Below are 227036 nucleotides of genomic sequence, written 5' to 3' on the forward strand. Positions count from 1 at the left end.
GGCGCCCTGCGCCAGCAGGAACGCGGCCACCCCGTAAACCCCCAGCCAAAGCCGCTTTTCCAGCCGCTCCAGCGCATCGTCGATCTGACCCAGCCGCCGCTCCAGCGCGCTCCAGCGTTCCTCCGAAACCCGCTCGTTCGCCTCGATCCGCGCGGCGGCCGGGTCGAAACTGTCGTAAAGGAACCGCGACCCCCCCGAGGACCGCCGCGCGCTCATGCGCCCTCCGGCATCGGCGGCAGGCCCAGCAGGGCGCGTTTCTCGGCCGTGGTCAGGAACTCGGCCGCCGACACCCGCGACCATTGCGCCTCGCGCTCGGCCGCCAGCGCCGGCACCTGGTCCAGATCGGGCCGGATCTCCACCGCATCAAAGCCAAAGCCCGACAGCCAATGCGCCAGCGCCGCAGTCACCTTGGCCGCCAGCGGCAGCACCGTCAGACGAAAGAACGCCCGGTTGGCCTCCTGGTAATTGGCATAGGTGGCATCGCCCGGGATCCCCAGCAGCATCGGTGGCACGCCAAAGGCAATCGCGATCTCGCGCGCCGCCGCCTCCTTGGTCTGGTGGAACTCCATGTCGCTGGGGCTGAACCCCATCGGCTTCCAGTCCAGCCCCCCCTCCAGCAACATCGGCCGCCCGGCATTGCGCGCGCCCATATGGTGGGTCTCCATCTCGGCCACCAGCCGGTCATACTGATCGCCGCTCAACGACCCCGCCCCGTCCGGCCCCTTGTAGACGATGGCGCCCGACGGGCGCGCGGCATTGTCCAGCAGCGCCTTGGACCAGCGGCTCGCGCTCGAATGCACATCCAGCGCCACCGCCGCCGCCTGCAGCGGCGAGAAGCCATAATGATCGTCCTGCGGATGGAACGCCCGGATATGACACACCGGCTGCACCTCGCCCGTCATGTCGAACCGATGCCGGCGCCCGCCCACCGTGTAATCATAGGCCACCGGCCAGCCATCCGCCCCCGGCACCAACGCCATCCGGTCGGGGCGCAGCACATGCAGCTCGGCCACACCCGCCGCGCCTGGCACCGCCTCCAGATAGGCATTGCCCGCCAGCAGCAGATGGCCATAGACCGCTTCCAGAAAATCCGCCCGCCCCTGCACCGCATTGGGCCGACGGATCAGATCGGCCACCGGATGCACCTCATAGCGCCGCTCGCCATCTTGCACGACCAGAGGTAGCGCGGCCGCACTTTCCGCGATCAGCTTCACCGCCCGAAACGCCACCGGATTGCCCAGAAACCCGTTCCGCGTCAGCGACACCGTATCGCGCGGGCTCCAGGCCACCCCGCCCCCCGAGGCCATCGCCACCACCCGTCCGGTGGCCGAGGCCTTGACCTCCGGCACCACCGGCGCCGCCCCACGCTTGAGAAAATCGAACACCATCCGCCGCTCCTGATTCTCGCTCAAGGCGCGTCCAAAGCCCGGCTTTCCAAAACCGCACCTGCACCAGCGCCCCGCCCCGTTTTCTGCAAATCACCAAAGTCCACCCGCCGCGATACCGCCGCCCCCAGGGCCGCAATCACAAAGCCCGCGCCACGAAACCTGCGCGCGCCATCAAACCACGCCGCACGCCCTTCCGCGCCCCTGCCCCCGCGCCCCACAGACGCCCTGCAACACCCGGCGAGCGCGCCAGCCCCCCGCCGCCCCGGCCAAAGGGGGCGCCGCCCCCTGCCATTTTTGCCTTTTCCCAAATACCCCGCGGGGGGTCCGGGGGGCGCGAAGCCCCCGGCGCCGCCTACAGCCCCCGAACGCGCGGCCGCCCGCCTGGATCGACCATCAGCTCGCTCAAGGCCCAGACCAGCGCATCCACCCGGTCCGGGCTGCCCTTGCCCTGATAGCCCTGCACCGTCATGCGGCACATCTGATCCTCAAGGCCCGCCAGCCCCCGCACATGCTTGACCCGGCCCTGCTCATACAGCGCGGCCACCGGCTCGGCGCGGGCCGCCTTGCCCCGGCTCGCCCGCACCGCCTTGACCGGCGCCATGCCATCGACCGACCGGATCACCCGCGCCACCAGATCGCCGCCCTGATTGACCTCGGCGACGATCCGCTCCGCCCCGTGGCGATCGCGCGCGGCCACCGCTGCCCGCGCCCATTGGTCCGGGCTCGCCCCCGCCACCGTCGCATCCTCCAGAACAAAGGCGCGCCACTCTTGCGGCGCGCCCTGCATCTGAACCCCGACGACCACGATCCCGCATTCGTCCGATGTGTTGGTCCCGGTGACCGGCGGGTCCACCGCCACGACCACCCGGTCCAGCCTGGGCACCTCGTCGACCCGCGCCGCCTCGATCCCGGCACTGGTCCACAGCGCGCCCTCGGCGTCCTCCAGCAACACCCCGTCCAGCTCCTGCCGCCCCAGCCGTGTGCCGGCATAGCGCGTCTGCACCTCCTCCAGGAAACTCGCCGCCAGATAGGCCCGGTTCGCCTCGGTCGGCGCATGGGTGATCACCGTCGAGGGGTTGCGCAAGATCGCCTTCAGCACCGCCACATTCTGCGGCGTCGTCGTGACCACCTGCCGCGGGTGGCGCCCCAACCGCAGCGCGAACTGCAACATGTCCCAGCTCGGCTCGGCCTTCTTCCACTTGGCCAGCTCATCGACCCAGGCCGCATCGAACTGCGGGCCCCGCAGGCTGTCCGGCTCATGCGCCGAATAGACCTCGGCCACCGCGCCATTGGGCCACAGCAGCCGCCGCCGCCCCGCCTGCCATTCGGGGCGCCGGTCAGGGGGCGAACAGGCCATGATCCCGCTTTCGCCAAAGATCATCACCTCGCGCACCTGATCCAGCGTCTCGCCAACCAGCGCCACGCGACGCGCCCGCCCCGCATCGCAGGGCCGCGCGCCTTCAACCTCGGCGCGCACCCATTCGGCGCCCGCGCGGGTCTTCCCTGCCCCGCGCCCGCCCATGATGACCCAGGTTTTCCAGGCCCCCTCGGGCGGCAACTGATGCGGCAGCGCCCAGAATTCGAACACCCAGGGCAGCGCGGCCAGCGTCTGGTCGCTCAGCCCCCCCAGAAAGGCGTCAATCTGATCCGGCGTCGCGGAGGCAAGCCAGGCGGCGCCCGATCTCATCGCGCGCTGCGTCAAGATCGAACTCCCGGCCGCCTGCCAGCTCTCCGGCGTCTCGGCGAAGCTTCTCTGCATTCTGTCTCTCCGTGACCAGCACCTTCAGGGCGCCGCTGACGTCCTTGGTATATGTGGCCAGCTCCCGCGCCGTCTGGGCCGAGGCTTCCGCCTGCGCCTCGTCCAGAAGCTTCCTCAGGATCGTGCTGGCCAGGTCGAACAGTTCCAGGGCCTCAGCGGCTTCGTTCCGCAAAGGCCCGGTTTGCGAAACCGGCGTGTGGATTGTCATGGTGGTCGTGACCTGCCCTCTCATGCACCCGCACGAGCGGAAACGGAAAAGCGGCCGAGGGGTTTCCCCCGGGCCGCTGACCCACTTCTTCTAGCATGCACTCTTTCTACCAAAGAGCGTTCGCAGAGTCAATCCACTTTCGTCATGGTTGCGCCCCTCACAGCCACAAACCCCGTCGCGCATCCGCGAAATTGCGTGCAACACATTGAAACCAAACGACCTTATGCCAGCAACTGCACCCAGACCGGCACATGGTCCGAAGGCTTGTCGCGGCCGCGTTCGGCCTTTTCGATGCCCACATCCTCCAGAATATCGGCGGCCTGAGGGCTCAGCAGCAGATGATCGATTCGAATCCCGTTGTTCCGCTCCCAGGCGCCGGCCTGATAATCCCAGAACGAATACTGCCCCGGCCCCTGCACCTTCAGCCGGAACGCATCGTAATAGCCCAGCGCAAGGATTTTGCGAAACGCCGCCCGGCTTTCGGGGCGGAACAGCGCGTCATCCAACCAGGCCTCGGGCTTGGCGGCATCCTCGGGCTGCGGGATCACGTTGTAATCGCCGGCCAGCACCACCGGCTCCTCGCTGTCCAGCAGCTCGGCGGCACGCGCGCGCATCCGCTCCATCCAGCCCAGCTTGTAATCGAACTTCGGCCCCGGCGCCGGGTTGCCGTTCGGCAGGTACAGCCCCACCACCTTGACCGCCCGCGCCTCGCCCATGACCGTCGCCTCGATCCAGCGCGCCTGCTCGTCCCCGTCATCGCCCGACAGGCCGCGCGATACATCCTCCAGTGGCAGACGCGACAGAATCGCCACCCCGTTAAAGCTCTTCTGGCCATGGGTTTCGACCCGATAGCCCATGTCCTCGAAATGCTGGCGCGGGAATCCCTCGTCGACCGTCTTGATTTCCTGCAACAGCACCACATCCGGCCGCTCTTCGCCCAGCCAGCGGGTCAGCGCCTCGAACCTGGCCTTTATACCGTTGATGTTGAAGGTATAAATCCGCATCTTGCCACCTCGTGCGCCTTGTCCTTGCCATGATTACCCCTTGGGGGGCCACAGGCCAAGCCGACTTTCGCCATTGTTTCGTCCAAGTCACGAAATCCGCAACCATTTCGGGAATTTGTTTCCATTCTTGGGGTTTCCGAATCCCGGCAAACATGGATAACACTTGAGAAGTCAAAGAATCCCCGGGATTGCCAGATGACCATGACCCAAGCTGTCCCGGACGTAGTCGCAAACGGTGCCCCGCGCAGTTGCGCCCCTACCCAGCCCGCCGGGGTTCCGACACCATGAAGCGCCTTTCTGCCATCGCCTGCCTGTTCCTCAGCGCCTGCGTCTCGCCCCAGTCGGCCGATGTGCCCCAGCGCCGCGCCATCGCGGCCGAGGTGATGCCGAACACCAGCCCGATGCGCAGCTTCGCCCCACAAGGGCCGGCACGGGTCTCGCGATCCAACACGTCGGTGGCAGCGGATTTCCTCGACCTCAGCTTCCGCATGGAAAGCGGCCGGGCGATCCCGGTGTTTTCCCGGTTCGAAGGCCCGGTCCGCGTCGCCCTGACCGGCAATGTGCCCGCGACCGCCGCGCGTGATCTCTCGGCGCTGCTGGGCCGCCTGCGCTCGGAAGCCGGGATCGACATTGGCCCCGCCTCTGGCGGCGCGGCCAATATCACCGTGCAGTTCCTGCCGCGCTCGACCATGCAGGCCGCCGTGCCGAACGCCGCCTGCTTCGTCGTGCCCCGCGTCTCTTCGTGGGATGAATTCCGCGCGGCCCGCGGCACATCCAGGATCGACTGGACCACGCTGACCCAGCGTGATCGCGCCGCGATCTTCATCCCCTCGGATGTCGCCCCGCAAGAGGCGCGCGATTGCCTCCACGAAGAGCTTGCCCAGGCGCTCGGGCCGCTGAACGATCTCTACCACCTGTCCGATTCGGTCTTCAACGACGACAATTTCAACACCGTGCTGACCGGCTTCGACATGCTGGTCCTGCGCACCACCTATGCGCGCGAGCTGCACAGCGGCATGACCAAGGCCGAGGTTGCGGCCCGCCTGCCCGCCATCTTGCCCCGCCTGAACCCGGCGGGGGGCGGTGTCAGCCTGTCGGCCGGCGTCCAGACCCCGCGCGCCTGGATCAATGCGGTGGAAACCGCGCTCTCGCCCCGCTCGTCCGACAGCGCCCGCCGCGCCGGCGCCCAGACCGCGCTGGCCATCGCCCAGTCGCAAGGCTGGTCCGACAACCGTCGCGCCTTTGCCCATTTCCTGCTGGCCCGCCTGTCCATGAGCTCGCAGCTCGATCAGGCCGTGTCGTAATTCGCCGAAGCCTCGCGGTATTACGCCGGCCTTCCTGGCGGGGCGCTGCATCAGGCCCATGTCGACATGCAGATGGCCGCCTTTGCGCTGTCCTCGGGCCAGTATGATCAGGTCCTCTCGCTGACCCAGCGCGCCACCCCGGCCGTTACCCGCGAACAGAATGCCGCGGTCCTCGCCACGCTCCAGATGCTGCGCTCCGAGGCTCTGGCCGCCACCGGCCGCACCGCCGAGGCTCAAGCAGCCCGTCTCGACAGTCTGGGCTGGGCACGCTATGGCTTCGGTTCCGAGGCTCAGGTTCAGGCGCGTCTGTCCGAGGTTTCCGCCTCGCCCCGCGCCGCACCGCCAGCCGCTAACCGAACGACCACGCGGGGGGTTGCATGATCATTCTGGCCGGGCTCCTTTTGGGGGCCCTTTGGGGCGGCTGGCTTGCGCGCAAACGCAAGGGCTCGCGCCTTGACATTGCCCAGTATGCGGCGGCCTTTGGCATCGCCTTTGCCATTCTTGGGCTGTTCGCGACGGTCCTTCTCGACCGCTTCATCTGACAGGGGGAAGGCAGCCATGTTCCTGCCCTTCTTCGAGGCCCTGCGCCGAAACAATGTTCCGGTCAGCCTGCGCGAATATCTCGCCTTTCTCGAAGGTGTGTCGGCGGGCCTCGTCACCTATGACACCGACGGGTTCTACTACCTGGCCCGCACCGCGATGGTAAAGGACGAACGGCACATCGACCGCTTCGACCGCGCCTTCGCCGCCGCCTTTTCTGGGCTGGATGCGATCACCGCCCAGCAGGTGATCGAGGCCCTGGATCTGCCGCCCGAATGGCTGGCCAAACTGGCCGAAAAGCACCTGACGCCCGAGGAAATGGCGGAAATCCAGGCGCTTGGCGGGTTTGAAAAGCTGATGGAGACCCTGCGCCAGCGGCTGGAAGAACAGCAGGGCCGCCATCAGGGCGGCAACAAGTGGATCGGCACCGCCGGCACCTCGCCCTTTGGCGCCTATGGCTACAACCCCGAAGGCGTGCGCATCGGCCAGAAAGAGGGGCGCCACGGCCGCGCCGTCAAGGTCTGGGACAAGCGCGAATTCCGCAACCTCGACGATCAGGTCGAACTGGGCACCCGCAACATCAAGGTCGCCATGAAGCGGCTGCGCAAATGGGCCCGCGACGGCGCGCATGAGGAACTGGATCTGGACGGCACGATCCGCGCCACCGCCGAACAGGGCTGGCTGGATGTGAAAACCCGGCCCGAGCGGCGCAACGCCGTGAAGGTGCTGATGTTCTTCGACGTCGGCGGCAGCATGGATCCGCATATCAAGGTGGTCGAGGAACTGTTCTCGGCCGCCCGCGCCGAATTCAAGCATCTGGAATACTACTACTTCCACAACTGCCTGTATGAGGGCGTCTGGCGCGACAACCGCCGCCGCTGGGACGCCCAGACCCCCACGGCCGAGGTGCTGCGCACCTATGGCCCCGACTGGAAATGCATCTTTGTCGGTGACGCCACCATGTCGCCCTATGAGGTGCTGCAACCGGGCGGCGCGAATGAACATTGGAACCCCGAATCCGGGCAGGTCTGGCTGGAACGCGCGCGGGAACAATGGCCCAGCAACCTGTGGATCAACCCGACCCCGGAACGGTTCTGGGATCATACCCAGTCGCTGCGGCTGATCCGGCAGATCTTTGAAAACCGCATGGTCCCCATGACGCTGGACGGGCTGACCCGCGGCATCAAGGAACTCGGGCGGTGACGCATCGCACCCGCCGCCGCTGGCTGACCGCGGGGGCGGGTGTGGCGGGGCTTGTGGCGCTGGTGTTCCTGATCCGCGTCGTTCTGGTGCTGGCCGGCTGGGGCCCCCATCCGGGCCGCCCGGTCGAGGGCTGGATGACCCCGCGCTATCTGGTGCGGGTCTATGACCTTGCGCCGGACCAGCTGTCCGAGGTGCTGGGGATCGACCCGCACACCGCCAGGCGCGATCCGCTGGAACGCATTGCCGCCGAGCGCGGCATCCCCCTGCCCGACCTGATCGCCAGGGTCGAAGCCTTGCGGGCCGCGCAATGACCGAGACGATCACCGAAACCCTGCTGGCCCTGGTGCCCGAATATGGCTCGGCCATGGTGGGGGCCGTGACCTTTGCCTCTTGCCTTGCCCTGCCGGTTCCCGCCTCGCTGGTCATGCTGGCAGGCGGGGCCTTTGCGGCAACGGGCGATCTGTCGCTGCCGGTCGTTGCCTCGGCCGCGCTTGTGGGGGCGCTCGCAGGCGATCAGGCGGGCTGGCTTGTGGGCCGATCGGGCTCGGGCCTGTTGCGGCGGGTGGCTGCCTCGCCCGCGCGCCGGCAGATGCTGGCCCGCGCCCGGTCCCGGCTGGAACGCAATGACCTTGTCACCGTCTATCTGACCCGCTGGCTGTTCAGCCCGCTTGGCCCCTGGGTGAACCTTGCCGCCGGCGCAACCGGGCTGCGCTGGCACCGCTTCACGCTTGGCTCGATCGCCGGAGAGCTGACCTGGGTTGCCCTGTATGTCGGGCTGGGCTGGGCCTTTGCCGCGCAGGTCGACCGTCTGGGCAGCCTGATGGGCAACCTGACCGGCTTTGCCGCGGCGGCCGGGGTGGCCGCGCTGCTGGCCCGCGCCCTCTGGCGGCGCCACCACTGACACATTCGCAATCCGCAAAGCATTGCAGATTGCAAATGCGCAAGATGCAAAACCCCGCGTCAGCCGCGCCCGATCTCGTTCAGATCATAGGGCGTCGACTGGTAGATCTCGTTGATCCAGTTGCCATAAAGCAGATGCGCATGGCTGCGCCAGCGGTTCAGCGGCACCCGGCTGGGATCGTTGTCGGGGTAGTAGTTCTGCGGCACATTGATCGGCGTGCCATTCGCGACGTCCCGATCATATTCGCGCTTCAGCGTCTCGCTGTCATATTCGAAATGGTTGAAGATCCACAGCGACCGATGCGCGGCATCCTCGACCAGACAGGGCCCCACCTCATCCGAGCCGATCAGCGTGACCAGCCCCGGCACCTTGTCGATATCCGCCTGGCGCATCTCGGTCCAGCGGCTGACCGGGATCAGCACATCGTCGGAAAACCCGCGCAGATAGGGCGAGGTCGGCACCAGAACCCGCTGGCGGAAACAGCCAAAGGCCTTGTGGTCCAGGATATGCTTGGGGATGCCATGGAAATGCCAGGCCATCGCCATGCCGCCCCAGCACACGCCAAAGGTCGATTGCACATGGCTTTGCGTCCAGTCAAAGACCCGGCGCAATTCGTCCCAATAGGTGACCTGTTCGAAATCCAGATGCTCGATCGGGGCGCCGGTGACGATCAGCCCGTCGAACTTCTCGCCCGTGGCCTCGACCTCGGCAAAGGTGCGATAAAAGGTCTCCATATGCTCGGGGGCAGTATGGCGCGACTGGTGATCGCTCATGCGGATCAGCGACAGGTCGATCTGCAGGGGGGTCGCCCCGATCAGCCGCGCGAACTGGGTTTCCGTGGTGATCTTCATCGGCATCAGGTTGAGCAGCCCGATGCGCAGCGGCCGGATGTCCTGCCGCGCCGCGCGCCCCTCGCCCATGACCATGACGCCCTCGCGGTCGAGGATGTCAAAGGCGGGCAGGGTTTCGGGCAATCTGATCGGCATGGGTCGGTTCCGGTCCTTTTGTGGTGCGCCCCGGGGCTGGTGTCGCAGCGGGGGGCCGTCTGCCCCCCGCACCCCCCGAGGATATTTTCCTCAAGGCGAAGAGGCCATGGATATGGCCCGCTTGCGGCAAGCGGGCAAGGGGGATCAGGCGGCGCGGTCGATGGCGCGGGCCACCAGCGCGGCGAAATCCCCCGCATCGCGCAGGCCCGCCACCTCGTCGGCCGTCACGCTGACCCCCCAGCGCCGCGCCATGGCGGCATAGCGCGGCTGGCGATGGGCCAAGGCGCGCGCATAGGTCCAGCGCACGAAGGCGTCAGGGTCCACCGCAGCCTCATCAAGGCCGGTATCAGCACGATAGTCGTGCCAGGCGGCGGTCAGGAAATCGGGCTGGTAATACATCGGCTTGGGCGCGCGATCAAAGCGGCGGACCAGTTCGGCAGTATGGGCCTCGGACCCTTCGATCCAGACCATCAGCAGGTTGCGCGCCAGCGCCTGCATCACCGGATCGGCCGCATCCTCGGGGTCCACCACCTCGCAGATCGAGCCGCCGGAATCGCAGATGAAATGCGGATAGCCGTAGATTTCCCCGGCCCGTTCGATGAAATGCGGCGTGTCCAGCAGCGACGCGATTTCCGCCGCCCGGTGCTGGTCCTGCCGCTTGCGGTATTCGGCGAAGGGCAGCCCGCCGCGCGCCGGATCGCCCGGCTTGCCCAGATAGGTCGAGAGCGGCGCAAGATTGTCAAAGGTGATGTTGGAGCTGATGCAGACCGAATCCGACATCAGCAATTCGCGCAGCAGCGGCACCTTCATCGCCTCGCGCTTGAAATTGTCGGCGATCAGCTCGCCCATGTAGCGGGTGCCGATCCGGTAATCGACCGAGTAGTGGAACCAGTCGCCCGCCCCGCGCAACATGGCCGCGACATGGGTCTTGCCCAGCCCCGACATGCCGAACAGCAGCACCCGCTTTTGCGAACAGGCCAGCCAGTCGGCCGCCGTCGGATAGATCAGGGGAAGAAACCGCATCATCAAGCCTCGATCCGCCGCGCCAATTGCCTGAAAGGCCCGCCCGGCAAGGGCCGGGCCGGCACAGGGCGCCTTACCGCGCCCCGTAACGGATGTTGATGATATTGCCAAGAAAGATCAGCGCGCCGCCCACCACGACCGCGATGTCCATCGGCTCGCCGAACAGCATCAGCCCCACCACCGCCGCCAGCGGCAGGCGCGCAAAGTCGATCGGCATGACCACCCCCGCCGGCGCCAGCGACAACGCCTTGGTCAGGCTGAAATGCGCGACCAGCCCGCCGACACCGATGATCAGGACCCAGGGCAGTTCCGCCAGTCCCGGCACGGTGATCTGGCCATCCCCGCCCGCGCAGATCAGCCCGTAGACCGATTGCATCGCGGTTTGCCAGAACATGATCGACAGGATCGTCGCCTTGCCCGTCAGCCGCTTGGTCAGGATGACGTTGCACGCAAAGCACACCGCCGAGGTCAGCGCGGCGATCACGCCGGGTTCCAGATGGCCGAAATCGGGGCGCGCGACGATCAGCACGCCTGCAAAGCCCAGCACCGCCGCCAGCATGCGCATCCGCGTCAGCGGCTCGGCCAGCAGCAGCGGCGCCAGCAGCATCACCCAGATCGGCGAGGTGAACTCCAGCGCAAAGAGCTGCGCCATCGGGATCGACATCAACGCCCAGAACCACAGGCCCTGCCCCGCGAAATGCACCGTGTTGCGCAGCGCGTGCCAGCCCAGCTGATCCACCGCCATCAGCCGCCGCGCCCCGCTGGCCCGCGCCACCGCCAGCACGATCACCACCCCGATCAGGGATCGCCAGGTCATGATCTCGAAGACATCAAGCGCGCCCTTGAGCTGTCGGCCCGCGACCCCCATGGCAAGGAACGAGAAGATCGACCCCAGCATCCAGAGAGCGGCGACCATGGTTCGGGGGGCGGGCGGGGACATGGCGGTCATGGCGGCTCCTGGCAATCGGGGCGACCATGGGGCGGCGGCCGGGCGAAGTCCAGCGCCCTGAATCGCCGCGATGCAGCAAGATCAGGCCCGCAACAAGGGCGCGACCGAAGCCGAGCGGGCAAAAGCGCGCGAGACCCGTTCAGGATCATGGCTTTGCGCCAGCCGCAGCAGGGCAAAGCGCACATGCGCGATTTCGCGGTAATAGCGGACGAAGGCCAGGTTCAGCCCGGCCCCCGCCACCGCGCCCAGCACGGGAACCGCCTGGGCCGCCAGCTTTTGCCCAAGGGCTGCCGCAAGCTTTGGCGCGACAGTGGCGATCATCTTGTGCAAGGCAGGCCCGGTCAGCGTCAGCCGCGCGCCGATGAAGCTGGTGTTGACGCCGTCATCCGCCTCGAGCGGGCCGCCAGCGGCAAAGACGCGCAATGTCTCGCGCCGGATCGCCTCGTCGGCGGGATCGAAGCCGTGTTCGCGGGCGACCTCCTGAATGGCGCGCAGGATCAGCGTGATGGTCACCGGCAGTTCGGCCACCGCGGCCGGCAGCCCGCCCATGCCGCCCGCCGCGCCCGAAAGTCCCGCCAGCGCCATATGCCCGCCGCCGCCGATCCGGCCGATCCGCCCGCTGGCTGTGGCCAGCCCATAGGAGCGCTCGAGCGCGGATTGGGTCAGCCAGAGCACCTTGTCCCGCACCGGGGCGGGCAACAGGGCCATCTGCCCTTCGACCTTGCCGCCCAGCTTGTTCAGCAAGGACATCACCCCCCGCCCCGCACGCGCATGGCGTACGGCCAGCGCGGCGATTTCGGCATCGGGAAACGGGGGCGCGGGAACGGGCAAGGTCATGCCCGAAAGATGGCCATGCGTGCGCGCGTTTTCAATCTTTGTCGCAGCTCAGGCGGCGGGGTCGGTGAACTTGGTCACCTTGCCGATTACCCCGTCCCAGGCACCAGGACGCAGCGAGATGCCCAGCACGCGGTCGGGGTTGGTGGGCGGGGGCATTTCCACGCCTTCGCGCTTTTCGAACCCGAAGCGGCGGTAATAGGGATAATCGCCGACGAGAAGCACCCGCTCCCAGCCCAGGCGCTTGGCCTCGGCCAGGCTTTCGCGGATCAGAAGGCCCCCCAGCCCTTCGCCTTGCCGCGTCGGGTGGACCGCGACGGGGCCGAGCAGCAGCGTGGGCTTGCCGCCCACCCGGACCGGCCAATAGCGGATGACGGCTGCCAGAATGTTCATGTCGTCGCGCAAGACAAGGCACAGGCCCGCGACCTTGGGCACATCGTCGCGCAGCCGATACGAGGACAGCGCGGTGCGGCCCGGGGCAAAGCACAGGTCGTAAAGAGCCTCGACCTCGTGAAAATCCGAGGGCTTTTCCTCATCGAGCCGATACATGCGCCTGCGCCGTCCCCCCTGTCACCGGATCGCGCGCCTAGCACGGTCCGGCGGGGACTGCAAAGGGGGAAACGGGGGGCGGCTGCCCCCCGTGCCCCCCGCCCGGGGCGGGCCGTCTGCCCGCCCCGGACCCCACCCGAGGGTATTTGCAAAAAGGCAAGGCCGGATATGGGGCCGCAGCAGGGCGCAACATCGGATTTCCGGCGGCTGCCCCCGCAGCAGTCCTTGCGCGCGAGCACCCGATGTCATAACAGACGCGCGGTTTGTCTGGCGGAAGGAAGGGCCGAATGCCGCTTCTGGTGATGAAATTCGGGGGCACCTCGGTGGCCGATCTCGACCGCATCGCGAATGCGGCGAAGAAGGTGCAAAAAGAGGTGGACCGCGGCTATGACGTGATCGTCATCGTCTCGGCCATGTCGGGCAAGACCAACGAGCTGGTCAAATGGGTGAATGACACCTCGCCCTTTTATGATGCGCGCGAATACGATGCGGTCGTCGCCAGCGGCGAGAACGTGACCGCCGGCCTGATGGCGCTGCGGCTGCAGGAAATGGGCATTCCGGCGCGCAGCTGGCAAGGCTGGCAGGTGCCGATCCTGACCACCAGCCAGCATGGCCAGGCCCGATTTGTCGACATTCCGCGCGACAACATCGACGCCAAGTTCGCCGAAGGCATGAAGGTTGCCGTGGTCGCCGGTTTCCAGGGCGTCTCGCCCGAGGGGCGGATCACCACGCTGGGCCGGGGCGGGTCGGACACCACGGCCGTGGCCTTTGCCGCCGCCTTTGGCGCCGAACGCTGCGATATCTATACCGATGTGGACGGGGTCTACACGACCGATCCGCGCATCGCGAAAAAGGCCCGCAAGCTGGACAAGATCAGCTTCGAGGAAATGCTGGAACTGGCCAGCCTGGGCGCCAAGGTGCTGCAGACCCGCTCGGTCGAGCTGGCGATGCGCTACAAGGTGCGGCTGCGGGTGGTCTCTTCGTTCGAGGAGATCGACGAGAACTCTGGAACCCTGGTCTGCGACGAGGACGAAATCATGGAATCGAAGGCCGTTGCCGGTATCGCCTATTCGCGCGAAGAGGCGAAGATCACGCTGTTCACCATCGAGGACCGCCCCGGTATCGCCGCCGCGATCTTTGGCCCCTTGGCCGATGCGGGGGTGAACGTGGACATGATCGTCCAGAACATCAGCGAAAAGGACTATGACGAGGCCCACCCCGGCGCCGTCACCGACATGACCTTTTCCTGCCCGGTCGATCAGGTCGCCCGCGCGAAGAAGGCCATGGAAGATGCCAAGGCCCAGGGCCTGATCAAATATGACGAGCTGATCATCGACGACGATGTCGCCAAGGTCTCGGTCGTCGGGATCGGGATGCGCAGCCATGCGGGTGTTGCGGCCAGGATGTTTGAATCGCTCAGCCGCGAGAACATCAACATCAAGGTCATCACCACCTCCGAGATCAAGATCTCGGTGCTGATCGACCGCAAGTACATGGAACTGGCGGTTCAGGCGCTGCACGACGTCTTCGAGCTGGACAAGGCCTGAGCGCCCGGCGCCGCGTCGCCCAGACCGATGCTTTCGGGCGCCGAACCCAGATGGGTCCGGCGCCCTTTTTTCGTAACGTCCCCCTCACCCCCTTCGCGGAGCTTCCCGTGACCTCCTTCCAGACTGATCGTCGCAGCCTTCTGGGTGCCCTGCTGGCCTCGGGCGGCTTTTTCCTGCTGCCGCGCATCGCACAGGCCGCCGGCCCTGCCCTGGGCGAGGCACAGCCGTTTTCCTTCGAGTTGCTCAAGGAAATGGCGCGCACCATCGCGGCCCGGCCCTATCAGCCGGCCGAGATCCCGGATGCGGCCGTGCTGGACCGGATCGACTATGACCGCCACAACCAGATCCGCTTTCGCAAGGACCAGACGCTGTGGCTGGACCAGGGCGCGCGCACGCCGGTGCAACCGTTCTTTCCGGGCACCTATTTCCGCCAGCCTGTCCGGCTTTATGCCGTCGAGGGTGGCATGGCGCGCGAGATGGCGTTCGATCTGAACCTCTTCGAGATCCCCGAGGATAACCCGGCCCGCGAGCTGACCCATACCAAGGGCTTCGCCGGCTTTCGCGTGATGGATGCGAAAACCCATCTCGACTGGATGGCCTTCCTTGGCGCGTCCTACTGGCGGACCTCGGGCTATTCGGGGCAGTTCGGCCTGTCGGTGCGCGGGCTGGCCATGGACACGGCGATCAACGGGCCCGAGGAATTCCCGATGTTCACCCGCTTCTGGCTGGAGCCGTCGGACACTGGCGACATCACCGCCTATGCGCTGATGGAAAGCCCGCGCGCCACCGGCGCCTATCGCATCGTCTCGCACCGCGACAACGGGATCGTGCAGGATGTCACCGCCTCGATCTGGCTGCGCGGCGATGTGGAACGGCTGGGGATCGCCCCGCTGACCTCGATGTTCTGGTATGGCAAGAACAACCGCCACACCGGCGGCGACTGGCGCCCCGAGATCCACGATTCCGACGGGCTGGAAATCCATTCCGGCACCGGCGAGAAAATCTGGCGCCCGCTGAACAACCCGCCGCGCACCATGGTCAACACCTTTGGCACCCCCGGCGTGCAAGGCTTTGGCCTGATGCAGCGCGAACGCAATTTCGAGGAATATCAGGACGATGGCGTCTTTTACGAAAAGCGCGCCTCGGTCTGGGTCCAGCCGCAAGCCAACTGGGGCGAGGGCTCGGTCACGCTGGTCGAATTGCGCACCGATGACGAGATCCACGACAATATCGTCGCCTTCTGGCAACCCGGCCCGGCCGCCAAGGCCGGCACCAGCCATGACATCGCCTATCGCCTGAGCTGGCTCGAGGATTGCCCCGTGCCGCCGGTTGTCGCGCGCTTCACCGCGACCCGGCTGGGCATCGGCGGCGTCCCTGGCCAGCCGCGCCCGCACGGGGTGGTCAAGGTGGTGTGCGATCTGGAAAACCGCGGGCTCGAGGATCTGGGCCGCGGCGACGGGGTGGACCTTGACGTCTCGACCTCGATCGGCAGCATCGGCAATGTCTCGGTCTATCCGGTCGTCGGCACCGACCGCTGGCGCGCGATGTTCGATCTGGATTTCTCGGCCCTGCCCGAGGGCGACGACACGCCGATCGACCTGCGCGCCTTTGTCCGGCTGAAGGATGCCGCCAAAAGCGAGACGCTGCTCTTGCAGCTCTTCCCCTCGCAACTGCGCCGCCTTCTGGATCAGCGGGCCTAGGCCGGGGCGCTGCGGCGCCCCCTTTCGCCTTGATCCAAATATCCCGGGGGGCAGGCGCCCCCTGGACGCCCGCGCGACAGCAACAGGGGGGCTGGCCCCCCTTGCCGTGACGCTGACGCCGCACCCGAACTGCCTGCGCAGGCAGCAATGCCCCGCCGATCCGGTGCCGTTTTGCCCCCCTGCGGCGACTTTTGCCTTTCCGCACCCTGCCCGGCCCCCCTATAGAGGGGGAAAGCGATTTCAGGACGACCCGAATGCCCGACCGCAGCGAGACCGAGAGCCGCAAGCTGTTGCGGCGCCTGCGCGATACCTTGGCCTCGAAGGCCGAAGGACAGGCCCGGCTTGACCGTATCGTCGCGCTGATCGCGGAATCGATGCAGACCGAGGTCTGCTCGCTCTACCTGTTCCGCGATGCCGAGACGCTGGAGCTGTGCGCCACGATGGGGCTCAAGCAGGAATCCGTTCACCAGACCCGGATGCGGCTGGGCGAGGGGCTGGTCGGCCGCGTGGCCAGGACGGGCGTTCCGATCAACACGGGCGATGCGCCTTCGGAAAAGGGTTTCCGCTACATGCCCGAGACGGGCGAGGAAATCTATTCCAGCTTCCTTGGCGTGCCGATCCAGCGCGTGGGCGAGAGGCTGGGCGTGCTGGTCGTGCAGTCCAAGGCCGCGCGGCAATATTCCGAAGACGAGGTCTATGGCCTTGAAGTCGTCGCCATGGTGCTGGCGGAAATGACCGAACTTGGCTCCTTCACCGGCGCGGGCGAAGGCACGCGGGCGCTGCATGTGAACCCGATGATGTTTCGCGGCGGCACCGGGCAGGAAGGCACTGCCGAAGGTCATGTCTGGCTGCACGAGCCGCGCGTCGTCATCACCAATCCGATTGCCGACGACCCGGAACGCGAGACCGAGCGTTTGCGCGATGCGGTCAGGCAGCTGCGCGTTTCGGTCGATGACCTGCTGGCCGCCGAAAGCCTCGACAAGGACCAGAAACAGGTTCTGGAAGCCTACCGGATGTTTGCCCAAAGCCGGGGCTGGGCGCGCCGCATGGAAGAGGATGTCCAACGCGGCCTGTCGGCCGAGGCCGCGGTCGAAAAGGAACAATCCGCCGCCCGCGCGCGGCTGGAACAGGTGCCTGATGCCTATCTGCGCGACCGCCTGCACGATCTGGACGATCTGTCGAACCGGCTGCTGCGCATCCTGACCGGACAGGGCCGCGACACCGGCGCCCAGATGCCGGCCGATCCGATCCTGGTCGCGCGCAACATCGGTCCGGCCGAACTTCTGGAATATGGCCGCGCCCTGAAGGGCGTCGTGCTCGAGGAAGGCTCGGTTGCCAGCCATGCGGCCATCGTTGCCCGCGCGCTGGCGATCCCGCTGGTGATCCATGCCGATCGCATCACCTCGGAGGCGCTGAACGGCGACCGGATTCTGGTCGATGGCGATCAGGGCATCGTGCACCTGCGCCCCGAGGATACGGTCGCCGGCGCCTTTCGCGACAAGATGGCGATGCAGGCCAAGGCGCAGGAAAAATATGCCTCGCTGCGCAACCTTCCGGCTCAGGCGCGCTGCGGCACCACGGTGTCGCTGCACATGAATGCGGGGCTGATGGCCGATCTGCCCAGCCTTGAAGGGTCGGGGGCCGAAGGGGTCGGGCTGTTCCGCACGGAACTGCAGTTCCTTGTCCGCTCCAAGGTGCCGCGGCGCGAAGAGCTGGCGGCGCTGTATTCGCGGGTGATCGACGCGGCCAATGGCCGGCGCGTGGCCTTTCGCACGCTGGACATCGGGTCCGACAAGGTGCTGCCCTACATGAAGCCGCAGGACGAGCCGAACCCCGCCATGGGCTGGCGCGCGATCCGGGTGGGGCTGGAAAAGCCGGGCGTGCTGCGGATGCAGTTGCAGGCGCTGATCCGGGCCGCGCATGGCCGGCCGCTGACGGTGATGTTCCCCTTTGTTGCGCAGGCCAGCGAATTCACCGCCGCGCGCGCGCAGCTGGACCAGGCGATGGACCATGAACAGCGCATGGGCCGCGCGCTGCCGGCATCGGTCGAGGTGGGGGTGATGCTGGAAACCCCCTCGCTGGCCTTTGCGCCGCGCAGCTTCTTTGAAAGCGTGGATTTCATCTCGATCGGCGGCAATGACCTCAAGCAGTTCTTCTTTGCCGCCGACCGCGAGAATGAACGGGTGCGCCGGCGCTATGACACGCTGTCGACCGCCTTTCTGGATTTCCTGCGCCTGGTGGTCGATCGCTGCGCGCAGACCAATACCCGCCTGTCGTTTTGCGGCGAGGATGCGGGCCGCCCCATCGAGGCGGTGGCCTTTGCCGCGCTTGGCCTGCGCACGCTGTCGATGCGTCCGGCATCCATCGGTCCGGTCAAGTCACTGATCCGGCAGGTGGATCTGTCCGCAGCCCGGGACGTGATCGAAGGCGCCATCGCCCGGGGCGAGGACAGTGCCCGCCCCTTCCTGATGGAGTTCCTGCGCACGCAGGGGTGACGTCGGGGCCCTGCATCGGGTGTGGGCGCGGGGGTTTCACACCCCCGTCGCCCGCTGGGTCTTGAACCAGTTGCGCACCAGCCGGCGACCCCAGTGGGGTATTTTTCGCAAGAGGATGCCGGGGGCGATCAGAGCGGCTCGATATCCCCTTCGGCGCGCTGTGCGTGGAAGGCCGCCACGAACTGCGGCAGCGTTCCGGCAGCGATGGCATCGCGCAGGCCCTGCATCAGGTCCTGGAAATAGTGCAGGTTGTGCCAGGTCAGCAGCATCGAACCGATGATCTCGCCCGTGCGCACCACATGGTGCAGATAGGCGCGCGAATAATTGCGGCAGGCCGGGCAGGTGCAGGATTCGTCCAGCGGGCGGGGGTCTTCGGCGTGGCGGGCGTTGCGCAGGTTGACCGAGCCGCGCCGCGTCCAGCCCTGGCCGGTGCGGCCCGAGCGGCTGGGCAGCACGCAATCCATCATGTCCACCCCGCGTTCCACCGCGCCGACGATATCGTCGGGCTTGCCGACCCCCATCAGATACCGCGGCTTGTCCTGCGGCAGGAAGCCGGGGGCATAGTCGAGCACGCCGAACATCGCCTCTTGCCCCTCGCCCACGGCAAGGCCGCCGATGGCATAGCCGTCAAAGCCGATGGCCTGCAGCGCCTGCGCCGATTCCTCGCGCAGATCGGGCGAGACGCCGCCTTGCATGATGCCGAACAGCGCATGTCCCGGCCGGTCGCCAAAGGCATCGCGGCTGCGCTGTGCCCAGCGCATCGACAGGCGCATCGAGCGGGCCACCGCGTCTTCGGTCGCGGGCAGCGCCGGGCATTCGTCGAAGCACATCACGATGTCCGAGCCCAGCAGGCGCTGGATTTCCATGCTGCGTTCGGGGGTCAGCTTGTGTTTCGAGCCGTCGAAATGGCTGCGGAAGGTCACGCCTTCCTCGGTCAGCTTGCGCAGGGACGACAGGCTCATCACCTGAAAGCCGCCCGAGTCGGTCAGGATCGGCCGGTCCCAGTTCATGAAGCGGTGCAGCCCGCCCAGCCGCGCCACCCGTTCGGCGCCAGGGCGCAGCATCAGGTGGTAGGTGTTGCCCAGCAGGATGTCGGCCCCCGTCGCGCGCACGCTTTCGGGCATCATCGCCTTGACCGTGCCCGCGGTGCCCACGGGCATGAAGGCCGGGGTGCGGATCTGGCCCCGCGGGGTCGAGATCACGCCGGTCCGCGCCGCGCCGCAAGTGGCGGAAACCTCGAAGCGGAAGGGCTGGGTCATGGCGCAAACTCCTTGGGGAACCGGCGCCTTATAGGCGAGATCGCCGGCCGGTTCCAAGCCGCCACCGCATCTGGCGTGCATCGGGGGCGCTGCGCCATCAGGTCCGCCCGTGGCCCGCTGTTCGATTAGCGGCAAGCCCACTGGATTCCTGCGCCCGTTTTCCCTATATCTTCACTCAGAAAACAGACGGACCCGACATGACTGCCGATATCTCTGCGCCTGTCGAAGGCGCGCCGCTGATCCGCCCGTCCTCGACCGACCATCCGCTTTACGAGCCGGTGGTCGAGGCCTGCCGCACGGTGTTCGACCCGGAAATCCCGGTGAACATCTATGACCTGGGGTTGGTCTACACGATCGACATCGACGCCGAGAATGCGGTGGACATCACCATGACGCTGACCGCGCCGGGTTGCCCCGTGGCCGGCGAGATGCCGGGCTGGGTGGCCGATGCAGTCAATGCCATTCCCGGCGTCAAGCAAGTGGATGTGGCGATGACCTTCGACCCGCCCTGGGGCATGGACATGATGTCGGACGAGGCGCGTCTGGAACTGGGCTTCATGTAGGGGGCACCCATGTTCGGCATTCCCGGCAAACAGGCTGTCACGATCACCCCGGCCGCCGCGCGGCAGATTTCGCGGCTGATGGCGCGCGATGGCTCGCAAGGGCTGCGGATCGGCGTCAAGAAGGGTGGCTGCGCCGGCATGGAATACACCATGGACTATGTGTCCGAGGTGAACCCGCTGGACGAGGTGGTCGAACAGGATGGCGCCCGGGTGCTGATTGCCCCGATGGCGCAGATGTTCCTGATCGGCACCGAGATCGACTATGAAACCGGGCTGCTGGAAAGCGGCTTCCGCTTTCGCAACCCGAATGTGGCCGAAAGCTGCGGCTGCGGCGAATCGATCAAGTTCAAGGACATGCCGGGGGCATAGGCTGCGGCTGCCCCGTTCGGGGCCGGAAGGTTGGCAGGCGCGCGATCTGCACGCCGGATACGCCCGCAGGGCCGCAGGGCGGGGTTCACCCGCCCCACCGCCTTAGGCCGCGTGGGCGCCGCCTGCCAGATCCGCCACCTGTGCCAGAACCTCGGCCACGGGGCGCTTTTCCCCGATCAGCTTGACGATGGCGGACCCCACCACGCAGCCATCGGCCACGCTGGCAATTGCCTGCGCGGCCTCGGGTGTGGTGATGCCAAAGCCCACGACGACCGGCAGATCGGTCGCGGCCTTGATGCGGGCCACCTCGGGGGCGACATCCATCGCCTGCGGGGCTGCGGATCCGGTGATCCCGGTGATCGAGACGTAATAGACAAAGCCGCTGGTGTTCTTGAGCACCACCGGCAGGCGCTTGTCATCGGTCGTGGGCGTTGCCAGGCGGATGAAGTTCAGCCCGGCCGCCTGAGCGGGAATGCACAGTTCGGCATCTTCCTCGGGCGGCAGATCGACGACGATCAGCCCGTCGATCCCGGCCTCTTTCGCATCCGCCAGGAAACGGTCGACGCCGCGCGAATAGATCGGGTTGTAATAGCCCATCAGCACGATCGGCGTGGCCTGATCGCCCTTGCGGAAGGCGCGGACCAGATCCAGCACCTGGTCCATCGTCATGCCGCCGTCCAGCGCACGCTGGCCCGCAAGCTGGACCGTCGAGCCATCGGCCATCGGATCGGTGAAGGGCATCCCCAGCTCGATCACGTCGACCCCGGCGGCGGGCATGCCCTGCATGATGGCCAGCGTGGTCTGCACATCGGGGTCGCCCCCCATGATATAGGCGACAAAGGCCTTTTTCCGCTCTGCCTTCAGCCTTGCGAAGGTATCGTCGATCCTGGTCATGGCATCCCCCGAAATTCGCATCGGATGTGCCACGGCAAGGCAGTGGAAATCAATGGGCGTCGGCCGCCTTGCCCCTGGCCCCGCCCCTTTTGGACAGGGCCAGCGGTCTTACTGCTGGATCGACTCGAGATAGTTCGCCAGCGCGAGGATGCGGCCATGCACCTCGACGACTGCGCCATACGAGTCGGGGCCGGCCATGCTGCTGGAGGTATACAGGCTGCCGAACACGGGCATCGGCCCGCCATGGGCGCGCACCCCGGTGCGTCCGTCGATGATGTGGATCACCTGAAGCATCGGGAACTTGCCGTCATTGCGGCTGGCAAGCCCCGTCAGATCCGGGGTCTGCACACTGAGCAGGCCCGCGATCTCGCCGCCGCCCTTGCCGCTGGCACCATGGCAACCGGCACAGGATTCGTCATACAGGCGCTTTCCCACATCCGGGGCCTGCGCGGCGGCCGGCATGGCCAGAAACAACGACGCCACCAGAATCAAAGACCTTGTCATCTCGTTTCCTCCCTTGGGTCTTGGCTGTCGGGCAATGTCCTTCGTCTTCGCGCGTCTCGGCTGATAGCAGGCACCGGCCGGCCGCCGGCTGTCATTGACCGCAGTCAATGCCGCACCAAGCCCCGTTGAGCGCCGGCCGATCCCGTGGCACGCTGGACCCGGCCCATAGGGAGGACAGCATGAGTTTCGACCCTTACATCCATTTTCAGGGCACCTGCCGCGAGGCCATGACGGCCTATCAGGCGCTGTTTGGCGGCAAGCTGGATCTGATGCCCTATCGGGCGGCCCCCGAATGGCCGCCGGGCACGCCCGAGGCGATGCGGACCTCGGATCTGGTGATGCACGGCACATTGGCCCTGCCGGACGGGCGCTGCCTGATGGCATCGGATTTCCCACCGGGGATGGGCGGCGACCCGCAACAGGCCGTCAGCATCTGCCATACCGCGCCCAGCATCGAACGCGCCCGCGAGATCTTTGCCGTTCTGGCCAATGGCGGCACGGTCATCATGGAGTTTCAGCCCACGTTCTGGGCTGATGGCTTTGGCATGGTCAAGGACCGCTTCGGCACCCACTGGATGGTCCTGGCCCCCTGGCGCAGTCAGGCTTTGTCTGCTTGATCCTGTTGGGGCCTGCGCCTAAAAGCGGGCGGTCACAGGCACCGGAGGGTTGGATGGGTTTCAAGATGGGTATTGTCGGGCTGCCGAATGTCGGCAAGTCCACGCTCTTCAACGCGCTGACCCGCACGGCAGCAGCACAGGCGGCGAACTTTCCGTTCTGCACGATCGAGCCCAACGTCGGCGAGGTCGCGGTGCCGGACGAGCGGCTGGACAAGCTGGCAGCGATTGCGGGCAGCAAGCAGATCATTCCGGCGCGGATGACCTTTGTGGATATCGCCGGCCTGGTGCGCGGCGCGTCCAAGGGCGAGGGGCTGGGCAACCAGTTTCTGGCCAACATCCGCGAATGCGATGCCATTGCCCATGTGCTGCGCTGTTTTGAAGATGGCGACATCACCCATGTCGAGGGCCGGATCGACCCAGTGGCCGATGCCGAGACCATCGAGACCGAACTGATGCTGGCCGATCTGGAATCGATCGAGCGGCGCCGCGCCAACCTTGCCCGCAAGCTCAAGGGCAACGACAAGGAAGCCGCCGATCAGGACCGTCTGCTGGCGGTGGCGCAAAAGGCGCTGGAAGAGGGGCGCCCGGCCCGCACCGTCAAGGTGTCCGAGGATGACCTGAAGCAGTGGCGCATGTTGCAGCTGCTGACCTCGAAGCCGGTCCTGTATGTGTGCAACGTCGAGGAATCGGCCGCCGCGAACGGCAACAGCCAGTCGGCCCGCGTGGCCGAGATGGCGGCCGGGCAAGGCGCCGGGACGGTGGTGATTTCGGCCCGCATCGAGGAAGAGATCAGCCAACTGCCTGCCGACGAGGCCGCCATGTTCCTGGAGGAAATGGGCCTGCACGAGGCGGGTCTGGACCGGCTGATCCGCGCCGGCTATGCGCTGCTGGGCTTGCAGACCTATTTCACCGTCGGCCCCAAGGAGGCCCGCGCCTGGACGATCACCAAGGGGACACTGGCCCCGCAGGCGGCCGGCGTGATCCATGGCGACTTTGAGAAGGGCTTCATCCGGGCCGAGACGGTCGCCTATGCCGATTATATCGCCGGCAAGGGCGAGGCCGGGGCGAAAGAGGCCGGCAAGTTCCGCGTGGAAGGCAAGACCTATGAGGTGCAGGACGGCGACGTGCTGCACTTCCTGTTCAACGGCTGATCGGGCGGGCTGCCTGCCGGCGCCCCTGGCGCCGCTGACCGGCCGGCGGGTTGGATCGGGGCGCTGCACGCCGGCTGTTGCCAGTGACCGGCGCGCTCCCGCACCCCTGCACCGCGCAGGCGCGGAACAGGGCCTTGGGCCGGGCCGCGCGTTCCGCGCGGTGCCTCCGGCGGGGGTATTTGAGGCAAGATGAAGCCGAAGGCGCGGCGCTTGCGCGGCGGCGCGCCTGCGCTGTTTTCTTGGCAGGACAGGGCCCTCCAAGGTTCATGCCGGGTTTTCGCGGTCGAGACCGGGTGAGCTTGGGCGCACCGGGTCTGCAATGGCGCAGGCAAGTCGCCGGTCGGATCCATGGCAAGGCGGCGGCCGGCTGCCTGCCCTGGCGCGCGCCGGACAGCGCCCCGGGAGCTAGACGGAGACGGTGGCGCGCAGGGTTTCCTTGGCGAGGTCCTGTTTCGTCCCCTCTAGCGCCACGGCGCCGCGTTTGAGGACGTAGAAGCGGTCGGCGAGGGCATAGGCGAAGTCGAAATACTGTTCGACCAGGATGATCGCCATATCCCCCCTGGCCTTGAGATAGTCGATCACGCGGCCGATCTGCTGGATGATGTTGGGCTGGATGCCCTCGGTCGGTTCATCCATCAGCAAGACCCTGGGCTTCATGATCATGGCCCGGGCGATGGCCAGTTGCTGTTGCTGGCCGCCCGACAGATCGCCGCCGCGGCGGTTGAGGAAATCCTTGAGGATCGGGAACAGCTCGAAAATCTCGTCCGGGATGCGGTGCTGCGCGCGCGGCAGCAGCGCATAGGCGGTTTCCATGTTCTCGCGCACGGTCAGCAGCGGAAAGATCATCCGGCCCTGCGGCACCACCGCCAGCCCCTGGCGCGCCATGTCCTGGGGGCGCAGGACCGGCAGATCCTGCCCATTCAGGATCACCTTGCCGCCCGAGCGGGGGTGGGTGCCGGCCAGCGCCTTGAGCAGCGAGGTCTTGCCGACGCCATTGGTGCCCATGATGCAGGTGACCTCGCCGGCCTTTGCCTGCATGGTGATGCCGTGCAGGATCTGGCTGCCGCCATAATGCAGGGTCAGGTTTTCCGTGCGGATCATGGCCTTAACGCCCCAGATAGACTTCGATGACTTGCGGGTTCGAGGTGACGTGATCGAGGCTGCCCTCGGCCAGGACCGAGCCTTCGTGCAGCACGGTCACCCGGCAGTTCAGGCGGCGCAAGAAATCCATGTCGTGTTCGACCACCACGACGGCGCGGGTTTTCGCCAGTTCCACCAGCAGGGCGGTGGTATGTTCGCGTTCCGCAAGGGTCATGCCGGCCGCAGGTTCGTCGACCAGCAGAAGTTTCGGCTCTTGCGCGAGCAACATGCCGATTTCCAGCCATTGCTTTTGCCCGTGCGACAGCTCGCCTGCCTTGCGGGGCAGCTCGTCGGCAAGGCCGACCTCGGCGGCCAGGTCGCGCACGCGGGTCATGTCGGCAGGGCGCGCGCGCCAGCCAAGGACGGCAAAGGGCGAGCGGGGCGCCTTGAGTGCCATGGTCAGGTTCTCGGTCACGGTCTGGTCCTCGAACACCGTGGGGCGCTGGAACTTGCGGCCGATGCCGATGCGGGCGATCTGCGCCTCGGAGAGGCGCAGCAGGGACTGCGCCATCTCGCCCCAGACCACTTTCCCCTCGTCCGGGCGGGTCTTGCCGGTGACGATGTCCATGAAGGTGGTCTTGCCGGCGCCGTTCGGGCCGATGATGGCGCGCAATTCCGCCGGGCCGATGGCAAACGAGAGGTTGTTGATGGCGCGAAAGCCGTCGAAGGTGACGGAGACGCCCGAGACCTCGAGCAATGTGCCGCTCATTCCACGGCCTCCTTTTCCATCAGCGCGCCATCGCCCGGACCCATCGGATCGCCATGGCGGTTCGGGGCGCGCAGGCCCTGAAGCAGGTCGAACAGCCCGCCGATGCCCTTGGGGGCGAACAGGGTGACCAGAACGAACGACAGGCCCAGCAGGATCTGCCACCAGTCGACCCAGTTCACCGTATAGACACCCAGGTTGATCGAGGGTGCCCGCCCCCCGGTGAACCACGAGGACAGGAGCGAGACAAACGCCGCGCCGATCACCGCGCCGTAAAGCCGCCCCCTGCCCCCGATCGCCACCCAGACCGCCAGATAGATCGAGGCGATGGGCGCAAGTTCCGCCGGGTTGATGATGCCCGCCTGCGGGTAGTAAAGCGCGCCGGCGATGGCTGCGATCACCGCGGTGAGGGTGAAGACGAAGAGCTTGTAGGCCTCGACCGAATAGCCAAGGAAGCGCACGCGCTGTTCATCGTCGCGGATGGCGCGGATGACCGAGCCGAACTTGCCCGAGACCACCCAGGCCAGGCCGACATAGACCGCCCCCAGCCCCAGGGCCGAGGCCCAGAAGAACCAGATCGACAGGTCAGCCTGTGGAACATCGCCAAGGCCGGGGATGTTTTGCAGGCCCGAAAGCCCGTTGTTGCCGCGCAGCCCGCTGTCGTTCTGGAAGAGGTATAGCGCGGCGGCCAGCGTCATCGCCTGGGTCAGGATCGACAGATACACCCCGGTGACGCGGCTGCGAAAGGCGAGCCAGCCGAAAACCAGTGCGAGCAGCCCCGGCACCAGCACGACCAGCGCAAGCTGCATGGGCAGCGAATGGGCAAAGGCCCAGATCGGCGGCAATTCCGAGGCGCCGACGACGCCGAAGATTTGCGTGGCGATGCCCTGTCGGATTTCCTCGGCGGTGGCGGGGAGGGCCTCGTTCGCCATGGCGGCGATGACGATTTCCTCGGTCCGGGCATACATGAGCCACATGCCGATCATGTAGCCCCCCAGCGCGAAGAAGGCCATGTGGCCAAGCGAGAGGATGCCGACATAGCCCCAGACCAGATCCATGGCGAGGGCGACGAGGCAGAGGCACAGCGTCTTGCCCAGCGTCTTGACGAAGGAGGTGGAGACAAGGGCGGCGCCGTAAGCCTCGGACATCAGGGTGATGGCGAGGGTGAAGAGCGCGAGCGCCAGCAGGAACCACAGGACCGAAGGGTTGCGGGCAAGGAAGGTGCGGGTCATCGCGGGTCTCCGGCCGGATGCGCGGGGGGCCAGCCCCCCGCGCCCCCCCCGCTCAAGGGGGCTGCCTGCCCCCTTGAGAAACCCCGGGGGGTATTTGTGGAAAGATGAAGCAGCACGGCGCGCATGGTCAGTCCCCCGCCGCCCGGCCCTTGAGCGCGATGATGCCGCGCGGCCGGACCTGGATGAAGAGGATGATGAAGAGGATCATGTAGGTTTGCGCGGCCAGGGTGTTCGAGGGGTTCAGCCATTCGATCCCCTTTTGCAGCGTGCCGATCATCACCGCGCCGGCGAGGCTGCCCCAGATGTTGCCGACGCCGCCAACCACCACGGTCATGAAGCTTTGCACGATGTAATCCGAGCCAAGTTCCGAGGTGACCTTGGCGAAAAGCCCGATGGCGACGCCTGCGATGCCGGCGATGCCCGAGCCAAGGCCGAAGGTCAGCATGTTGATGCGGTCGGGGTTGATGCCCATGCTGGCCGCCATGGTCGGGTTCTGGGTGACGGCCCGCACCTCGAGCCCAAGGCGGGTGCGTTTCATCAGCCACAGGAAGACCCCGAGGAACACCAGCGCCAGCACGAAGATGGCGATGCGGATATAGCTGATCCCGACGATGTCGTTGAAGACCAGCGCGCCATCGAGCCACGACGGCGCGGTCAGCGGCCGGGCCTGGGTGCCGAAGATGTTCTTGGCCAGCTGCTGCAGCGCGATGGAGATGCCGAAGGTGGCAAGCAGGGTTTCCAGCGGGCGTTTGTAGAGGTGGCGGATGACCAGCCGTTCCATCGCCACGCCGGCCGCGAAGGTGACGGCAAAGGCCAGCGGCAGGGCGATCAGGATCGACAGGGTGTAATTGGGGACGATCTGCTGCACCACATAGCCGGTATAGGCGCCCATCATGATGAACTCGCCATGTGCCATGTTGATCACCCGCATGACGCCGAAGGTGATGGCAAGGCCGATGGCGGCCAGGAAATAGATCGAGGCCAGCGATAGCGCATCCAGTGCCAGATCGGCGGCCTGCATGGTGGCCAGCTTCAGCTCGATGCTGTCGAGAAGGTCCTTGGCGGCGGTGGTGACCGCCGGGTCGGGTTCGGCATAAACGGCGAGGAACCTGTGCGCGGCGGCGGCGGCGGCGGCCTCGGCATCGGTGGCGGCGGCGGGCACGCGGCCCGCCGATTCCAGCGCGTCATAGGCGCGGTCGCGAGATTCGGGGGTGTTGAGGCTGGCGACGGGGGTGCCGGCAACCTTGCCATCGACGATATTGGCGGCCAGCGCGGCCTTGAGATCGACGCGGGTCAGGCGGGCGGGGGCAAGGCCGGCGGCGACCAGCAGGGCATAGGCCTCGTCGGTGGTCAGATCGGTGCCGGGGCGCAGGGTGCGGGCGATATTGGTGCCGGCTGGCGGATCGCCTGCCACCGCCATCACGGTCGTCGCAACCAGCGGGTTCAGCGCGGCGCGCAGGTCAAGCCCCATGTCGCCCGAGAAACTTTCGATTGCCGCGACGCGGGCGGCGCTATCGGGGTCGAACCGCAGGGTCAGCAGGCGCTCCAGCCGCTGTTTTTGCGCGCGCAGCACTGCGTCGGGTTCGCCCGGGATCGAGGCACGCAGCGGGGCCAGATGATCGGGCGAGGCGTCGCGGGCGATGGCGGTCAGCGCGGCCTCGCGCTGGCTGCGGTCAGGGTCGGACAGCTGGAACTGCACCAGCGCGGTCGCGATCAGGCCGCGCACGCCGGCATTGGGGCGCAGCTCTGTGATGTCGGATTTGGGCGCGGTGCCAGCATCGCTGCCGTCCAGCGACGTCAGCGCATAGCCTGCGCCCGAGGCCGAGATCAGCAGGAAGGCGCCATCGGATTTGCGGATGCCAAGGCCCTTGTCGGCCCAGGCCGACAGGATGGCGGCGGCCTGCGGATCGCCGCTGGCGGCCAGCGTCTCGATGACCGGGCCGATGGTCTGGCGCGAGGATTTCTCGACCAGCGCGCGGTTGGCCGTCAGGATGTCGGCGGCGGTCTGGGCCTGTGCCGCAAGTGGCGACAGCAGCAGCAGGGCCGCGAAGATCGCGGCAGCAAGGGCGCGCATGGGCAGATCCCGGTCTGGTGAGGGCAAGACGGGGAGGGGGATGCCCCCTCCCCGCAAGGGGTCAGTAGTTCGACTTGATCTGCACGCAGGTCTTGGTCTGGGTGTTGTACATCCCGCAATCCAGCGCGGCCCAATCCGAGTCCAGCACCGCCGATTCGGGCAGGAAATCGGTCCAGGCATCGCCGGCGACCGGCTCGGTCTGGCTGATGATGTCGAACTGGCCATCGGCGCGGATTTCACCGATCAGCACCGGCTTGGTCAGGTGATGGTTCGGCAGCATCTTGGCAATGCCCCCGGTCAGGTTCGGCACCTCGATGCCATACATCGCCTTGCGCACGGCATCGACATCGGTGGTGCCAGCGGCCTCGACGGCCTTGACCCACATGTTGAAGCCGATCAGATGCGCCTCCATCGGGTCGTTGGTCACGCGCTTTTCACCAGCGAAGGCCTTCCACTTCTTGATGAATTCGGCATTCGCCGGGGTGTCGGCGGACTGGAAGTAGTTCCAGGCGGCCAGATGGCCCACGAGGTTCGAGGTGTCGAGGCCGGACAGCTCTTCCTCGCCCACCGAGAAGGCGACGACCGGGATGTCATCGGCCGAAATGCCGGCCGCGGCCAGTTCCTTGTAGAAGCCGATATTGGCATCGCCGTTGATGGTCGAGATCACGCCCACCTTCTTGCCATCGGCCCCCAGCGCCTTGACGTCAGCAACGATCTTGGACCAGTCGGAATGGCCGAAGGGGGTGTAATTGACGAAAATGTCGGATTCCGGGATCCCCTTGCCCATCAGATAGGCCTTGAGAATGTTGTTCGTCGTGCGCGGGTAGACGTAATCGGTGCCCAGCAGCGCGAATTTCTGCACGCCCAGTTCATCGAGGAAATAATCGGTCGCCGGGATCGCCTGCTGGTTCGGCGCGGCGCCGGTGTAGAAGACGTTCTTCGAGGATTCCTCGCCCTCATACTGCACCGGATAGAACAGCAGGCCGTTCAGCTCTTCGATCACCGGCAGCACGGATTTGCGGCTGACCGAGGTCCAGCAGCCGAACATCACATCGACATTCGAGACGGTCAGCAGCTCGCGCGCCTTTTCGGCGAACAGCGGCCAGTCGGATGCCGGGTCGACCACCACTGCCTCGAGCTTCTTGCCCAGCAGGCCGCCCTTGGCGTTCTGCTCGTCGATCAGCATCAGCATGGTGTCTTTCAGCGTGGTTTCCGAAATCGCCATGGTGCCGGACAGCGAATGCAGCACGCCGACCTTGATGGTGTCTTGCGCCGTGGCCGCCCCTGCGGTCAGCGCCATCGCGCCGGCCAGCCAGAGTCCCTTGAGATTGCTCATTCCATTCCCCCGTGTCGGGGCCGCCATGCGGAACCGGGGGTTCTCTTGCCAGGCAAGAGCCCCTATATCCGGGCGGCAACTTTGGTTGCACCCAGTGCGGTGGTGGCGGACTTCCACATCAGGCTGCCACCGCACGTCAGTCACGGGGCAGATTTTCCCCCGCGATCCCAGTGAACCTGCCTTGCTGCGATGCGGCAAATGCGGCGACAAGGCGATGGCAGGGCCTGTCACATTCCGCCCAAGAGTTGCGCGAAATCGGGGCATCTGCCCATTCCGGCGGCGTTCAATAATCGAACAGGGCGGGAATCAGCCCAAGGAAGCGGCGGTTCCGACCGGCGCCCAGATCACATCCTCGATCCGGGCGGCGCCGGTGGCCAGCATCACCAGCCTGTCGAACCCCAGCGCGATGCCGCTGGCGGGGGGCATATGGGCCAGGGCGGCCAGGAAATCCTCGTCCAGCGGGTAACGCTCGCCATAGACGCGCTGCTTCTCGTCCATCTCGGCCTGGAACCGGGTGCGCTGTTCCACCGGGTCGGTCAACTCGCCAAAGCCGTTGGCCAGTTCGACCCCGCAGGCATAGAGCTCGAACCGTTCGGCCACGCGCGGATCGTCGGCGCAGCGGCGGGCCAGGGCGGCCTCATGCGCGGGGTAGCGGTCCAGGATGGTGGCCCGGCCGTGACCCAGATGCGGCTCGACCCGCTGGACCAGCACGGCGGACAACAGGTCCGACCAGGTATCGCCCGCATCCACCCGCAGCCCGGCGGCAGCCACCTGGGCGGCCAGCGCGTCGCGGTCGGGGCGGCCCTGCGGGTCCATGGTGGCCAGCAGGTCAATGCCGGCATGGCGGGCAAACGCCTCGGCCACGGAAAGCCGCTCGGGTTCGGCAAAGGGATCACAGACCGCCTCGCCCCGGCGCAGGACCGCGGCGCCCGCCACCCTGGCCGCCAGCCGCAGGAAGGCGGCACAATCGTGCATCAGAACCGTGTAATCCTGCCCCACCCGATACCATTCCAGCATGGTGAATTCCGGCGAGTGCCGTGCCCCGCTTTCGCGATTGCGCCAGACATGGGCAAAGGCAAAGATCCGCGCCTCGCCCGCCGCCAGCAGCTTTTTCATCGCAAATTCCGGCGAGGTATGCAGATACATCCGCCGCGCCACGCCATCGTTGCCGATCGCATCGGTGGCAAAGGCGTGCAGATGCGCCTCGTTCCCCGGGCTGGCCTGAAGCGCGCAGGGATCGACCTCGGTGAAGCCGTCATCCTCGAACCAGCGGCGCATGGCCGACTGAATCCGGTTGCGCGCCAGCAGCGCGGGGCGGCGGTCGGCATGACGGGCGGCATCCCACCACGGAGTTTCGGTCATCAGACACGCCTTTCGGCTGGAAATCTTCGGGCGGATGCGCTAGGCGCAAGCCCAATCGCGCGGGCCTATAGGCCGCCGTCATGGAAACCACAAGGAATAGCAGACGTGAAAGTCATCGCCTCCTCGCTTCGCAAGGGCAATGTCGTCGAGATGGACGGCCGCCTCTATGTCGTTCTCAAGGCCGAGAACTTCCACCCCGGCAAGGGCACCCCGACCACCTCGGTCGACATGCGCCGCATCTCGGACGGCACCAAGGTGTCGGAGCGCTGGAAGACCACCGATCAGGTCGAAAAGGCCACCGTGGACGAACGCGAATACGACTTCCTCTATGAGGATGGCGAAGGCTACCACTTCATGGAGCCGGAAAGCTATGAACAGGTCGTCGTGACCGAAGACATCATGGGCGCCAACAAGGTCTATCTGCAAGAGGGCATGCGCTGCTGGCTGAAGACCTTTGAAGGCGCGCCGATCGCCATCGAAGTGCCGCAGAAGATCGTGGTCGAGATCACCGAGACCGAGCCGGTGGTCAAGGGCCAGACCGCCTCGTCCTCCTACAAGCCCGCGATGACCGACAACGGCCTGCGCGTGATGGTGCCCCCGCATATCGGGCCGGGCACCCGGATCGTGATTAACACCGACGACGACAGCTATGTCGAGCGTTCGAAGGACTGATCCCGGCTGCATGGGATGAAAAGGGGCGCCTTCGGGCGCCCTTTTGCGTTTCTGGGGGTGGGTGGGAGATCGGCGGGTGTTGGCTTTGAACCCCTTGCGGACGATCATCTGATACGCAGACCTTGCCCTCTGCGGCCAGATTTCTTGAAGCATGCCATAGCATCTCGGTGACTTTTGCGAACTTTTCCACAAGATCCGAATAGAGTGGCGTGAGCACGCCCACCGACAACAGGTTCTGGTGCGTCCTTAGAATTTTTTCAGAAACAGGATGTACAGCAAGAAAACCAGCGGAATGACTAGCAGAATGAGGAGCATTGACAGACCCCTAGAGTTACGGGCCTCAATCAAAGCTTGCTCATCGGTCGCACCAGGCGGCATCCCTCGTGTCTTATTGATACGATCGGCAAGCTCAGCGAGTTGCGCTTCGGTGTAGCCATAACCTGATAAAGCCAAATGGATTACTTTCCCGCCCGAAATAGGTCGGAAGAGTAAAAAAGTCCCATTCTTGAATTCCTCGTGATAAGTTATGTAAGGCGTGGCCGGTCCAAAATCAGCAAGTCTTAATCGAGTTGTCCTGCCAAGAAAGCTTGTGAAGATAACCTCGCTTTCCGTCCAGTGGAGTTTGGGGCACCCAAAGGCTGATGATATGAAGATGGCGATCACTGTTATAAAGCAAAGGCCCGCGACCAGCAATCGAAGTACCTGTTCAATTTCCACAGGACTGGACAATTGGCCAGGATATACTGCAATGCCTAATCCTGAAAAAATCAAACCGCCAAGAATAATGTGGGCTGCACTGGGTCGGACTTCTTGGATGGTAGCCACTTCGGCGGTGGAGTGCGCCATGAAAACTCCGTTGGATGATACCCTTAAGCAAGGCCCCTGATCAGCTGGGACCCTGATAGGCCTGCGACGATTGGAGGCAGTGGCTTGCAACACACCAAAAATAGTGAAATGCAGACCAAAGTTGCGTCCCAATGAGATGAAGCAGCGATACTTCTGCCTTCGGCCCACGATCAACGGTCGGCTCGGTCCGCATGACTGCTGCTCGCCCTCCCCCTATTTCTTCTGCACCACCAGCACCTGATCCCGGCGTTTCTTCTGGAACAGCGCCTGATGCACGAAGACGCCCGAGAACTCCGCCGACAGCGCGTCGAATTCGGCGGCCAGGGCCGGATCGGAATGGGTGAACTTGCGACCATGCAGCCAGGACTGGAACAGCGCCGCCGTCTTGGTGATGCCCTTGCGCTCATAGGGTTCGGGCTGCCAGCGCAGATCCTCGATGATGTAGATCCCGCCCGGTTTCAGCTTGGGGAACAGTTCCAGAAACGCATATTGCTGATGGTGCGAGGCATGGCTGGCGTCATCAATGATGACGTCATAGGGCGCCTCGTCCGCGAAAGCCGCAACGATATTCTCGCGCTTGTCCATGTCGCATTGCTTGAAGGTAAAGCGCGGATCGCTGAACCACGAGAAATCGGAAATATCGAGCCCCGTCACATGGGCCTTGGGAAAATACTCCAGCCACATGCGGATGGATGGCAGATCGGCCGTCTTGCGGCCCGCGTCATGGCCCAGTTCCGGCCCGCCGATCAGTAGGCCCATCTCGAGAAAGCGGATCTCGCGCTCGCGCAGCGGGTTGAACAGCAGGTGATAAAGTTCGGTGTAACGGTGCTTGGTGCTGCCCTTGTCCGACCCGTATTTGTCGGCAAGCGTGGTAAGGTTTTCGGAAATGCTGGACATCTGTTCTGCCTGCAAGGGGCCGGCCGTTCGGCCCGGAATGAATTTCGGCTGCGCCGATACTGGCCGGGGCCTTGGTCCGGCGCAACCGGAACCTTGATCGCTACAGCAGGAAGTCGTCCACCCCCAGCTTGAACAGCCCGTCCATCACGATCCGCAGATCGGCCAGCCCGTCGCTGTCCAGATGCGCCTGAACGATGGTCTGGCCCAAGGCGTGGTCATAGAACACCGTCCCCGCGGCGCCGGATTTCGACAGGCTCAGCGTGCCGGGCAGCAGGTGCAGGTCGATCACGTCCTCGCCTTGCGTGAAATCGGTGATCCGGTCCGAGGCGGTGCGGGTCGAGTCGCTGGCCCAGAAGCGGAAGGTATCGGCCCCTGCCCCGCCGGTCAGGATGTCGGCGCCCGCGCCGCCTTCGATCAGATCCGCGCCCTCGCTGCCCGACAGCGTGTCGATGCCCGAGCCGCCGAACAGCAGATCGTCGCCCGTGCCGGCATCCAGCAGATCGTTGCCCGCCCCGCCCGAGACGAAATCGCGCCCCTCGCCGCCATAGATACGGTCATTGCCGCCCTGGCTGATCAGGGTGTCATGGCCCTCGCCGCCGCTTAGCAGGCTGTTGCCCATGCTGTTGGCCCGCAGCTGATCGTCGCCATAGCCGCCGAACAGCGAAACGGTGCCGCCCTCGGCCGAGATCACGTCATTGCCCGCGCCCCCATCCAGCAGGATGTTCTGCATCCGCACCGACATGGTGTCGGCGCCCGATGTGCCGATGATGCGCTCGAACTCGCCAAAGGTCGCGCTGACATCGCCGCCGACCCGACCGTTGCTGACGTCGATCGTCGTGGCGCCAGCGATGATCCGCGCCAGGCTGAGCGTATCGGTGCCCTCGCCGCCAAAGGCGGTATCGCCGTCGGACAAATAGACCAGATCATTGCCGGCACCGGCCAGGATGCGGTCAGCGCCCGCACCGCCGTCGATCAGGTCGTTGCCATCGCCGCCTGTGATGGTGTCGGCATCGTCGCCGCCATAAAGCTGGTCGTTGCCGGTGCCGCCGTCGATCGTATCGGCGCCGCTGCCGCCATAGAGCGAGTCGTTGTCCTCGTTGCCCTCCATGACGTCATTGCCGGTGCCGCCGAACATGAGGTCAAAGCCAGTTCCGCCATGGATCCGATCTGCCCCGCTGCCGCCATCAACCGTGTCATTGCCAGCCTCGCCCGTCAGGACGTCATCGTGATCGCCCCCATAGAGGCGATCATTGCCCGATCCGCCCGCCAGAAAATCGAAATCCGCCCCGCCATACAGGCTGTCCGCGCCCGAGCCACCATAAAGCGAATCCCGGCCAAGACCGCCATCGAGCAGATCGTCGCCGGTGCCGCCATCCAGCGTGTCATTGCCGCCAAAACCGAAGATCTGGTCGTTGCCGCCATTGCCCACCAGCCTGTTCGCCACGTCCGACCCCTCAAGCCGGTCGGCAAAGGCCGAGCCGATCAGGTTCTCGACATTCAGCACCAGATCGCCATCGGCATGGCCGCCCGAGCCCGCGCCCCTCGCCAGGTTCAGGCTGATCCCCGCGTCCGAGGCGGAATAATCCACGGTGTCGATCTCGCTGCCACCGTCGATGCGGTCAAAGCCCTGGCCGCCAAGGATCGTGTCATTGCCCGAACCGGCATAGATGTAGTCGTTGCCCGAACCGACCCCGAAGGTCTCGCCATCGCGGATGAAGTCGTTGCCGCTGCCGCCATAGACGGTGTCGTTGCCGCCATGAATCTCGATCGAGTCGTTGCCGCCATAGGCGTAGATCACATCGCCCAGCACCGACAGCGCGCCGTCGCCGACGCCGGAATCATTGCCGCTGGTGCCTTTTTTCGCGAACAGGGACATGTCGTTCTCTCCTCTGACCGGCGCGGGGCGCACCGTGATGAGAGAAGATTGCCCCGTCGCGCCGCGCGGCGCTGTTCCCGGGGGAACAGGGCACTCAGCCGTTCGGGGTCATCGCCTTGCGCTGCTTGCTGCGCTCCAGCCCCAGCTTGTGCTCGCGCCAGATGATGAGAATGCCGGCAAGGACCACCAGCGCGCCGCCCGCCAGCATGGTCAGGGTCGGAACCTCGCGGAAGACGAAATAGCCGATCACCAGCGCAAAGATCATCGAGGCATATTCGAAGGGCGCCACGACCGAGGCATCGGCATGGCGATAGCTGGAGGTCAAAAGGATCTGCCCGACCCCGCCCAGCAGCCCCGCGCCGATCAGCAGCGCCGCCTCGGTCCAGGTCGGGATCACCCAGCCGAAGGGCAGCGTGACCAGCGACAGGGCAGAGGCGTTGAACGAGAACCAGAAGACGATGGTCGCGGTCCGCTCGCTCTGGACCAGCTTGCGCACGAAGATCTGCGCAAGCGCGGTGAAGACCGCACCGCCCAGCGCAAGGGTCGCGCCCAGCGCCTGGGCATGGCTGGCATCGGCCCCCACCGACAGGCGCGGCGACAGCACGACCAGCACCCCGACAAGGCCCAGCCCCACCGCCCCCAGCCGCCAGACGCCGACCTTCTCGCCCAGGAACATGGCGGCAAAGACCACCACCAGAAGCGGCGCAGCATAGCCCAGCGCCGTCACCTCGGGCAGCGGCAGAAAACCCAGGCTGGCAAAGCCCAGCCCCATGGCCAAGGTCCCGACCAGCGCGCGCCAGAAATGGCCAAGCGGGTTCGCGGTGCCAACGCCCTGGTGCAGCTCGTGGCGCAGGTAAAGCCAGAAGACGATCACCGGAATGGCAAAGAAGGATCGGAAGAACACCGCCTGGCCCGGCGGCACATGGTCCGAGGTCGCCTTGATCAGCGATTGCATGGCGATGAAGAAGATCACCGAGGCGATCTTGAACCCGATCCCGCGCAAGGGTTGCATGGCCCGCTCCCGTTCCGTTGCCAACCGGGCTTCGCATCCCCGGCCCGCAGGTGCAAGGGGCAGCCGCCGGGCGGGGCATCGAGCCCCGCCCGGCGGCGCTGCCGCGGAAGGCGGAACCGAAAGGATACCCATGATCGCCGGTCTTGCCTTGCCCCCATCTCGCGGGAGTTGGGGGCAGCACCACGCCTTGGCATCTGGTGCATGTAGAAGATTGGGTATTTGAGGCAAGGTGAAAGGCAATCGGCGGCCCGCGACGCCCCCCTTGGGGCGCCGCCCTGCATCTTTCACCTTGCTTCAAATACCCCCGCCGGAGGCACGCCGCGCGGAACGCGCGGCGCCCGGCCCAAGGCCTTGTGCCGGGCCACTGGCCCGGTGCAAGGGTGCGGGAGCGCTGCGCGGGATTTGCACGCCCGGTCAGTGACACTACCCTTCAAGCCGCGATGATCGGAGGACCAGGATGAAACTTGCCGCCGCAGCCTATCCGCTGGACTGGTTCGACGACTGGGCCGGATATGCCGCCAAGCTGACCCGCTGGATCGCCGATGGAGCCGCGACCGGCGCCGATCTGCTGGTCTTCCCGGAATATGCCGCGATGGAGCTGGCCAGTCTTGGCGGTGCTGCGGTCGCGGCCGATCTGCAAGGCGCGCTGCGCGAGGTGGCGCGGCACAGGGCAGCGGCGGATGCCCTGCACCTGCGGCTTGCCGCGCAGCATGGGGTGCATGTCCTTGGGGGATCAGGCCCGGTGTGGCAGGATGACCGCCCTGTCAACCGGGCCACGCTTTATGGCCCTTCGGGGATTGTCGGGCATCAGGACAAGCAGATCATGACCCGGTTCGAGCGCGAAGACTGGGATGTCCGGCCTGGCGGCCCGCTGACAGTCATGGACACGCCCTTTGCCCGACTGGGCACCATCATCTGCTATGACAGCGAATTTCCCCTGCTTGCGCGCGCGCTATGTGAGGCGGGGGCGGATCTGCTGCTGACCCCCTCTTGCACCGAGACCTGGGCCGGGTTCATGCGGGTGCGGATCGGGGCCATGGCGCGGGCGCTGGAAAACCAGTGCCCCGTGATTCACGCTCCCCTGATCGGCAGCGCCCCCTGGTGCGCCGGGGTCGAGGAGAACCGCGGCGCCGCCGCGATCTATGGCCCGCCGGATGACGGCTGGCCCGAGAGCGGGATCCTGGCCGAGACCGCGCCCGACCTGCCCGGCTGGGCCTTTGCCGAAATCCCGCGCGCGCGGATCGAACGCACCCGGGCGGAGGGCGTGGTTCTGGGCTTTCGTCACTGGCCGGAACAAGTGGAACGTGTGGCACGCGGTGTGGAATCGGCGCGCTGATCCCTGGCGCCGGACCGGGAGGCTTTGCGCCCCCCGGACCCCCCGCAGGATATTTGGACAAGGCGAAATCCCGAAGAAGTGACGCGCCGTGCCGGCAAAGCGCCGATCCACCCCCGGCGATGGGGGCTTTTGCGGCCTTTCCCCCTTGAAAATTCCGCGCGCCGCGCCCATTACCACGCTTGCCTGCATTTGTCGCAGGCGTTTTGATCGGAGTGACCATGGCCAAGGAAGAACTGCTCGAATTCCCCGGCGTCGTGAAGGAACTCCTGCCGAACACGACGTTCAAGGTCGAGCTGGACAACGGCCATGAACTGATCGCGACGATGGCAGGCAAGATGCGCAAGAACCGCATCCGTGTTCTGGCGGGCGACCGGGTTCAGGTTGAAATGACGCCCTATGATCTGACCAAGGGCCGGATCAACTATCGCTTCAAGTGATGCGGCTGATCCTCGGGTCGGCCAGCCCGCGCCGGAAGGAACTTCTGGCGCAACTCGGCATCGTGCCCGATGCCATCCTGCCCCCCGATATCGATGAAACGCCAAGGCGGGCAGAACTGCCGCGCCCCTATTGTGCGCGCATGGCGGCCGAAAAGGCCGCTGCGGTCGATGCGGGGCCCGATGATATCGTGTTGTGCGCCGATACCACGGTTGCGCTTGGCCGCCGCATCCTGGGCAAGCCTGCCGATGCTGGCGAGGCGGCCGCCTTCCTGACCCTGTTGGGCGGGCGGCGGCACGAGGTGATCACCGCGGTTGCCGTGCGCCGGGGCACGCGGCTTTGGACGCGAGAGGTGGTCTCTTTCGTCAAGTTCAAGCGCCTGTCGGATGCCGAACTGAACGGATATCTGGCCAGCGGCGAATGGCAGGGCAAGGCCGGCGGCTATGGCATTCAGGGGCTGGCCGGTGCCTTCGTGCCCTGGATGCAGGGCTCGTTCACCGGGGTTGTCGGCCTGCCGGTGGCGGAAACCGCCGCGCTGTTGCAGGCGGCCGGATGGCCGGTCTGGAGGATGGAATGAAAGGCCGCGTTGTCGTTCTGGACCGCTGGCAGGGCCGCGAGGCTGCCGCGCTGGTCGTTGATGGCCAGCTGGAGGATCTGCTCATCGACCCCGAGGGCGACGATCCCTTGCGCCCCGGCGCGATCTTGCGCGGTGTGGTGGACCGCCCGGTCAAGGGTCAGGGCGGCGTCTTCGTCAAGCTGCCCGGCGGGTCGGGCTTTCTGCGCCAGGTCTCGGGGCTGGCGCCGGGCCAGCGGGTGATCGTGCAGGTCACCGGCGCGTCCGAGGCGGGCAAGGCCGCCCCGGTCTCGCTGCGGGTGCTGTTCAAGTCGCGCCTGGCCATCGTCACCCCTGGCGCGCCCGGCCTCAACATCTCGCGCCGCATCCGCGACGAGGAACTGCGCGCGGATCTGCAGGCCCTTGCCACCGAGGCCATGGCGGGCGCGGCGCCGGACCACGGGCTGATCCTGCGCTCGGCCTGCGAGGGCGCGGGCGATGACGAAATTGCCGATGACATTCTGGCCATGCGCGATCTGGCCGCTGCCGTCATGGCCGATCTGGACGGCGCACCCGAGCTGCTGGTCGAGGCGCCCGGCGCCCATGATACCGCCTGGCGCGACTGGTCCGACCCTGCTCCCGACGAGGTAGACGACAGCGACGGTTCCTTTGCCACCCATGCGGTCGACGACATGATCGACGATCTGCGCAGCCCGGTGGCCGCCCTGCCCGCCGGTGCCTCGATGGTGATCGAGCCGACCCGCGCACTGGTCGCGGTGGATGTGAACACCGGCCCCGATACCTCGCTGGCCGCCGGGATCAAGGCCAACATCGCCGCCGCGCGCGATCTGCCGCGTCAGCTGCGCCTGCGCGGCCTTGGCGGTCAGATCACCGTCGACTTCGCGCCAATGCCCAAGAAGGACCGGGGCACGCTCGAACAGGTGCTGCGCGCCGCCTTCAAGGGCGAGGCGGCGGAAACCACCCTTGCCGGCTGGACCCCGCTGGGCTGTTTTGAACTGCAACGCAAGCGCGACCGCCCGGCACTGGACACCCTGCTATGAGCGCCTGCCCCATTTGCGGCAAGCCCGCCCATGCGGACTACCGCCCCTTCTGCTCGAAACGCTGCGCCGATGTCGATCTGGCCCGCTGGCTGAACGGCAGCTACGCCATTCCGGCCGCCGAGGACGAACCCGACGACGCGCCACCGGCACAACCGCATTAGGCTTTGCCTTTTTCGAAATACCCTCGGGGGTATCCAAAGGGGGCAGACAGCCCCCTTGGCGGGGGGTGCGGGGGGCTGGCCCCCCGCCGCCATCCCCGCTAAAACCTCGCCCAAAGCCGGAGGCCCCAGATGACTCATCCCAAACCCGTCGTCCTTTGCATCCTCGATGGCTGGGGCCTGTCGCCCGACACCACCGCCAATGCCCCCTATCTGGCGCAGACCCCGGCCTTTGACGACGCCTGGGCCAACTGCCCCCATGCCACGCTGATCACCCATGGCCCCGATGTCGGCCTGCCCACCGGCCAGATGGGCAACTCCGAGGTCGGGCACACCAATATCGGCGCGGGCCGGGTGGTGGCGATGGATCTGGGCCAGATCGACCTTGCGATCGAGGATGGCAGCTTTCAGCAAAACCCGGCGATCCTGGCCTTCATCGACAAGCTGAAAGCGACCGGCGGCACCGCGCATCTGATGGGCGTGGTCTCGGATGGCGGGGTGCATGGCCACATCACTCATATCCTGGCCGCCGTCCGCATGATCGCGGCCGCCGGCGTTCCGGTGGCGGTCCATGCCATCACCGACGGGCGCGATGTGGCGCCGGTCTCGGCCGCTGGCTATATCCGGACGCTGGAACAGGGTCTGCCTGCCGGTGCCCGGATTGCCACGGTGATCGGCCGCTACTGGGCGATGGACCGCGACAACCGCTGGAAGCGGGTCGAACGCGCCTGGGAGGCGATGGTCAAGGCCGAGGGTTTCCCGGCCGCCACCCCGGCCGAGGCCGTCGCCATGGCGCATGAGGCCTCGGAAACCGACGAATTCATCCAGCCGCGCGTGATCGGGGATTACGCCGGCATGAAGGATGGCGACGGGGTCTTCTGCCTGAACTTCCGCGCCGACCGCGCGCGGGAAATCCTGCTCTCGCTTGGCCAGCCCGGCTTTGCCGAATTCGACATCGAGGGGCGCCCCGACCTGATCATGCTGGGCATGGTGGATTATTCCAGGGACCACGACAGGTTCATGTCCACCGCCTTTCCCAAGCAGACCATCGTCAACACGCTGGGCGAATGGGTGGCCAAGCACGGGCGCACCCAGTTCCGACTGGCCGAGACGGAAAAATACCCGCATGTCACCTTTTTCCTCAATGGCGGGCAGGAAACCCCGGCGACGGGCGAGGATCGCTTCATGCCGAAATCGCCCAAGGTGGCGACCTATGACCTGCAGCCCGAGATGTCGGCGGACGAGGTCACGGAAAAGTTCCTCGCAGCCATTGCCCATGGCTATGACCTGATCGTTGTCAACTATGCCAACCCGGATATGGTGGGCCATACGGGCAGCCTGCCCGCCGCCATCGCGGCCTGCGAGGCGGTGGACCGCGGGCTGCAACAGGTGATCCCGGCCATCACGGCCGCAGGGGGGGCAATGCTGCTGACGGCAGATCATGGCAATTGCGAAACCATGGTCGACCCGGTGACGGGCGGCCCCCATACCGCGCATACGACAAACCCGGTGCCGGTGATCCTGATCGGCGGGCCCGAAGGCGTGCGGCTGCGCGATGGGCGGCTGGCCGATGTGGCGCCCACGCTGCTGCAGCTGATGGGCCTGCCGCAGCCGCCCGAAATGACCGGGCAGAGCCTGATCGCATGATCTTGCGGGCCACCCTTCTGGCGCTGATGCTGGCAGGGTCCGCCCTGCCCGCCCGCGCCGCGACGGTGGCCGAACAGGCGGGCGCGGCCAGCGCCGATCTGATCGCCGCGATCGAGGCGCTGGAACAGGCCACCGCCGGCAGGGATCAGGTCGCGGCCCTGACGCGCACCATCACCGCCTATGAAAAGGGCCTTGGCGCCCTGCGCGAGGTTCTGCGCCAGGCCACCATCCGCGAAGCCGCCCTGCTGATGCGCTTCGAGGCCAAGCGCGACCGCGTGGCCCGGCTGGTCGGCGTGATGTCGGCCATGGGCACCGATCCCTCGCCGCTGTTGCTGCTGCACCCTTCGGGCCCCTTGGGCACGGCGCGGTCCGGCATGATGCTGGCCGAGGTGACGCCTGCCCTGCAGGCCGAGGTGACCCAGCTGCGCGCCGAGCTGCAAGAGGTCGCGGATCTGCGCCGCCAGCAGACCGCCGCCGCCGACACGCTGCAACGCGGCCTGACCGCCGCGCAAGAGGCGCGCACCGCCCTGAGCCAGGCCATCGCCGCACGCGGCCCGCTGCCGCTGCGCTTCACGGGCGATCCTGAACGGCTGAAGCTGATGATCCAGGATGCCGACACGCTGGATGCGCTGGCGACCGGCCTTGCGCCCGACCTGAACGCCGCCGACACCGGCCTTGCCGATTTCGCCAGCGCCATGGGCCGGATCCCCATGCCGGTCGTCGGCCAGATCCTGCGCCGCTATGGCGAGGCCGACGCCGCCGGGATCGAACGCCCCGGCCTTGTGGTGGCCACCCGCCCCAAGGCCCTGGTCACCGCGCCATGGTCGGGCACCATCCGCTATCTTGGCCCGTTCCTCGACTACGGAAACGTGATGATCCTGGAACCCGGTCCCGGCTATCTTCTGGTGCTCGCCGGCCTTGGAACGATGTATGGCGAGGTGGGCGAGGTTGTGGCCGCAGGCGCCCCGCTTGGCCTGATGGGCGGGACGGACGATAGCCATGGCCTTGTGCAAGAGATGCGAAACGCCTCTGGATCCTCGGGGTCGGAAACGCTCTATATGGAACTCAGACAGGGCGGTCAGCCCGTGGACCCCGGCGACTGGTTCGCCGAAGCGAAGGAATAGGACGACGCCATGAGGAAATATGTGCTGGCCGCCTTGGGGGGCACTGTCGCCGGAGCCGTGATCGCCACGCAGCTGGCAGGCCCGCTTCTGGCGCAAGAGGCGGCGAACAAGGCCTCGGTCTATCAGCAGCTTGACCTGTTCGGCGACGTGTTCGAACGCATCCGCGCCCAGTATGTCGAGGATGTCGAGCCTGAAAAGCTGATCGAGGCGGCGATCAACGGAATGCTCACCTCGCTGGATCCGCATTCGTCCTATCTGGCGAAAAAGGACTTCGACGCCATGCAGGTGCAGACCCGCGGCCAGTTCGGCGGGCTGGGGATCGAGGTCACGCAGGAAGACGGCTATGTCAAGGTCGTGACCCCGATGGACGACACGCCGGCGGCGGCCGCGGGCATCCAGCCGGGCGATTTCATCACCCATGTCGATGGGGAATCGGTCATGGGCCTGACGCTGGATCAGGCGGTCGACAAGATGCGCGGTCCGGTCGGGTCGGAAATCGTGATCACCGTGGTCCGTCAGGGCACGGCCGAACCCTTTGACGTCTCGATCATCCGCGACACCATCAAGCTGACCGTCGCCCGCGCCCGGCTGGAAGGCAGCACGGCGGTTGTCCGGCTGACCACCTTCAATGACCAGACCTATCCGGGGCTGGAATCGGGCTTGAAGAAAGTGTTCGAGGAAGCCGGCGGCGCCGACAAGGTGAACGGCGTGGTGCTGGATCTGCGCAACAACCCCGGCGGGCTGCTGAACCAGGCGATCAAGGTGGCCGATGCCTTCCTGGAACAGGGGGAGATCGTGTCCACCCGTGGCCGCAAGGCCGGCGATGGCGAGCGGTTCAATGCGACGGCCGGCGATCTGACCGGGGGCAAGCCGCTGGTCGTGCTGATCAACGGCGGCTCGGCCTCGGCCTCGGAAATCGTGGCGGGGGCCTTGCAGGACCATCACCGCGCGATCCTTGTGGGCACGAAAAGCTTTGGCAAGGGATCCGTCCAGTCGGTCATCCCGCTCCGCGGCGACGGGGCGATGCGGCTGACCACCTCGCGCTATTACACGCCCTCGGGCCGGTCGATCCAGGCGCTGGGGGTTCACCCCGACATTCTGGTCCAGCAGCCGCCCCGCACCCCGGTGGACGAGACGGCGGCGGCCAAACCCGACCGCACCCGCACCGAGGCCAGCCTGCGCGGCAGCCTGACCAACGATTCGATGACCGAGGACGAAAAGCGCATGCTGGAAGAAGAAGCCGCGCGCGCCGAAGCCTCGGCCAAGCTGCGGGCGGATGACTATCAGCTGGCCTATGCCATCGACATCCTGCGCGGCGCGGCGGCGGTGGGCAAGTGAGCGATCTGCCCTATCGCCCTTGTGTCGGCGTCATGCTGGTCAACCGCGACGGGCTGATCTTTGCCGGGCAGCGGCTGGACAGCGAAAGCCCTGCCTGGCAGATGCCCCAGGGCGGCATTGACGAGGGCGAAAAGCCCCGCAAGGCCGCCTTGCGCGAATTGTGGGAAGAAACTGGGGTCACCAGCGATCTGGTCGAGTTCGTCGCCAAGACGAGCGACTGGGTGCTGTATGACCTGCCGCCCGAATTGCTGGGCAAGGTCTGGGGCGGCAAGTTCCGCGGCCAGCGGCAGAAGTGGTTCCTGTTCCGCTTTACCGGCACCGACGACCAGATCCGCATCGACACCGAGCACCCGGAGTTTTCCCGTTGGAAATGGGTGCAGGCCGATGACATGCTGGCGGCCATCGTGCCCTTCAAGCGCGCGGTCTATGACAAGGTGGTCGCCGAATTCCGCGAGCATCTGGCATGACCCCCGATCTGACGGCGCTGGCAGGCGCCATGCGCGATATCCTGTCCAAGGCGCGCGATGTCCCGCTGGACCATTTCCGCGCGGGCATCGCGGTCGAGGCCAAGGCAGATGAAAGCCCGGTGACCCGCGCCGACCGCGCCGCCGAACAGGCGCTGCGGGCAGCCATTGCCGCGCGGTTCCCCGACCATGGCATCTATGGCGAGGAATTCGGCGGCGACACCCAGGGCCATGACCATCTGTGGGTCATCGACCCGGTCGATGGCACGAAAAGCTTCATCTCGGGCCATCCGCTGTGGGGCATGCTGCTGGGCCATCTGTATCAGGGGCGCCCGGTCATGGGCGCCGTGCAGATGCCCGTGCTGGGCGAGGTGGCGCTTGGCGGCCCCGGTTTCGGCGCCTTTCTGAACGACCGGCCGATTGCGGTGCGGCAGGGCGTGGCGCCTGCCGATGCCTTTGTCTGCATCAACGAGCTGCGCCGCGTGCTGCTGGCCGACCGGCCGGTTGCCGATGCGCTGCTGGGTGCGGCCCGCTATGTGCGCGAGACGGCGGATTGCTATACCTATGTCCAGCTGGCCGCCGGCTGGGTGGATGGCGTGGTCGATCATGGCCTTGAACCCTATGACTATCTGCCCGTCCTGCCGCTGGTTCAGGCCGCAGGCGGCGTGATGACCGACTGGGATGGCAACCCCTTGGGATTCGGGTCCGACGGCCGGGTCGTGGCCGGCAGCCCCGCCGTGCACGCGCATCTGCTGGAGGTGATCGCCCGCGCGCGCGGCTGATCGCAGGGGCGGTGCGCGCAGGCGGCGCGAAAGGCGCGATTTTGCGCGCAAATGCGCGCCATCCGGGCAATGACGGGCGCGTTTTCCCGCGCCATGATGCCGGTCAAGTGGCTTTTCGCCCGTCCGGTCAAATTCCGTGCTTGCCAAGTGTAACGGTTTTATGTCTGCCTTCTGGCGGACAATCGCCTGCAACCACCTGCAAAACCGTCACAGAACGGTTGCAAACCAGATTCTACAAGAGGCCAGCCGATCCGGCCCTGTTCCAACGGAGAGAGACATGAAACGGATGATGACCGCGAGCCTGGCAATTGCCGCCCTGCTCGGTTCGAACGCGATGGTCAGCGCCCAGTCGATGGAAGACATCATCGAAGGCGCCAAGAAGGAAGGCATGCTGACCACGATCGCCCTGCCGCATGACTGGTGCGGCTATGGCGAGATCATTGCCAGCTTCAAGGCGAAATACCCCTTCCTCACCGTGAACGAGCTGAACCCCGACGCGGGCTCGGCCGACGAGCTGGAAGCGGTCCGCGCCAACAAGGACAACAAGGGCCCGCAGGCGCCCGACGTGCTGGACGTGGGTCTGGCCTTCGGCCCGCAGGCCAAGGCCGAAGGGCTGATCGCGCCCTACAAGGTCTCGACCTGGGACGAGATCGGCGACAACGTCAAGGACGCCGATGGCTATTACTATGGCGCCTATTATGGCGTGATGTCCTTTGTCACCAACAAGGACCTGGTCGACACCGCCCCGACCGAATGGGAAGACCTGCTGAAGCCGGAATATGCCGGACAGGTCGCGCTGGCAGGCGATCCGCGCGCCTCGAACCAGGCGATCCTGGGCGTTCTGTCGGCCGGCATGGCGCGCGGCGCCGCTGCGGGCAAGGCCTCGGGCGAGGCCGGGCTGAAGTTCTTCAAGGAACTCAACGATGCCGGCAACTTCGTTCCGGTCATCGGCAAGGCCGGCACGCTGGCCCAGGGCACCACGCCGATCATGGTGATGTGGGACTATAACGCCCTGGCCGCCCGCGATTCGCTGAAAGGCAACCCGCCGGTCGAAGTGACCGTGCCGACCAAGGGCACGCTGGCCGGTGTCTATGTTCAGGCGATCTCGGCCTATGCGCCGCATCCGAACGCCGCCAAGCTGTGGATGGAGCATATCTTCTCGGACGAAGGCCAGAACGGCTACGTCAAGGGCTATTGCCACACCGCGCGGTTCAACAAGATGGTCGCCGAAGGCAAGGTGCCGCAGGCGCTGCTGGATGCGCTGCCGCCGGCAGAACCCTATGCCAACGCCTATTTCCCGACCATCGAGGAACAGGGCGCCAACAAGGAAACCGTGGTCGGCGGCTGGGATTCCGTCGTCGGCGCGAACGTCCAGTAATGCGATCTGAGGCGCGGCCCACGGGCTGCGCGCGCGGGGGCGGCACGTCTGCCCCCGCGACCGACTGACGGAGCCCGGCAATGCCATCCTCCTCCTCCGGCGGCCGCTTGCGGTTCAATCCGCATTGGCTGGGCCTTGTGCCCTTTGCGCTGTTTGCGCTGCTGTTCCTGATCCTGCCGACGATGAAGATCGTGGTGGGTGCCTTTCAGACGCCCGATGGCAGCTTCACACTGGACAATATCCGCGGGCTGAACACGCCCTCGATCCTGTCGTCCTACTGGGTGTCGATCCAGCTGAGCCTGATCACGGCCGCGCTTGGCTGCCTTGTCGGCTTTGGCATGGCGGCGGCGGTCATTCTGGGCGGGCTGCCCCGCGCCGTGCGCGGGCCGCTGATGACGTTTTCGGGCGTTGCCTCGAACTTTGCCGGCGTGCCGCTGGCCTTTGCCTTTCTGGCGACACTGGGGCCGGTGGGCCTGGCCACGCTGTGGCTGCGGCAGGAATTCGGCATCAACCTGCGCGCCATGGGGTTCAACCTGCTGTCGTTCTGGGGGCTGGTGGTGGTTTACCTGTTCTTCCAGATCCCGCTGATGATCCTCATCATCGCCCCGGCCATCGACGGGCTGAAGCGCGAATGGCGCGAGGCGGCGGCGATTCTGGGGGCAACCGGCGCGCAATACTGGCGCATGGTGGCGCTGCCCATCCTGTTCCCGTCCCTGCTGGGCACCTTTGCGTTGCTTTTTGCCAATTCCTTCGGGGCCATTGCCACCGCATTCGCCTTGACAGGTCCGCAATTGAACATCGTGCCGATCAAGCTGTTCGCCCAGATCCGCGGTGACGTGCTGGGCGATCCGCATCTGGGCTATGCGCTGGCCTTTGGCATGATCGTGATCACCGGCGTTGCCAACGGGCTTTACATCTGGCTGCGGGTGCGCAGCGAAAGGTGGCTGAAATGACCCGCCTGTTCGCCTGGGGCACGCTGCTGGTCGGCTGCGTGTTCTTTGCCCTGCCGCTGATCGGCATGACCGAATTCAGCCTGCGGATGCGGCGCGGCGTCTATTCGCTGGACGCCTATGCCGTCGTGCTGGCGGACGAGCGGTTTCAGCAGACCTTCGGCTATTCGGTGCTGATGGCGCTGGCGACGATCCTGGTAGGGGTGCTGCTGGTGGTGCCGACCGCCTATTGGGTGCGGCTGAAGCTGCCTGCCGCGCGGCCTTGGGTCGAATTCGTGACGCTGCTGCCGCTGGTCATTCCGGCGATTGTCGTCGTGTTCGGCTATATCCGGCTTTACAACACATCCAGCTTCCTGCCGCTGACCGGCAGCGCGATGGGCACCAACATCTTGCTGATGTGCGGCTATGTCATGCTCTCGCTGCCCTACATGTATCGCGCGGTGGATACCGGGCTGCGCGCCATCGACGTGGCCACGCTGACCGAGGCGGCGCAATCGCTGGGCTCGGGCTGGATCACCATCATGGCGCGGGTGATCTTGCCCAATGTGCTGACGGCGGTGCTGTCGGGCGCCTTTCTGACCTTTGCCATCGTGATCGGCGAATTCACCATGGCAGCACTGCTGAACCGGCCAGCCTTTGGCCCCTACATGCAGGTGCTGGGCGCCAACCGCGCCTATGAACCTGCGGCGCTGGCGGTGATCGCCTTTGCGATCACCTGGGCCTGCATGGGCCTGATCCAGCTTGTCACCCGCTTTTCCAAGCACAACCGGGCACGGAGCTGATGGCCTTTCTCGACATCGAACATCTGGAAAAATCCTTCGGCACGAACCGGGTCGTCAAGGACTTCAACCTTGCGGTGGACAAGGGCGAGTTCATCTCGCTGCTTGGTCCTTCGGGCTGCGGCAAGACGACGGTGCTGCGCATGGTGGCGGGGTTTGAAACGCCCAGTTCCGGCGTGATCCGCATCGACGGCAAGGATGTGGTCCGGCTGCGCCCCAACCAGCGCAACATCGGCATGGTGTTCCAGGCCTATGCGCTGTTTCCCAACCTGACGGTGGCGCAGAACGTCGCATTTGGCATGAAGGTTGCCGGTGTGCCTTCGGCACAGCGGGCGGCGCGGGTGGCCGAGATGCTGGCGCTGATCGGCCTGCCCGATCTGGGCGCGCGCTATCCGTTCCAGCTGTCGGGCGGGCAGCAACAGCGCGTGGCGCTGGCCCGGGCGCTGGCGGTGCGACCGCAGGTTCTGCTGCTGGACGAGCCGCTTTCGGCGCTGGACGCCAAGATCCGCGTCAGCCTGCGCACCGAGATTCGCCAGATCCAGCGCGAGCTGGGCATCACCACCATCTTCGTGACCCACGATCAGGAAGAAGCCCTGTCGATGTCCGATCGTGTTGTGGTCATGAACGGCGGCGTGGCCGAACAGGTGGCCGAACCGTTCGAAATCTACAACCGGCCGGCCACCCGCTTTGTGGCCGGTTTCGTGGGCCAGCTCAGCCGGATCGAGGCGCGGGTCGTCGATCCCGCCAGTGGCGAGGTGGAAATTGCGGGCGCGCGTCACCGGCTGAACCGCCCGCTGCCGGCCGGATCAGTCGCCCTGGCCCTGCGGCCCGAGGTGTTGCGCCTGGGCGCCGACCCGTCGCGCGAATTGACCCTGACGGGCCGCGTGGCCGAGGTGGATTTCCTTGGCTCGGTGATCCGCTTGCGGGTGGATGTGGGCCACGAGCGGCTGTCGGCAGATCTGTTCAACCGCCCCGACACCCCGCCCCCGGCGGTCGGCAGCACCGTCACGCTGTCGGCGGCGGCGGCGGACCTGATCGTCCTGTCCGCCTGAGCGGGCCGCGCAGCCGGGGCAAGGCCTTGTCCCGGCGCGATTATCGGGCGGGTGTTGCCCGGCTGCCCTAGCATACTTTCGTCTGGCCTGTTAACCTTTCGGACATAATCAGGTGCGCAAAGCACCATCGAGCAGGCAGCGCGCAACAATCGCGCACAGGCAAATGGGCAACATCATGGCACCGGGCACCCGGGGCATTCACATCATTTCGTGGTCTCAGACCGAGGCCGACGGCTTGCGCATGCCGGCCCCCGATCTGCTTCGGGTGGGGGCGGGCTGGCGCTGGATGGGTCAGGCGGTGCGGGTGGATCACCCCGGAGCGCTGCTGCTGGAACAGCCAGAGGGCGCGGACGATCTGCACCGGCGCGCGGCGCAGATGGTGCGCCGCCTGGTCGGCGCGGCGGTGGCCCGCGATGGCGTCCTGCCGCCAGAGGCCCCCGAATCGGCGCCCGAACAGGGCTTTGTGCTGACCGACGGGCGCCAGACCTGGGCCGCCACCATCGTTCCCGTGCCCGACAGCGCCGCCCGTCTGGTGATGTTCGTCGGCCCGATGCCGCCCGTGGGCCGGGATCTGTGGATCGTGCGATCGAATGTCTCGGCCCGGCTGCTGGGCGGCGACCTGCCACCCGAGGGCGGGGTGATCTGCTTTGCCCCCGGCACGCTGATCGCCACCCCGCAAGGCCCCCGCCCCATCGAAGCGCTGCGGCCCGGCGACCGGATCGACACCGCCGACGATGGCCCGCAAGAGATCCTGTGGTCGGGTCAGCGGCGGATGTCCGGGGCGCGGCTTTATGCCATGCCGCATCTGCGCCCGGTGCGCATTCGCGCGCTTGGTCTGGGCGAGGGGCGGCCGCAAGGCGATCTCCTGGTCTCGCCGCAGCACCGGATGCTGGTCCGCGGCCCGGCCGCCGATGCGCTGTTCGGCACGTCCGAAGTGCTGGTGCGCGCGCAGGATCTGGTCAACGATCATAGCGTGCTGGTGGATACCGCCCTGCGCGAGGTGACCTATGTGCATATCCTGCTGGAACGTCATCAGATCGTTTTCGCCAACGGTGTGCCGAGCGAGAGTTTTCACCCCCAGAGCGCCGCGCTGGACACGCTTGACCCCGCGCAGCGTCAGGGGTTGATGGGGCTGTTGCCGGACCCGGCGGCCTATGGCGGCTATGCCCGGCGCAACCTCAGCGCCTCGGAAGCCGCGATCCTGCGCCACGAGGCGATCTGAGGCGGCATCTGTCGCGGGGGGCCAGCCCCCCCTTGGCGCGTGCCGCGCCAAGTCCCCCCGGGATATTTGCGGACAGATGAAAGGGCCCCGCGCGACAAAGGCCGGCGGGGGGCCTTTTTTGCCGGGGCGGGATGGTCTATATAGACGGGCATTCCGCGATCCGAGACACGAGGCCCCATACCATGCGCCAAGCCTGGACCATGACCGACCGCAAGGACGGACCGGGCGACGATACCTCGGTCGTCACCAAGACACGCCCCAAGACGCAGCGCCCGCCGCTTTACAAGGTGCTGCTGCTGAACGACGACTACACGCCGATGGAATTCGTCGTGCATGTGCTGGAGCGGTTCTTTGGCATGACTCATGCCCAGGCCTTCGAGATCATGCTGACGGTCCACAAGAAGGGTGTCGCCGTGGTCGGGGTGTTCAGCTTTGAAGTGGCCGAGACCAAGGTCGCGCAGGTGATGGATTTCGCGCGGCGCCACCAGCATCCGCTGCAATGCACCATGGAAAAGGAATAAGGCCGCAAGCGGCCGCCCATGCGTTCCGAACGGCTTTCCCTGGCGCTGGAAGATGGCGCCGTGTCGCTGCCCCCCGAGGGGTGCATTCTGGTGTTGCGCCCGCGTGCGGGGGACGATCTGTCCGCCCTGGGCCGGGACCGGGTCCAGGTGGTGACAGGGTTCCGGCCCGACCATGATGCCTTTGCCGATCTGGGCTATGCCGTGGCAACCGCGCCGGATCGCGGCTATGCCGCCGCGCTGGTCTGCCTGCCGCGCACCCGCGATCTGGCCCGCGCGCTGCTGGCCGAGGCATCCTTGCGCGTCGTGCCTGGCGGGCCCGTGCTGGTGGACGGGCAAAAGACCGACGGCATCGAATCGGTCTGGCGCGAGCTGCGCGATATGGGGGCCGCGCCGGGGGCGCCGCTGTCCAAGGCGCATGGCAAGATCTTCAGCTTTGCCGCCGGGGTCGACCTGGGCGCCTGGGCCGCGCAGGACCTGCAGGTCGCGGGCGGCTTTGTCACCCGCCCCGGCGTGTTTTCCGCCGATGGCCCGGATGCGGCCTCCGCCCTGCTGGCCGCCGCCCTGCCCGAGAAACTGCCCCCCCGCGTAGCCGATCTGGGCGCCGGCTGGGGCTATCTGGCGCGCGCCATTCTGGCCCGCGCGGGCGTCAGCGAGTGTCATCTGATCGAGGCCGAGGCTGAGGCGCTGGACTGCGCGCGCCGCAACGTCACCGATCCGCGCGCGCGGTTCCACTGGGCGGATGCCACGCGCTTTCGCCCGGATCGGGCCTTTGACGCCGTGGTCTGCAACCCGCCCTTTCACAGCGGGCGCGAGGCCGACCCCGGTCTTGGCATCGCCTTTCTGAAGGCGGCGGCAGGCATGCTGACCACCTCGGGCACGCTGTGGCTGGTGGCGAACCGGCACCTGCCCTATGACCCCGTGCTTGCCGACCTCTTTCGCGAACACGAAGATCGGGGCGGTGATTCCCGGTTCCGCCTCTATCGCGCCAGCCGCCCCGTGCCGCGCCCTGCCCCGCGCAGACCGACCTGAAGGACCGCCTCGCATGACGCTTTCGATCTCTGGCAAGACCGCCATCGTCACCGGCGCCGCCCATGGCATCGGCCGCGCCATCGCCCGGCATTTCGTCGACCGCGGCGCCAATGTGATGTTCGCCGACATGGACGAGGATGCGCTGGAACGTGACCTGGGCGAGGAAGCCCATGCCGAAGGTCCGGTGCGCTGGTTCGGCGGCGATCTGCGCAAGAAGCTGACCATCAACAACCTGCTCTCGGCCACGCTCGATGCCTTTGACCGGGTGGATGTGCTGGTGAATGCCCATCGCTGCGTGCGCCTGTCTGACCCGCTCTGCGCCGAAGATGACGGGGTCGAGGAAATGTGGGCGCAGAACCTGATGACCTCGCTGCGCCTGTCGCAACATGTCGCGCGGCGCATGGTGGCTCAGGCCGAGAAATCCTCTGACACCGGCCCGGCCGGCTGCATCATCAACCTGTCGTCCATCGCGGCGCGGCTGACCCACCCGGATCTTCTGGGCTATTCGATGGCCTGCGCGGGGATCGAACAGATGACCCGGTCCATGGCCGTGGCCCTGGCGCCGCAGCGCATCCGCGTCAACTGCGTGGCCTTTGGCAGCGTCATGAGCGCCAGCCTGCAGGCCAGCCTCAAGGAAAACCCCGACTGGCGCGACGACATCCGCCGCGGCACCCCGGCGAACCGCATCGCTGCCCCGCTGGAACTGGCCGAGACGGTGCAGTTCCTTGCCTCGGACGGGGCGGGGTTCGTGACGGGCCAGGTCCTGACGGTCGATGGCGGACGCAGCCTGATCGACCCGGTGCGCCACCCGGCGCATTAGACCGGATCGCCCATCCGCCCCCCGCGCCCCTGCCGTTTCGACTTGTCCAAATATCCTCGGGGGGTGCCGGCAGGTCGCGCCATTGGTTCGAGAACCAACCGGCGCCGGGCCGTCAGGCCAAGAGGGGGGCAGAAGGCCCCCCTTTCGACGCGCGCCACCGACGCATCAGCGCAGAACGAAAGGATTGGCCTGTTCTGCGCCGTAATCCATCCAGACCGCCTTGGTTTCCAGGTAGTCGCGGATCGCCTCTTGCCCGCTTTCGCGGCCCATGCCCGACGATTTGAACCCGCCGAACGGCGACATGTAGCTGACGGTCCGGTAGCAATTGGTCCAGATCATCCCCGCCCGCAGCTTTTTCGCCGCCGTGAACATGCGGCGCTGGTCCTGCGTCCAGACCCCGGCAGCCAGCCCATAGGGGGTATCGTTCGCCAGCCGCCAGGCCTCGTCCTCGTCGCGAAACGAGATGACGGACAGCACGGGGCCGAACACCTCGGTCTGGGCAATGGCCATGTCGTTGGTCACGCCCGTGAACACTGTGGGTTCGATGAACCAGCCGTCGCCACATTCCGGGCGCTTTGCCGGCTCGCCGCCCATGGCGCAGGTCGCCCCGCCCTGACGCGCCATGGCGATGCAATCCAGGATACGGCGGTATTGCGGCGGGGTGGTCACCGGGCCGACCTGAGTGGCCGGATCCAGCGGATCCCCCATCCGCGCGGTGCGGGCCAGGGCCACGAATTTTTCCACAAAGGCATCGTGCAGGCTTTCATGCACGATCACCCGCGATCCGGCGATGCAGGTCTGCCCGCTGGCGGCAAAGATCCCCGAGACCACGCCACGCACGGCATTGTCCAGCACGGCATCTTCAAAGATCACCTGCGCCGACTTGCCGCCCAGCTCCAGCGTCAGCCGCTTGAACGTATCGGCCGCAGTTTTCGCGATGGCCCGGCCCGAGCCCTCGCCGCCGGTAAAGGCGATCTTGTCAACGCCCGGATGCGCGGTCAGCGCGGCGCCCGCCTCAGGGCCAAAGCCGGTGACCACGTTGACCACACCGGGGGGAAAGCCTGCCTCCTCGACCAGCCGCATCAGATCGAGCGTCGAGGCCGAGGTGAATTCGGACGGTTTGATGACCATGGTGCAGCCCGCCGCCAGCGCAGGCGCCATCTTCCAGGTCAGCAGCAGCAGCGGCGAGTTCCACGGCGTGATCGCCGCCACCACGCCCACGGGTTCGTGGCGCGTGTAGGTGAACATGTCGGGCTTGTCGATCGGCAGAACCGCGCCTTCGATTTTGTCGGCCAGCCCGCCGAAATAGTGGAACCATTGCGGGATATAGCCGCACTGGCCGCGCATCTCGGCCCAAAGCTTGCCGTTGTCGCGTACCTCGGACAGGGCCAGCCGGTCGGCATCACGGGCGATCAGCTCGGCCAGTCGGCGCAGCAGCAGACCGCGCTGGGTCGGGTGCATCGTCGCCCATGGCCCGCTGTCCAGCGCGGCGCGGGCCGCCGTGACCGCCCGGTCCACATCGGCGGCGCCGCAGCGCGGGATGCGCGCCCAGACCTTGGCGGTATAGGGATCGAGGCTGTCAAAGGTTTCCCCGGATGCCGCCCCGCCCCACTGGCCACCGATATAGACCTGATAGTCGTGGATGCGGTCGTCGCGCTGCTGCATGGTCTCAGTCCTGAAATTCGATGACTTGCCGGATCGCCTCGCCATGATGCAGGCGGTCGAACCCTTCGTTGATCTGGTCCAGCCGGATGCGGTGGGTCATCAGCCGGTCCACCGCCAGCTTGCCCCGCCGGTAAAGCCCCAGGAACCGCGGAATGTCGCGCGCCGGCACGCCCGAGCCAAGATAGCTGCCACGCAGGCTGCGTTCCTCGGCCACCAACGTCAGGGGCGAGATGTTCAGCACCGCCTTGGGGTTGGTCAGGCCCGCCGAAATCGTCGTTCCGCCGCGCCGGGTAAAGGAAAACGCCGATTCCAGCGCGCGGGCGGATCCGGCAAATTCCAGCGCGGCATCGACACCGCCCCCCGTTGCCTCCTTGATGCGGGCGGTCAGGTCGGGATCCGAGGCATCGAAGCAATGCGTCGCACCAAGTTCGCGCGCCAGATCCAGCTTGGCAGGCAGCGTGTCGACCGCGATGATCGTCTCGGCCCCCGCCGCCGCCGCGCCAAGGATCGCGGCCAGACCGACACCGCCAAGGCCCACGACCGCCGCCCGGCTGCCCGGCGGCACCGCGCCCATGTTGAACACCGCCCCCGCGCCGGTCAGCACCGCGCAGCCCATCAGCGCGGCAATGTTCAGCGGGATGTCCGGGTCGATCTTCACAAGGCTGCGGCGGCTGATCACCGCATGGCTGGCATAGGACGACACGCCCGTCATGTGATGCACCACCTGGCCACCCCGCGACAGGCGCGTGCCACCCGCCAGCATCTCGCCCCGCCCGTTCGCCGCAGCGCCGGGTTCGCACAGCGCAGGGCGCCCTGCCTGACAGGGACCGCAATGCCCGCAGGACGGCACAAAGACAAAGACCACATGGTCCCCGACCTTGAGATCGTCGACACCTTCGCCCAGCCGTTCGACGACGCCCGACCCTTCATGGCCCAGCACCATGGGCACCGGACGCGGCCGATCGCCATTGATGACCGACAGGTCGGAATGGCACAGGCCCGCCGCCGCGACGCGCACCAGCACCTCGCCGCGCTGCGGATCGGCAAGGTCGATCTGACCCACGGTCAGCGGCAGGGTTTCGGCATAGGGGCCGGGGCGGCCGATCTCTTCCAGAACGGCGGCGGTGATCTTCATGGTGTGTCCTCCGGCGGCCTAGTGGACGGCCGCATACATGATCTTTTCCTCGGTGGCCTCGTCGATGCCGAATTCCTCGACCACCCGGCCCTGCCGCGCGACCAGCACACGGTCGGCCAGGTTCATGATTTCCGGCAGATAGGACGAGATGACAACCACGGCGAGGCCACTGTCGGCCAGTTCGTTGATCACCGCATGAAGTTCGGCAATCGCCCCCACGTCAACCCCGCGAGTCGGTTCGTCAAAAATCACCAGTTTGGGCCGCTGGACCAGCGATTTGGCGATCACCACCTTTTGCTGGTTGCCGCCCGACAGCTCGATCACCTTGGCATTGCCGTCGATGGCGCGCACGTTCAGCCGTTTGGTCCAGTCCTGCGACAGATCCATCATCTCCTTGTAGGACACGATGGGCATGCGGTTCAGATCGGCGCCCAGCAGGCCGGTATAGATGTTTTCCGCAATGGATTTCGTCTCGAAGAAGCCTTCCAGCTTGCGATCCTCGGTGACGTAGACGATGCCATCCTTGACCGCCGGGCGCGGGGTGCGATAGCGCACCGACCGCCCGCCCAGCCGCACCTCGCCGCCATGCAGGAAGTCGCGCTTGATGACACCGGCGATGATCTTGGCGGTTTCCGTCCGGCCCGATCCGATCAGGCCGAACACCCCGGTGATCTGTCCGGCATAGACGGAAAACGAGGTGTTGCGCACCATCCGCCCCATCGACAGGTTCTGAACGCTCAGCACCTTGGCGCCATAGGGGCGAGGGGCGCGGGCGCCTTTCTGATAGATTTCCTCGGTCAGGGTGCGGCCGACCATATGGCCGATGATGCGGTCGCGGTCAAAGGCGCTGGCCTGATCCGTCACCACATGCTGGCCATCGCGCAAGATGGTGATGCGGTCGGAAATCGCCAGCGCCTCTTCCAGCGCGTGGGTGATGAAGATGATCGACACCCCGTCGGCCTTGAGCCGCGCGACCAGGCCAAAGAAATGGTGCTTTTCCTCGGGCGTCAGGGTGGCGGTGGGTTCGTCAAAGATGATGACCCGCGCCTTGTGGTGAACGGCGCGGGCGATTTCCACCATCTGCTTTTGCGCCGCGCCCAGCTGGCTGACGAACATGGTGGGATCGACGTTGAAGTTCAGCGATTGCAGGAACTGCTGGGCGGAAATGTAGATGCCGCGCAGGCGGTTCAGGAACCCTTCGTTGCCCAGATAGATGTTCTGCGCCACCGTCAACGAGGGCACCAGCGAGGTTTCCTGAAACACCATCGCAATGCCATTGTGCAGCGCGTCGGCAGGGCGGGAAAAGGCCAGCGCCTCGCCGCGAAAGCGCACCTCGCCATGCGTCGGGCTGTGAACGCCCGCGATGATCTTGGTCAGCGTCGACTTGCCCGCGCCATTCTCGCCCAGAAGGGCATGGATTTCGCCCGGCATCAGGGTGAAGTTCACGTCGCTCAGGGCCGGAACGCCATGGAATTCCTTGGTGACGCCCCGCAGTTCGATGATCGGCTCCATCAGCCCCTCCCCCGCGCCGGATCAAGGCGCAGCACTTCGTTTCCGCCGGTCGAGGCCGCCCAGAGCACACCGCCCGTTTCCAGGACCGAGGTGATGCCATGGCGCTGCCCGCCGGCGCGGCTGTGCAGGCTTTGCAGTGGCACGAACCCGGCATCGAGTTCGACCACCAGCCCGCTGGACCGGGTCGGCGCCCAGGGCTTGAGAATGCCCATCGACTTCAGCGCGCCGCCCTGCATGGGTTCGTGGAACGAATAGCCGGACCGCAGCGCCGGGGCGATCCAGAATTCGGGATCCACCTCGGCCATCATGGCGCGACGATAGGCGGGTTCGCGCAAGACCAGTTCCAGCAGCGGGCTGCGCGGCGCGAACAGCGCCAGCCACGCGCCGCCGCCTGCCGATGGTGCCAGACCGGCCGGATAGCCTGGCAGGTCCTCCATCAGCTGGGTCAGGCGGCCGCTGTCGTCCAGCCGGATCAACCGCTTGGCCCAGGCCTCGCTGACCACCATGCCATCGGCGCGGGGCAGAAGGCCGTTGGGAAAGCCCAGCCGATCGGCCATCACCCTGGGCGCGCTGCCAGGCGTCCAGCGCAGCACGCGGCCCGACCGGCGCAGTTCCAGAAAATCGCGCGACCAGTCGGCAAAGGGATGCACGGTGGATCCAACGGCGATCCACAGCGCGCCCGAGGCATCGCAGGCCAGCGCGGTCACGCAGGACAGGCCCGCCAGCGCCGGGGGCACGGTGCCGCCGATGGCAATGCCCTGCCCCTCGGCCGCAATAGCCAGCTGGCCATCGGGCATCACCGCAAGCGCGGTGATCATGCCCGCCGTCTCGGCCACCGGACCGGAGTCGGACATAACCTGCGTGCCTTCGGCCCACAGCACGCGCCCGCCCTGCACGACCAGCGCGCGGGGGGCACCGGCGGGAATGCCGGGCGCGGCATCTTCCAGCCGGTTGTTCGGCTTCAGCGCGCCATCCAGCGGCGGCACGGTCAGCGCGGCGCTGCCCCGGCCCAGCAGTCGATCCGACAGGGTTCGCAACGCGCCCATCATGCCCTTTTCCCCCAATAGTCGGACCAGGCAGACCAGGTCGGGTCGGCATCCTTCAGCCGCACGCGGCCGATGCGGTTGTTGGTGATCCCGCCCAGATACAGCCAGCCCTTGTGTTCACGCATCGAGGTGATCATCGGATGGTTCTTTGCCCCGCGATCCCACAGCGATTCCAGCACCTCGCCCTGATCGTTGAAGCGGATCACGCAGCCGATGTTGAGGTTCGGGTAAAGCCACTGGTCGGGCGCGATGCGGCGCGACATGCGGCGCCGGAAGCCCGGCATCCGCAAGGCCACATCCAGCGCGGGCGAGCGCATCCCCATGATGGCGCACCAATAGGTGCCGTCCGAGGCGCGGTTGATGTTGTCCGGGTAACCCGGCAGACGGTCCACCACGACCTCGACCTTGCCGGCCTTGGGGCCGCTGACCCACAGCCGGTTGATCCGGCAGCCCCAGCTTTCGGCGAACAGCACCGACTGGCCATCGCGCGCGGTGCACACGCCATTGGGGAACACCAGCTTGCGCACCACGGTATGGGTCTTGCCGGTGGCCGGATCGTGGCAGATGATCCGCCCGTTGCCACGGCTTTCCAGCGCATCGACCGGCCAGTCGTGCATTTCATACCGCACGGTCGCTTCGGAGAAATAGACCTTGCCATCGGGGGTGATGTCGCAATCATCCGCCAGCCGCAGCCGACTGTCATCGACCACCGACAGGGGAGAGCGGTTGGTTTCATCCGTCATCTTCGAGACGGTGCCATCGGGGGCGACCTTGTAAAGCCCCATGCCGCCGATACAGACCACCAGGTTCTTGTCTCGGTCAAAGCTCATGCCCAGGGGCGAGCCGCCGACATGGGCGAACACCTCGTGGCGTTTGTAATCGGGCGGGAAGAAGCGCACGATATCGCCGTGCCGCGTGCCGGTATAAAGGATGTCATCCTCGTCCAGGATCACATCCTCGGGGCTTTCGATTTCGCCCAGGCCGATGATTTCCACATCGGCCAGCCGGTCGTTCACCGCAAAGGCACCCTCGGACGTGCTGCGCGGCTCTGGCATCTCCACCAGCGTGGGCGAGACATAGACCTTGTTCAGCAGCTTGTCGCGGTTCTTCAGCCAGCGCACGTCGATGAACACCGCGAACAGCAGCGTCAGCCCCAGCACCATCGGACCCGAGCCGGAATTCAGCCCAAGGCGCAGCACGCCATTGGTCATCACCAGCACGATCACCGCACCGATCAGCGCCTTGACCACCGATCCGCGCCCGCCGCCCAGGCTGTTGCCGCCCAGAACCGCAGCGGTCAGGGCCATGATCTCGAGGCCCATGCCGGTATCGGAACCGGCGCCCGACAGGCGCGCGGCGTAGAGCACGCCGGCCAGCCCGCACAACATGCCCGAGATCGTATAGGCCGAACAGACGATGCCCCGCACCGGCAGGCCGATGTTATGCGCCGACCGGCGCGAGCCGCCGATGGCCATCGCCCGCCAGCCGGGACGCGAGCGGGTGATCAGGATATGCCCGACCAGCGCCACCACGACCAGAACCGCAAAGCTGAACGGCAGGCCCAGCACATCGCCCATGCCGACCAGATCCCAGAAGGGATCGTCGAAGAAGCTCATGGACATGGCCTGCGCGTATTTCAGCAGCAGCATGTCGACAATGGCGCGCACGATGATCAGCGTGACCAGCGTGGTCAGAAACGCCCTCAGCCGCAGAAAGCCGATCAGCAGCCCGTTCACCAGCCCGACCGATCCGCACACCAGCACCGTCGCCGGGATCGCGGCCCAGACCGGCCAGCCCGCCAGGTTCAGCAGCGCCAGCGCGGTGAAATTGCCCAGCGCAAAGTTCGATCCGACCGACAGGTCGATCCCGCCCACGATGATCACCGTCATCATCGCGAGGCAGACCAGGGCGAATTCCCCCAGCTGCCGCCCGGTCATCGACAGGTTGCCGGCCGAAAAGAAGTTGGGCAGCAGCATCCCGAAGGCTGCGATCACCACCACCAGAACCAGAAAGGGAATGGCGTTGTCGATCCACTTCTTCGACAGGATTTCACCGATCACATGATCGGGGATGAAGCGGTATCTCAGCCTTGCAAGCGTTCCTGCCCGTGCCACGTCGACCTCTTGTCATTCATTGGCCGGGGCCGCAGGGCCCCGGTAGGGCGGCGGCCGGGACGGGCCCGGCGCACCGCGCGGCGTGGTGGCTTAGCGCAGCAGACGCGCGTAATCCTCGGGGTTGAAGCAGGTGCCGTCCTTGACGTCATCCTTGGTCATGTAGCGGTAGGGCGAATAGATCTGCGTCTTGATCGCGCCCCCGCCCTGCTTGTTCTGCAAGGCGACCATGATCGCGGTCCAGGCATCGCGGCCCATGCCCACGGCGTCATAGTTGTAGGCGGCGGTGAAGGTGCCATCCTTCAGCATGTCGCACATCGACTGCGCCCCGCCGCCCGAGGTGATGAAGAACACCTTGTCCGACAGCCCCGCCTGCTTGATCGCGGCGCCCGTGCCGACGCCCTGCCCGTCCCACACGTCGATGACGGCGCAGATGTCCGGGTGCTGTTGCAGCACGGTTTCGGTGATCGCCCGCGCCTTCGACGCATCCCAGTCCGCCGCCTGGCTGGAGACGATCTGGATGTCCGGGTTCTCGGCAAAGACCTTGTTGAGGCCCTGCACCTGATAGAAGCTGACGCCGCCCGTCAGCACGCCCTGCACGATCGACACCTTGTGCGAGGTGTTGGTGCCCTTGCCGCATTTCTCGACGACCTTCTGGGCGATCTTTTCGCCCATGCCGATCAGGTCGGGGGCGACGACGGCATCGGTCTGCACGGCGCCGGCCATGTTCATCTGCACGACGACGATGCCCTTGGCGTTCGCCTGCTTCATCAGGCGGGCCAGCGACTGGATGTCGGGGTTTTGCGTCACGATCACATCGGGCTGTTCAGCCAGCAGCGCGGTAAAGCCCTGCGCCATGGCGTCCGTGCTCCAGTTCGGATCCTGCGAGGTGAATTCCATCCCGTAGACTTCGGCCTGCTGCTTGACGACGCCGCCCCAGGCCTGCGCCAGGTCAAAGCCGATCGAGATCGGCAGATAGGCGATCTTCTTGCCCTTGAGGCTTTCCATCGCGGGTTCGCGGAACGGATCCTTGAAGTCCTGCGCGCTGGCCGACAGCGCGCCGGCGGTAATCCCGGCGATGGTGGCAAGGCCAAGGCCCAGCTTGCGAATGGTTCCCATCTTGTTGTCCTCCCTGACAATTTCGTTGGTTATTGTTGGTCTGGCGGCGGCAGGGTCAGATATCGCCCTGCTGCCCGGTCTGTTCGTCCCGCGGGTTGAGAATGCTGTCGGCCACGATCGCCAGCAGCAGGATCAGGCTCTTGATGACGTTCTGGACGGTGTATTGAATGTCCATGATGGTCATGCCGTTCATCAGCACGCCGATCAGCAGGGTGCCGACGATCACGTTGCGCACATTCCCGCGCCCGCCCGACAGGCCGACCCCGCCCAGCACCACCACCAGGATCACGTCATAGATCATGTTGGAATTGACGACGCGGGTGTTCATCGCGGCAACAGAGGTCGCGGTGATGATCCCGGCCAGAAAGGCGATGCCGCCCGACAGCACATATTGCGTGACCAGCATGGGGCGAACCGGGATCGCGGTGATCCGCGCGGCGGCCGCATTGTCCCCGATGGCAAAGATGAACCGCCCCGGCTTGGTAAAGCGCAGAAAGGCCCAGACCAGCGCCGCCACGATCAACGCCACCACCACCGGCATCGGCACGCCCAGGAAATAGCCCTGCCCGAGCGATTTGATCCAGCCGATATCGTTCGGCATGTAGACCACATCGGTGCCGGTGATCAGGTTCGACCGCCCGAAGCCATAGATGAACGTGGCCATGGCCAGCGTGGCGAACAGCGGCGGGATATCGGCATAGGCGATCAGAAGGCCGGTGATCAGGCTCATGATCAGGGCAAAGCCCAGGCCCATGACCAGCGCCGTGCCCAGCGGCGTGCCCGTGCTGACCAGTTGCAGCGCCCAGGCGACCGAGATCGCCATGGTCGCCACCATCGACAGGTCGATCCCCCGACCCAGCACGACGACCAGCATTCCAACGCCCAGAATGCCCAGCACCGCAACGCTGCGCAGCAGGGCCAGCATGTTGTTGGCCGACAGGAAGCCGGGCAGCAATGTGGTGAACAGCGCGAACAGCAGGATCGTCAACAGAAAGACGATCCGCTCCTGATTGAGGAGCCGGAACAGGCCCTTGGATGTCATGCGTTCCCCCTGCCGACGTTGCCCAGTTTTCGGCGCGCGCCCCCCTCCTCCAAGGGGTGGATTGAGGCGCGCCGCGAGGGCTTGCCGGTTTCCTGTCGCGCCTCCCCCCGCGTGCTTCCGGGGGTGTCCGGGAAAGGTTAGCAGCGGCCGATATCACCGGAAATTATAATTTAATGATCATCACTATCGTGCAATGTTATGACCAAGGCCAGCGAGCCCCGTCAATCGGGGCGGCAACCGGCCCCGGTCCTTTGCCATGATGGCCGACGGGCCTTGGGCTCAGGCCTCGGCGCTGTCTTCGGGGGTCAGCGCCTGGGCCCCGATCCAGCGGCCGCTGCGGGCCAGATCGCGCAGCACCTCGCAGGTCAGGGTCTGGATGGCGGCGACGGCATTGGTCATCGGCCGCTCGACCGAATGCGCCAGATGGACCGATCGCAGGATCGTCGGGCCCTCGATCGTCCAGCCGCGCAGCGCGCCGGCCGCAATGTCACGGGCAACCGCGTTTTCCGGCAGGATCGAATAGCCAAAGCCGATGCGCACCAGTTCCTTGATGTTGGCATAGGAATCGACGTCGATCACCGTGTTCAGATCCAGCCCCGAGGCCAGCGCATGGCGCATCAGCAGCTCGCGCAGCCCATGTGCCGCGCCAGGCAGGATCAGCGGCAACCGCGCGATCTGGTCATAGGGCATGGCCGTTCCGGGCGGCGGCAGGTCAGGGCGCAATGGATCGCGTGCAGGGCCGAAGAACATCAGCTCTTCTTCCAGCAGCCGCACGGTGGAAATGCCGTGGTCGCTGACATCGCGGTAGAGCACGGCCAGGTCGATGCGCGCCTCGCGCATCCATTCCAGAACGAAGCCGCTCATCGCCTCGGCGATGCGCAGCTTGATCCTGGGATAGCGCTGATGGGCGGCGGTGATCAGCGGAACCGACAGGATTTCCCCGATGGTGCCGGGCAGGCCCAGCCGAACCTCGCCCGAAGGGTCGTTTTCATGGCCGCGGATCTCGTCTTCGGCAATGGCGAACTGGTCCAGGATGATGCGGGCATTGCGCAGCAAGATCGCCCCTGCCTCGGTCGGCAGGACGCCCTTGGGGCTGCGAAACAGCAGCTGGGTGCCCAGATCGGCCTCCATGTTGCGCACATGCAGCGACAGGGCGGGCTGCGCCACCCGCAGCAAGGCCGCCGCGCGCGAGAACGAGCCCTGTTCGACAATGGCAACGAAATAGCGAAGCTGGCGCGCGTCCATGGATCAATCCTGCCGGGTCCGGGCAGCCTAGTCCCCCGACCGCCCCGCCGCAAGCGCCGGCCGGCCGCAGGGGCGCCGCGCGATCGGGCGGCCGACGTGCCAGGCCCCGACCGGGGATGGGTATTTGGAAAAAGGCAAAGACTGCAGGCCGGGTGCGGGGTCGGGGGGCGTTCCCGGCAGGCCGCGCGGTGCGGGCCAGGAGGGGCGGAGGGGCGTGTGGCGGCCATGACAATGACGGCGCTTATGGGTGCCGGCATCGGGCGGCGCGGCCAGGCGGTTGTTTATCCGGCCTGGCCGCCCGCGAATTCGGCCAGGGCGGCGGCGGTGTGCTGACCAAGCGCCGGAACCGGGCCCGGGTCGGTCGGCTGGCCATCGATCAGGATTGCCGGGGCCAGCATCCGCACCGGGCCGGCGGGCGTCATCACCTCGACCATCCGGTTTTGCGGGTGGCTGGCCAGATCGGCCATCGAGGAAATCCGGCCATAGGCGATCTGGGCCGCCTCGAGCCGGGCGGCGATGGCGTCGCGGTCCAGCGGGGCAAAGGCGGCGGCGATCAGATCCCCCAGCGCGGCGCGGTTGGCCACCCGCGCCGCGTTGCCGGCAAAGCGCGGATCGTCGGCCAGGGCGGGCTGGCCCAGCACCTCGGTGCAGAAGCGGCGCCATTCGCGGTCGTTCTGCACCGCCAGCAGGATCGGCCGCCCGTCGCCGCCTGCATAGGCGCCATAGGGGGCGATGGTCGGGTGGCTTAGCCCGCTGCGCGCGGCTTCGCGGCCGCCATAGGCGAATTGCAGATAGGGCACGTTCATCCAGTCGCTCAGTGCATGGAACAGCGACACGTCGATGCGCCGCCCCTGCCCTGTCTGCGCCCGCGCATAAAGCGCCTGCAGCACCGCCTGATGCGCCGTGACCCCGGCGGCAATGTCGCACACCGAAATGCCGACGCGGGCCATGTCGTCGCCCGTTCCGGTGATCGAGGACAGCCCGCTTTCGGCCTGCACCAGAAGGTCATAGGCCTTGAGGTGTTTCAGCGGCCCCGCATCGCCATAGCCCGAGATCGACACCGTGATCAGCCGGGGGTCGCGCGCGCGCAGATCGGCGGGGTCAAAGCCCAGCCGGGCGATGGCGCCCGGCGCAAGGTTCTGGATGAACACATCGGCCCGCGCCACCATGCCGGCCAGCACCTCGCGCGCGCCCGCATCGCGCAGATCGAGGCAGACCGATTCCTTGCCCCGGTTCAGCCAGACGAAATAGGCGCTTTCGCCCATGACCAGCCCGTCATAGCCGCGGGCGAAATCGCCCTCGGGCCGTTCGATCTTGATCACCCGCGCGCCGGCCTCGGCCAACCGCGAGGACAGATAGGGGGCGGCCACCGCCTGTTCGACCGAGACGACCAGCAGCCCTTCCAGATCCCGGCATCTCATCTTGCGCATCCCCCGCCCGTGGCCCCTTCCGCCCGCCGACATGCGGGCCGGGCGCCCTGGTGCCCAAAGATCAGGCAAAGATGCCATCACTTCAAATAACACCTTCCTCGATCCGCTATAGAAGTTCTGTATGGCCAACAGGCAGGGGCACCGATGGCCAGCCATAAGATCGCGCTATTCCTTCCCTAGCAATTCTCTATTTCAAATTATGCCCCCAACCTTTCATGGTCGTCCGGCGCGCAAGGAGACTGATATGCAGCTGACCCGCCGTCTGGCAGATTTCGCCGCTGGCACCCCGACCGACGCCCTGCCGCCCGAGGTGCCGGCGCGGGCGCTGGCACTGATGACCGATCTGGTCGGATCCATCATCCGGGCGGCGAACGAGGCGGATTCGACGCCGTCGGTTCTGGCCATGGTGGACCGGCTGGGGCTGGCGGGGGATGGGCCCTGCACGGTCTTTGGCCTCAACCGGCGCTATGGTGCGGCGGCGGCGGCATTGCTGAACGGCACTTTCGGCCATTCGCTGGATTTCGACGATACGCATTCCGACAGCTCGCTGCACCCCAGCGCGCCGGTGGTGCCTGCGGCCTTGGCGGCGGCGGAACTGACCGGCGCCTCGGGGGCCGATCTGCTGGCCGCCATCGTGATCGGGTTCGAGGTCTGCTGCCGGCTGGGCATGGCGCTGGACCCGACGGCGCATTACGCGCGCGGCTTTCACCCGACGGCCACCGCCGGCACCTTTGGCGCCGTAGCAGCGGCCGGGCGGCTTCTGGGGCTGGATGGGGCGGCCATGGCCTCGGCCTTTGGGGTGGCGGCCAGTCAGGCGTCCGGGTCGCTGCAGTTCCTGCAAAATGGTGCCTGGAACAAGCGTTATCAGGTGGGCGAGGCCGCGATGAAGGGGCTGATGGCCGCCACGCTGGCCCAGGGCGGTTTCATCGGTTCGGCCGAGGCGCTGGAAGGCACGCACGGCTTTTTGCGCGGCTACAGCGATGGCGCCGACCCGGCCCGCGCGATTGCCGGGCTGGGCGAAGTGTGGGAGACGCTGCGGATCGGGGTCAAACCCTATCCGGCCTGCCGCTATACCCATGCGGCGGTGGATGGCCTGCTGGACTTGCAGCGCCAGCACGGCTGGCGGGCCGAGGATGTGTCGGCCATCCGCGTCGGGCTGCACCGCAACGGCATCGCGCTGGTCGGCGCGCCGCTGGCCGCCAAGCAGCGCGCCCGCAGCGTGGTCGAGGGGCAATTCTCGATGCCCTTTGCGGCTGCAGTTGCGCTGCTGCGCGGGCGCTTTGGCTGGGACGATTACGACCTGCTGGGCAATCCGCAGGCCGAGGCCATCGCGGCGCGGGTGGATGTGTGGAACGACCCCAGCCTTGAAGGTCTGCGCCACCCGTTCGGCGCCACGTTGGAGGTGACGGCCGGGGGCAGCACCCACAGCTTGCGCATTGCCGACCCGTCGGGCGAGCCTGAAACCTTTCCGACGCCGGGCGCCTGCGCCGCCAAGTTCGGTGCCCTGGCCGGGCCGGTGCTGAACGCGGGCGCCGATGACTGGCTGCACCGGCTGGCCAGCCTGCCCGGCGCCGCCTCTGTCCGCGACCACCTTGCCTGAGGATCCCATGCCCGACACTTACGACATGCAGGCCGCCTATCCCGAAATCCGCGAAGGGGTGCGCGCGTTGTGCGCCCAGTTCCCGCCAGAGTATCACCGCAAGGTGGACGAGGCCCGCGCCTATCCCGAGGCCTTTGTCGAGGCCCTGACGCGCGAGGGCTGGATGTCGGCGCTGATCCCCGAGGCCTATGGCGGCTCGGGGCTGGGGCTGGCCGAAGCCTCTGTCATCATGGAGGAAATCAACCGCGCGGGCGGCAATTCGGGCGCCTGCCACGGGCAAATGTACAACATGAACACGCTGATCCGGCACGGGTCCGAGGAACAGCGCCGCACCTATCTGCCCAGGATCGCCACGGGCGAGCTGCGCCTGCAATCCATGGGCGTGACCGAACCCACCACCGGCACCGACACCACCAACCTGCGCACCACCGCCGTGCGGCGGGGCGATCGCTGGGTCATCAACGGGCAGAAGGTCTGGATCAGCCGCATTCAGCATTCCGACCTGATGATCCTGCTGGCCCGCACGACGCCGGTGGATCAGGTGAAGAAACGTTCCGAGGGGCTGTCGATCTTTCTGGTCGATCTGCGCGAGGCGATCGGCAAGGGGCTGGAGGTCCGTCCGATCCTGAACATGGTCAACCACGAGACCAACGAGCTGTTCTTTGACAATCTGGAGATCCCGGCGGAAAACCTGATCGGGCAGGAAGGTCAGGGGTTCAAGTATATCCTGACCGGGCTGAACGCCGAACGCGCGCTGATCGCGGCGGAATGTATCGGGGATGGCTACTGGTTCACCGACCGGGTGGTCGATTACACCAAGAACCGCGTGGTCTTTGGCCGGCCCATCGGGCAAAATCAGGGGGTGCAGTTCCCCATCGCCGAAGCCTATATCGAGGTCGAGGCAGCAAACCTGATGCGCTGGCAGGCCTGCCGCAAGTTCGATGCCGGGCTGCCCTGCGGGCCGGAAGCGAACATGGCGAAGTATCTGGCCGCCAAGGCCAGCTGGGAGGCCGCGAATGCCTGCATCCAGTTCCACGGCGGCTTTGGCTTTGCCTGCGAATACGATGTGGAACGCAAGTTCCGCGAAACCCGGCTGTATCAGGTGGCGCCGATCTCGACCAACCTGATCCTGTCCTATGTGGCCGAGCATATCCTTGGCCTGCCCCGTTCCTACTGAAGGCACCCAATGAGCACGCTGGACATCGACCATCTGCGCCAATGGGTCGGCACGACGCGCGAAAGCCGCGATACGATCAGCCCCCGGCTGGCGCATGGTCTGGACGCCATTCTGGACGGCAAGGACACCCCGCAACCGGGCGATGTGGCGCCGAGCGGAATTCACTGGTGTCTCTCGCCCGACATTGCCCCCATGTCGGGGCTTGGCCCCGATGGCCACCCGGCACGCGGCGGGTTCCTGCCGCCGGTGCCGCTGCCGCGCCGGATGTGGGCCGGGGGGCGGTTGCAGTTTCACGGCACCTTTCGGGTGGGGGACGAGATCCACCGCCTGTCGCGCGTCGCCTCGGTCGAGGTCAAGGAAGGGCGCAGCGGGGCGCTGTGCTTTGTCGCGGTGCTGCACGAGTATCACGGACCCTCGGGTCTGGTGCTGAACGAGCAGCACGACATCGTCTACCGCGACATCACCCCCAGCATGGCCGCGCCCGCGCCGGACACCATCGCCCCGGCCGAGTGGCGCGAGGAGATCGCGGCAAGCCCTGTCCTGCTGGCGCGATATTCGGCTGTCACCTTCAACGGCCACCGCATCCATTATGACCGTGACTATTGCCGGGATGAGGAGCTGTATCCCGGTCTGGTCGTCCACGGCCCGTTGCAGGCGACATATCTGCTGGCCATGGCGGCGCGGATGCTGGGCCGGATGCCTGGCGACTTCCGCTTTCGCGGCGTCGCGCCGCTGTTCGATGGCCAGCGCATGAGCGTCAACGGCACCCGCGCGCCCGATGGCCTGGCCTTGTGGACCGCCGCACAGAACGGGGCCATCACCATGCAGGCCAGCGCGACCTGAGGCCGCCCGCCCCCGGTCAACCGCTGCGCCTGGCCCCGGCCGCGCTGGGTATTTGGAAAAAGGCAAAGCAGCGAGGGCAGAGCAAGGCGAGCCTCGTTTGCGCGGCAGGGACCGCTGTCATGGGCGCGATGTCTCGAGACCGCGCCCATGACCCGAGGGCCAGCCCGTCGCCGCGATCACTCTGGATATTTCGCCTTGCATTCGGCAATGACCGGCGCCGCGGCGCGTTCGAGTTCGCGTTGCTTTGCCTCCATGCTGGTCAGCTTGGCGCGTTCCTCGGTCAGGTTGATGGCCTTTGGACGCACCTCGATGCGCGGGACGTTTTCAAAGCACATCTCGGGCGGGCCGGCAGGTTTGCCGTCGACCATTGGCGGCGGGCCGCAGCGAACCCAGGTCCAGTTGTCGACCTCGACCTCTTCGAGCGCATAGCCGCGGGCAATGTTGGCGCGGGTTTCGTCGATCAGCCGGTTCATCACAAAAAGATCGCGGGCGCCCAGGCGGATGCACTGTTCCTGCGGCGTGCCGCAGGCGGCCAGCAATCCAAGAAGGGCAAGGGGGGCATATGCACGCATGACGGGACTCCTGTGGAAACAGGCTAAGCCTTCCTGCGCGTGACGCAAGGGGCCTACCACCGTGCCTCGTGGCTGTTACAGTGACGTGATTGAACACCTGCGAATCCAACCGCCGCGCCGCGCGGCCCATTGCCAAGGTTTCCGCCATGTCGCCCATGATCACCCGACGCCGCCTGATCCTGTCGTCCGCCGCAGCTGGCGGGCTGATGCTGGTGCATCCGTTCACCGCGCGTGCGCAGGCCGGTCAGGCGCATCTGCGCATTCTGGCGACCACCGACCTGCATTGCCATGTGCAGCCCTATGACTATTACGCCGACCGGGCGGTTGACACTGCCGGGCTGGCCCGCACCGCCACCATCCTGACCGAGTTGCGCGCCGAGGCCGCGAACAGCATCACGGTGGACAATGGCGATTATCTGCAAGGCAACCCGATGGGCGATTACATCGCCTACAAGAAGGGCATGAAGCCAGGCGACATTCACCCGGTGATCGCCGGGATGAACGCGGTCGGCTATGATGCCGGGACGCTGGGTAACCACGAATTCAACTATGGCGTCGATTTCCTGACGCTGGTGAATGCAGGCGCCGGTTTCCCGGTGGTCTGCGCCAATGTGGCGACCGAACTGGGCGCGACGCCGCTGGAAGACAAGCTGCTGGTGCAGCCCTATGTCGTGCTGGACAAGACCATCAAGGACGGCAGCGGCGCGGACCATGCGCTGAAGATCGGCATCATCGGCTTTGCCCCGCCGCAGATCATGCAATGGGACCGCGCGCATCTGGAAGGCACCCACCATGCGCGCGACATCCTCGAGGCCGCCCGCGCCTGGGTGCCCGAGCTGCGCAAGACCGCCGATATCGTGATCGTGCTGTCGCATAGCGGCATCGACACTGCCGAGGAAGCCAGGTGGATGGAAAACGCCGCCTGGCATCTGGCCGGGATCGAGGGGGTGGATGCCATCGTGCTGGGTCATCAGCACAAGCTGTGGCCCGCCAAGGACTTTGAGGGGGCGGAACTTGATGCCTCGAACGGTCATATCCGCGGTGTTCCGGCGGCGATGGCGGGGTTCTGGGGCTCGCATCTGGGGATCATCGACCTGATGCTGGAGAAGTCGGGCGATGGCTGGACCGTCGCCTCGGGCGAAGGCGCGCTGCGGCCGATCAGCGAAAGGACGCCTGATCGCAAGGTCAAAGCGCTGGTTGGCGACTATGCCCCCGCCATCGCGGCCACTGCGGCGGTTCACGCCGAGACGCTGGATTATGTCCGCGCCGAGGTCGGCAGGACCGATGCCCCGCTGCATTCCTATTTCGCGCTGGTGGCGGACGATCCTTCGGTCCAGATCGTCAACATGGCGCAGTCCTGGTATGTGGCCCAGCTGCTCAAGGGCACCGAACATGAAGGGCTGCCGCTGGTGTCTGCCGCCGCGCCGTTCAAGGCCGGTGGCCGGGGCGGGCCGGAATATTACACCGATGTCGCGCCGGGGCCGGTTGCAATCAAGAACGTGGCCGATCTTTACCTTTACCCCAACACCTTGCAGGTGGTGCGCATCACGGGCGAGCAGCTGAAAGGCTGGCTGGAGCGGTCCGCCGGCGCCTTCAACCAGATCGAGCCGGGCAAGGCCGACCAGCCGCTGCTGAACCCCGACTTCCCCAGCTACAATTATGACGTTATCGACGGGGTGACCTACAGGATCGACCTGTCGCAGCCCGCGCTGTTCCTGCCCAATGGCGAGATCAACATGCTGCGCGCCAGCCGGATCACCGATCTGATGTATCAGGGCAAGCCGGTCGACCCCGAACAGGAGTTCATCGTGGCGACCAACAATTACCGCGCCTCGGGCGGGGGCAACTTCCCCGGTGCCGACGGGTCCACGGTGATCTTGCGCGCGCCCGACACCAACCGCGACATCATCGTGCGCTATATCGTCGAAAAGGGCACCATCGCCCCGGCGGCCGATGCGAACTGGACCTTTGCCCCGATCGCAGGGGCCTCGGTGCTGTTCCAGACCGGCCCCAGGGCCGAGGCGCATCTGGACGATGTGCGCAAGCGCGGGCTGAACATCGACCTGGTGGGACCGGGCAGCGACGGCTTCGCCAGCTATCGCATCACCTTGTAAGGCGGATCGGCCCTCTCCCCCGGCAAGGGGAGGGGGCGCGGCCCCGCTGCGCATCGCGTGCACCGCTCTGGCCAGCGGCGCTCCATCTTGCTATGGCAAGGGGAAAGCTGCCGGAGGCCGCCATGCTCGATTCCGAATTCGAAGACCGCAAGTCCAGCGCCTCCGGCTGGTTCCGAAAGCTGCGCGACCGTATCGTCGCCGCCTTCGAGGCGCTGGAGGACCGGCACACCTCTGGCCCCGGATCGGACCTTCCCGCCGGGCGGTTCGAGGTGACCCCGACCAGCCGGGCCAATGATGGCGGCGGCGGCATCATGTCGGTGATGCGCGGCGGGCGAGTGTTCGAGAAAGTGGGCGTCAACTGGTCCGCCGTTCACGGCAGCTTGCAGCCGCGCGCGCAAAAGGCGATGGCGGCCCGCGGTGTGCCGGGGATGGAAAGCGATCCGCGCTTCTGGGCCAGCGGCATCAGCCTTGTGGCCCATATGCGCAACCCGCATTGCCCGGCCGTCCACATGAACACCCGCATGTTCTGGACCCCTCATGCCTGGTGGTTCGGGGGCGGCGCCGATCTGAACCCCGCGCTGGAATATGCCGAGGACACCGCCCATTTCCATTCCGCCATGGAAGCCGCCTGCGATGCCCATGACCCGCGCTATTACGAGAAATTCCGCGCCTGGGCCGATGAATATTTCTTTGTCCCCCATCGTGGCCGGGCGCGCGGGGTCGGCGGCATCTTCTACGACGATCTGAACACTGGCGACTGGAACGCCGACTTTGCCTTTACCCGCGCCGTGGGCGAGGCGTTCCTGCCTGCCTTCGAGCCGCTGGTCGACCGGCGCCGGGGTCAGGTCTGGTCCGAGGCCGACCGCGATGCACAGCTGGTTCACCGCGGGCTTTATGCCGAATACAACCTTGTCTATGACCGGGGCACCAAGTTCGGGCTGGAAACCGGCCACGATGCCAATGCCGTGCTGATGAGCCTTCCGCCGCTGGCCAAGTGGATCTGAGGCGGCTTAAGGCTGGCTTAAGGTTGATGGCGCAGCCTGCCGCCCTGTGAAAGGCCGGACGCGTGCGGATACTGATTGTCGAGGATGACGACCTGTTGCGCGACGGGCTGACCGTCGGGCTGCGGCTGTCGGGCTTTTCGCCCGAGGCGGTCGGCACCTGTGCCGATGCGCGGGCGGCGCTGGGACTGGGCGGGTTTCAGGCGCTGGTGCTGGATCTGATGCTGCCCGATGGGTCGGGGCTGGATCTGCTGGCCGGGTTGCGTGCGGGCGGGATGGACCTGCCGGTTCTGGTGCTGACCGCCCGCGACGGGGTGGGCGACCGGGTGGCCGGACTGGACGGCGGGGCCGACGACTACCTTGGCAAACCCTTTGAATTGCAGGAACTTGCGGCCCGCTTGCGGGCGATCCTGCGCCGCCATGCCGGGCGGGCCGAGGCGCAGATGCGCTGGAACGGGCTGGCGCTGGATCCGGCCCGGATGCGCGGCACGCTGGACGGGCGCGAGGTGCCGTTCTCGCGCCGCGAATTCACCCTTTTGCAAGCCCTGATCGAACGACCCGGCGCGATCCTGTCCAAGGCCGCGCTGGAGGAGCGGCTCTATGGCTGGCAGGAAGAGGTCGAAAGCAACACCGTGGAAGTGCATGTCCACAAGCTGCGCGCCAAGCTGGGGGCGGGCTTCATCGAAACGGTGCGCGGGGCGGGTTACCGGCTGGCGGACCCGGAGGCACCATGACATCCATCCGCGCCCGGCTGTTCGTGATCTTGCTGGCGGCAACCGGCATTGTCTGGCTGTCGGCGGTGGTGTGGATCCAGCAGTCCACCCGCGCGCAGGTGGCCGAGGTGCTGGACCGCCGGCTTCAGGAGTCGGCGCAGATGGTTGCCTCGCTGATCGCCCGCAATGGCGGGATCGTCGGGGAGGGCACGGCCGCGCTGGTCCACGCGCCCGCCCTGCCCGGCGCCGCGCATGATTTCGCGCGCCAGCTGGTCTGTCAGGTCTGGGGCATCGACGGCAAGATGAAAAGCGGCTCGGATGGCGCGCCTGCCGTGCAGCTGGCCGATGGCCCCCAGGGGTTCAGCGAGCGCGAGGTCGATGGCGTGGTCTGGCGCGTCTACAGCCATGTGGACGCGGCCTCGGGGATCCGCGTCATGGTGGGCGATGCGCGGTTCATGCGGGACCGGCTGGTCGGCGGGGTGGTGCTGGGCCTGCTGGCCCCGGCGGTGCTGATCCTGCCGCTGCTGGCCGGGGCGATCTGGCTGGCGGTGCGCGGCGGGCTGGCCCCGCTGGATCGTTTTGCCGTCGCGCTGGCGCGCCGCCCGGCCACCGATCTGCGCCCGCTGGAGGCGCGCGGCGCCGCGCGTGAATTGCAGCCGACGATCACCGCCCTGAACGGGCTGTTCCAGCGCCTGCACACCGCACGCGAGCGCGAACGCAGCTTTACGGTCTTTGCAGCGCACGAACTGAAAACGCCGCTGGCCGGCCTCAAGACCCAGGCGCAGATTGCCGCCATCGCCCCGGATGAGGCGACACGCACCCGCGCCCTGACCCAGCTTGCCGCCGGGGTGGACCGGACCGACCGCATGGTCCGGCAACTGCTGGACATGAGCGTCGCCGAAAGTGCCGAAGCCAGCCAGGGACCGGCGCAGGATGGCGCGCGCCTCCTGTCGGATGTGGCCGAGGGGCTGGCCGGCCTTGCCCAGGCGCGCGGCGTGCGGCTGAGGGTTCAGGCACCCTCGGGCCTTTGGCGCACCACCCAGGCGGCGCTGCTGGCCCCGGCGCTGCGCAACCTGCTGGAAAACGCGATCCTTGCCTCGCCGCGTGATGCCACGGTCGAGGCAGGGATGGACCTGCACGCGGGGCGGATCCGCTTTTGCATCCGTGACCGCGGGCCGGGGATCGCCGCGCAGGACCGGCCCCATGTCACCGACCGCTTCTATCGCGGCACGGCCAGCGTGCCGGGGGGCGGCAGCGGGCTGGGGCTGGCCATCGTTGCCGCCGCGATAGAGCGGATGGGGGGCGATCTGCACCTGTCGCCGCGCGAGGGTGGCGGCGAGCAGGCTGAACTGGTCATCCCGGCAACCGACTGACATTTCGTAGATTTTCAGCGGACCATCGCAGGGGGCCTTGCAGGACTTTGCCGCAAGGCCCCCTGCCCTGTCAGATGATGCGCACCTGCGTGCCGATCGGGCAGATCTCGAACAGCTGGGCGATCATCTCGTTGTAAAGCCCGATGCAGCCGTCCGAGGATTTGCGCCCGATCTTGCGGGTGTCATGGGTGCCGTGGATGATGTAGGCGGGCCAGGACAGATACATCGCATGGGTGCCCAGCGGGTTTTCCGGGCCGGGCGGGATCGGCTTCCAGTCCGGATAGCGCTGCAGCTGCGAAGGCGTCGGGGTCCAGGACGGGCCGACCTTCTTGCGCACGATGCGGGTATAGCCGCGCTTGGTCAGATCGTCCGAGATCGGCACCGAGGTCGGGTAGATCCGGTAATCGCTGCCATCCCCGCTCCAGTAATGCAGGGCGCGCGAGACGGTATCGGCCACGATGGTCGCCTTGCCCAGATCGTCGAAATGGTCGCGCCAGTCCTGCCCGCGAAAGATCGAGGTGTTGCGGCGCACCGGCTCGCTCGCGCGGGCGCTGGCCGGCACGATCAGTCCGGCCGCCGCGCCAAGGCCAAGCAACAGGGTGGATCGGCGGGAAAGGGTCATGGTGTGCTCCTTGGTTGCGCGGAAAGGTCAGGGTTGGCCGGCCGTCAGCTCGGCCATGCGGCGCGTCAGGGCGGCGCGCGAAATCTCGCCCGTGTGGCTGGCAACCAGCCGGCCATCGGCGGCAAAGAACAGGGTCACCGGCAGCCCGCGCACGCCCAGGGCCCGCATCAGCGCGCTGCCCCGATCCTGAACGATCGTATCGGCGGCAAGCCCCTCGGCCGCGAGGTAGCTGACGATGCGGGCGGCATCTTCACCCTGATTGGCCAGCTCAAAGCGCGGTGCGCCGGGGGCGGCGGCCATCTCGGTCAGCAAGGGCATTTCGCGCCGGCAGGGCGGGCACCAGCTGGCCCACAGGTTCAGCACCAGCGGCCCGGACAGGCGCAGCTCGGCCCCCGCCAGAGTCGCCAGCGTCACATCGGGCAGGCGAACCTCGGGCGGCCTGTCCAGCGCAAGCGCCGTGATCTGCCCCACCATCGCCGCAACCGCGGCAACGCCTGCCAGCGGCACCGCCAGGGCTGGCGCGCGCCAGCCCATCAGCAACAGGGCCACGAAGGCCACGGCAAAGCCCCATCCGGGTTCGAACCCGCCTTGCCAGACCCGCAGCACATCCAGCGGTGCCGCAGCGAAGGCCGGCCAGTTCAGCACCACATGGGCCAGCCGCGCAGCCAGCACCCAGACAAGCACCAGATAGCCTGCCAGCGCGCCGATCCCCCCGGCGCCGCCGCTGCGGCGCAGCCTGCGGTCAGCGATCTCGGCCCCGACCAGCAGCAAGGCCATGCCGACAACCGCCGCAAGGCGTTGGGCGTCCAGCACCAGCGGGCCAAGGGCAATGGCATTCATCGCACGATCCGCGACTGGCAGGGGGGCCGGGTCATGTGCAGGGCGCGGGCGTCAGGGTCGGTTCTCATCATGTCCGGCGAGATGCGCGGCCAACCTTAACCCGGGCTTAAGCCTGGCACAGGCCCCCGACCGATCACACAGGCTTGACCACAGGCCCGGCACAGTCCCGCCCGCCCCGAGCAGGCTCTCGGGCCGGCCCTGCGAAACAGTGCCCCCGAGACAAGCGAATTGGAACAAATTTTCGCCACTATTGCAGGGTCTCTTCCTCTTTGGGTTGCAGCGCGTGTTTTCCGTCCGTGATCAATCGTGCAAGAATAAACGGAGCAGACAATGGAACCGATGCGAATTCTTGCGGTCGATGACGACCCGGTATTCCTGCTGCTGCTGGAACATATCCTCAGCGATATCGGTTATTCCGACTTGCACTGCGTCGGATCGGGCGCCGAGGCGCTGGCCCGGCTGCGTGATCGCACCCAGAGGTTCGATTGCCTGCTGCTGGACATCGACATGCCCGAGATGACCGGGATCGAGCTGTGCCGCCGGATCCGCGCCCTGCCCGATTACCGCGACACGCCGATCCTGATGATCACGGCGATGAAAACGCTGCAATATGTCGAAGGCGCGTTTCGCGCCGGTGCCAACGATTATGTCCACAAGCCGGTGGACGAGCTGGAAATCCGCACCCGGCTGCGCATGGTGGGCGATCTGCTGGATGAACGGCGGCGCCGGGCTTCGGTCGAATCGCGGATCTCGACCGATTTCGGACTGCCGAATGTGGTGGTCAGCTTTGACGAGCCCTTTGCCATCAACGAGGTCGGCAGCACCATCGAATATCTGGCGCTGGAAAACTATGCCCTGACCCTGGGGCGCCTGCGGCTGTTCGGTCATACGGTCGTCAGCTTCAAGGTGACCAATGCCGAGAGCATATTCTTTGCGACCGACGGCATCGGCTATGTCGATACGATGGCCAATGTTGCGGCGGCCATCGACGGGGCGCTGAAATCCTTCAATCACCTGATCGCCTTTGCCGGTCGGGGGGAATTCGTCGCGATGATCTCGCAGCGGTGCAGCCTGGAAACCGCGACGGTCCAGGATTCCATCGACAGTGCGCTCGAACGCTATGCACGGCTTTATGACGCCCTTGGCATTCCCATGCCGCGCGTGTGCGTGGGGGAAACGCAGCACGCCGGGTTCTTCAGCCGCACATCGGTGAAACAACTGATCCGCGACGCGCGCGAAAGCGCCCGCCGCGCGATGGCCGTAAGATAGGTGGTGACAGCATGACGATTTCAGCTATTGGCACCAGCACGACACCGGGCATCCGCGATCCGCTTGCCGGCATTCGCCAGCGCTTTCTGGCGCTTGTGGAAACCTATGTCATCGAGGTCGAGTTGCTGCGCGAAGATGCGGCCGATCCGGCGCAGGCCGCAGAGGTCATGTCCGAGCTTGCCTCGATCGCGCATCGGGTGGCGGGGGTGGCCGCAACCCTGGGCTTTGCGCCGCTGGGCGATGTGGCCGCACGGCTGGACGGCACGCTGACATGCGCGAAACTGAACGGCAACCTGGACCTGACCGAACACGACGCCCTGATCGGCCAGTTCCACACTGCATTGAATGACGCTGTGGCCCAAGGCGCCTGCTGATCGCGCCTCGGCACGATCAACGCATATGTGACGGACCATCGCCGGATGGGACCGACGGGGATGACCATGTTTGAGTGTTTTCAACCATCGCAAGTCGACGCGCTAGGCTCCCTGACGCTGTTTTTCGGCTTTGCCATCTTTTACCTGCTCTACCGCGTCAGCCAGTCGTATTTCTTTGGCAGGCGGTATTTCGTCATCACCCTTGTCGCCATGCTGGCCTGGCTGTTCGCCGTGTTCATGCAGACCTCTGCCACGGATGCGGTCTGCCGCAGCTTCTGGTCCGATGCCGCCTGGCCGCCGATCGTGCTGTTGCCGACGGCCTGGACACTGTTTCTGATCGACTACACCTATGGCGCGCGCTACCGGCCGCGCCTGTGGCGCACCGCGCTTTTGATGGCAGGGCCGCTGATCGCGGCCGTGACGGTTGGCACGAACGGGCTGCATCATCTGTTCCACACGCCGGTCCCTGCCGATGGCCTGACCGGCGGCGCTCGTCCCGGCCCGCTGTTCTATGCCTTTTCGATCTATCTTTATGCGACGCTGGCCTGCGCCATTCTGGTGACATTGGGCGGCATGTTGCGGGCGCGCGCGCCGCACCGGACCTTTTACGCGGGCCTGTTTCTGGTCACCCTGGCGCCTGCGCTCAGCAATGTGATGTTCGTGGTCTACGACGTTCGCGTGCAAGGGCTGGATCCGACGCCCTTCGCCTTTTCGATCACCCTGTTCATCTTGCTGGTGATGGTCGCCGAGAACCGGCTGATGGATGTCGCCGCCATCGGCAAGGATCTGCTGTTCCACACCTCGCCCGACCCGATCTTTGTGCTTGATGTCGAGGGCAATCCCGTCGGTCGCAACCCCGAGGCACGCCGCATGTTCGGCCCCGATTTCGGGACCAGGGCCGCGGCGGACGGGCTGGGCACCGAATTGCAGGATTTCATCGCCGATCTGATCGAGACATCAGGCAAGCCGCTGCGCAAGACCCTGAGCGTGCGCAACAGGTATTTCGACCCCGAGGTCTTTCCGATCAACCAGCATTTCGGGCCTACCGGCTCGATCGCCGGATGGGTGCTGCGCCTGCGCGATTCGACCGAGCGGCGCTTTCTGTCCGGGGCCTTGCAGGCCGAACGGGATTTCCTGTCGCGCCTGATGGAAACCAGCATGTCGGGCATTCTGGTGCTCGATGCCCATGGGGCAATCAGTTTCATCAATGCCGAGGCCGAGCGGGTTCTGGGCCTTGAAGGTCTGCCGGTGCGCGAGATCAGCCTACGCGATCCCGACTGGCAGTTCGAATGGCCCGAAGGCACAGCCGCCACCGGGCTGGGGGAAGTCGTCTCCGCGCTGATCGCGACCCAGGAGCCGCTGCGCAATCGCCTGCTGTCGCTGCTGCGTCGCAGCGATGGCGAACGGCGGGTGATTTCCGTGAACGCGACGCTGCTCAAGTCCCCCGAAGCCGATGCGCGCGTCGTCGTCTCGCTGGCCGATGTGACCGACCAGCACCGCACGGAAATCAACCTGCGCGATGCGGCGGCGAAATCGGAATCCGAGAACCGCAGCAAGTCGCAGTTCATCGCCAACATGAGCCACGAGATCCGGACGCCCCTGAACGGTGTGCTGGGCATGGCCGAGGTGCTGGACCGGCTGATCAAGGACCCCGAGCAAAAGCGCATGATCACCACGATCCGCCATTCGGGAGAATTGCTGCTGACCATCCTGAACGACGTGCTGGACATGTCCAAGATCGAGGCCGGCAAGCTGGAGCTGGAATCCACGCTGTTCCGCCCCGACCATCTGGCCGCCCGCATCGAAGAGCTGTTCTCGGTCGCAGCCGATGAAAAGCAACTGTCCTTCGAGGTCTATACCAGCGGGCGCGCCGACATCCAGCGCATCGGCGATCCGCACCGGCTGATGCAGATCCTGCAAAATCTGGTCAGCAATGCGATCAAGTTCACCCATGACGGCGAGATCATGGTCACCGTGTCCTGCCCGGCTGGCCGGCCCGTGGTGATCGAGGTGCGCGACACCGGGATCGGCATGTCGGACGAACAGATCGACCGCATCTTCCGCCCGTTCGAACAGGCCGATGGCAGCGTGACACGCCGGTTCGGCGGCACCGGGCTGGGCATGGCGATCGTCGCCAAGCTGGTCGAGCTGATGGACGGCCAGATCGACGTGCAAAGCGAGATCGGCGAAGGCACCACGATCCGTGTGACCCTGCCGCTTGAAATCGATGCGTTCAGCGCCCGGTCAGCCGGTTGATCGCCTCCAGAAAGGCGGCGGCGCGAATCGGCTTGGGCAAGATCATGTCGGCCAGCATCGAGGCCCGGTTCCCCGCAATGCCGCCCGAGCCATCGACCGCCGCCGTGAACAGGATCATCGGGCAGGATGCGTTCAGCGACTGGCTGGCCTTCAGGTGGCGAATCAGCCGGTCTCCGTTGATGTGCGGCATGTTCAGATCGAAGATCAGCAGATCAAAGCGCCGCGTCTGCGCCAGTTCCAGCGCGCGGCGGCCATCCTCGACCAGGGTCAGTTCGGTGGCCGGGTGATCCTGCAGCAGATGTTCGACGATGGCCCGATTGATTTCATCGTCATCCGCGACAAGAATCCGCAGCGGGCGGATCTGAACACGCCCGAAAACGGTCCCTGCATCAGGGCCGGCGTCGCCACCATCATCCATGGCCAATTTCCATCCCACACGAAATATGCAAGACATATCCTGATTTGATTATACAATCGAGAAAAGAAACGCCCGTTGACCGGAAATGCAATCACTTCCTCAACGTAAGGATGGCGTGCATCAGATCCTTGCGGCGAAACGGCTTCGCAAGATGGGTATCAAACCCGGCGACCAGATAATCGGCGACCTGATTGACCAGCGCATTCGCCGTGACGGCGATGGCGGCCGTCGGCGCCATGCCACGCTTCAGTTCGGCCGCGCGGATTTCGCGGATCGCGCTCACCCCGTCCATCACGGGCATGGAAATATCCAGCAAGAGCAGGTCGAACTCATGCGCATGCCAGCTGTCCACCGCCTGCTTGCCGTCCTGCACGCTGATCAGCTTGGCCCGCGTGTCGGCCAGCATCTCTTCCAGCACCAGGCGGTTGGTCGGGCTGTCGTCGGCAATCAGGATGCGCATCCCCTCAAGGCTTTCCGCCTCGTCCAGGGGGGCGGCGTCGGCAGCATCAGTGGCGATATCCGCCTCGGCCCAGGGCAAGGTCAGCCGCACGGTCCGACCAAGCGCCCCTTGCGAAACGGCCATCGTGCCGCCCAGCCCTTCCACGACCCCGGCAAGTGCCGGATCGGGCTGCGGATCGCCTGGCGGGCTTTGAATCTCGACGATGATGGGTTTCAGGGCCTTGGCGCTCAGCTTGAGACGGATGTTGCAATCGGGCACCGCAAAGGGATTGCTGCCCAGGATCGTCTGGAGGATTGCAAACATTGCATCGGGATCCCCGATGCGGCCGTTCTCGCAGCCAAGGCTGCTGAAGGCCTCGAACGCGCCGTTCCCGGCTTCGGCCTTTGCCACATAGACCGCCTCAAGCCGGCGGAGAACATCGACAGGCCTGAAAGGCTTGCGTTCCACTGTGCGTCCCTGATCCAAGCTGTCTTGCGACGGTCGGTTTCCTGCTGCCCACCAAAGCGGGGGATCGGCGCCAAAGCGGCCACAAACTCGCACATACCACGACGAACATCAGGTCCGCCACGCGTGCGCCGTCCACTTCTCGCCCGAATTCAGCCCGACCCAAGACACGGGCGAAAGGGGATGCGACACGTCTTTGGCAGCTATAGCACCGCCGCGCGGACGAACACAACCCGACTGCCAGAGCGCGGGCGAAACCCTGCCCGGCATTCAGCCTTGTGCCCAAAGCGGCGCCAGAGGCGCAATATCATCGCAGGGTAGTGAGGTGCGGGGAATGCTCTCTCATAGACAGATCTTGCATTTCCCGGGATCGCCAGACTTGATGCGCCAGACCGGTTGCGTGCAATTTACACTTGAAAGATGGACGTTAATCTTGCTTGCACAGTGTGCTGATTACCTGGTTCGCGTGGCATGTCGGGCGGCCGGTTCCGATCCAAAGATCGTCTCTGCCCGCCATGCAGAAAGGACGCCGTGATGACTGTGCAAACCCGCATGGCCCGCGCGTTGCGCGCGCTGATTGCCCAAGATGCCTCTGACCTCGAACGCGGGATCGCGCGGGGCCTGGCGGGGCTTTCGGATCTGCTGGGCGGCGGGCGGGCCTGGGTGTTTCTGGCCGGCGCCGACGGCACTGCCTGCCATGCCCATGACAGTTCTGCCGAAGGGGCGGCGCGGCAGATCGCGGCGGCGCCCGGCTGGCCCCGGCAACTGGCGCAACCGATGGTGGCGCCGCAGCCCGCAACCTTGCCCACCATCGGGGCCTATCTTGCAGATCAGGGCGCCGGGCCCTGCCTTGTGACCCCGATGAACACCGCGGACGGCCCTGTCGGGGTCATGGTCTGCGAAGTGATCGCCCCGGATGCGGACATCCGCGACTTTGCCGGGGAATATGCCGGCCTGCTGGCCGAAATCATCCGCAAGGCCCGCACCGACCATCACCGCGCCGAGACCGGCCATCGGCTTGAGGCCATCCTGGGGGCCCTGCCCGATCTGCTGTTCGAAATCGACGCGAACGGCATCTATACCGGCTTTGCTGCCGGCCCCCGGCATCTGCTGCTGATGCAGCCCAGCGAGTTCAAGGGGCGCGAGATCGGGTCTGTCATGCCCCCGGACGTCGCCGTGACCGTGCGGCGGGCCTTGCGCGAGGTGCTCGAACATGGCCACGTCAACGACCTGCACTTCGCGCTGGACCTGCCGGACGGACGCCATGTGTTCGCCGCGAACGGCGCGCGCAAGGCGGCGGCCTCGCCCGGGCAGGATCCCGGCGTTGTGTTCCTGGTCCGCGATGTGACGCAGGCCCATGCGATGAAAGAGGAACTCGGCCGCCTGGGCAGCATCACCCGGGCCATGAGCAACCTGGTGGTCATCGTCGATCCCGATCTGCGGATCACATGGGTGAACCCAGCCTTCGAATCGCATACCGGCTGGACGCTGGACGAGATTCGCGGCCAGTCCCTGCCCGGCCTCGTGCGCTGCGAGGAAAGCGACCCCGAGGTCGTCGCGGGCGTCAGTGCGGCCATCGCGCAGGCCCTGCCGTTCAGTGGCCAGATGGTCAACAAGGACCGGCACGGCAATCGCTACCACGTCGACTTCAACATCCTGCCGCTGCGCGATGCCCAAGGCGAGGTCCAGGGATTTGTCAGCGTCGAAACCGTCGTCACCCAGATCAAGGAACAGAAGGCCGCGCTGGAACGGCTGGCACAGGCCGCCGCGATGGCGCAGTCCCGGCTGGAAAATGCGCTGAACGCTCTACCAGACGGGGTGATGATCTTTGATGCGGACGAGCGGCTCTTGATCTGCAATCCGGCGCAAAAGGCCGCCTTCCCCGAAATTGCGCCGCTGATGGTTCCGGGTGTCACGCGGCGGGAACTGCTGATGCATTCGCAGGCCCTGGGATTCTATGACGCGCCGCTGACGGCAGGTGCCGACATGCCCCCCGCCGATCCCATGGCCATCGCCCGTGGCAAGGCCCATCACGCCGACGAGTTCCAGCTTCGGGACGGGCGCTATTTTCGCCGGGTGATCAACCGGACCGCCGATGGCGGGCTGATCACCGTGGCCATCGACATGACGGCGCGCCACAACCAGATGGCGGCGCTGGATGCGGCGAACACCCAGTTGCAGCAGGCCCTGCACGAACGCGCCGAGGCCGAAAGCCGCCTGCACAACATCATGGATTCCACCCGCGTCGGCACCTGGGAGCTGGATCTGGACCTGGGCATCGTGACCGTCTGTCGCCAATGGGCCCAGATCTTCGGTCTGAACACCGGGGATTGCTGGAAGATCAGCCATGCCGATTTTCTGGATCTAGTCCATCCCGACGATCGCGCCATGCTGGAAAGCAACGACCCCCAGACGCGCAGCCCAGCCCCCGACCTGTTCGAACACGAATTCCGTATGCGCCATACCGATGGACACTGGGTCTGGGTGCTCTCACGCGGTCGGATCGAGGCGCGCGATGCCGACGGGCGGCCGATCCGGTTCGTGGGGGTCGATATCGACATCAGCGAACAGAAGCGGCTGGAAGAAGAGGTCCGGCAAAGCGATGCCTATCTGACCTCGGCCATGGAAAGCAACGTCGCCGCCTTTGCCATCTATGACGATCAGGACATTCTGGTCTACTGCAACCCGGAAGCGAAACGGTTGCTGCATCTGCGCCCTGGCCTGGTGCTTGGCCGACCGACCGAGGGCGATTTCTGGACGATGGAAACCCTCGATGGCGACCCGCTGGACTATGACGAGGGGCCCTGCAGCCTGGCCCGCCGTGCGGGGGCACTGGTCAGCGACATCCGGTTTTCCATCCGCTGGCCCGACGGGCGCCGTCAGGTGCTGACCTGCAATGCAACGCCGGTGGCAACGGGCAACAGGCGACAGAACACCGTGGTCTCGTTCTGGGACATCACCGAACAGCTGCGCGCAACCGAGCAACTGCGCGAGGCCCTGGCCCATGCCGAGGCCATGAGCCGGTCGAAATCCGTCTTCCTTGCCAACATGAGCCACGAGATCCGCACCCCCCTGAACGGCGTTCTGGGGCTGGCCGAAGTGCTGAGCATGCAGATCACCGACCCCGAACAAAGCCGGATGATCGCGACGATCCGGCAATCAGGGGAAACGCTGCTTTCGGTGCTGAACTCGATCCTCGACATGTCCAAGATCGAGGCTGGCAAGATCGAGATCGAGAATGTCCCCCTGGTGCTGCAGGATCTGCTGCAACAGATCGACGCGGTCTATTCCATTCAGGCCGAGGAAAAGGGCCTGGACTTCGAGGTGATCACCTCGACCGGCGCCGATCTGGCGCGCATTGGCGATCCGCACCGCATCCAGCAGATCCTGCACAATCTGATGAACAACGCGATCAAGTTCACCAGCCAGGGCGCGGTCACGCTGACGGTGGCCTGCCGCCGCGATCGGCCGGTGGTCTTCGAGGTGCGCGACACCGGCGTCGGCATGACACCCGAGCAAGGCGCGCGGGTGTTTCACAGCTTTGAACAGGCCGATGGCAGCACGACCCGCCGGTTTGGCGGCACGGGCCTTGGCCTGTCCATCGTGCGCGAGCTGGTCACCCTGATGGGTGGGCAGATCACGCTGGACAGCGCGCAAGGTCATGGCACCTGCATCCGGGTCGAGCTGCCCTTGCCCATGGCCAGCGAGCGGGAAACCGCCACCGCCTGACCCTTGCGGCCCGCCAGGCCAGATACCCAACCGGCGCCACATTCGCGTCCATATTTGACCAAGTTCGCCACACAAGGTTTCCAAAAGGTTGAATTGCCGCGTCGCGGATGAACCGACAAGGCGAACACAAAGGCGGAAAGTGGCGAAGGGTAGTACGATGAAAATTCTCGCTGTCGATGACGAGCCGCTCTTCCTCGAACTGCTCGAGGTTGCCCTGCACGAACAGGGCTTTGCCGAGGTCACCCCGGTCTATTCGGCAAAAGAGGCGCTCCGGGAACTGGAAATGAGCAAGGAGGCGTTCGACTGCATCTTGCTCGATATCCGCATGCCGGGGATGGACGGGGTCGAGCTGTGCCGAAAGATCCGCAGCATTGCGGGCTACAAGCGGGTGCCGATCCTGATGGTCACGGCCATGACGGACCGTCAGTATATCGACGATGCCTTCGCGGCCGGCGCGTCTGACTATCTGACCAAGCCGCTCGATTCCATCGAGCTGCGCGCCCGGATGCAGATGGTCGAGCGCCTGATCGGCGAGCAGTCGCGCAACCTGCTGCTGGAACAGCGCATCGGCCTGATGAGCGAGGCCGCCGATACCACGATCCGGCCCGAAGAGCTGGAATTCGATCTGGACACCCGGATCATGCTGCAAGGCTTCGACCGGATCATCGAATATTCCGCGCTGGAAAACTATCTGCTCAGCCTTGGCATGAAGGAAAGCTATGGCGCCTCGGTCTGTGCGATCCGCGTGACCAATGCGGCCAGCATCTTTGAACAGGCCTCGCGCGTGGCCTTCCTGAACATGCTCTATGATGTGGGCGTGTCGATCGAGACGGCGCTGAAATCGTCCAAGGCGCTGATCTCTTATGCCGGTGGCGGGGTGTTCGTGGCGGTCCTGGGCGACATGCGCGTCCCTGACGTGCGGGTCATCGAGACGCAGATCGCGACCTTGCTGCATGATTTCGACGACATCTATGCCGTCGACAAGCTGCCAAAGCCCGAAATCTCGGTGGGCGCGGCGGTGCGCAAGACCTTCCTGATCCGCCCGCGCGGCACCGAAATGCTGGACCATGCCATCTCGAACGCCAGCAAGCTGGCCGAGCATGAGACCTCTTTGAAAAGCGCCTGACCCTGCGGGGCGCCGCGATCACCCTCGCGGCGCCTGCGCCAGCGCCAGCAGGGCGCCGACGTCCAGATGCGCCTCCAGATGTGCGGCCAGCCGGTCCAGAGTAGACTCCACCGCTGCACCATAGGCGATGCCGCCCGCATCGGCGCCAAGGCCGCGCAGCCAGGCCGCACGGAAGGCATCTTCCGCGAACAACCCATGCAGATAGCTGCCCTCGACCCGCCCATCGGCGGATCGCGCGCCTTCGGGGCGACCCTCGACATGGGCAAAGGGGCGGGCGCGGTCCGGCCCTTCGGTCACGCCGATGTGGATCTCGTAGCCGGATACCGCCAGCCCGCTGGCGGCATGAACCGCGCTGACCCGCGCAAGCCGCTTGTCCGGGCGCATCACGGTGTCCACCTCCAGCAGCCCCAACCCCGGCGTGGTGCCCGGCGGGCCCTCGATCCCGTCAGGATCGGCAACGCTGCGCCCAAGCATCTGATAGCCGCCGCAAATCCCCAAGATGCGCCCGCCGCGCCGGTGATGGGCGATCAGATCCCCGTCCCAGCCCTGCGCGCGCAGAAATTCCAGATCGCCCCGCGTCGATTTCGTGCCGGGGATCACCACCAGATCGGCATCGCCCGGAATTGGCTGGCCGGGCAGGATCATCTGCACGGTCAGCCCCGGCTCCATCTTGAGCGGGTCCAGATCGTCGAAATTCGCGATACGCGACAGCGCAAGGCAGGCGATCTTGACCGGCCCGCGGCCCGCGGCCGACAGGTCCAGCGCATCTTCGGCCGGCAACAGGCGGGCATCGTCGAACCAGGGCACCACGCCAAAGCCGCGCCAGCCGGTGCGGTCCGCGATCATCCTGTAGCCATCGTCGAACAGGCGCGGATCGCCGCGAAAGCGGTTGATCAGAAAGCCTGCGATCATCGCATTGTCCTGCGCGTCCAGCACTGCCTGGGTGCCGACGATCTGCGCGATCACCCCGCCCCGGTCGATGTCCCCCGCCAGCACCACCGGCACCCCGGCCGCGCAGGCAAAACCCATGTTGGCAATGTCACCGTGGCGCAGATTGACCTCGGCCGGGCTGCCGGCGCCTTCGACGATCACCAGATCGGCCTGCGCTTTCAGGCGGTTGAAGCTGTCCATCACCGCCGCCGCCAGCAATGGTTTTTGCGTGCCGTAGGCGCGGGCCTGAAAGCTGCCAAGCCGCCGCCCCTGCACGATCACCTGCGCGCCGGTATCGGTTTCGGGCTTGAGCAGCACCGGGTTCATGTCGGTCGTCAGCTCGACCCCACAGGCCAGCGCCTGCAGCGCCTGAGCCCGGCCGATCTCTCCGCCATCGGCGGTGACGGCGGCGTTGTTCGACATGTTCTGCGGCTTGAACGGCAGCACCCGCAGCCCGCGCAGCCGTGCGGCGCGGCACAGGCCCGCCACCAGCAGCGACTTGCCGACATTCGAGCCAGTGCCCTGGATCATCAGCGCGCGCGGGGGAAGGACATCTGGCATAAGCGCACCTTGGGCTGTCTGGTCCGCAGCCCATAGCCGCTTTGCGGCCCGGCGTCAGCCCTGTGGTGGTCTTGGGCGCGGGGATCCGGCGCCGTCCGGCCATCAACGTCACTTGCAGGAATACGCTGCGGCAAACGCGCGAAATGGTGGCCAGACCGTCCAGATCCGGGATCGCCGCGCCCGTCGCTGCCAGTGTGTCAGCCCGCCCCGGTCCGGGGCGGGCCGTGTCACAGGGCGGTCAGCCCTCGACCAGCTGGCGCGGGGCGGACGCCTCGGGGCGGAACAGCAGACCAAGCAGGGCCTCTTCCTCGGCGGTGAAGTCGCCGCCCCGGATCGCGCCAAAGGCCGAGGCCGCGCCCAGCGTCCGCCGGGCTGCATCGGGCAGCGGGTCGGGGCCGTCCAGCCGGAACGACACCGCCGACAGCGGGCCGAACAGCAAGGCGCGTTCCAGTTCGGGCCGCGTCTCTGTGCGCGGCTCGACCCCGGCACGGCGGGCAAAGCCCAGTGCCACCATGTTCATCGGCCGCGCGGGCGGGCCATTGCGCGCAGCCCGCGCCTCGATCAGGCCCGCCTGCATCTCGGCGCGCGTCGGCATCGCCCCTTCGTCGCCCCAGCAGCCCGCGACATAGCGCGCCTGAAGCTCCAGCACCGGCAGATAGGGCCCGACCAGATCGTAAAGCCCGACAAAGGCCAGACCCGCAAGTTCGGGGTGAAAGCTGTCCGCAAACAGCGTCATGCCTTGCGGGCCAAGCTCGATCGTCCGGGCGATCTCGGGGTCCAGCCAGGGCAAGGACAGGCTGAAGCCGGTGCCAAAGAAAATGCCGTCGAAACGGTCCTCGCGGCCGTCTGCAAAGCGCACCTCGCGCCCCCGCACACCGGCAATCCAGGGCCGCACGGCGATGCGCCCTTCGGCCACGGCGGGCAGGAACCCCTGGCACTGGGTCACACCGGCCGCGAAAATGTCGGGATCGGGGGCAAAGGCGCCATATTGCTCGGGCGAGCCCGAGGCCTTCAGCACCTGCGCCTTCAGCGCCGCCCCGGCCTCGGCCATGGGCAGGCGCGCGCCAGCCAGGGCCGCGGCACGCGTGAACAGGGCATGTTCGGTCGGCACCCCCGCCATCAGCTTGGGCAGGACATAGCGCTGACGGCGATAGGCCACGGTCACGCGCGCCCCCGCCCCGGCCAGCTGCACGGCGATTTCCAGCGCGCTGATCGAACACCCCGCGACCAGCACCGAGGCATCGCGCAGCCGGTCCGGGCCGGCATACTGGCTGGAATGGTTCACCCCCAGCTTGCCGGCAAAGGTCTCAAGGCCCGGAACGGCAGGAATGTCGCCGCTCTGGTGCCGCCCGGTGGCGATGACCACGCGGTCAAAGGTCTGGGCCTGGGCCTGGCCATTGCGGACCGACTGGATCACCCAGCCCCCCCGCGGCGCGGCGGCCAGCCGATCCACCCGGGCGCCGAACCGGATCGCATGGCGCAGGCCGAAGCGGTCGGCATAGCGGCCAAGATAGGCGTGCATATCCTCGCGGCTGGGATAGGTCGGGGTGCCGGGCATGTGATCCATGTCCGAAAAGGCGGTCATGATGCGGCTGGTGTTGGTCACCATGCCCGGCCAGGTGGCGCTGTGCCCCCCGTTCGGGTTCCACTGGCCGCCCAGATCGTCCGACGCCTCGAAGATCACTGGCGCCATGCCGCGGGCGCGCAGCCAGCGGGCGGTGACAAGGCCGGCGGGTCCGGCGCCGATGATGGCAATGCGCAAGTTGACAGGGGATGCGATGGTCATGAAGCTCTCCGTTGCAGATGATGCGCCTTGATGGCGCGGCGCGGCGCGTCAGGCTTGCTAAATGGCTGCTAACCGGGCGGGACTTCGGCTAAAATCCTGCTAAGGATGGCGCATCGACATCGGGGGATACCCACGTGGACGCATCGCTTGTCCGGTTCCTGCAACGGCCCGTCATGATCATCCTTGGCACGGTCGACCCGGCCGCACGGCCCGAGATCGGGCGGGGCGTCGGCGTAAGCGTCACCCCGGATGCGCGCGGGGTCGAGCTGCTGGTCTCGGGCTGGCAATGGCCTGCGACCATCGCCAACATTCGCGCCACGGGCCGCGCGGCGGCCACCTTCTCGCGCCCGTCGGATTACGAGACCTATCAGGTCAAGGGCCGCGCCAGCCTGCGCGCCGCCGCCGAGGCCGAAGCCGCGATCGCCCGCGCCTATTGCCGCGATACGCTGGCCGCCCTGATGGATCTGGGCGTGGCGCCTGGTCTGGTCGAACATTGGCAGGCCACCCGCGATCTGGTCGTCGTGTCGCTGATCCCCGACGCGGTCTTTGTGCAGACACCCGGCCCGCGCGCCGGGCAGCGCCTTGGGGGGATGACATGATCCGCTTGTCCGATCTGGACACCTGTTTCGAAGGCGTGATCCCCGCCGTGATCGCCACAGCCGGCGCCGATGCCGAACCGAACATTTCCTATCTGTCGCATGTGGTGCGGGTCGATGACGATCACATCGCCCTGTCGAACCAGTTCTTCGGCAAGACGGCCGAGAACCTTCGCCGCAACCCCTGTGCCACGATCCTTCTGGTGGATGGCCGGACCGGCGCGCAGTTCCGGCTGGAGACCCTGTTCGCCCATTCCCGGACCGAAGGGCCCCTGTTCGATCTGGTCGCGGCGCAGCTGGCCGCCAGTTCGGCGCAGGTCGGCATGGGGCTGCCGATGCGCCTGAAGGGCGTCGACGTGTTTCGGGTGCTGTCCATCACGGCCACGCCGACGCTGGCCCCCGATGCAGATGCGCCCCCGCCTGCGGTGGATCTGCCAGGCTTTGCCCGTGCCGCCGAGGCGATTGGCGCCGCCCCCGATGTGGCGGCGGCCTATGATGCCGCGCTGGATGCCGCGACCACGCTGATCGGCGCCGATGGCGCGATGGTGCTGATGCGCGATCATCCCCGCGATGCGCTGGTCGCGGTTCTGGGCCGAGGCTATGATCAGGGCGGCGCCGGGGCGGATGTGCCCTTTGGCGAAGGGGTGATCGGCCTTGCGGCCTCGATGAACCATGTGATGCGCGTCGGCGATCTGGGCCGCGTGCGCCGGCTGGGCGCCGCCATCGAGGCCAGCCGCGAGCCCGAGGACCGCAGCCGGCGCATCCAGCTGCCCGGCCTTGCCGGCGCGCTGAGCCAGATGGCGGTTCCCCTGCGGGCCGGCTCCGAGCTTGTCGGGGTTCTGTTTCTGGAATCGCGGCGCCGCCTTGCCTTTGGTCGGCACGAAGAGGCGGCGGCGGTGATCCTTGCCCGGCTGCTGGCAACGGCCGTGCGCCTTGCCGAGGGCCGGTCCGCCGCACCTTCGAGGGCGCGCACGCCGTCCGCGCCGGTGCCTGCGGACAGCCGCATCATCCGGGTGCGCTGCCATGCCTATGACGACAGCGTCTTTGTCGATGATGCCTACATGATCAAGGGCGTTGCAGGGCGCATCCTGGCCTATCTGATCCAGCGTCACCTGACCGAACAGCGCGACGAGTTCACCAACCGCGAAATCCGGCTGGCCCCCGCCCTGCGCCTGCCGGGATACCGCGACAATCTGGAAACCCGGCTGATCCTGCTGCGCCGCCGGCTCGAGGAAAAATCCGCCCCCATCCGGCTGGTCTCGGCCGGGCGCGGGCGGATCCGTCTGGTGCTGGACGGGCGGCCCGAGCTGTCGGGCGACATCCTTGGGGATCGGCCCGCCTGACCGGCAGCCTCTTGGACATGCGCCCAAGGCGGGCCCCTTGACCATCGGGGCGACCCTGGGCCCCACAGGGGCACAGGGCCCTGGCCGGGCGCGTCAGTTCCCCGGCGCAGTCACGCGGTAGAACGGCGCAGGCGCGGGGGTGCCCGGTCCGACCGGCCCCGGCACCATATTCTCAACCGGCGGGGCCGCGCGCAGCCAGGCGACCAGCGCGTCCAGATCGTCCTTGCTCAGGCTGGCATATCCGGGCCAGGGCATGACCGGCACCAGGACGCGCCCATCGGGGCGCACGCCCGTGGTCAGGGCGGTGGCGATCTCGGCCTCGGTCCAGCTGCCGATCCCGGTTTCATGCGGCGTCAGGTTGCTGGGCCAGAAGATGCCCATCCCTGGCAGCTCGAACCCGACCGTGCCACCCGACAGGCCCTTTTCAACGATCGGCGCCCCGTCGGGGCCACGCGGCATATGGCAGCCCGCACAATCCATGATGCGGGCCAGATAGGCGCCGCGGGCCACCAGATCGGCTTTGGCGGGTTCGGCCCTTGCATCCAAGGATGCGGCGGCAAGGACGAAAACGGCAAGGGGAAAAACGGCAAGCGTCTGTGAAGTCATCATTTTCTCGATCCATGACAGGGCCGGCGCCGCCCGCGGGGCAGGCGGCAGGACGGCCGGGGGAATTGCGGCATCTGGCAGGTGGCGTCTGGAATGGCGCCCTGTGCTGCGGATCTAGCGCCCGCCCTGCCCGCAGGCATGCTAAGAAAATGCCAAGCCCCGGGTGCCATTGCTAAAAGAACCCTAAGGTGCGGCGGGCCATCCCCCCGCACGCATGGCGACCAGCCGCAGGACAGCTTGCCGCAGGGGGGCCGCCCCCCTATCGCCCGACGCGCCCAGCCGCTATACGCCCCACATGAGCCAGACCCTGCCCCCGTGCCCCGAATGCCGCTCTGCCTATACCTATGAGGCAGGATCCCTGCTGGTCTGCCCCGAATGCGGGCATGAATGGGCACCCGGCACGGCCGAGACCGGCGCCGAGGTGCGCGACAGCGTGGGCAATGTTCTGGCCGATGGCGATACGGTCACGGTGATCAAGGATCTCAAGCTCAAGGGCTCGTCCAGCGTGATCAAGGTCGGCACCAAGGTGCGCGGCATCCGTCTGGTCGAGGGCGATCACGACATCGACTGCAAGATCCCCGGGATCGGGCAGATCGGCCTCAAGTCGCAGTTCGTCAAGAAGGTCACCGACTAGGCGCCCGGCCCCTCTGCCATGCCCGGGCCGTGCCCCTGACGCAGCGGCACGGCCCGGCCCTGACGCCACGGCAGCGATCCGGCGCTGATGACAAGCCCATCCGGCTGACGCATCCTGCCCGCAACAGGGAGGAACCAGCCATGAGCCAGTATCCGAATCTTCTTGCGCCGCTCGACCTTGGCCATGTCGTGCTGCCCAATCGCGCCCTCATGGGGTCCATGCACACCGGGCTGGAAGAAACCGGCGACTGGAACCGGGTCGCGGAATTCTACGCCACCCGCGCGCGGGGCGGGGTTGCGCTGATGGTGACGGGCGGCATGGCCCCGAACCGCGAAGGCGGCGTGTTTCCCGGTGCCGCGGGGCTTTACACCCCGCAGGACATTGCCAACCACCGCATCGTCACCGACCGGGTGCACGACGGCGGCGGGCGGATCGCCATGCAGATCCTGCACGCGGGCCGCTATGCCTATGGCAAGGATTGCGTCTCGGCCAGCGCGATCAAGTCGCCCATCTCGCCCTTCCCCCCGCGCGAGCTGGACGAGGCGGGGATCGAAAAGCAGATCGCCGATATCGTCACCGCCGCCAGCCGCGCGCGCGAGGCGGGCTATGACGGCGTCGAGGTGATGGGGTCCGAGGGCTATTTCCTCAACCAGTTCATCGTGCGCCACACCAACCGGCGCGAGGACCGCTGGGGCGGCGCCTTTGAGAACCGCATCCGCCTGCCGGTCGAGGTGGTGCGCCGCGTGCGTCAGGCGGTCGGGCAGGATTTCATCCTGATCTACCGCATCTCGCTGATCGACCTGGTGCCCGACGGATCGACCTGGCCCGAGGTGGTCCAGCTGGCCAAGGCCATCGAGGGGGCGGGCGCGAGCATGCTCAACACCGGGATCGGCTGGCACGAGGCGCGGGTGCCGACCATCGCCACCTCGGTGCCCCGCCGGGCCTTTGCCTGGCTGACCGGACGGCTGCGGCCCGAGGTGGGGATCCCGGTCATCACCTCGAACCGGATCAACACGCCCGAGGTGGCGGAAAGCGTTCTGGCCGAAGGCTGCGCCGACATGGTTTCCATGGCGCGCCCGTTCCTGGCCGATCCCGATTTCGTCGCCAAGGCGGCCAGCGGGCGGGCGCGCCAGATCGCCCCCTGCATCGCCTGCAATCAGGCCTGCCTGGATCATACCTTCTCGGGCCGGCTGACCAGCTGCCTTGTGAACCCGCGCGCCTGTTCAGAGACGGAACTGGACTACCCGCCTGCGGCCAAGCCCAAGACGGTTGCGGTGGTCGGCGCGGGACCTGCCGGGATGATGACGGCGATCACGGCGGCCCAGCGCGGGCACAAGGTCACGCTGTTCGAAGCCGCCCCGCAGGTCGGCGGCCAGCTGAACCTGGCCAGGCAGGTGCCGGGCAAGGAGGAATTCCACGGCCTGATCGACTGGTTCGCCACCATGCTGGACACCAGCGGCGTCGATCTGCGCCTGAACACCCCCGCCACCGTCGAGACGCTGAAACCCTTTGACGAGGTGGTCATCGCCACCGGCGTCACCCCGCGCGATCCTGCCATCCCCACCGATCCCGGCGCCCATGTGCTGGGCTATGTCGATGTGCTGCAAGGCGCCCCCGTCGGCCCCCGCGCCGTGGTGATCGGCGCAGGCGGGATCGGCTTTGATGTCGCCGAATACCTCGTCCACCAGGGCACCAGCCCGACCGAGGATCTGCCACTCTGGCAGCGCGAATGGGGCGTGGCCGACCCGGCCGAGGCGCGCGGCGGCCTTGCGCCCGAGGGGCCGCACCCCGAACCGCCTGCCCGCAAGGTCACCCTGATCCAGCGCAAGGCCGAAAAGCCCGGCCGCCATCTGGGCAAGACCACCGGCTGGATCCACCGCGCCAGCCTGCAGATGAAGCAGGTGGACATGCGCGGCGGCATGACCTACCGCCGCATCACCCCCGAGGGGATCGAGGTTGACACCGCCCAGGGCCCCGAACTTCTGGCCGCTGATACGATCGTTCTGTGCACCGGGCAGGAGCCGCGCCGCGATCTGGCCGATGCCCTGATCGCGGCCGGGATCACCCCCCATGTCATCGGCGGCGCCAATGTGGCGGCCGAGCTTGATGCCAAACGCGCCATTGATCAGGCCGCCCGGCTTGCCGCAAGCCTCTGACGCCTGTGGCGACCGACAGCGCGAGGGGCTCTGCCCCTGGCAGCCGTCACGCGGCTGGCACAGTTGCGCCTGCCCCGGGATATTTTGGGACAGATGAAAGGGGGGCGCCGCGCACAGGACTGAGGTGTTGCGCCGATCGGCTTGCACGCTGATCCGGATAGCGGCTAACTGGCAGATGAACCGCTGCAGCTTCATCTGTCCACAAATATCCTGCGGGGGTCCGGGGGTGCAAAACCCCCGGCTCCCCGGCCACAAGCCAGAGACACCCCCATGAACATCGCCATGTGGTCCGGCCCCCGGAACCTCTCGACCGCCATGATGTATGCCTTTGCCGCGCGCGGCGACTGTGCGGTCTGGGACGAGCCGTTCTATGCCGCCTACCTTTCGGCCACCGGCATCGACCACCCGATGTGCGATGAGATCATCGCGGCGCATGAGGTCAATCCGGCCCGCGTGGCTGCGAGTTGCGCGGCGCCGCCAGCCGGGGGAGCGCCGCTTTTCTACCAAAAGCACATGACGCTGCACATGATCCCCGCCTTTGATCGCGGCTTCATGCGGGCCTGCACCAATGTGTTCCTGATCCGCCATCCGGCGCGGGTCGTCGCCTCTTATGCCAAAAAGCGCGAGGGGCCGACGCTGGCCGACATTGGCTTTGTCCAGCAGGCCGAGCTGTTCGACGAGGTGGCCGGCTGGATGGGCCGCGCGCCGCTGGTGATCGACAGCGCGGACATTCGGGCCGATCCGGCCGGGGCCCTTGGCCGGCTGTGCGCCGCGCTTGGCATTCCCCTCACCGACCGGATGCTGCGCTGGCCTGCCGGGCCCAAACCCTTTGACGGGGTCTGGGCACCGCATTGGTATGGCGCCGTTCACCGATCCACCGGCTTCGAGGATCCCGAAGGGCCGCTGCCCGATCTGCCGGAAGACTATGCCCGGCTGGCCGAAACCGCCCTGCCCCATTACGACCGTCTGCGCGCCTACGCCCTTTGATTGCCTGGCCTTGACGCTTTCGTGAGGCGGGCGCATCTTCGCCGCCCGCTTCCCGGAGTCCTGCCATGTCCCAGTCCAAGGCCACCCTGATCACGCCGGTGCTGATCGCCAGTTGCGTGGTGCTGATGTTCGGCTTTGCCATCCGCGCCTCGTTCGGGGTGTTCCAGATCCCCATTGCCGAGGAATTTGGCTGGGCACGGTCGGAATTCTCGTTGGCCATTGCCATCCAGAACCTGGCCTGGGGCCTTGGCCAGCCGTTCTTTGGCGCCATTGCAGAGCGGTTCGGGGACCGGCGGGCGATCATTCTGGGGGCGCTGGCCTATGCGGGCGGGCTGGTGCTGACGGCCTTTGCCACCACCCCCTTTGCCATGCAGAACCTGGAGGTGATGGTCGGCTTCGGCATCGCCGGCACCGGCTTTGGCGTCATTCTGGCCGTGGTCGGGCGGGCAACGGCCCCCGAGCATCGGTCGATGGCGCTTGGCATCGCGACGGCTGCCGGGTCGGCCGGGCAGGTCTTTGGTGCGCCAGCTGCGGAAATCCTGCTGGGCTATTTCCCCTGGCAGGGCGTGTTCCTCATCTTCGCCGCCGTGATCCTGGCCTCGCTGTTCGCGCTGCCCTTTTTGCGGGCGACCCCGATGGCCAGCAAGGCCGAGCTGGAAGAAAGCCTGGGCACTGTCCTGAAACGCGCCTTCCGCGACCCCAGCTATACGCTGATCTTTCTGGGGTTCTTTTCCTGCGGCTATCAGCTGGCCTTCATCACCGCCCATTTCCCGGCCATGGTGACCGAAATGTGCGGCGCGCCTGCGCCCAACGGGATGCTGGCGGCGCTGGGGATCACCACCACCTCGGCACTTGGGGCCATCGCGATCGCGGTGATCGGGCTGGCCAATATCGTGGGCACGATCACCGCTGGCTGGCTGGGCGCGCGCTATACCCGCAAATATCTGCTGGCGGGGATCTATACCTTGCGCACGCTGGCATCGGTGCTGTTCATCGTGATGCCGATCACCCCGGCCTCGGTGCTGCTGTTCTCGCTGGTGATGGGCGGGCTGTGGCTGGCCACCGTGCCGCTGACCTCGGGGCTGGTCGCGCATCTCTACGGGCTGCGCTACATGGGCACGCTTTATGGCTTCATCTTCCTGTCGCACCAGATCGGCGGGTTCCTGGGCGTCTGGCTGGGCGGCAAGATGTATGACATCACCGGCGATTATACCCTGGTCTGGTGGATCGGCATCGGCGTCGGCGCGTTTTCCGCCATCGTCCACCTGCCCGTGCGCGAGAGCCGCCCGATGGCCGCTGCGGCGGCCTAGCGCGGACGGTGCACGTTCGCGCTTTGCACCAGGCCAAAGCCGATCATCAGCACCAGCATGGCCGAGCCGCCATAGGACACCAGTGGCAGGGGCGAGCCCACGACCGGCGCCAGCCCCATGACCATCGCCATGTTGACGCCGAAATACAAAAAGAACGTCGCCGCGATCCCCAGCGTGACCAGCGCGGCAAAGCGGTCCTTGGTCTGGATCGCGGTGGCAACGCAGAACACGATGACCAGCGCATAGAGCGTCAGCAGGCTGATCCCGCCGATGAAGCCGAATTCCTCGGTCAGGGTGTTGAAGATGAAGTCGGTATGCTTTTCGGGCAGAAAGTTCAGCCGGCTTTGCGTGCCCTGCATGAAGCCCTTGCCGGCCCAGCCGCCCGATCCCAGCGCGATCTTGGCCTGACTGATGTGATAGCCGGCGCCCAGCGGGTCGGAGCCGGGGTCAAGAAAGGTGTCGATCCGCCGATATTGATAATCGTGCAGCACCTGCCATTCGGTGCCCCGGCTTAGAAACACCGAGGCGACGCCGCCCACCCCCATCGCGATCACGCTGGCGAAATAGGCCCAGTGCACCCCGGCCACCAGCATCACCGCCGCCCCCGACCCCACCAGCATCAGCGAGGTGCCAAGATCGGGCTGGCGCAGCACCAGAAACGTCGGCAGCAAGATCAGCACAACCGGCACCGCCACCCAGAACGGGCGCGAGGTCTTGTTGACGTCCAGCCAGTCGTAATAGGCCGCCAGCATCATCACCATGGCGATCTTCATCAGCTCGGACGGTTGCAACCGCATCACCCCCAGATCCAGCCAGCGCTGCGCGCCCATGCCGATATCGCCCACTATTTCCACCGCGATCAGCAGCAGCAGCGAGATGCCATAGGCCACCCCCGCCATGTTGCGCCAGAACCAGATCGGCACCAGACCGATGGCCAGCATCAGGGCCATGCCAAAGCCGAAGCGTTCCATCTGCGGCTCGGCCCAGCGTTCGATATTCCCGTCGGCCACCGAATACAGCATCAGGAACCCGACCGAGGCGATGGCCGTCAGCAGGACAGCCAGCGCCCAGTTGATATGCAGCAGCTTGCGAAAGCCGGACGGCACGCGCTTGATGGAATATTCAAGATAGCTCATGGCTGCCCCTCAGGCCCGGGTGCGCGTCGTTCCGGCCAGCTGGCCAGGATCGCGCAGCGGCATGGTGCGGTGCTGGGTCTCGATGCGGTTGCGCTGTGCGGCCGGATAGGCGGACAGCGGCGGAATGCCGCCATGCAGCGCGAACAGCAGGATGTCGCGCGCGATCGGGGCGGCCACGCCCGATCCGCCGCCCCCGTGTTCCACCACCACCGACACCGCATAGCGCGGCGCATCGGCCGGCGCATAGGCGACGTACAGCGCATGGTCGCGCCGGTTCCAGGGCAGCTGATCGTTGCGCAGCACCCCGCGCGCGCGTTCGGCCGCCGTGATGTTGCGCACCTGGCTGGTGCCGGTCTTGCCGGCGATCAGCGTCGCCTTGTCGTCCGAGCGCGAGGAATAGGCCGTGCCGGTGCGGATGTTCGTCACCGAATACATGCCCTGCTGGATCGCCCGCAGGTTCTGCGGCTTGACCCCCAGCGGCGGCGGGGGCGTCAGCGGCACCTCGGCCCCGCCGATCGCCTTGACCAGACGCGGCTGGACCGCAAGCCCGGTGGCCAGACGCGCGCTCATCACGGCAAGCTGCACCGGCGAGGACAGCACATAGCCCTGGCCGATCGAAGCGTTGATCGTATCGCCGATCAGCCAGTCCTGCCCGCGCCGCTCGCGCTTCCATTGCTTGTTGGGATTCAGCCCTTCGGCAACGGCGGACATCGGCAGATCGTGGCGCACACCCAGGCCCAGCCGCTCTGCCATCGCGGCAATCGCATCAATGCCGACCCGCTGGGCAATGTCATAGTAATAGACGTCACAGCTTTCCGAGAGGCTCCGGTTGAGGTTCACCGCCCCATGCCCGCCGCGTTTCCAGCAGTGGAACCGCCGCCCGCCGGCCTCGTAATAGCCGGGGCAGCGCACGGTGGTTTCCGGGGTGATCACGCCGGCCTCCAGCGCGGCCAGCGCCGTGACCATCTTGAAGGTCGATCCGGGCGGATAGGCGCCCGACACCGATTTGTTGGACAGCGGGCGATGGTCATTGTCCATCAGGCCGCGGAAATCGGCGCTGGAGATGCCGCGCACGAACAGGTTCGGATCGAACGAGGGCGCCGAAACCACGCTGACCAGATCGCCGGTCTGCACATCCATCACCACGGCGCTGGCGCTTTCCTCGCCCAGCCGGATGCGGGCATAGTTCTGCAGCGCCGCATCCAGCGTCAGGACGACATCCGCGCCTTCATCGCCTTCGCGCCGGTCCAGCTCGCGCATCACGCGGCCGGCGGCGTTGACCTCGATCCGCCGCGATCCGGCAGAGCCGCGCAGCGCATCTTCCAGCCGCCGCTCGATCCCGACCTTGCCGATCTGGAACTTGGGAATCTGCAACACCGGATCAGGATTTTCCAGCTGCGCCAGATCGCTTTCCGACACCGGGCCGACATAGCCCACCGAATGCGCAAAGTCCTGGTCCAGCGGATAGACCCGGCTCAGGCCCACCTCGGGCTGCACCCCCGGCAGGGCGGGCGCGTTGACCGACACCCAGCTCAGCTGTTCCCAGCTCAGCCGCTCGGCCACGATGATCGGCACAAAGGGGCTGCGCCGCTTGACCTCGCGCAGGGTCTTTTCGATGTCTTCCTCGGTCAGGGGAATGCCCTCGGCCAGTCGGCGCAACACCGCCTCGACATCGCCAGCATCCTCGCGGGTGATCGACACCCGGTAGTTCTGTTCGTTCCCCGCGACCAGAACCCCGGCGCGGTCGAAAATCTGCCCGCGCGCCGGCGGGATCAGGCGGATCGAGACCCGGTTTTCCTCGGCCAGCAGGCGAAACTGATCGGCCTGTTCGACCTGCATGTAGCGAAGACGCGCACCCAGCACCGCGACCACGGCGGCCTGACAGCCCCCCAGAAACAGCGCGCGCCGCGTGACCTTGCGGGCGGCATCGTCGGTATCGCGGGCGCTGCGTCTCATAGGCGCCTCCCCAGGGCGTCCACCTCGCCGGTCGCGGGCTTGCGCAGACCGAAGGCGACGCGCAGAACGCCCACCACGAACGGATAGGCGATGACCGAGAACACGAACTGTGCCAGTGTCAGCCCCAGCCCCGGCTGCGACAGCATCGTCACCGTCAGGATGAAGCGATAGGCCAGCAGCATCGCCAGCATCACGACCGACACCATGACCCATTCCGACACCAGCGTCAGCTCGCGGGTAAAGGCGGCGCGGCTGCGCAGGAATTCGGTGCCCAGCACCAGCAGCGCCGCCCACAGGCCCGGCGGGCGCATCAGCAACATGTCCTCGACCAGCGCGACAGCGGCGATCAGCAGCGCCGGCAGATGGTCAGGCCGGCGCAGCACCCAGGCGCAGCACAGGCACATCAGCAGATCGGGACCCGGCAGGCTGCCCGCCTCGGACCGCAGCGGCAGGATGCGCAGGAACAGCATGACCATCACCGCCAGCACGAACAGCCCGCGCCAGACCCAGACATTGTCGCGCGCACCCTCAGCCATCGGCGCCCCCGTTCGCGGCCGCCGCCTGCGGCGGGGGCGCGGGGATCAGCGTGCCCGGATCGTCGATCCGCTCGGCCTCGTGGCTGCGCAGCACGCGCAGGAATTCCAGCCGCAGGTAATCGGCCGCCGGGGCGACGCGCAACCGGCGGTCAGACCCCTGCACCACCTGCCCCACCAGCAGGCCCGCCGGGAACACTCCGCCATCACCCGAGGTGACGACCCGGTCACCCGGGCGCACCAGATCGGACTTTTCCAGAAAATCCAGCGGCGGCAGCGGCGAGTTGTCGCCCGACAGGATCGCCCGCTGGCCGGAGGGCTGCACCGTCACCGGGACCCGGCTGGAGGCATCGGTCAGCAGCACCACCCGGCTGACCGTGCGCCCGACGCCCGAGATGCGCCCGACAACGCCCAGCCCGTCCATCGTGGCCCAGCCATCGCGAATCCCGTCACGTTCACCCACGTTCAGCAGGACCGACTGGCGGAACGGGCTGCCACTGTCGGCCAGCACGACGCCCGTCACATGGGTCAGCCTGGGGTCCAGCCGCACCTGATTGAGATCCAGCAGCTTGGCGTTCTTCTGTTCCAGCTGCAGCGCCGCCTCGCGCCAGGCCTTCATTTGCTGAAGCTCGCGGCGAAGCTCTTGATTTTGCTCATAGACGCGGGTGTAGGACTGAAACCCCTCGACCACGCCGGCGCCCCAGGTGATCGGCGCCATGGCCCAGTCCATGCTGGGCACGATCCGGTCCAGCAGCGCCATGCGGAAACGTTCCACCCGCGGGCTGTCGATCCGCCACAGCAGAAAGACGCCCAGCAGCACAACGACCAGCACGCCGATCAGAATGCGGCGCACCGGGCGGGAATATTGCTCTGGATCACGGTCCCTTGCCAAGGCCGCCTCTGCTTGCGTTCAGGACAGGGCGCGGGGCCCGTTCAGCTGTCGTAGTCTATCACATGCCGGAGCTGTTTTTCGTATTCCAGCGCCTTGCCGGTTCCCAGAGCCACACAATTGAGTGACTCATCCGCAACCGAGATCGACAGCCCCGTCTGCTCGCGCAGCGCAAGGTCAAGTTCCCCCAGCAGCGCGCCGCCCCCGGTCAGCATGACGCCCCGGTCCACGATATCGGCCGCCAGATCGGGCGGCGTGGCTTCCAGCGCCTGCATCACCGCATCGCAGATCTGCTGGACGGGTTCGGCCAGAGCCTCGGCCACCTGGGCCTGGTTGATTTCGGTTTCCTTGGGCACGCCATTCAGCAGATCGCGCCCGCGGATGGTCATCGACTGACCGCGCCCGTCATCGGGCATCCGGGCCGTGCCGATGGTGCATTTGATCCGCTCGGCCGTCGATTCGCCAACCAGAAGGTTCTGATGCCGGCGCAGATAGCTGACGATCGCCTCGTCCATCCGGTCACCGCCCACCCGGACGGACCGGGCATAGACGATATCGCCCAAGGACAGCACCGCCACTTCGGTCGTACCGCCGCCGATGTCCACCACCATGCTGCCGGTCGGATCGGTGATCGGCATCCCCGCCCCGATCGCCGCCGCGATGGGTTCCGCGATCAGCCCGGCGCGGCGCGCCCCGGCCGACAGCACCGACTGGCGGATCGCCCGCTTTTCCACCGGCGTTGCCCCATGGGGCACGCAGACGATGATCTTGGGCTTGGAAAAGGTCGTGCGCTTGTGAACCTTGCGGATGAAATGCTTGATCATTTCTTCCGCCGTGTCGAAATCGGCGATGACGCCATCGCGCATCGGGCGGATCGCCTCGATGCTGCCGGGCGTGCGGCCCAGCATCAGCTTGGCATCCTCGCCCACGGCCAGCACCTGCTTCTTGCCGTCCTTGACGTGATAGGCCACCACCGACGGCTCATTCAGGATGATCCCCCGGCCCTTGACGTAGACGAGCGTATTCGCCGTTCCGAGGTCGATGGCCATGTCCGACGAAAAGAGGCCCGAGAAAACCGACATCCTGAGGTGATCCTGTCCGTGCAAGCGTGAATGCCCGCGAGTCGTTCAGCGGCGGGCGGGTTCTTGTAGCCCTGCGAACCCAGCAGGGAAAGGGGGACGGCAGCCCACGCGCGCAAATCCGCGTGTTCGCAGCAACCCAAGGGCGGCCCATTCCCTTGCACGCCCCGTGAGCCGGGCCAGCATCCGGCCGGTGTAATGTTTGAATATGGAAAGCCATGCGCAGGAATTGGCACCATCATAGCCCCCGATGTCGGCTTAGTGTCACCGCATCCCCCGCAGCCACCCCGCCAAGGCGGGGCAGACACCCTCTGGCCTCCCAAGGCCGGCCCAGGCCGAAACCGCCCGGCCTTGCGCCAGATCCGTCCCCTGACCCTTGGGAAAGCCCCCGCTCAGCGCGGCAGCAGCGTCGCCGCCTCGGGCGGCCAGGGCCGGGCGGCATCGGCCGCGATCCAGTCGCTCAGCCAGCCGGGCATCGGCGGGCTGACCGGCGACACCCCCATCCGCTGCATCAACTGCGCGGGCGGCACGATCCCGCTGGCCGAGACCGTCGCCAGGCGCGGCACCGCCTGGGTCGTGCACTCGCGGCCCTTCCACATCGTCTGATCGACATAGATGAACCGCGCATCCCACCCCAGAACGCGGGTGATCATCGTCACCTTGTCGAACAGCTGGATGCGCCGGCGATACCGCACAGATGTGCCCGCAACCGTCATCCCCCAGCCTTCTGCCCGCAGCGCATCGTTCATGCCGCAGGCATAGGCAAAGGGCACGCGCCCCAGATCGAACAGCGTCAGCGTGCGGCCATTGTTCAGCTCGCGCCAGGGATCCAGATCCCAGGGCAGACAGGTATGATGGCTGATCCACGGCGCCAGCGGGTCAGGCCGCGGGCCGCGGCGGGCCAGATAGAGCTCCAGCCCCATGCGAAGATAAGGATACATGCAGAAAGTCCCCAAAGTCGGCCCGGCCTGCCAGCCGGTGCCCGCAGGGTCAAGGCCCCAATCCCCCCGCCGCCCCGCAACGTCGGGGCATCTGCGCCGCCCGCCCCCTTTCACCTTGCCGCAAATACCCCGGGGGGCACGATTGCCCCCGCCACAGGCGCGACGTGGCCAAGGGGGGCTGGCCCCCCTGCGCGCCAGCGCGACCACAGGCCGCAGCCAGGGCCACTTGTCTGCGGGCCTCGCCGTTCCTTGCCCCCTGAAACCGGCCTGGACTGCCCCGGTTTTGCTTGACACTCCCTGCCCTCCTCCGACAGGTAAAGGCAGGCGCGGCCTGCCTCTTGCGGGCCGCGTTGGCGTGTAAGACGACCGAGCCAGAAGGAACGCGCATGTCCCTTGCCCTGATTGCCGCCCTGCCCTTTCTTGGCGCGCTGCTGCCAGGATTGATGATCCGGTCAGGGCGCAATGCCTGTGCCATCGCGACCGGATCGGTCACGGCACTGGCGCTGCTGGGCCTGATGCTGAACGCCCCCGCCGTGATGCGCGGCGAGGTGATTGAGGCCCGGTTCGACTGGCTGCCCGTGCTGGGGCTGAACGCGAATTTCTTCCTTGACGGGCTGGGGCTGCTGTTTGCCGGGCTGATCCTGGGGATCGGGCTGCTGATCATCCTTTATGCCCGGTTCTACCTGTCGAAATCCGACCCGATGGGGCAGTTCTACACCTATCTGATGCTGTTCCAGGGCGCGATGGTCGGGATTGTGCTGTCTGACAACATCCTGCTTTTGCTGGTGTTCTGGGAACTGACCTCGCTGTCTTCGTTCCTGTTGATCGGCTATTGGAAACACCTGCCCGAAGGGCGTCAGGGCGCGCGCATGGCGCTGACCGTCACCGGCATGGGCGGCCTTGCGATGATCGCCGGGATGCTGATCCTGGGCCAGATCGCGGGCAGCTATGACCTGACCGACATCCTGACGCAAAAAGAGGCGATCCAGGCGTCGGACTGGTATCTGCCCGCGCTGATCCTGATCCTCCTGGGCGCCTTTACCAAATCGGCGCAGTTTCCGTTCCACTTCTGGCTGCCGCATGCCATGGCCGCGCCGACCCCGGTTTCGGCCTATCTGCACTCGGCCACCATGGTGAAGGCGGGCCTGTTCCTGATGGCGCGCATGTGGCCGGTGCTGGCGGGCACCGAGGCGTGGTTCTACATCGTCGCCAGTGTCGGGCTGATCACCATGGTGATCGGGGCCAAGATCGCGATCTTCAAGGACGATCTCAAGGCGCTGCTGGCGTTTTCCACGGTCAGCCACCTTGGCCTGATCACCATGCTGCTGGGCCTTGGCACGCCCGAGGCGGCAGCAGTCGCGATGTTCCACATCATCAACCACGCGACCTTCAAGGCCGCGCTGTTCATGTCGGCCGGCATCATCGACCACGAGACCCATACCCGCGACATCAAACGCCTGGGCGGACTGCGGCACCTGATGCCGGTCACCTTCGTGATCGTCACCATCGCCGCGCTGTCGATGGCGGGCATTCCGCCGCTCAATGGCTTCCTGTCCAAGGAAATGATGCTGGAAGAGGCGACGCATACCGTCTGGGGCGGTTTGCCGTGGCTGTTCCCGCTGCTGGCCACGATCGGCGCGATGTTCTCGGTCGCCTATTCGCTGCGGCTGATCTGGCATGTGTTCCTGGGCCCGGTGCGGGGCGATTACCCGCACAAGCCGCATGACCCCGGCTTTGGCATGTGGGCGGCGCCTGCCCTGCTGGCGGTGCTGGTGGTGCTGATCGGCCTGATGCCGATGCTGATGGTGGGCGATCTGGTCGCCGTCGTCGCTGGTGCCGTGACCGGCGAGGTGGTGCCGGTCAAGATCAGCCACTGGCACGGCTTCGTGCCGGCGCTGTGGATGTCGGTCATTGCGGTTGTGGCAGGCGCGCTGATCCTGTCGGCGCACAAGCGGCTGGATGCGATCTGGCTGGCCATGCCGCGCCCCGAGGCCAAGGCGATGTTCGAAGCGGTGGTCACTACCGCTGCCCGTCTGGCCGACGGGTTCACCAACCGCCTGCACGATGGTGCGCTGACCCGCTATCTGGCGATTTTCACCGTGGCCGTCCTTGGCGCCGGCTGGCTGGCCTGGCGCGCGGGCGGCCATATTCCGGGCGAGCGCGAGATGCTGCCGGTGCCCGGCCTTGCCCTGGCCGCCTGGCTGATGCTGATGGTCTGCTCGGTGCTGGTGGCCGTGATGCACCGCCAGCGCCTGCTGTCGCTGGTCGTGATCGGTGTGGTGGGGCTGATCATCTCGGTCGGGTTCATCTACATGTCCGCCCCGGATCTGGCGCTGACCCAGATTTCGGTCGAGGTCGTGACCATCGTTCTGATGCTGCTGGCGCTGAACTTCCTGCCGCGCGTGACGCCGGTGGAAAGCAGCCTTCTGCGGCGCGGGCGCGATCTGGTGATCGCGGCGGCGGCAGGCCTTGGCGCAGGCGCGCTGGCGCTGGCGCTGATGCTGCGGGACTTCGCCTTTCCGACGATTGCCGACTATCACCTGGCCAACAGCTATTCCGGCGGTGGCGGCACCAATGTGGTCAACGTGATCCTGGTGGACTTCCGCGGCTACGATACCTTTGGCGAGATCATCGTTCTGGGCATCGCGGGCCTGCTGATCTATGCGCTGACCGAGGCGATCTTTCGCGGCCCGGCCAACCGGCGCCTGCTGGACTGGCCCAAGGGCGAGCGGGAATCGGGTGATCGCCACCCGATGATGATGGTGGTTGCGGCGCGTCTGGCGTTGCCGCTGACGATCATGGTGGGGCTTTACATCTTCCTGCGCGGCCACAACGAGCCGGGCGGCGGCTTCATCGCCGGGCTGATCGTGTCGATCGCGCTGGTCACGCAGTTCATGGCCTCGGGCTTTGGCTGGACCCAGGCGCGCCAGCGCATCGACTATCACGCCTTCATCGGGCTTGGGGTCGTGGTCGCCGGGGCGACGGGCCTGGGCGCCTGGTTCGCGGACCGGCCGTTCCTGACCTCGGCCTTTGGTTATTTCCGCATCCCGCCGATGGAGAAATTCGAGCTGGCCACCGCGATGGGCTTTGACCTTGGCGTGTTCCTGACGGTGATCGGCGCGGTGATGCTGGCGCTGTCCAGCCTGTCGCGCATCGCCATCCGGGCCGGCGAGACGGTGAACCTGGAGCCGATGGATACCGACCCCTCGCAACCCAAGACAGAGGAGCGCTGACATGGAACTGCTGGTTGCCAGCGCCATCGGGCTCATGACGGCCTCGGGCATCTATCTGGTCCTGCGCCTGCGGGCCTGGCCGGTCATCCTGGGGCTGACCATGCTGACCTATGCGGTCAATACCTTCATCTTTGTCTCGGGCCGGCTGGCCATCGACATGCCGCCGATCCTGTCGGTGGATGCAGGCGGCTATACCGACCCGCTGCCGCAGGCGCTGGTGCTGACGGCGATCGTGATTTCCTTCGGCATGACGGCGGTCACGGTGATGATGGCGCTTGGCGCCTTTCTGGAAGCCGGTGACGACCGGGTGGAAATGACCGACGCGGAGGACGGCAAGTGAACCACTGGATCATCGTTCCGGTCGTGCTGCCTGCGCTGGCCGCGCCCCTGATCGTGCTGGGGATGCGCCAGGATCTGCTGTTGCAGCGTGTGGCCTCGGTCTTGGCCACGCTGGCGCTGCTGGCCGTGTCCATGGTGCTGCTGGTGCAGGCCAGCACTTCGGGGCCGCAGGTCTATCTGCTGGGCAACTGGCAGGCGCCCTTTGGCATCGTGCTGGTGCTGGACCGGCTGTCGGCCATGATGGTGGGGCTGACCGCCGCGCTGGCGGTGGGGGTGGTGCTTTACAGCATCGGGTCCGGCTGGGACGCGCGGGGCAAGAATTTCCACGCGCTGTTCCAGTTCCAGCTGATGGGCATCTGCGGCGCGTTCCTGACGGGCGATGCCTTCAACCTGTTCGTGTTCTTCGAAATCCTGCTGATCGCCAGCTACGGCCTGATGATCCATGCCGGCGGCAAGGACCGGCTGCGCGCCGGGGTGCAATATGTGGTCTACAACCTTGCCGGGTCCACGCTGTTCCTGTTCGCTCTGGCCTCGATCTACGCGGTGACCGGCACGCTGAACATGGCCGACCTTGCGGTCAAGGTGGCCGAGTTGCCCGAAGGGCACGACGCCCTGCTGCGGGTGGCCGGCGTGCTGCTGCTGATCGTCTTTGCGGTCAAGGGCGCGCTGGTGCCGTTCCAGTTCTGGCTGCCCGGCACCTATGCCTTTGCACCCGGCCCGGTTTCGGCGCTGTTCGCGGTGATGACCAAGGTGGGCGCCTATGCGATCTTGCGGTTCTACACGCTGATCTTCAACCCCTCGGTCGAGGCGACGGGCGGCTTCTATGCCGACCTGCTGCTGCCCATGGCCATCGTCACGCTGATCGTCGGCATGGTCGGGGTGCTGGGCGCACGCTCGCTGGCGCGGGTTGCCGCCTTTGCCGCCATCGGCTCGATGGGCACGCTGTTCATCGCCATGTCGGATTTCACCGACCTGTCGACGGCTGCGGCGCTTTACTACCTGATCCATTCGACCTTTGCCGGCGCGCTGATGTTCCTTGTGGCCGATCTGGTGCTGGAACGCCGCGGCTCGACGCTGCTGGTGCCGATGCCGCCCATGGCGCAGCACGGGCTGATCGCCGCGCTGTTCTTTGCCGCCGCCATCGCCATGGCCGGGATGCCGCCGCTGTCGGGGTTCCTGGGCAAGCTGCTGATCCTTGATGCGCTGAGCGAGCGGACGGACATGGCCCTGACCTGGAGCGTGATCCTGATCACCTCGCTGGTGGCCATCGTCGGCCTTGGCCGCACGGGCAGCATGGTGTTCTGGAAGGCCTGGGCCACCCCTGGCGAGGCCGCAACCGTCAGGCCCATGCCCCTGGCCTTTGTCGCCGCCTTCGGCTTTCTGGCCGCGCTGGTCACCATGACCGTGCTGGCAGGCCCCCTGACCGGCTGGCTGGAAGAAACGGCACGGCAGTTGCACGATACCGGCGCCTATATCGACGCCGTCCTTGGCCTTGGCGAGACGGAGGCGAATTGATGCTGCGCAAGCTGTTCCCCCACCCCTGGCTGACCTTGCTGCTGACGCTGGTCTGGCTGGCGCTGGCCAATGCGATCAGCCTGGGGGGCATTGTCATGGGCCTGATCCTTGGCATCGCGATCCCGCTGGGAACCGCCGCCTACTGGCCGAACCGCCCGCGCATCCGCGCGCCGCTGAAGATGGCCGAGTTCATCCTGATCGTGCTGTGGGACATCGTGAAGTCGAACTTCATCGTGGCCCGCATCGTGCTGTTCACCCCGCGCGCGGCCCTGCGCCCCGCCTGGGTCACCGTGCCGCTGGATCTGCGCCAACCCGAGGCGATCACCGTTCTGGCCGGCACCATCACCATGACGCCGGGCACCGTGACCGCCGATGTCTCGGCCGATGGCAAGGCACTGCTGGTCCATTGCCTGCACGCCCCCGACCCCGAGGGCGTCGCGGCCGAGATCAAGGACCGCTACGAATCCCGGCTGAAGGAGATTTTCGCATGATCGGCTATGCGCTTCTGTTCGCCTTTGGATGCTTCGGTCTGGCGCTGCTGATGAACCTTTACCGCGCCGCCACCGGGCCGACCGTCCCTGACCGGGTGCTGGCGCTGGACACGATGGTCGTCAACGTGATCGCGCTGATGATCCTTTATGGCATCTGGCAAGGCACGGCGATGTATTTCGAAGCCTCGCTGCTGTTTGCCATGACCGGCTTCATCTCGACCGTGGCCTATTCGCGGTTCATGCTGCGGGGGAACATCATCGAATGACCGATACCTTCATGCTGATCATGGAAATCCTGGTCTCGGGCCTGATCGTGATGGCCGGGATCTTCGGGCTGGTCGGATCCTATGGCCTGCTGAAACTGCCCGAGCTGATGACGCGCCTGCATGCGCCCACCAAGGCCACCACGCTGGGCGTCGGCGGGGTGCTGATCGCCTCGATGATCTATTTTCTGGTGTTCATGGACCAGTTCAGCTTTCACGAGCTGATGATCACGCTGTTCCTTTTCCTGACCGCGCCGATCTCGGCCAACCTGATCGCCAAGGCCCATATGCTGCGCGAGCTGCAGCCAAAGGATGTGCCGCCCACCGGCGCCGCCTGCGGCTGGTCCACCTATGACGAAACGGCCGACCCCAGCCGCCAGCCGGGGGAATGAAAAAGGGCGGCCATCGGGGCCGCCCTTGTCGTTTCAGCCGTTCAGGCCGGTCTTGCGCAGATAGGGCAGGACCACTTCCAGATCGGGGAAGCGGGCCTTGGCCTCATCGGTCGGCACCGACAGGGCGACGATCACCTTCTCGCCCGGGGTCCAGTCGGCGGGGGTTGCAAAGGGCACGCCGTCGGTTGCGCGCACCGCATCAAGGCAGCGCAGGATTTCCGCAAAGTTGCGGCCCACCGACATCGGGTAGATCAGCATCAGGCGGATTTTCTTGTCCGGCCCGATGATGAAGGTGGTGCGCACGGTGGCGGTGTCGTTCGCGGTGCGGCCATCGGGCAGATAGGCCTCGGCCGGCATCATGTCATAGGCCTTGGCGATTTCCAGCTTGTCATCGGCGATGATCGGAAAGGTCACCGGCTGACCCGAATAGGTCTCGACGTCGGCCTTCCACTTCAGGTGATGCTCGACCGGGTCGACCGAAATCCCGGCAACCTTGGTCCCGCGCTTGGCGAACTCGCCGGCCAGCCGCGAGACGGCGCCGAATTCGGTGGTGCAGACGGGGGTGAAATCCTTGGGGTGGCTGAACAGCACGGCATAGCCGTCACCGATCCAGTCGTGCAGCGTGATCGTGCCTTCGGTCGAATCGGCCGTGAAGTTCGGAGCGATATCGTTGATGCGCAGCGCCATGTCATTTCCTTCCGCTAACGGGGCGATGGCTTTCAGATAACCCCTGCGCGATCCGGTTGCACCCCCCGGCGGGGCACATAACGCTCAGGGCGGCAACCTGTCGCAAATTCCCCGGATGCCGGTTGCACCCGGCGCCGGGCGGTGCCAGTTTCCCTGCAACGCGCAACGGAGGATCGGACATGATCGAGAAACGCGACTTCTACATCAACGGCGCCTGGATCGCCCCGGCAACCGCCCGGGACCATGCCGTCATCGACCCCTCGACCGAGGACAGCTGCGCGGTGATCTCGCTGGGCACCGAGGCCGATACCAATGCCGCCGTGGCCGCGGCCAAGGCCGCCTTCCCCGCCTGGGCCGCCACGCCCCCGGCCGAGCGGCTGGCGCTGGTCCGGCGCCTGCTGGAAATCTATGAATCGCGCAACGAGGAAATGGCCCAGGCCATCAGCCTTGAAATGGGCGCGCCGATCGACATGGCCCGCGCCTCGCAGGCGCCGGCAGGCAGCTTCCATATCCGCAACTTCATCACGGCCTTTCCGCACATCGAGTGGATCCGCCCGCTTGGCCCCCATGCCCCGAACGCCCGCATTGCGATGGAGCCGATCGGGGTGGTCGGCCTGATCACGCCGTGGAACTGGCCGATGAACCAGGTGGCGCTCAAGGCCGTTCCGGCGCTGCTGGCGGGCTGCACCATGGTGCTGAAGCCGTCCGAAGAGGCGCCGCTGTCGTCCATGCTGTTTGCCGAATTCGTGCAACAGGCGGGCTTCCCCGCCGGGGTCTTCAACCTGGTGAACGGCGACGGGGCCGGCGTCGGCAGCCAGCTGTCGAAACACCCCGACGTGCAGATGATCTCGTTCACCGGCTCGACCCGCGCTGGCAAGGCGATCAGCCTTGCTGCGGCCGAGACGCTGAAACGCGTCACGCTGGAGCTGGGCGGCAAGGGCGCCAACCTGGTCTTTGCCGATGCCGACGACAAGGCGGTCGAACGCGGCGTGCGGCACATGTTCAACAACTCGGGCCAGTCGTGCAACGCACCCAGCCGGATGCTGGTCGAACGAGCCGCCTATGACCGCGCGGTCGAGATCGCCCGCGAGGTGGCCGAGAAAACCGCCGTCGCCCCGGCCTCGCAATCCGGCAAGCATATCGGGCCGGTCGTCAACAAGCGCCAGTGGGACCAGATCCAGGGCTATATCCAGAACGGCATCGAGGAAGGCGCCCGTCTGGTCGCCGGCGGTCTTGGCCTGCCCGAAGGGGTGAACAAGGGCTATTTCGTCCGCCCGACGGTCTTTGCCGATGTAAAGCCCGGCATGACCATCGAGAAAGAGGAAATCTTTGGCCCGGTTCTGGCCATGATCCCCTTCGACACCGAGGAAGAGGCGGTGCGCATCGCCAATGATACCCCCTATGGCCTGACCAACTATGTGCAAAGCGGGGATGGCAAACGCCGCAACCGGCTGGCCCGCGCGCTGCATTCCGGCATGGTCGAGATGAACGGCGAAAGCCGCGGCGCAGGCGCCCCCTTTGGCGGCGTCGGCATGTCGGGCCGCGCCCGCGAAGGCGGCGTCTGGGGGATCGAGGAATTCCTCGAGGTCAAGTCGATCTCTGGCTGGGACGGCAGCCAGGACTGACGACAGGGGGCGGCCGAAAAGCCGCCCCTGATACCTCCGGGCGTCCATCGGATGCGGGCACCGTGGCGTGCGAACCAGCCAGCTGCAAGCGCGCCATCGCGGTTCACCGATGCGACCGCGCAGCCCCGACTTGCAAAAACCTGCGGCGCAGCGCCCCCGGCGCCTCATCGGTCAAGGCCGCCACCCAAGCCGGCCCCTGCGAACGCGGGACCGACCAAGCGCCGCCAAAGCACATGACCTCGACCGCGCCGCAAGATGATGACCGGCAAAATGGGGGCCAGCCCCCGTCGCGTTCCGCGACTCCCCCGGGATATTTGGGGACAGATGAAAAGCAAAGCGCCGCGCACCCATTCATCTGTCCATAAATATCCCGGGGGAGTCCGGCTGCAAAGCCGGACGGGGGCTGGCCCCCTGCCCCGCTCGGCCGTCCGTCCCGGACGTCTCGCGCTCGCGCGCAACCGCAGGCGGAACATCCTTGTGCCCTTCGGCCCGGTCGCGGTGCAGCGCGGCGCGGCCCAGCAGCATCAGCGTGACCGGCGTCGTCACCATCACCAGCACGCCCAGAACCAGCTCATGGACCGCGGCGCGCACCTCGGTCCAGCTGAACAGGATCATCGAGGCCAGCAGCGTCGCCGCCGCGCCCCAGCTGGTGCCCAGCGTCGGCGCATGCAGCCTGTCATAGAAGCTGCGCAGCCGCACCAGCCCCAGCGTGCCCAGCAAGGTCAACGTGGCCCCGATCACCAGAAGCAGCGCCACCGGCACGCCGATCCACAGCGGCAAATCTGCCAGATGCTTCATTCGATCACCTCGCCCCGGATGAGGAACTTGGCCAGCGCGACCGTGGCGACAAAGCCCATCACGCCGATCACCATGGCCGCCTCGAAAAAGAACGGCGTGCCGACGCGGATGCCGGTGACGACGAACAGCAGCATTGCGGTGACATAAAGCGTGTCGAGCCCCAGCACCCGGTCCTGTGCGCGCGGGCCGCGCAATGCACGCACCGTGGCAAGACAGGCCGCCACCGCCAGCGCGAATTGCGCATAGGCGATCGCCCAGGTGATCAGCGTCTCGGTCATGCGAAAGCCTCCAGCAGCAGCGCCTCGTAGCGGTCGCGGATCAGGTGGCGCCAGGCCTCGTCGTCGACCAGATCGAAGACATGCAGCAGCAAGACGCCGCTCTCGCCGTCATATTCCAGCCAGGCAGTGCCGGGGGTCGCAGTGATGATGACCGCCAGCAGCCCCAGCGGGACCGGATCACGCAGCCGCAGCGGGATCTGGACAAACCCCGAGCGCCGCTGCCCATGGCGCCCGCCCGTCACGATCAGTGCCGCCACCGCGATGTTGGATCGCACGATGTCAAGGCTGACAATGCCGGCCAGGCGGATCAGCGGCCAGAACCGGCGGATGCGCGGCCTCTCGGGCTCCAGCGCGCCCAGGGCCCAGCCCGCGACCAGCGCGATGGCCGTCCCAAGGATCAGGTTGCCCAGCGTAAACCGCGTCATCAGCAGCCACATCAGCACCAGCGCCAGTATCAGGATCGGATGGGGAACAAGCCGGTTCATTGCCCACCCTCGACAACGCCGACGCGCGGCGCCGACAGCACACCCTCGACATAGACGCTGCGATCATGCAGGGCCTGCGCGGTTGCGCTGGTATAGCGGATCGTCTCTTGCGCCTTGACGGTCAGCAGCACCATCATGGCCACCAGAACCAGCACCGGCGCCACCTCCAGCGCCAGGACGCGCGGCGAGACGCCATCGGATGCCCAGAAGGTCTGGATCCCGATCCGCACCAGTCCGATCATCGTGGCCAGCCCCGACAGCACCAGCAGCGCGACAAAGCCCCAGGCGACCGCCGGTGGCAGCGCCCCCGCGCCCAGAATGCTGGCCAGCATCGCCAGCTTGCCCAGAAATCCCGACAAGGGCGGCATTCCGGCCAGCACCAGCAGGCAGATACCGAAGCTCAGGCCAAGAACCGTCAGGGTGCCGGGAATGGCGAACCCGACCTCGGCCTCGTCATCCTCGTCCGAGGGGTCAAGCCCATAGGCATCGGCAGTCAGGGCCAGCATGGCGGCGATGCCGCCCTCTTCGCGGCTCATCGGCTCGATCAGCAGGAAAAGGGCGCTGGTCGCGAGGGTCGAGCTGACAAGGTAGTAAAGCGCCCCCGACAGCACCCCCGGCCCGGCCCCCGCCAGCGCAAAGCCCGTGACCGCCAGCACCGTGCCCGAGGACACCAGCACCAGATGCGCCGCCATGCGCCCCAGCCCCTGGCTGGCCAGCACGCCCAGCATGCCATAGGCCAGCGTCGCCATGCCGCCGCCCACCAGCACCCAGGCGCCGAAACCGGCCGAGGCGCCGGCCTCGGACCCGAACAGCAGCATCGACAGGCGCAAGATGGTATAGACCCCGACCTTGGTCATGATGGCGAACATTGCCGCCACCGGGGCCGAGGCCGCCATATAGGCGGTCGGCAGCCAGAACGACAGCGGCCAGACCCCGGCCTTGACCAGAAAGGCCAGCGCCAGCACCGCGATGGCCGCATGGACCAGCGGGCGGTCGGCGTCCTGCAAGCCGGGGATCAGGGTTGCCAGATGCGCCATGTTCAGCGTGCCGGTCACCCCATAGATCAGCGAAACCCCGATCAGGAACAACAGCGACGCCGCCAGGTTGATGGCAATGTAATGCAGCCCCGCCCGCACCCGGAACTGACCAGAGCCATGCAGCAAAAGGCCATAGGACGCCGCCAGCAGCACCTCGAAGAACACGAACAGGTTGAACAGATCGCCGGTCAGGAAGGCCCCGTTCAGCCCCATCAGCAGGAACTGGAACATCGACTGGAAATGCTGCCCCTGCCGGTGCCAGCCCGCCCCGGAATACAGGATCGCCGGCACCGCCAGCAGCCCGGTCAGCACCAGCATCATGGCCGACAGCCGGTCGATGACCAGCACGATTCCATAGGGCACCGCCCAGTTGCCCAGCAGGTAGAATCCGATCTCGGTGCCGCCCGACGGGCCAGTGCCCTTGACGCGGTTCAGCAGCTCGAACGACACGGCCAGCATGGCCAGCGCCGCGGCAAGGCTGATCACCAACTTGGCCCGCCGCCGCCGGTCATCATAGAGCAGCATCAGCGCGCCCGCAAAGAACGGGATCAGGATCGGCGCCATGATCAGATGGTCCGACAGCGCCATCATTGGTCACGCTCCTTGCCATCGACATGGTCAGTGCCGGTCAGCCCGCGCGAGGCCAGCATCACCACCAGAAACAGCGCCGTGGTGGCAAAGCTGATGACAATGGCGGTCAGGATCAGCGCCTGCGGCACCGGATCGGCAAAGGCGACGGGGTTGACGAACCCGCCCTTGGGCATGATCGGCGGCGCGCCCAGGTAAAGCCGCCCCATGGAAAAGATGAACAGGTTCACCGCATAGGACAGAAGGCACAGCCCCACGATCACCTGAAAGGTGCGCGGGCGCAGCAAGAGCCAGATGCCCGAGGCGGCCAGAATGCCGATGGCGATGGACAGCACGGCCTCCATCACGCGGTCTCCTTCTGTTCGGCCTGTTCGGCCTCTTGCTCGCGCAAGCGGGCCGAGCGCAGCGACTGGTGCGCGATGGCGATCAGCATCAGGACCGTCGCCCCCACGACCAGCGCAAAGACCCCCAGATCAAAGAGCAGCGCCGTGGCGGCCGGCACCTTGCCGATCAGCGGCAGGTCGACATATTGCGCATGGGCGGTCAGGAACGGATAGCCGACCAGCCAGGCCCCCACCCCCACCGTGCCCGCGATCAAAAGGCCGATGCCCATCCAGCGGATCGGCAGGATGGTGATATGCGCCTCGACCCAGCGGACATTCGCGGCGATGTATTGCAGCAACAGCGCGATCGCCAGCGTGACCCCGGCCGAGAATCCGCCGCCCGGCAGATCGTGCCCGCGAAAGAACAGATAGGCCGCCACCACGATCAGCACCGGGAACATCCAGCGCATGATCACCGAGGGCACCAGCATGTAATCCTTCAGCGTGGCGGCCACGGCGTTCTTCTGCTGCTCGGGCGTTCCGGCGGTTTCGCTGGCCGGACGGAACCGGCGCAGCAGGGCAAAGACCGTCAGCCCGACGATGCACAGGACGGTGATCTCGCCAAAGGTATCAAAGGCGCGGAAGTCCACCAGGATCACGTTGACGGTATTGGTGCCACCCCCTTCGTAATAGGCGTTGCGCAGGAACCAGTCGCCGACATTGGGGATCAGCGGGCGGGTCATCACCACATAGGCGATGGCCGACAGCCCCGCGCCCGACACCACCGCGATGCCCAGGTCGCGCAGGCGGCGGATCTTGGCCGGGCGCAGCTTGTCCTCGGGGATCTCGGCGCGCCGGCGCGGCAACCAGCGCAGCCCCAGCAGCAGAAGGACCGTGGTGACGATTTCCACCAGCAGCTGCGTCACTGCCAGATCGGGGGCCGAGAACCACGCGAAGGTGACACAGGTCACCAGCCCTGCCCCGCCCAACAGCACCAGCGCGGCAAAGCGGTGATACTTGGCCTGCCACGCCGCCCCGATGGCGCAGGCGGCGCCCACGCCCCACATCAGCAGAAAGGCCGGATGCAGCGCCGTGGTGCGCGCCAGCGGCTTTTGCACCGGCGTCAGCGCGCCCCAGACCGTCAGCGCCAGCACCGCCACCGCCAGCAGCACCAGCAGGCGCAGCTGCGGTTGCAACCTTTCGGTCCCGAACAGCCCATGCAGGCGGCGCGGCACCCGCCAGGTCAGGTTCAGCAACAGCCGTTCATAAAGCCGCTGCGCCCGGATCCGCCAGATCAGCGGCGGCCCTTCGGGCCCGTTCGAGATGGGCCAGGCGAAAATCTCGTAGATCAGGGTGCCGACGACCAGCGCGATCACGCTCATGATCAGCGGCCAGGTCAGGCCGTGCCAGATGGCGATGTCGTGATACGGCATATCCGGGCCAACCACCGACTGCGCCGCATCATGTAGCACCGTCCCCAGCGTGATCCCCGGCAAGATCCCGACTGCAAGGCAGACGAACACCAGCAGCTCTACCGGCAGGCGCATCCAGGGCGAGGGCTCGTGCGGGGTCTTGGGCAGGTCGGTTGCCACCGGGCCAAAGAACACCGTCGCGATGAAGCGCACCGAATAGGCCACCGCAAAGATGCTGGCCAGCGTTGCCAGATAGGGCAGCGCATCGTCCAGCCAGGTGCCGTTGTGCCAGTCCACCGCCTCGGCAAAGAACATCTCTTTCGACAGAAAACCGTTCAGCAGCGGCACCCCCGCCATGGCGGCAGAGGCGACAATCGCCAGCGTGCCGGTGATCGGCATGGCACGAAACAGCCCCGACAGCTTGCGCATGTCGCGGGTGCCGGTTTCATGGTCGATGATCCCGGCGGCCATGAACAGGCTGGCCTTGAACACCGCGTGATTGGCGATGTGAAAGATCGCCGCCACGATGGCGCCGGGGCTGCCGATCCCGGCCAGCGCGGTGATCAGCCCCAGATGGCTGATGGTGGAATAGGCCAGCAACCCCTTGAGGTCATGGCGAAACAGCGCGATCATCGCCCCGATCAGCAGGGTGGCCATGCCGGTGCCGGTCACGGCAAAGAACCACAGCTCCGTCCCCCCCAGCGCGGGCGAGAAGCGCACCAAGAGGAACACCCCAGCCTTGACCATCGTGGCCGAATGCAGAAAGGCCGACACCGGCGTCGGCGCCGCCATGGCGCCCGGCAGCCAGAAATGGAACGGGAACTGCGCCGATTTGGTGAAAGCCCCGATCAGGAACAGCGCCAGAACCAGCGGATACATCGGATGCGCCCGGATCACCTCGCCCGACGACAGGATGCGGTCGATGTCATAGGCCCCGACGATCTGGCCCAGAAGCAGCATGGCCACCAGCAGGCACAGCCCGCCCATAGCCGTCACGATCAGCGCCATCCGCGCCCCGTCGCGCGCGGCCTGGCTTTGGTGCCAATAGCCGATCAGCAGGAACGAGGTGATCGAGGTCAGTTCCCAGAACACCACCAGCATCAGGATGTTGCCCGATAGCAGCAGCCCGACCATCGCCCCGGTAAAGGCCAGCAGGAACGAATAGAACCGCGGCACCGGATCGGTCCTTGACAGGTAATACCGCGCGTAGATCACCACCAGAATGCCGATCGACAGCACCAGCGTGACAAAGAACCAGGCAAAACCGTCCACCCGGAACGGCAGGTTCAGCCGCAACGAAGGCACCCACTGCACAAAGACCCGCAGCACCTCGCCCTCGGACACCGGGCCGTGCAGCAGCGCCAAAGCCACCAGACCGCCTGCCAGCACCAGCCCCGAAACCCAGGCCGCAGCATTGTGCGCATAGACCGGCAGGGTCGCCGCGGCCAGCGCCCCCAGGAACGGCAGAACGACAAGGATCAGGATCAGGTTCTGTTCGATCATCTGCCCGTGGTCCGCCTTTCGCCGTATTGTGCCGGTCTTGTGGTTGTCGCATCGCCCGACATGCGAAATCCGCCCGCACCAGCCCGGCCCAAGGCGGCGGGTTCTGTCGGACGGCAGCATGTCTGAGGGTCTGCTGTTTCAAAAAAACCCTCTTCGACCGAATTATCAAGTGGCGGCACGCAGATACACGAAGGTTTCATCAGGCTGCCGTCCATTTTCAGCGCGTGCGGGGCCGCGGAACGGCGGTGCGCGCCCATGGGCTTGAGGTGGTTTTCCCGGACAGCCTGGATCGCCGGGCCCCAAGGTTCAGGCAAGGCCAATAATTCCGATATAAAAAATCAGGCTTTACAGTTGATATTTTTTGTCGGATTTTCCGCCTCACCCGAACCGCTGGACCCGGCCCTACCGATGACGCACTCAGGACAAGCCCCCGCACAGGAAACGCCCCAGGCCGCACCGCCGGTCCATGAGGCAACGGCGCTGACCCAGGGCGGGACGCTGGCCCATATCCGGCTGAACGATCAGACCTACGCGCTGCGCATCACGCGTGCGGGCAAGCTGATCCTGACCAAATGACCCCTCAGGAACCAAACCGATGAAACGCCTGCTTGCCGCTGCCCTTGCCACCTCGGCCCTGACCGCAACGCCGCTGATGGCCGCAGACCCGGCGGCGGTCGTCACCACCTATGCCGACATCGCGGCGGCCGCCTATGGCGACAGCCTGACCACCGCGCAGGCGCTGCAGGCCGCCGTCGCCGCGCTGATCGCCGCCCCGTCCGACTCCACGCTGGCCGCCGCCCGCACCGCCTGGATCGCCGCGCGCGTGCCCTATCAGCAGACCGAGGTGTTCCGCTTTGGCAATGCCATCGTCGATGACTGGGAAGGCCGGGTGAATTCCTGGCCGCTGGATGAAGGGCTGATCGACTATGTCGCCCCCGATACCGCGACCAACGAGGAAAACGACCTGGCCGCGCTGAACGTGATCGCCACGCCGAAATTCACCCTGTCCGGGGTCGAGATCGACGCGACCGAGATCACCCCCGATTTCATCTCGGGCATCTTGCACGAAGCCGACGGGATCGAGGCGAATGTCGCCAGCGGCTATCACGCCATCGAATTCCTGCTGTGGGGGCAGGATCTGAACGGCACCGGACCGGGCGCCGGCAACCGTCCCTATACCGATTACGCGGCGGGCGATGCCTGCACCCATGGCAACTGCGATCGCCGCGCCGCCTATCTGAAGGCCGCCACCGACCTTCTGGTCCGCGACCTCGAGGACATGGCCGCCGCCTGGGCCAAGGGTGGCGAAGGGCGCGATGCCGTGCTGGCCGATCCGCAGGCCGGCCTTCTGACCATGCTGACCGGGATGGGCAGCCTGTCCTATGGCGAACAGGCGGGCGAGCGGATGAAGCTGGGCCTGATGCTGAACGACCCCGAGGAAGAGCATGACTGCTTTTCCGACAACACCCACAACAGCCACTATTACGACGGCCTTGGCATTCGCAACGTCTACCTGGGTCGCTATACGCGGGTCGATGGCAGCATCGTGTCCGGCCCCTCGCTGTCCGATCTGGTCGCGGCCCGCGATGCCGGGGTCGATGCCGAACTGAAGGGCGATCTCGATGCCTCGGTCAAGGCGCTCAAGGCCATTGTCACGGCGGCCGAGGGCGGCCTGGCCTATGACATGATGCTCGAGCCCGGCAATGCCCAGGGCGAGGCGCTGATCATGGGCGCCGTCGATGCGCTGGTCAAACAGACCGGCGCGATCGAGCGGGCGGTTGCCACACTGGGTCTGTCCAAGATCGCGTTCGAGGGGTCCGAAAGCCTCGACAACCCTGGCGCCGTATTCAAGTGAGGCCGAGATGATCGTCTGCCATTGCCAGTCCATCTCGGATCATGACATCCGCGCCGCAGTAGGCTGGATGCGCGCAGCCGATCCCGACACGATCATCACACCCGGCAAGATCTATCACGCGCTGGGAAAGCGCGCCGATTGCGGGGGGTGCATGCCGCTGTTCCTGGACACGATGCGCAGGTGCGAGGGCTTCGGCGTTCCGGGCGCCCCGGAACGGCCACCCGTCCTGCGGCCTGCCGCGGTTCGCCGTGGCCGCGCGTGACAAGGCGGTTCTGCCGGGTTTAGAATCATTCTAGAAAACTCCTCAATTCCATGGACAGGGGAACCGGGCGGCCCTACCGTCGTTATCTCTCCAGTCCGTCACCTGCCAGCATCGAAGGAGGCCGCCATGAAGGGCGACAAGAAGGTCATCGAATTTCTGAACGCCGCCTTGCGATCGGAACTGACGGCGGTCAGCCAGTATTGGCTGCATTTCCGCCTGCAAGAGGACTGGGGCCTTGGCCGCTTGGCCGCCAAGTCACGCGTCGAATCGATCGAGGAAATGCACCACGCCGACAAGCTGATCGCGCGGATCATCTTTCTTGAAGGCCATCCGAACCTGCAAAAGCTGGATTCGCTGCGCATCGGCCAGAACGTCAAGGAAACGCTCGAGGCTGATCTGGCCGCCGAACACGATGCCCGCAAGCTGTATATCGAGGCGCGGGAATATTGCGACAAGGCGGGCGATTATGTCAGCCGCGCCCTGTTCGACGAGCTGCTCGCCGACGAGGAAGGCCACATCGACTTTCTGGAAACCCAGCTGGGCCTGTGGGAAAAGCTGGGCGACGAGCGGTATTCGATGCTGAACGCCCTGCCCGCGAACGAAGCCGAATAAGGCGACCGCGCGGGCCGAGACGGCGCATCGCGGCCCGCGTTTTTCCGATTGAATTTGTCGGAAAATGGCGCGATAGAAAGGGCGAAAGGAGGCAGCCATGCTTCTTCGCCCCCTGCTTTTCGCCGCCGCCGCCCTGATCCCTGCCAACGCGCAGGCGCTGGACGACCGGCACCTTGCCGTCATCCCCCGCACCGCCGAGGAAACCGCCCGCATCGCGGCGATACTGGCGCCGCCGACGGATTTCTCGAAGCCCGAGCCGTTCGAAACCCACCCCGGCGGCGCCGCAACCGTGCGCGCCCGGCGCAATGCCGATGCGTTTTCGCAGCTGTCGGGCAACATGCCCTTTGCCCGCGAGATGGATTTCAAGCTGGGCAATGCGCTGTTTCGCAAGGCCTGGGTCGCCTCGCCGTCATCGACGCTGGCCTCGGACGGGCTGGGGCCGTTTTACAATGCGCGCGCCTGTCAGGATTGCCACATCAAGGACGGTCGCGGCCATCCGCCCGAGGGGCCCGATGATGGACGGGTGTCGATGTTCCTGCGCCTGTCGATCCCCGGCGGCACGCCCGAAGACATCGAAGGCTGGCTGGCCACCCTGCCCGACCCGATCTATGGCGGGCAATTGCAGGATCTGGCCGCCGCCGGCCATGCCGCCGAGGGCCGGATGGACGTGTCCTATACCGAACAGCCGGTCACGCTTGCCGATGGCACCACGGTGTCGCTGCGCGCCCCGACCTATGCGTTTTCCGACCCTGCCTATGGCGCGCCGCATCCCGATCTGATGCTGTCCCCGCGCGTGGCGCCGCAGATGATCGGCCTTGGCCTGCTCGAGGCAATCCCCGCCGCCGACATCCTGGCGCTGGCCGACCCGGACGACCGCGATGGCGATGGCATCTCGGGCCGGCCGCAGATCGTGCCATCCGTCGAATTCGGCGTGCCGATGCTGGGTCGCTTCGGCCTCAAGGGCGGCGCGCCGACGGTGAGGGAACAATCGGCGGCGGCCTTTTCCGGCGATATGGGCCTGTCGACCGTGCTGCACCCCGACCCCTGGGGCGATTGCACCCCTGCCGAGGCCGCCTGCCGCAGCGCCCCGGACGGGCAGGAACCCGGCATCCGCGACGGGCTGGAGGTGGATGGCAAAAGCCTTGATCTGGTCACCTTTTACGCGCGCAACCTTGCGGTGCCCGAACGGCGCCGCGTGGACGATCCGCAGGTTCTGCAGGGCAAAGAGGTGTTCCACAGCCTGAACTGCCAGTCCTGCCACACGCCGAAACATGTGACCCACCGTCTGGACGGCCAGCCGGAGCAAAGCTTTCAGCTGATCTGGCCCTATACCGATCTGCTGCTGCACGATATGGGGCCGGGCCTGGCCGACAACCGCCCCGAAGGCCGCGCGACAGGCCGCGAATGGAAAACCCCGCCGCTTTGGGGCATCGGGCTGACGAAACTGGTTTCCGGCCACAATTATTTCCTGCACGATGGCCGCGCGCGGTCGGTGCTCGAGGCTGTCCTTTGGCACGGCGGCGAGGCCGAGGCCGCCCGCGATGGCGTGATCGCCCTGCCCGCTGCTGACCGCGATGCCCTGATCGCCTTTCTGGAGAGCCTTTGATGCGCTGGATCCTTGCCGCCGCCCTGCTCAGCGCCACGCCCCTGCACGCCGGCGTGCCCGAGGCGCTGGCCCGGATCGGCAAGGGTTATCAGACTTTTGCCGCCGCCACGGCCGATCTGGATACTGCGGCGCAAGCGTCGTGCGAGGGTCTGAAACCCGCCTTCGATACCGCCTGGGATGCCTGGCTGCATGTCGCGCAAATCCGCATCGGCCCGGTCGAGGATGATGGCCGCGCGCTGGCCATTGCCTTCTGGCCCGATCCCAAGGCGCTGGGGGCCAAGGCGCAGCGGGCACTGCTGACCGGCGATCCGGCCGCGCTGGACCCCGAGCGGTTCGCAGAACACTCTGTTGCCGCGCGCGGGTTTTCCGGGCTGGAGCGGCTTCTGTTCCCCGATGCGGCGCTGCCCGCCGATCCTTGCCCGCTGATCCGCGCGACCACCCATGACCTTGCCCGCATGGCCGCCGGGGTGAATGCCGACTGGCCGGCGTTTTCCGACAAGCTGGCCTATCCGGGCGGGCCGGGCAACACCACCTATCTGACCGATCTAGAAGCCGCGCAGGCGCTGCTGACACAGCTTGCCAGCGCGCTGGAATTCACCGCAGATCAGCGCCTTGGCCGCCCGATGGGCACCTTTGACCAGCCCCGCCCCGAACGGGCCGAAGCGCGCGCCAGCGGCCGGTCGCTGCGCAATGTCGTCGAAGTGCTGAAGGCCAGCCGCGACATGGCGCTGGATCTGCACCCCGAAGCGCCGCAGACCGAGGCCGCCTTTGCCAGGGCCCTTGCCCTGGTCGATCGGCTGGACGACCCCACCCTGGGCAGCGTTGCCACCGCGCAAGGCCGCCTGAAGGTCGAAATCCTGCAAAATGCCATCCGCGAGGCCCGCGCCGCGATCCTGTCGGAGATCGCGCCCACATTGGGCGTGGGCCTTGGCTTCAATGCGCTTGACGGGGACTGACCGATGACCACGCGCCGCATTTTCCTGGCCGGCCTTGCCGCCGCCGCCATGCCCAAACCCAGCTGGGCCGATGCAGGCACTCCCGCCTATCTGTCGGCCGGCAAACGGGGCGAGGGATATGTGCTGCACGGGCTGGACGAGAACGGCAGCACCCTGTTCGCCCTGCCCCTGCCCGCGCGCGGCCATGCCGCCGCCGCCCACCCGATCCGCCCCGAGGCCGTGGCGTTTGCCCGCCGCCCCGGCACCTATGCGCTGGTGATCGACTGCCGCACCGGCGCGGGGCACCACCGCCTGACCCCGCCGGATGCGAACCAGTTCAACGGCCATGGCGCATTTACCGCCGATGGCGGGCTGCTGATGACGTCCGAGGTGGTCGCCGAGACCTCCGAAGGCCGGATCGGCCTGTGGGATGCCACCAGCTATACGCGGATCGGCGAATGGTCCTCGGGCGGGATTGGCCCGCACGAGATCCGGCGGATGCCCTCGGGCGCGCTGATGGTCGCGAATGGCGGCATCGCCACCGATCCGCGCGACCGCACCAAGCTGAATGTGCCGGACATGCGGCCCAACCTGTCGCTGATCGGCCCGGATGGCGCGCTGCTGGATCAGGCGGAACTGGCGGGTCTGCACCAGAACTCGATCCGGCATCTGGCGCTGGTGCCCGGCGGCGTCGCCTTTGCCATGCAATGGGAAGGCGATCCGGCAGGTCCGGTCCCCCAGCTGGGCATCTGGCAGCCGGGCAATGCGCCCGTGCTGTGCCCGCCGGGCGATGCGGCAATGTTCGCCATGCAAGGCTATGCCGGGTCCATCGCCGCGACCGATACGCGGATCGCCATCACCTCGCCCCGGGGCGGGGTGGTGATGCTGTTCGACACGGCCGGCCAGCCCGTCGCCACCCACCGCCGCGCCGATATTTGCGGCGTTGCGGCCAGCGGGAGCGGCTTTCTGGCCTCGGACGGCTCGGGCGCGCTGTGGCATGTGACGGATGCGGGGCTGCAGCCCGCCAGCAGCGGCGGCCCGCAATGGGACAACCACATGGTCGCGCTGGCTGCCTGAGGCCGGCGCCCGGACCTGCCCCCTTGCAAGCTGCGCCCTCGCGCCCCACCTGCCAAGGGCGGACCGGGCCCCTCTGACGACATGGTGTCGTGATGTCGGACCGCCGGGCGATCCTTGCCCGCCCGACAAAGGACGACCGATGCCCGCCTTTCGCCCCCGATTCCGCCATGGCTGACCGCCAGCGCCTGCGGCTGGACCGGCAAATCCGCGCCCTGACCGGACGGATCCCGGTGCTGCGCCCGTTCCTGATCGGGCTTCAACGCCGCCGCTGGGCGCTGGTGCGCCTGCCGCTGGGGCTGGCGCTGGTGGCTGGCGGGTTACTGTCGTTCCTGCCCGTGCTGGGGATCTGGATGCTGCCGCTGGGGCTGATCTTGCTGGCGATGGATCTGCCGCTGTTGCGCCCGATGGTCAGCTCCTTGCTGATCCGCGGCCGCAGGCGGCTGTCCCTGTGGCATCGGCGCTGGACGGGCTGGCGGCAACGGCGCCACCACGAACCGACAGGAAAGGACTGAACTTGGACTATATCTTTGTCGCCATCGGGCTGCTGGGCCTGTTCCTTGGCGGAGATGCACTGGTGCGCGGCGCGGTCGGGGTCGCGCAAAAACTGGCCATGCCGCCGCTGTTGATCGGCCTGACGGTGGTGGGCTTTGGCACCTCGATGCCAGAGCTGCTGGTTTCGGCGCAGGCGGCGCTTGGCGGCGCCCCGGCGCTGGCAGTCGGCAATATCGTCGGATCGAACATCGGGAACATCCTGCTGATCGCCGGGATCTCGGCGCTGATCTGGCCGATCCGCGTCAATGGGGCAGCGCTGCGCGTGGATATCGGCTTCATGCTGGGGGCAACCCTCGCGCTGGTGCCGCTGTTCTGGCTGGGCGAGGTCGGACGCATTGCAGGCGCGCTGCTGTTTGCCGGGCTGCTGGTCTATCTGGTCACCTCCTACCGCAATTCGCAAGGCGCCGCAGAGGCGGAACCTGCGCAGGCCGCCGCACCGATGTGGAAATCGCTGCTCTGGCTGGCCTTCGGCTTTGCCGCCCTGCTGGCCGGCGCCCGGTTCCTTGTCGACGGCTCGGTAAACATCGCGCGCAGCTTCGGCGTCTCCGAGGCGTTCATCGGCCTGACCATCGTCGCCATCGGCACCTCGCTGCCCGAGCTCGCGACCTCGTTCGCTGCCGCACTGAAACGGCATTCGGACATTGCGGTCGGCAATATCGTCGGGTCGAACATCTTCAACGTGCTGGGCATTCTGGGCATCACGGCGATGATCTCGCCCATTCCAGTCGATCCGCGCTTCCTGACCTTCGATCTGCCGGCTCTGCTGGCGGCAACGCTGGCGCTGGCCGCCCTGCTGCTGTGGCGCCCGGTGATCGGCCGCGGCGTCGGCGCCCTGCTGCTGGCCAGCTACGCGACCTATATCGTGACGGCACAATAGTATCGAACGGGCCGCCTTCTTTCGCCTTGATCCAAATATCCTCGGGGGTGAATTGGCCGCAAGGCCAAGAGGGGGCTGACAGCCCCCTTTTCCCTTTCCGTTTGCGGAACGTCTGGGCAGGTGGAAGGGGGCCTTCTGCCCCCTCTGGCCCGTCCCGGGCCATTCACCCCCGAGGATATTTGGATCAAGGCGAAATGAAAGATACCCGCGCTGGCCGATCCACGCCCCAGCGTGCGGGCAATGAAAAAGGGCGCCCGGAGGCGCCCTTTCCCTGACCTGTCGGCCCGATCAGAAGTCCATGCCGCCCATGCCGCCGCCGGGCATTGCCGGGGCTGCCGATTTCGGCTCGGGCTTGTCGGCGATCATCGCTTCGGTGGTGATCAGCAGCGAGGCAACCGAAGCCGCGTTTTCCAGCGCGGTGCGGGTCACTTTCGCCGGGTCGATCACGCCGAACGAGAACATGTCGCCGTATTCCTCGGTCTGGGCGTTGAAGCCGAACGAGGTGCTGGACGATTCGCGGATCTTGCCCGCGACGACCGAGCCGTCGACGCCCGAGTTCTCGGCGATCTGGCGAACCGGGGCTTCCAGCGCGCGGCGGACGATGGCGATCCCGACATCCTGATCCGAGTTCGCGCCTTTCAGGCCTTCCAGCGCCTTGCCGGCCTGGACCAGAGCGACGCCGCCACCGACGATCACGCCTTCCTGCACGGCCGCACGGGTCGCGTTCAGGGCGTCATCCACGCGGTCCTTGCGCTCTTTGACTTCGACTTCGGTCATGCCGCCGACGCGGATCACCGCAACGCCGCCAGCCAGTTTGGCCACGCGCTCTTGCAGCTTTTCACGGTCGTAGTCCGAGGTGGTTTCCTCGATCTGGGCGCGGATCTGGGCCACGCGGGCTTCGATCTCGGCCTTGTCGCCAGCGCCGTCGACGATGGTAGTGTCGTCCTTGCGGATCGAGACCTTCTTCGCCTTGCCCAGCATGTCGAGGGTGACGTTTTCCAGCTTCATGCCCAGATCGTCCGAGATGACCTGGCCGCCGGTCAGGATCGCGAGGTCCTGCAGCATGGCCTTGCGGCGATCACCGAAGCCCGGAGCCTTGACGGCCGCGATCTTCAGGCCGCCACGCAGCTTGTTGACGACCAGCGTGGCCAGAGCCTCGCCTTCGACGTCTTCGGCCACGATCACCAGCGGGCGCTGCGACTGGATCACGGCTTCCAGCAGCGGGACCATCGGCTGCAGCGACGACAGTTTCTTTTCGTGCAGCAGGATGAAGGCGTCTTCCAGATCGGCGATCATCTTGTCGGCGTTGGTCACGAAGTAGGGCGACAGGTAGCCGCGGTCGAACTGCATGCCTTCGACGACTTCGACCTCGGTCTCCATCCCCTTGTTTTCTTCGACGGTGATCACACCCTCGTTGCCAACTTTCTGCATCGCGTCAGCGATGAAGCGGCCGATGGTGGCTTCGCCGTTGGCCGAGATGGTGCCGACCTGAGCGACTTCGTCCGAGTCCTTGACCGGGCGCGAGGCAGCCTTGATCGCTTCGACGACCTTGGCGGTCGCAAGGTCGATCCCGCGCTTGAGGTCCATCGGGTTGAGGCCGGCGGCCACCGACTTCAGGCCTTCGCGCACGATGGCCTGGGCCAGAACGGTCGCGGTGGTGGTGCCGTCACCGGCTTCGTCATTGGTGCGGGCGGCGACTTCTTTCACCAGCTGCGCGCCCATGTTCTCGAACTTGTCCGAGAGCTCGATTTCCTTGGCGACCGACACGCCGTCCTTGGTGATGCGCGGGGCGCCGAACGATTTCTCGATCACCACGTTGCGGCCTTTCGGGCCCAGGGTCACCTTCACCGCATCGGCGAGGATGTTGACACCCTTGAGCATACGGTCGCGGGCATCGGTATCGAAGCGGACTTCCTTGGCAGACATGCTGCTATCTCCTCAAATCTGGTTTCGTGATGGAGCGACGTTCGACTCAGGCGATGATGCCGAGGATGTCGCTTTCCTTCATGATCAGCAGTTCCTGGCCGTCCAGCGTGACCTCGGTGCCCGACCATTTGCCGAACAGGACGCGGTCGCCGGCCTTGACCGACATCGCGATCAGTTCGCCCGAATCCTTGCGGGCGCCTTCGCCGACCGCAACGATTTCACCCTCGGCGGGCTTTTCCTTGGCGGTATCGGGGATGATCAGGCCGCCCTTGGTCTTTTCGTCGCTCTGGACGCGTTTGACCAGCACACGGTCATGCAGCGGTTTGAATGCCATCTGTGAACACTCCCTTGAGTTCAGCGTGATGCGTCTCGTTAGCACTCATCAGATCCGAGTGCTAATGGCCGTGATCTAGGCAAGACTCGGCACGCTGTCAACACCGGCGCGGCAGAGAATCCGGTTGGTCCCGCCCGGACGCCGTGCGATGGTCCGCCCGCGTCAGGAGCCTGTCATGCGTCTTTTCAAGTTGTTGTCCGCCCTTGTATCCTGGGTGTTTTTCGCGTCGCCCGGCCTTGCGCTGTGCCATGGCGCGGATCTGATCGCCGCCCTGCCTGCGGACACGCGGGCCCGGCTGGAGGCGGCGGTCGATGCGCGCCCCTATGCGCGCGGCAACCTGTGGCGGGCGACACGCGGGGCCGAGACGATCTTTCTGGTCGGCACCTATCACCTGCCCGATCCGCGCCACGAGGCGATGCTGGCGAAGGTCCGGCCGCTGCTGTCCAGCGCTGCCGCGCTTCTGGTCGAGGCGGGCCCCGAGGAAGAGGCGCGGCTCAAGTCCGAGGTCGCGCAGCGCCCCGATTTCATGATGCGCACGCAAGGACCGACGCTGCCCGAGATGCTGGACGAGGCCGACTGGCAATCGGTGGCAGCCGAGATGCGCGCGCGCGGGGTGCCGACGGTCATCACCTCGCGGCTGCGGCCGTGGTATGTGGCGATGATGCTGGGGATCCCGGCTTGCGCGGTCGACGGGGTGCGGCGGGGCGAGGTGGGGCTGGATCACCGCCTGATCGCCGAGGCGCAGGCCCGCGGCCTGCCGATCCGCGCCCTGGAGCCCTTTGACACGCTGTTTCGCATGTTCGGCGATCTGCCGCCCGAGGGCGAGCTGGATATGGTGCGCGCCGCCCTGGTCATGGCGGACCGGCCCGAGGACATGACCGTGACGCTGGCCAATGCCTATTTCGCCGGGCGCTCGCAATTGCTGTGGGATTTCACGCTGGAACGCGCGCTGGCCGAGCCGGGTGCCGACCGGGCGGATCTGACGCGCCAGTTCGACCTGATGGTCGATGTGCTGGTGACGCGCCGCAACCGCAGCTGGTTGCCGGTGCTGGAGGATGCCGCGCGCCATGGCCCGATTCTAGCCGCCTTTGGCGCGCTGCATCTGCCGGGGGACACCGGCGTTCTGGCGCTGCTGGCGGGCCGGGGCTTTGCCATCACCCCGATCCCGTGACGCGGCTGGCGGTTCATGCCGCCAGTGACAGCGCCCGCGCCAGCAGCCGGCCTTCGTAATCGCGCAGCGACAGCCGGGCCGCGGACCCGTAGTCTTCGGCGCCTTCGCTGGCCAGTTCGGGGAACAGCTCCAGCAGTTCGGCCCGCGTTGCCGCATCCAGCCCGCGCAGCCCCTCGCGCCCCGGATGGAAACTTTCGCTGGGGGCGCCTTCGGCAAAGACGATCTGGTGCTGGTCGAACAGCAGGTGGAAATAATCGACCTCGCCGCCCTCCTGGCGCAGGATCGTGCGGTCGTTGATCAGCGCCTTGGCCGCGACCAGCACCTCGGCCTCGCCGAACATCAGGCTGGCCTGCCAGCCGCGCAGCAACATCCGGTGCTGGGGCGAGACCAGAAGGTCGCGTTCATTCCCCAGGGCCCCCGCACGAATGCACACCGGCGCCAGACGCCCTTGCGCCAGGCGGCGGGCGCACCCGATCCAGCGGATCGGCTGATAGCCGTTGTCCAGCGTCAGCACGCGGTCGCCTTGGGCCAGTTGCTCGACGGCGATCTCGCCCCGGTCGGTCTTGATCCGGGTGCCGCGCACGAAACAGGGCACAATGGTGGGCGCCAGCGAGAAGGTGATCTTCTCGAAGGCATCGAAATCGACATCCCCGATACTGCCAGACAGCGAGCCGCCGCTGATCGCGACGGTGCCGCCCTGCCCGCCCGCCAGAATATCGCTGAGCCGCGTGCCGGTGGCCGGGCCGAAACTGACCGCCGCCCCGCCGCCCGAAGGGCTGAAGGTGCCGCTGGCCGTATCCGTGATGGACACGTTCGCCGGGTCCACCGCCGCGCCATTGACCAGCAAGGTATCGGTGCCATCGCCGCCCGACACGCTCAGCGGCCCCGCGTCGCCGGGTGCCGTGACGCTGTCGTTGCCGGACCCCAGCGTCAGCCGCTCGATCTGGTCAAAGCTGGCGCTGCCCGATCCATGGGTCAGCGTGCCAGCCTCGGCCCCCGAATAGCTGACGGTCGTCGCGCTGGTGACGGCCGTAAGGTCCAGGGTATCCCAGTCGGCGCCGTCCGGATCCTCGCCCCCGGTGATGGCATCGGCCCCGCCAGTATCAGTGATGCGCAGATCATCGCTGCCAAACCCGCCCTCCAGCGTGTCATCGCCAGCCCCACCCGCCAGCGTGTCGCGGCCTTCGCCCCCGAACAGCGCATCGGCATCGGCCCCGCCGTCCAGCAGATCATCGCCCTGATCGCCCGACAACAGGTCAGCCCCATCGCCGCCGAACAGGCTGTCATTGTCGATCCCGCCATACAGCTGGTCGTTGCCTTCGTCCCCGACCAGCTTGTCGGCATCGTCCATGCCGTAGATCGTATCGTTGCCAAGGCCGCCAAACAGCGTGTCAGTGTTGTTGTCGGGCCGCAGGTCGGTTGCGTCGGGCACATTGACCTCGTTCAGGTCGCCCGCCGTCAGCCCGCCATAGATGAGGTCATCGCCCGCGCCGCCATAGACAAGATCCTGCCCCTCGTTGCCAAGGATGGTATCGTTGCCATCATCGCCATGGACCGTATCGTCATCAAAGCCCGCGTCGATGCTGTCGGCCCCGTCGCCGCCATAGATCAGATCGTTGTCATCGCCGGTCAGGATCGTGTCATTGCCCGCCCCGCCATAGACCGTGTCACGGTCGTTGAACGGGTCGGTGTCGGCCGGGTAAAGGCCGGTGTAGCCCCGGTCTGGCACGCCGACGCCAGGCTCGGCGCGGGTGTTGATGTAATCATTGCCCTCGCCCCCATCGACAAGGTCGTTGCCGGTGAAACCATAGAGATTGTCATCGCCCAGACCGCCATAGACGCTGTCATCGCCAGCGTCGGCGCGGATCGTGTCGTTGCCGGCGCCGCCCTTGAGGCTGTCGTCGCCATCGCCGCCATACAGCAGATCGTGGCCGTCGCCGCCGTCGATCGCATCGTCGCCCGCCTCGCCCAGGACGGTATCATCGCCAAGGCCGGCAAGCGCGGTATCATTGCCCGCCCCCGCCTCGATCAGATCATCGTCCGAGCCGTCGGCCGCGTCGCCCGCATCCACCCGGTCGCCTTCGGGATCGCCGGTATAGGTGCTGTCGATCAGATCGTCCCCAGCCGTGCCCTCGACCACATGGTCGGGTCCCGGAATGCCCATCGCCATCAGCTGATCGACCGAACTGACCGCCGACACCGGCACGTTCTGCAAGGTGACCCGCGTGCCATCGGGGAAGGTCAGCACCGCATGGCCGGTCCCGTCGCCGTTGGTATCGCTGACCGTGACGTCGCCGGTGTTCACCCGCGCGCCGCCCGCATCGTAAAGCTGCGAGACATCCAGCAGATCGACCCCGGTATAGGTGCCATCGCCATTGTCGACCGGCGCCTCGAAATTCGCGACCCAGGCCTGCCCGTAATCGTTCTTGAGCACGATCGTGTCCGACGCGCCGTCGCCATGCAGACCGCCGGTGCCCAGATCCATGAAGTCGTTGCCGCCGCCGCCATCGTGCAGGTCGGACCCGATCCCGCCGATGAACGTGTCGTTCCCGATCCCGCCCAACAGCGTGTCATCGCCGCTGCCCGAATGGACGCGCACCCCGTTCAGCGCGGCGCGGCCATCCACCACATCATTGCCGGTGCCAAGGCCGAACCTTTCGACCTCGGCAAAGGTCATGGTGCTGGCGCCATCGGTCAGCGTGCCGGATTCGCTGGTCGTGAAGGTCAGCGTGGTGTCGGCGGTGATATGGCGGGCATCGACCCAATCCTCGTTCACCTCGCCGGTTTCGCCCCCGGTGATCGTGTCATTGCCGAAATCGTCGGACAGCACGAACCAGTCATCGCCATCGCCGCCCGACATCAGATCGGCGCCGGCCCCGCCGGTCATGGTATCGTTGCCATCGCCGCCGGTCAGCGTATCGTCGCCCGCCCCGCCCGTCAGCCCGTCGCCCCCCGCTCTGCCATCGGCCGCAAAGCCCGAGGTGGTGGCCGAGCCGTCCACCGTATCGTTGCCAGCGCCCAGGGCGACGCCCTCGATTTCCGAGAAGGTCACGGTGGTGCCGGTGGTTGTCAGCGTCCCGGCCTCGTCCCCCGAGAAGCTGACCGTGACCGCATCCGCCACGCCCGAGGCATCCAGAACGTCGAAATCGGTGCCGCCCTCGCCGCCGGTGACGGTGTCGGCCCCGTCGTTGACCGTGACGGTCACGACATCGGCGCCGTCGCCGCCATGGATCGCATCATCCCCCGCGCCGCCCGCCAGGGTATCGGCACCGGCATCGCCATAAAGAGTGTCGTTGCCTGCATTGCCGCTGATCCGGTCGCCCGCATCGCCGCCATAGACCAGATCGTCGCCCTGCCCCGCGTCGATGGTATCGGCCCCGCCGTTGCCATAGATCACGTCATTGTCGCCATCGCTGCCGTCGATCTGGTCGCCCTCGGCATCGGTATAGCCCGGACCCATCACCTCGGCCGTTGCGGCGCCATCGACCGGGCCGCCCGCGGGAATGCCCATCGCCTCCAGCCAGCCCAGCTGGTCCGATGCGGGCGGCGCAACGCCGATCAGGGTCAGGCTGGTGCCATCGGGGAAGGTCAGCACCGCGTTGCCGTTCTGGGCGCCGACCATCACGTCATGCACGTTCACCGGATGGCCATCGGCATCGGTCAGCCCGGCCACATCCAGCAGATCGCCCGCAGTATAGGTGCCATCGCCATTGGCGACCGGCGCCTCGAACCCGGTCAGGATATCGCTGCCGCCGCCATCGGCGACGATCACCGTGTCCTGGGCACCATCGGCCGTGCCCAGGGCCAGCAGGTCATCGCCCGCGCCCCCGGCCAGGGTATCGGCGCCCGCGCCGCCCAGCAGCGTGTCGTTGCCCAAGCCCCCGGTCAGCGCATCATGTCCCGCCCCCGACCACACCTGCACCCCCGAATCGGTGGCCGAGGCATCCAGCGTGTTGCCCGCATCGCCCAGCCGGATCTCCTCGATTTCCGAGAAGGTGGCGGTGCTGGTGCCATCGGTCAGCGTGCCCGCCTCGTTCCCGGTGAAGGTGACCGACACACTGCCGCCCAGCGCAGTGGCGTCGATCACGTCAGTGTCCGAGGTCTCGCTCGCAGCCTCGCCGCCCAGGATCAGATCGTTGCCGAACCCGTCCGCCAGGTCAAAACGGTCAGCATCGGCGCCGCCCGACAGGGTGTCATTGCCACCCCCGCCGATCAGCACATCGTCGCCGCTGTCGCCCATCAGCATGTCGTTGCCGGCGCCGCCCGACAGCGTGTCGTTGCCGCTGCCGCCATAGACCAGATCGGCGCCCAGACTGCCGGTCACCAGATCGTTGCCGCCCATGGCGACGATGTAATCCCCATCGCCCGTGGTGCCGCCGACCCCCAGCGCATCGTTGTTGTCCACCCGGTCCCCATCGGGGTCCGAGGCATAGGTCATGTCGATCACATCGTCGCCCGTGGTGCCCTGGACGATCCCGTCTGGGCCAAGCCCCGAGACGGTGTTGAGCGTGACAAAGCCCACATCACTGACGCCAATGGAATTGACGACGGTATAGGTAAAGACATCGGTGCCCATGTCGCCGTCGGACTGGATGGTCAGCGAGCCATCGGCGTTCAGCGTCACCTTGTCGCCCGACGGCAGCGTGACCGTGTCCCCCGCAACAATCGCCGTGCCGTTGATATGGGTGATCGTCAGCCCTTCGCCGGTCACATCGGTATCGTTGTGCAGCACGTCGATGGTGCGCGTGCTGTTGATGGTCATGTTCACCTCGTCCTCGAAGGCGATGGTGACCGACTGGATCGAATCCCCCATGATCAGCACGTTGGAATCGTAGGTGGCATCACCAGCATCGGCGATGGCGATCTTGATCGTGTTTTCAGCCCCGGCGGTCACCGGGGCCTTGACGGTCAGCACCCGCGTCAGACCGTCCATTTCGGAATTGTAGGTATCGGCACTGGCGGGATTGTTCAGGAACAGGTTGGAATTCTGGGTGGTGTTCACCGTGTCGATGGCGGCAACCCCGCCGTTCAGGACGGTGACAGGGGCATAGACCCCGTTGACCCAGACGCCAAAGGCATCGTTGTAGCCGCCAGAGACATATTCCAGATATTCCTCGGACGAAAAGACGAACTGCAGCGTGATCCAGTTGCCATCGGGCACGAAGGTCGCGTTGAAGATCGCGCCGTCAAAGGTGTTCCCCCCGGCCAGCGCGTTCAACTGGGCATCGCCATTCACCCCGCCCGCCGTATCGGTCGAGGTATTGGCCGCCTGATTGGTGTTCGTCCCCCCAGAGGTATAGGGCGCAAAGCTCTGGACGTTGCCGGTCGACAGGATGACGCCCGAGTCGGTCGAGGACAGGCCGGGAATTGTGCTTAGCGCATCGGTATAAATACCGGACTGCACCGCATCGCCTTGAAACGAGGCGCTGACGATCTGGATGCCAGAGCCGAACATTTCCTGCGCCATGTCCAGCGCATTGGCGGTGGTGTCGATCTGAAGCTGCTGCGCGGTGGCCATGATGCCGAATTCCTGATTACAAACGAAAACGAAGTGAGTGCCTGCCGCAGCGACTATCGCGGCAACAGGTTAAGACGCGCCAACCGCCAACAGAAAAGCCGGCATGGAGCACATGAAACAGACATCGCAGCACCTCGGACACGGACAGGCCGCGATCGAACGAAGGGACCGGCGGCAGTCTGACAGGTGGCCCCGGAGTCTGGCCGAATTTTGACCGGAATCGGGCCATTCGCCCCAGGGCGTGATTTCCCCTGTCCCTTCGGGCGCGGGGCTGGGCCCTGCACGGCATGGACATTCGCGTCGGCGCGGCTTAGCTCATTGGCATGACGCCCGCATCTTCCCGGTTCCTGAACCGCCGCACCCCACCGCACCTGGCGACGCTGATCCTGATGGCGGGCCTGTCGGCGATGACGATGAACATCTTCCTGCCGTCGCTGCCGGCGATCGCGGACTGGTATGGCACCAGTTACGGAACCGCGCAGCTGTCGGTCTCGCTGTATCTGGGGCTGTCAGGGGCCTTGCAGCTGGTGATCGGCCCGATGGCCGACCGCTATGGCCGCCGGCCGGTCACCCTTGTGGCCTGCGTGGTCTTCCTGCTGGCGACCATCGGCTGCCTGTTCGCGCCGACGATCGAGGTGTTCCTGGTCTTCCGCATGATTCAGGCCGCGGTCGCAACCGGCATGGTGCTCAGCCGGGCCATCGTGCGCGACATGGTGCCCGAGGCGCAGGCGGCCTCGATGATCGGCTATGTGACCATGGGCATGGCGATCGTGCCGATGTTTGCCCCGGCCATCGGCGGATGGGTGGACGAAACCTTTGGCTGGAAGGCGAATTTCGCGCTGCTGCTGGTGCTGGGCACGCTGATTTCGGCGCTGATCTGGGCCGATCTGGGCGAGACGTCCGAGCGGCGCCAGACCTCGCTGGCCGATCAGATCCGGTCTTATCCGGCGCTGCTGACATCGTGGCGGTTCTGGGGCTATTCGATCACGGCCGCCGCGGGATCGGGGACGTTCTTTTCCTTTCTGGGCGGGGCGCCGGCGGTGGCCACGCAGGTCTTTGGCATGACCCCGGCCGAGCTGGGCATCTATTTCGCGGCGCCCGGGATCGGCTACATGCTGGGCAATTTCCTGTCGGCCCGGCTGGCGATGCGGCTGGGCACGGTGCGCATGGTGTTCTGGGGCACGATCATGCTGACGCTGCCGCTGATCGTGATGCTGGTGCTGGGCCTGACCGACCGGCTGAGCCCGCTGGCCTTCTTTGCCCTGATGAGCTGTGTCGGTGTCGGCAACGGGATGTCGCTGCCCTCGGCCAATGCGGGCATGATGTCGGTGCGGCCCGATCTGATCGGCTCGGCCTCGGGGCTGGGCGGGGCGCTGATGATCGGCGGGGGTGCGGCGCTGTCGGCGCTGGCGGCGGTCGTGATGGGCAAGGGCGAAAGCGCCTTGCCGCTGATCGTGCTGATGGCCTCGTCAGCCGGGGTCGCGGTGATCTCGACGCTGGTGGTGATCGCCCGCAACCGCCGCCTTGGGCTGTAGCACGAGGGGGGCGCTGCCCCCATGGCCAGGGGTGCGCGGGATGGCCGGTGCACGGCCACCCCCCGGGATATTTGGATCAAGTCGAAAGGGGGGCGGGCCGCGCCTGGCGATCCGTGGGGCGCCAGTCCCCTTTGCCCACCGCCTCGACGAAGTCGGCAATCCGCGGCAAGCAGGTGCGGCGCAGGTCATAGCCGTTCACGATGGTGGCGCGGGCCGCCTTGCGGATGCCATCGTTCTTGTCGGGGTTTTCAAGGCCGTCGATCAGGGCGCGGCTCCACCCCGGCACGTCGAAGAAATCGACGAGGCGCCCGTTCACCCCGTCCTGGATCAGTTCCTCGACCGGGGCGGTGCGCGAGCCGACGATATAGGCGCCGGCCGCCATTGCCTCGAGCATCGACCAGGACAGCACGAACGGATAGGTAAGATAGGCGTGGACGCGGCTGACCTGCATCAGGCTGACGAAGACCGGATAGGGCACGCGGCCCATGAAATGGATGCGCGACAGATCGACCTTGTCGCGCACCTCGTTGAGGAAGATCTCCTTCCAGCTGCCACCGTCCTTGGGGGCCGCGCCATAGCTGACGGTATCGCCGCCGACGATCACCACCTTGGCATTCGGGCGGGCCTTCATCACCTCGGGCAGCGCGCGCATGAAGATGTGATAGCCGCGGTATGGTTCGAGATTTCGGTTGATGAAGGTCAGCACCTCGTCGCCGGTGCGGATGATGCTGCCATCGGGCAGCGTGACCTGGGCGCCGGGATCGGGGGTCATCACCGAGGTATCGACACCATCGAAGATCACCTCGATCATCGGGCGCAGCCGGTCGGGGAAGGTGCTGGCCTGCCATTTCGTCGGCGCGAGCGCAGCATCGGCATGCAGCAGCGACAGGCCCAGATGCGCGGCCCGCGAGGTGGTGATCAGCGCCTGGTCAAAGCTGGGCGTGCTGAATTCGCGGTCAAAGCCCACATCGGCGCCGCGCGCCTTGTAGAAGAATTCGGCATAGATGATCAGCTTGGCCTCGGGCCAGATTTCCTTGAGGAACAGTGTCTCGCCCCAGCCGGAATGGCCGAAGATCACATCGGGCACATAGCCGTGACGCTGGCGCAAGGTGGCGGCGGCGCGGGCCACGGTCACGCCGCGGTCGGAATTTTCGGTGAAGGTGCGGCCCAGCCGGCAGGCGGCCGGATCGGGGCGTTCGGTGGTATGGCGATAGCGGACCGTGCGGATCGGGGACTGGCGCTGGTTCTGATCGTCGGTCAGGGCCAGCACGTCATGGCCGCGGCGCACCAGCTCGGGTGCAAGATGCAGGAACTGACCAGGAAAATTCTGGTGGATGAACAGGATCTTCATGCAAACCTCCGGCAATCCGGGGCACGTTAGGCGGAACCCGCCCGAAGATCAAACGCTGCCGCCATCAGATCGCGGGTATATTCGGTGCGCGGGGCATCGAAGATCTGGGCGGCCGACCCCTGTTCTACCGCCTCGCCGGCGCGCATCACCAGCATCTGGTGCGACATCGCCCGCACGACGCGCAGATCGTGGCTGATGAACAGATAGGCCAGCCCATGGCGCCGTTGCAGCCCGCGCAAAAGCTCGACGATCTGGACCTGGACGGTCATGTCGAGCGCGCTGGTCGGCTCGTCCAGAACCACCACCCTGGGGCGCAGGATCATGGCGCGCGCAATGGCGATGCGCTGACGCTGGCCGCCCGAGAATTCATGCGGATAGCGCCCGGCCATGGCCGGATCGAGCCCGACCTCGGCCATGATCGCGGCGACCTGCCGGGCCGGATCGCCGCTGCCGCCATGCACGCCCAGGCCTTCGGCGATGATCTGGCCGACGGTCATGCGGGGCGACAGGCTGCCATAGGGATCCTGGAACACGATCTGCATCTCGCGCCGCAGGCCGCGCAGTGCGGCGCCGGACAGGCCGGAAATCTCGCGCCCCAGCACGACGATGGGGCCTTCGGACTGGATCAGCCGCAGGATGGCAAGGGCCAGCGTGGTCTTGCCGGACCCGGATTCGCCGACGATGCCCAGCGTCTCGCCAGCCCGCAGCGTGATCGACACGCCGTTGACCGCCTTTACATGGCCGACCGTGCGGCGCAGGAAACCGCGGGTGATCGGGAACCAGACCTTGAGATTGTCGGTGCGCAGCACCTCGGCCGCGTCTGCGGGGGCAGGGTCGGGGGTGCCCTTGGGTTCCGCCGCAAGCAGCTTTTGCGTGTAATCGTGTTCCGGCGCGCCGAACACCTGCGCGGTTGGCCCTTGTTCGACGATCTCGCCATGCTGCATCACGCAGACCCGGTCGGCGATGCGGCGCACGATGTTCAGATCATGGGTGATGAACAGAAGGCTCAGCCCTTCGGACCGTTTCAGATCCATCAGCAGGTCAAGGATCTGCGCCTGGATGGTCACGTCGAGGGCCGTGGTCGGCTCGTCCGCGATCAGCAGTTCGGGGCCGTTGGCCAGCGCCATGGCGATCATCACGCGCTGGCGCTGCCCGCCCGAAAGCTGGTGCGGATAGGCGCCCAGCCGGCTTTCGGCATCGCGGATGCCGACCTTGTTCAGCAGATCCAGAACGCGCGCCCGCGCCGCCTCGCCCACCAGCCCCTGATGCAGCGACAGCGCCTCGGTCAGCTGCTTTTCGATGGTGTGCAGCGGGTTGAGACTGGTCATCGGTTCCTGGAAGATGAAACTGATGTCATTGCCGCGCACCCGGCGCAGGCTGGCCGGATCGGCGCCCAGCATCTGCTGGCCATCATAGACCACGCTGCCCGCAATCTCGGCACTGTCGGGCAGCAAGCCCACGGTGGACAGCGCCGTCACCGACTTGCCCGACCCGGATTCGCCGACCAAGGCCACGGTCTCGCCCCGTGCCACGGCGAACGAGACGCCCTTGACCGCCTCGATCACCTTGCCGTCCTGGCGGAAGCGGACGGTCAGATCCTTGACCTCCAGCACGTTCTTTTCGGTCATCGGAAGGTCTTTCTGGGGTCGAAAGCGTCGCGCACCCCTTCAAAAACGAACACCAGCAGGCTGAGCATCACCGCAAAGGTCACAAAGGCGGTAAAGGCCAGCCAGGGCGCCTGAAGGTTCTGCTTGGCCTGCAAGGTCAGCTCGCCCAGCGACGGGGCCGAGGACGGCAGGCCAAAGCCAAGGAAATCAAGCCCCGCAAGGCTGCCGATGGTGCCGGTCACGACAAAGGGCAGCATGGTCAGCGTGGCGACCATGGCATTGGGCAGGACGTGGCGGAACATGATGGTCAGGTCCGGCACACCGAGGGCCCGGGCGGCGCGGACATATTCAAAGTTGCGCGCCCGCAGGAATTCGGCCCGCACCACACCCACCAGCGCCGTCCAGCCGAACAGCGTCATCAAGATGACCAGCAGCCAGAAGTTCATCGGCCAGATCGCCGCCACGATGATGATGATGTAAAGCGAGGGAACCGAGCCCCACAGCTCGATGGCGCGCTGGAACAGCAGGTCGGTCAGGCCGCCGAAATAGCCCTGCACGGCGCCTGCGGCGATGCCCACCACGCTGGAGATCGCGGTCACGACCAGCGCAAAGGCGACCGACAGACGGAAGCCATAGATCACCCGCGCCAGCACATCGCGCGCCGTGTTGTCCGTGCCCAGCCAGTGATCGGCATCGGGCGCGCTGGGGGCGGGTTTGCCAAGGTCGGAAATGGTATTGTAGCTGTAGGGGATCAGCGGCCAGACGATCCAGCCAGGTTCGATTTTCTCACCCTCAACCGTGCCGCTGGCTTTGGCCTCGGCCATCGCGGCTTCGGGATCGTCGAGGCACAGCTCCTTGCCGCCGGTGCGGATCAGGCATTGCACCTCGGGGTCGCGCCAGACGGCCTCGGTCTGGAAATCGCCGCCGAAATCGCGCTCGGTGTAAAAGGTCAGCATGGGGGCGCGCAGCTCGCCGCGATAGCTGATCAGCAGCGGCTTGTCGTTGGCGATCAGCTCGGCGAACAGCGACAGGCCGAACAGCACCGAAAAGATCCACAGCGACCAGAAGGCGCGGCGATTGGCCTTGAAGTTGCGCCAGCGGCGCTGGTTCAGCGGGGAAAGTGCCATGCCCTACCCCCGGCCTTCAAAGTCGATGCGCGGATCGACCCAGACATACATCAGGTCGGACAGGATCCCGACCACCAGCCCGATCAGGCCGAACACGAACAGCGTGCCGAAGATCACCGGATAATCCCGCGCAACCGTTGCCTCGAACCCCAGCCGGCCCAGACCATCGAGCGAAAAGATCGTCTCGATGATCAGGCTGGAGCCAAAGAACACCGACAGGAACAGGCCCGGAAAGCCGGCGATCACGATCAGCATGGCATTGCGGAACACATGGCCATAGAGCACGCGGGATTCGGTGAGGCCCTTGGCGCGGGCGGTCATCACATATTGCTTGCGCATCTCGTCAAGGAAGGAATTCTTGGTCAGCAGCGTGAGCGTTGCAAAGCTGGAAATCAGCGAGGCGGTGACCGGCAGCGCGATGTGCCAGAAATAGTCCAGCACCTTGGCGACGGGTGACAGCTGATCCCAGTTTTCCGATGTCAGCCCCCGCAGAGGGAACCATTGCACATAGGATCCGCCCGCAAAGACCACCAGCAGCAGGATGGCGAACAGGAAACCCGGGATCGCATAGGCAACGATGATCACCCCGCTGGTCCAGGTGTCAAAGGATGATCCATCGCGCACCGCCTTGCGGATGCCCAGCGGGATCGAGACCAGATAGGCGATCAGCGTCGACCACAGCCCCAGCGAAATCGAGACCGGCATCTTCTCGATCACCAGATCGACCACGGAGATCGAGCGGAAATAGCTCTCGCCGAAGTCGAAGGTCAGGTAGTGGCCCATCATGATGACGAACCGTTCCACCATCGGGATCGGCTCCTTGACGCATTCCGGCGCCTTTGAAGACGGCTTGCCGGTGAACCCCTCGGCACAGACGAATCGGGCAAAGCCGAACTGAACCTCGAGCTGGTCAAGAAACTCGGGCGGCAGGCCGCGCGCGCCCTGATAGCTGCTGGAGGCGGTGTCGCCCTGCGTCTCGGCGCCGCCGGCGATGTTGCGGAACACGTCGCCCTGCCCTTGCAGCCGGGCGGCGATCTGGTCGATCGGGCCACCGGGGACCAGCTGGGTCAGGAAGAAGTTGATGACCATGATCCCGATCAGCGTCGGGATCACCAGCGCCAGCCGGCGAAGGATATAGCCGCCCATCGGTCTACCGCAGCACGCCGGCGGCCTTCAGGGCCTCGGCCTTGTCAGCGTTGAACCACCAGAACTCCAGCTCGCCCCGGGCATAGGGCGGCAGCGGATCGGGGTGTTCGTACATGTCGTAATAGGCCACGGTGTGGTTGGCCTTGAACCATTGCGGCACCCAGAACCGCTGCGCGCGCAGCACGCGGTCCAGCGCATGGGTGCGGGTCTCCATCTCTTCGCGGGTGGTGGCGGCGATCACAAGGTCAATCAGCCGGTCCGCCGCCGGGCTTTTCAGCCCCATCAGGTTGAACACCGACACATCCGCCGTGGCAGAGCCATAGAACTGCTTGAGCTCTGATCCTGGCGTCAGGCTGGCCCGGGCATTGCCAGTGACAATGTCGAAATCATAGCTTGGCGGGCGCTCGCGCGCCTCCATCTGGGCATTGTCGATCCGGGTCATCACCGCGTCGATGCCCGCCCGGCGCAGGTTTTCGACAAAGGGAATGATCACGCGGTCGAAGGTCTGCGAATCGTTGAGGAATTCGACCTTCAGCGTCTCGCCCGCCGCGTTGCGGCGCAGACCGTCGCTGCCGACGGCCCAGCCTGCCTCGTCCAGAAGGGCATTGGCCTTGCGCAGATTGCCGCGGTCCAGCTGGCGGTTGCCCGACACCGGGGCCATCACGGCCTCGTCGGTCAGGATGCTGGCAGGCAGCAGCCCCTCATCCACCAGCGGTTTCAGAATGGCGATCTCGCCCTCGGACGGGGTGCCCTTGGCTTCGAGATAGCTGTTTTCCCAGATCGAATTGACCCGCGAATAAATGCCGTAGAACAGCGTCTCGTTCGACCATTCGAAGTTGAACATCAGCCCGATCGCCTCGCGCACGCGCGGATCGGCAAATTTCTCGCGCCGAAGGTTCATCAGAAAGGCCTGCCCGCTGGCCATGGTGCCCGACGGCAGCTCGACCTTTTTGACATGGCCATTCTGGACGGCCGGGAAATCATAGCCCGTGGCCCAGCTGATCGACGACGCCTCGTCCCGAAAGGTATAGCTGCCGCCCTTGAACCCTTCGAAGGCGGCCGAATAGTCGGCGTAATATTCCACCCGGATGCGGTCAAAGTTGTTGCGGCCCTGGGCAATGGGCAGATCCTTGCCCCAATAGTCCGGGTTGCGGCGGTAGACCACGGTTTGCCCGACATTCACCCGGTCCAGCACATAGGGCGCCGATCCCAGGAACGGGGTCATCGACCCTTCCTCCAGATCCAGGCCCTTTGCCTGATACTGCGCCTTGGACAGCACCGGCAGCCCGCCCACCGTCTGCGGCAGATCGCGGGTCGGGAACCCGGCCTTGAAGGTGAACTTGATGCGATGCGGCCCCAGAACCTCGGCGCTTTCGACCTGCTGGGACAGCACGGCACGAAAATCGGTCAGGCCCTTGTCCAGGAACAACTGATAGGAAAACAGCACATCCTCGGCCGTCAGGGGCGATCCGTCCGCGAATTTCGCCTCGGGCCGCAGGTTGAAGATCACCCATTCGCGGCCCGGCGGGTATTCCAGCGTCTCGCACAGCAGACAATACGAGGCGCCCACCTCGTCGGCCACGCCTTCCAGCAAGGATTCGTAGAAGATCGACGACAGCCCCGCGGCCCGGCCCTTGACCGAATAGGGGTTCATCGAATCAAAGCCGCCAAAGCCCCAGATCGAAATCTCGCCGCCCTTGGGGGCGTCCGGGTTCACATAGTCCAGATGCCGGAAATCGGCCGGATATTTCAGATCGCCAAAGGTCGAGATCCCGTGCCCCACCAGCACCTCGGCCCGCAGGGGCAGCGCGCTCAGCCCGATTGCCAGTGCCGCCAGTCCCGTCCGCCATGCGCGCATATGTCCGTCTCCCCGGCCGTCTCGCGGGTGATCCCCGCCGTTGGTCGGACAGACCCTAAACGCCGCCAGCCCCCCTCTCAAGTTGCGAATGCGTGAATCGGGGGTGCGGGGGCGGCAAAACAAAAGCGCCGCCCGGTGGGGCGGCGCCTGGATGGCATGAGGCAGGATTGATCAGCCGCCCAGCGTGGACAGATACTTGATCAGGTTGGCGCGGTCCTGCGGCTTGGGCAGACCGGCGAACGACATCTTGTTGCCGGGAATATAGGCTTTCGGGTTGGTCAGGAAGGCGTTCAGGTTCTCGGCCGTCCACTGTTCCGAGGCATGCGATTTCATCGCATCCGAATAGCCGAACCCGTCGACCGAGCCCTTGTTGCGGTCGACCACGCCGTCCAGATGCGGGCCGGTCGCATTCGCGCCATCAACCTTGTGGCAGGCCTTGCACTTGGCAAACACCTTCTCGCCGGCCGCTGCATCGGCTTCGGCGAACAGCGTGGCAAAGTCCGGGCCTTCTTCGGCTGGGGCGGCTTCTTCGCCGGCGCCGGTGTCGATCACATAGGCCTGATGCACTTCACCGCCATGACCGCCCGCGTTGGTCGCATACAGCGCCGACGCGGCCCAGTTCCCCAGCAGGAACACAAGAAGCGACCCGCACAGTGCGCCGCCAGCCTTGGTGACCGTCATCGTGTCGAACATCTCGTGGCTCCGATTGGCTATCCCTTGGGCGGGCTATATCCGCTTCCCCTGTCCCGTTTCAAGGTGTAGACGCGCGACGAAACGCCCTTTGGGGTCAAATTCAGGGGAGAGGTGGCAGAAATGGCCGGTCTCATCGCATTCCAGGGCGAACTTGGCGCCTATTCGCACCAGGCCTGCCGCCAGTCGCGGCCCGAAATGGACGTGCTGCCCTGCCCCACCTTCGAAGATGTCGTCGAGGCCGTGCGCAGCGGCGCGGCAGATCTCGGGATGCTGGCGGTCGAGAATTCGACCTATGGCCGCGTGGCGGACGTGCATTCGCTGCTGCCCAATTCCGATCTGCACATCATCGACGAGGCCTTCGTTCGGGTCCATGTCAACCTGCTGGGCATCCCCGGCGCCCGGCTTGATCAGGTACGCGAGGCGCATGGCCATGTCGTGATCATCCCGCAATGCGCGAGCTTTCTGAAAACCCATGGCATCCGCGGCGTGGTCAGCTCCGACAACGCCAAGGCCGCCCGCGAATGCGCCGAGGCCGGCGATCCGGCGCGCGGCGCGCTGGCCAGCGAACTGGCGGCAGAAATCTACGGGCTTGACGTGCTTGCCCGCCATATCGAGGACCACGATAACAACCGCACCCGCTTTCTGGTGATGAGCCGCACCCCGGACCACAGCCGCCGCGCCGACAAGATGGTCACTACCTTCGTCTTCCGGGTGCGCAACATTCCGGCTGCGCTTTACAAGGCGCTTGGCGGCTTTGCCACCAACGGCATCAACATGACCAAGCTGGAAAGCTACATGGTGGGCGGCAGCTTCACCGCCACCGAATTCTATGCCGACATCGAAGGCCACCCCGATGACCCGCTGGTGAAACTGGCCCTGGACGAGGCGCGCTTTTTCACCTCGACGCTGAAAATCCTTGGCGTCTATCCCGCAGCCCGCGACCGGGGCTGAAGGCCATCACATTGCATAGATCAGGGCCAGGATCGTCAGGCCCATGATCAGGCTCATCTGCACGGCGGACAGCGCCGCGCGGCCTTCGGGAATTTCAAGAATGTCATCCATCACCAAAATCCTGCCAACTCTGGCCTTAGTTACACCACAATCGGGGTCCGACCTAACCCAAAGCCCGGATTCGCGCTGAACACTCCGTTTCCCGATCCGAAACCCCGCAGCCCCTGTCGACCGGCCACACGCCTTTCGCCTTGATCCAAATATCCTCGGGGGGTGAATTGCCCGTTAACGGGCAAGAGGGGGGCAGACGGCCCCCCTGCACCGCCCCCCCGCGCCCCGGCCTGCACCCTTCCCCTTTCCCGCCATTTGCGCTAAGCGCGGGCGACCCGACCAAGCCGAAACCCGCAGGAGGCGCCGCGATGAAATTCACCCTGTCCTGGCTGAAGGACCATCTCGACACCGATGCCCCGCTTGACGCAATCCTCGAGGCGCTGACCGACCTTGGCCTCGAGGTCGAAGAGGTCGAGGATCCGGCGGCCAAACTGGGCGCCTTCCGCATCTGCAAGGTCATCGAGGCGGTCCAGCACCCCAATGCCGACCGCCTGCGCGTGTGCCGCGTGGCAACCTGGCCGGGCGGCCCCGGCACGGCCATGGAAGAGGTGCAGGTGGTCTGCGGCGCGCCCAATGCCCGCACCGGCCTTGTCGGCGTCTTTGCCCCCACCGGCACCCATGTGCCCGGCACCGGGGTCGATCTGAAACCCGGCAATATCCGCGGCGTCGATTCCAACGGGATGCTGTGCTCGGAACGCGAGCTGGAGCTGTCGGACGATCACAACGGCATCATCGACCTGCCCGAGGATGCCCCGCTGGGCGAACGGTTCATCGACTGGAAGGGTCTCAACGACCCGATGATCTACATCAAGATCACCCCGAACCGCCCCGATGCGCTTGGGGTGCGGGGCATTGCCCGCGATCTGGCGGCGCGCGGTCTTGGCACGCTGAAGCCGCTGGTCATCGAGCCGGTTGCCGGCGCCTTCCCCTCGCCCGTCACCGTGGCGATTGACGATGCCCTCAAGGCCAGGGGCTGCCCGCTGTTTGCAGGGCGGGTGATCCGCGGCGTCAGGAACGGCCCCTCGCCCGAGTGGCTGCAACAGCGGCTCAAGGCGATCGGGCTGCGGCCGATCTCGGCGCTGGTGGACATCACCAACTTCTTCACCTTCGACCTCAATCGCCCGCTGCATGTCTTTGACATGGCCAAGGTCAAGGGCAACCTGCGCATCCATCCGGCCGCCGGGGGCGAAGAAATCCTTGCGCTGGACGGCAAGACCTATGCGCTGCAACCGGGCATGATGGCGATTTCCGACGATGCACAGGTCGAATCCATCGCCGGCATCATGGGGGGCGAGCTGTCGGGCTGCACCGAGGATACGACCGATGTCTTCCTCGAATCCGCCTATTGGGATCCGATCACCGTTGCCGCCACCGGCCGCGCGCTGAAGATCAATTCGGACGCCCGTTACCGGTTCGAACGTGGGGTCGATCCCGCCTTCACCCTGCCGGGGCTGGACCTGGCGACCCGCATGGTGCTGGACCTGTGCGGCGGCGAGCCTTCGGAAATCACGCTGGACGGCGCGGTGCCCGACACCGCCCGCGCCTATCGTTTTGACCCGGCCCGCGTGGTCAGCCTGGTCGGGATGGACATCCCCGAAGCCACCCAGCGCGCCACGCTGGAGGCGCTTGGCTTTACCCTGACCGGCGACATGGCCGCCCCACCCAGCTGGCGCCCCGACGTTCTGGGCGAGGCCGATCTGGTCGAGGAAGTCGCCCGCATCGCGAGCCTGACCAAGCTGGAAGGCAAGCCGCTGCCCCGCCCCCGCTCTGGCGTTCCCGCCCCGATCCTGACCGTGGCCCAACAGCGCGAACGCATGGCCCGGCGCACGCTGGCGGCGCTTGGCTATAATGAATGCGTCACCTACAGCTTCATCGACGCGGGTGCCGCGGCACTGTTCGGTGGCGGCGCCGATGCCGTGCGGCTGGAAAACCCGATCTCGTCCGAGATGACGCATATGCGCCCCGACCTGCTGCCCGGCCTGCTGGCGGCGGCCGCGCGCAATCAGGCGCGCGGGTTCAGCGATCTGGCGCTGTTCGAGGTGGGCCCCGCCTTTGCGGGTGGCGAGCCCGGCGAACAGGCGGTGCAGGCCGCGGGCCTGCTGGTCGGCCAGTCGGCCCCGCGCGATCCCTGGGCCAGCCGCCGCCCGGTCGATGTGTTCGACGCCAAGGCCGATGCCGAGGCAGTGCTGTCCGCCCTTGGCGCGCCTGCCCGCGTGCAGATCACCCGCAAGGTGCCCGGCTGGTGGCACCCCGGCCGCTCGGGCGCCATTGCGCTTGGCCCCAACACCATGGCGGTGTTCGGCGAGATCCACCCCAAGGTGCTGCGCGAGATGGGCGTCAAGGGCCCGGCCGTCGCCTTCACCGTCTGGCCGGCCAACGTGCCGCTGCCCAAGGTGAAATCGGCCAGCCGCGGCGCGCTGACCATCTCGGATCTGCAGGCGGTGGAGCGCGACTTTGCCTTTGTCGTCGATGCGGGAACCGAGGCGCTGACCATCGTCAACGCGGCCCAGGGCGCCGACAAGGCGCTGATCGACAGTGTGCGGGTGTTCGACCAGTTCACCGGCGACAAGGCCGAGGCACAGATGGGCGCGGGCAAGAAATCGGTGGCGATCACCGTGCGCCTGCAACCGACCGACCGCACCCTGACCGACAAGGACATCGAGGCGGTGTCTGCCAAGATCATCGAAAAGGTCGCCAAGGCAACCGGCGGCACGCTGCGCGGCTGACTTGCCCTGCAAACAGCCAAAGACGGGCGGGGGTTTCCCCCGCCCGTTTGCATTTGCCCTCGCGCCATCGTGTTGCCGGGCAGGCTTGCGCGATGCATCGCCTGCGGCCAAGATTTCCCCTTTCAAGGCGCCCGGAGCTTTGCAATGTCCATCGCCTCACGTTGCGCCGCCGCGCTGGGTGTCCTGCTGACAGGGGGGATCCCGATGTCCTCATCCGCCGACCTTCCAGACCCCGCCGCTGTCACGGTCAGCGGAACCTACCAGCCGGGCACCCCGTGCCATGCCATCCGCACCGATGACGGCCGAACGATCATGCTGCCGGCGCGGACACGGCTGATCGGCATTCCCGCCGGTGGCCGCGTCACCGTGATGGGCGAGCGGATGGAACATGACACAACATGCGGGGGGCCGGTGCTGGTTCTGCGCAGCTATTTCGTGCCTGACAGCTGACGGCGCATGGCGGGCTATTGCCCGATTTCCGCCCTTTGGGCAGATGCGCGGCCGCAGCGGTCGCTACGGCGTTGACCTCGTAGGGGTGGCCGGTATGGTGGCGGGCAAGGCTCGCCGATTCCCGGCGGAAGCTGCGCTGCCACGTAGGTCCGACGAATGCCGAAACGATTCCTTCCCGCGCTGCTCGCGCTGGCACTGGTGGGCTGTGGCCTGCCACGCGGTGCGCCGATGCAACGCGAGATCCTGTCCAAATCCGACAGCGAAACGCGCAACATCCAGGTGGTTGCGGTGTCACGCTCCAACCTGACCAAACTTGCGGCCTGGCCTCGCCCGGATCAGGACAAGCGGGCCTTCAACGATTGGCCCGGCGGCGGTGTTCGCGCCCATGCCAGCAGTGCCATTGCCCCCGGCGACGTGCTTGCCGTCACCATCTGGGACAACGAGGAAAACTCGTTGCTGGCCACCACGACCCAGAAGTCGGTGCAACTGACCGAAGTGACCGTCAGCAATGATGGCAGCGTTTTCCTGCCCTATGTCGGCAAGGTTTCGGTTCGCGGGCAAAGCCCCGACCAGGCGCGTGAACGCCTGCAGGAAGGGGTCGAAAAGGTCCTGCCCAATGCCCAGGTCCAGATCTGGGTCAAGCAGGGACGCATGAACACGGTCGATCTGGTCGGCGGTGTCGGCAAGCCCGGCAGCTATCCGTTGCCCGATCGCAACTATTCGGTGCTCTCGCTGATCAGCCAGGGCGGCGGCGTGAACCCGTCGCTGGAAAATCCCATCGTCAAGCTGGTGCGCGGCGGGCGGTCCTATGGCATCTCGGTCTCTCGGCTGTTCGATGAGCCGACACGCGATATCTCGCTGGTCGGTGGCGACAAGATCATCATCGAGGATGATTCGCGCTATTTCCTGGCCCTTGGCGCCTCCGGCAAGCAAAGCACGATGCCCTTCACGCAGGACAAGGTCAGCGCGCTGGATGCGGTCACGATGATCGGCGGCCTGTCCCCCAGCCGCGCAGACCCCCGGGGCGTGCTGATCCTGCGCGAATACGCCGGCAAGCAAGTGCGGCTGGATGGGCTTGGCCCCGACCGCCCGCGCGTTGTGTTCACCGTGGATCTGACGACGGCCGATGGTCTGTTCTCGGCCCGGAATTTCCCGATTGCGCATGGCGATCTGGTGCTGGCCACCGAATCCCCCGTCAGCAGCGCGCGCACCGTGTTCGGCCTGATCGGCCAGTCGTTCGGCCTGGCAGGTCAATTGAACGGCAACTGACACGCGCAGGGGCGGCCCGCGCCGCCCTTCCGCGCCCACACCGGGGCCATGTCACGGTTCAGCAATTTGGGCGCCCCGGCAAACGAAAGGGGCCGCAGCGCACGGCCACGGCCCCCGATATCTTGCCCTGATCGCCAGATCAGGCGGCGCGGCCCAGCAGAACCTCGTCGACCTTCTTCTGCGCACCGGCCTCATCGACACCCGACACGGCGGCGACTTCGCGGGTCAGACGCTCCAACGCGGCTTCATACAGCTGACGCTCGGAATAGCTTTGCTCGCGCTGGTCGTCGGCGCGGTGCAGGTCGCGCACCACCTCGGCAATCGCCATCAGATCGCCAGAGTTGATCTTCTGCTCGTATTCCTGGGCCCGGCGCGACCACATGGCGCGCTTGACCTTGGCCTTGCCCTTGAGCGTCTCCAGAGCCTTCAGGACCACATCCGGCGACGACAGCGAGCGCATGCCGATCTCGGTCGCGCGGTTGGTCGGGACGCGCAGGGTCATCTTGTCCTTTTCGAACGAAATGACGAACAGCTCCAGCGACATGCCCGCGATCACCTGTTCTTCGATCGAGAGGATCTTGCCGACGCCATGCGCCGGATAGACCACGAAATCGTTGGGGCGAAACTCGGGCTTCTTGGTCTTGGTCATTCAGGTGCTTCCTCGTAAGAGCCCTGTCGCCGACGACAGACCACCCTGCCCCGAGGCTTTGCTTCGGGCGCACAGGTGGCGATTCATCGGAAAACCGCCTTGACCGAGCAGTGCCAAGGCGGGCGGCAGGCTTTCAGTTTCCTTGTAACGGGACCATAACACGAATCGGACCCGATTCCAACTGCGGCAGCGCAGCACGTCCCGGGCACGGGACGCGGCGCAACAGGAACCCATGCCTGCGCGGCCTTAGTTGCCTTCGCCGGCAGCTTCCGAGAAATACTTGGAAAGCTTGTCCTTTTCGCCGTCCCTGTCCGTTGCTTCGGGCAGCGGATCCTTGCGCACGGTAATCACCGGCCAAAGTTCGGCGTATTTGCGGTTCAGCTCGACCCAGGATTCCATGTCCGGCTCGGTGTCAGGGCGAATCGCATCGGCCGGGCATTCCGGTTCGCACACCCCACAATCGATGCATTCATCGGGGTGGATCACCAGCATGTTCTCGCCTTCATAGAAACAGTCGACCGGGCAGACCTCTACGCAGTCGGTGTATTTGCAGGCGATGCAGTTGTCGGTCACGACATAGGTCATGGGCGGCCTCGGGCGTCAGGTTCGGCAGACAGGTAGGACACAGCGGCGGATCATGCAAGCCGCTCTGGCGCGGATTCGCCTGCGTCAAGATCGACATACAGCATCTGAGCTTCGGTGGCCGGCCCCCGGCGCTCGCCGGCGGCCAGCACACGGACGACGCGGATACGGCCGCCTTGCGCAAAGGTCAGAACATCGCCGGTGCGGATGGCGGTGGAAATCTTGGTCACCGGCTGGCCGTTGACGCGCACGCGACCCTCTTCGATCTGGGCGGCCGACAGGCTGCGGCTCTTGAAGAACCGCGCCTGCCAAAGCCATTTGTCCAGACGGATCGCGCCCGGCGCCGTCACGCGCGCCTCAGACCTTGCCCTTGAGCGCCAGCAGCGCCGCAAAGGGGTTGTCAGGGTCGATCTTCTGCTCGCGCGGGGGGCGCGCCTCATAGCTGCGCGCGCCTTCGTTGCGCTTGTGCTCGGGCTTGCCGCCTTTGCCACGCGGGCCTTCGGACTTGCCATGAGGCTTGCCGCCGCCCTTGCGCTCACCATCCTTGCGATCGCCGCGTTCCGGGCGGGGGCCGCCTTCCTTGCGCTCGGGGCGCGGGCCACGTTCGGCCTGCGGGCGGTCGCCGCCCTGCCCTTGCCCCTGACGCTGCGGGCGCTGCGGGCGCTGCCCCTGACCGTCCCGGCGCGGGCCGCGATCGCCGCGCGGCGCACCGCCACGCGGGCGCGGGGCCCAGGTGAAGGTGTAGAAGACTTCGGTTTCCACCTCGGCCGGCGCTTCGGCGGGCGCATCGGCCGCGGCATCCGCCGGGGCCTCGGCCACGGCGTCCGGTGCGGCCTCGACAGCGGCTTCGGCCGGGGCTTCGGCCGGGGCCTGCGCCTCGGGCGCGACGGCGGCGTCAGTGGCGGGCGCGGCCCCGGCCGTCGCCCCGGTCCCGGCCGGGGCTTCCGCAGCCGGCTTGGCCTTGGGCCGCTCGGCCTTTTCGCCCTTGTAGCCCAGACCGGCCATCAGGTCGGCGAACTGGTCCAGCGTCATGCCGGTGATCGACAGCATGTCCGGCGTCGCCTCGAATCCTGCGCGGCTGTCCTTGGCGCGCAGAAGGTCGGCCAGACGTTCCAGCATGTCGATGCGGATGGCGCGGCTGCCCGCCGGGCGGTAGCCCGCCAGCGCATAATGCAGCGAGGGCACCTCGGTGATATGCGGGATGGTCACCAGACCGGGGGGCGGGCTTTCGGGGAATTCCTGCAAGCCCTCCCACAGCGACCACAACACCAGCCGCAACCGCGTCGGCGCGGGTTTCAGCAGCAGCGGCAGGAAGATCGTATACTGCCCGAACCGCACACCATGCTTGCGCAGCGCCGAGCGCGAGTCCTGGTCCAGCGCCTTGACCTCTTCGGCCACCGGCTCGCGCGGCAGAACGCCCATTGCCTCGACCAGACGGAAGGCAAAGCCACGGGCCAGGCCGGTCAGCGTTTCATCGCGTTGCAGAGCCATCAGCGGATCGAACAGCGCGGCAACCTTGCGGTCGATGAAATGCTGCAGACGGCGACGCACCTTTTCGGCAACATCGGCGCCCGCCTCTTCGTCGACGAACACCTCGATCTGCGGCCGCAGCGCCTCGGGGCCCTTGACCAGCTTGCCGACTGCGGTCGTGCCCCACATCAGCCCGCCCTGTTCGGTATAATCGAACTCGGTATCGGGCGAGTTGTAGAAGCGGTCGGACCGCAGGGAGAATTCGGGCTTCAGCGCCTCGTACGCCGCTTGCCGCAGGGTTTTCGCCTCGTCCGGGCTGCCCGTTCCGTCCTGACGGAAGCGGAACCCTTCCAGACGGCCGACGAATTCGCCCTCGACCGTCACTTCGCCCTTGTCGTTCACCTCGGCCACGAGGCTCTCCTTCTGCTTGAGCCGCCGCATCAGCACGCTGGTGCGCCGGTCCACGAAACGCTGGGTCAGACGCATGTGCAGCGCATCCGACAGGCGGTCTTCTACAGCGCGAGTTTCCTCACGCCAATGGGATTCGTCGGCCACCCAGCCCTTGCGTTGCGCAACATAGGTCCAGGTGCGGACAAAGGTCAGGCGGCGGGAAATCGCGTCGATGTCACCATCGGTGCGGTCGATCCGGTCGACATTACGCTTCATCCAGTCATCCGGGATCGGGCCGGACTTGAGGAAATCGAAGATCCGCGCCAGCAATCCGGCATGTTCCTGCCCCGAGATCCCACGAAAATCCGGGATCCGGCACACATCCCACAGCAGCCGCACCATCTGGGGCGAGGTGACGGCATCGCGCACCTCGGGCATCTCGGCCAGGGTCTTGAGCGCCAGCAGATCATCGGCATCGCGGGCACGGGTCAGCCATTCGTTGCCAGTGTGTTTTTCCAGGCTGGCAATCAGCCGCCCGACGTTGCCCAGATCCAGCGAGGAATTGCGCCAGTGCAGCTTGCGCACGGGCAAGAAGCGGTGGCTCTCGATCGCCTCGATGGTTTCCTCATCCAGCGGGCGCGCCTCGCCGGTGACGCCAAAGGTGCCGGGGCTGGTGTGCCGCCCCGCCCGCCCGGCGATCTGCGCCAGCTCCCACGGGAACAGCTTGCGCATCCGGTGGCCATCGAACTTCGACGTCGAGGAAAAGGCGACATGGTTGATATCAAGGTTCAGCCCCATCCCGATGGCATCGGTCGCCACCAGGTAATCGACATCGCCATTCTGATAGAGCGCGACCTGCGCATTGCGCGTGCGGGGTGACAGCGCCCCCATCACCACCGCGCAACCGCCCTTGGTGCGGCGGATCAGTTCCGCAATCGCATAGACATTTTCAACCGAGAACCCGACGATTGCCGACCTTGCCGGCATCCGGCTGATCTTTTTCGAACCTGTATAGGTCAGTTCGGACAAGCGCGGGCGCGAGATGAACGTCGTCCCCGGCACCAGCGCCGCAATCGCGGGCCGCATCGTGTCAGAGCCCAGGAACATCGTTTCCTTCAGCCCGCGCGCGTTCAGAAGACGGTCGGTGAAGACATGGCCGCGTTCCGGGTCGGCGCACAGCTGGATTTCGTCCAGCGCCAGGAAATCGGCCCCGATCTCGGTCGGCATCGCCTCGGTCGTGCAAACCCAATAGGCGGTGCGTTCGGGAACGATGCGTTCCTCGCCCGTCACCAGCGCGACGACCGAAGGCCCCCGCGCCTTGACGATGCGGTCATAGACCTCGCGCGCCAGCAGACGCAGCGGCAGGCCGATCACCCCGGTCCTGTGCGCCAGCATCCGCTCGATGGCGTAATGCGTCTTGCCGGTGTTCGTCGGCCCAAGGACCGCCGTCACCCTTGCGTTCTCGCGCATCGGCGCCCCTTACACCTGCTGACCGGACAAATCCCGTTCCAGCCGCTTCACGGCCTCACTTACCTTTTCAAGGTGGGGATGTATAGCAAGCGCGGCCTTGTAGGCGGCAAGTGCAGCCTTCTTGTTCCCGGTTTCCTCGAGGATCGCGCCAACGCCGGCCAGGGCACCGAAATGGCTGGGGTTCAGCGCCAGCACGCGGGACAGATCTTCCATCGCCGGGCCATATTTGCCCGCCCGGAACAGCGCGGTGGCGCGGGCGTTCCAGCCTTCGGCGAATTCGGGGGCGTGGTCGGTCAGCGCGGTCAGGTGTTCGATGGCGGCATCGGTATCCCCCTCGCCCATCGCATCGCGGCCGCGTTGCAGCAGCAGATCCATCGCGGGCGAGCCGGATTTCGACCATTCGGTCACCACCTGCCGTTCCACCCGCCGCCAGCCAGCATTGTCGGGCTGCGCAAGCAGGCCAAGCAGGTCCGTCAGCCGGCCCTGATCCTGTGCCGCCACGGAAGTTGCCGTTAACGTCAAGACTGCCGCCACGGCACTGTTGAGAATGTCACGAACCCGGACCATCATGGGGCAAATGTAACGCGAACCGCGCAAAACGCAAAAGCTGTGCGGGACCATTCAAGGAAATGTGCGATGAGCGACGTGATTGACACTATCGTGGCCGAGCTGAGCAAAAAGGACACCTCGGGCTTTGCCGGCACCGCGAAATTCGTGATCAACGGCGAGGGCGCGGTGATGATGGATGCCAGCGGCGTGCGCGCCGGCGACGATGATGCGGATGTCACGCTCAGCGCCGATCTGAACGTGTTCCGCGCCATCTTCGAGGGTGACATGAACCCGACCATGGCCTTCATGACCGGCAAGCTGAAGATCGACGGGTCGATGGGCAAGGCCATGGCGCTGGCCTCGGTCCTGTCGTGACCCCGGCGCCCTGTCTCGAGGATGGCTACAGTGGCGGCAAGGCGCTGTGGCTGACCACCTCGGACGGGGTGCGCATTCGCGTTGTTCTCTGGCCGCATCCGGGGGCGCGCGGCACGGTGCTGGTCCTGCCGGGACGCACCGAACATGCCGAAAAATACGGGCCCACGGCGGCCCGGCTGGCGGCGGCGGGCTATGCCTCGGCCGCCATCGACTGGCGCGGCCAAGGGCTGGCCGACCGGCTGCTGCCCGACCCGCGCAAGGGCCATGTCGGCAGGTTTTCCGACTATCAGCTGGATATGGATGCGTTTCGCGGCGCCGTTCTGGCGGCCGGCCTGCCTGCGCCGCTGTTCTTGCTGGCGCATTCCATGGGCGGCTGCATCGGCCTGCGCAGCCTGATCCGCGGGCTGGACGTGGCCGCTGCCGCCTTTTCCGCCCCGATGTGGGGGCTGAAGGTGCCAGGCGGCCAGACCGGCCTGTTCAGCGCGCTGTTCGGGGCGCTGGCCAATGCCGGGCTGCGCGGGCGCTATGCGCCGCCGCCTGCCTCGGGCGCGATCTGCCATCTGGAAACCGGCGCGTTCGCGGACAATACCCTGACCACCGACCCGGCGGTCTGGGACTGGATGCAGGGCCAGTTGCGTGCCAACCCCGAACTGGTGATTGCTGGCCCCACCATCGGCTGGCTGGCCGAGGCGATGGCCGAGATGCAGGCCCTGGCACTTCTGCCCTCACCCAAGGTGCCCTGTGTGACGGGGGTCGGCGGGCATGAACGGATCGTTGACCCGGACGCGATAGAAGCGCGCATGGCCCGCTGGCCGGCGGGCGAATTGATCCGGGTGCCCGGCGCCGAACACGAACTTCTGATGGAAACCGCAACGCTGCGCGACCGTTTTCTGACGCGCGTGACAGCGCTGTTCGACGCGCATCAGGGCTGATCCGTGCGACGGCGCGTCACAGATGGGTCTGACGTCACGTTACGTTTACGTCAACGTAAGCTAATCTGGTATCATGTCCTGCAGAACCCATGTGATTCCGGGTCGGGGACCAAAGGATCAGGCCATGCCGAACCAGAAGATACCTCAAGATGTGCTGACCATCCGCGAGATGTGCGAGGCATTCGATGTCACGCCGCGCACGCTGCGGTTCTACGAATCCAAGGAACTGCTGTTTCCCATCCGCGATGGCCAGCGCCGGCTGTTCACCCGGCGCGACCGCGGGCGGCTCAAGCTGATCCTGCGCGGCAAGCGCTTTGGCTTCGCGCTCGAGGAAATCCGCCAGCTGCTCGACCTGTACGATCGGGGCGACCAGCAAGAGGAACAGCTCAAACGCACCTATGACATCGCGCGCGAGCGGCTGGCCCAGATGGTGCGCCAGCGCGACGAATTGAACGAAGCGATCACCGAGCTGCAAAGCCAGCTTGAATGGGGGGCCGAGATGATTGCCTCGTTCCGCCGCCCCGCTGCCGAATGATCTGAAAGACCGGCGCCCCGCGCCAGAGGGAGAGAGACATGCCCATCTACACCGCCCCGACCAAGGACATGCAGTTCGTGCTGCACGATCTGCTGAAGATCGCGCAATCCGACGTGCCCGGCTATGGCGATCTCGACCGCGATTTCACCACCGCGATTCTGGATGAGGCCGGCAAGCTGGCCAACGAGGTGCTGGCCCCCCTGAACGCCATTGGCGATCAGCAGGGCTGCGTGCTGGAAAACGGCGTCGTGCGCACCCCCGACGGGTTCAAGGCGGCGTTCGAACAGCTCAAGGAAGGCGGCTGGAACGGACTTGACCTGCCCGAGGAGTATGGCGGCCAGAACCTGCCCTATGTCATGGGCACGGCGGTGGGCGAGATGATGGTCTCGGCCAACATGGCCTTCAACATGTATCAGGGCCTGACCCATGGCGCGATCAGCGCCATTCTGGCCGCCGGAACCGACGAGCAAAAGGCCAAATGGCTGCCAAAGATGGTCTCGATGGACTGGACCGGCACCATGAACCTGACGGAGCCACACGCGGGCACCGATCTGGGCATGATCCGCACCAAGGCCGACCCCCAGGCCGATGGCAGCTACAAGATCACCGGACAGAAGATCTTCATCTCGGCCGGCGAACACGACATGGCCGAAAACATCGTCCATCTGGTGCTGGCCAAGGCCCCCGGCGGCGGCGAGGGCACCAGGGGCATCTCGCTGTTCATCGTGCCCAAGTTCCTGGTGAACGAGGATGGCTCGCTGGGCGCGCGCAATGCGGTGTCCTGCGGCAAGATCGAAGAAAAGATGGGCATTCACGGCAATGCCACCTGCGTGATGAACTATGACGGTGCCACCGGCTGGCTGCTGGGCGAGCTGCACAAGGGCATGAAGCACATGTTCGTCATGATGAACGAGGCGCGGGTCGGCGTCGGCCTGCAAGGCTATGCCCAGGCCGAAGCCGCCTATCAGAACGCCGTCGCCTATGCCAAGGACCGCCTGCAGGGCCGCGCCGTGACCGGCACCGTCAACGCCACCGGCCCGGCCGATCCGCTGATCGTGCACCCCGACATCCGCCGCAACCTGATGGATCAGAAAAGCTTTGTCGAAGGCGCCCGCGCCTTTACCTTCTGGGGCGCCACGCTGATCGACCGCGCGCATCGCCTTGGCGACAAGGAGGCCGAAGGTCTGATCTCGCTGATGACCCCGGTCATCAAGGGCTTCCAGACCGACAAGGGCTTTGAAATGGCGGTGCAGGCCCAGCAAATCTATGGCGGGCACGGCTATATCGAGGAATGGGGCATGTCGCAGTTCGCGCGCGATGCCCGGATCGCCATGATCTATGAAGGCGCGAACGGCGTTCAGGCGCTGGATCTGGTGGGCCGCAAGCTGGCCTCGGACGGCGGCAAGCATGTCATGGCCTTCTTCGAGATGGTCAAGGCCGAGTGCAAGGCCCATGATGGCGACGAGCGGATGAAGGGCTTTGTCGAGCCGCTGAAAGCCGCCTCGAAACAGCTTCAGGCGGCCGGGATGTTCTTCATGTCGCAAGGCATGAAGAACCCGAATGCGGCGCTGGCGGGGTCCTATGACTTCATGCACCTGATGGGGCATGTGTGCCTGGGCCTGATGTGGACCCGCATGGCGAAAGCCGCGTTCGATGCGCTGGACGGCGGCACCTCTGACGCAGCGTTCTACGAGACGAAGATCGAAACGGGGCGCTACTACATGGCACGCCAGCTGCCGGCCTGCGCCATGCACCTTGCCCGCATCGAAAGCGGGGCTGATACGGTGATGGCCCTGGACGCCGGGGCGTTCTGATCTGGCATAACGCAAGCGGAGGGGGCAGACTGACGGCCTGCCCCAGCCGGACCCCGAGGGACCACATGCCGAAACGCTTTCGCCTGACCCGCCGCTTTCCGGTTGCCATGACCGAGGACGGCTACCGCCGCCTCAAACGCTTTGCGCAAGAGGCAGGCCTGGACGAGGGCGAGGCATTGTCGTTCCTGTTCGAACATTTCGACAGCGTGACCCACAAGGACAACCTGACCCACCGCCTGCGCCTGTTCAATTCGGAACTCGACGACCGCAAGCGGTAAGGGGGCCTCAAGGGAGGAGGAGCCCATGACCTTTCCGATGATCGCATCCGCCTGGATGACGGACGAGCACAAGATGCTCGAAGAAATGACCCGTGACTTCATCGCGAAGGAATGGGCCCCGCAGTTCGACCGCTGGCGCCAGCAAGGCGAGATGGACCGCGAGACCTGGAACCAGGCGGGCGAACTTGGTCTGCTGCTGCCCTCGGTCCCCGAGGAATACGGCGGGGCAGGCGGCGATTTCGGCCACGAGGCGGTGATCCTGATGGAAGGCTCGCGTGCCAATCTGGCCTCCTGGGGCCACGGGATCCATTCGGGGATCGTGGCCCATTACATCACCGCCTATGGGACCGAGGAGCAGAAGAAGCGCTGGCTGCCCAAGATGGCCACCGGCGAGCTGGTCGCGGCACTGGCGATGACCGAACCCTCGGGCGGGTCGGATGTGCAGAACCTGCGCACGCGGGCGGTCAAGGATGGCAATGCCTACCGGCTGTCTGGGTCCAAGACTTTCATCACCAATGGCAAACATGCCGACCTGATCCTGGTCGCCGCCAAGACCGACCCGACGCAAAAGGCCAAGGGCACCTCGCTGATCATGGTCGAGGCGAACGGCGCCGAAGGCTTTCGCCGTGGCCGAAAGCTGGACAAGGTCGGGCTGAAATCGGCCGATACGTCCGAGCTGTTCTTTGACGATGTGGTGATCCCGCCGGAAAACCTTCTGGGCGGGGTCGAGGGGCAGGGCTTTTATCAGATGATGAAGCAGCTGCCGCAAGAGCGGCTGATCATCGGCTGCGGCGCGGTCGGCGCGATTGAAGGCGCGGTGGCGCGCACGATCCAGTATTGCAAAGAACGCGAGGCCTTTGGCCAGCCGATCATCAACTTCCAGAACACCCGCTTCAAGCTGGCGGAATGCAAGACGAATGCCTTCGTCGCGCGCAGCTTCCTCGACACCTGCATCTCGGCGCATCTCAAGGGCGAGCTGACGGTCGAAATGGCGGCGATGTGCAAATACTGGCTGACCGACCTGCAATGCCAGGTGATCGACGAATGTGTCCAGCTGCATGGCGGCTACGGCTTCATGCAGGAATATGCGGTGGCCGAGATGTGGACCGATGCGCGGGTACAGCGGATCTATGGCGGCACCAACGAGATCATGAAGGAACTGATCGGGAGATCGCTGTGACCTTCCCCCGCGCCCCTTCCCTTCCGGGCGCCTCTCCCGCAGGTCGTGCACCGCGCAAGCGCGGCGCCTCCCTTTGGGGGGAGCCGTCCAGCCGCTCCGTTGGAGCGTCCGGACGGCAAAGACGGCGCGCGGAACGCGCGCCGTGCCTCCGGCGGGGGTATTTAAGGAAAGATGAAACATCAGAAGATGCGCGCTGGCCCGCAGGGGGACATGTCCAGCCATCGAGCCAGCGCGACTTCACCTTTCACGGTCATCGGCTCCCCAGCCTGTACCGTAACTCCAATATGCTGCGAGGAAGGTTAACCTTTGGTTACCTCGCGCCCGCGCATACTGCTTCACCTTTCTGCAAATACCCAAATCCCCCGCTCTCCCCCCGTGCAACGCCTGAAAGGAGCGCCCCATGACCGCAACGCTTTACTGCTTTGGCGAATCTGGCAATGCCTACAAGGCCGCGCTGACCATGCAACTGGCCGGCTATGACTGGACGCCGCGCTATGTTGATTTCTTCAACGGCGAGACCCGCACCCCCGAATTCCGCGCGATCAACGAAATGGGCGAGGTGCCGGTTTTCGTCGAGGGCGATCTGACGCTGAGCCAGTCGGGGGCGATCCAGTTCCACATAGCCGAGTTGACCGGCAAGCTGCAGGGCGCCAATGCGCGCGAGCGGGCCGAGGTGTTGCGTTGGGTGCTGTGGGACAACCACAAGCTCTCGGGCCAGGCCGGCATGACGCGGTTCCTGATGAACTTCCTGCCCGAGGACAAGCGCCCCCAGCAGGTGATCGGCTTCCTGCAGGGGCGGCTCAAGACCGTCTATGACACGCTGAACCGCCATCTGGACGGGCGCGGCTGGATGGTGGGCGATGGCCCGACGCTGGCTGATTGTGCCTGTGCCGGCTATCTCTATTACCCGGAACCCTACGGCTTCGAGCGGGCAGACTGGCCCCATATCGACGCCTGGCTGACGCGCCTGTCGCAAGAGCCGGGCTGGAAGCATCCCTACGACCTGATGCCGGGCAATCCGTCCGACCGGGCCGCGAAGTGATCCAAGGAGGACCCATGGAAGACGCCTATATCTATGATGCCGCCCGCACGGTGCGCGGCAAGGGCCGGCCCGACGGCGCGCTGCATGAAGTGACCGCGGCGCGGCTTTCTGCGGTGGTTCTGAACGCGCTGAAGGATCGCAACGATCTGGACACCACCGCGATCGAGGATCTGATCTGGGGCAATGTCACGCAGGTGGGTGAACAGGGCGCCTGTCTGGCCCGCACCGCCGTTCTGGCCTCGGATTTCGCGGAATCGGTGCCTGGCGTGTCGATCAACCGTTTCTGCGCAAGCGGGCTGGAAGCCGTGAACATGGCCGCCAACCAGGTGCGCGGCGGGGCTGGCATGGCCTATGTCGCGGGCGGTGTCGAATGCATGTCGCGCGTGCCCATGGGCAGCGATGGCGGCGCCATCGCGGTCGATCCGAAGATCGCCATCGACAACTACTTTGTCCCGCAGGGCATTTCCGCCGACATCATCGCCACCGAATTCGGCTTCAGCCGCGATGAGGCTGACGCCCTGGCCGTCGAAAGCCAGCGCCGCGCCGCGCAGGCCTGGGCCGAGGGCCGGTTCGCGAAATCCGTGGTGACGGTCAAGGACATCAATGGGCTGACCATCCTGGACCGCGACGAATACATGCGGCCCGGCACCGACATGCAAAGCCTTGGCGCGCTCAAGCCCAGCTTCAAGGACTGGGGCGAGGTCATGCCGGGCTTCGACAAGATCGCGCTGATGAAATATCCGCATCTGGAGCGGATCAACCACATCCACCATGCCGGGAATTCGTCGGGCATCGTCGATGGTGCGGCCGCGATCCTGGTCGGCAACAAGGCCTTTGGCGAGAAATACGGGCTGAAGCCCCGCGCCCGCATCAAGGCCACCGCCAAGATCGGCACCGATCCCACCATCATGCTGACCGGCCCGGTGCCGGTGACCGAAAAGATCCTGCGCGACAGCGGCATGAGCATCAGCGACATCGACCTGTTCGAGGTGAACGAGGCCTTTGCCGCCGTCGTCATGCGCTTCATGCAGGCGTTCAACGTCGATCCCTCGGTGGTCAACGTCAACGGCGGCTCGATCGCCATGGGCCATCCGCTGGGCGCGACCGGCGCGATGATCATCGGCACCCTGCTGGACGAGCTGGAGCGCACCGGCAAGGGCACCGGCCTTGCCACGCTGTGCATCGGCTCGGGCATGGGCGCGGCCACCATCATCGAACGGGTGTGAGGAACAGATGACCGACTTTACCTATGCCGTCGATGCGGACGGCGTTGCCACGATCGCCTGGGACGTGCCCGGCAAGTCCATGAACGTCATGTCGATGGCCGGTTTTCAGGAACTGAGCGACCTGGTCGACAAGGCGCTTGCGGATGCGGCCGTCAAGGGCATCATCATCACCAGCGGCAAGAAGGATTTTGCCGGCGGGATGGATCTGAACGTTCTGGCCCGGATGAAGGCCGAGGCGGGCGACAACCCGGCCAAGGGCGTCTTTGACGGCATCATGTCCATGCACCATGGCCTGCGCAAGATCGAGCGGGCGGGGATGGACCCCAAGACGCTCAAGGGTGGCAAGCCGATTGCCGCCGCCCTGCCCGGCACCGCGCTGGGGATCGGGCTGGAACTGCCGCTGGCCTGCCACCGCATCTTTGCCGCCGACAATCCCAAGGCCAAGATCGGCCTGCCGGAAATCAAGGTCGGCATCTTTCCGGGCGGCGGCGGCACCACCCGCGTGGTGCGCAAGCTGGGCGCCATGATGGCCGCGCCGATCATCCTTGAAGGCAAGATGTTCGATCCGAAAAAGGCCAAGGCCAACGGTCTGGTCGACGAGGTTGTCCCCGCCGATGAACTGCTGGCCCGCGCCAAGGACTGGGTGCTGTCGGCCAAGGACGCCGATATTGTCAAGCCCTGGGACCAGAAGGGCTACAAGCTGCCGGGCGGCGCGCCCTATACGCCGCAGGGGTTCCAGACCTTCCTGGGCGCTGCGGCCATGGTGCACGGCCAGACCTGGGGCGCCTTCCCGGCGGCCAAGGCGCTGCTTTCGGCGGTCTACGAAGGGGCGATGGTGCCGTTCGACACCGCGCTCAAGATCGAGGCGCGCTGGTTCACCCATGTGATCATGAACCCCTCGTCCAGCGCGATGATCCGCAGCCTGTTCATCAACAAGGAAGCGCTGGAAAAAGGCGCCAACCGGCCAGCGGTGCCCGATCAGACCGTCAAGAAGGTTGGCGTGCTGGGTGCGGGCATGATGGGCGCCGGCATTGCCTATGTGTCGGCCATGGCCGGCATTCAGGTCGTGCTGATCGACGCCGCGCAAGAGGCGGCGGATCGCGGCAAGGCCTATTCCACCGGCCTTCTGGACAAGGCGATCAGCCGCAAGCAATCGACCGAGGAGAAAAAGGCCGAAGTGCTGGGCCGCATCCTTGCCACGACCGATTATGCCGCGCTGGCCGGCTGCGATCTGATCGTCGAGGCGGTATTCGAGGATCCCAAGGTCAAGGCCGAGGTGACCGCCAAGGCCGAAGCCGTCATCCCCGAGGATGCGATTTTCGCCACCAACACCTCGACCCTGCCGATCTCCAGCCTGGCGACCGCCAGCACGCGGCCCGAGCAGTTCATCGGCATCCACTTCTTCAGCCCCGTGGACAAGATGCTGCTGGTCGAGATCATCAAGGGCGCCAAGACTGGCGATCGGGCCGTCGCCAAGGCGCTGGACTATGTGCGCCAGATCCGCAAGACGCCGATCGTGGTGAACGATGCGCGGTTCTTCTACGCCAACCGCTGCATCATCCCCTATATCAACGAGGGGATGCGCCTGGCCGCAGAAGGTGTGCCGATGCCGATGATCGACCATGCCGCAAGGCTGATGGGCTTCCCCGTGGGGCCGCTGCAACTGGTCGATGAAACCTCGCTGGATCTGGGGGCCAAGATCGCCAAGGCGACCAAGGCCGCCATGGGCAACGACTACCCCGATGATGCCGTGGACGAGGTCGTGTTCTGGATGGTGGACGAGGGGCGCCTTGGCCGCAAATCCAAGGCCGGCTTCTTCGACTATGACGAGACGGGCAAGCGGCTGGGCTACTGGCAAGGGTTCAATGCCAGGTATCCCGTCAAGGGCGAGGCTGATCTGGACACCGTTCAGAACCGCCTGATGATGGTGCAGACGCTGGAAGCCGTCCGCGCGCTGGAAGAGGGCGTGCTGGAAGACATCCGCGAAGGCGATGTCGGCGCGATCCTGGGCTGGGGCTTTGCGCCGTGGACGGGCGGGCCCTTCGGCTGGCTGGACATCATCGGCGCGGCCAAGGCGGTCGAGATTTGCGACGCGCTGGAAGCGCAGCATGGCGCCCGCTTCAAGGCACCGCAGATGCTGCGCGACATGGCCGCCAAGGGCCAGACCTTCTATGGCGAGAGCGCCCGGAAGGCCGCCTGAGACCCATCCGGCGCGGCCCCTCGCAGGGCCGCGCCAATATCTTCGGCGATCAGGCAGGCGACAAATTCGCGCGCCGTGGCCAGAGAAAGCGGCACATAACCGGCCGGGTCCTCGCCAAAGCCAGGCAGGCCAGCCGAGCTGTCCGCCGGACAATAGACCAAGGCATGGCCGGCGGCATAGATCACCGCATCCGTTGGCAGGATCAGGATATGCGCGGTCTCTTGCGGCCGCGGGGCTGCGCGCGCGATACCGCGCCAGTTCTCCAACGCCGCGGCAGGCACCAGCGCAAAGGGATCGCCGAACATGTCCTCGGCCAGATCGCTTTCCAGCAGCACGGGCTGACAGGGCAGCAGCCGCAAGACCCCCCGGTTGCCAAGCGCCCCATCCGGCACCTCCAGCGGCCAATGGGCTTGCGGCCAGGCGGCCTGTCCGGCCTCGACCAGCGCGGACTGCACCGCGATTACCGGTTGCGGGCCGCCGTCAAAGGTCAGCACCCGGTCGCCGGGCGACAGCCGTTCCACGGCGCGCCAGCCTTCGGGCGTTGCGATCTGCGTGCCCTCCAGCAGCCCTTCGGTGACAAAGGCGGTGCCTTCGGGGCCGATCTCGGCCCCGTGCCACCCGTTCCGCCCGATGTCAGCCCGTTGCCGTGACCGCACGCCTGCCCTGCTGCCAGAAACCCTTGCCAGGGCAAGAGCCTCTCACCCCAAGGTGGCCAAAATGCGGCGCCGGATCAGGCCGCAGGCGGCACCGTCGCCCTCAGGCTTGGCCGCTCCGACACTTTCGCGTGCCAGGCCGCAAGGCGCGGATGATCAGCCCGCCAGTCGCGGTCGGCATGGCGCAGGTCCAGATAGTCCAGCGCACAGGCGACCGCGACCTGCCCCATGTCGAAATGCCCCGACAGATGGGCGATCCAGCGCGATTCCAGCGCATCCAGCGCCCGCGCGATCTTGGCCCACTGGCCTTCCAGCCACTCGGGGCTGCGTTTGTCCTCGGGGCGGATCTTGCCTTCGTAAACCATCAGGATCGCCGCATCCATGATGCCATCCGCCGTCGCCTCCAGCACCAGCACATCCCACAGCGCCGGCGCGGGCGGATAGAGCTTGCCCCCCGCCAGATCGTCGAGATAGCGGCAGATCACCCGGCTGTCGTAAAGCGCCGGCCCCTCGGGCCGCTCCAGCGCCGGGATCTTGCCCAAGGGGTTCTGGGCCAGCGGCATGGACCCCGGATCGACCGGCGTTCCCGTCGCAGGGACCAAAGCCACGCGCGACAGCAGGCCGGTTTCCTGCAGCAAGATCATCACCTTGCGCACATAGGGCGAGGTCGGGGAATGGAACAGCTTCATTCACGGGCTCCGTTGCGGTTGGGGGCGCCCTGCCTCGGGCGCGGCCCGCGCACTCTGGCACAGCCCTTTGCACAAGCAAATCCCCAAGCGGACGGTGCAGCGGGCCCATGGCCCGCGCGGTCGCGGGGGGCTCGATGCCCCCCAGGACCGCTTCCCCTCAGCCGTATTTCGCGACCGGCGTTCCGGCCAGCGCCGCCATGTTCAACAGCCCGCGCGCCGTGATCGTCGGCGTGACGATATGGGCGCGGTTGCCCATCCCCATCAGGATCGGCCCGACCTCCAGCCCCCCGGCCCGCGTCTTCAGGATGTTGCGCACCCCGCTTGCCGCATCGGTGGACCCGAACACCAGCACGTTCGCAGCCCCTTCGAACCGCGAATGCGGGAAGATGCGCTGACGCAGATCGGGCTCCAGCGCCAGATCCACCGTCATCTCGCCCTCATAGGCAAAGTCCGGCTCGCGCGCGTCCAGCAGCTCCAGCGCCGCCCGCATCCGCTGCCCCGAGGAATTGTCGAGGTTGCCGAACTGCGACGAGGAACACAGCGCAATTTTCGGCACGATGCCAAAGCGGCGCACATGCCGCGCCGCCCCGATCACGGTTTCGGCCAGCTGCGCGGGCGTCGGCTCAGCATTGACCTGGGTGTCGGCAATGAACAGCGGGCCCTCGTTCTGGATGATCAGGCTGAGTGCCCCCACGGGGTGCAGCCCCCCGCGCGCCAGCACCTGCCGGATATAGTTCAGATGCCAGCGATATTGCCCCAGCGTGCCACAGATCAGGCTGTCAGCCTCGCCCCTGTGAACCATGATCGCACCGATTGCCGTGGTGTTGGTGCGCAGCACGGCCTTGGCGGTATCGGGGGTTACGCCCTGACGCTCCATCAGCCCGTGATAGGTTTCCCAGTAATCGCGATAGCGGCTGTCGGATTCCGGGTTCACGATCTCGAAATCGCGGTCCGGACGGATCGGCAGCCCCGCGCGTTCGCAGCGCATCGCCACCACCTCGGGCCGGCCGATCAGGATCGGCACTTCGGTGGTTTCTTCCATGATCGCATGGGCTGCGCGCAGCACCCGCTCATCCTCGCCCTCGGCAAAGACCAGGCGGCGGGCCGCAGTGCGGGCCGCTTCGAACACCGGGCGCATCAAGAGCGAAGATTTGAAGACCGAGCCATCCAGCTTCTGCTTGTAGGCATCCAGATCGGCCAGGGGCCGGCTCGCCACGCCCGATTCCATCGCGGCGCGCGCAACGGCGCCCGCCACCACGCCCATCAGGCGCGGATCAAAGGGCTTGGGGATCAGGTATTCAGGGCCAAAGGTCAGCTGCTCGCCCCGATAGGCGGCCGCCGCCTCGGCGCTGGTCGTGGTGCGGGCCAGCTGCGCGATCCCCTCGATACAGGCCAGCTGCATCGCATCGTTGATCTCGGAGGCGCCCACATCCAGCGCCCCACGGAAGATGAACGGGAAACACAGCACGTTGTTGACTTGGTTCGGGTAATCCGACCGCCCCGTCGCGATGATCGCGCCCGGCGCCACCTTGCGCACCTCGTCCGGCATGATCTCGGGCGTCGGGTTGGCCAGCGCAAAGATGATCGGGTTCACCGCCATCCGCGCCACCATCTCGGGCGTCAGCACCCCCGGCCCCGACAGGCCCAGGAACAGATCGGCCCCGTCGATCACATCCCCCAGCGTGCGCTTGTCGCTGGCCTGTGCAAAGGCGGCCTTCTGCGGGTTCATGTCGGCCTCGCGGCCCTGATAGACCAGCCCGTGAATGTCGCACAGCCAGACGTTTTCCCGCTTCACCCCCAGCTTGAGCAGCATGTTCAGGCAGGCAATCCCCGCCGCCCCGCCGCCGGTGGACACGATGCGGATATCCTCGAACCGCTTGCCGGCGATCTTCAAGGCATTGGTCGCCGCCGCCCCCACCACAATGGCCGTCCCATGCTGGTCGTCATGGAACACCGGAATGTTCATCCGCTCGCGGCACAGCTTTTCGACGATGAAACAGTCGGGGGCCTTGATGTCCTCAAGGTTGATCGCGCCGAAACTGGGCTCCAGCGCGCAGACGATATCGGCCAGCTTGTAGGGGTCGGCCTCGTTCACCTCGATATCGAAACAGTCGATATTGGCGAACTTCTTGAACAGGACCGCCTTGCCCTCCATCACCGGCTTCGAGGCCAGCGCGCCGATATTGCCAAGGCCCAGAACGGCCGTGCCGTTCGAGACCACGGCCACCAGATTGCCCCGCGCGGTATAGCGGGCCGCATTGGCGGGATCGGCCTTGATTTCCAGACAGGCTTCGGCCACGCCGGGCGAATAGGCGCGGCTCAGATCGCGGCCATTGGCCAGGGGCTTTGTCGCCCGGATCTCCAGCTTTCCGGGCCGGGGAAATTCGTGATAATCCAGCGCCTGCTGCCGGGCACTTTCTTGCCGAGCCTCGTCCATCGCACCCCTCCCGAGTTTTGTTTAACGTTAAACAAAATCACTCTGCCCCCCTGTATACGGCGGTTCGGGCAAGCCTTTCAAGGAAAACGCGTCAACGCGCGGCCGCGCCGCTGCTGATCTTTCGACTTGATCCAAATATCCTCGGGGGTGAATTGGCCGTCAGGCCAAGAGGGGGCAGACAGCCCCCTGCCCGCTCGACACCCCTTGCACCGCAATCCTATGGTGCCTGCCAGCGGTCCAGCGCCGCTTCATCCTCGTCCTTCGCGGCGACCCATTGCGCGCCGGCCGCGCCATGTTCCTTCTTCCAGAACGGCGCACGCGATTTCAGGTAATCCATCAGGAATTCCGCCGCCGCAAAGGCATCAGCCCGGTGGCGCGCGGCGGTTGCGACCATCATGATCGTGTCCCCGGCCGCCAATTGCCCATGGCGGTGAATGATCAGCGCATCGGCCAGCGACCAGCGCGCCAGCGCCTCGGCCCGGATCTGCTCCAGCGCGCGTTCGGTCATGCCGGGGTAATGCTCGATCTCCATCACCGACAGCCCGCCCGGAATGTCGCGCACAAGCCCGGTGAAGGTGACAACCGCGCCGGCCCCCTGCACCTGCGCGGCAAAGGCATTGGCCTCGGCACCGAAATCAAAGGGCTCGGCCTGGACCCGCACGCCCATGTGTCAGCCCCCGGTCATCGGCGGAAAGAACGCCACCTCGCGCACACCCTCCAGCGGCGCATCGAAGGACGACAGCTCCTGATCCAGCGCGACCCGCAGCGCCGACAGATCGGCAAAGGCAGCTGCATAGCGGTCTTCGCGGGCCATCAGTTCGGCCACCAGATCGGCCACCGTCGCGGCCTTGGTATCGACCTTTTCCCGCGGCAACCCGATCCGCTCGCGCACAAAGGCGAAATACAGCACATCCAGCCGCATCATGGCGCATCCCGCAAATAGGGCGCAGCCTTGCGCAGATAATCCCAGCCGGTGATCGCGGTCAGCGCAGCGGCAAACCAGATCAACGCCAGCCCGATCCATGTGGCCACGGCAGCATGGGACACCGCCACCGGAACCCCGCCTTCGCCGGCACGGGGGCTGCCCGCCTCGACATAGGCAAGGCCGGTGCCCAGGAACAGCACCGCAATGGCGATCATCTGCGCCGTGGTCTTCCACTTGGCCAGCCTGGTCACCTTGAGCAGCCCCGCGCGGTCGCCAAGATATTCCCGCAGGCCCGACACAAAGACCTCGCGGAACAGGATGACCGTTGCGGGCAGGATCAGCCAGGGGTTCATGCCCGAATAGCCGGTCAGTACCATGATGGCGATCACCACCATCGCCTTGTCGGCAATCGGGTCCAGCATGGCGCCATAGCGGCTTTCCTGCTTCCACAGCCGCGCCAGGTAGCCATCGAAAAAGTCGGTGATCGCGGCGCTGACAAATAGCGCCAATGCGAACCAGTCGGCCCAGGGACGGTTGAAATACAGGAACATTACCGCAACGCCAGGCGCAGCGAGCAGGCGCAGGGTTGTCAGAATGTTCGGAACCGTCCACCTCATGGCCAAGGCATAGCCCATGCCGCAGTCGGCGGAAAGGGGGCGCGGCGCGACCTTGGCCACTCCGGGGGCGAAAGGCGCGTCACCCGGCCGCGGCGCCCGGCCCCGGCCCGGGATGGGTATTTGGAAAAAGGCAAAGACTGCGGGCAGAGCGCAGGGGCGGCGATGTTCCCACACCACCTGCCCTCGGGCAGGCCGCGCACCGACCCGGCGCCCGCGCGCTGCTGCTTTTCGACTTGATCCAAATATCCTCGGGGGTGAATTGACGCTGAAAGCGTCAAGAGGGGGCAGACAGCCCCCCCCCCTTTTCGACATCGGCCAGACCGGCTGACGCCGGAATGGGGCCGAAGCCGATCGTCCTAGCGCAGGACGTGGACCCCGCATTGCGCATGACGCACCACCCGCGCGGCGGTCGAGCCAAGAAAGTAATCCTGCATCCCCGGACGATGCGAGGCAATGATGACGCAGTCATGCTTGCCTTCCTCGGCGACATCCAGAATGGTCTGGGCCGCATGACCAACCTTGACCAGCGTTGCCACATCGGGCTGCCCGGCGAATTCGGCGGCCAGCTGATCCTTGGTTTCCGCAACATTGCGGTCCTGCTGATCTTGCGGAAGATACTGCGAAATATAGGACGGGATCGCTTCGATCACGGTCAGCACGGTCAGCTTGCCGCCGGGCGAAAGCAAGGCGCGGGCCGCCTTCATCGAATTGGCAATGACCGCGCCATGATCGGGCGCAACGGGGACGAGAATGTTGGTATACATGACGGTCTCCTGTTCAAGCAGCCGGACTTTGCCTGTTTTCGCGCCATGTTACATTGATCTGGATCATGCCTCGCGGGCAAGCGCGGTTGCGACCTCGTCGACCAGGGCATTCGCCTCGCGGTGGGCGGCGGTGGCGCCCGGCAATTCCTGCGCGGCCAGGCCCATGCCCATGGATTCGGCAAAGGCGACCCGGTAGCCCAGTTGCGCCTGCGCGATGCCCGCATGCAGATCGGCGGCAGCCGCGGCGATTTCCGCCCCCAGACGGGTGCGCGCCTTCACCCGGTTCATCACGATGGCCACGGGCCGCTTTTCGCGCGCGCACAGATCCAGCACGCCTTCGGTGGCCCACAGGTCCAGATGGCTGGCCGCCACGGGCACGATCACCAGATCGGCCGCCCGCAGCGCCGGGCGCAAGTCGCTGTCCACCTTGGGCGGCGTGTCAACGATGACAATGTCGGACAGGCGGCGCAGCTTGTCGCATTCATAGCCGACCCCCCAGGCCGAGGCTGTCGACATTTCCAGCGCCGGATCGTCGCCCAGCCGCTCGCGCCGCGTCATGAACCAGCGGCCAAGGCTGCCCTGCGGATCGGTGTCCAGCAGCGCGACCCGCGCGCCAAGGCGGCGGAACCCTACGGCCAGTGTCGCGGCCAGCGTGGTCTTGCCGCTGCCGCCCTTTTGCTGCGCCACCGTGATGACGCCCCCGAACGCTTGCATCCTGCCCCCCTTCGATCAGGCAGATTCGCCCCTTGCCATGCTGCACCGCAGCATCAAGGCGCGCAACCTGATTCCCCTGCCACAATGCCGCAGTCAACCGTCAGCCCCGAAAATGCGCCGTTCCGATCAGCGCCGCCTGGGTGCGGTTGCGCGCGCCCAGCTTGGTGCAGATCGCGCGCATGTGGGTTTTCACCGTCACCTCGCCAATATCCATCTCGCGTGCGATTTCCTTGTTCGACAGGCCTTGGCACAGATAGCGCAGCACCCGCAGCTCCTGTGGGGACAGATGAGACAGCCCCTCGGGCGCCGGCGCAGGAACGCCGGAATACAGATCGACGGGCAGATAGCTGCGCCCGGATGCGACCTGACGCATCGCCTCGGCCAGCGCGCGAGCGGGCAGCGTCTTGGGCACATAGCCCTTGGCCCCGCGTTGCATGGCGCCTTCGACAAAGCTGCGCTGGACATTGCCCGACATCACGACGACGGCGCCCCCCGCATTCGCCGCCACCACTTCGGAGACGCCAGGCAGGCCCTGCATTCCGGGCATCACCACATCCAGCAGCACCACGTCGAACGGCCCGTCCGTCGCGATCCGCGACAGCGTTTCCGCCAGACTTCCGGCGGTCGAGACGGAAAACCCCGGCTCTCTGGACAGGAAATGCACCAGCGTTTCCCGCAAGAGCAGATGGTCATCGGCGATAAGCACCGAAATCCCTGCCATGCAGTCAATCCTTGCGCCATAGAATGTGGCGCATGATAGCGGACGGGGGCCGCAACGCAATCATGCGATGCAATCAGGCACCGCGCAGGGCCCCCAGCAGCTGGCGCGTCGATCCGTCCTTGGCGCTGTCATCGGCGCCCTGCGCCAACATGGGTTCCAGCTTCAGCGCCAGTTCCTTGCCTAGCTCGACCCCCCATTGATCGAAGCTGTTGATCCCCAGCACAACACCTTCGACAAAGACCCGGTGTTCATAAAGCGCCACGATCATGCCAAGCGTGCAGGGCGTCAGCTGGCGATAGGCCATGGTGACGGAGGGGCGATCGCCGGGAAACACGCGGTGCCTTGCCTGGCGTTCCAGTTCGGCGCCGGCCAACCCGCGCGCCGCCATCATCGCGCGCGCCTCCTCCAGCGAGCGGCCGCGCATCAATGCTTCGGACTGGGCCAGGCAATTGGCGATCAGCAAGCGGTGGTGATTGGTCAATGCCGGCTCATGCGCAAGCGCGGCAATCAGGAACTCGCAGGGAATGACATGGGTGCCCTGATGGATCATCTGGTAAAAGGCGTGCTGGCCGTTCGTTCCCGGCTCGCCCCAGACCACGGGACCGGAATTGCGCGCCAGCTCGGTGCCATCCATGGCGACGCGCTTGCCGTTCGATTCCATCTCCAGCTGTTGCAGATAGGCCGGCAGGCGCGACAGGCGCTGATCATAGGGCAGCACCGCGCGGGTCGCATAGCCGCAGATCTGCGCGTGCCAGACCCCGACCATGGCCAGCAGCACGGGCAGGTTTGCCTCCAGCGGTGCGGTGCGGAAATGGCGGTCCATCGCGGCGGCACCGCTGCGAAAGGCGTCGAAATCCTCGGGCCCGACAGCCAGCATCAGCGCCAGCCCGACCGGCCCCCAGACCGAATAGCGCCCGCCGATGAAATCGCCAAAGCCAAAGACCCGGTCGGCCGGAATGTCCCATTCCGCCGCGCGATCGGCCGCCGAAGACACCGCGACCATCTGGGCGGCTGCATCAACGCCCGCCGCCTGCATCCAGTCGCGCACGGTGGCGGCATTGGTCATCGTCTCGATGGTGGTGAAGGTCTTGGAGGCCACGACCACCAGCGTCGTCGCCGGGTCCAGCCCGCGCAGCGTGTCCGACACCTGCGCCCCGTCGACGTTCGACACGAAATGCGTGCGCGGCCCGTCGTGATAGGGCGCCAGCGCCAGTGTTGCCATCACCGGCCCAAGGTCGGACCCGCCGATTCCGATGTTGACCACATCGGTGAACGCCCCGCCTGCCCCCGCAAAGGCACCCGAGCGCACCTTGCGGGCAAACTCGGCCATGCGCTCGTGCGTTGCGGCGGCCTCTTGCACCCAGGGCGCGCGCAAGGCCGGATCGGGCTGGCCGCGCAACATGGTGTGCAGCACCGCGCGCCCTTCGGTCTCATTGATCGGCTGGCCGGTGAACATGGCCTCGCGCCGCGCCTCGACGCCGGCCGAGCGCGCCAGATCCATCAGCAGGGCAAAGCCGGTCTCGTCCAGGTTGGTCTTGGAATAGTCCAGCAGGAACCAGCCCTGCCCGCGGTCCGCATAGTCCAGCCGCGCGGAAAAACGCGAGGCCCGATCCGGCGCGTCGAACAACGAAAGAATGCTGCGCGCGCCGACTTCGGCGTGATGGTCCGCCAGTGCCGTCCACTTCGCCTCGAGGGTCATCAAATCACTCCGCCCAATGCACGGTGGCGTTATCCAGCACCGCGCGCACCGGGGCAAGGTCCGGCGTCAACGCCTGAGCATGTTCCAGCGCAAGACGCTTGGATTTTCCCAGGATCAACAGATGAATGTTGATCGCCCCGGCCAGAACCGGCGCGGTCAGGGTCAGGCGCGGCTCGGGCGCGCCCGGCGCATGCATGGCCAGCACCGGCGGGGCATCGGCGGCCAGCGCGGCCGCCAGCCGGTCGCCGCCCGGAAACAGGCTGGCGGTGTGCATGTCCTCGCCCATGCCCAGCACGACCGAGGTCAGCGGCAGATGCTGCGCCACGATGGCCCCCAGCGGCCCTGCCGCCTCTTCGGGCGACATGTCCGGCGCATGGAACGGCACCAGCCGCGCCACCGCCGCCGCACCTTGCAACAGGCGCGCGCGGATCAGCCGGGTGTTGGACCGCGGATCGCTGTCCGGCACCCACCGCTCGTCGGTCGGCATCACGGTGACCTGCGGCCAGTCCAGATCGACGGCCGACAACAGATCGAACAGCGGGCCCGGCGTCGTGCCCCCCGGCACCGCCAACGAGGCCGCACCGGCCCCGCGCAGCGCCTGCCCCAACTCTCCGGCGATCTCATGGGCCAGCGACAGGAACAGCGCCTCGGCATCCGGGTATTCGCGGAATTCCATCAGCGGATCTCCCTCCAGCGCCGCCCGTCGCGGTGCATCAGCATCAACGCCTCTTCGGGACCGCTGGTTCCGGGCTCGTAGCCCTGGGGCCGCTCGCCTTCCCACAGGTCGATCACCGGATCGGTCCAGGCCCAGGCGGCCTCGACCTCGTCGCCGCGCATGAACAGGGTCTGGTTGCCGCGGATCACATCCATGATCAGCCGCTCATAGGCGTCGGGCATGTCCGACCCTTCTTCGCCCAGGGCCTCGGCAAAGGACATGTCCAGCGGCACCTGCACCAGACGCATCCCGCCCGGCCCCGGCTCCTTGATCATCACCTTGAGGTTCATCCCCTCGTCAGGTTGCAGGCGGATCACCAGCACATTCTCGCGCCAGCCCTGTGCATCGTCAAAGATCGAATGCGGCGGCTCCTTGAAGGTCACGGCAATCTCGGACACCCGCGCCCGCAACCGCTTGCCGGTGCGCAGGTAAAAGGGCGTGCCCTTCCAGCGCCAGTTCGAGATGTTCACCCGCAGCGCGACGAAACTTTCCGACTGGCTCTCTGGGTTCTCGACATCGTCGCGATAGGACGGCTGGCCGATCCCTGCCAGATACTGCCCGCGCACGATGTCGGCCGGCCGCACCGGATCCAGCGCCCGGATCACCTTGAGCTTTTCATCGCGCACCGCATCGGGGTCGAAATGATAGGGCGGCTCCATCGCGATCAGGCACAGAAGCTGCATCATATGATTCTGCACCATGTCGCGCATCGCGCCCGACTTGTCATAATACGACGCGCGCCCTGCCACGCCGACCGTTTCGGCCACAGTGATTTGCACATGATCGACATACTGGGAATTCCACAGCGGCTCGAACAGGATGTTGGCAAAGCGCACCGCCATCAGGTTCTGAACCGTTTCCTTGCCCAGGTAATGGTCGATCCGATAGATCTGCGCCTCGTGGAAATGCCGGGCCAGCGTCGCGTTCAGCGCCCGCGCGGTTTCCAGATCGGACCCGAAGGGCTTTTCGACCACGATGCGGCTGTCATCATCGGCAATGCCATGCAGCTTCAGCCGCTCGGCCAGCGGACCGAACAGCGCCGGCGCCACCGAGAAATAGAACGCCCGCACCACGCCCCCGCGCATCCGGGCCGACAGATCGGCCCAGCCGGTTTCGCCCGTGGCATCCAGCGCGACATAGTCCAGACGATCCAGAAAGGCGGCCTCGGCCACCGGATCGCGCTTGTCAGCGGCAACGAATTCCGCAATCGCCTGCGCGGCGAAGTCGCGGAACCCGGCCAGCGCCATTGCGCTGCGGGCGGCCCCGATCAGCCGGCTTTCGGGCGGGATCTGCCCGCCCAGCCAGCGCCGGTAAAGCCCTGGCAGAATCTTGCGCCGGGCCAGATCGCCGGTTGCCCCGAAGACGACCAGATCGAACGGCTCGACCGGAATGACGCGCGAGACCATGGGCCCTCCGCTGGCACTTGCATCGTTCTGCACCGGCCGTCAGCCGCGCGCGAGACGCTGCACCTTAGCACCCCTGTGCGACGGCAGAAAGAATGGCTTCAGGCGTCGTCCAGCGCCTCCCACCGGACCCGCGTCAGCCCCGGCTCGACTGCCAGACGCTGGACCGCCTGATCCATCATCGCATCGGTCACCCCATCGCCCGTGACGCTGGCGGCCAGGGTCAGGCCCTGACCTTCGGCATCGCGGCGCATCTCGATCTCGGTCAAATGCATCCCGCCAAGCGACAGCGTGCGCAGCATCAGCCCGCGCACCGCGCCCTCGAGCGGCTCAGGCACGGTGACCGCAACCCGAAAGCTGCGCCCCGTGGCACCGCCGCTGCGGATGCGCCGCTTCATCCATTGCACAAAGGGCCGCAAGCCGAAGTTCACGAAGACCACAAGGCCCGTCGCCACCAGCGCAAACTGCCAGTGCCCGCCGCCAGCCAGCAACCCGACCGCGGCCGAACACCACAAGGTGGCCGCCGTCGTCAGGCCATGCACGTTGAACCCGTCACGAAAGATGATCCCGGCGCCCAGAAAGCCGATGCCGCTGACCACCTGCGCGGCCACGCGGCTGGGGCTCATGTCGCCCTCGACCAGCATCGAGAACACCATGTAGGCCGCAGCCCCCAGCGCCACCAGCGCATTGGTCCGCAAGCCCGCCTTGCGCTGCCGGATCTGGCGTTCGGCGCCGATCAGGGCCCCGCACCCCAGCGCGATTCCCATGTTGATGGATGCAGCGACAAGACCGATGGGCATGGGCACCTCCGCAAGCCGAAAGGTCCAGACTATCCGGCCGGGCCGCGAAAGGTAACATTTTTATGACAGACCCTCAGGCCTCGAGTTCCGCATCCCAATACAGGTAATCCATCCAGCTTTCATGCAGATGGTTGGGCGGGAACTTGCGCCCGGCATTGCGCATATCCTCGGGCGAGGGCGGGCGCGGCGCACGGGACAGCCGCAACCCCGACTGCTTGAGCGAGCGATTCCCCTTGCGCAGGTTGCACGGGCTGCAGGCCGCGACCACGTTTTCCCAGCACGTCGTCCCCCCGCGCGAGCGCGGGATGACATGATCGAAGGTCAGATCATGCACGCTGCCACAATACTGGCAGCGGAATTCGTCCCTCAGAAAAAGATTGAAGCGCGTGAATGCCACGCGCTTCTGGGGTTTTACATAATCCTTCAGCACGACGACCGAAGGTATCCTGAACTCGGCCCGCTGGCTTCGGACCGTGGCCTCATATTCGGCCACGATCTGCACCCGGTCCAGGACCACGGCCTTCACCGCCTCTTGCCAGGGCCACAGCGACAGCGGGTAATAGGACAGCGGGCGGTAGTCGGCGTTCAGCACCAGCGCCGGAAAATGCTTCAGCGATGCCGGATCGCGCACAAAGCCGGTTCGAAATTCGGTTTCGGCTGTGTCAAGCATGACCCGTGCCTCCTTCGCCCTGCTGACAGGGCGGGAGCCCCGCCCCGACACCCCGACTATATATCGCGCTTGCAGCATGGCAAGTCCCGCGATCTGCGATCACGGGGGAAATCTGGCAGGATCAGGTGACAGAGGCGTGACAGATCAGTCCAGACGGTCGCGCAGGAAGTTCAGCGCCACCCCCAGACCATCGGGGGCAATGCCATGGCCGGTGCCCTTCATCACATGGGCATAGGTTTCAACCCGCGCCTCGACCAGCGCCTCGGCGGCCTTGCGCATGTCGTCAAAGGGCACCACCGGATCGGCATCGCCATGGATCAGCAGCACCGGCGGCTTGACGCGGATCTCGGCCATCAACCGCTCGGGCGCCAGAAGCCGGCCGGAAAACGCGACCACGCCCGCCAGTTCCGCATCGCGGCGCAAGGCGACATGCAGGCTCATCATGGTGCCTTGCGAAAAGCCGACCAGCGCCAGCCTGTCCGGCGTCAGCCCCTCGGTTTCCAGCACGCTGTCGATATAGACGTTCAGATCATCAACCGCGGCCGCCATGCCCGCCTGGGCTGCGGCTTCGCTCGACCCGTCCAGCCAGGGAATGGGAAACCACTGATAGCCAAAGGGATTGCCCGTGCAGCGCTCGGGCGCGTCCGGCGCATGAAAGGCGGTGTCCGGCAGATGCGGTGCCAGCGGATCGGCCAGCCCCAACAGATCGGCCCCGTCGGCCCCATAGCCATGCAGGAAGATCACCGCCGATTTCACATCGCCCGATTGCGGGGCCTTGCGTTTGGCGTTCAGCTTGCGCGTCATCGTATGCCCTCTCGGTCCTTGGCCACCCGGTAATAGGCCCACAGCAGCCGCGCCGCAACCGCACGCCAGGGCGACCAATCGGAAGCCATCGCCCGCAAGGCCTTTTCGCTCGGCCGTGCCTCCAGCCCGAACAGGAGGCGCGCCGATTCCTGCAACGCCAGATCGGCAGGGGCGAACACATCGGCCCGGCCCAGGCTGAACATCGCGTAAATCTCGGCCGTCCAGCGCCCGATCCCCGGCAAGGCGACCAGCGTGCCCACGACATCCTCGTCCGGCAGGCCGCGCAGCGCGTCAAAGTCGATCCCCGCCGCCGCCAGGGCCTGGGCATAGCGCACCTTCTGGCGCGACAGCCCGCAGGCGCGCAACGCCTCCTCGGTGGCCGTGGCGACCGCCTCGGCCCGCGTCATCCCGGCCGCCTCCATCCGGCGCCAGATCGCATCCGCCGCCGCCACGCTGACCTGCTGCGAGACGATGGCGCCCAGAAGGTTGTGAAACCCGCCGTCCCGCCTGCGCAGCGGCAAGGGGCCGGTCAGCTCCAGCGCCTCGGCAAAGCGCGGCTCGCGCGTGGCCAGCCAGAGCGCGCCTTCGGCCACACAGGCCTCGGTCTCGATGATCCTGCCAACCATGTTGTTCGCCTTGATCCAAATATCCCCGCCGGAGGCATCCGCCAGCCGCCCAAGGGCGCTACAATGCCGGATCGCGCGCCGCCAGCAAACCGCGCGTCAGGTCCGACAGCGCCACCACCTGCCGCCCATCCTGGAAATTCTCGGGCGCGAGCCAGCGGTCATGGGCCGCCTTCAGCGCCGGCCATTCCGCATCGGTGATGGAAAACCACGCCGTATCGCGGTTGCGGCCCTTGATGACCATATGCTGGCGGAACACGCCCTCGAAGGAAAACCCCAGCCGCTGCGCCGCCCGGCGCGAGGGCAGGTTCAGCGCGTTGCATTTCCATTCATAGCGCCGGTAGCCCAGATCAAAGGCCCGCGCCATCATCAGCGCCATCGCCTCGGTCGCCACCGGGGTGCCCTGCATGGCCGGGGAAAACAGGATGTTCCCCACCTCGATCACCCCGTCCCTGGGCGTGATGCGCAGATAGCTGGCCATGCCCAGCCAGTCCCCCCCACGCGGGCGGATCGCCCAGAACTGCGGATCGGCCCCCGGTGCGACAGTGGCGATCCAATCCGCGAACTCTGCCTCGGACCCAAAGGGCCCGCCGCCCATATAGGTCCACAGCTCGGGCCGCCCCTGGATCGCGCGCCACAGCGCGGGCGCCTGGTCTGCCGACAGCGGCGCCAGCTCGGCCCATCGGCCCTGCATCGGGGCCGCGTGCGGCACAGGCGGGGGCTGCCAGCCCGCCACCTCGGGGCCGATCTCTCCGGGTTGGAACATGCTCACTCCTTGCCCGCACCAACGCGGCGATAGATGCCCTCGGGCAGGTTCAGCGCCGCCGCCAGATCGCGCAGCTGCGTCGGGCTCAGGACGATGCGCTGCACCTCCTCGGTGCGCGGGTCCAGCTGCTCGACCGTCACGCCATCCTCGAAGGCGTTGATGGTGATATCCTCTTGCAGCGGCGCCTCGCCCTCGTCGACAAGGGTGATGACCGTCGCGTCAAATTCGTGTTCGATGGTGAACATGGCACCTCTCCTGCCGCTTGGGCCGATCCTGACACGGCGCAGGCGCGGGGGCAAACCCTCTCACGTCCGCGTCAGCCGCGCGCGGCCCGCTTCCCCCCGCCCGCCACCATCGCTAAATTGCCCCGGCGCAACGAAACGAGGCCGGGATGACACGGGCAGGCATGACACGGGTGGGGCTGGCTCTGGCGGTGCTGGCCGGCCTTGCCGGTTGCACCATGGCGCCGCCCCCCGTGCCGATGGCCCCGCCGTCCGCCACCCAGCCCCCCGCCCCCGATTTTCCGACCGCCGCACGTACCTTCGTTCAGGTGGTGGAACGGGTTGAGCCGGTGGCCGAAGGCTATTGCCACGAAAAGCGCCCCGATCTGAACTGCGACTTTCGCATCGTCATCGACGACCGCGCCGGGGCACCGTCCAACGCCTTTCACACGCTGGATCCGCAGACGGGCCAGCCGCTGATCGGCTTTACCCTGTCGCTGATCGCCGATGCGCGCAATGCAGACGAGCTGGCCTTTGTGCTGGGGCACGAGGCCGCGCACCATATCGCGGGCCATATCGGCCGCTCGCGCGATACGGCGATGGCGGGGGCGGTGCTGCTGGGCACCATCGCGGCGCTTGGCGGGGCGGATGCCGGGGCGATCCGGTCGGCGCAAGACATTGGTGCTTCGGTCGGCGCGCGCACCTATTCCAAGGATTTCGAGCTGGAGGCCGACGCCATCGGCACCGTGATCGCCTGGCGCTCCGGTTATGACCCGGCACGCGGGGCCGGGTTCTTTACCCGCATCCCCGATCCGGGCGATCGCTTTCTTGGCTCGCACCCGCCGAACGGCCAGCGCATCCAGACCGTGGACGCCACCGTTGCCGCCCTGCGCGCCGGGCGCATTCGCTAAGGCTTGACCTGAATCAAGGCGACCCGCGCCAGCGCGACCGATGCTGACCCCCGTGTTCCCGCAACGGAGGTCCCGATGCTCGCAGATCCCAAAACCCAGGCCCATATCCAGCTGATGACGCGCATGGCACGCACGGTTGGCGACGATCTTGACCGGCTGAGCGATTCCGAATGGTCCGACGCCCTGGACCGCTGCTGCGATTGCCCCAATCCCGGCAGCTGCGAGGATTGGCTGGACGACAACGCGGCCGGTGCCGACCACCCGCCGCGCTTTTGCGCCAACCGCAAGATGATGGAGCCCGGCATCGGCTGACCTTGCCGCCCGGCAAAGCGCGTGCTTCTCTTGGACCATTGGAAAGGGGGGCACATGATCGGCCGGTTTCGCTGGAACCTTCAGCTTGTGCTGCGCAAGGTCTGGGTCCGGGCCTTGGCCTATGGCCTTTTGGGCATCGTCACGGCACTGGCGGCTGGTGCGGTGCATCCCTTTCTGCCAGCTGATCTGGGCGCCAGGATCGGCGCCGATGCGGTTGACCAGATCCTCGGGATCATCGCCTCGTCCATGCTGGCGGTGACGACCTTTTCGCTCTCCATCATGGTCACGGCCTTTGGCGGTGTGACCACGACCGCCACCCCCCGCGCGATCGAGCTGCTCAAACAGGATGCCACGACGCAAAAGGTGCTGGCCACCTTCATCGGCGCCTTCCTGTTCGCGCTGGTCGGCATTGTCGCACTGAAAACCGGGGTCTACGGCGACCGGGGGCGGCTGGTGCTGTTCGTGGCCACCATTGCCGTGCTGTCGGCGGTCGTCCTGGCGCTGCTGCGCTGGATCGCGCATCTGATGGATTTCGGCCGGCTGTCGGATACGCTGGGCCGGGTCGAGGCTGCGGCCACGGCCGCCCTGCGCAGCCGCATGGCGATGCCCTATCTGGGCGGGCACCCCTTGCGCGGGGCGCCGCCGGTGACATCGACCCCGCTGCTCGCGCACACGACCGGCTATGTCCAGCATATCGACATGGCGCAGTTGTCGGCCCTGGCCGATATCGCCGGGCGCGAGATGTATCTGGCCGCCCTTCCCGGCACCTTCGTGCATCCGGCCGCGCCGCTCTTGCATATGGCAGGACTGGAAGACGATCTGGCGGACAAGGCCCGCGCCGCCTTCAGCATCGGCGAGGGGCGCACCTACGATCAGGATCCGCGCTTTGGCGTGATCGCGCTGACCGAGGCGGCCTCGCGCGCGCTGTCGCCTGCGGTCAACGACCCCGGCACCGCCATTGAGGTGATCGGGCGCCTTGTCCGGGTGCTGTCCGAATGGACCGACCCGGCCGAGGCCGACGTGCTGTGGCCGCGCCTGCATGTGCCCCCGATCCGAAGCGATGATCTGATCGAAGATGCCTTTCGCCCCATCGCCCGCGATGGCGCCAGCCTGATCGAGGTGCAGATGCGGCTGCAAAAGGCGCTTCTGGCGCTGGCCGAAATGGCGCCCCAGGTCTTTGCAACCCAGACCGCCCGGGCCAGCGCCGACGCCCTGGCGCGCGCCACGGCTGCCGGCCTTTTGCCAGACGAGATCGCGGCCCTGCGCGCGCTTTCGGACCGTGTTGCCACGCTGACCGGGGGCCAGCCGCGCCGCGCCACCCTTTAGCGCCTTGATCTGTCTCAAGGCGCGGCGTCGATTCGCGGCGCAGCCTGTCTGCATGGCAATGGGCCGACATCTGGCAAGCGGGCCAGCGGCCCCAGCAACGGGCATGGAACAATGATCGGATTGGTCGAGGCGCAACGCGCCTGGTGGATGGCGCATGGCATGGCCCGCATCAGCGGTGTGCATCTTGCGCGGGCCGTCGTCGACGGCTGGATGACCCGCAGCGAGCTGGCCCGGATGGTCAGCCGCTGCGAAGACTGCGGCAGGGTCTGCGATTGCCAGCAATGGCTGGCCGATCCGACCCATACCGCCCCGCCGCCCTTCTGCAGCATCGGCGCCGAGATTTCGGCCCTGGCAGGTGACCGGCCCTGATTGGCACGGGCGGCGCTGGCGGGGAATGAAGCCCCGAAATCGGATGGGCCGGCCGCCGCACAGCGGATCGCGCATGATGCGGCGCACGACGTGGGGCCGCGCGGTCGCGCCCGCCCATGGCCCCATGGCCAGAGGGGCTGCCGCGCGCCGTGCCAGGGCCGGCGCCGTGTTGCCGCAGGATGCGTCAGTTGCAACAGGCCCCCGCGCCGGTCCCGTTGCGGCAATCACTGCGCCGCGATGGCGCTTGGTCCCCGAACAAGCGGTCAGGCAAAGGGGCGCGGCGCCTCGCCCATGCGCAAGGCGACAAGGCCGCACAGATAGGCCAGACGGGCAGTATCGGCATAGGGCAGATCCTCGGCCGCGCGGGCAAGCGCGGTATCGCTGGTGCTGCGTGCAATCCCGCCCAGAAAGCGCGCCAGATAGGCCCGCTGCCCCGCATCCGGCCCCCGCGCCAGAATACCTGCGGCATGGGCCAGATCCTCGCGCAGCGCCAGCCGGTCAGGTTCCGGCACCTCCCCGACAGGGGCCTGCGCGTCGCGATCCGGCAGATGGCCAAGGATGGCGGCCTGAAACCCCGCCAGCCCCGCGACCGGCTTTTCCAGGAACCCGGCCGCACCCGCCGACAGCGCCGCCCCGCGCTGCAAGGGATCGCCGCTAAGACCCAGCACCAGCGGCCCGCCCGTGACCCCATGCGTCAATTCCCGGATCAGCCCCGCGCCCGAGCCATCCGGCAGCCCCATGTCGATGATCACCACATCGGGCCGATAGATCGCCAGATGCCGCCGGGCATCGTGCAGCGTCTCGGCCCGCCGAAGCCGCGCGCCCGATCGCTGCGCCATCAGGCGAAACGCCTCGGACGCATAGCGGCTGTCCTCGACCGCCAGAATCGTCAGACCCTGCATCGGCAGAACCGGCCCTGCCAGGGGCGGGCGGGAATCAACATGCGGCATCGGCTGTCTCCTGTAGCTGGGCCCAGTGAAGCGCAGCTTGGTTTCCAGCCGGTTAACGCCGCGACGCAATGTCCGTGTCCGGCACTCTTCGCTTGCCAGCCGCCCCCCTCGTGCCCATAACCCGCGCCTAAGAGGACCAACCCAGCCCGGAGCCAGCCCATGATCGGACGCCTGAACCACGTCGCCATCGCCGTTCCCGACCTTGAGGCGGCGGCAGAGCAATACCGCAGCACGCTGGGCGCCCATGTCCGCGCCCCGCAGGACGAACCCGATCACGGCGTGACCGTCGTGTTCATCGACCTGCCGAACACCAAGATCGAACTGCTGTATCCCCTGGGCGAGAATTCCCCGATCGCGGGCTTTCTGGAAAAGAACCCCGCCGGCGGCATCCACCACATCTGCTATGAGGTCGAGGATATCCTGGCCGCGCGCGACAAGCTGAAGGCCAGCGGCGCCCGCGTTCTGGGCACCGGAGAGCCGAAGATCGGCGCTCATGGCAAGCCGGTGCTGTTCCTGCACCCCAAGGACTTCAACGGCTGCCTCGTGGAACTGGAGCAGGTCTGATGACCATCACCGCCGCCATCGTCCTGTTCGCCGTCTGCTGGTTCATGGTGTTCTTCATCGTGCTTCCCCTGCGGCTGACCACGCAGGGCGAGGCGGGATCGATCGTGCCGGGCACGCCCTCCAGCGCGCCGGCCGGCCCTGTGGTCAAACGCAAGGCCAAGATCACCACGATTGCCGCCGTGATCATCTGGACGATCCTGTTCGTCATCATCACCCAAGGCTGGATCACCGTGCGCGATTTCGACGTGATGGGCCGGATGCACCCGCTGGAACAACCGGCCAACTGACGCTCAGGGCCGCCGCGCCGTTCCGTTCAGCCGGTGGAACATGTGGGTAAAGGTCGCCGCCCCCAGCAGCGGGATCAGCAGGTTCACCACCGGCACCGACAGCGGCACCGCCATCAGCACGCCGGCCAGCCAGATCTGGCCGGTGTAGCGCGCCCGCAGGGCCCGCGCGCCCTCGCGCCCCAGTCGGCGCATCGCGGCCAGCGTGAAATATTCCCGCCCCAGCAAGAACCCGTTCACGCCCCAGAACACCACCGGAATCGCCGGCCCTGCAAAGATCGCCAGCACCAGCGCGATCAGGTTCACCACGATCAGCACCGCAAAGAAGTTCAGCGAATCCTTGATGGATTCATAAAGACTGACCTTCGGCGCCGGGGGCAGCCAGGGATAATGCCGGTCCTCGACCGCCTGCGCCACATCCTCGAGGAAGAAGCCGGTGAACATCGAGGCGACCGGCACCATCAGGAAGATGCTCAGCCCGATCATGAACAGGAACGAGCCCACCGACAGTAACGTATCCAGCCCGCCGACCGGCCCGACCAGCGGAATTTCGACCGTATCGGGGGTCAGCGACTGGATGGCGAACAGGAACACGGCATAAACCGCCACCAGCAGCGCAACGGTCAGCCCCAGCCCCAGCAACAGCACGCGGCGAAAGCGCGGGTCGGGCAACTGGCGCAGCGCCTTCAGAAAATCCGACAGGATCATTCCTGAACCCATGTGGTGATGGCGGCAATGTCAGGGCGTGGCCGATCGGGCGGCGTGTTGGCGCAGCTGCCGATATGCACAAAGCCCGCCACCCATTCGCCGGGCGCCAGCCCCAGCTGGGCCGCCGCAAAGGCGCGGTCATGCGCCACCCAGCCGGTCAGCCAGCTTGCGCCCCAGCCCGCCGCCAGCGCGGCATTGACCAGCGACAGGCAGACCGCCCCGGCCGACAGCGTCTGTTCAATCTCGGGGATGCGCTCGAACCCCTTGGGGCTGGCAATCACCGCAACCGCAAGCGGGCTGTCGTCGAACTGGCTGCGCCCCTTGGCGGCTTGCTCGGCGTCCATCCCGCGCTCGGTGGCACGGGCCGGCACGGCGGCGGCAATCCGCATCAACGCCGGCTTTTCCAGCACGATGAACCGCCAGGGCTCCAGCTTGCCATGATCGGGCACCCGGGCGGCAGCGGTCAGCAGCACCTCCAGCGCGGCCCGGTCCGGCACCGGCGCCGACAACAGCTTGGCCGGGCGGGACCGACGGGTCAGAAGAAAATCCAGAACGGGGCTTTGCGACATCATCCATCTCCTTGCGGTGCAAGATGTCGGCCGCCCCCGCCCCAAGGTCAAGCACCAAGGCCATCAAATGCCAACGCCCCGGGCAAGCGGGCCCGGGGCGTTCCTCCCGTCGTGATCGCCGGGGCCTCCTCTCCCCAGCGACCGGAGGGTTCAGGCGGCAGAGATCATCTCTGCCTGTTTCACGATCACTTCTGCCTGTTTGATGGACGCAATGTCAACGAGTCGTCCCTTGTAGACCGTCGCGCCCTGACCGGCGGCCTTGGCAGCCTCCATGGCGGCAAGGATCTCGCGCGCCTCGGCCACGGCGGCCTCGGACGGGGTAAAGACCTCGTTGGCCAGCGCCACCTGCTTGGGATGGATCGCCCATTTGCCGACCATGCCCAGCGTGGCCGACCGCCGCGCCTGCGCCCGGAAGCCCTCGTCATCGCTGAAATCGCCAAAGGGGCCATCGACCGGCAGAACGCCATGGGTGCGGCACGCCGCCACGATCGCGGCCTGCGCCCAATGCCACGGGTCCGACCAGTGCTTCACGCCCTCGCGCAACATGTAGTAGTTCTCCTGCGTCCCACCGATACCGGTGGTCTGCATCCCCATGCTGGCGGCAAAATCCGCCGCTCCCAGGCTCATCGCCTGCAACCGCGGGCTCGAGGCGGCGATTTCCTCGACATGGGCAATGCCGGCCGCCGACTCGATGATGACCTCAAAGCTGATGCGCTTCTTGCGGCCCTTGGCGGCCTCGATCGCCGTGACCAGCGCATCCACCGCATAGACATCGGCCGCACAGCCGACCTTGGGGATCATGATCTGGTCCAGCCGCTCGCTCGCCTGCTCCAGCAGCTCCACCACATCCTTGTACCAGAACGGCGTGTCCAGCCCGTTGATGCGCACCGACAACAGCTTGTTGCCCCAGTCCACCTCATGCGTGGCCTTGATGATGTTCGCCTGCGCGGCGTCCTTGTCCGTCGGCGCGACCGAATCTTCCAGATCCAGGTTGATGACATCCGCCGCGCTTGCCGCCATCTTCTCGAACAGGGCCGGGCGCGATCCGGGCCCGAACAGCTGGCAACGATTGGGGCGGGCGACAGGCGCAGGTTGCAGGCGGAAGGACATGGCGGCCTCGCAAGTATATTTCCGGGATGGTTGCGATCCAGTTATATTATTGCGCAAACTCCCGCAAGGCCGGAAATGTTGCAGCGCAGCAGTTGGCGCGGCGCTGCGGCACCCGCAAATCGGCTTCCATCTTCGCCTTGATCCAAATATCCCCGCCGGAGGCAGCCGACCGCACCGCCCGAACAGCGCCCGGACAATGCGCCCGGCCCCCGCCCCCCGCGGCAGCGCCGCCGAGCGGGGGCTCGATGCCCCCCGAGGCGGCCCCCGACAGGAGAGACCATGAGCCTGACCGTCACCCCCGAAGCCTTCCGCCTTGCACAGGCCTTCACCATCAGCCGCGGCAGCCGGACCGAGGCGCGGGTGCTGACCGTCCGCGTCACGCAAGACGGCGCGACCGGCATGGGCGAATGCGTGCCCTATCCGCGCTATGGCGAAAGCCTCGACTCGGTTGCCGCCACCATTGCCGCCCTGCCGGACACCATCGACCGCCTGGCCCTGCAAACCCTGCTGCCCCCCGGCGCGGCCCGCAATGCCGTCGACTGCGCGCTCTGGGACTGGCAGGCCAAGCACGGCGGCACGCCCGTCCATCGCCTTGCCGGTCTTGCCCCGCCGCAGCCCCTGGGCATCACCTATACGATCTCCCTCGACACCCCCGAGCGGATGGAGACCGAGGCCCGCAAGCACGCCCATCGCCCGCTGCTCAAGATCAAGCTTGGCACCCAGGGCGACATGCCCAGGCTTGAAGCCGTGCGGCGCGGGGCGCCAAAGTCCACCATCATCGTCGATGCCAACGAGGGCTGGACGGCCGAGGTCTATACCGACCTCGCCCCGCATCTGCTGCGCCTTGGCGTTGCGCTGGTCGAACAGCCGCTGCCGGCAGGGCAGGATGACATGCTGGCCGAAATCGCCCGCCCCCTGCCCGTCTGCGCCGACGAAAGCTGCCACGACCGCGCCAGCCTTGCCGCACTGCGCGGCAAATACGATCTGGTCAACATCAAGCTCGACAAGACCGGCGGGCTGACCGAAGCCCTGGCAACCCGGGCCGAGGCACAGGCGATGGGCTTTGGCATCATGGTCGGCTGCATGGTCGGATCCAGCCTTGCCATGGCGCCGGCCTTCCTGCTGGCGCAGGGCGCGCCCTACGTCGACCTTGACGCGCCGCTGCTTCTGTCCGAAGACCGGCCGGTGCCCATGCGCGTGCAGGGCGCCACCCTTTATCCGCCTGACCCCGCGCTCTGGGGCTGAGACCACACAGGAGACCGACATGACCCGCATCGTCCACCTGAACGGCGACTGGCTGCCCGAGGCAGAGGCGAAAGTCTCGGTCTTTGACCGCGGCTTCCTGATGGGCGATGGCGTCTACGAGGTCACCAGCGTTCTGGGTGGCAAGCTGATCGACTTCGAGGGCCATTGCCGCCGCCTTGATCGCTCGCTCAAGGAACTCGGCATGCCGAACCCGCATACCGATGACGAATGGCTCGCCCTGCACCACGAGATCGTCCGGCTCAACGACATCGGCGACGGCAGCATCTACCTGCAGGTCACGCGCGGCAACGGGGGCGACCGCGACTTCATGTATCCCAACCCGCCGGTGCCGCAGACCGTGGTGATGTTCACCCAGTCCAAGCCGGGCCTTGCGCAGAACCCGCAGGCCACGACCGGGCTCAAGGTCATCAGCCTGCCGGAAATGCGTTGGCACCGCCGCGACATCAAGACGGTTCAGCTGCTGTATCCGTCGATGTGCAAGATGGCTGCCAAGGCCGCCGGCGCCGATGACGCCTGGTTCGTCGAGGATGGCGCCGTGACCGAGGGCACCTCGAACAACGCCTGGATCGTCAAGGACGGCAAGATCATCACCCGCCAGCTCAGCAATGATCTGCTGCACGGCATCACCCGCGCCTCGGTGATCCGCTTTGCCAAGGAAGCGCAGATGGAAATCATCGAGCGCCCCTTCACCATCGAGGAGGCCCAGGCGGCGGACGAGGCTTTCATCACCTCGGCCGGCGTGTTCGTGATGCCGGTGGTGGAAATCGACGGCAAGAAGCTGGGCGACGGCAAGCCCGGCCGCGTCGCCACCCGCCTGCGCGAGCTGTATCTGGACGAATCGCTCAAGGCGGCGATGTGATCGGAAGACCACAGGCCGGTCGGCACGCCCGAACGGCCGTCAGCGCAAAGGGGCGGAAGGTGATCCTTCCGCCCCTTTCGCTTGTCCAGCGGTGCCGCGATCAGGCCGCCAGCGGCAGCAGCTCGCTGGCCCGCTGAATCGCCACGTTCAGGCTGCCCGCCAGCCGGTTTTCCACCAGGGCGACGACATCGCCGTCCAGTTGCAGTGCGACATTGTCACCAACCTGCACCTGCGTCAGCACGGGTTCAACGGCCGTCGGGTCGGTCTGATCATCCCAGACCAGCAGAACCTGTTCGTCGCCAAACAGATCGGTGATGCGCGCAATGCCATAGGCGCCGGTATCATAGATGTGGAACATGTCCTCGTCTTCGCCGCCGGTCATCAGGTCGGCCCCATGCGCGATCAACAGATCCTCGCCCCCGCCGCCCAGCAACGTATCGGCCCCGGCGCCGCCGCCCAGCACATCATGGCCCGCATCGCCGACCAGAAGATCGTCGCCTTCGCCGCCGTAAAGCGTGTCGTCATCGTCGCCGCCATAGATCGAATCCGCGCCGTCGCCGCCGTAGGCAAGATCATGTCCACCATCAAGGTTGATATGGTCGTCCCCCGGGTCGCCATAGACGCTGTCATTGCCAGAGCCACCGCTCACGGTATCGTCGCCGAACCCGGCATAGACCCGATCGTTGCCATCCAGCGCAACGAAGCGTTCGGGCGCATTGATGCCGTTCAGCCCGTCGTCGCCATCGGTGCCCGTGATCGTCGCAGGCGTCACGATGGTCAGACGGTCAAGGCTGAAGTCCTCGGCCGCAATACCATGGAACAGCGCCACAGGAACGCCACTGATCGACAGCAGGGCATAGCCGCTGACCGGATCGGCGGTCACTTGCGGCGTCACCGTTTCGAACCCGTCCAGCTCCAGCCGCACATAGTCCTGGCTGCGATCGAAATCGGTGATGATGGCCGGATCCCCGGCCTCGGCGCCGCCGCCCCACTGGACCAGGAATATATCCTCGGAGCCGCCCCCGGTCATCACATCGTCCGGGCCACCGACCAGCGTGTCGCTGCCGTCTTCGCCGATCAGCGTATCGGCCTCGGGACCACCGACAAGCACATCGGCGCCAGCCCCGCCCAGCAGACGATCCTCGCCGGCACCGCCAAGCAGGCTGTCATCGCCATCGCCGCCATACAGGGCATCATGGCCTTCGCCGCCCGCAAGCGTGTCGCTGCCCTCGTTGCCCCACAGGCTGTCGTTCCCGACATCCCCGGCAAGGCTGTCATCTTCGCCCCAGCCAGAGATCTGATCGTCCCCGGCCAGCCCCGAGATGGTGTCGGTGCCCGAGGTGCCGGTCAGCAGATCGTCACCATTGCCAGGCACTCCCGGCTCTTGGGGGGGATCGTCGGTGTTCGTGTCCACCGTCAGCCGGTCGACGGGGAAATCCTCGGGCGCGATGCCCGACAGACGCGCCATGGCGATGCCGTTCACCACGACCATCGAATCGCCATTCTCGTCGGCCATGATATCGACCTGGGCATCCCCATAGCCGGTCAGATCCAGGTGGAGCAGATCCTCCATCGCGTTGAAATCGACGATGGTGGCCGGGTCTGCGGCGTTTCCGGTCTCCATGTCGGCATAGCGTTCAACCACGAACAGATCGCTGCCCGCGCCGCCTGTCATCGTATCCAGCCGATCCCCGACCAGAATGTCGGCACCATCGCCGCCGAACAGCGCATCGGGCGTCGGCTCTGCTTCGGTATCGCTGTCGAGCCCGATCAGCAGGTCGTCGCCTGCTTCACCGTGCAAGGCGTTGCTGCCCTCGAAGTCCACGAGCAGATCGTTGCCGGCACCGCCCATAGACGTGTCATCGCCTGCGCCGCCAATCAGCGTGTCCTGACCGTAGCCGCCTTGCAGCAGATCCTCGTCTGCTCCGCCATCGATCCAGTCATGCCCAAGGCCGCCGGACAAGGTATCGTCGCCCAGATTGCCCAAGAGATCGTCATTGCCCGCCCCGCCCGAGACATAATCGTCGCCCGCGCGGCCGATCAGCGTGTCGTTGCCGTCAAAGCCCCGCAGGTTTTCATCCTCGGCGGTGCCTTCCAGCATGTCATCGCCCTCGGTGCCATCAATGTCGGTCCGGTTGGCCGAGGTATCGGTGTCCGAGCCACCGTCAAACAGCAGCGCCCCAAGCAACAGAACAGGAACGGCAATCAGCAGCAATTCCATGACACCCTCATAATAAATTGATACCCCGACCAAGGATCAGCAGGCGGCCGGGGTCTGTCCAGAGAGTTGATGGAATTATGCGAAAATTCTAGGAAGCCGTCCACGGGATCCAACCAATCCCGCGAAGTCGGCATCATTGTTTCCAGGCCGATCTAGGGCTTGCCGACGTTCTCCCGAAAGGCGACCTCGAACGCGGCCTTTTGCGAATCTGAGGCCTCGGTCTGATGATGCGCCTTCCAGTCGTCATAGGGCATGCCATAGACGATCTCGCGCGCGTCTTCCTTGCCCATCGCGATGCCGCGGGCGTTCGCTTCTTCCTGATACCAGCGCGACAGGCAGTTGCGGCAAAAGCCGGCCAGATTCATCAGGTCGATGTTCTGAACGTCAGGGCGCTTGTCCATCAGATGTTCGACCAGCCGGCGGAAGGTTGCGGCCTCAAGCTCGGTCCGGGTGGCGTCGTCCATGGCGGGTCTCCCTGTCTGTGGCGCGGTGTCACGGGTTCGCTTTTGCCGCCAGTGGCGCACCAGGCGGCGCCGTCGAAGGGTATTTGAGAAAAGGCAAAAGGGAAAGCCGTCAGGCCAGATCGTCCAGCGCCTTCGTCAGCAGGGGGGCGAGGCGCGCGGCCCAGGCGGATTGGTCGGCCGGGGTGGCGATCAGGTCGTTGCGCAGCTCGATCAAGGTGTTGTGGCGGCCCTGGGCCAGGGCATGGCGGTCGATGGAATCGCCGGGAAGGTGGCCGGAATAGGGCTCGTTGTCGCCAATGCACAGATCGGGCTCGGCGCGCAGCAGATCAATCAGGCGCAGCGACAGGCGGCTGTCGCGGTGCGAATGCAGGATGCCGACATGCCAGGGCCGCGGCGCGCGGCCGCGCAGGCACGGGGTGAAGGAATGCACCGCGCAGATCACCGTATCGGGCCGCCGCGCCGCCAGCGATTCCAGCGCCGCATGATAGGGGCGGTGCAGCGCGTTCAGCCGGCGTTCGGCTTCGGCCGCATCGGCATGGCGATTGGCCGGGATGATCGTGCCATCATAAAGCTTCATCAGCAGGGTCGGATCATCCTCGCCCCGGTTCGGGTCGATCACGAGGCGCGAGAAATCCGACAGGATGCAGGGACTGTCCAGCCGTTCCGCCAGTGCGGCGGCCAGTCCGACCGCGCCGACGTCATAGGCGATATGGCGGGCCATGTCCTGGGGCGCGATGCCCAGATCGCCGCCGTTCACCCACTCCGGCACCCGGTTGGTCGCGTGATCGCAGGTGACAAGCCAGCGGCCGGGGCGGTTCTGGCCAAGGATATGGTAAGGTGTCTCGGTCATGATGCTGTTGCGTCTGGTGGGGCAGATCCGCTTTACAGGCAGAAGCGCCGGGGTTCCAGTTGCCGCTGCGGCAGAATCCGGGCAAAAGGCAGACAATGTTTGCGCAAACGGAGGATGGCGGATGAGACGGCATCGCAAGATCAAGATCGTGGCGACGCTGGGGCCTGCGTCTTCGGACAAGGCGACGATCCGCGCCCTGTGGGAGGCGGGCGCCGATGTGTTCCGCCTGAACATGAGCCACGGCAGCCACGACGACATTGCCGCGCGCCATGCGATCATCCGCGAGATCGAGGGCGAGATTGGCCGCCCGATCGCGATTCTGGCCGACCTGCAGGGGCCCAAGCTGCGGGTGGGCGTGTTCGCCGCAGGCGCCGTCGATCTGGAAGAAGGGCAAAGCTTTCGGCTGGATCTGTCGGATGCGCCGGGCGATGCGCATCGCGTGCAGCTGCCCCACCCCGAGATTTTCGCGGCGCTTGAACCCGGATCGGCCCTTCTGGTGAATGACGGCAAGATCCGGCTGAAGGTCACGGCCTGCGGTGCCGATTTCGCCGATTGCGTCGTGACGGTGGGCGGCACGATTTCCAACCGCAAGGGGGTCAATGTGCCCGATGTGGTGCTGCCGCTGGCCGCGCTGTCGGACAAGGACCGCCGCGATCTGGACTTCGTCTGCGCGCTGGGGGTGGACTGGCTGGCGCTGTCCTTTGTCCAGCGGCCTGAGGATGTGCTGGAAGCGCGCGATCTGGCACAGGGGCGCGCGGCGATCCTGTCCAAGATCGAAAAGCCTGCCGCCGTGAAGGCGTTTGACGCGATCCTTGCGGTCTCTGATGGCATCATGGTGGCGCGCGGCGATCTGGGGGTGGAATGCCCGGTTCAGGCCGTGCCGCCGATCCAGAAACGGCTGGTGCGCGGCGCGCGGGCGGCCGCCAAGCCGGTGATCGTAGCCACGCAGATGCTGGAATCGATGATCGAAAGCCCGATGCCGACGCGGGCCGAGGTCTCGGATGTGGCGACGGCCATCTATGAGGGGGCGGATGCCGTCATGCTGTCGGCCGAATCCGCCGCCGGGCAATACCCCGTGCAGGCGGTGGCCACGATGGATGCCGTCGCGCGCGAGGTCGAAGGCGATCCGACCTATCGCGAGGTGATCGAGGCCAGCCGCAAGGTGAACCGGCGCACCGTCGCCGACGGGATCGTCTCGGCCGCGCGCGAGCTGGCCGAGACGACGGACATCAAGGCGATCTGCTGCTTTACCCAATCGGGCACGACCGCAACCCTGGTGGCGAGAGAGCGGCCGCGCGTGCCGATCCTGGCGCTGACCCCCCTTGTGCGCACGGCGCGCAAGCTGTGCCTGACCTGGGGCGCGCATTGCGTGCTGGTCCCGCCGCAAGAGCGGTTCAAGGGCGCTGTCCTGTCGGCGGCCAAGGCCGCGCGCGAGGATGGCTTTGCCAGCACCACAGACCAGATCGTTGTCACCGCCGGCGTTCCCTTCAACGTGCAGGGCACCACGAACATCCTGCGCGTCGCCCCGTGTGACGAACGATTGATCTTCCGCGCCGATCCTGAATAATCCAGACGCGGCCGGGATTTTCCCGGCCATGGTGACCCGGGGGGGGACCCGATGAACAGTGACCTGATGCTTGTGATCGGGCTGGTGATCGGGGTGCTGGCCATCCCGGCCCTGCTCAATGCCTGGACCGAAGGGCGCACGCCGCGCGCAGCCGCCATCATGGTGATGATCGCCATCGGTCTGGTCGTGGCCGCGGCCCGGCTACACCCGGGCGGCTATGCGCTGGCGGATGTGCCCGATGTCTTCTTTCGCGTGCTGGGGCGGCTGATCAACTAGGGCTTTTCCGCTTGCCACGCCCCGGCGGGCACAGTAAAGGGGCGGCTCATTCTGCGCGGCCGGCCGGTGTGGCATGCCGAGTCGCGTGTCGACCACTCGAACCAGGAGATGGAAATGCCCAAGATGAAGACGAAATCCGCTGCGAAGAAGCGGTTTTCCTTTACCGCGACCGGCAAGGTCAAAGCGGGCCCCGCTGGCAAGCGCCACGGCATGATCAAGCGCTCGACGAAATTCATCCGCGACGTGACCGGGACGATGATCCTGTCCGATGCGGACGCGAAGATCGTCAAGAAATACATGCCGTACAACCGCTAAGGAGAGCCAGACATGTCCCGCGTCAAGTCCGGCAAGGTCACTCACGCCGCCCACAAGAAGGTTCTGAAGAAAGCGAAAGGCTATTACTCGGCCCGTTCGCGCAACTTCCGCACCGCCACCCAGGCCGTCGACAAGGCCAACCAGTATGCCACCCGCGACCGCAAGGCCCGCAAGCGCAGCTTCCGCTCGCTGTGGATCCAGCGGATCAACGCTGCCGTGCGTCTGGTGGATGCCGAAATGACCTATTCGAAGTTCATCAACCTGCTGGCCAAGGCCGGCATCTCGGTTGACCGCAAGGTTCTGGCCGATCTGGCCGTGGCCGAGCCCGAAGCCTTTGCCGCCATCGTCGGCCAGGCCAAGGCTGCCGCCTGAGCCATCCGGCACAGGAAATGACAACGCCCGCGCGGGGGAACCTGCGCGGGCGTTTCCATTCGGGAAACCCGCTTTCCCCCGTGCAAGGGCACGAGAGCATTGCGCCGAATCCCCTGACGCGCGACACAGGATCGGGTGTGTGGAACATGGGGGCCCCGATGAAGCAGATCATCACGATTGCCGCAGCCGCGCTGCTGGCCGCCGGAAGCGCGCAGGCCGATGGCTGGAAGCATGACCGTCACCGCACCGGCAATGTCATCCATGCGGAATGTTCGGTCGAGGTGTTTGCCTCGGTCAATTCGCTGGACCGGCCGAGCGAGCGGTTCGTCGAGGAAATCCGCGCTGCGATCGGCCCTCGGGCAACGCGCTCCGAAGCCTATGTGCTGGGCGAGGCCTATTGCCGGCATCCGCAGCGGCTCAAGCAGCACGGCGTGGCCGAGCGCGCGCTGGAGCGCGACATCGTCGACATGCAGCGCCGCTGATCCCGGCCGGAAAAGGGGGGGCCAGCCCCCCTCTGCGCGCAAGCGCGCATTCACCCCCCGGGATATTTGGATCAAGGCGAAACAGGCAGAACCGACAGCGCCAGCACCGCGCCATAGGCAACAAAGGCGGCGCCGGTCAGCCGGCGGAACCAGGCGTTCGCCACCGTCGCCAATGCCGAACGTCCCATGCGGGCGCCAAGCGCTGTCCAGCCGCAATAGCTGAGCGCGGTCAGCGTCAGCGCGCTGGGATAGATCGCCGCCATCTGCGGCCAGATCGCCTGGCCCGGCTCGACGAACTGGGTAAAGGCCGCAAGATAGCCCATCAGGCTTTTCGCATTCAGCGTGGCGATCAGGAAGGCGCGCAGATAGATCGCCCGGCTGGGCACCGAAGGTTCCAGCGGGCGCCCGGCACGCAGGATATTCCTGAGGCCAAGCCAGACCAGAACCGCCGCACCCGCGAGTTTAAGCGCGTCGATCGCCGCAGGGGCGGCCGCCAGCGCCGCCGTCACACCGGCCGCCGCCAATGTCAGGAACAGTGCTGCCTGTGTCAGGATGGCCGCAACACCCCAAAGCGCGCGGCGAAAGCCGAAGGCCATGCCATTGGCGACGCAATTGACCGCATTCGGCCCTGGCGAGGTGACGAACACCGCCCAGAACGCAACGAAGGCCAGCCAGCCTTGCAGGCTCACAGCGGATTGGCGCAGTCGCGGAAGGTTTCGGCCAGAATGGCGGTCAGCGCCTGAACGTCATCGTCGGTAAAGGCGGCGGGCGTGTTGCTGTCGAGATCCAGCACCGCCAGCAGCGCCCCCTGCCCGTTCCAGACCGGCAACACCAGTTCCGAGCGGGTCGAGGACGCACAGGCGATGTGATCGGGGAAGGCATCGACATCGGGCACCAGCTGCACCTGTCCGCTGCGCGCCGCCGCCCCGCAAACCCCGCGCGAAAACGGGATCACTAGGCAGCCATGGCCGCCTTGATAGGGGCCGATCTTCAGCAGATCGGGCGCCACGACGCGGTAGAACCCTGTCCAGTCGGACAGGGCATGGGCGTGATGCAGCTCGCACGCGACGGTCGCCATCAGCGCGACGGCATCGGTCTCGCCATGGGTCAGGGCGCGCAGGGCGCTGGCCAGCGCCGGATAGTCGCAGGACCGCTCAGCCAAGTCTGGCCTCGATCTCGGCCAGCTTCGCTTTCAGCGCCTCGTTTTCCTCGCGCGCCTTCTGGGCCATGGCGCGAACGGCGTCGAATTCCTCGCGCGTGACAAGGTCGCGTTCCGCCAGCCAGCGGTCGAGCAGCGATTTCATCGCGTTCTCGGCCTCGGTCCGGGCGCCTTGGGCCACGCCCATGGCATTGGTCGCCAGCCGCGACAGGTCATCAAAAATCTTGGTGCGGGTCTGCATGGCAGCCTCCGTTGCGATCTTGTGACCATATGGCCTGCCCGGCCCGGCTTCGCAAGGTTGACAAGCGGCCAAGCCCCCCCGACAACCCCGCCTGACGGACCAGCGAGGCCCCATGAGCTATATCCCCTTTCCCGACATCGCGCCCGAGATCTTCACGATCGGCTTTGGCGATTTCAGCTTTTCGCTGCGCTGGTATGCGCTGGCCTATATCGTCGGGCTGATCCTGGGCTGGCAGCTGGTGGTCGCGCTGATGAAGCGCCCGGCGCTGTGGGGGGGCACGGCCCCGGCGGCACCCGGCAAGGTCGAGGATCTGCTGACCTGGATCATCGTCGGCGTGATCCTGGGCGGGCGACTGGGGTTCGTGCTGTTCTACCAGCCGGGCTATTACCTGGCGAACCCGGCCGAGATCGTGAAGGTCTGGCAAGGCGGCATGTCGTTCCATGGCGGCTTTCTGGGGGTGGTCGTCGCCTCGTGGGTCTGGGCCGGGCGCAACGGGGTTGCCCGGCTGTCGCTGGCCGATGCGCTGGCGGTTGCGGCGCCGGCGGGCCTGTTGTTCGGGCGGATCGCCAATTTCATCAACGCCGAGCTGTGGGGCCATCCGACCACGATGCCCTGGGGCGTGGCCTTTCCGGGCGCGGGGCAGGATTGCCCCGGTGTCATCGGCATCTGCGCCCGCCATCCCAGCCAGCTTTATGAGGCCGGGCTCGAGGGGCTGGTTCTGGGCACCATCCTGCTGGTCGGGGTCTGGCGGCTGGGCTGGCTGGCCCGGCCGGGCCGCACGCTGGGCGTGTTTCTGGCCGGCTATGGCGCGGCGCGGTTCTTTGTCGAATTCTTCCGCGAGGCGGACGCCCAGTTCGTCACCCCTGACAATCCGGGCGGCGCGATGGTTCTGGGGTTGCAGATGGGGCAGCTGCTGTCGCTGCCGATGATCCTGCTGGGGCTGTGGTTCATCTTGCGGGCGCGGCGGGCATGACGGCGCTGGCCGATCTGCTGATCCGCCGGATCGGGGCAACCGGGCCGATCAGCCTGGCGGACTATATGGCCGAATGCCTGCTGCATCCCGAGCACGGCTATTACACCCGGGCCGAGCCCTTTGGCGCGGCGGGCGATTTCATCACCGCGCCCGAGATCTCGCAGATGTTCGGCGAGCTGTTGGGCCTGTGGCTGGCGCAAGGCTGGCTGGATCAGGGCGCGCCTGCCCGCTTTGTGCTGGCCGAGCTTGGCCCTGGCCGCGGCACGCTGATGGCCGATGTGCTGCGGGCGACGCGCGGCGTTCCGGGGTTCCATGCCGCGGCCAGGGTCGTGCTGGTCGAGGCCTCGCCCCGCCTGCGGGCGATCCAGCGTGAACGGCTGGCGCCCTATCCCGTCAGCTGGGCAGACAGCGTGGATGCCTTGCCGGATGGCCCGCTTTTCCTTCTGGCCAACGAATTCTTTGACGCCCTGCCGGTGCGCCAGTTTGCCCGGGCAGGCACGGGCTGGGCGGAAACCATGGTCGCGGTGCAAGATGGCCGCCTGGTGCTGGCCCGCGCCGCCCCTGCCCCGCTGGCCACGCTGGCCCCCCGGCTGGCCGATACGCAAGATGGCGATGTGGTCGAGATCTGCCCCGCCGCCCCTGGCATGATGCAAACCATCGCCGCCCGGATCGCCGCCCGGGGTGGCGCGGCGCTGGTGGTGGATTACGGCGGCTGGCACAGCCTTGGCGATACGGTGCAGGCCCTGCAGGGCCACGCCTATGCCGGGCTGCTGGAGGCGCCCGGCCAGGCCGACCTGACCGCCCATGTGGATTTCGAGCCGCTGGCCCATGCCGCGCGCGCCGCCGGCGTCGTGGCCCATGGCCCGATCGGCCAGGGTGCCCTGCTGGACCGCCTTGGCATAGGCGCGCGTGCGGCACGGCTGGCGCAATCGCTGACCGGGCCGGCGCTGGACGACCACATCACGGCCACGCGCCGCTTGACCCACCCCGATGAAATGGGAACCTTGTTCAAGGCGCTGGCGATCCTGCCGGCCCTTGCACCCTTGCCTGCCGGATTTGCATCGTGACCGCCACTGCCACGCTCGAAATTCTGACCGCCCGCGCCCTGCATCCGGTTCGCCACGGGTTCTTCACCCGCAAGGGCGGCGCTTCCTCGGGGATATTCGAGGGGCTCAATTGCGGCCCCGGGTCCAGCGACATGGCCGAGATGGTGGCGATCAACCGCGCCCGCGTGGCCGAGGCGATGGACGCCGCGCCCGAGGCTCTGGTCACGCTCAACCAGGTGCATTCCGCCGATGTCGCCATTCTGGACGCCGCCCCCGACGGGCGACCGCGCGCCGATGCGATGGTCACGGCGACCCCGGGCCTTGTGCTGGGCATTCTGACCGCCGATTGCCAGCCCGTGCTGTTCGCCGACCCGCAGGCCGGGGTGATCGGCGCCGCCCATGCCGGCTGGCGCGGCACGCTGGATGGCGTGCTGGAAGCCACGCTGGATGCCATGGAATCGCTCGGCGCCCGGCGCGAGGCGATTCGCGCCGTCATCGGGCCGACGATCAGCCAGGCCGCCTATGAGGTCGGGCAGGAATTCCTGGATCGTTTTCTGGCCGAGGATCCCGCGCTCTCACGGTACTTCATCAACGGCCAGGGCGGGCGCTACATGTTCGACCTGCCGTCCTATGGCCTTTTCCGTCTGCGCGAGGCCGGCGTGGGTCAGGCCGAATGGATCGGCCGCTGCACCTATCAGGACGAAAGCCGATTCTATTCCTATCGCCGCACGACCCACCGGGGCGAGGCGGATTATGGCCGGCTGATCTCGACGATTCGGCTCTGACTGCGGCCGACTCCGCCGCATTCTTGCCACATTCCGGGCGCCAGACCGGCTGCCCCGCGGCGATTGTCCGAAAAATCACAACAAATGCTGCACAGCCGCGCCTTGGAATATCCACGGCACAAGCCAAAAGTCTGCCGCATTCCTGGCGATACTGTCTCCAATGCGGGAACGATCCCGCGGATCAGGAAACAGGGCAGCAAGAGGTCCACCATGAAAACCGAACGCCGCTGGCTCAAATCCGTCATCTCCGCCGCCGCCGAACCGATGCCGGCCCTGCCATGGGAACGCGCGGCTCGGGCGCAACCCACGCGGCAGGCCCCGACCACGCTGCTGCACCTGCGCCAACCTCCGGTTCCCGCCTCGCGGCCGACCGCCGCAATGGCCGCCCGCTAGGCCGCCCAGCCAGGGCGACCACCGAAATCCGACAATTGCGTGCGGAGATCTCGAATTAACTTTGACAGGGCGCCCGTTTTCAGCCACATTCACCCTGTCCCTGATCGGGTGCCGCTGCGGCCCTTGCGGCCCGCCACCCTGAACAGGCAGCTCGGAAACGGCGGCCTTGCCTTGCGTCCTCTGACCCGCAGGCAGGGCCGCTGCCGTTTCAGGGCCCAGCCTGCCACAGCCCTGCACCGCCACGATCCCCAAAGGCAGCCCAGGGTCCGTCCGCCCTATCTTTCGACTTGAAGAAAATATCCCCGCCGGAGGCATCCGCCGCCAGCCGCCCCGCACGCGGCCTCAGGCCTGGCGCGCGATCCGGTCTTCCAGCACGTCGAACGGCACGCCCGGATCATCCTTGGCACAGCGGATCACCAGGCTTGTCTTGACGTTCGACACATGCGCCGCCTTCAGCAGATCGCCGGTCAGGAAGTTCTGGAACGTCGACAGATCGGGCGCCACGCATTTGAGGATAAAGTCGATCTCGCCGTTCAGCATGTGGCATTCGCGAACCAGCGGCCAGGCCCGGCAGCGCGCCTCGAATGCCGACAGATCGGACTCGGCCTGGCTGGACAGCCGCACCATGGCAAAGACCTCGACCTCGAATCCCAGCTCGCGCGCGTCGATATTGGCATGATAGCCGCGGATATAGCCCTGCTCTTCCAGCGTGCGCACCCTGCGCAGACAGGGCGGCGCCGAAATGCCGACCCGCTTGGCCAGTTCCACGTTGGTCATCCGCCCGTCCGCCTGCAACTCGGCCAGAATGTGCCGGTCGATCGGGTCGAGTTTCGCGCCTGCCATCGTGTTGCCTCCAGAATTGCGCGGAACTTATGCGTTCGGCTGTCCGTGCGCAATATTGTTTCAAACAAAAGACCGATATTGATACGAGCCACCCGCCGCGTCGCGCCTCTGGCGCCCGGCCGGGGCTCTGCCTATATGGTCGTGACCAGCAAGGAAAGGGCACGCCATGGCCGAGATGCGGCATACCAGGGTTCTGATCATCGGCTCCGGCCCGGCAGGCTATACCGCCGCCGTCTATGCCAGCCGTGCCATGCTGGAGCCGATCCTTGTCCAGGGCATGCAGCCGGGCGGTCAGCTGACCATCACCACCGATGTGGAAAACTGGCCCGGCGACAAATCGGTCATGGGCCCCGACCTGATGGTCCGCATGGAAGAGCACGCCCGCGAGATGGGCGCCGAGATCGTGGTTGACGTGATCACCTCGCTCGACCTGTCGAAGCGCCCCTTCACGGCGCACAGCGACAGCGGCACGGTCTATACGGCCGACGCCGTGATCCTTGCAACGGGTGCCCAGGCGAAATGGCTGGGCATCCCGTCCGAAGAAAAGTTCAAGGGCTTCGGCGTCTCGGCCTGTGCCACCTGCGATGGCTTCTTCTATCGCGGCCGCGAGGTTGTGGTGATCGGCGGCGGCAACACCGCCGTCGAAGAGGCGCTGTTCCTGACCAATTTCGCCACCAAGGTCACGGTGATCCACCGCCGCGACAGCTTCCGCGCCGAAAAGATCATGCAGGACCGGCTGTTCAAGAACCCCAAGGTCGAGGTTCTGTGGAACCACACCGTCGAGGAAATCCTGGGCACCGAGGCCCCCTTGGGCGTCACCGGCGTGCGCGCGCGCAACGTCCAGACCGGCGCGGAAACCGTAGTCCCCTGCGACGGGTTCTTCGTCGCCATCGGCCACGCGCCTGCCTCGGATCTGGTCAAGGACCAGCTGGAGCTGCACTCTGGCGGCTATGTGAAGGTGGAACCGGGCAGCACCCGCACCTCGATCCCCGGCGTCTTTGCCGCCGGCGATCTGACCGATCACACCTATCGCCAGGCCGTCACCTCGGCCGGCATGGGCTGCATGGCCGCGCTTGATGCCGAACGCTTCCTGGCCGGTCACTGACCTTTCCGGCCGCTTCTGGCGCATCCTGCCGGTGGCGGCCGACCCGCTGTCCCCCGCCCCTTCACCCGAGGGGCGGTTCCACCATTCCGCCCAGCGGGCGCTTTACTGCTCGCCCACCGCTCAGGCCGCAGGCCACGCCGTCGCCCCCTACCTGCGGCCCGGCGATTTGCGGCTGGCCGTGCCGCTGCGGCTGACCGGCGCCCGCATCGCCGATCTGCGCGATCCCGCGACGCTGGCCGCGCTTGGCCTGCAAGGGCACGAAACCGCCGTGCCATGGCTGCCCGAACGCGCGGCCGGCCAACCCGCCACCACATGGCGCGCTTCGGATGCGGCGCGGGCGGCAGGCGCCTGCGGCATGATCTACACCGCCCGCAGCGCCCCGGATCGCTGGCATCTGGTGCTGTTTCGCTGGAACACCGCCAGTGGCGCACAACTTGCGCCAGACGGCCCCGCCCTGCCCCACCCACACTGACCCCTTGCCTTGTGCCGCCGCATCGGCTGTGCTGCCCGCACCCGACGAAAGGCACCGCCATGGCCCCCCTCTACGCCCGCAAGGCCCTGCTGGGCCTGCTGACCCCGCAAGCCAACACCACCGCCGAGGCGGAAATCGCGCTGCTCCTGCCGCCCGGCCACGGCCTGATCACCGCCCGCCTGACCAGCGATTGCCCGAAAGTCGAAGATCGGCTGACCGACTACTTCGCCCGGATCGCGCCGACCGCCGCGCAATTCGCCAATGCACCGCTCACGGCCATCGGCTTTGCCTGCACCGGCGCCTCCTATCTGGTGGGCGCCGCGGCCGAGGCACAGGCGCTTGCCGCGCGGCAGGGCGTGCCAGTCATCACTGCAGGACAGGCCATCGCCTCGGCCCTGCGGGCGCTTGACGCCAAAACCATCGCCATCGCCTCGCCCTATGGCCCCGCCCTGACCGCCAGCGCCGCGACCTACTGGACCGATCAGGGCTTCACCATCACCCGTATCGAGACGATCCCCGAAGATCGCGGCGCCTTCCACCCGATCTATGCCCATGCTGCCGACAAGGCCGAAACCGCGACCCGGCGCCTGCTCGACGATCCCGCAGGCGCAAACGCCATCGTCCTGCTGGGCACCGGACTGCCCACGCTGCCCACCCTCGCAAGGCACGCAGACAGCCCGCGCCCGGTCCTGTCCTCAAACCTCTGCCTTGCCTGGGCCATGACCCAGGCCGCGAGCACAAAGACCATCGACCTGCACGACTGGCTGCGCGGCGATCACTGGCGCGCAAGACTGGCCGACACCCTCGGCTAGCCACATCATCTTGCACTAAATACCCCCGCCGGAGGCTCCGCACGCCCCACAAGCAAACCGCCGGGCAAACGCGCCGCGCCCCCACTTTCCGCTGCAGCGCCGGTGACGGGGGCTCGATGCCCCCGGCGCCGGCCGCCCCTCAGGCCGCCAGCGGCGCCTTGTCCACCAGCGCGACGATATCCATCATGATGCGGTTCAGCTCGAAGTCCTTGGGCGTATAGACCGCCGCCACCCCCATCGCGCGCAGCCGCTCGGCATCTTCCTCGGGGATGATGCCGCCGACGACGACCGGCACATCGGACAGACCCGCCGCCTTCATCCGCCCCATCAGATCCTCGATCAGCGGCAGATGGCTGCCCGACAGGATCGACAGGCCGACGACATGCGCGCCCTCGGCCTCGGCCGCAGCGACAATCTCGGCCGGCGTCAGGCGGATGCCTTCATAGGTGATGTCCATCCCGCAATCGCGCGCCCGTGCGGCGATCTGCTCGGCGCCGTTGGAATGGCCGTCCAGCCCCGGCTTGCCCACCAGGAACTTCAGCCGCCGCCCAAGGCGCGAGGACACCGCATCCACCGCCTCGCGGATCGGCTCCAGCCCTTCGGTGCGGTTCGACACGGCGCGCGACACGCCCGTCGGCCCGCGATACAGGCCAAAGACCGACCGCACCGTCTCGCCCCATTCGCCAGTGGTGGCGCCTGCCTTGGCCGCGGCAATCGAGGCCGGCATGACATTCGCCCCCGATTGCGCATCGGCCCGCAGCCGCGCCAGCGCGGCCTGAACCGCCGCCTCGTCGCGGCTGGCACGCCAGGCCTGCAGCCGGGCGATCTGGTCGGCCTCGGCCGCCTTGTCCACCACCATGATCGCGCCATTTCCGGCGGTCAGCGGGCTGGGCTCGGTCGTGGTAAAGCGGTTGACGCCCACCACCACCGTCTCTCCGGCCTCGATGCGGGCAATCCGGTCGGCATTCGCCTCGACCAGACGCGATTTCATATAGTCGATCGCCTCGATCGCCCCGCCCATCGCGTCGATCTGCGCCAGCTCGGCCCGTGCGCCGTCCTTCAGCGCGGCCACCTTGGCATCAATCGCCGGGTTGCCGTCGAACAGATCGCCATATTCCAGCAAGTCGGTCTCATAGGCCAGGATCTGCTGCATCCGCAGCGACCACTGCTGATCCCACGGACGCGGCAGGCCCAAGGCCTCGTTCCAGGCGGGCAGCTGCACCGCCCGCGCCCGCGCCTTTTTCGACAGCGTCACCGCCAGCATTTCCAGCAAGATCCGGTAGACGTTGTTTTCCGGCTGCGGCTCGGTCAGGCCCAGGCTGTTCACCTGCACGCCATACCGGAAGCGGCGGTATTTCGCATCCTGCACGCCATAGCGTTCCAGGCAGATTTCATCCCACAGATCGACAAAGGCGCGCATCTTGCACATCTCGGTCACGAACCGGATGCCCGCGTTCACAAAGAACGAGATGCGCCCCACCATGTCGGGGAAATCCTCGGGCGCGACCTTGCCTTGCAGATCGTCCAGCACCGCCTGCGCCGTGGCCAGCGCAAAGGCCAGTTCCTGTTCCGGCGTCGCCCCGGCCTCTTGCAGGTGATAGGAACACACGTTCATCGGGTTCCATTTCGGAAGATGCTCGCGCGTATAGGCGGCAACATCGGTGATCATCCGCAAGGACGGGCGCGGCGGGCAGATATAGGTGCCGCGCGACAGATATTCCTTGATGATGTCGTTCTGCACCGTGCCTTGCAGCTTGCTGACATCGGCACCCTGTTCTTCGGCGACCGCGATATACAGCGACAACAGCCACGGCGCCGTGGCGTTGATCGTCATCGAGGTGTTCATCTGCTCCAGCGGGATCTGGTCGAACAGCGCGCGCATGTCGCCGATATGGCAGACCGGCACGCCCACCTTGCCCACCTCGCCGCGGCTCAGTTCGTGATCGCTGTCATAGCCCGTCTGGGTCGGCAGATCGAAGGCGACCGACAGGCCGGTCTGCCCCTTGGACAGGTTGGTGCGGTAAAGTTCGTTCGACGCCGCTGCCGTGGAATGGCCGGCATAGGTGCGGAACAGCCAGGGCTTTTCCTTCTGGGTCATGGCAGTGCCTCCGTGCAAGCGCAGCGCAACATTCTTGCCGAACGGATGGCGCAGGCGCAAGATCATGTCAAGTCAGATTCGCCGCAATGCGGCACCCGGCGCCATCCGCCCGCTATGCAAGATCGCACGATTGTGATCTGACTTCACCTGCAGCGCACTGGCCGCGCTGCATCATTTTCAATCGGGTGATACCATGGGCTTCAGACCCACCGCTTTGCTTCTGTGTTCGGCAATCGTCACGAGTTTTGCGTTTCCCGCAGCGGCGCTTGATCGCCGGGTCAAGATCGTCAACCGCACCGGATTTACCATCGTCGAGTTCTACGGGTCCAACAAGGGCACCGACTCGTGGGAAGAGGACATCCTGGGCCGCGGCATGTTGCCGTCAGGCGAAAGCGTGACGATCAACTTCGACGACCGTTCGGGCTATTGCGTCTATGACTTCAAGGCCGTGTTCAACGATGGCGACGTCTTGATCCGCCGCGGTGTGAACGTGTGTGAACTGGGCACATTCACCTACGAATGACCGCCGCGCGGCCGGTGCGCGGGCAGTTGACCCGCGTGCCGGTTTGCCGCGACAGTGCCCACATGTTCGGCACTGTGGAAATCCCTCTCTGGTTGCTGGTGCTGATCCTGGCCTTTGCCGCGGTCACCTTTGCCTCGCACTTCCTGTTCCCCTCGGTGCGCTGGTTCTTTCGCCGCCGGATGGAACGGGCGGTGGCTGAACTGAACCGCCGCCTGCACCGCCCCATCGAGCCGTTCAAGCTGCTCGAACGCCACGACCGCATCCAGCAGATCGTCTATGATCCGCAGGTGCTGGCGGCCACGCTGGACCATGCCCGCGCAACCGGCGTGCCGCGCAACGTGGCCTTTGAAACCGCGCGGCGCTATGCGCGCGAGATCGTCCCCGGCTTTTCCGCCAGCGTCTATTTCGGCTTTTCGGTGCGGGCCGCCCGCTGGCTGTCGCAACTGCTCTACCGTGTTCAGGTGGTCTCGCCCGACGAGACGGAATTGCGCCGGGTCGCCCCCGAGGCCACGGTGATCTTCGTGATGAACCATCGCAGCAACATGGATTATGTGCTGGTGACCTGGCTGGTCTCCAGCCGGATGACCTTGTCCTATGCGGTGGGCGAATGGGCGCGGGTCTGGCCGCTGTCGTGGCTGATCCGGTCGATGGGCGCCTATTTCATTCGGCGTCAGACGCCAAATCCGCTCTATCGCAAGGTGCTGGAACGTTATGTCCAGACCGCAACCGCCGAAGGCGTCGCCCAGGCGATCTTTCCCGAGGGCCGGCTGTCGCTGACCGGCCGCACGGGCGCGCCGCGCCTGGGCTTGCTCAGCTACATCCTGGCCGAGGCGAAACAGCGTCAGCGGCCCGTGGTCTTTGTCCCGGTGGGTCTGGGCTATGACCGCGTGCTGGAAGACAAGCTGCTGGTCGCGGCCGGCGAAACCGGCGTGCGCCGGTTCCGGGCGCGGCTGGCGCTGATCATGCTGAATGTCGCGCGCATGTTGTGGCGCCGGCTCTGGGGGCGCTGGCAGGGGTTTGGCGGCGCGGCGGTCAGCTTTGGCCACCCGATCCCGCTGGACCGGCTGCTGGCCGAGGATCCGGCCTTGACCCCCGAGGCGCTGGGGGATCGGCTGATGCAGGACGTGCAGCGCGTCATTCCGGTTCTGCCGGTGCCGCTGGTCGCCGCGGCCCTGATCGCGGCAGGCGGCCCGGTCTCGCGCAGCGCGCTTGCGCAAGCCGCGCAAGCCCTGGGCGCCAGGCTGCGCGCGGCGGGCGCTGTCATGGCCGCCGACGACGGGGGCGGCCTTGAGGCCGCGGTGCAATCGCTGATCGATCGTGGCATGATCCTTGTGGATGGCGACCGGCTGAGGGTTGGCGATGCCGCGCTTCTGGGCTTTCAGGCCGCGCCGGTGCAGCAAATGCAGGATGCAGCTGCGGCGAAACCGCCACAGGGCGAAACGGCGGGGACATAAAATTACAATTCACGCACTATTGCTGTTGCAATGTTGCGCGGCCGTTTTTATCCAAGGCGCATGACGCCGGCCGATTCTGCGGCGCGGCACGGATATGCAGGAACCCGCCAAGGAGGCACCCATGGCTCTGGACACGAATCCCGACATCATCGCCTACCACGCCCCCAAGAAAGACCTTTACGAAATCGGCGAGATGCCGCCGCTCGGCCATGTCCCGGCCAAGATGTATGCCTGGTCGATCCGCCGCGAGCGTCATGGCGAACCCGACACCGCCATGCAGGTCGAGGTGGTGGACACCTGGAAGCTGGACAGCCACGAGGTGCTGGTTCTGGTGATGGCCGCGGGCGTGAACTACAACGGCGTCTGGGCCGCGCTTGGCGTGCCGATCAGCCCGTTCGATGGCCACAAGCAGCCCTATCACATCGCCGGCTCGGATGCCTCGGGCATCGTCTGGGCCGTGGGCGACAAGGTCAAGCGCTGGAAGGTGGGCGACGAAGTGGTCGTGCACTGCAACCAGGACGATGGCGACGACGAGGAATGCAACGGCGGCGATCCGATGTTCTCGCCCAGCCAGCGCATCTGGGGCTATGAGACCCCCGATGGATCCTTTGCCCAGTTCACCCGCGTCCAGGCCCAGCAGCTGATGCCGCGCCCCAAGCACCTGACCTGGGAAGAATCGGCCTGCTACACCCTGACCCTGGCGACCGCCTACCGGATGCTGTTCGGCCATGCCCCGCATGATCTGCAGCCGGGCCAGAACGTGCTGGTCTGGGGCGCCTCGGGCGGCCTTGGCTCGTTCGCGATCCAGCTGATCAACGCGGCCGGCGCCAATGCGATCGGCGTGATCTCGGACGAAAGCAAGCGCGACTTCGTGATGGGTCTGGGCGCCAAGGGCGTCATCAACCGCAACGATTTCAAGTGCTGGGGCCAGCTGCCCACCGTGAACAGCGAGGAATACAACACCTGGCTGAAAGAGGCGCGCAAGTTCGGCAAGGCGATCTGGGACATCACCGGCAAGGGCGTCAGCGTCGACATGGTGTTCGAGCATCCCGGCGAGGCGACCTTCCCCGTCTCGGCGCTGGTGTGCAAGAAGGGCGGCATGGTGGTGATCTGTGCAGGCACTTCGGGCTTCAACTGCACCTTTGACGTGCGCTACATGTGGATGCACCAGAAGCGTCTGCAGGGCAGCCACTTTGCGCATCTCAAGCAGGCCTCGGCCGCGAACAAGCTGATGATCGAGCGCCGCATCGACCCCTGCATGTCCGAGGTCTTCCCCTGGGCGGACATTCCGGCCGCGCACATGTTGATGCGCCGGAACCAGCACAAGCCGGGCAACATGGCCGTGCTGGTGCAGGCCCCGCGCACCGGCCTGCGCACGTTCGAGGACACGCTGGAAGCCAGCCGCGAGATGTAAGCCCCCGGCGTCGGAGCGGGGGCCAGCCCCCGCACCCCCGGGGTATTTATGGCAAGATGAAGCGGCCGGGCGGGATCCTTGCAGGGGTTCCGCTCGGCCCGGCTGCGTGCGATAAGCGCCGCAATTCCGAGGCAGGAGCCGCCAAGTGACCCGCATCATCCGTGAACTGGCCGAGATTTCGGACCGCTATGACGTGCTGTTCTGCGACCTGTGGGGCTGCGTGCATGATGGCAAGCGGGCAATGCCGGCCGCTGTCGCCGCCCTGCAGGCGTTCCGGGCCAAGGGCGGCGCGGTCGTCCTGCTGACCAACGCCCCGCGCCCCAAGCCCAGCGTGATGCGCCAGATCGAAAGGCTGGGCGTGCCGGCCGATGCCTGGGATGACATCGTGACCTCGGGCGATGCGGCGCAATATGCGCTGGTCAACGGGGCGGTAGGTCGCAAGGTCTGGCACGTCGGGCCGCCCAAGGATCTGACCTTCTTTTCTGAAATGGCCCCCGATCTGCCTGCCGCCGACATCGAACTCGTGCCGCTGACCGAAGCCGAAGGCATTGTCGCCACCGATCTGTTCGACAATCTGCATGAACAGCCCGACGAATATTACGGCCGCCTGCTGATGGCGCGCGAGGCAGGGCTTCCCATGCTGTGCGCCAATCCCGATCTGATGGTCGATTATGGCGACAAGCGGGTCTGGTGTGCCGGGGCGCTGGCAAAGATGTACGAGGAAATGGGCGGCACGGCGCTGTATTTCGGCAAGCCGCATCCGCCGATCTACGACCTGGCCCGCCGGCGTCTGGCTGCGGCCGGGCGCGAGGTGAGCGAGGATCGCATTCTGTGCCTGGGCGACGGGATCGGCACCGATGTGGCCGGCGCGGCGGGCGAAGGGCTGGACGGGCTGTTCGTCACCGGCGGCCTTGCGGCCGAGCAGTTCGGCCCCGACGTCGAAAACCCCGATGCCGCGTTGCTGGATGCCTGGCTGGCTGCCCATGTAGCGGCGCCGAAATGGGCGATTGGCCGCTTGCGCTGAAATGCTCGGCGCAACAATATTTCCGAAATCACCGTAAATGGGTTGAAAAGTTGCGCTGCGTCGTTGTGCTGCGGCGCGGCATATGCTATGGATATGGCAGCTCCCATGAAGGAATCGCCATGATGCTGGACAACACCCCGCGCGGCACCATCTGCATCGAGGATATCGAGATCGGCATGACCCGTTCCTTGCGCAAGGTGGTCACGGATCGCGACATCGAACTGTTCGCCGAGGTTTCGACCGACCGGAACCCTGTGCATCTGGACGACGACTATGCCCGCGACACGATCTTTCAGGGCCGCATCGCCCATGGGATGCTGACTGCCGGTCTGGTCTCGGCGGTGATCGGGGAACAGCTGCCGGGCCATGGCACCGTCTATCTGGGCCAGAGCCTGAAGTTTATGGCCCCCGTGCGCCCCGGCGACATGGTCGAGGCGGCGGTCACGGTGACGGCCGTCGATCATTCGCGCCGCCGCGTGACCCTTGAAACCCGCTGCGCGGTGGGTGATACGGTTGTGCTGAAAGGCGAAGCGCTGGTTCTGGCGCCCAGCCGCAAGTTCGACTGACCGGCGGGTTGCCCCGCCATCCGGGGGCAGATGAAACGGCACCATCACTGGCAGGGGCTGGCAGAGGCGGATCGCGGCGCCTCGGTTGCCATGGGAAATTTCGACGGCGTGCATCTGGGTCACCGTTCGGTGATTGATCTGGCACGGCGGCCGGGCATGGCGCTTGGTGTCGTGACCTTCGAGCCCCATCCGCGCGAGTTCTTTGCCCCCGACGCCCCGCCCTTTCGCCTGATGAATGCCGAGGCGCGGGCCAGCCGTCTGGCCCGGCTGGGGGTCGATCAGCTGTATGAGCTGCCCTTTGATGCCGCCCTCGCCGCGCTGACACCCGAGGATTTCGCCCGCAAGGTTCTGGCCGAGGGACTGGGCATCCGGCATATCGTCGTTGGCGCCGATTTCCGGTTCGGCAAGGGCCGGGCGGGCGGGGCTGCGGACCTGGCGGATCTTGGCAAACACCTGGGCTTTGACGTGACGGTGGCGCCGCTGGTTGAAACCGCCGGGGTCGAGGTGTCATCCACCGCCATTCGCACCGCACTGGCCGAAGGCCGCCCGCGCGATGCCGCCGCCATGCTGGGTCACTGGCACCGGATCGAGGGCGAGGTTCTGCACGGTGAAAAGCGCGGGCGCGAGCTGGGCTTTCCCACGGCCAACATGGCGCTGACCGGCCTGCATCTGCCGCGTTTCGGGGTCTATGCCGTCAAGATCGACGTGCTGACCGGGCCGCACGCGGGCAGCTATCATGGCGCCGCCAGCCTGGGGGTGCGGCCGATGTTTGGGGAAAACCTGCCGAACCTTGAAACCTTCCTGTTCGATTTCAAGGGCAGCCTTTATGGTGAACGGCTGTCGGTCGCTCTGGTCGATTTCCTGCGGCCGGAACTGAAATTCGATGGCCTGCCCGCGCTGATCGCCCAGATGGATGCGGATTGCGATCAGGCGCGCAAGCTGCTGGCCGAGGTCTAGGCCTGGCCTGCGGCCCGCAACGGTCAGTTGCTGAAGGCGTCGATCAGGTTCAGCACCGCGATGATCTTGCGCGTCTCGCTGTCGACCCGATAGATCGCGCGGTCGTCGCGGTAATAGCTCCAGCCGGGCTGAAGCGGCAGATCATAGCGGCGCGGGTCGCGGATGACGATGTAATCGCCGCCCAGAATGCTGCCGACGCGGGTGCCATAGTCGACAGACTTGCGGGCCTGCCCCGGCGGCACACAGGGCGGGTTCTTCTTGGCAAGGCCCGGCGGACAGTTGAAATCGGCCCGGTAGCGATCGTCGTGGCGCCCGTGATCGTCGCGCCGGTCCATCTGGCCGTGCCCCTGCCATTTGCCATGGCCCTTCCCCGACCCCGGGTCGGCAGCACCCGGCGCGGCGGCAAGCGTCAGCACAAGGCCGGCGGCGGCAAGTTTCGGAATGAGCGTCATGGTCCTGCTCCGTCTGTAATCCTCGATGGGGATATAACGGGTGTGGACGGCAAAGGTTGCGCCCTGAATCCGGGCTAGGCAAAAGGGCGCCGATCCGTGGCCCTAGCGTCGGCGGCAATTCTCCAGCTGGGTGCGGTAGGTCTCGGACCGGCTGGCGACGCGGTCGGACACGGCCATCAGCCAGGGCTTGGCCCGGTGGCTGCCACGGGCAAATCCGGCGCGTCCTTCGTGATAGGCCAGATACTGGTTGCGGGCATCGGCGCGGTGAATGCCCAGCCGCTCCTCGGACTTGACGAAATACCAGCCCATGAAATCGGTCGCATCCTGAATGCGGTCGCGGCGCGCACCGTTGCGGCCAGTTTCCTCCTGGTATTCGCGCCAGGTGTCGTCCAGTGCCTGGCTATAGCCATAGGCCGAACTTTGGCGCCCCATGGGAATCACCCCCAGCGCAAAGCGATAGGGGGTGCGGGCATTGCCGATGAATTTCGATTCCTGATGAATCACCGCCATCTGCACATGCACGGGCACGCCCCAACGACGTTCCGCCGCCTGCATGGCGCGGTAATACTTGGGCCGTTCGTCCGCCAGCCCACATGCATTGTCCAGATTGCGAGGCGCCGAATAGTTGCCCCCGCACGATCCCAGCACCAGCAGCAGCGCCACGGCGCGAAAGACTTTACGCATCTGTTTCTTGCCTGCCCGATTTTTGCTACACTATACGCCAAATCGGGGCGCGAGGAAATCCCGCCGTGTCATGCGGGGCAATCAGATTGCCGTGTCCCGCGCCTCGTCCGAACAGACTGTTTCGCTCTGACACGGGACCGGCTGGTGGACAAGATGATGTGACAGCAGTAGTTAACCCTTGGGGGTTGTTGCCATGCTGAAGTCTCAGGCCAAGTATCATCTGGGTCAGGTGCTGCGTCACCGCAAGCACCCCTTCCGGGGGGTGGTGTTCGACGTGGACGCCATGTTCTCGAACACCGAGGAATGGTATGCCGCCATTCCCGAGGAAAGCCGACCGAAAAAGGACCAGCCGTTCTATCACCTGCTGGCCGAGAACGATCAAAGCTATTACGTCGCCTATGTGTCCGAGCAGAACCTAGTGCCCGATGACACGGGCGAGCCGGTCGATCACCCCGACCTGCCCGATCTGTTCGGCGATTTCGAGGATGGGCGCTATCCGCTTCAGTTCCAGTTGAACTGACGCGGGGTTTTCGGGCGGGCTTTCGGGCCGGCCGCGCTGCGGCTATGGTCTGCGCATGACGATCGAAACCCTTGTCCAGGCCTTTACCCCGTTCGATGCGCTGGCGCTGGCGCTGCTGCTGGCCGGCTGGCTGGGGCTTGGCTGGCTGATCGAACATCCGCCCCGGCGGCGCCCGTCGGTTGCCGTGCTGATGGCCGATGTGCGCCGCGACTGGATGCGCACCTTTGTCACCCGTCAGCCGCGCATCTTCGATGCCAATGTGATCGACAGCCTGCGCCAGTCCACTGCCTTCTTCGCCTCGGCCACCATGATCGCCATGGGCGGCGGGGTCGCGCTGATGGGCGACACGGAACGGCTGGCCGGCTTTGTCAGCGACTTCACGCTGCAGACCAGCCGGCAGGCGCTGGAAACCAAGCTGCTGATCGTGCTGCTGCTGGTGGCGAATGCGCTGCTGAAATTCGTCTGGGCGAACCGGCTGTTCGGCTATTGCTCGATCCTGATGGCCTCGGTCCCGAACGATCCCGAAGACCCGCAGGCCTATCCGCGCGCCGCCCAGGCCGCCGAGGTCAACATCACCGCCGCGCGCAGCTTCAACCGCGGGCTTCAGTCGGTCTATTTCGCGCTGGCGGCGCTGGCATGGCTGGCCGGCCCCCTGGCGCTGACCGGGGCAGTGCTGCTGACCTGCGCGGTGATGGCGCGGCGTGAATTTGCCTCGGAATCGCGCGGGGTGATCCTTGGGGGCCGGGCCGGATGACCACGGCGCTGGTGCTGGGGATTACCGCCGATCTGGATTTCGCGGCCGGGGCGTTTCTGGCCGGGTTCCGGCGCCACAACCCCGATTTCGCCGGCGAGGTGGTCATCTTGCACGATGGCCTGCCCCCGGCCGCGCAGGCGGCGCTGTCGCGGCTGGAGCCCCGGTTGCGGCTGGAGCCCTATGGCCGCGCGCAGGCACGGGCGCGGCTGGCGGCGGCCGGCCTGACCCGACCGGCGCAGATCGGCCGCGCGCTGGACCGGCGCAGCCCGATGATGCTGGCCAAGTTCGAGATGTTCGACTGGCTGGACCGCTATGAAACCGCCGTCTGGTGCGATGTGGACATGCTGGTCCGTGCGCCGGTGGCCGATCTGTGGCAGGCCGGGCCGCTGGGCTGGCGCAGCCTGGCCGATGGCGCGCTGCTCCGGCGCCGGCGCACCCTGAGCGCGGTTGCCGACCTGATGACGGTCCATGATGTGCCCTTGCCCAATGGCGGGGTGGTGGTGGCCGGCGCTGCGCTGCGCGAGCGCTGGCGGATCGGCGCGGCCGATCTTTACGCCATGGTGGCCGAACTGGTCCGCCGCACCCGCGCCGAGACGCTGGACGAGCTGGCACTGTTCCTGCTGGCCAGTGCGCAGGGCATCCCGGTCACGGCGCTGGATCCGGCGCTGAATCAGTCGGTCGCCGCGCCCGGGCCGCAGGCGGCGCGCATCCTGCATGCGATCGGGCCGGACAAGTTCTGGAACTCGGCCCCCCTGCGGCTGACCTGCCCTGACTGGCAGGCCGACCATGACCGCTGGGTCGCCGCAGGCGGGCGCCCTGCCCCGCCGCCTGACCGGCTGGCCGAGGTGCAGCCGCTGGCGCCGGATGCGGCGCTGGCCGCTGCCCGCAACCGGGCGTTCTGGCAAGACCTGTGGCACGAACTTGGCCCCGCGCTGCCCACGGGCCTGTGGCCCGATCTGCGCACCGATCGGCCCTATCTGCGCCTGTATCTGACCGGCCACGACCGATCAGCCTGGGCCGAGCTGACGGCCGCGCCTGCGGCCGACCGGCTGCGGATCGCCGCAGGGCTGGAGCGGGCCGACCTGCACGATGACGGCCTGCCCGACCGGCTTGATCGCGCGCTGACGGCCGCGGGGCTGGGGCTGACGCGCAAGGATGCCCGCCTGCTGCATGTCTGGTTCCGCGACGTCCCGCGCGATGCGGTGCCCGCGACCCTCGGCCAGATGCGCGATGCCCTGTCGAACGCCCTCTCCCAGACCATAGGCCCACCATGCCCGCAGCCCTGATCGTCGCCCACGGATCGCCCGCAGACCCCGCCCCGCAAGAGGCCGCCTTGCAGGTGCTGGCCGCGCAGGTCGGCGCACATCTGCCAGGCTGGACCGTGCTTGGCGCCACGCTTGCCATGCCTGGCGCGCTGGAAACCGCGCTGGACCGGGCGGGACCAGAGGCGATGATCTATCCGTTCTTCATGGCGCAAGGCTGGTTCACGGGGCGCGAGCTGCCGCGCCGGCTGGCGGCCGCCGGGGCCAGCGGGCGGCGCCAGCTGGACCCGTTCGGGACCGACCCGGATTTGCCGGCGCTGATGGCCCATGTGGCAACCGAAGGCGCCGCAGCCCACGGCCTGACCCCCAGGGCCAGCACCCTGTTGCTGGCCGCCCATGGCAGCAAGGTATCCCGCACCTCGGCCGACAGCACCTATGCGATGGCCGATCACCTGCGCCGACTGACCGATTTTGCCCGTGTCGAGGTCGGATTTGTCGAGGAAGCGCCCTTTCTGGACGATGCGGCGCGGATCGACGGCCCGGCGCTGTGCCTGCCGTTCTTTGCCCTGCGCGCCGGCCATGTGGCGGGCGATGTGCCCGAGGCGCTGGCCAAGGCGGGGTTCAGCGGCCCGCTGCTGCCCGCCATCGGGGAACATCCGCAGGCCGCAGCCCTGATTGCCGCCGCGCTAATGCGCCAGCGCTGACCGTCGACCTGGGCCCGGAACGCGGCATCAGGCCGGGGGGCCACCCTTGTCGCCCGGCCGCCTAGTCGGCTGCCAGCCGGCGGAAATAGCCATCGCGATACATCAGCATCGGCCCGTCACCGCTGTGCAGCGCCGTGACCTGGCCGATGAAGATGGAATGCGTCCCGCAAGGCACCGTCTGGACGACCCGGCACTCGAACGAGGCCACGGTATTGGCCAGCATCGGCGCCCCGGTCCCCCCGGCAAGCCAGTGGCCTTCGGCAAAACGCGCCTCGGGATCCAGTTTCGAGGTCGAGAACAGCCGCGCGATATTGGCCTGTTCCTCGGTCAGGAAGTTCACCGCAAAGGCGCCCGAGTCGGTGATCAGCTGCTCGGCCGTGGCGCCCCGGTTGATGCAGACCAGAAGGGTCGGCGGATCGGCGGTTGCCGAACAGACCGCCGTTGCCGTCAGGCCGTTGCGCGTGGTCCCGGTGCGGGCCGTGATCACCGCGACCGGCGAGGCCACCTTGCGCATGGCAAGGCGGAACTCTTCGGGCGCGATCGTGTCGATCTGGGCGTCGAGCTGCATGGGCATCTCCCTGCGCGGTCAGCGGCGGCCGATCCGGTAGACCGGATCGTCGGGATAGCTGCCCCCCACCGGCTGGCGCGGGCCGAACCGTTCGGCATCGGTCCCCTCGGGCGCAGGCTGCGGATCCACCCAGTCATAGGCAACGACCCGTTCGGCAACGCGCCATTCCTCGCCCCGCTTTTCGAACAGATCGCAATAGCGGCCCGACATCATCACCTGGCGCACCACACCATCGGGCCCGGTCCCGCGCTGCAGGGCCAGCCAATAGGTTTCCACCGCCGCGCGGCCATCGCCGCGAAATTCGATCAGGATGTTGCCGACATGGTGGATGTTGCGCGGCCCCGTCGCCCAGGCCGCCTTGACCCAGTCGAAAAAGCCCTCGACCGGACCCTGATAGGCGCCATGACGATCCGTCGCATCCGGCCAATAGGAGGACCGCAGCGCGGCTTCATCGGCCCGGTCGATGCCCCGGCAATAGCGGTGGATGCAATCGCGGATCGCCTCGCGGTCGATAAGATCCTGAAGGGTCATGGCCTTACTCCTTGCGCAGAACGATCAGGGCATCCAGGGGAACGACACCCTGCCCCACCGGCATCACCCGCACCGGATTAAGGTCGATGCTGTCGACCCGGTCGGCATGGGCCGCGGCAAAGCGCGACAGATCCGACAGGAACTGCGCCAGCGCGTCCACATCGGCGGGTTCCGCGCCACGGGCACCTTGCAGCAGGGCATAGCCCTTGATCTCGCGGATCATGCGGTGCGCCTCGGCCACGCCAAAGGGGGCGGCGCGGAAGGTCACATCCTTGAGCACCTCGACGAAGATGCCGCCAAGGCCGAACATCACCACCGGCCCAAGCACCGGGTCCAGCGCGGTGCCGACGATGCATTCCACCCCGCCCTGCACCATCGGGGCAATGGCGATGCCTTCGATCCGGGCGTCGGGCGCCTTGGCCGCTGCGCGCTCAAGGATGGTGGCGGCGGCGCTGCGGGCCTCGTCCGCGGTCTTCACATTGACGATGACGCCGCCCACCTCGGTCTTGTGGGCAATGTCGGGGGACGAGATTTTCAGCACCACCGGAAAGCCGACCCCCGCCGCTGCGGCGCCCACGTCGCCGCCGGGCGCAACCAGTGCCTCGGCCGGGAACCTGAGGCCGGCGCGCGCCAGCACCGCCTTGGCGGCCGCCTCGCTGATCGGGCCTTCGGGCAACTCGATGCGCGGGACGGGGGGCAACGGCTCGGCCGCCTGCGCCGCGTCAAAGCCCTGACGGAACTTTACCAGCGCGCCCAGGGCATGGGCCAGCGCCGATCCATCCTCGTAGACCAGAAATCCCTCGGCCTCATAGCGCCGGATTTCCTCGATCGGGGCGGACATGGTGACAGCGCGCAGGGTGCCAGGCTTGCCCTTGCCTGCGGCGAACAGGGCATTGCGCACGCCCTCGGCAAAGGTCCTGGTGCCCGGCCCGGTGCCAAGGATGCCGGCCCAGATGTCATAGCCGCCGCGATCCAGCATCATCGCCGCGCATTTGGTCATCAGCGACAGATCATTCCCGGCCTGCCCCGTCGCATCCACCGGGTTGCGCGGCGCGGCAAAGGGGATCGCGGCCTTCAGATCGGCCTGCGCATCCTCGGGCATCGGCGACACGTCCAGCCCCGCCGCTTCGGCATCATCGGCCAGCTGGATGCCGAAGCCCCCCGAGGTGGTGAAGATCCCGATCCTGTTGCCCGCCGGATAGATGCCGCCCGCGCAGGCATAGGCAATGTCGATCTGTTCCGCCGTGGTCGCTGCCCGATGCGCGCCATACTGGCGCAGCACCGCATCAAAGACCGCATCCGACCCGGCCAGCGAGGCGGTATGCGAGGCTGCCGCCTCGGCCCCGACAGAGGACCGCCCGGTCTTCATGAACACCACCGCCTTGCCCATGGCCCGCGCCCGGTCCAGCGCGTCGATGAACAGATCGCGGTCCTTGACCCCTTCGGCATAGGCCATGACGACGCGGGTTTCGGGCCGGTCCACCACCCAGCGCAGGGTTTCCGACACGTCGATGTCGCATTCGTTGCCCGTCGTCACCCAATGCGACAGGCCCATGCCACGCTGGCGGGCCAGATGCGCAAGGTGGGCGCCATAGGCCCCGCTTTGCGAGACGATGGCCACCGGCCCGGCCGGCATCAGCCCGGTATCAAGCGCAATGGTGAAGGTGCCGTAATAGCCTTCGGCCGGGTTGAACACCCCAAGGCAGTTCGGCCCCAGAAGGCGCATCCCGCCCGCCCGCGCCGCTGCGACCATGCGCGACTGCAGGGCCGCGCCTTCGGGCCCGGCCTCGGCAAAGCCGGCGGTAAAGACGATGGCCGCCTTGACCCCGCGCGCCGCGCAATCCTCGACCGCCTGCAAGGTGGCGCCGGCAGGCACCGCCAGGATCGCCACATCGGGCGCCGCCGGCAGATCCGCGACCGAGCCAAAGGCCGGCAGGCCCTGCACCGTCTCGCGGCCCGGATTGACCGGATAGACCGCCCCCTTGAACCCGCCTTCGCGCAGGTATCGCAGCGGGCGCCCGCCAATGCGGGCAACATTGTCCGACGCGCCGACGATGGCAATCGAACGCGGGGACAGCAGGGCAGAGAGCGAGTCGGTCAAAGCGGTCTTCCTTGGCAACGGTCAGGGCGCCGGCGCGGCACCAAAGCGGGTTTCCGGCAGGCCGGTCACGCCCAGCCCCTCGATGGCGAACAGATAGCCCCCCGACGGATGGCGCGAGATCGCGCGGCCCGACCCCGAATCCTTGATCGAGGTGACATAGAGCGTGGCCAGATCGTCGCCCCCGAACGCCACGCACGAGGGCATGTCGGTCGGCGCCTCGACCAGGCGGTCCAGCTCTCCGGTCGGGGTAAAGCGGGCGATCTTGCCGGCCTGCACCAGCGCGACCCAGATGCAACCGTCGCTGTCCACCGTCGCGCCATCGGGGCCGGAATTCCACGGCCGGGTGTCGACCAGCATCCGCGCCTCGTCCAAAGGCGCATCCTCGGCGCTGTAGCGATAGGCGCGGATCGTGCGGTCCAGGCTGTCGGCGAAATACATCGTGCGCCCGTCAGGGCTGAAGCACAGCGCGTTCGAGATGCGGATCCCGTTCGCCAGCATCCGGTGGTGCCCGTCGGCCGTCACGCGCCACAGCTCGGCCCGCGGCTCGGCAAAGATGCCCATGCTGCCGCAGACGAACCGGCCCTGACGATCGACACGGCCATCATTGAATCGCACGCGCGCATCGCCGGGGTCGGGCCGCAGCACCGGCTCGCAGGCGCCGGTTGCAGGATCGACCAGATAGATGCCGTCGACCAGCCCGGCGATCAGCCGCCCGCCCGTCGCCAGCGCGACAGAGCCGATGGTCGAGGGAACGACAACCTGCCCGAACCCGCCTGATGACGGGTCATGCCAGCGGATCAGGCGCGAGACGCCATCGACCCAGTAAAGCCGGCCGGCTTCGGAATCCCACACCGGGCTTTCGCCCAGAAGGTCAGGCGTGGGGGCAACGCGGGTTGCTGTGACAATGCGCGACATGATGGACTTTTCCGTGCAGCGCCGTGGCGGGACGACCCCGCCACGGCGCAAGGCCGGTTACTTCTTGACCAGCGGGCAAGTGCTTTCCGACAGCGGGCGCCAGGCGTCTTCGGCCGCGATCGTGCCAAGGATCTGGTAGTAGTCCCACGGATACTTGGACTCGGCCGGGGCCTTGATCTTGGCCTTGAGCATCGGGCGCATGACCACGCCGTCCTCGCGGATCTTGACGTCCTTGACCAGCATGTCGGTCACCGGCAGCTCGCGCATCTTGGCCATCACGGCCTCGCCTTCGTCGCTGCCCGCCGCCGTCACCGACTTGAGATAGTGGGTCACGGCCGAATGCGTCACCATCTGGCTTTCGTTCGGAACGCGGTTCTGGAACGCGGCGCCATAGCGTTTGGCAAAGGCGCGGGTGTCATCGTTCAGATCCCAGTAGGCCGCCGACGAGATGACCAGACCCTGCGTTGCCTCCATCCCGATGCCATGCACGGCGTTGATCTGGATGCCCAGCGGGGCAAGGCGCTGACCGGCATCGGTGATGCCGAATTCCTTGGCCTGCTTGATGACGTTCGCCAGGTCCGACCCCGAATTGGCGATGCCGATCACCTTGGCACCGCTGGCCTGCGCCTGCAGCAAGAGCGACGAGAAGTCGTTCGAGTTCAGCGGATGCAGGGCCGAGCCCAGAACCTTGCCGCCTGCCGCCTCGATGAAGCGGGTCGCGTCGGCCTGCCACTGCTTGCCAAAGGTGTAATCGACGGTGATGAAGAACCAGGTGTCCATGCCGTCGGCCAGCTGCGCCTGAACGGTGCCCTTGGCCAGCGTGTAGGTGTCATAGGCCCAGTTGGTGCCCATCGGCGAGCATTTCGAGTTGGTGGTTTCCGACGATGCGGTCCCGGCCAGCAGATAGGGCTTTTTCGCCGCCGCCATCACGTCTTGCACCGCCAGCGCGATGGACGAGGCCGAGCAGCCGATGATCGCATCGACACCATCCTGCTCGACCCATTTCTTGGCGATGGCCACGCCGATATCGGGCTTGTTCTGATCGTCCGCGATGACAACCTCGATCGGGGTGTCACCGATCTTGCCGCCGAAATCCTCGACCGCCAGCTTGACCGAGGTCACCGAGCCGGGACCGCAGTTGTCGGCATAGGGGCCGGACTGGTCATTCATCACGCCGATGCGGATCACCTTGTCCGACATGTCGGCAGCGGCCGGCATGGCAGCCATCGACGCGGCGGCGCAAAGTGCAGCAAGGCTGATGCCCCGGCGCAGAACCTGTTTGGTCATTTGTCTTCCTCCCATGTGGATCCCGCGACTCTGCGGTCGGGGCATAAGCGTCCCGGCTCCTCGCCCGGAACGATTTCGGTCACGAAAAGGCGAAGGTCATCGCCCCGTCGACAAACAGCATGTCACCGCTGATCCAGCTGGCCTCGTCGCTGGCCAGGAACACGGCGGCATTCGCGATATCCTTCGGCTCGCCCAGGCGGCCCAGCGGCACCTTGGCGCGGCGGCGTTCCCAGCCTTCCTCGGTGACGACCATGTTGGCCCCATCGGTGCGGGTCGACCCCGGCGCGATCGCGTTGACGCGGATGTTGTCGGGCCCGAACTCGGCCGCAGCCGAACGGGTCGAGGCCGCGACAGCCGCCTTGATCGCAGAATACATGATGCCATGCTTCATCGCGATCACCGCCGAAGGCGAGGCGATGTTCACGATGGCCCCGCCGCCAGCCTTGCGCATCTGCGGCACCACGGCCTGATAGCCCCAGATCACGCCCTTGAAGCCCACGTCGATCATGCGGCCGATCATGGTTTCATCCTGATCTTCCAGCGGGCCATAGCGGTTCCACATGGCGTTGTTCACCAGGATGGTGGTCGGGCCGAACGCCTCTTCCAGCTTGCTGGCGGCAGCGAACACATCCTCGCGCTTTGCGACATTGCCAACCAGCGCCATGGCCTTGCCACCGGCGGCACGCACAGCCTCGGCGGCAGGTTCGGAAACCTCGGCCTTCAGATCCAGAATGCCGACGGCAGCGCCTTCGCGGGCAAAGGCGTCCACGATTGCACGGCCGATCCCGCGGCCACCCCCGGTCACCAGCGCGACGCGCCCTTCAAGCCTGCCCGACATGCGTTCCTCCCAATTCCCGAACCGGCAGGATGCAGGCAACCCGGCGCGATCCTGCACGGATCGCGCAGATGCTGCGCCCTGACGATGACACCTCTTCCCCTTTGGAAACCCGGCCCGGCGGCCCATCCCTCCCGGATAAGGCGGCCGGTCTGGCCCGGATCTCCGGTCCGCACCACGGGGCGAACCTTGACGAAGACCAGCATGTCATGCGCATGTTTGCCGAACCACAGTTTTTCATGCATGGCGCCGAGTTTCACGTTTATGAAACGCGCCGCCGGCACGAAGCGTGGCAGGGGAGGAACCGCAATGCAGCCGTCACAGGTCAAATCGGCCACAAGGGCCATTGAAATCCTTGAATATTTCAAGCTGAGCCAGCAGCCCAGATCCATGTCCGAACTGGCCAGCGACCTGAGCTATCCACAGTCCAGCACCACTGTCTTGCTCAAGACGCTGGTCAAGCTGGGCTATCTGAACTTCGACCGCCGCAGCCGCGTCTACTTTCCGACGCCCAAGGTCACCTCGCTGGGCGACTGGATTCCCCGCGCGCTGTTCGGGTCGGGCCAGATTCTGGATGCGCTGAACGACGTTCATGCCGCCACCGGCGAGGGCATCTTCATCGGCGCCAAGAACGACGTCTATCTGCAATACATCAAGACGCGGAACTCGATCCACGCGCTGCGCTTTCACATCGACGAAGGCACGATCCGCCCGATCACCGGCTCGGCCGCCGGCTGGATGCTGATGACGACGCTAAGCGACGACAAGATCGACAATCTGGTCCGCCGCGCCAACATTGCCACCCCCAACCCGGCCGATCGGGTCAAGGTGCGCGACATCATGGACCGCGTGACCGAGATCCGGGCCCGCGGCTATGCCCATGTGCAGAACCTGCCCTTTGCCGGGGGCGCGACCATTGCCGTGCTGTTGCCGGTGCAGGTGCAGGGCCAGCCGGTGACGCTGGCCCTGGGCGGGGTGGTGGACCGGGTCAAGGCCAACTTCGAGCGGTATCTGGGCGCCCTGCAATCCGCCGCCCGCACGATCCGGCCCGAGCGCGATTTCGACACGCCGGTTCATATCGAATTGTGATCGGTCCCGGCAGGTGCCGGCCGGGCGTTTGTGCCTGCCATCAGGCCCGCTCGATCAGCCCGGCATAGCAGCCCCGCCGCGCGTAATGCGCATGGACAAAGGCAATATCGGGGTTATCGAACAGCCGCCGGATCAGCGGGTCGATCCCGTCGCCTTCGGCCAGATCGGCATCCAGAATGAAGCCGCGGCGGTCGAACCCGCGCAGGGCCACGATGCGGCTGCGCATCACCTCGGGCACGGTATCAATCGCCTCATAAGGGGTCTGGGCGCCCTCCTGGACAAAGATCGCATGACGCGAGCGGTAGGGCGAGGCGATCGGCAGATGTTCGTAATTCAGCAGCAGCGCCGTGTCGCCTGGCGCCAGATCCTGCATCGTCACCCGGTCGGGAAAGCCCGGCTGCGCATCGACGTGATAGCGCACGACCCCTTCGGCGGCCAACGCCGCATCGGACAGGCCAAAGTATTTGCGAAACGGGGCGGGGTCGAGCCCGCGGATACGATATGCCATGAAAGCCTCCAATGCAGCATGGGGGCACTCTGGCCAAAGTTCCCGCACCGGGCAGCCCGGTTCCTGCGCATTGCAAGGAAGCCCGGGCGATGCCGGTCTATCGCGGCCCCCCGCTTCCTTGTTGGCGGACAGGATAGCCAAGGCGCTTGGCCTGCCCCCGGCGACAGGATGGATCGCCCCCACCGCAAGGATCGTCCCGCCCCCTCGGCTTTTCCCATCACCTTTCCGAAAATACCCCACGGGGAGGTCTGGAGGGGTGTGAAACCCCTCCAGCGGTCCGCCAAGGGCGATCGGCCCTAGTGTTCGGGCAACAGGATCTCGCGCTTGCCGACATGGTTGGCGGTGCTGACCACGCCCTGATCTTCCATCTGTTCGACCAGACGGGCGGCCTTTTGATAGCCGATCCCCAGCTTGCGCTGGATATAGCTGGTCGAGCATTTGCGATCACGCGCGACAATCGCCACCGCCTGATCATACAGCGCATCGTCGGAGTTCTCGCCGCCGCCAAGGCCAAGCACCTGGTCGATATCGTCGGCCTTGTCCTCGTCCGGGCCTTCGACGACGCCCGACATATAGGTCGGCGGGCCAAAGGATTTCAGGTGGTTGACGATTTCCTCGACCTCTTCGTCGCTGACAAAGGGCCCGTGGATGCGGCTGATCCGCCCGCCGCCAGCCATATACAGCATGTCGCCCATGCCCAGCAGCTGTTCCGCGCCCATCTCGCCCAGAATGGTGCGGCTGTCGATCTTGGACGTCACCTGGAACGAAATCCGGGTCGGGAAGTTCGCCTTGATCGTGCCGGTGATGACATCGACCGACGGCCGCTGCGTTGCCATGATCAGGTGAATGCCGGACGCCCGCGCCATCTGGGCCAGGCGCTGGATGCAGGCCTCGATCTCCTTGCCCGCGACCATCATCAGGTCGGCCATCTCGTCGACGATGACGACGATATAGGGGAAGGGCTGGGGCTCGAACTCGTCGGTCTCGAACACCGGATCGCCGGTTTCCTCGTCAAAGCCGGTCTGGATGGTGCGCTTGAACATCTCGCCCTTGGCCAGCGCCTCGCGGACGCGGCCGTTATAGCCCTCGATGTTGCGAACGCCCATCTTGGACATCTTGCGATAGCGTTCCTCCATCTCGCCGACGACCCATTTCAGGGCGACGACCGCCTTCTTCGGGTCGGTCACGACGGGGGACAGAAGATGCGGGATGCCATCATAGACCGACAGTTCCAGCATTTTCGGGTCGATCATGATCAGCCGGCATTCTTCCGGCGTCAGCTTGTAAAGCAAGCTCAGGATCATCGTGTTGATCGCCACCGACTTGCCCGACCCGGTGGTCCCGGCGATCAGCAGGTGGGGCATCTTGGCCAGGTTCGCGACGATCGGATCGCCGCCGATATCCTTGCCCAGGGCCAGCGGCAGGCGCATGTTGCTGTCGCCGAAATCGCGGGCCGAGAGGATCTCGCGCAGCACGACCTTTTCGCGGTGGGCATTCGGCAGTTCGATCCCGATGACCGACCGCCCCGGCACGGTGGACACCCGCGCCGACAGCGCCGACATGGACCGCGCGATATCGTCGGCCAGACCGATCACCCGGCTGGCCTTGAGGCCCGGCGCCGGTTCCAGTTCATACATGGTGACGACCGGGCCAGGACGGACCGAAACGATCTCGCCCTTGACGCCGTAATCATCCAGCACGTTTTCCAGCATCCGCGCGTTTTCTTCCAGCGCCTCGTCCGACAGGTGATGGCGCTGGATGGTCGCGGGGTTCGTCAACAGGTTCAGCGGCGGCGCCTCATAGGCCGGGGCCTCGCGTTCCTCGAACCGCAGGCGCGGCTGCGACTCGGCCTGGGCCTGACGTGACGGCGCGGCAGGCTTGCGCACCGGGTGCTGCACGACGCCGCGCTTGATGTCGGGCGCGACCTGCGGGGCACGGGTCGCGGCCCATTGGTCGGGAATGGCGGCCTCGTCATCCTCGTCGTCGTAGGCGGCGTCCAGCATCTCGCGGGCGGTCTGCTGCGGCTCGTCGGGCTGCGGCATCGGCCAGTCATCTTCCAGCACCCAATCCTCGGGCGGCAGCTCGTCGGCCAGCGGGGTTTCCACCAGTTCGGGCATGTCGTCCCATTGCGGGGCACGGGCGACGACGGGCGGCTCGACCGGGCCTGGGGTGATCGCCAGCCGCATCGGCGCACTGGCGGCTGCTGCGGCACGGGCCGGGGCACCGGCGATGGCCCGGGCAATCGCCGGGTTCAGCGGCAGATCGGCCGCGCGGGCATTGCGCACCACCGGGGGCTCGGCGCGGGCGCCGGGCGCGACCGGCATCGCCTGACGCGCCTTGGCACGGATCGCGTCCGAGATGCGGGCGCGGATGCGGTCCTCGCCGGGGGCCTCGATATCGGCATAGTCGCGCGTGTTTTGCAGCAGTTCCGGCTCGGGATCGGGCGCGCGGCGGATCAGCCCGGCCACGCGGGCGCGCAGGCCCTGCACCGCGTCCTCGGTCGATTGAACCGGCGGCTCGGGGCGGC

General features: G+C 66.5%; 218 protein-coding genes and 1 pseudogene (2 of these 219 cut by a window edge). 112 read left to right on the plus strand and 107 right to left on the minus strand.

The genetic code is table 11. The features are described from left to right. The 5 genes from G481_RS0118985 to xth form a co-directional block, all read right to left on the minus strand. Positions 1-216, minus strand: partial view of a GTA head formation protein, RCAP_rcc01685 family gene (locus G481_RS0118985; RefSeq protein ID WP_028031389.1) — the 5' portion only. Its footprint begins 30 nt before the window's first position; the window shows 216 of its 246 coding nt (coding positions 1-216); it begins with the start codon at positions 214-216; its stop codon lies beyond the left edge, outside the window. Further along, positions 213-1388, minus strand: a complete 1176-nt coding sequence (locus G481_RS0118990; protein ID WP_028031390.1) for a phage portal protein — start codon at positions 1386-1388, stop codon at positions 213-215. Before G481_RS0118990 ends, G481_RS0118985 begins: the two co-directional genes overlap by 4 nt. A gap of 352 nt (positions 1389-1740) precedes the next feature. Further along, on the minus strand, positions 1741-3075 hold the full coding sequence (locus tag G481_RS0118995; protein WP_028031391.1) for a DNA-packaging protein: 1335 nt from the start codon (positions 3073-3075) through the stop codon (positions 1741-1743). Next, positions 3026-3355: a hypothetical protein gene (locus G481_RS24640; RefSeq protein WP_051294659.1), complete on the minus strand. Its 330-nt coding sequence runs from the start codon at positions 3353-3355 to the stop codon at positions 3026-3028. The genes G481_RS0118995 and G481_RS24640 overlap by 50 nt, the downstream gene beginning before the upstream one ends. 221 nt (positions 3356-3576) lie before the next feature. Then, the gene (xth, locus tag G481_RS0119005; RefSeq protein ID WP_028031392.1) at positions 3577-4359 is read right to left on the minus strand and encodes an exodeoxyribonuclease III; all 783 of its coding nucleotides are present in this window, start codon (positions 4357-4359) and stop codon (positions 3577-3579) included. 284 nt (positions 4360-4643) lie between these two features. Between xth and G481_RS24645 the strand changes: the two are divergent. The 5 genes and pseudogenes from G481_RS24645 (at position 4644) to G481_RS24650 (ending at position 8307) form a co-directional block, all read left to right on the plus strand. Further along, positions 4644-6044: pseudogene (locus G481_RS24645) on the plus strand (DUF2927 domain-containing protein). Beyond that, positions 6041-6205, plus strand: coding sequence for a hypothetical protein (locus G481_RS26425; protein WP_028031393.1), 165 nt, complete (start codon positions 6041-6043; stop codon positions 6203-6205). The pseudogene G481_RS24645 and the gene G481_RS26425 overlap by 4 nt, the downstream one beginning before the upstream one ends. Positions 6206-6221: 16 nt before the next feature. Beyond that, positions 6222-7406, plus strand: coding sequence for a vWA domain-containing protein (locus G481_RS0119020; protein ID WP_028031394.1), 1185 nt, complete (start codon positions 6222-6224; stop codon positions 7404-7406). Further along, entirely contained in the window at positions 7403-7717 is a 315-nt protein-coding gene (locus tag G481_RS0119025; RefSeq protein ID WP_051294660.1) for a hypothetical protein, read from the plus strand. Before G481_RS0119020 ends, G481_RS0119025 begins: the two co-directional genes overlap by 4 nt. Beyond that, the gene (locus G481_RS24650; protein ID WP_051294661.1) at positions 7714-8307 is read left to right on the plus strand and encodes a DedA family protein; all 594 of its coding nucleotides are present in this window, start codon (positions 7714-7716) and stop codon (positions 8305-8307) included. Before G481_RS0119025 ends, G481_RS24650 begins: the two co-directional genes overlap by 4 nt. A gap of 59 nt (positions 8308-8366) precedes the next feature. On the opposite strand, the gene G481_RS0119035 is transcribed toward G481_RS24650, so the two are convergent. From G481_RS0119035 to G481_RS0119055, 5 genes are all read right to left on the minus strand, one after another. Beyond that, on the minus strand, positions 8367-9293 hold the full coding sequence (locus G481_RS0119035) for a homoserine O-succinyltransferase (RefSeq protein WP_028031396.1): 927 nt from the start codon (positions 9291-9293) through the stop codon (positions 8367-8369). Positions 9294-9437: 144 nt separating this feature from the next. Beyond that, the gene (locus tag G481_RS0119040) at positions 9438-10301 is read right to left on the minus strand and encodes an ATPase (protein ID WP_028031397.1); all 864 of its coding nucleotides are present in this window, start codon (positions 10299-10301) and stop codon (positions 9438-9440) included. Between the two features lie 88 nt (positions 10302-10389). Next, entirely contained in the window at positions 10390-11265 is an 876-nt protein-coding gene (locus G481_RS0119045; RefSeq protein WP_051294662.1) for a DMT family transporter, read from the minus strand. A gap of 81 nt (positions 11266-11346) precedes the next feature. After that, the gene (locus G481_RS0119050; RefSeq protein ID WP_035026797.1) at positions 11347-12102 is read right to left on the minus strand and encodes an EcsC family protein; all 756 of its coding nucleotides are present in this window, start codon (positions 12100-12102) and stop codon (positions 11347-11349) included. 48 nt (positions 12103-12150) lie between these two features. After that, on the minus strand, positions 12151-12648 hold the full coding sequence (locus G481_RS0119055) for a GNAT family N-acetyltransferase (protein ID WP_028031400.1): 498 nt from the start codon (positions 12646-12648) through the stop codon (positions 12151-12153). Positions 12649-12935: 287 nt separating this feature from the next. Here G481_RS0119055 and G481_RS0119060 point away from each other — a divergent pair, with 287 nt between their 5' ends. From G481_RS0119060 to ptsP, 3 genes are all read left to right on the plus strand, one after another. Then, positions 12936-14195 carry an aspartate kinase gene (locus tag G481_RS0119060; protein ID WP_028031401.1) on the plus strand — a complete coding sequence of 420 codons (1260 nt, stop codon included), beginning with the start codon at positions 12936-12938 and terminating at the stop codon, positions 14193-14195. A 107-nt stretch (positions 14196-14302) separates the two neighbouring features. Further along, positions 14303-15895 carry an OpgD/OpgG family glucan biosynthesis protein gene (locus tag G481_RS0119065; RefSeq protein WP_028031402.1) on the plus strand — a complete coding sequence of 531 codons (1593 nt, stop codon included), beginning with the start codon at positions 14303-14305 and terminating at the stop codon, positions 15893-15895. Positions 15896-16149: 254 nt separating this feature from the next. Beyond that, positions 16150-18390, plus strand: coding sequence for a phosphoenolpyruvate--protein phosphotransferase (gene ptsP / locus G481_RS0119070; protein ID WP_028031403.1), 2241 nt, complete (start codon positions 16150-16152; stop codon positions 18388-18390). A gap of 128 nt (positions 18391-18518) precedes the next feature. Here the strand turns inward: ptsP and tgt are convergent, their stop codons facing one another. Continuing rightward, on the minus strand, positions 18519-19649 hold the full coding sequence (tgt, locus tag G481_RS0119075) for a tRNA guanosine(34) transglycosylase Tgt (protein ID WP_028031404.1): 1131 nt from the start codon (positions 19647-19649) through the stop codon (positions 18519-18521). Positions 19650-19846: 197 nt separating this feature from the next. Between tgt and G481_RS0119080 the strand changes: the two genes are divergently transcribed. Together G481_RS0119080 and G481_RS0119085 are read left to right on the plus strand one after the other, a co-directional pair. Then, positions 19847-20212, plus strand: a complete 366-nt coding sequence (locus tag G481_RS0119080) for an SUF system Fe-S cluster assembly protein (RefSeq protein ID WP_028031405.1) — start codon at positions 19847-19849, stop codon at positions 20210-20212. 9 nt (positions 20213-20221) lie between these two features. Beyond that, positions 20222-20581 carry a HesB/IscA family protein gene (locus tag G481_RS0119085; RefSeq protein ID WP_028031406.1) on the plus strand — a complete coding sequence of 120 codons (360 nt, stop codon included), beginning with the start codon at positions 20222-20224 and terminating at the stop codon, positions 20579-20581. A 102-nt stretch (positions 20582-20683) separates the two neighbouring features. Here the strand turns inward: G481_RS0119085 and trpA are convergent, their stop codons facing one another. Next, positions 20684-21475, minus strand: coding sequence for a tryptophan synthase subunit alpha (gene trpA / locus G481_RS0119090; RefSeq protein WP_028031407.1), 792 nt, complete (start codon positions 21473-21475; stop codon positions 20684-20686). 108 nt (positions 21476-21583) lie between these two features. After that, the gene (locus tag G481_RS0119095; protein WP_028031408.1) at positions 21584-21979 is read right to left on the minus strand and encodes a c-type cytochrome; all 396 of its coding nucleotides are present in this window, start codon (positions 21977-21979) and stop codon (positions 21584-21586) included. A gap of 179 nt (positions 21980-22158) precedes the next feature. Here G481_RS0119095 and G481_RS0119100 point away from each other — a divergent pair, with 179 nt between their 5' ends. Together G481_RS0119100 and ychF are read left to right on the plus strand one after the other, a co-directional pair. Then, positions 22159-22596, plus strand: a complete 438-nt coding sequence (locus G481_RS0119100; protein ID WP_028031409.1) for a VOC family protein — start codon at positions 22159-22161, stop codon at positions 22594-22596. A 53-nt stretch (positions 22597-22649) separates the two neighbouring features. Continuing rightward, positions 22650-23747: a redox-regulated ATPase YchF gene (gene ychF / locus G481_RS0119105; protein WP_028031410.1), complete on the plus strand. Its 1098-nt coding sequence runs from the start codon at positions 22650-22652 to the stop codon at positions 23745-23747. Positions 23748-24152: 405 nt separating this feature from the next. Here the strand turns inward: ychF and urtE are convergent, their stop codons facing one another. From urtE to epmA, 6 genes are all read right to left on the minus strand, one after another. Beyond that, on the minus strand, positions 24153-24848 hold the full coding sequence (urtE, locus tag G481_RS0119110) for an urea ABC transporter ATP-binding subunit UrtE (protein ID WP_028031411.1): 696 nt from the start codon (positions 24846-24848) through the stop codon (positions 24153-24155). Between the two features lie 4 nt (positions 24849-24852). After that, positions 24853-25596: an urea ABC transporter ATP-binding protein UrtD gene (gene urtD / locus G481_RS0119115; protein WP_028031412.1), complete on the minus strand. Its 744-nt coding sequence runs from the start codon at positions 25594-25596 to the stop codon at positions 24853-24855. After that, a complete protein-coding gene (gene urtC / locus G481_RS0119120) occupies positions 25593-26825 on the minus strand; it encodes an urea ABC transporter permease subunit UrtC (RefSeq protein WP_028031413.1) in 1233 nt (410 codons plus the stop codon). The genes urtD and urtC overlap by 4 nt, the downstream gene beginning before the upstream one ends. A 127-nt stretch (positions 26826-26952) precedes the next feature. Then, on the minus strand, positions 26953-28899 hold the full coding sequence (urtB, locus tag G481_RS0119125) for an urea ABC transporter permease subunit UrtB (protein ID WP_028031414.1): 1947 nt from the start codon (positions 28897-28899) through the stop codon (positions 26953-26955). 61 nt (positions 28900-28960) lie between these two features. Next, positions 28961-30235 carry an urea ABC transporter substrate-binding protein gene (gene urtA / locus G481_RS0119130; protein WP_028031415.1) on the minus strand — a complete coding sequence of 425 codons (1275 nt, stop codon included), beginning with the start codon at positions 30233-30235 and terminating at the stop codon, positions 28961-28963. Positions 30236-30541: 306 nt separating this feature from the next. Next, a complete protein-coding gene (gene epmA, locus G481_RS0119135) occupies positions 30542-31597 on the minus strand; it encodes an EF-P lysine aminoacylase EpmA (RefSeq protein ID WP_028031416.1) in 1056 nt (351 codons plus the stop codon). A gap of 105 nt (positions 31598-31702) precedes the next feature. Between epmA and efp the strand changes: the two genes are divergently transcribed. Beyond that, complete coding sequence (gene efp, locus G481_RS0119140) at positions 31703-32269, plus strand: elongation factor P (RefSeq protein WP_028031417.1); 567 nt, start codon at positions 31703-31705, stop codon at positions 32267-32269. A 246-nt stretch (positions 32270-32515) separates the two neighbouring features. On the opposite strand, the gene G481_RS26155 is transcribed toward efp, so the two are convergent. From G481_RS26155 to G481_RS0119160, 4 genes are all read right to left on the minus strand, one after another. Continuing rightward, positions 32516-33115: a hypothetical protein gene (locus G481_RS26155; protein ID WP_154664695.1), complete on the minus strand. Its 600-nt coding sequence runs from the start codon at positions 33113-33115 to the stop codon at positions 32516-32518. 213 nt (positions 33116-33328) lie between these two features. After that, entirely contained in the window at positions 33329-34012 is a 684-nt protein-coding gene (locus G481_RS0119150) for a class I SAM-dependent methyltransferase (protein ID WP_035026800.1), read from the minus strand. A 100-nt stretch (positions 34013-34112) separates the two neighbouring features. Then, positions 34113-35888, minus strand: a complete 1776-nt coding sequence (locus G481_RS24655) for a calcium-binding protein (RefSeq protein ID WP_051294663.1) — start codon at positions 35886-35888, stop codon at positions 34113-34115. Between the two features lie 94 nt (positions 35889-35982). Continuing rightward, complete coding sequence (locus G481_RS0119160; protein WP_028031419.1) at positions 35983-36900, minus strand: DMT family transporter; 918 nt, start codon at positions 36898-36900, stop codon at positions 35983-35985. Between the two features lie 457 nt (positions 36901-37357). On the opposite strand from G481_RS0119160, the gene G481_RS0119165 reads away from it, so the two are divergent. The 18 genes from G481_RS0119165 to G481_RS0119250 all read left to right on the plus strand — a co-directional run bounded on the left by G481_RS0119165 (position 37358) and on the right by G481_RS0119250 (position 53549). Next, a complete protein-coding gene (locus tag G481_RS0119165; protein ID WP_028031420.1) occupies positions 37358-38236 on the plus strand; it encodes a carbon-nitrogen hydrolase family protein in 879 nt (292 codons plus the stop codon). Positions 38237-38454: 218 nt separating this feature from the next. Further along, positions 38455-38673 carry a translation initiation factor IF-1 gene (gene infA, locus G481_RS0119170; protein ID WP_028031421.1) on the plus strand — a complete coding sequence of 73 codons (219 nt, stop codon included), beginning with the start codon at positions 38455-38457 and terminating at the stop codon, positions 38671-38673. Then, positions 38673-39248, plus strand: a complete 576-nt coding sequence (locus tag G481_RS0119175; protein ID WP_028031422.1) for a Maf family protein — start codon at positions 38673-38675, stop codon at positions 39246-39248. The genes infA and G481_RS0119175 overlap by 1 nt, the downstream gene beginning before the upstream one ends. Beyond that, positions 39245-40285 (plus strand): ribonuclease E/G, encoded by a 1041-nt coding sequence (locus tag G481_RS0119180; protein WP_028031423.1) that lies wholly within the window; start codon positions 39245-39247, stop codon positions 40283-40285. Before G481_RS0119175 ends, G481_RS0119180 begins: the two co-directional genes overlap by 4 nt. Beyond that, positions 40282-40446, plus strand: a complete 165-nt coding sequence (yacG, locus tag G481_RS0119185) for a DNA gyrase inhibitor YacG (RefSeq protein WP_028031424.1) — start codon at positions 40282-40284, stop codon at positions 40444-40446. Before G481_RS0119180 ends, yacG begins: the two co-directional genes overlap by 4 nt. A 129-nt stretch (positions 40447-40575) precedes the next feature. Further along, the gene (gene gpmI, locus G481_RS0119190; protein ID WP_028031425.1) at positions 40576-42090 is read left to right on the plus strand and encodes a 2,3-bisphosphoglycerate-independent phosphoglycerate mutase; all 1515 of its coding nucleotides are present in this window, start codon (positions 40576-40578) and stop codon (positions 42088-42090) included. Beyond that, the gene (locus G481_RS0119195) at positions 42090-43214 is read left to right on the plus strand and encodes a murein hydrolase activator EnvC family protein (RefSeq protein WP_028031426.1); all 1125 of its coding nucleotides are present in this window, start codon (positions 42090-42092) and stop codon (positions 43212-43214) included. Before gpmI ends, G481_RS0119195 begins: the two co-directional genes overlap by 1 nt. 9 nt (positions 43215-43223) lie before the next feature. Then, the gene (locus tag G481_RS0119200) at positions 43224-44552 is read left to right on the plus strand and encodes a S41 family peptidase (RefSeq protein WP_028031427.1); all 1329 of its coding nucleotides are present in this window, start codon (positions 43224-43226) and stop codon (positions 44550-44552) included. Then, positions 44549-45019, plus strand: a complete 471-nt coding sequence (locus tag G481_RS0119205; RefSeq protein ID WP_028031428.1) for an RNA pyrophosphohydrolase — start codon at positions 44549-44551, stop codon at positions 45017-45019. Before G481_RS0119200 ends, G481_RS0119205 begins: the two co-directional genes overlap by 4 nt. Beyond that, on the plus strand, positions 45016-45798 hold the full coding sequence (locus G481_RS0119210; RefSeq protein ID WP_035026803.1) for an inositol monophosphatase family protein: 783 nt from the start codon (positions 45016-45018) through the stop codon (positions 45796-45798). The genes G481_RS0119205 and G481_RS0119210 overlap by 4 nt, the downstream gene beginning before the upstream one ends. 277 nt (positions 45799-46075) lie before the next feature. Beyond that, positions 46076-47176 (plus strand): ABC transporter substrate-binding protein, encoded by a 1101-nt coding sequence (locus tag G481_RS0119215; protein WP_035026804.1) that lies wholly within the window; start codon positions 46076-46078, stop codon positions 47174-47176. A gap of 80 nt (positions 47177-47256) precedes the next feature. Beyond that, positions 47257-48129 carry an ABC transporter permease gene (locus G481_RS0119220; RefSeq protein WP_028031431.1) on the plus strand — a complete coding sequence of 291 codons (873 nt, stop codon included), beginning with the start codon at positions 47257-47259 and terminating at the stop codon, positions 48127-48129. After that, a complete protein-coding gene (locus G481_RS0119225) occupies positions 48126-48908 on the plus strand; it encodes an ABC transporter permease (protein ID WP_028031432.1) in 783 nt (260 codons plus the stop codon). Before G481_RS0119220 ends, G481_RS0119225 begins: the two co-directional genes overlap by 4 nt. Continuing rightward, positions 48908-49957: an ABC transporter ATP-binding protein gene (locus tag G481_RS0119230; RefSeq protein ID WP_028031433.1), complete on the plus strand. Its 1050-nt coding sequence runs from the start codon at positions 48908-48910 to the stop codon at positions 49955-49957. Before G481_RS0119225 ends, G481_RS0119230 begins: the two co-directional genes overlap by 1 nt. 175 nt (positions 49958-50132) lie before the next feature. After that, positions 50133-51179, plus strand: a complete 1047-nt coding sequence (locus G481_RS0119235) for a Hint domain-containing protein (RefSeq protein ID WP_028031434.1) — start codon at positions 50133-50135, stop codon at positions 51177-51179. 200 nt (positions 51180-51379) lie between these two features. Beyond that, positions 51380-51700, plus strand: coding sequence for an ATP-dependent Clp protease adapter ClpS (gene clpS / locus G481_RS0119240; RefSeq protein ID WP_028031435.1), 321 nt, complete (start codon positions 51380-51382; stop codon positions 51698-51700). An 18-nt stretch (positions 51701-51718) separates the two neighbouring features. After that, entirely contained in the window at positions 51719-52729 is a 1011-nt protein-coding gene (locus G481_RS0119245) for a class I SAM-dependent methyltransferase (RefSeq protein ID WP_028031436.1), read from the plus strand. Between the two features lie 13 nt (positions 52730-52742). Further along, positions 52743-53549 (plus strand): SDR family NAD(P)-dependent oxidoreductase, encoded by an 807-nt coding sequence (locus G481_RS0119250; RefSeq protein WP_028031437.1) that lies wholly within the window; start codon positions 52743-52745, stop codon positions 53547-53549. A gap of 165 nt (positions 53550-53714) precedes the next feature. Here the strand turns inward: G481_RS0119250 and G481_RS0119255 are convergent, their stop codons facing one another. The 9 genes from G481_RS0119255 to G481_RS0119295 form a co-directional block, all read right to left on the minus strand. Further along, a complete protein-coding gene (locus G481_RS0119255) occupies positions 53715-55214 on the minus strand; it encodes an aldehyde dehydrogenase (protein ID WP_028031438.1) in 1500 nt (499 codons plus the stop codon). Positions 55215-55218: 4 nt separating this feature from the next. Beyond that, the gene (locus G481_RS0119260; RefSeq protein WP_028031439.1) at positions 55219-56349 is read right to left on the minus strand and encodes a zinc-dependent alcohol dehydrogenase family protein; all 1131 of its coding nucleotides are present in this window, start codon (positions 56347-56349) and stop codon (positions 55219-55221) included. Positions 56350-56367: 18 nt separating this feature from the next. Continuing rightward, positions 56368-57861: a sugar ABC transporter ATP-binding protein gene (locus G481_RS0119265; RefSeq protein WP_028031440.1), complete on the minus strand. Its 1494-nt coding sequence runs from the start codon at positions 57859-57861 to the stop codon at positions 56368-56370. Then, a complete protein-coding gene (locus G481_RS0119270; RefSeq protein WP_028031441.1) occupies positions 57861-58910 on the minus strand; it encodes an SMP-30/gluconolactonase/LRE family protein in 1050 nt (349 codons plus the stop codon). The genes G481_RS0119265 and G481_RS0119270 overlap by 1 nt, the downstream gene beginning before the upstream one ends. Beyond that, positions 58907-61021, minus strand: a complete 2115-nt coding sequence (locus tag G481_RS0119275; protein ID WP_028031442.1) for an ABC transporter permease — start codon at positions 61019-61021, stop codon at positions 58907-58909. Before G481_RS0119275 ends, G481_RS0119270 begins: the two co-directional genes overlap by 4 nt. Before the next feature lie 90 nt (positions 61022-61111). Continuing rightward, on the minus strand, positions 61112-62137 hold the full coding sequence (locus G481_RS0119280) for a sugar ABC transporter substrate-binding protein (protein WP_028031443.1): 1026 nt from the start codon (positions 62135-62137) through the stop codon (positions 61112-61114). Positions 62138-62192: 55 nt separating this feature from the next. After that, positions 62193-63179 carry an ABC transporter permease gene (locus tag G481_RS0119285; protein WP_028031444.1) on the minus strand — a complete coding sequence of 329 codons (987 nt, stop codon included), beginning with the start codon at positions 63177-63179 and terminating at the stop codon, positions 62193-62195. Between the two features lie 279 nt (positions 63180-63458). Continuing rightward, a complete protein-coding gene (locus G481_RS0119290) occupies positions 63459-64424 on the minus strand; it encodes a LysR substrate-binding domain-containing protein (protein ID WP_028031445.1) in 966 nt (321 codons plus the stop codon). A 281-nt stretch (positions 64425-64705) separates the two neighbouring features. Then, complete coding sequence (locus G481_RS0119295) at positions 64706-65845, minus strand: CaiB/BaiF CoA transferase family protein (RefSeq protein WP_028031446.1); 1140 nt, start codon at positions 65843-65845, stop codon at positions 64706-64708. Between the two features lie 253 nt (positions 65846-66098). Here G481_RS0119295 and G481_RS24660 point away from each other — a divergent pair, with 253 nt between their 5' ends. Genes G481_RS24660 through G481_RS0119310 form a run of 3 tightly spaced genes read left to right on the plus strand, consistent with a single transcriptional unit; the run spans position 66099 to position 69474 of the window. Then, positions 66099-67454, plus strand: coding sequence for an MmgE/PrpD family protein (locus tag G481_RS24660; protein ID WP_035026810.1), 1356 nt, complete (start codon positions 66099-66101; stop codon positions 67452-67454). Positions 67455-67461: 7 nt separating this feature from the next. Next, the gene (locus G481_RS0119305) at positions 67462-68631 is read left to right on the plus strand and encodes an acyl-CoA dehydrogenase family protein (RefSeq protein ID WP_154664696.1); all 1170 of its coding nucleotides are present in this window, start codon (positions 67462-67464) and stop codon (positions 68629-68631) included. A gap of 9 nt (positions 68632-68640) precedes the next feature. Continuing rightward, a complete protein-coding gene (locus G481_RS0119310) occupies positions 68641-69474 on the plus strand; it encodes an HTD2 family dehydratase (protein WP_028031448.1) in 834 nt (277 codons plus the stop codon). Positions 69475-69650: 176 nt separating this feature from the next. Here the strand turns inward: G481_RS0119310 and G481_RS0119315 are convergent, their stop codons facing one another. Further along, on the minus strand, positions 69651-70046 hold the full coding sequence (locus G481_RS0119315; RefSeq protein ID WP_028031449.1) for a hypothetical protein: 396 nt from the start codon (positions 70044-70046) through the stop codon (positions 69651-69653). Positions 70047-70192: 146 nt separating this feature from the next. On the opposite strand from G481_RS0119315, the gene G481_RS0119320 reads away from it, so the two are divergent. The 4 genes from G481_RS0119320 to G481_RS0119335 all read left to right on the plus strand — a co-directional run bounded on the left by G481_RS0119320 (position 70193) and on the right by G481_RS0119335 (position 75247). Beyond that, the gene (locus tag G481_RS0119320; RefSeq protein WP_028031450.1) at positions 70193-72160 is read left to right on the plus strand and encodes a bifunctional 2',3'-cyclic-nucleotide 2'-phosphodiesterase/3'-nucleotidase; all 1968 of its coding nucleotides are present in this window, start codon (positions 70193-70195) and stop codon (positions 72158-72160) included. A gap of 122 nt (positions 72161-72282) precedes the next feature. Beyond that, positions 72283-73164, plus strand: coding sequence for an oxygen-dependent coproporphyrinogen oxidase (gene hemF / locus G481_RS0119325; RefSeq protein WP_028031451.1), 882 nt, complete (start codon positions 72283-72285; stop codon positions 73162-73164). A gap of 62 nt (positions 73165-73226) precedes the next feature. Continuing rightward, positions 73227-73895 (plus strand): winged helix-turn-helix domain-containing protein, encoded by a 669-nt coding sequence (locus G481_RS0119330; RefSeq protein ID WP_028031452.1) that lies wholly within the window; start codon positions 73227-73229, stop codon positions 73893-73895. Beyond that, positions 73892-75247, plus strand: coding sequence for an ATP-binding protein (locus G481_RS0119335; RefSeq protein ID WP_028031453.1), 1356 nt, complete (start codon positions 73892-73894; stop codon positions 75245-75247). The genes G481_RS0119330 and G481_RS0119335 overlap by 4 nt, the downstream gene beginning before the upstream one ends. 70 nt (positions 75248-75317) lie before the next feature. Here the strand turns inward: G481_RS0119335 and G481_RS0119340 are convergent, their stop codons facing one another. Together G481_RS0119340 and G481_RS0119345 are read right to left on the minus strand one after the other, a co-directional pair. Further along, positions 75318-75869 (minus strand): L,D-transpeptidase, encoded by a 552-nt coding sequence (locus G481_RS0119340; protein ID WP_028031454.1) that lies wholly within the window; start codon positions 75867-75869, stop codon positions 75318-75320. Between the two features lie 27 nt (positions 75870-75896). Next, positions 75897-76709 (minus strand): TlpA disulfide reductase family protein, encoded by an 813-nt coding sequence (locus G481_RS0119345; RefSeq protein ID WP_028031455.1) that lies wholly within the window; start codon positions 76707-76709, stop codon positions 75897-75899. Between the two features lie 330 nt (positions 76710-77039). Between G481_RS0119345 and G481_RS25285 the strand changes: the two genes are divergently transcribed. From G481_RS25285 to G481_RS25290, 3 genes are all read left to right on the plus strand, one after another. Further along, a complete protein-coding gene (locus G481_RS25285) occupies positions 77040-77978 on the plus strand; it encodes a response regulator (RefSeq protein ID WP_051294664.1) in 939 nt (312 codons plus the stop codon). A gap of 11 nt (positions 77979-77989) precedes the next feature. Next, complete coding sequence (locus tag G481_RS0119355; RefSeq protein ID WP_028031456.1) at positions 77990-78352, plus strand: Hpt domain-containing protein; 363 nt, start codon at positions 77990-77992, stop codon at positions 78350-78352. Positions 78353-78418: 66 nt separating this feature from the next. After that, positions 78419-80608 carry a sensor histidine kinase gene (locus tag G481_RS25290; protein ID WP_161630550.1) on the plus strand — a complete coding sequence of 730 codons (2190 nt, stop codon included), beginning with the start codon at positions 78419-78421 and terminating at the stop codon, positions 80606-80608. Here G481_RS25290 and G481_RS0119365 read toward each other — a convergent pair. Both G481_RS0119365 and G481_RS0119370 read right to left on the minus strand, forming a co-directional pair. After that, complete coding sequence (locus tag G481_RS0119365) at positions 80586-81026, minus strand: response regulator (RefSeq protein ID WP_028031457.1); 441 nt, start codon at positions 81024-81026, stop codon at positions 80586-80588. The genes G481_RS25290 and G481_RS0119365 overlap by 23 nt on opposite strands. A 91-nt stretch (positions 81027-81117) precedes the next feature. Further along, the gene (locus tag G481_RS0119370) at positions 81118-81933 is read right to left on the minus strand and encodes a response regulator (RefSeq protein ID WP_028031458.1); all 816 of its coding nucleotides are present in this window, start codon (positions 81931-81933) and stop codon (positions 81118-81120) included. 531 nt (positions 81934-82464) lie between these two features. Between G481_RS0119370 and G481_RS0119375 the strand changes: the two genes are divergently transcribed. Both G481_RS0119375 and G481_RS24675 read left to right on the plus strand, forming a co-directional pair. Then, on the plus strand, positions 82465-85659 hold the full coding sequence (locus G481_RS0119375) for a PAS domain-containing sensor histidine kinase (RefSeq protein ID WP_028031459.1): 3195 nt from the start codon (positions 82465-82467) through the stop codon (positions 85657-85659). 157 nt (positions 85660-85816) lie between these two features. Beyond that, entirely contained in the window at positions 85817-86785 is a 969-nt protein-coding gene (locus G481_RS24675; protein WP_051294666.1) for a response regulator, read from the plus strand. Positions 86786-86803: 18 nt separating this feature from the next. Here the strand turns inward: G481_RS24675 and G481_RS0119385 are convergent, their stop codons facing one another. Then, positions 86804-88276 carry a cobyric acid synthase gene (locus tag G481_RS0119385; protein ID WP_028031460.1) on the minus strand — a complete coding sequence of 491 codons (1473 nt, stop codon included), beginning with the start codon at positions 88274-88276 and terminating at the stop codon, positions 86804-86806. Between the two features lie 238 nt (positions 88277-88514). After that, entirely contained in the window at positions 88515-90062 is a 1548-nt protein-coding gene (locus tag G481_RS0119390; protein ID WP_028031461.1) for a flavin-containing monooxygenase, read from the minus strand. Positions 90063-90196: 134 nt separating this feature from the next. Between G481_RS0119390 and G481_RS0119395 the strand changes: the two genes are divergently transcribed. After that, positions 90197-90661: a pyridoxamine 5'-phosphate oxidase family protein gene (locus G481_RS0119395; protein ID WP_028031462.1), complete on the plus strand. Its 465-nt coding sequence runs from the start codon at positions 90197-90199 to the stop codon at positions 90659-90661. Beyond that, a complete protein-coding gene (locus G481_RS0119400) occupies positions 90658-92001 on the plus strand; it encodes a GAF domain-containing protein (RefSeq protein ID WP_028031463.1) in 1344 nt (447 codons plus the stop codon). Before G481_RS0119395 ends, G481_RS0119400 begins: the two co-directional genes overlap by 4 nt. Before the next feature lie 93 nt (positions 92002-92094). Here G481_RS0119400 and G481_RS0119405 read toward each other — a convergent pair whose 3' ends face one another. After that, positions 92095-92610, minus strand: coding sequence for a c-type cytochrome (locus G481_RS0119405; protein ID WP_028031464.1), 516 nt, complete (start codon positions 92608-92610; stop codon positions 92095-92097). Positions 92611-92902: 292 nt separating this feature from the next. On the opposite strand from G481_RS0119405, the gene G481_RS0119410 reads away from it, so the two are divergent. The 4 genes from G481_RS0119410 (at position 92903) to G481_RS0119430 (ending at position 97694) form a co-directional block, all read left to right on the plus strand. Then, on the plus strand, positions 92903-93241 hold the full coding sequence (locus G481_RS0119410) for a zinc ribbon domain-containing protein YjdM (protein WP_028031465.1): 339 nt from the start codon (positions 92903-92905) through the stop codon (positions 93239-93241). Between the two features lie 140 nt (positions 93242-93381). Continuing rightward, positions 93382-95397 carry an FAD-dependent oxidoreductase gene (locus tag G481_RS0119420; RefSeq protein WP_028031466.1) on the plus strand — a complete coding sequence of 672 codons (2016 nt, stop codon included), beginning with the start codon at positions 93382-93384 and terminating at the stop codon, positions 95395-95397. Positions 95398-95667: 270 nt separating this feature from the next. Then, entirely contained in the window at positions 95668-96384 is a 717-nt protein-coding gene (locus tag G481_RS0119425) for a sulfotransferase-like domain-containing protein (RefSeq protein WP_154664697.1), read from the plus strand. 65 nt (positions 96385-96449) lie between these two features. Continuing rightward, a complete protein-coding gene (locus tag G481_RS0119430) occupies positions 96450-97694 on the plus strand; it encodes an MFS transporter (protein WP_028031468.1) in 1245 nt (414 codons plus the stop codon). On the opposite strand, the gene rodA is transcribed toward G481_RS0119430, so the two are convergent. The 6 genes from rodA to G481_RS0119460 all read right to left on the minus strand — a co-directional run bounded on the left by rodA (position 97691) and on the right by G481_RS0119460 (position 104228). Further along, positions 97691-98830 (minus strand): rod shape-determining protein RodA, encoded by a 1140-nt coding sequence (gene rodA, locus G481_RS0119435; RefSeq protein WP_028031469.1) that lies wholly within the window; start codon positions 98828-98830, stop codon positions 97691-97693. The two genes, G481_RS0119430 and rodA, sit on opposite strands and share 4 nt — an antisense overlap. A 9-nt stretch (positions 98831-98839) precedes the next feature. Then, positions 98840-100786 (minus strand): penicillin-binding protein 2, encoded by a 1947-nt coding sequence (gene mrdA, locus G481_RS0119440; RefSeq protein WP_028031470.1) that lies wholly within the window; start codon positions 100784-100786, stop codon positions 98840-98842. Further along, positions 100783-101322 (minus strand): hypothetical protein, encoded by a 540-nt coding sequence (locus tag G481_RS0119445; RefSeq protein ID WP_028031471.1) that lies wholly within the window; start codon positions 101320-101322, stop codon positions 100783-100785. Before G481_RS0119445 ends, mrdA begins: the two co-directional genes overlap by 4 nt. Next, the gene (gene mreC / locus G481_RS0119450) at positions 101315-102211 is read right to left on the minus strand and encodes a rod shape-determining protein MreC (protein ID WP_028031472.1); all 897 of its coding nucleotides are present in this window, start codon (positions 102209-102211) and stop codon (positions 101315-101317) included. The genes G481_RS0119445 and mreC overlap by 8 nt, the downstream gene beginning before the upstream one ends. Positions 102212-102252: 41 nt before the next feature. After that, complete coding sequence (locus tag G481_RS0119455) at positions 102253-103290, minus strand: rod shape-determining protein (RefSeq protein WP_028031473.1); 1038 nt, start codon at positions 103288-103290, stop codon at positions 102253-102255. 389 nt (positions 103291-103679) lie between these two features. After that, on the minus strand, positions 103680-104228 hold the full coding sequence (locus G481_RS0119460) for an acyl-CoA thioesterase (RefSeq protein ID WP_028031474.1): 549 nt from the start codon (positions 104226-104228) through the stop codon (positions 103680-103682). A gap of 386 nt (positions 104229-104614) precedes the next feature. Here G481_RS0119460 and G481_RS0119465 point away from each other — a divergent pair, with 386 nt between their 5' ends. From G481_RS0119465 to G481_RS0119490, 6 genes are read left to right on the plus strand one after another with little or no spacing between them, the layout of a single operon-like run. Then, positions 104615-107461: a monovalent cation/H+ antiporter subunit A gene (locus G481_RS0119465; RefSeq protein WP_028031475.1), complete on the plus strand. Its 2847-nt coding sequence runs from the start codon at positions 104615-104617 to the stop codon at positions 107459-107461. A gap of 1 nt (position 107462) precedes the next feature. Then, complete coding sequence (locus tag G481_RS0119470; RefSeq protein WP_028031476.1) at positions 107463-107801, plus strand: Na+/H+ antiporter subunit C; 339 nt, start codon at positions 107463-107465, stop codon at positions 107799-107801. Then, positions 107798-109315, plus strand: coding sequence for a monovalent cation/H+ antiporter subunit D (locus G481_RS0119475; protein ID WP_028031477.1), 1518 nt, complete (start codon positions 107798-107800; stop codon positions 109313-109315). The genes G481_RS0119470 and G481_RS0119475 overlap by 4 nt, the downstream gene beginning before the upstream one ends. Further along, on the plus strand, positions 109315-109806 hold the full coding sequence (locus G481_RS0119480) for a Na+/H+ antiporter subunit E (protein WP_028031478.1): 492 nt from the start codon (positions 109315-109317) through the stop codon (positions 109804-109806). Before G481_RS0119475 ends, G481_RS0119480 begins: the two co-directional genes overlap by 1 nt. Beyond that, the gene (locus G481_RS0119485) at positions 109803-110072 is read left to right on the plus strand and encodes a K+/H+ antiporter subunit F (RefSeq protein WP_028031479.1); all 270 of its coding nucleotides are present in this window, start codon (positions 109803-109805) and stop codon (positions 110070-110072) included. The genes G481_RS0119480 and G481_RS0119485 overlap by 4 nt, the downstream gene beginning before the upstream one ends. After that, positions 110069-110461, plus strand: coding sequence for a Na+/H+ antiporter subunit G (locus G481_RS0119490; RefSeq protein WP_028031480.1), 393 nt, complete (start codon positions 110069-110071; stop codon positions 110459-110461). Before G481_RS0119485 ends, G481_RS0119490 begins: the two co-directional genes overlap by 4 nt. A 33-nt stretch (positions 110462-110494) precedes the next feature. Here the strand turns inward: G481_RS0119490 and G481_RS0119495 are convergent, their stop codons facing one another. Further along, positions 110495-111148, minus strand: coding sequence for a peroxiredoxin (locus tag G481_RS0119495; protein ID WP_028031481.1), 654 nt, complete (start codon positions 111146-111148; stop codon positions 110495-110497). A gap of 179 nt (positions 111149-111327) precedes the next feature. Between G481_RS0119495 and G481_RS0119500 the strand changes: the two genes are divergently transcribed. Next, positions 111328-112773, plus strand: a complete 1446-nt coding sequence (locus G481_RS0119500; protein WP_028031482.1) for an aldehyde dehydrogenase family protein — start codon at positions 111328-111330, stop codon at positions 112771-112773. A gap of 351 nt (positions 112774-113124) precedes the next feature. Here G481_RS0119500 and mnhG read toward each other — a convergent pair whose 3' ends face one another. Genes mnhG through G481_RS0119530 form a run of 6 tightly spaced genes read right to left on the minus strand, consistent with a single transcriptional unit; the run spans position 113125 to position 119197 of the window. Beyond that, the gene (mnhG, locus tag G481_RS24680) at positions 113125-113571 is read right to left on the minus strand and encodes a monovalent cation/H(+) antiporter subunit G (RefSeq protein ID WP_084451135.1); all 447 of its coding nucleotides are present in this window, start codon (positions 113569-113571) and stop codon (positions 113125-113127) included. After that, a complete protein-coding gene (locus tag G481_RS0119510; RefSeq protein WP_028031483.1) occupies positions 113568-113849 on the minus strand; it encodes a K+/H+ antiporter subunit F in 282 nt (93 codons plus the stop codon). Before G481_RS0119510 ends, mnhG begins: the two co-directional genes overlap by 4 nt. Further along, positions 113846-114334 carry a Na+/H+ antiporter subunit E gene (locus G481_RS0119515; RefSeq protein WP_028031484.1) on the minus strand — a complete coding sequence of 163 codons (489 nt, stop codon included), beginning with the start codon at positions 114332-114334 and terminating at the stop codon, positions 113846-113848. The genes G481_RS0119510 and G481_RS0119515 overlap by 4 nt, the downstream gene beginning before the upstream one ends. Further along, positions 114331-115962 carry a monovalent cation/H+ antiporter subunit D gene (locus tag G481_RS0119520; protein ID WP_028031485.1) on the minus strand — a complete coding sequence of 544 codons (1632 nt, stop codon included), beginning with the start codon at positions 115960-115962 and terminating at the stop codon, positions 114331-114333. The genes G481_RS0119515 and G481_RS0119520 overlap by 4 nt, the downstream gene beginning before the upstream one ends. Further along, positions 115959-116303, minus strand: a complete 345-nt coding sequence (locus tag G481_RS0119525) for a Na+/H+ antiporter subunit C (RefSeq protein WP_028031486.1) — start codon at positions 116301-116303, stop codon at positions 115959-115961. The genes G481_RS0119520 and G481_RS0119525 overlap by 4 nt, the downstream gene beginning before the upstream one ends. Continuing rightward, entirely contained in the window at positions 116303-119197 is a 2895-nt protein-coding gene (locus tag G481_RS0119530; RefSeq protein ID WP_028031487.1) for a monovalent cation/H+ antiporter subunit A, read from the minus strand. The genes G481_RS0119525 and G481_RS0119530 overlap by 1 nt, the downstream gene beginning before the upstream one ends. A 408-nt stretch (positions 119198-119605) precedes the next feature. On the opposite strand from G481_RS0119530, the gene hemP reads away from it, so the two are divergent. From hemP to G481_RS0119575, 9 genes are all read left to right on the plus strand, one after another. Next, complete coding sequence (hemP, locus tag G481_RS25750) at positions 119606-119773, plus strand: hemin uptake protein HemP (protein WP_084451137.1); 168 nt, start codon at positions 119606-119608, stop codon at positions 119771-119773. 19 nt (positions 119774-119792) lie between these two features. Beyond that, positions 119793-121052 carry an imelysin family protein gene (locus G481_RS0119540; protein WP_028031488.1) on the plus strand — a complete coding sequence of 420 codons (1260 nt, stop codon included), beginning with the start codon at positions 119793-119795 and terminating at the stop codon, positions 121050-121052. A gap of 7 nt (positions 121053-121059) precedes the next feature. Continuing rightward, positions 121060-121314, plus strand: coding sequence for a (2Fe-2S)-binding protein (locus tag G481_RS24685; RefSeq protein WP_051294667.1), 255 nt, complete (start codon positions 121060-121062; stop codon positions 121312-121314). A 126-nt stretch (positions 121315-121440) separates the two neighbouring features. After that, a complete protein-coding gene (bfr, locus tag G481_RS0119550) occupies positions 121441-121926 on the plus strand; it encodes a bacterioferritin (protein WP_028031489.1) in 486 nt (161 codons plus the stop codon). 97 nt (positions 121927-122023) lie between these two features. After that, complete coding sequence (locus G481_RS0119555; protein WP_028031490.1) at positions 122024-123532, plus strand: di-heme oxidoreductase family protein; 1509 nt, start codon at positions 122024-122026, stop codon at positions 123530-123532. Then, positions 123532-124488 (plus strand): imelysin family protein, encoded by a 957-nt coding sequence (locus G481_RS0119560; protein ID WP_028031491.1) that lies wholly within the window; start codon positions 123532-123534, stop codon positions 124486-124488. Before G481_RS0119555 ends, G481_RS0119560 begins: the two co-directional genes overlap by 1 nt. A gap of 3 nt (positions 124489-124491) precedes the next feature. Further along, positions 124492-125544, plus strand: a complete 1053-nt coding sequence (locus tag G481_RS0119565) for a DUF1513 domain-containing protein (protein ID WP_028031492.1) — start codon at positions 124492-124494, stop codon at positions 125542-125544. A gap of 167 nt (positions 125545-125711) precedes the next feature. Beyond that, a complete protein-coding gene (locus tag G481_RS24690) occupies positions 125712-126056 on the plus strand; it encodes a hypothetical protein (protein WP_035026975.1) in 345 nt (114 codons plus the stop codon). 2 nt (positions 126057-126058) lie between these two features. Next, entirely contained in the window at positions 126059-126973 is a 915-nt protein-coding gene (locus G481_RS0119575) for a calcium/sodium antiporter (RefSeq protein WP_028031493.1), read from the plus strand. Between the two features lie 288 nt (positions 126974-127261). Here the strand turns inward: G481_RS0119575 and groL are convergent, their stop codons facing one another. Together groL and groES are read right to left on the minus strand one after the other, a co-directional pair. Then, positions 127262-128899, minus strand: a complete 1638-nt coding sequence (groL, locus tag G481_RS0119580; RefSeq protein WP_028031494.1) for a chaperonin GroEL — start codon at positions 128897-128899, stop codon at positions 127262-127264. A gap of 46 nt (positions 128900-128945) precedes the next feature. Beyond that, positions 128946-129233, minus strand: coding sequence for a co-chaperone GroES (gene groES, locus G481_RS0119585; protein WP_028031495.1), 288 nt, complete (start codon positions 129231-129233; stop codon positions 128946-128948). Between the two features lie 175 nt (positions 129234-129408). On the opposite strand from groES, the gene G481_RS0119590 reads away from it, so the two are divergent. Next, the gene (locus G481_RS0119590) at positions 129409-130404 is read left to right on the plus strand and encodes a TraB/GumN family protein (protein WP_028031496.1); all 996 of its coding nucleotides are present in this window, start codon (positions 129409-129411) and stop codon (positions 130402-130404) included. A gap of 13 nt (positions 130405-130417) precedes the next feature. Here G481_RS0119590 and G481_RS0119595 read toward each other — a convergent pair whose 3' ends face one another. Continuing rightward, entirely contained in the window at positions 130418-135922 is a 5505-nt protein-coding gene (locus tag G481_RS0119595; RefSeq protein ID WP_028031497.1) for a Hint domain-containing protein, read from the minus strand. Between the two features lie 323 nt (positions 135923-136245). Between G481_RS0119595 and G481_RS0119600 the strand changes: the two genes are divergently transcribed. Further along, complete coding sequence (locus G481_RS0119600; RefSeq protein WP_028031498.1) at positions 136246-137457, plus strand: multidrug effflux MFS transporter; 1212 nt, start codon at positions 136246-136248, stop codon at positions 137455-137457. A 76-nt stretch (positions 137458-137533) separates the two neighbouring features. Here G481_RS0119600 and G481_RS24695 read toward each other — a convergent pair whose 3' ends face one another. The 6 genes from G481_RS24695 to G481_RS0119630 form a co-directional block, all read right to left on the minus strand. Further along, positions 137534-138808 carry a glycosyltransferase gene (locus G481_RS24695; RefSeq protein WP_051294668.1) on the minus strand — a complete coding sequence of 425 codons (1275 nt, stop codon included), beginning with the start codon at positions 138806-138808 and terminating at the stop codon, positions 137534-137536. 26 nt (positions 138809-138834) lie between these two features. Then, positions 138835-140436, minus strand: coding sequence for an ABC transporter ATP-binding protein (locus G481_RS0119610; RefSeq protein WP_028031499.1), 1602 nt, complete (start codon positions 140434-140436; stop codon positions 138835-138837). Beyond that, on the minus strand, positions 140433-141542 hold the full coding sequence (locus G481_RS26160) for an ABC transporter permease (RefSeq protein ID WP_028031500.1): 1110 nt from the start codon (positions 141540-141542) through the stop codon (positions 140433-140435). Before G481_RS26160 ends, G481_RS0119610 begins: the two co-directional genes overlap by 4 nt. Before the next feature lie 3 nt (positions 141543-141545). Then, complete coding sequence (locus tag G481_RS26165; protein WP_028031501.1) at positions 141546-142688, minus strand: microcin C ABC transporter permease YejB; 1143 nt, start codon at positions 142686-142688, stop codon at positions 141546-141548. Between the two features lie 4 nt (positions 142689-142692). Next, positions 142693-144546: an extracellular solute-binding protein gene (locus G481_RS24700; protein WP_035026817.1), complete on the minus strand. Its 1854-nt coding sequence runs from the start codon at positions 144544-144546 to the stop codon at positions 142693-142695. A 171-nt stretch (positions 144547-144717) separates the two neighbouring features. Continuing rightward, the gene (locus G481_RS0119630; RefSeq protein WP_028031502.1) at positions 144718-145239 is read right to left on the minus strand and encodes a c-type cytochrome; all 522 of its coding nucleotides are present in this window, start codon (positions 145237-145239) and stop codon (positions 144718-144720) included. A gap of 120 nt (positions 145240-145359) precedes the next feature. Between G481_RS0119630 and G481_RS0119635 the strand changes: the two genes are divergently transcribed. From G481_RS0119635 to G481_RS0119655, 4 genes are all read left to right on the plus strand, one after another. Then, a complete protein-coding gene (locus tag G481_RS0119635) occupies positions 145360-146190 on the plus strand; it encodes a prephenate dehydratase (RefSeq protein WP_028031503.1) in 831 nt (276 codons plus the stop codon). A 419-nt stretch (positions 146191-146609) separates the two neighbouring features. After that, a complete protein-coding gene (pheT, locus tag G481_RS0119645; RefSeq protein WP_028031504.1) occupies positions 146610-149027 on the plus strand; it encodes a phenylalanine--tRNA ligase subunit beta in 2418 nt (805 codons plus the stop codon). Between the two features lie 144 nt (positions 149028-149171). Next, entirely contained in the window at positions 149172-149477 is a 306-nt protein-coding gene (locus G481_RS0119650) for a hypothetical protein (RefSeq protein ID WP_028031505.1), read from the plus strand. A gap of 156 nt (positions 149478-149633) precedes the next feature. Further along, positions 149634-150746, plus strand: coding sequence for a polysaccharide biosynthesis/export family protein (locus G481_RS0119655; protein WP_028031506.1), 1113 nt, complete (start codon positions 149634-149636; stop codon positions 150744-150746). Between the two features lie 139 nt (positions 150747-150885). Here the strand turns inward: G481_RS0119655 and G481_RS0119660 are convergent, their stop codons facing one another. The 5 genes from G481_RS0119660 to G481_RS0119680 all read right to left on the minus strand — a co-directional run bounded on the left by G481_RS0119660 (position 150886) and on the right by G481_RS0119680 (position 155808). Beyond that, positions 150886-151395, minus strand: coding sequence for a CarD family transcriptional regulator (locus G481_RS0119660; protein ID WP_028031507.1), 510 nt, complete (start codon positions 151393-151395; stop codon positions 150886-150888). A gap of 246 nt (positions 151396-151641) precedes the next feature. Then, positions 151642-151980: a ferredoxin FdxA gene (gene fdxA / locus G481_RS0119665; protein WP_028031508.1), complete on the minus strand. Its 339-nt coding sequence runs from the start codon at positions 151978-151980 to the stop codon at positions 151642-151644. A gap of 50 nt (positions 151981-152030) precedes the next feature. Continuing rightward, positions 152031-152327, minus strand: a complete 297-nt coding sequence (locus G481_RS0119670) for an RNA-binding S4 domain-containing protein (RefSeq protein ID WP_028031509.1) — start codon at positions 152325-152327, stop codon at positions 152031-152033. Positions 152328-152334: 7 nt separating this feature from the next. Continuing rightward, positions 152335-155307: a helicase-related protein gene (locus tag G481_RS0119675; RefSeq protein ID WP_028031510.1), complete on the minus strand. Its 2973-nt coding sequence runs from the start codon at positions 155305-155307 to the stop codon at positions 152335-152337. 9 nt (positions 155308-155316) lie between these two features. Then, a complete protein-coding gene (locus tag G481_RS0119680) occupies positions 155317-155808 on the minus strand; it encodes a tetratricopeptide repeat protein (RefSeq protein WP_245595016.1) in 492 nt (163 codons plus the stop codon). 135 nt (positions 155809-155943) lie between these two features. Here G481_RS0119680 and G481_RS0119685 point away from each other — a divergent pair, with 135 nt between their 5' ends. The 9 genes from G481_RS0119685 to G481_RS0119725 all read left to right on the plus strand — a co-directional run bounded on the left by G481_RS0119685 (position 155944) and on the right by G481_RS0119725 (position 165438). Continuing rightward, complete coding sequence (locus tag G481_RS0119685; RefSeq protein WP_028031512.1) at positions 155944-156231, plus strand: SCP2 sterol-binding domain-containing protein; 288 nt, start codon at positions 155944-155946, stop codon at positions 156229-156231. Next, a complete protein-coding gene (locus G481_RS0119690) occupies positions 156228-157163 on the plus strand; it encodes an alpha/beta fold hydrolase (protein ID WP_028031513.1) in 936 nt (311 codons plus the stop codon). Before G481_RS0119685 ends, G481_RS0119690 begins: the two co-directional genes overlap by 4 nt. Positions 157164-157287: 124 nt before the next feature. Beyond that, a complete protein-coding gene (locus G481_RS0119695) occupies positions 157288-157698 on the plus strand; it encodes a MerR family transcriptional regulator (protein ID WP_035026821.1) in 411 nt (136 codons plus the stop codon). 38 nt (positions 157699-157736) lie between these two features. Then, the gene (locus tag G481_RS0119700) at positions 157737-159512 is read left to right on the plus strand and encodes an acyl-CoA dehydrogenase C-terminal domain-containing protein (RefSeq protein WP_028031515.1); all 1776 of its coding nucleotides are present in this window, start codon (positions 157737-157739) and stop codon (positions 159510-159512) included. A 65-nt stretch (positions 159513-159577) separates the two neighbouring features. Next, the gene (locus tag G481_RS0119705; protein ID WP_028031516.1) at positions 159578-159790 is read left to right on the plus strand and encodes a hypothetical protein; all 213 of its coding nucleotides are present in this window, start codon (positions 159578-159580) and stop codon (positions 159788-159790) included. A gap of 25 nt (positions 159791-159815) precedes the next feature. Next, the gene (locus G481_RS0119710; protein WP_425402483.1) at positions 159816-160970 is read left to right on the plus strand and encodes an acyl-CoA dehydrogenase family protein; all 1155 of its coding nucleotides are present in this window, start codon (positions 159816-159818) and stop codon (positions 160968-160970) included. Positions 160971-161370: 400 nt separating this feature from the next. Next, entirely contained in the window at positions 161371-162012 is a 642-nt protein-coding gene (locus G481_RS0119715; protein ID WP_028031518.1) for a glutathione S-transferase family protein, read from the plus strand. A 14-nt stretch (positions 162013-162026) separates the two neighbouring features. Further along, entirely contained in the window at positions 162027-163238 is a 1212-nt protein-coding gene (locus tag G481_RS0119720) for an acetyl-CoA C-acetyltransferase (protein WP_028031519.1), read from the plus strand. Positions 163239-163245: 7 nt separating this feature from the next. Then, the gene (locus G481_RS0119725) at positions 163246-165438 is read left to right on the plus strand and encodes a 3-hydroxyacyl-CoA dehydrogenase NAD-binding domain-containing protein (RefSeq protein ID WP_028031520.1); all 2193 of its coding nucleotides are present in this window, start codon (positions 163246-163248) and stop codon (positions 165436-165438) included. On the opposite strand, the gene G481_RS24705 is transcribed toward G481_RS0119725, so the two are convergent. From G481_RS24705 to G481_RS0119815, 18 genes are all read right to left on the minus strand, one after another. Further along, positions 165408-166094 (minus strand): Hint domain-containing protein, encoded by a 687-nt coding sequence (locus tag G481_RS24705; protein WP_051294669.1) that lies wholly within the window; start codon positions 166092-166094, stop codon positions 165408-165410. The genes G481_RS0119725 and G481_RS24705 overlap by 31 nt on opposite strands. 74 nt (positions 166095-166168) lie before the next feature. Further along, positions 166169-166780, minus strand: a complete 612-nt coding sequence (locus tag G481_RS0119735) for a glutathione S-transferase (protein WP_028031521.1) — start codon at positions 166778-166780, stop codon at positions 166169-166171. 157 nt (positions 166781-166937) lie between these two features. Next, positions 166938-169217 (minus strand): NADP-dependent malic enzyme, encoded by a 2280-nt coding sequence (locus tag G481_RS0119740; protein ID WP_028031522.1) that lies wholly within the window; start codon positions 169215-169217, stop codon positions 166938-166940. Positions 169218-169434: 217 nt separating this feature from the next. Continuing rightward, complete coding sequence (locus G481_RS0119745; protein ID WP_028031523.1) at positions 169435-169884, minus strand: molybdenum cofactor biosynthesis protein MoaE; 450 nt, start codon at positions 169882-169884, stop codon at positions 169435-169437. A 3-nt stretch (positions 169885-169887) separates the two neighbouring features. Next, on the minus strand, positions 169888-170133 hold the full coding sequence (moaD, locus tag G481_RS0119750; protein WP_028031524.1) for a molybdopterin converting factor subunit 1: 246 nt from the start codon (positions 170131-170133) through the stop codon (positions 169888-169890). Between the two features lie 5 nt (positions 170134-170138). Next, complete coding sequence (gene pgsA, locus G481_RS0119755; protein WP_028031525.1) at positions 170139-170759, minus strand: CDP-diacylglycerol--glycerol-3-phosphate 3-phosphatidyltransferase; 621 nt, start codon at positions 170757-170759, stop codon at positions 170139-170141. Between the two features lie 356 nt (positions 170760-171115). Beyond that, entirely contained in the window at positions 171116-171523 is a 408-nt protein-coding gene (locus G481_RS0119760; protein ID WP_028031526.1) for a universal stress protein, read from the minus strand. Positions 171524-171586: 63 nt separating this feature from the next. Next, on the minus strand, positions 171587-172237 hold the full coding sequence (gene parA / locus G481_RS0119765) for a ParA family partition ATPase (protein ID WP_028031527.1): 651 nt from the start codon (positions 172235-172237) through the stop codon (positions 171587-171589). A 100-nt stretch (positions 172238-172337) separates the two neighbouring features. Beyond that, positions 172338-172958, minus strand: a complete 621-nt coding sequence (locus G481_RS0119770) for a response regulator (RefSeq protein ID WP_051294670.1) — start codon at positions 172956-172958, stop codon at positions 172338-172340. Between the two features lie 73 nt (positions 172959-173031). Further along, positions 173032-174657, minus strand: a complete 1626-nt coding sequence (gene pgi / locus G481_RS0119775) for a glucose-6-phosphate isomerase (RefSeq protein ID WP_035026824.1) — start codon at positions 174655-174657, stop codon at positions 173032-173034. A 4-nt stretch (positions 174658-174661) separates the two neighbouring features. Further along, positions 174662-175333 (minus strand): 6-phosphogluconolactonase, encoded by a 672-nt coding sequence (gene pgl, locus G481_RS0119780; protein ID WP_028031530.1) that lies wholly within the window; start codon positions 175331-175333, stop codon positions 174662-174664. Next, entirely contained in the window at positions 175333-176778 is a 1446-nt protein-coding gene (gene zwf, locus G481_RS0119785) for a glucose-6-phosphate dehydrogenase (RefSeq protein WP_028031531.1), read from the minus strand. The genes pgl and zwf overlap by 1 nt, the downstream gene beginning before the upstream one ends. A gap of 98 nt (positions 176779-176876) precedes the next feature. After that, positions 176877-177575 carry an MgtC/SapB family protein gene (locus G481_RS0119790; RefSeq protein ID WP_035026826.1) on the minus strand — a complete coding sequence of 233 codons (699 nt, stop codon included), beginning with the start codon at positions 177573-177575 and terminating at the stop codon, positions 176877-176879. A 73-nt stretch (positions 177576-177648) separates the two neighbouring features. Beyond that, complete coding sequence (locus tag G481_RS0119795; protein WP_028031533.1) at positions 177649-178245, minus strand: HNH endonuclease; 597 nt, start codon at positions 178243-178245, stop codon at positions 177649-177651. Between the two features lie 144 nt (positions 178246-178389). Further along, positions 178390-179049, minus strand: a complete 660-nt coding sequence (locus G481_RS0119800; protein ID WP_028031534.1) for an alpha/beta hydrolase — start codon at positions 179047-179049, stop codon at positions 178390-178392. Next, on the minus strand, positions 179046-179675 hold the full coding sequence (locus G481_RS0119805; protein ID WP_028031535.1) for a DNA-3-methyladenine glycosylase family protein: 630 nt from the start codon (positions 179673-179675) through the stop codon (positions 179046-179048). Before G481_RS0119805 ends, G481_RS0119800 begins: the two co-directional genes overlap by 4 nt. Positions 179676-179733: 58 nt before the next feature. Next, complete coding sequence (locus tag G481_RS0119810; RefSeq protein WP_028031536.1) at positions 179734-180438, minus strand: GNAT family N-acetyltransferase; 705 nt, start codon at positions 180436-180438, stop codon at positions 179734-179736. Between the two features lie 2 nt (positions 180439-180440). Then, a complete protein-coding gene (locus G481_RS0119815) occupies positions 180441-180683 on the minus strand; it encodes a hypothetical protein (protein WP_028031537.1) in 243 nt (80 codons plus the stop codon). 161 nt (positions 180684-180844) lie between these two features. Between G481_RS0119815 and G481_RS0119820 the strand changes: the two genes are divergently transcribed. The 4 genes from G481_RS0119820 (at position 180845) to G481_RS0119840 (ending at position 183577) form a co-directional block, all read left to right on the plus strand. Next, complete coding sequence (locus G481_RS0119820) at positions 180845-181570, plus strand: M48 family metallopeptidase (protein ID WP_028031538.1); 726 nt, start codon at positions 180845-180847, stop codon at positions 181568-181570. A gap of 75 nt (positions 181571-181645) precedes the next feature. After that, positions 181646-181882 (plus strand): DUF6455 family protein, encoded by a 237-nt coding sequence (locus tag G481_RS24710; RefSeq protein ID WP_035026828.1) that lies wholly within the window; start codon positions 181646-181648, stop codon positions 181880-181882. 54 nt (positions 181883-181936) lie between these two features. Beyond that, entirely contained in the window at positions 181937-183208 is a 1272-nt protein-coding gene (locus tag G481_RS0119835) for a DUF2254 domain-containing protein (RefSeq protein WP_028031539.1), read from the plus strand. A gap of 111 nt (positions 183209-183319) precedes the next feature. Beyond that, positions 183320-183577, plus strand: coding sequence for a DUF6455 family protein (locus tag G481_RS0119840; RefSeq protein WP_028031540.1), 258 nt, complete (start codon positions 183320-183322; stop codon positions 183575-183577). Positions 183578-183840: 263 nt separating this feature from the next. Here G481_RS0119840 and G481_RS24715 read toward each other — a convergent pair whose 3' ends face one another. Then, a complete protein-coding gene (locus G481_RS24715; RefSeq protein WP_051294671.1) occupies positions 183841-184527 on the minus strand; it encodes a response regulator in 687 nt (228 codons plus the stop codon). Between the two features lie 159 nt (positions 184528-184686). On the opposite strand from G481_RS24715, the gene mce reads away from it, so the two are divergent. Together mce and G481_RS0119855 are read left to right on the plus strand one after the other, a co-directional pair. Next, positions 184687-185091 carry a methylmalonyl-CoA epimerase gene (mce, locus tag G481_RS0119850; RefSeq protein ID WP_028031541.1) on the plus strand — a complete coding sequence of 135 codons (405 nt, stop codon included), beginning with the start codon at positions 184687-184689 and terminating at the stop codon, positions 185089-185091. Beyond that, the gene (locus G481_RS0119855) at positions 185091-185378 is read left to right on the plus strand and encodes a DUF1467 family protein (RefSeq protein WP_028031542.1); all 288 of its coding nucleotides are present in this window, start codon (positions 185091-185093) and stop codon (positions 185376-185378) included. The genes mce and G481_RS0119855 overlap by 1 nt, the downstream gene beginning before the upstream one ends. Positions 185379-185381: 3 nt before the next feature. Here the strand turns inward: G481_RS0119855 and G481_RS0119860 are convergent, their stop codons facing one another. From G481_RS0119860 to G481_RS0119870, 3 genes are all read right to left on the minus strand, one after another. Further along, positions 185382-186080, minus strand: coding sequence for an EI24 domain-containing protein (locus tag G481_RS0119860; protein WP_028031543.1), 699 nt, complete (start codon positions 186078-186080; stop codon positions 185382-185384). Next, complete coding sequence (locus G481_RS0119865; RefSeq protein ID WP_028031544.1) at positions 186080-186655, minus strand: nitroreductase family protein; 576 nt, start codon at positions 186653-186655, stop codon at positions 186080-186082. Before G481_RS0119865 ends, G481_RS0119860 begins: the two co-directional genes overlap by 1 nt. Positions 186656-186802: 147 nt before the next feature. Next, on the minus strand, positions 186803-187762 hold the full coding sequence (locus tag G481_RS0119870) for an L-malyl-CoA/beta-methylmalyl-CoA lyase (RefSeq protein ID WP_028031545.1): 960 nt from the start codon (positions 187760-187762) through the stop codon (positions 186803-186805). Between the two features lie 279 nt (positions 187763-188041). Between G481_RS0119870 and dgcA the strand changes: the two genes are divergently transcribed. Together dgcA and G481_RS0119880 are read left to right on the plus strand one after the other, a co-directional pair. After that, positions 188042-189007 carry an N-acetyl-D-Glu racemase DgcA gene (dgcA, locus tag G481_RS0119875; RefSeq protein ID WP_028031546.1) on the plus strand — a complete coding sequence of 322 codons (966 nt, stop codon included), beginning with the start codon at positions 188042-188044 and terminating at the stop codon, positions 189005-189007. A 19-nt stretch (positions 189008-189026) separates the two neighbouring features. Continuing rightward, positions 189027-189887 carry a D-amino-acid transaminase gene (locus G481_RS0119880; RefSeq protein WP_028031547.1) on the plus strand — a complete coding sequence of 287 codons (861 nt, stop codon included), beginning with the start codon at positions 189027-189029 and terminating at the stop codon, positions 189885-189887. A gap of 100 nt (positions 189888-189987) precedes the next feature. Here the strand turns inward: G481_RS0119880 and G481_RS0119885 are convergent, their stop codons facing one another. From G481_RS0119885 to G481_RS0119895, 3 genes are all read right to left on the minus strand, one after another. After that, positions 189988-192108 carry a calcium-binding protein gene (locus tag G481_RS0119885; RefSeq protein ID WP_028031548.1) on the minus strand — a complete coding sequence of 707 codons (2121 nt, stop codon included), beginning with the start codon at positions 192106-192108 and terminating at the stop codon, positions 189988-189990. A 152-nt stretch (positions 192109-192260) separates the two neighbouring features. Next, positions 192261-192572 (minus strand): DUF1244 domain-containing protein, encoded by a 312-nt coding sequence (locus tag G481_RS0119890; protein ID WP_028031549.1) that lies wholly within the window; start codon positions 192570-192572, stop codon positions 192261-192263. Between the two features lie 109 nt (positions 192573-192681). Then, complete coding sequence (locus tag G481_RS0119895) at positions 192682-193422, minus strand: N-formylglutamate amidohydrolase (RefSeq protein ID WP_028031550.1); 741 nt, start codon at positions 193420-193422, stop codon at positions 192682-192684. 121 nt (positions 193423-193543) lie between these two features. Between G481_RS0119895 and pyk the strand changes: the two genes are divergently transcribed. The 5 genes from pyk (at position 193544) to G481_RS0119920 (ending at position 196434) form a co-directional block, all read left to right on the plus strand. Then, entirely contained in the window at positions 193544-194989 is a 1446-nt protein-coding gene (gene pyk, locus G481_RS0119900) for a pyruvate kinase (protein WP_028031551.1), read from the plus strand. Between the two features lie 51 nt (positions 194990-195040). Continuing rightward, positions 195041-195265, plus strand: a complete 225-nt coding sequence (locus tag G481_RS0119905; RefSeq protein WP_028031552.1) for a hypothetical protein — start codon at positions 195041-195043, stop codon at positions 195263-195265. Positions 195266-195379: 114 nt separating this feature from the next. Beyond that, a complete protein-coding gene (gene rpmI / locus G481_RS0119910; protein ID WP_028031553.1) occupies positions 195380-195580 on the plus strand; it encodes a 50S ribosomal protein L35 in 201 nt (66 codons plus the stop codon). A gap of 12 nt (positions 195581-195592) precedes the next feature. Continuing rightward, positions 195593-195952, plus strand: coding sequence for a 50S ribosomal protein L20 (gene rplT, locus G481_RS0119915; RefSeq protein ID WP_028031554.1), 360 nt, complete (start codon positions 195593-195595; stop codon positions 195950-195952). A 158-nt stretch (positions 195953-196110) separates the two neighbouring features. Next, positions 196111-196434 carry a hypothetical protein gene (locus G481_RS0119920; RefSeq protein ID WP_035026834.1) on the plus strand — a complete coding sequence of 108 codons (324 nt, stop codon included), beginning with the start codon at positions 196111-196113 and terminating at the stop codon, positions 196432-196434. 71 nt (positions 196435-196505) lie between these two features. Here the strand turns inward: G481_RS0119920 and G481_RS0119925 are convergent, their stop codons facing one another. Genes G481_RS0119925 through G481_RS0119935 form a run of 3 tightly spaced genes read right to left on the minus strand, consistent with a single transcriptional unit; the run spans position 196506 to position 197834 of the window. Further along, the gene (locus G481_RS0119925) at positions 196506-197123 is read right to left on the minus strand and encodes a LysE family translocator (protein ID WP_028031556.1); all 618 of its coding nucleotides are present in this window, start codon (positions 197121-197123) and stop codon (positions 196506-196508) included. Then, positions 197120-197596, minus strand: a complete 477-nt coding sequence (locus G481_RS0119930) for a GAF domain-containing protein (RefSeq protein ID WP_245595017.1) — start codon at positions 197594-197596, stop codon at positions 197120-197122. Before G481_RS0119930 ends, G481_RS0119925 begins: the two co-directional genes overlap by 4 nt. Next, positions 197589-197834: an accessory factor UbiK family protein gene (locus G481_RS0119935; RefSeq protein ID WP_028031558.1), complete on the minus strand. Its 246-nt coding sequence runs from the start codon at positions 197832-197834 to the stop codon at positions 197589-197591. The genes G481_RS0119930 and G481_RS0119935 overlap by 8 nt, the downstream gene beginning before the upstream one ends. 112 nt (positions 197835-197946) lie before the next feature. On the opposite strand from G481_RS0119935, the gene lgt reads away from it, so the two are divergent. The 4 genes from lgt to G481_RS0119955 all read left to right on the plus strand — a co-directional run bounded on the left by lgt (position 197947) and on the right by G481_RS0119955 (position 201031). Beyond that, positions 197947-198807 carry a prolipoprotein diacylglyceryl transferase gene (gene lgt / locus G481_RS0119940; protein ID WP_028031559.1) on the plus strand — a complete coding sequence of 287 codons (861 nt, stop codon included), beginning with the start codon at positions 197947-197949 and terminating at the stop codon, positions 198805-198807. Further along, complete coding sequence (locus G481_RS0119945; protein WP_028031560.1) at positions 198804-199874, plus strand: class I SAM-dependent methyltransferase; 1071 nt, start codon at positions 198804-198806, stop codon at positions 199872-199874. Before lgt ends, G481_RS0119945 begins: the two co-directional genes overlap by 4 nt. Further along, positions 199871-200638 (plus strand): peptidoglycan editing factor PgeF, encoded by a 768-nt coding sequence (gene pgeF / locus G481_RS0119950; RefSeq protein WP_035026836.1) that lies wholly within the window; start codon positions 199871-199873, stop codon positions 200636-200638. The genes G481_RS0119945 and pgeF overlap by 4 nt, the downstream gene beginning before the upstream one ends. A 210-nt stretch (positions 200639-200848) precedes the next feature. Further along, complete coding sequence (locus G481_RS0119955; RefSeq protein WP_028031562.1) at positions 200849-201031, plus strand: hypothetical protein; 183 nt, start codon at positions 200849-200851, stop codon at positions 201029-201031. 342 nt (positions 201032-201373) lie between these two features. Here the strand turns inward: G481_RS0119955 and G481_RS0119960 are convergent, their stop codons facing one another. After that, positions 201374-201874, minus strand: coding sequence for an Lrp/AsnC family transcriptional regulator (locus G481_RS0119960; protein ID WP_028031563.1), 501 nt, complete (start codon positions 201872-201874; stop codon positions 201374-201376). A 166-nt stretch (positions 201875-202040) separates the two neighbouring features. Here G481_RS0119960 and trxB point away from each other — a divergent pair, with 166 nt between their 5' ends. Genes trxB through G481_RS0119975 form a run of 3 tightly spaced genes read left to right on the plus strand, consistent with a single transcriptional unit; the run spans position 202041 to position 204263 of the window. Then, positions 202041-202979 carry a thioredoxin-disulfide reductase gene (gene trxB, locus G481_RS0119965; RefSeq protein WP_028031564.1) on the plus strand — a complete coding sequence of 313 codons (939 nt, stop codon included), beginning with the start codon at positions 202041-202043 and terminating at the stop codon, positions 202977-202979. Next, a complete protein-coding gene (locus G481_RS24720; protein WP_051294672.1) occupies positions 202951-203451 on the plus strand; it encodes an RES family NAD+ phosphorylase in 501 nt (166 codons plus the stop codon). Before trxB ends, G481_RS24720 begins: the two co-directional genes overlap by 29 nt. Before the next feature lie 59 nt (positions 203452-203510). Then, positions 203511-204263 (plus strand): maleate cis-trans isomerase family protein, encoded by a 753-nt coding sequence (locus tag G481_RS0119975; protein WP_028031565.1) that lies wholly within the window; start codon positions 203511-203513, stop codon positions 204261-204263. Between the two features lie 139 nt (positions 204264-204402). On the opposite strand, the gene G481_RS0119980 is transcribed toward G481_RS0119975, so the two are convergent. Further along, the gene (locus G481_RS0119980) at positions 204403-206427 is read right to left on the minus strand and encodes a methylmalonyl-CoA mutase family protein (RefSeq protein WP_281171661.1); all 2025 of its coding nucleotides are present in this window, start codon (positions 206425-206427) and stop codon (positions 204403-204405) included. Positions 206428-206554: 127 nt separating this feature from the next. Between G481_RS0119980 and G481_RS0119985 the strand changes: the two genes are divergently transcribed. The 6 genes from G481_RS0119985 (at position 206555) to G481_RS0120010 (ending at position 212299) form a co-directional block, all read left to right on the plus strand. After that, on the plus strand, positions 206555-206884 hold the full coding sequence (locus G481_RS0119985) for a hypothetical protein (protein WP_035026838.1): 330 nt from the start codon (positions 206555-206557) through the stop codon (positions 206882-206884). Next, positions 206881-208338, plus strand: coding sequence for a 1-acyl-sn-glycerol-3-phosphate acyltransferase (locus tag G481_RS24725; RefSeq protein ID WP_342666609.1), 1458 nt, complete (start codon positions 206881-206883; stop codon positions 208336-208338). Before G481_RS0119985 ends, G481_RS24725 begins: the two co-directional genes overlap by 4 nt. Positions 208339-208459: 121 nt before the next feature. Continuing rightward, positions 208460-209752: a crotonyl-CoA carboxylase/reductase gene (gene ccrA, locus G481_RS0119995; protein ID WP_028031568.1), complete on the plus strand. Its 1293-nt coding sequence runs from the start codon at positions 208460-208462 to the stop codon at positions 209750-209752. A gap of 145 nt (positions 209753-209897) precedes the next feature. After that, positions 209898-210776: a TIGR01459 family HAD-type hydrolase gene (locus G481_RS0120000; protein ID WP_028031569.1), complete on the plus strand. Its 879-nt coding sequence runs from the start codon at positions 209898-209900 to the stop codon at positions 210774-210776. A 122-nt stretch (positions 210777-210898) separates the two neighbouring features. Next, on the plus strand, positions 210899-211342 hold the full coding sequence (locus G481_RS0120005; protein ID WP_028031570.1) for a MaoC family dehydratase: 444 nt from the start codon (positions 210899-210901) through the stop codon (positions 211340-211342). A gap of 30 nt (positions 211343-211372) precedes the next feature. Continuing rightward, the gene (locus tag G481_RS0120010; protein WP_028031571.1) at positions 211373-212299 is read left to right on the plus strand and encodes a bifunctional riboflavin kinase/FAD synthetase; all 927 of its coding nucleotides are present in this window, start codon (positions 211373-211375) and stop codon (positions 212297-212299) included. A 23-nt stretch (positions 212300-212322) separates the two neighbouring features. Here the strand turns inward: G481_RS0120010 and G481_RS0120015 are convergent, their stop codons facing one another. Together G481_RS0120015 and G481_RS0120020 are read right to left on the minus strand one after the other, a co-directional pair. Continuing rightward, positions 212323-212751, minus strand: a complete 429-nt coding sequence (locus G481_RS0120015; protein ID WP_028031572.1) for a hypothetical protein — start codon at positions 212749-212751, stop codon at positions 212323-212325. Positions 212752-212853: 102 nt separating this feature from the next. Continuing rightward, positions 212854-213435, minus strand: a complete 582-nt coding sequence (locus tag G481_RS0120020; protein ID WP_028031573.1) for a transglycosylase SLT domain-containing protein — start codon at positions 213433-213435, stop codon at positions 212854-212856. Positions 213436-213628: 193 nt separating this feature from the next. On the opposite strand from G481_RS0120020, the gene hspQ reads away from it, so the two are divergent. From hspQ to G481_RS0120040, 4 genes are read left to right on the plus strand one after another with little or no spacing between them, the layout of a single operon-like run. Further along, the gene (gene hspQ, locus G481_RS0120025) at positions 213629-213955 is read left to right on the plus strand and encodes a heat shock protein HspQ (protein WP_028031574.1); all 327 of its coding nucleotides are present in this window, start codon (positions 213629-213631) and stop codon (positions 213953-213955) included. A gap of 55 nt (positions 213956-214010) precedes the next feature. Beyond that, entirely contained in the window at positions 214011-214709 is a 699-nt protein-coding gene (locus tag G481_RS0120030; protein WP_028031575.1) for a DUF599 domain-containing protein, read from the plus strand. After that, on the plus strand, positions 214706-215995 hold the full coding sequence (locus G481_RS24730; RefSeq protein WP_035026841.1) for a glycosyltransferase family protein: 1290 nt from the start codon (positions 214706-214708) through the stop codon (positions 215993-215995). The genes G481_RS0120030 and G481_RS24730 overlap by 4 nt, the downstream gene beginning before the upstream one ends. Then, positions 215980-216675, plus strand: a complete 696-nt coding sequence (locus G481_RS0120040; RefSeq protein ID WP_028031576.1) for a CbiX/SirB N-terminal domain-containing protein — start codon at positions 215980-215982, stop codon at positions 216673-216675. Before G481_RS24730 ends, G481_RS0120040 begins: the two co-directional genes overlap by 16 nt. Before the next feature lie 61 nt (positions 216676-216736). Here the strand turns inward: G481_RS0120040 and G481_RS24735 are convergent, their stop codons facing one another. From G481_RS24735 to G481_RS0120070, 6 genes are all read right to left on the minus strand, one after another. Beyond that, positions 216737-217243, minus strand: coding sequence for a flavin reductase family protein (locus tag G481_RS24735; RefSeq protein ID WP_035026843.1), 507 nt, complete (start codon positions 217241-217243; stop codon positions 216737-216739). Positions 217244-217261: 18 nt separating this feature from the next. Then, positions 217262-217774, minus strand: coding sequence for a nuclear transport factor 2 family protein (locus tag G481_RS0120050; RefSeq protein WP_028031577.1), 513 nt, complete (start codon positions 217772-217774; stop codon positions 217262-217264). Between the two features lie 4 nt (positions 217775-217778). Then, the gene (locus G481_RS0120055; protein ID WP_028031578.1) at positions 217779-219875 is read right to left on the minus strand and encodes an acetate--CoA ligase family protein; all 2097 of its coding nucleotides are present in this window, start codon (positions 219873-219875) and stop codon (positions 217779-217781) included. A gap of 21 nt (positions 219876-219896) precedes the next feature. Further along, positions 219897-220790 (minus strand): SMP-30/gluconolactonase/LRE family protein, encoded by an 894-nt coding sequence (locus G481_RS0120060; RefSeq protein WP_035026845.1) that lies wholly within the window; start codon positions 220788-220790, stop codon positions 219897-219899. Between the two features lie 57 nt (positions 220791-220847). Beyond that, the gene (locus G481_RS0120065; RefSeq protein ID WP_035026847.1) at positions 220848-222077 is read right to left on the minus strand and encodes an ABC transporter substrate-binding protein; all 1230 of its coding nucleotides are present in this window, start codon (positions 222075-222077) and stop codon (positions 220848-220850) included. Between the two features lie 79 nt (positions 222078-222156). Continuing rightward, positions 222157-222915: an SDR family NAD(P)-dependent oxidoreductase gene (locus G481_RS0120070; RefSeq protein WP_028031581.1), complete on the minus strand. Its 759-nt coding sequence runs from the start codon at positions 222913-222915 to the stop codon at positions 222157-222159. 68 nt (positions 222916-222983) lie between these two features. On the opposite strand from G481_RS0120070, the gene G481_RS26170 reads away from it, so the two are divergent. Together G481_RS26170 and G481_RS0120075 are read left to right on the plus strand one after the other, a co-directional pair. Next, entirely contained in the window at positions 222984-223262 is a 279-nt protein-coding gene (locus G481_RS26170) for a hypothetical protein (protein WP_154664700.1), read from the plus strand. Next, a complete protein-coding gene (locus tag G481_RS0120075; protein WP_028031582.1) occupies positions 223222-224001 on the plus strand; it encodes an IclR family transcriptional regulator in 780 nt (259 codons plus the stop codon). Before G481_RS26170 ends, G481_RS0120075 begins: the two co-directional genes overlap by 41 nt. A gap of 40 nt (positions 224002-224041) precedes the next feature. Here the strand turns inward: G481_RS0120075 and G481_RS0120080 are convergent, their stop codons facing one another. Beyond that, on the minus strand, positions 224042-224509 hold the full coding sequence (locus tag G481_RS0120080) for a DUF1203 domain-containing protein (protein ID WP_028031583.1): 468 nt from the start codon (positions 224507-224509) through the stop codon (positions 224042-224044). Between the two features lie 296 nt (positions 224510-224805). Then, positions 224806-227036 carry the 3' portion of a DNA translocase FtsK gene (locus G481_RS0120085; RefSeq protein WP_028031584.1) on the minus strand. Its footprint extends 769 nt past the window's final position, so 2231 of the gene's 3000 nt are visible here — the last part of the coding sequence; its start codon lies off the right edge, out of view; the stop codon is at positions 224806-224808.

It is taken from the genome of Gemmobacter nectariphilus DSM 15620 (genome assembly GCF_000429765.1).
GTDB classification, from domain to species: Bacteria; Pseudomonadota; Alphaproteobacteria; order Rhodobacterales; family Rhodobacteraceae; genus Wagnerdoeblera; species Wagnerdoeblera nectariphila.

Bases quoted from the DNA above. Each gene is read 5' to 3' on its own strand.
- G481_RS0118990 (WP_028031390.1), bottom strand. From the start codon at position 1,388: ATGGTGTTCGATTTTCTCAAGCGTGGGGCGGCGCCGGTGGTGCCGGAG.
- G481_RS0118995 (WP_028031391.1), bottom strand. From the start codon at position 3,075: ATGAGATCGGGCGCCGCCTGGCTTGCCTCCGCGACGCCGGATCAGATT.
- G481_RS24640 (WP_051294659.1), bottom strand. From the start codon at position 3,355: ATGACAATCCACACGCCGGTTTCGCAAACCGGGCCTTTGCGGAACGAA.
- xth (WP_028031392.1), bottom strand. From the start codon at position 4,359: ATGCGGATTTATACCTTCAACATCAACGGTATAAAGGCCAGGTTCGAG.
- G481_RS26425 (WP_028031393.1), top strand. From the start codon at position 6,041: ATGATCATTCTGGCCGGGCTCCTTTTGGGGGCCCTTTGGGGCGGCTGG.
- G481_RS0119020 (WP_028031394.1), top strand. From the start codon at position 6,222: ATGTTCCTGCCCTTCTTCGAGGCCCTGCGCCGAAACAATGTTCCGGTC.
- G481_RS24650 (WP_051294661.1), top strand. From the start codon at position 7,714: ATGACCGAGACGATCACCGAAACCCTGCTGGCCCTGGTGCCCGAATAT.
- G481_RS0119035 (WP_028031396.1), bottom strand. From the start codon at position 9,293: ATGCCGATCAGATTGCCCGAAACCCTGCCCGCCTTTGACATCCTCGAC.
- G481_RS0119045 (WP_051294662.1), bottom strand. From the start codon at position 11,265: ATGACCGCCATGTCCCCGCCCGCCCCCCGAACCATGGTCGCCGCTCTC.
- G481_RS0119050 (WP_035026797.1), bottom strand. From the start codon at position 12,102: ATGACCTTGCCCGTTCCCGCGCCCCCGTTTCCCGATGCCGAAATCGCC.
- G481_RS0119055 (WP_028031400.1), bottom strand. From the start codon at position 12,648: ATGTATCGGCTCGATGAGGAAAAGCCCTCGGATTTTCACGAGGTCGAG.
- G481_RS0119060 (WP_028031401.1), top strand. From the start codon at position 12,936: ATGCCGCTTCTGGTGATGAAATTCGGGGGCACCTCGGTGGCCGATCTC.
- ptsP (WP_028031403.1), top strand. From the start codon at position 16,150: ATGCCCGACCGCAGCGAGACCGAGAGCCGCAAGCTGTTGCGGCGCCTG.
- tgt (WP_028031404.1), bottom strand. From the start codon at position 19,649: ATGACCCAGCCCTTCCGCTTCGAGGTTTCCGCCACTTGCGGCGCGGCG.
- G481_RS0119080 (WP_028031405.1), top strand. From the start codon at position 19,847: ATGACTGCCGATATCTCTGCGCCTGTCGAAGGCGCGCCGCTGATCCGC.
- G481_RS0119085 (WP_028031406.1), top strand. From the start codon at position 20,222: ATGTTCGGCATTCCCGGCAAACAGGCTGTCACGATCACCCCGGCCGCC.
- trpA (WP_028031407.1), bottom strand. From the start codon at position 21,475: ATGACCAGGATCGACGATACCTTCGCAAGGCTGAAGGCAGAGCGGAAA.
- G481_RS0119095 (WP_028031408.1), bottom strand. From the start codon at position 21,979: ATGACAAGGTCTTTGATTCTGGTGGCGTCGTTGTTTCTGGCCATGCCG.
- G481_RS0119100 (WP_028031409.1), top strand. From the start codon at position 22,159: ATGAGTTTCGACCCTTACATCCATTTTCAGGGCACCTGCCGCGAGGCC.
- ychF (WP_028031410.1), top strand. From the start codon at position 22,650: ATGGGTTTCAAGATGGGTATTGTCGGGCTGCCGAATGTCGGCAAGTCC.
- urtE (WP_028031411.1), bottom strand. From the start codon at position 24,848: ATGATCCGCACGGAAAACCTGACCCTGCATTATGGCGGCAGCCAGATC.
- urtD (WP_028031412.1), bottom strand. From the start codon at position 25,596: ATGAGCGGCACATTGCTCGAGGTCTCGGGCGTCTCCGTCACCTTCGAC.
- urtC (WP_028031413.1), bottom strand. From the start codon at position 26,825: ATGACCCGCACCTTCCTTGCCCGCAACCCTTCGGTCCTGTGGTTCCTG.
- urtB (WP_028031414.1), bottom strand. From the start codon at position 28,899: ATGCGCGCCCTTGCTGCCGCGATCTTCGCGGCCCTGCTGCTGCTGTCG.
- urtA (WP_028031415.1), bottom strand. From the start codon at position 30,235: ATGAGCAATCTCAAGGGACTCTGGCTGGCCGGCGCGATGGCGCTGACC.
- epmA (WP_028031416.1), bottom strand. From the start codon at position 31,597: ATGACCGAAACTCCGTGGTGGGATGCCGCCCGTCATGCCGACCGCCGC.
- G481_RS26155 (WP_154664695.1), bottom strand. From the start codon at position 33,115: ATGGCGCACTCCACCGCCGAAGTGGCTACCATCCAAGAAGTCCGACCC.
- G481_RS0119150 (WP_035026800.1), bottom strand. From the start codon at position 34,012: ATGTCCAGCATTTCCGAAAACCTTACCACGCTTGCCGACAAATACGGG.
- G481_RS24655 (WP_051294663.1), bottom strand. From the start codon at position 35,888: ATGTCCCTGTTCGCGAAAAAAGGCACCAGCGGCAATGATTCCGGCGTC.
- G481_RS0119160 (WP_028031419.1), bottom strand. From the start codon at position 36,900: ATGCAACCCTTGCGCGGGATCGGGTTCAAGATCGCCTCGGTGATCTTC.
- G481_RS0119165 (WP_028031420.1), top strand. From the start codon at position 37,358: ATGAAACTTGCCGCCGCAGCCTATCCGCTGGACTGGTTCGACGACTGG.
- infA (WP_028031421.1), top strand. From the start codon at position 38,455: ATGGCCAAGGAAGAACTGCTCGAATTCCCCGGCGTCGTGAAGGAACTC.
- G481_RS0119175 (WP_028031422.1), top strand. From the start codon at position 38,673: ATGCGGCTGATCCTCGGGTCGGCCAGCCCGCGCCGGAAGGAACTTCTG.
- G481_RS0119180 (WP_028031423.1), top strand. From the start codon at position 39,245: ATGAAAGGCCGCGTTGTCGTTCTGGACCGCTGGCAGGGCCGCGAGGCT.
- yacG (WP_028031424.1), top strand. From the start codon at position 40,282: ATGAGCGCCTGCCCCATTTGCGGCAAGCCCGCCCATGCGGACTACCGC.
- gpmI (WP_028031425.1), top strand. From the start codon at position 40,576: ATGACTCATCCCAAACCCGTCGTCCTTTGCATCCTCGATGGCTGGGGC.
- G481_RS0119200 (WP_028031427.1), top strand. From the start codon at position 43,224: ATGAGGAAATATGTGCTGGCCGCCTTGGGGGGCACTGTCGCCGGAGCC.
- G481_RS0119210 (WP_035026803.1), top strand. From the start codon at position 45,016: ATGACCCCCGATCTGACGGCGCTGGCAGGCGCCATGCGCGATATCCTG.
- G481_RS0119215 (WP_035026804.1), top strand. From the start codon at position 46,076: ATGAAACGGATGATGACCGCGAGCCTGGCAATTGCCGCCCTGCTCGGT.
- G481_RS0119220 (WP_028031431.1), top strand. From the start codon at position 47,257: ATGCCATCCTCCTCCTCCGGCGGCCGCTTGCGGTTCAATCCGCATTGG.
- G481_RS0119225 (WP_028031432.1), top strand. From the start codon at position 48,126: ATGACCCGCCTGTTCGCCTGGGGCACGCTGCTGGTCGGCTGCGTGTTC.
- G481_RS0119230 (WP_028031433.1), top strand. From the start codon at position 48,908: ATGGCCTTTCTCGACATCGAACATCTGGAAAAATCCTTCGGCACGAAC.
- G481_RS0119235 (WP_028031434.1), top strand. From the start codon at position 50,133: ATGGCACCGGGCACCCGGGGCATTCACATCATTTCGTGGTCTCAGACC.
- clpS (WP_028031435.1), top strand. From the start codon at position 51,380: ATGACCGACCGCAAGGACGGACCGGGCGACGATACCTCGGTCGTCACC.
- G481_RS0119245 (WP_028031436.1), top strand. From the start codon at position 51,719: ATGCGTTCCGAACGGCTTTCCCTGGCGCTGGAAGATGGCGCCGTGTCG.
- G481_RS0119250 (WP_028031437.1), top strand. From the start codon at position 52,743: ATGACGCTTTCGATCTCTGGCAAGACCGCCATCGTCACCGGCGCCGCC.
- G481_RS0119255 (WP_028031438.1), bottom strand. From the start codon at position 55,214: ATGCAGCAGCGCGACGACCGCATCCACGACTATCAGGTCTATATCGGT.
- G481_RS0119260 (WP_028031439.1), bottom strand. From the start codon at position 56,349: ATGAAGATCACCGCCGCCGTTCTGGAAGAGATCGGCCGCCCCGGCCCC.
- G481_RS0119265 (WP_028031440.1), bottom strand. From the start codon at position 57,861: ATGGAGCCGATCATCGAACTGCGGGGCGTCACCAAGGAATTCCATGGC.
- G481_RS0119270 (WP_028031441.1), bottom strand. From the start codon at position 58,910: ATGATGGGCGCGTTGCGAACCCTGTCGGATCGACTGCTGGGCCGGGGC.
- G481_RS0119280 (WP_028031443.1), bottom strand. From the start codon at position 62,137: ATGGGAACCATTCGCAAGCTGGGCCTTGGCCTTGCCACCATCGCCGGG.
- G481_RS0119285 (WP_028031444.1), bottom strand. From the start codon at position 63,179: ATGACATCCAAGGGCCTGTTCCGGCTCCTCAATCAGGAGCGGATCGTC.
- G481_RS0119290 (WP_028031445.1), bottom strand. From the start codon at position 64,424: ATGGACGCGCGCCAGCTTCGCTATTTCGTTGCCATTGTCGAACAGGGC.
- G481_RS0119295 (WP_028031446.1), bottom strand. From the start codon at position 65,845: ATGAGATGCCGGGATCTGGAAGGGCTGCTGGTCGTCTCGGTCGAACAG.
- G481_RS24660 (WP_035026810.1), top strand. From the start codon at position 66,099: ATGCAGCTGACCCGCCGTCTGGCAGATTTCGCCGCTGGCACCCCGACC.
- G481_RS0119305 (WP_154664696.1), top strand. From the start codon at position 67,462: ATGCCCGACACTTACGACATGCAGGCCGCCTATCCCGAAATCCGCGAA.
- G481_RS0119310 (WP_028031448.1), top strand. From the start codon at position 68,641: ATGAGCACGCTGGACATCGACCATCTGCGCCAATGGGTCGGCACGACG.
- G481_RS0119315 (WP_028031449.1), bottom strand. From the start codon at position 70,046: ATGCGTGCATATGCCCCCCTTGCCCTTCTTGGATTGCTGGCCGCCTGC.
- G481_RS0119320 (WP_028031450.1), top strand. From the start codon at position 70,193: ATGTCGCCCATGATCACCCGACGCCGCCTGATCCTGTCGTCCGCCGCA.
- hemF (WP_028031451.1), top strand. From the start codon at position 72,283: ATGCTCGATTCCGAATTCGAAGACCGCAAGTCCAGCGCCTCCGGCTGG.
- G481_RS0119335 (WP_028031453.1), top strand. From the start codon at position 73,892: ATGACATCCATCCGCGCCCGGCTGTTCGTGATCTTGCTGGCGGCAACC.
- G481_RS0119340 (WP_028031454.1), bottom strand. From the start codon at position 75,869: ATGACCCTTTCCCGCCGATCCACCCTGTTGCTTGGCCTTGGCGCGGCG.
- G481_RS0119345 (WP_028031455.1), bottom strand. From the start codon at position 76,709: ATGAATGCCATTGCCCTTGGCCCGCTGGTGCTGGACGCCCAACGCCTT.
- G481_RS25285 (WP_051294664.1), top strand. From the start codon at position 77,040: ATGGAACCGATGCGAATTCTTGCGGTCGATGACGACCCGGTATTCCTG.
- G481_RS0119355 (WP_028031456.1), top strand. From the start codon at position 77,990: ATGACGATTTCAGCTATTGGCACCAGCACGACACCGGGCATCCGCGAT.
- G481_RS25290 (WP_161630550.1), top strand. From the start codon at position 78,419: ATGTTTGAGTGTTTTCAACCATCGCAAGTCGACGCGCTAGGCTCCCTG.
- G481_RS0119365 (WP_028031457.1), bottom strand. From the start codon at position 81,026: ATGGATGATGGTGGCGACGCCGGCCCTGATGCAGGGACCGTTTTCGGG.
- G481_RS0119375 (WP_028031459.1), top strand. From the start codon at position 82,465: ATGACTGTGCAAACCCGCATGGCCCGCGCGTTGCGCGCGCTGATTGCC.
- G481_RS24675 (WP_051294666.1), top strand. From the start codon at position 85,817: ATGAAAATTCTCGCTGTCGATGACGAGCCGCTCTTCCTCGAACTGCTC.
- G481_RS0119385 (WP_028031460.1), bottom strand. From the start codon at position 88,276: ATGCCAGATGTCCTTCCCCCGCGCGCGCTGATGATCCAGGGCACTGGC.
- G481_RS0119390 (WP_028031461.1), bottom strand. From the start codon at position 90,062: ATGACCATCGCATCCCCTGTCAACTTGCGCATTGCCATCATCGGCGCC.
- G481_RS0119400 (WP_028031463.1), top strand. From the start codon at position 90,658: ATGATCCGCTTGTCCGATCTGGACACCTGTTTCGAAGGCGTGATCCCC.
- G481_RS0119405 (WP_028031464.1), bottom strand. From the start codon at position 92,610: ATGATGACTTCACAGACGCTTGCCGTTTTTCCCCTTGCCGTTTTCGTC.
- G481_RS0119410 (WP_028031465.1), top strand. From the start codon at position 92,903: ATGAGCCAGACCCTGCCCCCGTGCCCCGAATGCCGCTCTGCCTATACC.
- G481_RS0119420 (WP_028031466.1), top strand. From the start codon at position 93,382: ATGAGCCAGTATCCGAATCTTCTTGCGCCGCTCGACCTTGGCCATGTC.
- G481_RS0119425 (WP_154664697.1), top strand. From the start codon at position 95,668: ATGAACATCGCCATGTGGTCCGGCCCCCGGAACCTCTCGACCGCCATG.
- G481_RS0119430 (WP_028031468.1), top strand. From the start codon at position 96,450: ATGTCCCAGTCCAAGGCCACCCTGATCACGCCGGTGCTGATCGCCAGT.
- rodA (WP_028031469.1), bottom strand. From the start codon at position 98,830: ATGAGCTATCTTGAATATTCCATCAAGCGCGTGCCGTCCGGCTTTCGC.
- mrdA (WP_028031470.1), bottom strand. From the start codon at position 100,786: ATGAGACGCAGCGCCCGCGATACCGACGATGCCGCCCGCAAGGTCACG.
- G481_RS0119445 (WP_028031471.1), bottom strand. From the start codon at position 101,322: ATGGCTGAGGGTGCGCGCGACAATGTCTGGGTCTGGCGCGGGCTGTTC.
- G481_RS0119455 (WP_028031473.1), bottom strand. From the start codon at position 103,290: ATGTCGGTTTTCTCGGGCCTCTTTTCGTCGGACATGGCCATCGACCTC.
- G481_RS0119460 (WP_028031474.1), bottom strand. From the start codon at position 104,228: ATGTATCCTTATCTTCGCATGGGGCTGGAGCTCTATCTGGCCCGCCGC.
- G481_RS0119465 (WP_028031475.1), top strand. From the start codon at position 104,615: ATGTCCCTTGCCCTGATTGCCGCCCTGCCCTTTCTTGGCGCGCTGCTG.
- G481_RS0119470 (WP_028031476.1), top strand. From the start codon at position 107,463: ATGGAACTGCTGGTTGCCAGCGCCATCGGGCTCATGACGGCCTCGGGC.
- G481_RS0119480 (WP_028031478.1), top strand. From the start codon at position 109,315: ATGCTGCGCAAGCTGTTCCCCCACCCCTGGCTGACCTTGCTGCTGACG.
- G481_RS0119485 (WP_028031479.1), top strand. From the start codon at position 109,803: ATGATCGGCTATGCGCTTCTGTTCGCCTTTGGATGCTTCGGTCTGGCG.
- G481_RS0119490 (WP_028031480.1), top strand. From the start codon at position 110,069: ATGACCGATACCTTCATGCTGATCATGGAAATCCTGGTCTCGGGCCTG.
- G481_RS0119495 (WP_028031481.1), bottom strand. From the start codon at position 111,148: ATGGCGCTGCGCATCAACGATATCGCTCCGAACTTCACGGCCGATTCG.
- G481_RS0119500 (WP_028031482.1), top strand. From the start codon at position 111,328: ATGATCGAGAAACGCGACTTCTACATCAACGGCGCCTGGATCGCCCCG.
- mnhG (WP_084451135.1), bottom strand. From the start codon at position 113,571: ATGAAGCATCTGGCAGATTTGCCGCTGTGGATCGGCGTGCCGGTGGCG.
- G481_RS0119510 (WP_028031483.1), bottom strand. From the start codon at position 113,849: ATGACCGAGACGCTGATCACCTGGGCGATCGCCTATGCGCAATTCGCG.
- G481_RS0119515 (WP_028031484.1), bottom strand. From the start codon at position 114,334: ATGAACCGGCTTGTTCCCCATCCGATCCTGATACTGGCGCTGGTGCTG.
- G481_RS0119520 (WP_028031485.1), bottom strand. From the start codon at position 115,962: ATGATGGCGCTGTCGGACCATCTGATCATGGCGCCGATCCTGATCCCG.
- G481_RS0119525 (WP_028031486.1), bottom strand. From the start codon at position 116,303: ATGGAGGCCGTGCTGTCCATCGCCATCGGCATTCTGGCCGCCTCGGGC.
- G481_RS0119530 (WP_028031487.1), bottom strand. From the start codon at position 119,197: ATGATCGAACAGAACCTGATCCTGATCCTTGTCGTTCTGCCGTTCCTG.
- hemP (WP_084451137.1), top strand. From the start codon at position 119,606: ATGACGCACTCAGGACAAGCCCCCGCACAGGAAACGCCCCAGGCCGCA.
- G481_RS0119540 (WP_028031488.1), top strand. From the start codon at position 119,793: ATGAAACGCCTGCTTGCCGCTGCCCTTGCCACCTCGGCCCTGACCGCA.
- G481_RS24685 (WP_051294667.1), top strand. From the start codon at position 121,060: ATGATCGTCTGCCATTGCCAGTCCATCTCGGATCATGACATCCGCGCC.
- bfr (WP_028031489.1), top strand. From the start codon at position 121,441: ATGAAGGGCGACAAGAAGGTCATCGAATTTCTGAACGCCGCCTTGCGA.
- G481_RS0119555 (WP_028031490.1), top strand. From the start codon at position 122,024: ATGCTTCTTCGCCCCCTGCTTTTCGCCGCCGCCGCCCTGATCCCTGCC.
- G481_RS0119560 (WP_028031491.1), top strand. From the start codon at position 123,532: ATGCGCTGGATCCTTGCCGCCGCCCTGCTCAGCGCCACGCCCCTGCAC.
- G481_RS0119565 (WP_028031492.1), top strand. From the start codon at position 124,492: ATGACCACGCGCCGCATTTTCCTGGCCGGCCTTGCCGCCGCCGCCATG.
- G481_RS24690 (WP_035026975.1), top strand. From the start codon at position 125,712: ATGGCTGACCGCCAGCGCCTGCGGCTGGACCGGCAAATCCGCGCCCTG.
- groL (WP_028031494.1), bottom strand. From the start codon at position 128,899: ATGTCTGCCAAGGAAGTCCGCTTCGATACCGATGCCCGCGACCGTATG.
- groES (WP_028031495.1), bottom strand. From the start codon at position 129,233: ATGGCATTCAAACCGCTGCATGACCGTGTGCTGGTCAAACGCGTCCAG.
- G481_RS0119590 (WP_028031496.1), top strand. From the start codon at position 129,409: ATGCGTCTTTTCAAGTTGTTGTCCGCCCTTGTATCCTGGGTGTTTTTC.
- G481_RS0119595 (WP_028031497.1), bottom strand. From the start codon at position 135,922: ATGGCCACCGCGCAGCAGCTTCAGATCGACACCACCGCCAATGCGCTG.
- G481_RS0119600 (WP_028031498.1), top strand. From the start codon at position 136,246: ATGACGCCCGCATCTTCCCGGTTCCTGAACCGCCGCACCCCACCGCAC.
- G481_RS24695 (WP_051294668.1), bottom strand. From the start codon at position 138,808: ATGAAGATCCTGTTCATCCACCAGAATTTTCCTGGTCAGTTCCTGCAT.
- G481_RS0119610 (WP_028031499.1), bottom strand. From the start codon at position 140,436: ATGACCGAAAAGAACGTGCTGGAGGTCAAGGATCTGACCGTCCGCTTC.
- G481_RS26160 (WP_028031500.1), bottom strand. From the start codon at position 141,542: ATGGCACTTTCCCCGCTGAACCAGCGCCGCTGGCGCAACTTCAAGGCC.
- G481_RS26165 (WP_028031501.1), bottom strand. From the start codon at position 142,688: ATGGGCGGCTATATCCTTCGCCGGCTGGCGCTGGTGATCCCGACGCTG.
- G481_RS24700 (WP_035026817.1), bottom strand. From the start codon at position 144,546: ATGCGCGCATGGCGGACGGGACTGGCGGCACTGGCAATCGGGCTGAGC.
- G481_RS0119630 (WP_028031502.1), bottom strand. From the start codon at position 145,239: ATGTTCGACACGATGACGGTCACCAAGGCTGGCGGCGCACTGTGCGGG.
- G481_RS0119635 (WP_028031503.1), top strand. From the start codon at position 145,360: ATGGCCGGTCTCATCGCATTCCAGGGCGAACTTGGCGCCTATTCGCAC.
- pheT (WP_028031504.1), top strand. From the start codon at position 146,610: ATGAAATTCACCCTGTCCTGGCTGAAGGACCATCTCGACACCGATGCC.
- G481_RS0119650 (WP_028031505.1), top strand. From the start codon at position 149,172: ATGTCCATCGCCTCACGTTGCGCCGCCGCGCTGGGTGTCCTGCTGACA.
- G481_RS0119655 (WP_028031506.1), top strand. From the start codon at position 149,634: ATGCCGAAACGATTCCTTCCCGCGCTGCTCGCGCTGGCACTGGTGGGC.
- G481_RS0119660 (WP_028031507.1), bottom strand. From the start codon at position 151,395: ATGACCAAGACCAAGAAGCCCGAGTTTCGCCCCAACGATTTCGTGGTC.
- fdxA (WP_028031508.1), bottom strand. From the start codon at position 151,980: ATGACCTATGTCGTGACCGACAACTGCATCGCCTGCAAATACACCGAC.
- G481_RS0119675 (WP_028031510.1), bottom strand. From the start codon at position 155,307: ATGCGCGAGAACGCAAGGGTGACGGCGGTCCTTGGGCCGACGAACACC.
- G481_RS0119685 (WP_028031512.1), top strand. From the start codon at position 155,944: ATGAGCGACGTGATTGACACTATCGTGGCCGAGCTGAGCAAAAAGGAC.
- G481_RS0119695 (WP_035026821.1), top strand. From the start codon at position 157,288: ATGCCGAACCAGAAGATACCTCAAGATGTGCTGACCATCCGCGAGATG.
- G481_RS0119700 (WP_028031515.1), top strand. From the start codon at position 157,737: ATGCCCATCTACACCGCCCCGACCAAGGACATGCAGTTCGTGCTGCAC.
- G481_RS0119705 (WP_028031516.1), top strand. From the start codon at position 159,578: ATGCCGAAACGCTTTCGCCTGACCCGCCGCTTTCCGGTTGCCATGACC.
- G481_RS0119710 (WP_425402483.1), top strand. From the start codon at position 159,816: ATGACCTTTCCGATGATCGCATCCGCCTGGATGACGGACGAGCACAAG.
- G481_RS0119715 (WP_028031518.1), top strand. From the start codon at position 161,371: ATGACCGCAACGCTTTACTGCTTTGGCGAATCTGGCAATGCCTACAAG.
- G481_RS0119720 (WP_028031519.1), top strand. From the start codon at position 162,027: ATGGAAGACGCCTATATCTATGATGCCGCCCGCACGGTGCGCGGCAAG.
- G481_RS0119725 (WP_028031520.1), top strand. From the start codon at position 163,246: ATGACCGACTTTACCTATGCCGTCGATGCGGACGGCGTTGCCACGATC.
- G481_RS0119735 (WP_028031521.1), bottom strand. From the start codon at position 166,780: ATGAAGCTGTTCCATTCCCCGACCTCGCCCTATGTGCGCAAGGTGATG.
- G481_RS0119740 (WP_028031522.1), bottom strand. From the start codon at position 169,217: ATGGACGAGGCTCGGCAAGAAAGTGCCCGGCAGCAGGCGCTGGATTAT.
- G481_RS0119745 (WP_028031523.1), bottom strand. From the start codon at position 169,884: ATGGGCGTGCGGGTCCAGGCCGAGCCCTTTGATTTCGGTGCCGAGGCC.
- pgsA (WP_028031525.1), bottom strand. From the start codon at position 170,759: ATGAGGTGGACGGTTCCGAACATTCTGACAACCCTGCGCCTGCTCGCT.
- G481_RS0119760 (WP_028031526.1), bottom strand. From the start codon at position 171,523: ATGTATACCAACATTCTCGTCCCCGTTGCGCCCGATCATGGCGCGGTC.
- parA (WP_028031527.1), bottom strand. From the start codon at position 172,237: ATGCAAGCGTTCGGGGGCGTCATCACGGTGGCGCAGCAAAAGGGCGGC.
- G481_RS0119770 (WP_051294670.1), bottom strand. From the start codon at position 172,958: ATGGCAGGGATTTCGGTGCTTATCGCCGATGACCATCTGCTCTTGCGG.
- pgi (WP_035026824.1), bottom strand. From the start codon at position 174,657: ATGACCCTCGAGGCGAAGTGGACGGCACTGGCGGACCATCACGCCGAA.
- pgl (WP_028031530.1), bottom strand. From the start codon at position 175,333: ATGGAATTCCGCGAATACCCGGATGCCGAGGCGCTGTTCCTGTCGCTG.
- zwf (WP_028031531.1), bottom strand. From the start codon at position 176,778: ATGGTCTCGCGCGTCATTCCGGTCGAGCCGTTCGATCTGGTCGTCTTC.
- G481_RS0119790 (WP_035026826.1), bottom strand. From the start codon at position 177,575: ATGCCCATCGGTCTTGTCGCTGCATCCATCAACATGGGAATCGCGCTG.
- G481_RS0119795 (WP_028031533.1), bottom strand. From the start codon at position 178,245: ATGCTTGACACAGCCGAAACCGAATTTCGAACCGGCTTTGTGCGCGAT.
- G481_RS0119800 (WP_028031534.1), bottom strand. From the start codon at position 179,049: ATGACGCGCAAGCTGAACGCCAAACGCAAGGCCCCGCAATCGGGCGAT.
- G481_RS0119805 (WP_028031535.1), bottom strand. From the start codon at position 179,675: ATGGTTGGCAGGATCATCGAGACCGAGGCCTGTGTGGCCGAAGGCGCG.
- G481_RS0119810 (WP_028031536.1), bottom strand. From the start codon at position 180,438: ATGTTCCAACCCGGAGAGATCGGCCCCGAGGTGGCGGGCTGGCAGCCC.
- G481_RS0119815 (WP_028031537.1), bottom strand. From the start codon at position 180,683: ATGTTCACCATCGAACACGAATTTGACGCGACGGTCATCACCCTTGTC.
- G481_RS0119820 (WP_028031538.1), top strand. From the start codon at position 180,845: ATGACACGGGTGGGGCTGGCTCTGGCGGTGCTGGCCGGCCTTGCCGGT.
- G481_RS24710 (WP_035026828.1), top strand. From the start codon at position 181,646: ATGCTCGCAGATCCCAAAACCCAGGCCCATATCCAGCTGATGACGCGC.
- G481_RS0119835 (WP_028031539.1), top strand. From the start codon at position 181,937: ATGATCGGCCGGTTTCGCTGGAACCTTCAGCTTGTGCTGCGCAAGGTC.
- G481_RS0119840 (WP_028031540.1), top strand. From the start codon at position 183,320: ATGATCGGATTGGTCGAGGCGCAACGCGCCTGGTGGATGGCGCATGGC.
- G481_RS24715 (WP_051294671.1), bottom strand. From the start codon at position 184,527: ATGCCGCATGTTGATTCCCGCCCGCCCCTGGCAGGGCCGGTTCTGCCG.
- mce (WP_028031541.1), top strand. From the start codon at position 184,687: ATGATCGGACGCCTGAACCACGTCGCCATCGCCGTTCCCGACCTTGAG.
- G481_RS0119855 (WP_028031542.1), top strand. From the start codon at position 185,091: ATGACCATCACCGCCGCCATCGTCCTGTTCGCCGTCTGCTGGTTCATG.
- G481_RS0119865 (WP_028031544.1), bottom strand. From the start codon at position 186,655: ATGATGTCGCAAAGCCCCGTTCTGGATTTTCTTCTGACCCGTCGGTCC.
- G481_RS0119870 (WP_028031545.1), bottom strand. From the start codon at position 187,762: ATGTCCTTCCGCCTGCAACCTGCGCCTGTCGCCCGCCCCAATCGTTGC.
- dgcA (WP_028031546.1), top strand. From the start codon at position 188,042: ATGAGCCTGACCGTCACCCCCGAAGCCTTCCGCCTTGCACAGGCCTTC.
- G481_RS0119880 (WP_028031547.1), top strand. From the start codon at position 189,027: ATGACCCGCATCGTCCACCTGAACGGCGACTGGCTGCCCGAGGCAGAG.
- G481_RS0119885 (WP_028031548.1), bottom strand. From the start codon at position 192,108: ATGGAATTGCTGCTGATTGCCGTTCCTGTTCTGTTGCTTGGGGCGCTG.
- G481_RS0119890 (WP_028031549.1), bottom strand. From the start codon at position 192,572: ATGGACGACGCCACCCGGACCGAGCTTGAGGCCGCAACCTTCCGCCGG.
- G481_RS0119895 (WP_028031550.1), bottom strand. From the start codon at position 193,422: ATGACCGAGACACCTTACCATATCCTTGGCCAGAACCGCCCCGGCCGC.
- pyk (WP_028031551.1), top strand. From the start codon at position 193,544: ATGAGACGGCATCGCAAGATCAAGATCGTGGCGACGCTGGGGCCTGCG.
- G481_RS0119905 (WP_028031552.1), top strand. From the start codon at position 195,041: ATGAACAGTGACCTGATGCTTGTGATCGGGCTGGTGATCGGGGTGCTG.
- rpmI (WP_028031553.1), top strand. From the start codon at position 195,380: ATGCCCAAGATGAAGACGAAATCCGCTGCGAAGAAGCGGTTTTCCTTT.
- rplT (WP_028031554.1), top strand. From the start codon at position 195,593: ATGTCCCGCGTCAAGTCCGGCAAGGTCACTCACGCCGCCCACAAGAAG.
- G481_RS0119920 (WP_035026834.1), top strand. From the start codon at position 196,111: ATGAAGCAGATCATCACGATTGCCGCAGCCGCGCTGCTGGCCGCCGGA.
- G481_RS0119935 (WP_028031558.1), bottom strand. From the start codon at position 197,834: ATGCAGACCCGCACCAAGATTTTTGATGACCTGTCGCGGCTGGCGACC.
- lgt (WP_028031559.1), top strand. From the start codon at position 197,947: ATGAGCTATATCCCCTTTCCCGACATCGCGCCCGAGATCTTCACGATC.
- G481_RS0119945 (WP_028031560.1), top strand. From the start codon at position 198,804: ATGACGGCGCTGGCCGATCTGCTGATCCGCCGGATCGGGGCAACCGGG.
- G481_RS0119955 (WP_028031562.1), top strand. From the start codon at position 200,849: ATGAAAACCGAACGCCGCTGGCTCAAATCCGTCATCTCCGCCGCCGCC.
- G481_RS0119960 (WP_028031563.1), bottom strand. From the start codon at position 201,874: ATGGCAGGCGCGAAACTCGACCCGATCGACCGGCACATTCTGGCCGAG.
- trxB (WP_028031564.1), top strand. From the start codon at position 202,041: ATGGCCGAGATGCGGCATACCAGGGTTCTGATCATCGGCTCCGGCCCG.
- G481_RS24720 (WP_051294672.1), top strand. From the start codon at position 202,951: ATGCCGAACGCTTCCTGGCCGGTCACTGACCTTTCCGGCCGCTTCTGG.
- G481_RS0119975 (WP_028031565.1), top strand. From the start codon at position 203,511: ATGGCCCCCCTCTACGCCCGCAAGGCCCTGCTGGGCCTGCTGACCCCG.
- G481_RS0119980 (WP_281171661.1), bottom strand. From the start codon at position 206,427: ATGATCTTGCGCCTGCGCCATCCGTTCGGCAAGAATGTTGCGCTGCGC.
- G481_RS0119985 (WP_035026838.1), top strand. From the start codon at position 206,555: ATGGGCTTCAGACCCACCGCTTTGCTTCTGTGTTCGGCAATCGTCACG.
- G481_RS24725 (WP_342666609.1), top strand. From the start codon at position 206,881: ATGACCGCCGCGCGGCCGGTGCGCGGGCAGTTGACCCGCGTGCCGGTT.
- ccrA (WP_028031568.1), top strand. From the start codon at position 208,460: ATGGCTCTGGACACGAATCCCGACATCATCGCCTACCACGCCCCCAAG.
- G481_RS0120005 (WP_028031570.1), top strand. From the start codon at position 210,899: ATGCTGGACAACACCCCGCGCGGCACCATCTGCATCGAGGATATCGAG.
- G481_RS0120010 (WP_028031571.1), top strand. From the start codon at position 211,373: ATGAAACGGCACCATCACTGGCAGGGGCTGGCAGAGGCGGATCGCGGC.
- G481_RS0120015 (WP_028031572.1), bottom strand. From the start codon at position 212,751: ATGACGCTCATTCCGAAACTTGCCGCCGCCGGCCTTGTGCTGACGCTT.
- G481_RS0120020 (WP_028031573.1), bottom strand. From the start codon at position 213,435: ATGCGTAAAGTCTTTCGCGCCGTGGCGCTGCTGCTGGTGCTGGGATCG.
- hspQ (WP_028031574.1), top strand. From the start codon at position 213,629: ATGCTGAAGTCTCAGGCCAAGTATCATCTGGGTCAGGTGCTGCGTCAC.
- G481_RS0120030 (WP_028031575.1), top strand. From the start codon at position 214,011: ATGACGATCGAAACCCTTGTCCAGGCCTTTACCCCGTTCGATGCGCTG.
- G481_RS24730 (WP_035026841.1), top strand. From the start codon at position 214,706: ATGACCACGGCGCTGGTGCTGGGGATTACCGCCGATCTGGATTTCGCG.
- G481_RS0120040 (WP_028031576.1), top strand. From the start codon at position 215,980: ATGCCCGCAGCCCTGATCGTCGCCCACGGATCGCCCGCAGACCCCGCC.
- G481_RS24735 (WP_035026843.1), bottom strand. From the start codon at position 217,243: ATGCAGCTCGACGCCCAGATCGACACGATCGCGCCCGAAGAGTTCCGC.
- G481_RS0120050 (WP_028031577.1), bottom strand. From the start codon at position 217,774: ATGACCCTTCAGGATCTTATCGACCGCGAGGCGATCCGCGATTGCATC.
- G481_RS0120060 (WP_035026845.1), bottom strand. From the start codon at position 220,790: ATGTCGCGCATTGTCACAGCAACCCGCGTTGCCCCCACGCCTGACCTT.
- G481_RS0120065 (WP_035026847.1), bottom strand. From the start codon at position 222,077: ATGACCAAACAGGTTCTGCGCCGGGGCATCAGCCTTGCTGCACTTTGC.
- G481_RS0120070 (WP_028031581.1), bottom strand. From the start codon at position 222,915: ATGTCGGGCAGGCTTGAAGGGCGCGTCGCGCTGGTGACCGGGGGTGGC.
- G481_RS26170 (WP_154664700.1), top strand. From the start codon at position 222,984: ATGCTGCGCCCTGACGATGACACCTCTTCCCCTTTGGAAACCCGGCCC.
- G481_RS0120075 (WP_028031582.1), top strand. From the start codon at position 223,222: ATGCAGCCGTCACAGGTCAAATCGGCCACAAGGGCCATTGAAATCCTT.
- G481_RS0120080 (WP_028031583.1), bottom strand. From the start codon at position 224,509: ATGGCATATCGTATCCGCGGGCTCGACCCCGCCCCGTTTCGCAAATAC.